This is a genomic window from Aquamicrobium terrae (assembly GCF_052978165.1).
In genome coordinates this window covers 506,030-732,889 of sequence record NZ_JBRKLZ010000002.1, presented here as the reverse complement: position 1 = coordinate 732,889, position 226,860 = coordinate 506,030, and the positions used below count along the sequence as shown (strand labels likewise).

Genomic DNA, 226,860 nt, shown 5'->3' with positions numbered 1-226,860 from the left:
AATCAAGGTGGCGGAGGCGCTGGTCGGCGCGGGATATGCGACATCCAAGGTAAACACCTACGATTATCCGCGCATCAAGGTTGGTGGCTGCAAGGTCGTCGTATAGTGTTACGCACCGGTGGTGGCTGAGCACGGCATCGGCCATTCAAAAATTCATCGTTGAGCCGTGGGGCTCTCGCCCACTTGCAGCGAAGGAACCTCGCGACCAACATCAACCAGGTCGTGAAGGCGGGGGCCGGCGTTTTCGGAAGAGCTGGTCCCATATGTCGTAGGCGGCCAGCCCGAGCCCGATCAGCAGCACGATCGTCAGGTCGGCGCGCGGCACGAAGCGCACCAATATGCCGCAGAACACGGCCAGCGCGACAAAGGCGCAGATGGCGAAGAGCCTGCTTCTCGACATCGCTATCCTCCGTAAACAGCGTTCGGCAGCCAGAACACGATGCCGGGAAACACATACATGATGACCATGCACAGGATGACGATGGCCATATAGGGCATCATGCCGAGGAAGATATCGGTCAACTTCACATACGGCGGAGAAATTCCCTTCAGATAATAGGCGGACATCGCCATTGGCGGTGACAGGAAGGCCGTCTGCAGATTGACCGCCACCAGGATGCCGAAAAACAGCGGGTCAATGCCGAAATGCGGCAGCAGCGGCATGAAGATCGGAATGAAGATGACGATGATCTCCGTCCATTCCAGCGGCCAGCCGAGGATGAAGATGATGATCTGGGCCATGATCAGGAACATCAGCGGCGACATGTCGAGCCCGGTGACGAAATCGCTGATGAGCTGCTGCCCGCCCAGATAGGCAAAGACGGAGGCGAAGGTCGCCGAGCCGACGAACAGCCAGCACACCATCGCCGATGTCCGTGCCGTGAGATAGACCGATTCCTTCAGGCGTTGCCAGGTCAGCGCACGGTAGGCCAGCGCAAGGAGGAGCCCGCCGAGCGCGCCGATGGCTGCTGCCTCTGATGGCGTGGCGAAGCCGAACAGGATGGCACCCAGCACCGCAAGGATGAGGAAGGCGAGCGGCACGAAGGAGGTGATCATCATCCAGGTGATCTGCAGCGTGGAATAGTCGCCGACATCCTCCTTGGTCGGGCGCGGCGCAAGGCGCGGCTGCAGGACGGCGCGGCTCACCACATAGACGAAGTAGAGGCCGGCCAGCAGCAGCCCGGGCAGGAGGGCGGCCGCATACATGCGCACCACCGATATGCCGGAAGTGGCCGCATAGACGATCAAAAGGATGGAGGGTGGGATCAGGATGCCCAACGTGCCGCCCGCGCAGATCACGCCGGTCGCATAGCGGACATCGTATTTTGCCTTTAGCATGGCCGGCAGGGCCAGAAGGCCCATCAGCGTGACCACCGCGCCGACGATGCCGGTGGCGGTGGCGAACAGCGTACAGGTCACGAGAGCCGCCACTGCCATGGATCCCGGCAGCCTGCGCGTGGCGATGTAGAGGGTCGAGAACAGCCTGTCGACGATGTTGGAGCGCTCCACGATGTAGCCCATGAACAGGAATAGCGGGATAGCGGTGAGCACATCGTTCTGGATGACCGAATAGGTCTGGTTGACGAACAGGTCGAAGATACGGTTGTTGAAGAAACCGCCGATCCAGCTTTCCAGTTGCGTGTAGGTGTCGGCACCGGATTCGACGGCGCGGTTGTAGGCGCGCCACATGCGGCCGATATCGTAATAGGCGTAGTATCCGAAGCCGACGCCCAGCGCCATCAGCGTGAAGGCGACCGGAAAGCCGAGGAAGATGGCGAGTATCAGGATAAGCAGCATCCCGACAGCGATATGTGCGTCCGTCATCGGCTGTCTCCATCCCGTTTTTCATCTGGCCGTCCCTCATGCGGCTGGACCAGGCCCGGCGGCAAATCGATAGCCTCCGAGCCGGATTTCAGCACATCGAGGCTCTTTGTCTCCAGGAGCACCTTGTCCAGTTCCTCGACATCTTCGGCCGCCTTTACCCACTCTCCGGTGCGGATGCAGACGATGCAGCGGAAGACCTGCGCGACGCCCTGCAGGAAAAGCAGGATGCCGGCCGCGACGATGACCGTCTTGAACTGGAAGATCGGCACGCCGGCCGGGCTGTTGGAGCTGACCTCCATGTAGCGCCAGCTCCGTTCGGCATATTTCCAGCCCGAGAAGATGAGCGCCGTCACCCCGGGGAAGAAGAAGATCAGATAGAGCACCAGCTCCAGCCACGCCTGGGTGCGCGGCTTCCACAGCCGGTAGATGAAGTCACCCCGCACATGCCCGTCGCGCGAAAGGGTGTAGGCGCCCGCCATCATGAACAGCGTGCCGTAGAGCATGTAGCTGAGGTCGAAGGCCCAGGAGGTCGGGGCGCGGAAGAAATAGCGCACCACCACCTCATAGCTCACGCCGAGCGTCATGATCATTACGCCCCACGCGAACACCTTGCCGAACCACGCCGACAGATCGTCGGCGAAAGAAATGTAGCGGAGCATCCGGAAATTCCTTGCGGTCGGGAAAGCGTTCCGGCGCCGGGACGCGGCGGCGGAACGCCTGAGCGGTGTCGATACCTGCCCCTAGAGCTTCAGCTTTCCGGGGAAGTAATGCTCATAGGCGAGCGCCAGATCGGCCGAGTTCATCAGCTCGTAGAACACCACGCGCTCCACCCATTCGCGCTGGCTGTCCAGCACGCGCTTCATGAACGGATCGGCCTCGAGCGTGGGGATGATCTTGTCCCATGCCTCGAGCTGAGCCGCCAGAATCTCCTCCGAGGTGCGATGGACCGTGACCCCGTGGTCGTTCTGGAGCTTGGCCAGGTCGCTCGAATAGTGATCCATTGCGAGCGCGGTGTTGGCCGTGCTGGCTGCCTCCACACTGTATTCGAGGATCGCCTGCAGGTCTTCCGGCAGGTCGTCGAACACGTCCTTGTTGAACAGGAACTCGAAGGACTCGCTCGCCTGATGGTAGGAGGACAGGATGTAGTTCTTGGCCACGTCCTGCGAGCCGAAGCGAATGTCCGACGAGGGGTTGTTGAACTCGAAAGCGTCGATGACGCCGCGCTCCATCGCCGGCACGATCTCGCCGCCCGGAAGCTGGGCGACGCTCATGCCCATGTGCTGCATGAGATCGGCCGCGAGGCCGACGGTCCGGTATTTCAGGCCGTTTATATCGCCAACTGTCCCCACCGGGTTCTTGAACCAGCCGAAGGGCTGGGCCGGCATCGGGAAGCCGTAGAAGCCATAGAGGTTGAGCCCCATGATCTCCTGGGTAAGCTCGCGGTAGAGATCCTTGCCGCCGCCCTGGTGGAACCAGGCCAGCATGGTGGTGGCGCTGCCGCCGAAAACCGGTCCCGTGCCGAACAGCGAGGCCGCCTTGTGCTTTCCATACCAGTAGACGGGAACCGTGTGGGCTGCGTCGATCACCCCGTCATTGACGGCATCGAGGACCTGGAATGCGCCGACCACGGCACCGGCGGGGAGCAGCTCGAACTTGATGCGGCCGCCGGACATCTTCTCGACGCGTTCGATATATTGCCGGGCGAAGTCCATCCAGATGTCGGATGCCGGCCACGATGTCTGCATTTTTATGGTCACTGGCGCCTGAGCCAGAACAGCCGGAGCTGCCAAGGCACTGGCGGCTGTGGCGCCCACCAGCGTGGATGCGCCCAGTAGTTCACGACGTGAAATCGCTTTCTTGGCCATAGTATTTCCTCCCAATATTATCGTATAGTTCACCTCTTGCATTTTATTATAAGCTCTGCCGGACACTCAAATAAAACTGTCGTGTCAAACGGCTTGCACAGCCATGCGGATGTGCAGCAAAGCCTTATTTTTAGACATCCTGTTCAAGGATCAACTAGTTCCGCTTGGCTGTCAATAAACAGTGCGGTGGAAAATGCCTGCAACTGAAAGGGCTTGGAACGAGAAGCCTGCTTCCGTGCCGCCGAGAGCCGCTTGCGGGATCGACCTCGGGGCGTGCTGAAAGTGATGCGCATCCGCCCAAACAGATGGTCGAACAATCGGATCGGGCAGGACTATCGGCGCATCAGGCGGCGGTGAAGCCTGACTTGCTCGGCAGAGGCAATCGATATTCAGAGTTTAGCCGTGCTCCCGGCGGTGTAGTGTTCCCGCTTGCGCTCGTACATCAGAATATCCGCCCGCTTGGCGACGGATTCGAGCTTTTCGCCCGGAAGGCTGGTGGCCGAGCCTATGGAAAGCTCCAGCTTCAGTTGCGAATAATACTGGTTGTTGATTTCCACCAGCCGCTGAATTTCCTCGACCATGTTTTCGGCGCCGCGCTCGTCCACATAAGGCAGGACCACCGCGAACTCGTCGCCGCCGATGCGCGCGGCATGGCCTGGTTGCTCCACCGCCTCGTTGAGCACTTCGCCGATGCGTCGCAGCAATCCGTCGCCGGTGGCATGTCCCCACTGATCGTTGGCCGCCTTGAGGCCGTTGAGGTCGATGATGATGATCGATACCGGTGTGTCGCCCTTGCGCTCCAGTCGGTTGAGTTCATCGACATAGTAGGCGCGGTTGTGGAGCTTGGTCAGCACATCGTGCTTGCCGAGATATTCCAGATAGGCCTCGGCCTTCTTGCGCGCGGTGATGTCCGTCAGCGCGACCTGCACCAGCGACCAGTCGTTTTCATGGCCCGGCAGAACCGAGAATTGCAGAAGCACATGGCGTTCGGATCCATCAAGCGCGTAATTCACCACTTCGCGGCGCTGGAAAAGAACACCGTTCCAAAGGTCGACAAGCTGCTCGCGGAAGCTCGCTGCCATCTCTTCCTTGAAGATGTGCGGCAGGTTCTGCAGCAGGGTCTTCTTGTCCGGCGCGAGGAAAAGGGCCAGCGTTTCGTTGTTGATGTCGAGCACACGAATTTCGCTGAGGCACTGTCGGACGAATTCCGGGTGCACATCGGTGAAAACGCGAAAATCGAGGATGCCGCGCTGGCGCACGTCGTCCATCAACTGCTTTATCCGGCTGAAATCCTCCACCCATAGCGAGACGGGCGAATGCTCGAAAAGACCTTCGGCATATTGCTTGTGGCGATCCTGTTCACGTCGCGCGTCCTCACGCGCGGTCACATCTTCGATGGAGAGTAGAACCCGATCCCAGCTATCCTCGTGGCCGGGAAGAATCCGGCCCTTGAGCTGGATATCGATCCGCCTGCCGTTGAGCGAATAGTTTATCGTATCGCTATAGAATGTCAGGGACCCGTTCCAGAGCTGGACCATTTCATCGATATGCGGCTCCTGCATGTCGTCGCGGAAAATGCGTTCCAGATTGGCGACCAGGTGATTGACGTCATCGGCCTCGAACAATGAAAGCGTCCTGTGATTGACCTTCAGAACGCGGATCTGGCTTGTGCAGAGACGAAGACGGCTGGTGTCTTCCATCAGGAAGGCTTTCAGGTCCGAAATCCCCTGCGCGCGCCAGGCATCGAACTGTTCGCGCAAGCCGCTATAGTCCTCGAGCCATAGGGAAATCGGCGCCAGTTCGAATATGTTGGCGCTGTCGCTCAAGGCAGTCTCGATATCCATAGGGTCTCCGCTCTTACTCTGTGCTGCCGACCGCGCCGCGATAGGGAAGGTCGCAGCACCTTATATTGCGAGACATTGAGAGAAGATAGCAGCCTTATACCAAGCTTGTCAGACTTTGATTTTGCTGGGATTTTTGATTTTCTTGGAGCCTGTAAAGACCGCTCGCGGCAGTCTGCCTGCGAGGCAAGCCGCCCGGCCGGCCCGCGAAACCTGGATGCCCAACCATCCTCTTAAAACTTGATTAATATAATCAAGTTATTTATAAGCGACGTCCGAACATCGCCGCTTTGGCTTCAACTTGTCGCAGATCAGCCTGTAAACGGCCAGCCAATGGACAATCTGATACCTGAACAGGGAATGACCCTGAACGATCTTGTCCGGCTCGGAGCGGAGCTTGCGCTGGGTGTGGAGCCGGTCGGCATCCCGCCTCAGGTTCTGGAGACGCCGATCTACAAAGGCAGGCTGCTGGCGTTCGAGGTGCAGCCCGGCCTGATGCTGAGCGCCAGCGACGTCACCTATATCTGCAATCAGAACTTCGCGGTCGAGATGGAGCCGGCTCTCGTCTGCGGCATTATGCTGACGGGTTCTCCGGTGGCTTCCGATGTGGAGGGTTACGGGCGATTCGTCCGCTATCCGCATCAGGTGTCGCTGATGGGTTTTGACTCGCCGGTTCGGTATTCCACACCGCTCCGGCAGGGCGAACGTTTCCGCTCGACGGGGTTCGTGCTGCGGCCGCCGTTCTTCGACCGGTTTGCCGATGACGTTGCCAACGACGGTTTGGCAGCGCTTCGCGAACTGGTGGAAGGTGGCTTCCGCACGGCGATCATCACCCATTCGCCCTGCATCACCGAAATCGCAAGATCGTGCCTCGAGCATCCTTATACGGGACAGTTGGAAAAGCTGTTTCTGGAAAGCAAGGCACTGGCCTTCGTCATCGAGGCGGCGCAGGCGCTGAAGGACGAGCGCCGCCTTGTCGCCCTTCTGGGTCGCCGGGAATATGATCGCGTGATGTATGCACGCGAAATCCTTGACGCGGATCTCGTCGGTACGCCCACCACCATGGAATTGTCCCGCCGCGTGGGCATCAACGTCACGACCCTGCAGGCGAATTTCAAGACTGTATTCGGCAAGACCATCTTTGCCCATGTACGCGAGCAGCGGCTGATGATGGCAAGGGTTCTGCTTCAGGAACACAGGCTGTCCGTCGCCGAGGCTGGACGCCGGGTGGGCTTCTCCCGGGCATCCGCCTTCAGTGCCGCCTACAGGAAGCATTTCGGCCACCCGCCGCGCTTGGAATTTCCGCGAACCCGCCGGACGCATCCGATCTGACGGCCGCGCCATCTATTGGGTCTCGCGAATGTTTGCCTGCGTTTCACGAAAGTTGAGCGCTGGCATCAGGAATAGGCCCGCCGGTATTCATAGCGCCTGTTCGGAAACTCGGGGCATCTGCATGAATACCACCTCGCGCGTGCGTTTGATCTCCACCACGGCGCTAGCCTTGCTGGGAGCCGGTCTGCCTGCCCAGTCGGTGTTCGCGCAATCCGCCGACGAGCCCTTGGTTCTCGCGCCGGTGGTCATCACCGCAACCAAGCGTCCGCAGGACGATGCGAAGCTTCCGGTGGCGACCACAATTCTGGATCAGGGCAATGTGCCCCCTGCGTCGCTCGATCCGATCGCCGACGTCGCGCGGCAGACGCCCGGCACCAATTTCATGGATTTCGGCCGGTTCGGCGAGAGCTACATGACCATGCGCGGTCTCAGCACGCTGGGCACGGCGATGAACTCGCTCGACAGCGTGATCGGCATTTCCGTCGACGGCGTGCCGACCACGCTGTCCGCCATCGGCGCTCCCTTCCTCGATATGGAGCGGGTCGAGGTGCTGAAAGGCCCGCAGGGCACCACTTTCGGCCGCAACGCCTTCGCCGGCGCCATCAATGTGGTGAGCCGGTCGGCCGACGGCACGCGCGAAACCATTCTCAGCAGCGAAGTGGGCTCGGATGGCCACGCCTTCATCGAAGGCACCACCGGCGGCTGGCTGCTGGAGAACGTGCTGGCCGGTCGCGGCACGCTGCGGTTCCAGAATTTTGATGGGGACGTCTCCAATCCCATTTCCGGCAAGGAGGAAGGGGGCGCGAAGCTGGGTGCGGGCAAGGGGTCGCTCCGCTACACGCCGGACGATACGCTCACCATCGACATCACCGGAGGCTTCTCGAAGGAAACGCGGCACAACCCCGCCTTCCTGCTGCTGGAATCGCCCGACTTTCCGCAAAGCGGCGCGGATGTGCAGCCGGAGAACCGTCAGCAGATCGCCAACGGCTCCATCAAGGTCGCCAAGGAGTTCGATCCGTTTATCCTGACGTCGACGACCAGCTATCAGGACGTGAAGCTGCACAATTCGGGCGATTTCACGGACGCCTTCATTTTCAGCCGGGTGACCGGCCTGCCGATCTTCTTCTTCAACGATCCCGACGCCGAGAAGGTGAATTTCGACGACCGTGAGCGCATCTTCAATCAAGAGGTTCGCCTCAACTCGCATGAGGATTCTGCGATCCAGTGGGTGGTCGGCGCAAGCTATTTCAGGTCGGATTACAAGAGCTACCGCATCCAGGATGTCGGCGCCTATGCGCCGACCATGAACGGCACCTTCGACAACCGCATCGACAGCCAGACGGTCGCGGCGTTCGCGGATGCCACCGCCCCGCTGGGGCAGGGCTTCAGCGTGTCCGGCGGGTTGCGCGTGGCCTATGACCGCCAGACGCTTGACGCGCTCTATGTCACTAATGGTTTTCCCGGAACACTGCCGAGGTTCGAGCAGGACAAGAACTTCAGCGACACCTATGTGACGGGACGCCTTGCGCTTTCCTATGAGTGGAACGAGCGTGCGATGAGCTATGTCTCGGTCGCGCGCGGCTACTCTTCCGGCGGCTTTGAAAAGACCACGGCCTATGCCGCCTACGGGGTGCCTTCCGAGCCTTTCTTGCCCGCCACCTCCTGGACCTATGAGATCGGGACCAAGGCCGAGATTGCCGACGGGCTGCATGTCAGCGGCGCTATCTTCTACAACGACGTCAAGGACGGGCAGTTGGTGGGATTCGATCCGATCACCTTCCTGCCGTTCATGACCAACCAGAACTTCGAGAGCTACGGTGTCGAAGCCAATGTCGGTGCCACGCTCGCCGACGGGCTGGACCTGACCGTCGGCGGCGCGTTGATCAAGTCACGTCTCGTCGATGTGACGCTGGCGTCGCAAACGGCGGGCGCGCTCGCAGGCAACGAGGTGCCGCAGGTGCCGGCGTTCTCCGCCAATGTCGGCCTTTCTTATCGCTTTGCGGCGGATGCGGTTGGCCTGCCGGGAGAGTTCACCGTGCGCGGCAGCTACCAGTATGTCGGCACCCGCTATCCCGACATCCAGAACCTCACCAAGATGGACGCCTACCACATCGTTAACGCGGAGATCGGCTGGGAGAAGGACAACTTCCGTATCTATGCGTTCGGCCGCAATCTGCTCGACGAGCGCCCGCTGTCCTACGCCTTCAACTATTCGCCCCTCGGCCCGACTGGAGAGAGCGGAACCGCCGCCTATGTTGGGCGCGGCCGGGTGGTGGGCATCGGAACCTCGGTTCGCTGGTAGAGCCTCGTCACCGGTTTGTATGAACGCATGAAGCCCCTGTTTCGCAGCCGAACCTCAAAGTTGAGGAGCGGGCCATGAACGCGCGTTTCCAGCGAACCATGATGAAGGCCTTCGGGGCCACCGACCACATCATGACGGTGCTGTCGGTGACGGACCTGACGCCCGGCTACCGGCGCATCCGTTTTTCGGCCCCAACCATGATCGACGGTCGCGAGACGCCCACCGCCAGCTATGTGCGGCTGTGGGCGCCGGACCCGAACGATCCGGCCAAAGTGCACCAGCGCGGCTACACGCTGGTGGACCCGGATGCGGCGACCGGCGAGGTGACCTTCGATTTCGTGCTGCACCAGCCCATGGGGCCGGCTTCGGCCTGGGCGATGGCGGCTCGGCCCGGCGACACCATCGCCGCTTCCTACTACATGTTCCACAAGTTCGAGCCGCCGGAAAAGCCGCAGGGCTACCTGCTGATGGGCGACCCGGCCGCCATTCCGGCCATAAACGCCATCATCGAGGTGTTGCCGCCGGAAGCCGACGTCGTGGTGATCCTTCAGACGCATTCGCCGGAGGATCGCGATATTCCCGTCAGCCCGCATCCAGGCGCGGAAGTAATCTGGACCGGCCCCGGCACCGATGCGCTGGCCGAGGCGGTACCCGCGCGCGACTGGTCGAACTGGTATGCGTGGATCGCCGCGGAAAGCGCCGCGATCAAGATGTTGCGCGCGACGCTCAATCAGGCGCATGGCTTCCCGCTTGCCGATATCAAGCATGCCGCCTACTGGATCAAGGGCAAGGCCATGCGGCTGCGCAAGGAGAGCGGTGCGTCGGAGGGGGGAGATGTACCCCGTCGGCCAGCGCCAGCCGTGCCGGTGGACATGGCGGCGCGCGAAGGTGCCGCTCCGAAACCCCGCTGGCGCTCGCAGCGCGGGCAGGAGTTGCTGGAGTCCCTTCGCTGGAAATTGCGCGCCGCCGGCCTGTTGCAGGCCATCATCTCGCTGATGCAGCTTGCGCCCCTGGTGCTGCTGGCCGAACTCGGCCGCCGCCTGCTGGGCGGAGAGGCAAGGTGGGAGGCCCTCTCGCCGCTGATCGTCTGGGCCGTCATCCTCTATGGCGCGGCGGCCATGCTCTCGGCGGTGCTGATGCTGTGGCTCCATGTGGTCGATGCGCGTTTCGGCCATACGCTCAGGCAATCCATCGTCGCCAAGCTGGCGCGGCTGCCGCTCGGCTGGTTCACGGACCGCAACGCCGCAAGCGTCCAGCAGGCGGTGCAGGAGGATGCGGGACGGCTGCATTACATGGTCACCCATGCGGTGCCCGATGTCGTGGCCGGCATGGTCACGCCGGTCGCGGTCATCACCTATCTGTTCACCGTCGATGCCGCGCTTGCCGGCCTGCTGTTCCTGCCGCTCGTCGCCTTTGCCTTCCTGTTTGCGAACATGATGCGCGGCGTGGCCGACAAGCTGGTCGAATATGCGAACTGGACCAAGCGCGCCAATGCGGCGGCGGGCGCCTTCATCGACGCCTTGCCGGTGGTGCGCGTGTTCGGCGGCGATGGGCGCGCCCTGCGCTCCGTGCTGGAAGGGCAGGCCGCGTTCATCAACGGCTGGCAGAGGCCGATGGCGGGGCGCAAGATTGCCGCCCAGCTTGCCATCCAGCCGCCGGCTTTTCTGCTGCTGATCGTTACTGCCGGCTGCTGGCGCATCGTTTCCGGCCGCATGGACGCCGCCGATCTTCTGCCGTTCCTGTTTCTGGGCACGGCTTTCGGTGCGCAGATCACGTCGGTTCTCTACGGTTTCGTGCCGATGCGAGAGGCGAAGCAGGCAGCCCGGCGGATCGGCGACCTGCTGGAGGAAACCGAGCTCGACCGCAGCCGCTCGACAGGCGATGTTCCGCAACAACCGCTCGGCCTTCGCTTCGACGGCGTCAGCTTCGGCTACCGGCCCCGCAAGCCGGTGCTGAAGACCATCGACCTTACGCTGGCGCCCGGTACGCTCACCGCGCTGGTCGGCCCGAGCGGCGCGGGCAAGTCAACGCTGGCCGGTCTACCGGGCCGCTTCCATGACGTGACCGAAGGCGCGATCCGCCTGATCGCCGGCGACAGGGAAATCGATATCCGAGATGTGACGCCGGAGGCGTTGCAGCGCAGCGTCGGCTTCGTCTTTCAGGACGTGCGGCTGGTGAAAGGCTCGCTGAGGGAAAACATTGCGCTCGCCAGACCGGACGCTTCGATGGCCGAGATCGAGGACGCGGCCCGGGCCGCGCAGATCCATGAGCGGATTATGGCGGCGCCGCGCGGCTATGACAGCATGGTCGGTGATGAGATGCGCCTTTCTGGCGGTGAGGCACAGCGTCTGTCCATTGCCCGCGCGCTTCTCGCAGATCCGCCCATCCTCGTGCTCGACGAGGCGACGGCTTTCGCCGATCCCGAGTCCGAGCATCTGGTGCAGAAAGCACTTGGCGCGCTCATCGGCAGGCGCACAGTTCTGGTGGTCGCGCATCGCCTCCACACAATCGTCCATGCCGACTGCATCGCAGTCATGCAGGAAGGACGCATCGTCCAGCGCGGCCGCCATGAGGAACTTCTGGAACAGCCCGGTCTCTATCGCGATCTCTGGCAGGCCGGCGAAAGGAAGGGCTCATGACCGTCGCTTCCCTGTTCCCGCCGCAGGCACGCGCGCGCCTTCCGCTGTTCACGCTCCTTGGCCTGATCGCCGCAACGCTCAGGGCCGCATCCGCCCTGCTTCTGGTGCCTCTGCTCGGGGGATTGTTCTCGGCCGAGCCGCGCACCGCCTTGCCGTGGCTCGCCGCGCTCGCCGCATGCGTGGTGGCCGGCTGGCTGCTGGAACGGCGCATGGTCGTCAGTGCCTTCGATCTCGGCCTTGCCATGATGACGTCGATGAATGCGCGCCTCGTCGACCATCTGCTTTCCGTGCCGCTCGGCTGGTTCGGGTCCGAGGAGCAGACGAAGGCCCGGCGCGCGCTGGCAGGGGCAGTGCCGGAGCTGTTCGCCAGTTCGGTCAATCTGGGCACGCAGACCCTGATCTCGGTCGCGCTGCCGCCGGCCATCGCATTTGGCCTGCTGTTCGTCGCCTGGCCGCTTGGTGTCGCGGCGCTGGTCGCCGTGCCCTTGCTGTTCGGCGCGCTGCTGGCCGGCGGCCGTTTCCTGCGCCGCGCCGAAGCCGATTTCGCCGCCGCTTCGGGCGAGGCCGCCGCGCGCACCGATGAATTCGCGCGCGCCCAGCTCGTGCTGCGCGCCGCCGGCCGCACGGGCACAACCGGCACGCCGCTCGGGGGGGCCATCGAGGCGCAGAAAGCGACGGGCCTGCGCCTGATCTGGTTCACGATTCCCGGCACCCTGCTGTTCTCGCTGGCGATGCAGGCAACGCTGCTTGCCATGATCGCCATCCTCACCTTCATGTATGCGCAGGGCAGCATGGACGCCGCCCGAACCGTGGCGCTGATCGTGGTGGTGCTGCGTTTCCTCGAACCGCTGAACACGCTGTCGGAGCTGTTTCCGGCGCTGGAATCCACCCATGCGGCGGCGCAGCGCACGCTTGCCATTCTTGACGTTCCGGCTCTGGCCAGGCCGCAGCAGGATGCGCAGCCGCAAGCGCCGGCCATCGAATTCCGCAATGTGCATTTCCATGCCAATGGGAACGATATTCTCGACGGCGTGTCCTTCACCGTGCCGGAAGGCCGGATGACGGCTCTGGTCGGCCCGTCCGGCTCGGGCAAAAGCACCATCCTGTCGCTGATCGCGCGCATGCACGACGTCACCACGGGCGAGGTCCGTGTCGGGGGACACGATGTCAGGGCGTATGAGCCATCGACGCTGATGGACCAGCTTTCCATCGTGTTCCAGAACGTCCAGCTGTTCGAGGGCGGCATTGCCGAGAACATCCGCCTTGCCCGCCCCGGCGCAACCGAGGCGGAGTTCGTGGAGGCGGCAAAAGCCGCCTGTGTCGACGAAATCGTCGATCGGCTGGGAAGCTGGGACGCGCCCGTCGGCGAAGGCGGCGGCAACCTTTCCGGCGGCGAGCGCCAGCGCGTCAGCATAGCGCGCGCGCTCCTGAAGAACGCGCCGATCCTGCTTCTGGACGAAGCCACCAGCGGTCTCGACACCATGAACGAGGTGGCGGTGGCGACCGCGCTCAGCCGCTTCGGCCATCACACCGTGCTGGTGGTGGCGCACCGGCTGGAGACGATCGCCCGCGCCGATCGCGTCATCTTCGTCGAAAACGGGCGCATCGTCGAGGCCGGCGAACGCGAAGCGCTGATTGCGGCCGGCGGTCGCTTCGCCGCTTACTGGAACCATCGCCGTGACGCCCGGGACTGGACGTTTAAGCCTTAGGGTTTCCCGAGGCGCTGCCTTCTTCTGTTCAACGAGACGGATGGGGCGCTATTGCACGAAAAAGTCTTCTATCCTTGTCGCAGTCTGTTTCAACAGCGGCAGGAAATCACGCTTCATTTCGGCGACGGAATGACGTGCGGACTGGGTCGAGACGTTGATGGCCGCGACGAGGGCGCCGGAGCGGTCGCGCAGCGGCACCGCAATCGAGCGCAGGCCGATTTCCAGTTCCTCGTCGACAATCGCATAGCCTTCCCGGCGCGCTGCGGCGACCATTTCGGCAACGCGTGTCGAATCCGTTACAGTCTTGTCCGTTCTGGGCGCCAGCACAGCGCGTGCGAGCAATGCTTTCACCTCCGCGGGCTTCTGTCCCGACAGCAGTACGCGTCCCATGGCCGTACAATAGGCCGGCAGATGCGAACCAACCTGCAGTTCCAGATTGATGATGCGCGGGCCGGCAACGCGGGCGACATAGACGACATCATCGCCGGACAGGACGGTGGCGGAGCAGGATTCCTGCAAGGCTGCGGCAGTGTCGCGCATGAAGGGCTCGGCAAAGGCCCATAGCGACTTGCCCTGCAACCAGGTGCGTGCCACCGACAGGAGGCGCGGCGAGAGCGCGAACTGGCGCCCGGTCTGCGTGGCATAGCCGGTCGCGACCAGCGTCAGCAGAAACCGGCGTGCCCCGGCCCGTGTCAGCCCGGCCTTTTCGGCCGTTTCGGTGAGCGTCAGCCCTCCAGAATGTTCAGCGAGGATTTCCATGACGCCGAGCCCGCGTTCCAGCGAGTTCACATGGTCGCGTGCGGTTGCTTCATCAGACATGGGCAATGCTTCCTGAGGCGCGACCGCGGGCCGCGCCGAGGGTTGACTCTCAGGCGATATCTATGCACAAAGTATTACATATAAAACAAATGTTCGCAATACGAACTTTCTAGGTGCGGTGCAGGATTGGCGAATGGGCCAGTCGCAAGTGGTGTCCCGCTGCGGTCGGCAGGGCCACCAGTCAGAAAGGGTGAGGTCGACGATGAACAAAATCAGTCCGAACCTTGAGGATGCGGTTGCCGACATCCGGGACGGTATGGTGGTGATGATTGGCGGCTTCGGCGGTTCGGGCGCACCGATCGAGCTCATCCATGCACTGGTCGAGCGATACAGGAAGACCGGATCGCCGAACGCATTGACCGTCGTGAACAACAATGCTGGAAACGGTGCCATCGGTATCGCGGCAATGATCTATGCCGGCATGGTCGCCAGGATGATCTGCTCGTTTCCGCGCTCGAGCGATCCGAAGGCGTTCACCGACAAGTACCTCGCTGGCGAGATTGGGCTGGAACTGGTGCCGCAGGGCACGCTGGCCGAGCGCATCCGGGCCGGCGGCGCGGGCATTCCCGCCTTCTACACCCCGACAAGCTACGGCACGCAGGTCGCCGAGGGCAAGCCGGTCGCCGAGTTCGACGGGAGGAAATACGTCCAGGAGCGCTGGCTCAAGGCCGATGTCGCCTTAGTCAAGGCTGAGCTGGCCGACCGCAAGGGCAACCTCACCTACCACATGGCTGCGCGGAATTTTTCGCCGCTGATGGCGACCGCGGCCGCAACCACCATCGTGCAAGCGCGGCAGATCGTGGAGCCGGGCGAAATCGATCCCGAGCATGTCATAACGCCGGGCATATTCGTCGACCGGATCGTGGAAGTGCCCGATCCGAAGCAGGAAGAGGCCCTGTTGCGCGAAGGAGCCCAAGGATGAGTGTAAAGCTGACGAATGCGCAGATCGCATGGCGCGCGGCGCAGGACATTCCTGACGGCGCCTATGTGAACCTCGGCATCGGTTTTCCCGAGATGGTCGCCAAGTTCAAGCCGGAAGGCCGCGAGGTGATCTACCACACCGAGAACGGTATCCTTGATTTCGGCGAGGCGCCGCCCGTCGGCGAGGAGGACTGGGACCTCATCAATGCCGGCAAGAAGGCCGTCACGCTCAATCCGGGTGCCTCCTTCTTCCATCACGCCGACAGCTTTGCCATGGTGCGCGGCGGCCATCTGGATGTCGCCATCCTTGGCGCCTACAAGATTGCCGAAAATGGCGACCTGGCCAATTGGAGCACCGGACCGGGTTCGGTGCCGGCTGTCGGCGGAGCCATGGACCTGGTGCACGGCGCCAGGCGGGTCTGCGTCATCACCGATCACACCACCAAGGACGGGAGGCCGAAGCTGCTGAAGCGCTGCCGTCTGCCCCTGACCGGGGTCGGCTGCGTGACGACCGTCTACACCAGCCTTGCCGTCATCGACATCGTTGCGTCGCGCTTTGTTCTGCGCGAAAAGCTTGCCGGCATCAGCTTCGACGAATTGCAGGCGCTGACCGAAGCCGAACTGGTGGTCGAAGGTGCCGTCAAAGATCTGATCGTTCCGGAGGTCTGAAATGCCCGATGCCTTTATCTGCGATTATATCCGCACGCCCATCGGCCGCTTCGGCGGACAGCTCGCGGCCGTCCGCGCCGACGATCTCGGCGCGGTGCCGCTGAAGGCGCTGATGGAGCGCAACGCGAATGTCGACTGGGAAGCGGTCGACGACGTCCTCTATGGCTGCGCCAACCAGGCCGGGGAGGACAACCGCAATGTGGCGCGCATGGCGCTGCTGCTGGCCGGCCTGCCGAATGTGGTGCCCGGTGCCACCATCAACCGGTTGTGCGGATCCGGCATGGATGCGGTGATGAGTGCCGCCCGCGCCATCAAGGCCGGCGAGGCTGAACTGATGATCGCCGGCGGTGTGGAATCGATGAGCCGTGCGCCCTTCGTCATGCCCAAGGCCGAGACGGCCTTCTCGCGCCATGCCGAGATCCACGATACCACCATCGGCTGGCGCTTCGTCAACCCGCTGATGAAGAAGCAGTATGGTATCGATTCCATGCCGGAGACGGCCGAGAACGTGGCCGAGGACTTTGCTGTCAGCCGCGCTGATCAGGACGCCTTCGCCGCCCGCAGCCAGGCGAAGGCCATTGCCGCGCAGGAGAACGGCAGGCTGGCGCAGGAAATCGTGCCGGTGACCATTGCGCAGCGCAAGGGCGATCCTGTCGTCGTGTCGAAGGACGAGCATCCGCGCGCCGGCACTACTGCCGAGACGCTGGCCAGACTGCCGACGCCGTTCAGGAAGGAGGGCGGTACGGTGACGGCCGGTAACGCCTCGGGCGTCAATGACGGCGCTGCCGCATTGATCGTGGCTTCGGAAGCGGCCGCGAAGAAATATGGCCTGACGCCGATTGCCCGCATCCTCGGCGGCGCGACCGCCGGTGTCGCTCCGCGCATCATGGGCATCGGCCCGGCACCGGCAACGCAGAAGCTGTGCGCGCGGCTGGGTATCGCACCGTCCGCCTTCGATATCATCGAACTCAACGAAGCTTTCGCCTCCCAGGGCATCGCCGTGCTCCGCACCCTCGGGATTCCCGAGGGTGCGGAGCATGTGAACCCGAATGGCGGGGCGATTGCGCTCGGCCATCCGCTCGGCATGTCGGGGGCGCGCATCACCGGCACCGCCGCGCTGGAGCTGAAGCTGCAGGGTGGCAAGCTGGCGCTTGCCACCATGTGCATCGGTGTCGGCCAAGGCATCGCCGTTGCGCTGGAGCGCGTCTGAGATAAATCCGGGGGAGGCTGGGCAACGCACGTGCCGCGCACCTTGAAGTGTCGAGGCCGTCACGGGCGATCTTCTCCGGCGGATATTGTCTATCCGCCCAGCGTCATCATCGTTTCTGATTGCCTCCGGACAGCCTCGATCACGGTTTCAACATCCATCGCATCTTCCTTCACGAAGTTCATGAACGACATGTTCATGGTGTTGAACAGGATGCGCCCGGTGACCTCGACATCGATGGCACCGCCGATGGAGCCTTGCCGTTTAAGCTTGGCCAGAAGCCGGCAAACCTGCTGGCAAAGCTTTTCGTCAAGTTGGCCGTAGTGACGACCCAGCCGCGATTCCGGATGCAAGATCGACATCGACATGGCGGCGCGCCACATCTCCTTGCTGAGGTAATGCAGGGAGTGCCGCAGATAGATGTCGAACAGCGCATCGACCGCATCGGCCGCCCGGGCGGGCGGCCTGGTAAGGACGCTCTCGCCCGCGCTGATGACCTCGTTCACCTCCAGGGAGACGACGGCGATCAGCACGTCGCCCTTGCTTTCGTAGTAGTTGTAGATGGTGCCGACCGAGACGCCGGCCTGCTCGGCGATGGTCTCGATCTTCACGCCCTCGAAGCCGAATTCGCGAAACAGCCGCGCTGCCGCCTCGACGATACGGCGGTCCCTGTCGATCTTCTGCCTTTGCCTCAATCCGGTCATCGCCGGGTAAATATGAATTGACTCATTTTTGAAGGCAATTCATATTTTTTCAGGATGCGATTTCGGAAATTGGACAGGGAGGAACCGATGTCTAACGAACGATCTTCATTCGCGGCCGGATGGGGCATGCTTGCCTTTTCGGTTTCCGTCCTGGCGTTTTCGCCGGCCCAGGCGGCGGAGGAGCTCAATGCTCTTGTATGGTGCGACAACACCGATCCGGCCCTCATCGAGCCTTTCGAAAAGGCCAACGACGCCAAGGTCAACCTCAAGGTCTACGAGGGAACCGGTGCCGGGCTTTCAATTCTCGACCAGTCGCAACCGGGCGATTGGGACGTGATGGTCATCGATTCCATCGACGTGCAGCGTATCGCCCAGGAGCGTTTCCTGCCGCTTGCCGACGACAGCCTGCCGCTCGCCGACCAGTTCGCCGAAGTGCGCATGGACGACATTCTGGTGCTCGACGGCAAGCGCTACGCGGTGACGGAGAAATGGGGCTTCAACGCCATCTCCTACAACAGTAAGGCATTCTCGGCCGAAGATGTCTCGACGCTGGAGAAGCTCACCGATCCCAAGTTCAAGGGTCGCATTGCCATCTACGACTATTACCTGCCGGTGCTCGGCATGGCCTCGGTGGCGACCGGCACACCGACCAAAGATCTCAGTGAAGCAACGTTGGCTCCGGTCAAGGACCTGATGCTGAAGCTCAAGGCCAATTCCAAGCTGGTCGGCGAGGTTTCGGCAAGCCAGACCGCGCTTGCCACCGGTGAGGTGGACGTCGTGGTCGGCGCCGGCGAATGGGTGACGGCCGGCCTGCATGCCGAAAACCCGGATCTCGATTTCGTCATCCCCGAGGAAGGCGGCATCCTGTGGACGCAGTCGCTGGCCATCCTCAAGGACAGCAAGAAGGCCGATCTGGCGCTGAAGTTTGTCCAGCATGTGCTGAGCCCCGAAGGGCAGGCGGCGCTTGCCACGTCGTCCTGTTACTGGGGCATGCCGGCACAGAAGAATGCGGCGCTGAACGACGAGCAGAAGGCGACGCTCAAATTCTCGTCGGAGCAGCAGGCGAAGGATCTGGCGGCTTCGAACCGCTATCCCGCCCCTGACGCGGATCTAGACAAGAAGATGCAGGATCTGTGGAACGACGTGCTGCAGGCCAACTGAGGCAGGCACGGTTTCCGGCGCACCTTCGCGGCAGGAGCATCTTCCTGCCGCGGGCATCCTGATACAATCTTTTGTCGAGGTCACGAGACTGCGATGACCGGTTCCAAGATCAACTGGCACATGGTTTTGCTGGTCGGCCCGGCGGTACTGTTCACGGCGCTGTTTTTTCTGGTTCCGCTGATTGCGATGGCCGTCGCCTCCTTTACCGGCGGCGGCGGGCTTTCGCTCGACAACTACCGGCACTTCCTGACCCAGCCGAGCTATATACGGGCGCTGGTCAACTCGCTGGAGGTGACGCTGGTGGTTACGGGCATATCCGTGGTGGTTGCCTATCCGCTGGCCTGGGTGCTGGCCGAGCGCGTGCCGGAGCGCTGGCAGCGGGTGGCACTTATGCTGACCATCCTGCCGTTCTGGACCTCCTATGTGGTGCGCTCCTATAGCTGGCTGCTGCTTCTGGCCGAGCGTGGCGTCGTCAACCGGGCACTGCTGGCGAGCGGCCTGCTCGACCAGCCGCTGCAACTGGCCAATACCCGCACCGCGACGGTGATCGGCTTCGTCCATTTCTTCATCATGCTGTTGACGCTCACCATCTATGCCAATTTCCGGCAATTGAGCCCAAGCTACCGCAAGGCGGCGGCCGATCTCGGCGCCAGCGGTTTGCAGACTTTCCTGCATGTCGTGCTGCCGCTGACGCTGCCCGGCATCATAGTCGGGGCGTTCCTGGCCTTCGTGCTGGCGATAGGCGATTATGTGACGCCGCAACTGTTGGGCGGTTCGAACGAACTGTTGATGCCGCAACTCATCATCCAGCAGATCGGCCGACGTGCCGACCTGCCGCTGGCCGCCGCTTTGTCGCTGATCCTGATGATCGTCATCTCCATCGTCTATCTCGCCTGCGCGCGCTGGCTCAAGCTGGAGCGGACATGACGCCATGAAGCGCTTCCTCGACCTGATCGCCGGCCTCTATGCGCTTGTCGCCTACGGCTTCATCTACCTGCCGATCGTGGTGCTGGTGCTGTTCTCCTTCCAAGCCAGCCGCTTCCCGCTGCCGCCTTTCACCGGGCCGTCGCTGCGTTGGTACGGTGAGGTGCTGGGCGATTCCAAATTCACCGGCGCGATGGTCAACTCGGTTGTCGTCGGCGTGGTCTCCTCGGCGGTCGCTGTGCTGCTCGGCTTCCTTGCCGCCTATGGCTGCGCACGCATGAGAGGCCGCTTCGGCGGGGCGATCCGCGCCCTTTTGATCGCGCCGCTGTCGGTCAGTTATCTCATCATCGGCATGGGATTGGTGGTGCTGTTCAATTGGGCCGGCGTGCCCAAATCGCTGTTAGCGGTCGGTATCGGCCATGTGGTGATCAACCTGCCGCTGTGCTTCGCCATCCTCTACAACCAGATGAGCGATAACATCATCCGGCTGGAGCAGGCTGCCCGCGACCTTGGCGCACGTGAATGGCAGGTGCTGTCGCTGGTTGTCGCGCCGGTTCTGTGGCCGGCGCTGCTGGCGAGCTTCGTCCTGTCGCTCACCCTGTCGTGGGACGAGTTCCTGATCGCCTTCCTGCTCACCCGCTTCGAGACGACGTTGCCGGTCGAGATATGGACGCTGCTGCGCTCCGGCCTCAACCCCAAGGCAAACGCCATCGGAGCGGTGGTGTTCGGCGTCTCGATTCTAATGGTCGTGCTGGCCGAACTGGCGATCTTCGGCAAAGGAAAGAAGAAATCATGAGCGCCCCGGTCGTCTCGATCCGCAATCTGTCCCATGCCTTCGGCGCGCTGACGGTGCTGCATGAGCTATCGCTCGACATCCAGCCCGGCGAATATGTCGTGCTGCTGGGCCCGTCTGGCTCAGGCAAGACCACGCTTTTGTCCATCCTGGGCGGCTTCCTGCAACCGACGAACGGTGCAGTGCTGATCGATGGCCGGGATTGCACCCATATGCCGCCGGCCAAGCGCCCGACCACCACCGTGTTTCAGGACTATGCCTTGTTTCCGCATATGAGCGTCGGTGCCAATGTCGCCTTCGGCCTGCGCATGAACGGCGTGGCGAAAGCCGAGCGCCAGCGATTGGCCCGCGAAACGCTGGCGCTGGTCGGACTGGAGCAAGTGCTGGACAAGAGGCCGCATCAATTGTCCGGAGGCCAGCGTCAGCGCGTCGCGCTGGCCCGCGCGCTGGTGATGAAGCCGAGGCTTCTGCTGCTCGACGAGCCTCTGGGGGCGCTCGACCTCGGGCTGCGCCGGCAGATGCAGGAAGAGCTGAAGGCGATCCAGAAGCGGGTCGGCACCGCCTTCGTCCACGTCACCCACGATCAGGAGGAAGCCATGGCGCTGGCCGACCTGCTACTGGTCATGCAGGATGGCCGTATCGTCGACCAGGGAAACCCTGAACGCGTCTATACACAGCCCTCCACCCGTTTCAGCGCCACATTCATGGGCGAGAACACGCTTATCGACGCCGAGGTGACCGAGATATCGGGCACGACCGCGACCTTGCGCACGGCGCTCGGCACGCTGGCGTTCGACCGGCCGGGCATCCGCAAGGGCAAGGCGACCCTGACCGTGCGACCCGAGAACTTAAGGCTGGGAACCGCGCCATCGGGTCGTGTCTCGCTCGGCTCCGGCGAGGTCGCAGAAAGCGTGTTCCAAGGCAGCTATCGCAAGGCAGTGGTGCGAACAGGAAGCGGCGGGGATATCCTGCTGAAACTTCCTGTCGACATGCCGGTCAGGATCGGCGAGCGTGTCGAAGTGCATGCCGAGCCGCGTCACATCGGCCTGCTGCAGGAATAGGGACATCATGGCCGTGATCGCACAGAAGGACTGGTATGAGGTCGTCCGGTTCGCGGATGGCATAAGCCTGATCCACGAGCCCTGGATCAAGCCCTTCTTCCGCTGCAACATGTGGCACGTCAGCGGCCGCGACTTCGATCTTCTGGTCGATACCGGCCTCGGGCATTTTTCGTTGCGCGCCAATGTGCCGATGCTGCGGGGCGAAAAGCCGCTGGTCTGCGTGGCCAGCCATGCGCATTTCGATCATATCGGCAGCCACCACGAATTCGAGGAGCGCTGGATTCACGCCGCCGAAGCGGAAATCCTTGCCGATCCGAGACCGGAATGGACGCTGGCTGCCGGTTATGCGGACGAGGCCATGTTCATCGCACCGCCTGAAGGATGGGATACGAATGCCTATCGCGTAAAACCGGCACCGGCGACGAAGCTGCTTGTCGACGGCGACACGATCGACCTCGGCGATCGGCGCCTTGTCGTCATCCATACGCCGGGGCATTCACCGGGTGGCATCGCTCTCTATGAAGAGGCGACCGGCACCTTGATCGCCGGCGACATCGTCTATGACGGGGAATTGGTGACGGATACCTTTCATTCCGATCTCAACGACTACCGCCGTTCATTGGAACGGCTTATGCGTCTGCCGGTGACAATCGTGCATGGCGGGCATTTCGCCAGTTTTGGCAGGGCACGCCTCCGGCAGATAGCCGGTGCGTTTCTTTCACTGCACTGAAGATCATCGACAGCGGCTACGCACAGCGTTGAATATGGTGTTCAATCAGGGAAAGCAGCCTCTGATTGTCCACGGTTTGCAGGATGTGAACCGGCGCACCCTGCGGTGCCGACACCCCGACATCGAGCCGCAGGTTATCGCGCCCGTAGCGGCAGGTCATACCACGAGCTACGCCTTCCAACGCGACGTCCACAAAGTCGTCGATTCCGGTGGTCAATGAGGGATCGAGCAGCCAGGCGATGGTCAAGGCATCATGGATCCAGCATCCCGGCAAATTGCGGGTGCGCATGGAGTAATCGATCCATGGCCGCATGGTTTGCTCCAGATAGCTGCCGAGAACGCTCTTATACTGGGTGAGCCGGTCGAGATCGGCGTGCACCATCTGGGTTTGCGTCGTCACGTCCATGGGCACCAGGGTGATGGGCGCGCCGCTGGTCAACACCGCATGCGCCGCCTCGGGATCGATGCCGAAGTTGGTGTCCTTGAGATAACCGGGAACGTGGAACGCGCCGCCCATGATCACGATGCGCTTTACTGCGCCTATCATCTGCGGATAGAGCTGAAGCGCCAGTGCAACGTTGGTCAGCGGCCCGGTTGCCACCAACGTGATTTCGCCGGGGTTGTTGCAGATCAACTCGCCCATGGCGTAGGGGGCCATGGGCGCGGAACCGGGGCATGGCTGCGGCGCTTGAACATCGTCCCACAGCTTGTGCAACCCATGTCGATCGACGCCATGATCGAGCCGTTCACGCCATGGCGCAGGGGGCTCCAGCAGCGCGCGGGATGCGCCGCGCCAGACCGGCAGTGACTTCTCCAACCGCCGCACCAGATCGCAAGCCACCGCATAACCGACTTCGCTCGGCGTGTTGCCGGCCACCGTCGTGATCATCTCCAATGAGATCTGCGGCGCGGCGAAGGCCAATGCCAGCGCCAGGCCGTCATCCACATTGGCACCGGCGATGCCGTTTCCCGGATCGCAGTCGATGATCACACGCATAGGTTCACTTTTGTCAGCTTGATGGTTCATGTCCAGAACAGCCGCACGACTCGCCCACCTGCAAATCGAACTTGAATTCGGTATGACGGATTTCCCCATCCCAGTTCTTCAGCATGTCGATTGCTGCACGGGCCATGTTCTCTATCGGCTGGCGCACGGCAGTCAGCGACGGAACGGTGTAGAGGGATTGCTCGGTGCTGTTAAAGCTGACCAGGGCCAGATCCTGCGGCACCCGTAACCCATGTTCCGCCAGCGCACGCAGGCAGCCTATCGCCTGCTGCTCGTTGGTGGCGAAAAGGGCGCGCGGCATGGGGCCGGCCAACATGCGGCGGGCGGCCTCATAGCCACCCGCGCGGGTGTAGTCCGTGGAAAAGATCCACGCCGGATTCACTTCCTGCCGGTCCTCTTCCAATGCCTGTTGCCAGCCGCGAATACGATCCTGGGTATTGAGCATCTCGCGCGGGCCACAAATGATGCCGATACCCCGGTAGCCGTGCCCGGTAAGATGCCGGGTCACCTGATAGGCGGCTTGCTCTTCATTGACGTGGATCATGCTGACATCCAGCCCGAGGTTGACCTGGTCCAGCATGACGCACGGGGTGCCATTCGCCCGGATCAGGTCGATATAGGGATGACGGTCCACGCTGGTGTAGATCAGCCCGTCGACCTGGCGTTGCAGCAGGTTGTTGATCAGCTCGCGTTCGCGCTCGCGTTCGTCGCCCGAATCGCCCAGAAGCAGCACCTTGCCGTCGGCGAAGGCTTCCCGTTGCAGGGCATGGGCCATCGACGCAATAAACGGGTTGGCGATGTTGGGCACCACGAGGCCATAGGTCTGCGTGCTGCCCGAAGCCAGCGCCCGGGCGATGCCGTTGGGGCGGTAGCCGGTTTTCTTGATCGCCGCCAGCACCCGGTGCCGGGTGGCATCCGCCACCGGGCGTGGGCCGTTGTTGATGACATAGCTGACCACCGCCACCGACGTGCCGGCTTCCTTGGCGACTTCGGCACGTGTTATGCGCCGGGGAGGGGATCGGGTCATGGGCTGCTTGTCACATCAACGACGGAATCAAGGATTGCCGGACAGCATAAGACGTTGCGGCCCGAAAATCCTTGGCGGAAAACGGGCCGCTCCACGTCGAATTCCGATCAAATCGCGTCTTCAGGCAGGTTGAGATCCCTCCCGCGGGTCTCCGGCGCAAAGAAGGTGGTGACAAACCCGATCCCCGCCATCAGTGCGAAATAGGCAGCGATGGGCCACCAGTGGCCGGTGAACGACAAAAGGGCAGACGCCACCAGCGGCGCCGTGCCGCCCGAGAGGATGGAGCCCAATTCCTTGGCAAACGCCATCTTGGTATAGCGGTTGGTCACGCCGAACAGCTCCACGCCCCAGGCGGCCTGCACGCCGAAGATGCCCAGCGAGGCAAGCCCCATGCCGGTGATGATGGTCGGAATGACGATCCATGGCTCACGGCTGTCCAGCAGCATGAATGCCGGGAACGCGTAGATGATCAGCAGCAGGCAGAACCAGCGATAGACGATGCGGCGGCCGAAACGGTCCGAGAGCCAGCCGGCCAGCGGAATAATGGCGAACCCCAGGATCGAGGCGATGAATACCGCAACGGTCGGCACGGACTTGTCGACCATCAGCACCTTGGCCACGTATCCGATGATGAAGCCCTGGGCCAGGTAGGAAGGGCCGTTCTCGCCTATGCGCAGACCGACCATGATCCAGAATGCCCTGGTGCGCTGCCAGAAGCTGCGGGTGTCCTGTTTATGCGTTTCCTGCCCGCGCCTGAGCGCTTCCTCCCGTTCCGCCTGCAACTGGGCCTTCTGGCGTTCGAACACCGGCGTTTCGCGCATGTGACGGCGGATGAACAAGGCGGCCGCAGCAATCAGCATGCTGCCGAGGAACGGAATGCGCCAGCCCCAGCTCATGAGGCTCTCTTTGTCCATTTGCAGCACGATCAGCCACACCAGCGATGCCAACAGCGTTCCGCTGTTGGAGCCGAGGGCGATTATGGAGGAAACCAGTCCCCGGCGCTTTACCGGCGCGTATTCGCCCAACATGACGGTGCCACCGGAAAGCTCCGCGCCGGCACCCAATCCTTGGGCAAAGCGCAGGATAACCAGGCATGTCGGTGCCCAGACGCCGATCTGAGCGTAACTTGGAATCAGGCCGATCAGGGTGGTGGAAAGTCCCATCAGGGCGATGGTAGCGACCATAACCACCTTGCGGCCGTGGCGGTCGCCGATCCAGCCGAACAAAAGGGCACCGATGGGGCGGGCGACAAAGCCGACCGAATAGGCGGCGAAACTGGAAAGCAGCGCCATGACCGGCGTGGCTTCCGGGAAAAAGACGTCGCCGAAAATGATGCCGGCCGCCAGGCCATAAAGGGCAAAATCGGCGTATTCCATGGTGGTGCCCAACCAGCAGGAGAAGGTCGCGCGCCAAAAGTCACGGCGACCTTCCTGTGTGGACAGGCGCTCCTGCGCCGCATGGTGATCGTCTTGCAAGTCCATAGACGGAGAAAAGGTGCTCATCGGGCCTCCCTGGGATTGAGCTGCCGGTATCCGGCCCCTACCACGATTGCCCAGCCCAATATTCTACGCGCGTAGATTATTCAAGTTAAATATTGGCGGGCGGGATAGGCGAGCCCGCGCCTGCCGGAACGTGCGGCGTCGCCGGGTATTTCGTCGGGCCAGTGGCGCTCTGGAGGCAGAGCACCAAGTTGTGCCGATATCCGACCAAGGCATGGCCATTGGGGGCATCATCCAAAAGTCTGACCGCGATTCGTTTTGCGCATGCCCCGCGCCACACCTCCACAATTAGCTTGACTCAAAAGCTGATGGATGAATTAATAACTAACAGGGAGTTATTAATATGCATGCCGTCAGCGCCAACGACCTTCGCCGTTTTAATCGCAGCCGGGTTCTGACCGAGTTGATGCTGGGCGACGCGCGGTCCAGGCCGGAATTGGCCCAGCACCTGGGCCTCTCGCTGATGGCTGTCGTCAGGATCGTCAAGGAATTGCACGAAGTCGGGCTGATTGATGAGGGGGAGGGGCGCATGATCCGTTCCGAGTCGCCGGGCCGACCGGCGGCGGAGCTGCGCGTCAATTCGCGTGGCGGCTACGTGCTGGGATTCGTTATCAATGCTCTTGAGCAATCTGTTACGCTTTCCGACCTTTGCGGACGGCAGGTTGCCTGTGATGCGCTCAAGCACGTTACGGCACTGGACGGTGAAGGCACCGTACTCGAATTTATAGAGTGCGCGCGCCGGCAGATGCGTGCGGCCGGTGTGGATCCGTTACGGGTCCTGGGGGTCGGCATTGCCACAACCGGCCAAGTCGATCGCCAGCGGGGGGTACTCGTGGAGGCCCCTTATCTGGGGTGGGCGCAGATCGAGCTCGCTCGGGCCGTCGAGAGCTCGCTCGGAGTTCCCGCTGTCGTTGACGGTACCGCCAACACGCTGCTCGCTGCAGAATGGCGGGTCGCGGAAAAAAGCATGCAGGATGCTCTGCTCTTCCATATCGGGTTCGGCATCGGTTGCGGCGTTCTGATCGACGGGCGGATCGCAAAAGGAGCGACGTTGAATGTCGGGCAGTTCGGCCACGCTCCCATGGGCGACAAAAATCGTGTGTGCTCCTGCGGGTCGCGGGGCTGCCTCAATACAGTCGCATCCGGGTGGGCGGCGTTGGCCGATTTGGGCGAAATCCGCAGCCAAGTCGCGACCGCCGAGGAATTCCAGCGCTACCGCCCGCTTCTGACGGAGTTGCTCTCGCGTGCTGACGCCGGGGAGGAGACGGCGCATAAGGCACTTCGCGAGGCAGGACGGCGATTTGGTGAGGCGGTGAGGGTTCTCAAGGTTACGCTGGACCCGGCGCGGATCTTGCTGGCGGGCCCGGTCGGGAAGCACCCTGCTTTCCTGGAGGGGGCTCAAGACGGAGCCAGGGAAGATGCCGGTTCGCTTCTCGTCAGTTGCGAGATCGATCTTCGCAGCGCAGCCGCCTCGCTTGCTCTGGATGAATTTGTCCTGTCGTCGCGATTTCCGCTTGAACGTCTGAGGAGCGCTCGCCGCCGGGTGGCGGTACATTCTTCAGTCGCGAAGGCGCGATGAAGGCCCACTGCATAACGATTGGCGCGCCGTTTGATCAGTACGAGGGGTCTATCGACGATTATTGTTAGAATGCCGTCAATACAGCGGGAGAGTAGATGCGGATCACGTTGTCCAAAGTTGAAATAGAGAAATACGCTAACACCTACGACTACACGGAAGACGAGACGCTGTGTTTGCTAATGGGCGAAGCCCAGAAGCGCGGTTTTATGACGCGTAACGACCTTGAGGCGGTCGCGAAGTGGAAATGGCGCGGCGGTCGAACTCGCCAACTGGCAGCTGAGAATTCAGAGGAAGAAGTCCGTGAGATAACTCAGATCGCATTTGCAGCGAAGAGTGAACGATTGAGGATTGGCGCTCTACTGGCTTTGCGCGGTGTGCAGTGGCCCATGGCGAGTGTGATCCTGCATTTCGCTTTCCCCGATAAATACCCCATTCTTGATATACGGGCGATGAAATCGGTCGGCGGTTCCACATTCTATACCTTTGAGAAGTGGATCGCCTATACGGCACTCTGCCGGCAGAAGGCGACGGCTGAAAATGTTACGCTGCGCACTTTGGACTGAGCGCTGTGGAGTGCTGACAAAGCCCAGAATCCGAGAAGGCGGAAAACGCCACTGGCCCGTACATGACTTAGCGGGAGTTTGGGGGCTTTCAGCCGTTTTCGCCAGCTTCTATAGCAGCTTGCACCAGAGCGAAGAGCCGGTGATAAAGATAATCGACCTGGCTGTGACTGGTTATCGCTTCACGATCCGTTTCTGAATGACGAATGCGAAGCTGATTTCCGAGGTCAGTGAGCGCAACCGCATCTTGCTCCAGCGCTGCGCGAAGCCGAGGCGAATTGGGCCCGGATAACGAATCGAGCAGGGACGAAATACCAGCCTTCTTTGCCATTCCGTTTCGGGTCTTCAGGCGCTCCCAGGCATCCCACAAGGCTTCTAGAGATTCGCGCCGTATATCGAGGTCGGCATCGAGAAACTTGCGGCGCGACTTATCGAGCAGCTGATCAAGTTCAGAATCTCCAGTGCGGAAAGCGGCGCGGGAAAGAGTGTCGGCAAGTGCCAATGGCGCAAGACGAATGATCTCACCGCTCTCGCTGAGCTCAAAAACAAGGCCATTGCGGCGGAAGATGCGGTTGATTGCTTCACGAAATTCGGCGCGTCCGCTTTCGACGTCGAAACTGAGGTGATGATGTCCGAAATAGGAGTGGTATGAACCTTCGATGGGCTTACCCATAGCCCGCCAGCAGAATTCGATCATGTCGAGCGCGTCGGGCATAGACGGCATAGCTGCGTTCGGTCGCCACGGCTGCTCGTCAAGATTCGGAATTTCCGAGCGCATCACATCCCAAAATGCGGTCTCGTCAGTGCCGGTCGTACCGCGCCCATCGGGGCACGCGGCAGGAAACAGCGCACCGAAAGAGCCATCCTCGACACGGCTGCGGATTATTGCGCGGATGCCGCCCCAGACGGCTTCGTTGATTGTATCGCGGTCGCGAGGCAGCGCGCCGGTTTCTCGTTCGCTGAAATAACTCATGCGGCAATAGCCTTAAGGAGGCGCGTCACAATATCGGATGCCTCGCGCTGGCGGAGAGCGCGGGCATCTTTGGCGTCGGCGTCGTCGTCTTCTCCCATCTCGAACTTCGCGACAGCCACGGGTCCACTCTTCTTGTAGCCTTCTGTATCGGCATCATCCGTGAAGTGCGTGGCCAAGAGTCCGAGAACTTCCGCAACAACTTCTTTGTGCTTACCTTCAAGAGCAGCCTTGAACTTAGCGGCAGCGGCCTCGATCCCGTCGTCGAAATGCTCAAGGCAGTAGACCAGATCGTGAGCGTCCTTGCGCTCGTCTCGTTGATCCACGGCATATGCCTTTAGGCAGGTAAACGCGACCAGGTCGGCATAGTGAAGATTGACGGTCGCAATGCCGTTCTCGCCCAGCAACTCGGCCTTAATCTCCCTTGTCTCATGGTGGTCGAAAACGATTGATGAGTGTGGGATGTTTAATGCTGAGACGTTGCCATCGGTTGGCAATTCCATCACCTTACCGCCCGATTTATCGGGATCGTCGGCCAGCAGTTCGACGATGACTTTTATCCCGCCCGTGAACACTTCCCAGCGCCAGGAGACGGCTTTTCCTGCGCTGTTTGTTGCGCGGGCAAAGCCCAGCTTTTTGAAGTTATCTTCTAGCGTGTGATACGCGTCCGTATCAGATAACATTTGAAGCTGAATGACGACATCCAGATCACCCGTTCCGGCGTGGGCTGGAATATGTGGTGGCCGTTTCGTGATAAGGTACCGGGGAGTGAGGCCGCCAATCAGATAGATGGAGTCCCGCCACGGCCCAAGGCCCCGGATCAGAGTCACAAGGACTCTCTCGCAGTTTTCCGTGACTTTAGGATCGTACCCTTCGGCTGTTGTGGGTTTCGTCATAATCAGATCCTCAGTAATTCTTTTCGCAAATGTTCGGCCATATCGCGGGCTCGCCCTTCACCGCGCAGAAGGTCCAGATAGACCTGCACAGGACTTGCGAGCCAGACGCCGTCAATCTTTTCTTTGAACAGGAATTCGCCATGCGTCTTTGTTTCGAGAATGTCGACATTTGCGCCTTCGGTGACTAGGCGCGCATCAAAATCGGCTAGCATCTGCTCGACACCGCGCACGGGGGAGACGCGTATCGCAAGACGCGAGTAACTCGATAGGAAAGGGGTGTAGCGCTGTGCAGCCGCCTCCTGGGTCAGAGCGTATTCAACACCCTCACTCTCACAGTGCATCGCAATACGGCCCACCAAGGCTGACAAATCGCCGCCCGGCACGTAGAAGCGGCGGCGAGGCGACTGCCGCCGTGAGGCCTGTATCTGCGTTTTCCACTCATCTAAGAGTCCCCGGGCGTTAGAAAGACGGCGCTCCTTCGAGGGGCCCTGGCCACGGGCCGATACCCATTCCATCTTCTCCAGCCCTGTGAGGGTTTCCGAAGCGGTGGCGGGGGACACTTCCGCTATTTGGGAGAGCTCTGTCACGCCCAGCCAATCTTCTCGCTTCATGAGCAGCGCGTGCAGAACCTGTGAGCGCTTCCCAGTAAAGAAAGAGCGGACGGATTTTTCGAGTGTCTTCGGAACGGGGCGCTCAATGTATAGGTAAACTCTTTTGCCCGGAACAAATAGGCTTCCGCCGGTATCAAAAAATCCCACGCTCTCAGCTTGTAGCAGCTTGCGCGCTCCCTCTGAGATCGACTCAGCTGCAACCAGAGGGATGGCCGGGAATTCTGGCTTGTGAGTATATGCATTACGGACTTCATGCAGTTGCCACAGCAATTGCCGGACATCGCGGGGGTAAACAGACTTCCTGATTTCGACAAGGAGCACGACTTCCTTGCCTGCGATTTCTACATCAATAGCTGCATCGATACGCCGCCCCGAGCTACTTATCGGCGTTTCGGCCCTGGTAGTCGCAGCGTGCACATGGGGCAGCGATACTAGAGCTGCCATCAGCGCTTCCAGCGTTCGACTATCCCCTTCAGCGCCTTCAATCATCCCCGATGTGCCTTTTTCGCTGCGCAGTGAATAAGCGTATTTTGCCGAAAATTCGCTCACGGGTCAATATTCACTGTGCAGCGAATATCGAAGAATGGCCCTAGAGAGCCACTAAACGCAGGCACATCAGAGGCTTAGCAGGGCTCAAGGGACGGTGCGATATCAAGACATCAGCCCGGAGGTCGATAAATTATATCGGAAAAACAATGAGATACGAGTTCCCAGCTTCATCCTGTCCGGCGCGCCAATCCACCTTCATGCAGGCGACCCAGCTCGGCACTCCTTACGCGACATGGAAGATCGGCTTCAACTCACCGCTTGCCGTACCTTGCCATGAACCACCTTACGGCACGATCACTGCAATCGACCTGAAGAGCCGCCAGATCGCCTGGCAAATTCCGGCAGGAACGCTGAAGGATACGGGCCCGCTCGGGATCAAGACCGGTTTGAACATACCGGTTGGCATGCCGACGCTTGGCGGTCCGATCACCACGGCCGGGGGCGTGACATTTTTTGCCGGCACACAGGACTACTATCTGCGTGCCATCGACACGCGCACCGGCCAAGAATTATGGAAAGGCCGCCTGCCGGTAGGTGCTCAGACCACGCCAATGACCTATGTTTCTCCCACTAGCGGCCGCCAGTTCGTGGTGGTTTCGGCTGGCGGCGCCCGCCAATCCCCTGACCGCGGTGACTACGTGATCGCTTATGCGCTTCCAAAGGAATAGGGACCCGGACAGCTTCGGTCCCTGGCCAAAGTCTTTCCCTCTCCGCCAGACAACGCTTGCCTGCTCGATGCCGGCGCCGTTGAAGGTCGTCGGCCGTGCGCATCCGGAGGATCTTTAGTCGCATCTTACGGGGGTCAATCCATTCTGAGCCTGTAGCCGATGCCCGTCTCCGTCAGGATATGGCGCGGCTGCTCGGGGTTGGCCTCGATCTTCTGACGAAGCTGGCGGACATAGATGCGCAGATACTGCACATCCGTTTCGCCGCCCCAGATCTCGTTCATCAGCATGCGATGGGTGAGCACTTTGCCGGCATGGGCGACCAGCATGCGCAGGATATCGTACTCCTTCGGCGTGAGCTTCACCTCGTCGCCGCGCAGGCGCACGATGCGACGCACCAGATCCACCTCGAGATCGCCGCTGCGGAAGACCGGCTGTTCACCTTGCTGTTGCAGCCGGTGCCTCAGCGCTGCCCGGATGCGGGCGAAAAGCTCCGCCGTGCCGAACGGCTTCGTTACATAGTCGTCGGCACCCAGATCGAGGGCCTCGACCTTGCCCTTCTCGTCGGCGCGGCTCGACAGCACCAGGATCGGCACGGCGTTGCCGCCATCCCGCAGGGCGCGGATCACCTCCAGCCCGTCCATATCGGGCAGGCCAAGATCGAGGATGACCAGGTCGGGGCGGGCGTGATCCACTTCGGCGAGCGCGCTGCGTCCATCGCCAGCTTCAATCACCTGAAAGCCTTGCGAACCCACGCTGGTGCGCAACAGCCTGCGGATCGGCGGTTCGTCGTCGACGATCAGGATCGTGGGGGCATTCGCGTTCATGGCGCGGTCTCCGGTTTGACGGCGTCCGGCACCGGCAGGGAAATGGTGAAGACGGCGCCGTGCCCGCCAGCCCTGTTGCCCGCCTCGATCGTCCCGCCCATGGCTTCGACGAAGCCGCGGCAGATGGCAAGGCCAAGCCCGGTGCCGGCGCGCTGGCTGTCCGATTTGCGCACGCGATAGAACTTGTCGAAGACGCGGCCCAGTTCCGGTTGCGGAATGCCTGGCCCTTCGTCCAGCACCTGGAGACGAACCGACATTCCCTCGCGCCGGCCCGCGACGCGGATCGCCGTTCCAGCCGGGGCGTATTTCGAAGCATTGTCGAGAAGGTTGAACAGAACCTGCTCGAACAGGACAGGGTCGAGCCTCACCATGGGCAGGTCTGGCGCCAGTGCAGTCTCGACCCGATGGTCGGCCAGAATTCGTTCCGCCCGCCGCAGCGTGCTGCCGACCACCTCGCTCACGTCCACCAACCCCATGTTGGGCATCAGCGCGCCCGATTCCAGCTTGGTCATGTCGAGCAGGTTCGCGATGAAGCGGTTCAGCCGCTCCGCCTCCTCCTGAATGGTGGAAAGTAGCGCCTTGCGATCATCCAGCGTCAGCTCCGGCAGCGCCGCCAGACCGTCCGCGGCCCCGAGGATGGAGGCGAGCGGCGTCCTCAGATCATGCGAGATGGAGGTGAGCAGCGCCGCCTGCAGGCGGTCGCGTTCGGCGGCCCGCTGCGCCTTGTCGAATTCCTCCGACAGATTGATGCGCTCGATGGCCAGGGCCGCCTGATCCGACAGGGCATCGAGCAGGCGCTGCTCGTCCGGCGTCAGGATCGGGCCCTGCTTGTCGCAGTCGATGCCGACCACCGCGACCGGGCCACGCCCCGTTCGCATCGGTAGGAACAGGCGCCTAGCTCCCGGCAGGGTGTCGGCACCGCGTCCAGCCGGCCGGTTGCTTTCCCACGACCATTTCGCGGCCGCCAGGTCGGCCTCCTCGGCGACGTCCTCGGGTGGCCAGGCGGTCTTGAGTTCGAGAGATCCATTCTCCGGCAGAAAGAGCACGACCCTGACCTTGAGCATGGAGGCCACCTGGGAGGAAATCGCCCACAGCAGGTCATCCATCGAAGCGATGCCCGCCAGTTTGCGGCTGAAGAGATACAGGTCCTCAGTGGTCCGGGCGCGCTGGCGGGCCACCATGGCCTGCGCGCGCACGCTGGCCGTCAGGTTGGAGGCGACCAGGGCCACCACCAGGAAGAAGAACAGCGCCACCACGTTCTCGGGGTCAGCGATGGTGACGCTGTAATAGGGAGGCAGGAAGAACAGGTTGAAGGCAAGCACGCTGAGCAGACTGGCGAACAACGCAGCACCCAGGCCGAAGACGACGGCGCTGATCAGCACGGCGGTGAGGAAGACCAGCGCGACGTTTTGCACGTCGAGGAAACGGTCGAGCACTTCACCGCAGCCGAGCGCGACGGCGACCAGCCCGGCGCTGACCAGATAGGGCCGCACCTCGAACGGTGCCGTGGCCGGGCGCGTATCGACACTCTTGGCCGTCGGCGTATCCCGTTCGTCGCCGGTGACGACATGAACGGCGACGTTGCCCGCCTGCCGCACGATCTCGTAGGTGATCGAGCCGAAAAGCAGTTCGTGCAGGCGCGAGCGTTCGCTGCGGCCGATGACGATGTGGCTGAAATTGTTCTTTGCCGCATAGTCGAGAATTTCTCCGGCGAGTTCGCGGCCGGGTACCGTCACCGCCTCGCCACCCAGCCGCTCGGTCATGCGCAGGGCCGCTGCGATGCGGTCGCGTGCCGCCTCGCCAAGCCGCAGCGCGCGCGGCGTCTCGACATAGAGCGCAGTCCAGGGCGCACGCAGCCGTTCCGCCATCCGCCGCGCATAGCGCACGAGCGCGGCCGCCTTGGGATGCTCGTTGACGACGACCAGAAAGCGGTCGCCGGCCGACCACGGGCCGGAGATCGCGTGCGCCTGCATATGGGTGAGCAACTGCTGGTCGACCCGTTGCGCGGTGCGGCGCAGCGCCAGCTCCCGCAACGCCGTCAGATTGCCGGGCGAGAAATAGTGGGACAGCGCGCGCTCGGCCGTTTTCGGGACGTAAACCTTGCCCTCTCTCAGCCGCTGGATCAGGTCGGTTGGCGTAAGGTCGATGACCTCGATCTCGTCGGCGCGGTCGAGGAAGGCGTCGGGCACGGTCTCGCGCACGCGGATGCGGGTGATCTGCTGGACGACGTCGTTGAGGCTTTCCAGATGCTGGATGTTGACGGCCGTATAGACGTCGATGCCCGCGGCAAGCAGGTCCTCGACGTCCTGATAGCGCTTCGGATGCCGGCTTCCCGGCGCATTCGTATGCGCCAGCTCGTCGACCAGAACCAGCGCCGGCTTGCGCGCCAGTATGGCGTCGAGGTCCATTTCCTCCAGATGCCGGCCGTTATAGTGGACCTGCCTGAGCGGGACGATCTCGAAGCCGTGCACAAGTGCTTCGGTTTCGGCGCGCCCATGCGTTTCAATCAGGCCGATGACGACATCGACACCGGCGCGGCGCTGGGCGGCGGCACTCAGCAGCATCTCATATGTCTTGCCGACGCCGGGCGCGGCGCCAAGGAACACCTTCAGGTGGCCGCGTGTTTCCTTCGCCGCCTCCATGAGCAAGGCCACCGGATCGGGACGCCTGTCCTGGCTGTTCTGGTCTGGCATTTCGGGTCCGTTCACCGTATCATCGTCCGGGCCAAAAGCGGCCATGCCGCGCCAGAATCCTCGCCGCTCCACGATTCGGCAAGATCGAGGGGCACGCTCCCCCCTTACTTAGTGCCTGTCGCGTCCAGTGCCAGATTGAGCTGAAGCACATTCACCACGGGTTCCCCGATCAGCCCGAGCCAGCGTGGCTCCGTGCCGGCCTCCACCACTGCGCGCACGGCGTCTTCGGGAAGCCCACGCGCCCTGGCGATCCGGGGCACCTGGAACAGCGCCGCCTGCGGCGTCAGGTGCGGGTCGAGCCCGCTGCCGGAGTTCGTCACGAGATCGACCGGTACCGGTGCGGCCGGATTTTGCCCCGCCAGTGTCTCGGCATCCGCCTTCACCCGTGCGATCAGCTTTGCGCTCGTCGGGCCGAGATTGGAACCGCCGGAAAGGGCCGCGTCGTAGCCGTCGCCGGCAGCCGAGGGGCGGGGGCGGAAGTAGCCCTCGCCGGAGAAGTTCTGGCCGATCAGCGTCGAGCCGACGATGCGGCCATCGCGCTCGATCAGGCTTCCGTCGGCCCGGGCGGGGAACACCGCCTGCGCCAGGCCGGTGACGGCGAGCGGATAGAGGAGGCCGGTGATCACGGTGAATGCCACGATCATGAACAGGGCGGGGCGGATATGGGCAAGCATGTCGATTGTCCTTCAAACGAGGCCGGCGGCGTTCAGCGAAATGTCGATCGCCTTGATGCCGACGAAGGGAATCAAGACGCCGCCGAGGCCATAGACGAGGAGGTTGCGCCGCAGCAGCGCGCCGGCGCCGATGGCACGGTACTTGACGCCCCTCAGGGCCAACGGGATCAGCGCGACGATGACCAGCGCGTTGAAGATGATGGCCGACAGGATGGCGCTTTCGGGCGAGCCGAGGCGCATGACGTTGAGTGCCTGGAGCTGCGGGTAGAAGGCAACGAACATGGCCGGGATGATGGCGAAGTACTTCGCGACGTCGTTGGCGATGGAGAAAGTGGTCAGCGAGCCACGCGTCATCAGCAATTGCTTGCCGATCTCCACCACCTCGATCAGCTTGGTCGGGTCGGAATCCAGATCCACCATGTTGCCGGCCTCGCGCGCGGCCACGGTTCCCGTGTTCATGGCCACCCCGACATCGGCCTGGGCGAGCGCCGGGGCGTCGTTGGTGCCGTCGCCGCACATCGCCACCAGCTTGCCCTTGGCCTGCTCGGCGCGGATCAGGTCGAGCTTGTTTTCCGGTGTCGCCTGGGCGAGGAAGTCGTCGACGCCGGCTTCGGCGGCGATGGCGGCCGCGGTCATCGGATTGTCGCCGGTGATCATCACCGTGCGGATGCCCATCTGGCGCAAGGCGGCGAAGCGTTCGCGGATGCCGCCCTTGACGATATCCTTCAGGTGAACGATGCCGAGCAGCCGGCCGTCGCGCGCCACCGCCAGCGGAGTGCCGCCGGACTTGGCCACGCCTTCGGCGATCTTTTGGAGCTCGCGTGAGGAATCGCGTGCCTTGCCGGTCCGATCGCTCGCCGTATCGAGATGGGCGAGCATGGCATCGACCGCGCCCTTGCGGATGGAGCTGCCCTCGATGTCGACCCCGCTCATGCGCGTCTGCGCCGTGAACGGCACGAACTGGGCGTGCAACTGGCCCATGTCGCGCCCTCTGATGCCGTATTTCTCCTTGGCGAGCACGACGATCGAGCGGCCTTCCGGCGTCTCGTCGGCCAGCGAGGAGAGCTGCGCGGCGTCGGCAAGCTCCTGCTCGCCAACGCCCGCCAGCGGCAGGAACTCCGTTGCCTGGCGGTTGCCGAGGGTGATGGTGCCGGTCTTGTCGAGCAGCAGCGTGTCGACGTCGCCGGCGGCCTCCACCGCGCGGCCCGACATGGCCAGTACATTGAAGCGCACCAGCCGGTCCATGCCGGCGATGCCGATCGCCGACAGCAGGGCCCCGATGGTGGTCGGGATCAGGGTCACGAACAGCGCCACCAGCGCCACGACCGGGATCGAGCCGCCGGCATAGGTGGCGAAACTCGGAATGGTCGCCACCGCCAGCACGAAGATGATGGTCATGCCGGCAAGCAGGATGTTGAGCGCGATCTCGTTGGGCGTCTTCTGGCGCTGCGCCCCTTCCACCAGCGCAATCATGCGGTCGAGGAAGGTGGAGCCGGCGGCGGCGGTGATGCGCACCTTGATCTGGTCGGACAGCGCCTGGGTGCCGCCGGTGACGGCTGAGCGGTCGCCGCCGGATTCGCGGATGACGGGCGCCGACTCGCCGGTGATCGCCGCCTCGTTGACCGAAGCGACGCCCTCGATCACCTCACCGTCGGAGGGGATGATGTCGCCCGCTTCGACCACGACCACGTCGTCGACCTTGAGGCTGGTGGCCGGCACCAGCTCGTAGGTCGATTCATCGGGGGCGAGGCGCTTGGCGTCGGTCTGGGTGCGAGTTTGGCGCAGGGCGTCGGCCTGGGCCTTGCCACGGCCCTCGGCGACCGCTTCCGCGAAATTGGCGAACAGCAGCGTGAACCAGAGCCAGACGATGATCTGGAAGGAGAAGCCGAGCTGTGCGCCGCCGGTCAGGAAGTCGCGGACGAAGATCAGCGTGGTCAGCGCCGCCACCACCTCCACGACGAACATGACCGGGTTGCGGATCTGCGACCGGGGATGGAGCTTGGCGAAGGCCGAGCGCATGGCCGGCCAGATGATGTCGGGGTCGAAAACGCTGATGTCTGCGGGCTTTGCCATGATGGTCTCCTGTCGCGCCACGCCTAGAAGGACTGCCCGGCGAGCATGGCGAAATGCTCCACCACGGGGCCGACGGCGAGCGCCGGGAAATAGGTCAGGCCGCCGACGATCAGCACGACGCCGACAAGCAGGCCGACGAACAATCCGCCATCGGTGGGGAATGTGCCGATCGAGGCCGGCACAGTCTTCTTCGTCGCCAGCGAGCCGGCGATCGCCATCACCGGCACGATGACCAGGAAGCGGCCCATCAGCATCGCCAGGCCGATGGTCACGTTGTACCAGGGCGTGTTGGCGGACAGGCCGGCGAACGCGCTGCCATTGTTGGCCGCACCGGACGTGTAGGCGTAGAGGACCTCCGAATAGCCATGCGGGCCGGCATTGGCGAGCGAGGCGAGCCCGCTGGGTAGCACGATGGCGAGGGCGGTGAAGCCGAGAATGGCGAGCGGCAGCGACAGCACGGCCAGCATCGTCATCTTGACCTCCTTGGCCTCGATTTTCTTGCCGACATATTCGGGCGTGCGGCCCACCATCAGGCCGGCGATGAAGATGGCCAGGATGACGAACAAAAGCATGCCGTAGAGACCCGCCCCGACGCCGCCGATGATGACCTCGCCAAGCTGCATGTTGACCAGCGGGACGAGGCCGCCGAGGGGCATGAAGCTGTCCAGCATGGCGTTGACCGCGCCGCACGAGGCGGCGGTGGTCACGACCGCGAACAGGGCCGACATGGCGATGCCGAAGCGCACCTCCTTGCCCTCCATGTTGCCGCCTTCGATGCCGAGCGCGGCGAAGGCCGGATTGCCGTTGGCCTCGGCCCAGTAGGCCACTGCGACGCCGGCGAGGAACAGCACGCCCATGGCCGCGAAGATCGCCCAACCCTGCCGCTCGTCGCCGACCATACGGCCGAAGACGTTGGTGAGGGCGGCGCCGATGGCGAAGATCGACACCATCTGGACGAGGTTGGTGAGCGCCGTCGGGTTCTCGAAGGGATGCGCCGAATTGGCGTTGAAGAAGCCGCCGCCATTGGTGCCGAGCATCTTGATCGCCAGTTGCGAGGCGGTGGGGCCGACCGCGATGGTCTGCTTTGCGCCTTCCAGCGTGGTCGCCTGGATATAGGCGCCGAGCGTCTGGGTGACGCCCTGGCTGACGTAGAACAGGGCGCACAGGATGGACAGCGGCAGCAGAATGTAGAGCGTGGCGCGGGTCAGGTCGGCCCAGAAATTGCCGACCGTTTGCGCCGAGGCGCGCGAGAAGCCGCGGATCAGGGCCATGGCGACCGCGATGCCCGTGGCGGCAGAGACGAAGTTCTGCACCGTCAGGCCGGCCATCTGGACGAGGTAGCCCATGGTGCTTTCGCCGCCATAGCCCTGCCAGTTGGTGTTGGTGACGAAGCTGACGGCGGTGTTGAAGGCGGAATCGGGGGCGACGGCCCCCATCTGCATGGGGTTGCCCGGCAGCAGGCCCTGCACCCTTTGCAGCGCGAACAGAAACACGAAGCCAGCCGCATTGAAGGCGAGCATCGCCACCGTATAGGCGAGCCAATGCTGCTCGCGCCGCTGGTTCACGCCGGCACCCGCGTAGAGAAGCCTTTCGACGGGCCCGAGCAGCGGTGCCAGCAAGGTGCGCTCGCCTTCCATCACCCGCGCGATATAGCCGCCGAGCGGCCGTGCCAGCGCCACCACGATGGCGCAGAAGAGTGCAATCTGGATCCAGCCATTGAAGGTCATGATGGCCTCAGAAACGTTCGGGGCGGATAAGGGCATAGACGAGGTAGGCGAGGATGAACGCGGCCACGAGGCCGCCCGTCGCATAGTCGAGGATCATGGTGTTTCCCCTCACAGCGGTTCACTGCCGATGCCGTAGAGGATCGACAGGACAAAGAAGCCGAGGCCGATGGCCAGCATGGTGATATCGAGCATTGAGCCGTTCTCCGGGGCTCATGCGCTGTCCCGGCAGGGCAACGTATGAGCTGTGTTCAGCCCCGGGAAATTGATGGGAACGGCATATATTTTCGAGAGAGGCCGCCGCCGGCCCTCATAGTATTTTCATATATGGACCGGCCGGTTGCGGCTGATTTGGGTCAGAGCCGCCGCGGGAACGGTACGTATCGGAAGCTTCCGGCTTGCCGGCACAGTTCAATTTCTTCTGTCGCTGCGGCTGCCCGGAAAGAGCAACTCGACAAAGCTCTCGGCTGTCGGCTGGGGCTCATGGTTCGCCAAGCCCGGACGCTCGTTGGCCTCGATGAAGACATAGTCCGGCGCGGCCGGATCCCTAACCATGAAGTCTATACCGACAACGGGGATGTCGATCGCGTTCGCGGCGGTGCAGGCGGCTTCCACGAGGGCCGGATGCACGCTGGCCGTGACATCGTGGATCGACCCGCCGGTATGAAGGTTGGCCGCCTTGCGTACGGTGATTTCGCGGCCTTCCTCCAGCACCGTGTCGAGGTCGAGCCCCTGCTCGGCAAGGCAACGGTCCGTTTCCGCATCGAGCGGAATGCGGCTTTCTCCACCGGTCGCCGCCGCACGCCGGCGCGATTGCAGCTTGATGAGGCTGCGAATGTCGGTGGCACCGTCGCCGATCACGCGGGGAGGGCAGCGCACGGCGGCGGCGACAAGCTTGTAGCCGATAATCACCAGCCGCAGATCGGTGCCGGTGAAGCAGGCTTCCAGCAGTACCCGCTCGCAGACCTGGCGAGCCATGGCAATCGCTTCTTCCAGTGCCTCCATCGTCGTGATGCCGACCGAGATGCCGCGACCCTGCTCGCCGCGTGCCGGCTTGACCACGACCTTGCCATGTCTGGCGAGGAAGGTCGCAAGGGCCTTGCGGTCCTCGCCCGCCTCGATCTGGTCGGGAACGCTGAGGCCTGCCGTGGAAACGACCCGGCGGGTGATGGCCTTGTCGTCGCAGATCGACATGGCGACACCCGAGGTCAGTTCCGAAAGACTTTCGCGGCAATGGATCGACCGCCCCCCATAGGACAGGCGAAAGAAGCCGCCCTCGGCATCGGTGATCTCGACATGGATGCCGCGCCGCGTCGCCTCGTCGACGATCAGCCGCGCATAGGGGTTGAGCGCATCATAGGACTGGTGGGGTATGGCGAAGAACTTCTCGTTGATGGCGTTCTTTCGCTTGACCGCAAAAAGCGGCATACGGCGGAATTTGAGCTTTTCGTAGAGTTTGATCGCAAGCGCATTGTCGTGCAGGACCGACAGATCGATGTGCGAAAGGCCGCGCGCCTGGAAATGCTCGGCCAGCTTGCGCACCAGTTTCTCGCCAATACCGGGCTGGCGAGCCTGCGGATGCACGGCAAGGCACCAGAGCGATGCGCCGCACTCCGGATCGCCGAACAGCCGCTGGTGATCGATCCCCGTGACCGTGCCAACGATTTCGCCCGTCGCGTCATCCTGAGCCAGAAAATAGGTGACGGACCGGTTGTCGCGCTCGGAAGAAAGGAAGTCCGACCGGATCTGTACCATGCCGCAGGCGGCATACACATGGTTGATGCCCTCGCCATCGGCCTCGCTGGCGAGCCGGCGAATGGTGATGCCGCGTGTGCGGCGCGTTTGGGGCCGATAGGTCGAAAGGTCGAGCCGATAGGTATGCGAGGGGTCGAGGAAGATTTCCTGGGGTGCGTGGGCGAGCAGCACATGCGGATCGCGTACATAGAAGGCGATGTCGCGACTGGACGGCGCTTCCTTGCTCAATTCCGAAAGCAATGCCTCGTCGCCGGCAAAGGTCTGGGCGAAGAGGAGGCGGCCCCAGCCGCAATCCAGCACCACGTTCTTCCCCGGTTTGGCGGAAGGCTCGGGCCGGCCGGTCTGCCGTCCCGGCTGGGCGCGGGTTCTGAGCCGCGTCAGCCGGTGGGTGACGGCTTTCGTCCCCTTGTTGCGGTGGCTCGCCGCGGTCCTGTCTTTTGTCTTCGTCATCCTACACTCCCTGCTCCTGGAGCCACATTTCCAGAAGCCCGGCCTGCCACAGCTCCGAACCCCGCAAGGGCGTGATGTGGTCGGACGGATTTGCGAACAGGCGCTGGAGGTAGTCCTGCCGGAAGAGGCCACGATCCCGCGCTTTTCCCGAGTTGAGGACATCGCGGATCATATCGAGATAGGGGCCGGCGATGTATTTGAGCTGCGGCACCGGAAAATAGCCCTTCTTGCGGTCGATCACCTCGCTTGGCACGACCTTGCGCGCCACATCCTTGAGGATGCCCTTGCCCCCGTCGCGCAATTTCTCTTCCGGCGGGATGCGCGCGGCAAGCTCCACCAGCTCATGGTCGAGGAAGGGCACCCGTGCCTCCAGTCCCCACGCCATGGTCATGTTGTCGACGCGCTTGACAGGATCGTCCACCAGCATAATCGTGCTGTCGAGGCGCAGCGCCTGGTCCACCGGTGTGTCGGCGCCATCGCGCAGCAGATGCTCGTTCAAAAGGTCCGCGCTGACATCATGCTCGACGATCCACTCGTCCGAGAGCTGCGTCGCCAGCGTCGCGTGCGAACGGTCGCGGAAGGCTTTGCCGTAGTCGGCAACGACATCGTTGGAGTTCATGAGCGGCGGGTACCAGTGGTAACCGCCGAAGACCTCGTCGGCGCCCTGACCCGACTGCACGACCTTGATGTGCTTCGAAACCTCCTTCGACAGCAGGTAGAAGCCGACATTGTCGTAGGAAACCATGGGTTCGGACATGGCGGCGATGGTGCCGGGCAGGGCATCCATCAAGCCGGCGGAGGGCACGAAAATCTTTTGGTGATCGGTGCCGAAATGACTGGCGATAAGATCGGAATAGACGAACTCGTCACCCTTTTCACCGTTCGCCTCCTCGAAGCCGACGGAAAAGGTCATCAGGTCGTGCTGGCCGGCTTCGGCGAGCAGGCCGACGATCAGGCTGGAATCGACTCCGCCGGACAGGAGCACGCCGACGGGTACGTCGGCAATCATGCGGCGCTTGACGGCGATACGCAGCGCGTCCAGCAGATGCTCCTGCCACTCCTCGCGCGTCATGGTGGCATCGCCGGGCCGGCGTGCATAGGGCGGGTCCCAATAGCGGCGATCCACGAAAGCGCCGTCGCGGTCATAGAAGCGGATGGTTGCCGGTGGCAGCTTGCGCACACCGTTGAGGATGGTGCGCGGTGGCGGCACGACCGCGTGAAACGTCATGTAGTTGTGCAGGGCTGCGGGATCGATCGAAGTGTCGATTCCGCCGGTCTTTACGATCGCCGGCAAGGTCGACGCGAAACGCAGGCCGCCCTCGATGCCGGCCAGGTAAAGCGGTTTGATGCCGAAGCGATCGCGTGCCATCACCAGACGACCGGTATCACGCTCGTGGATGACGAAGGCGAACATGCCGTGGAAGCGCGAGACGCAATCCTCGCCCCAAGCATGCCAGGCCTTGAGGATCACCTCGGTATCGCCGTCCGAAAAGAAGCGGTAGCCCTCGCCCTCCAGCTCGGCCCGCAACTCGCGAAAGTTATAGATGCAGCCATTGAAGACGAGCGACAAACCAAGGTCCGGATCGACCATCGGTTGTTGCGATTTGTCGGAGAGGTCGAGGATTTGCAATCGTCGATGGCCCAATCCCACATTCCCGCGCACTACCACTCCCGATGCATCGGGCCCGCGAGGCGCGAGCACGTCCGCCATGATCGAGACTGCCGCCACCGACGGCGAACCGCCGTCGAACCTGACTTCTCCACAAATTCCACACATGAACCGGGTCTAAACCTCCATCGTTGGTACCCTGTATGACATCAGGGCCGTGGAGAGTTCCACGGCCCTGCGCCTATGAAATACAATGTCATACGCGCCGTTATGTTCCCTGGCGCTCATCAATCGGCCGTAGTGGCCCCTGCGATCGCCTCCGCGCGCGCCAGCATGTAGGCCTCGGCAAAGGCCATATGCTCCGCGGCGATGCGGCGGGCATCTTCCGCGCGGCCGTCCTTCAGGGCGGCCATGAGGCGATACTGGAAGGAAAGCCCTTCCTCGCGCGAGACGGCCGATTCATCGGCATAGATCCGCCGCGCGGCGGGAAGTTCGCGCAGAAGATTGTGCATCAGGCCACAGAGGAAACCGAGCAGCGGGTTGGGGCAGAATTGCGCGAGCTGCGAATGGAAATCGAGCTCGGCGACGCGCTGGTGGTACTGCTCTTCCAGATCGCCGGGCGGATGATCGTAGAGCCTAATGGTGCTTTCCAGCAATGCGAGTTGCTCCCCCGTCACCCGGCCCGCCAGCAGGGTGGCGACTTCAGGCTCGAGGATCTTGCGGATGGCATAGATGTCCGAAAGGCTCGGCTGATCGAAGAAGAAGTGCGTCGACAACAGTTCCATCGCGTGCTGTGCGGAAGGCTTCGCCACGAAGGCGCCGCCACCCGGTCCGCTGCGTGTGAAGACGAGGCCCTGTGTCTCAAGCGCCTTCATCGCCTCGCGCACCGTGCCTTTTGCCGCCTTGAAGCGATCGATCAGGACGAGTTCCTGCGGCAGGCGGTCGCCGGGGGCGAGGCCTTCCGAACGGATGTATTCCTTCATCCGGTCGGCGATGGCCTCCGGCCGGCGTTTGGTCTTGCCGGCCGGCGTGAACAGGCGCTTGCTGTCCTCGCCCGCCAACTTCCTGGTTTCCCTTGAACCGGCCATGGGCGTCACTTCCTGCTGATGCGCGGTGCGCTTGCGACAAGCTGCCGGGTATAGGCATGTTCGGGATGGGCAAAAAGCCGGCTTGCCGGAGCCGTCTCCACCACTTCGCCGAGATACATCACGGCGACCCGGTCGGATATCGCCTCGACCACGGCGAGGTCGTGGCTGATGAAGAGATAGGACAGGTCGAAGCGCGCCTTCAGGTCCCGAAGCAGAAGCAGAACCTGCGCCTGGACGGAAACATCGAGCGCGCTGACGGGCTCGTCGAGCACCATGATTTCGGCTTCAGCCGCCAGTGCCCGAGCAATGGCGATGCGTTGCGCCTGGCCGCCGGAAAACTCGTGCGGATAGCGCGACAGCGTGTCTTGGGACAGCTCGACCGCATCGAGCAGTTCCTGCATGCGGGCCCTGCGACGGGGGGGCTCGTAGCCGCACAGCAAGCGCATGGGCGCGTCGAGAATGTCGTGGATTGTCTTTCTCGGGTTGAGCGAGGCCACCGGATCCTGAAAGACATACTGGATCATTTTGCCGAAGGCGCGCGGACCTTCGCGGCGCAATTCCGAGGCATCGCGCCCGCCGATCCGCATGGTGCCGGACGTCGGCGTTTCCAGGCCGACGAGCATGCGCGCGAGCGTGCTCTTGCCCGAACCGCTTTCGCCGACCACGGCAAGCGTTTCGCCGCGCGCGACGGCGAGCGAAACCGAACGGACGGCCTTCACCTCGTGCCGGGCCTGCCCGAACAGGCCTCTTCCACCGCCGAAGGTCTTGGTGAGGCCGAGGATTTCGATCGCAGCGGCGGTCATGGGACCACCTCCCGCCGGCCGGCGAAAATTCCGGCAACCCGGTCCAGAAAGCGTTCGCCTGTGCCGAGTTCAGGCACGCAGGCGATCAGCCGCTTGGTATAGGGATGCTGCGGATCGGTGAGTATCTCACCGGTACTTCCCGTCTCGACGATCTCGCCGTCCTTCATCACTGCGACCCGGTCGCAGATTTCCGAAACCACCCCGAAGTCATGGGTAATGAAGAGCAGAGCCATCCCGCGCTCGCGCTGAAGATTGCGCAGCAGCTCCAGAATGCGCGCCTGGACAGTCACGTCGAGGGCGGTTGTCGGCTCGTCGGCGACGATGACGTCCGGATCGTTGGCGAGTGCCATGGCGATGCCCACGCGCTGGCGCTGGCCACCGGAAAGCTGGTGGGGATAATGAGCCGCGCGCTCGCGCGCGTCGGGGATGCCGACCTTGTCCAGAAGCTCGACCGCCTTCTTGCGGCAGTCTGCGGCTCCAATCCGTTGGTGTGCGGAAATCGCCTCCTCCACCTGCCTGCCGACCGGATACATCGGATGAAGCGTCGTCAGCGGGTCCTGGAAGACGTAGGCGACGCGACGACCGCGGCTGGCGATCAGCTTGGTCTGCGGCAGGGCGAGAACTTCCTCATTGCCGAGATAGATCGCGCCGTTCGTGATCACGCCCGGCGGTGAGGCCACGAGCCCCATGATCGAAAGAGCCGTAACGCTTTTACCCGAGCCGCTCTCGCCAATAAGGCCGAGGCATTCGCCGGGCTCGACATGGAGCGACACGCCCCTGACGGCCAATTCCGTCTTTCGCCCGCGCCGGAAGCCGGTTTCCAGCCCCTCGATCGAAAGCGAGGCTTCCGGTGTGTCGTTCGCCGGCCTTGAGCGGTCGCTTGCGACCTCGGTGACCGGGCCTGGCCGGGCGAGCGCGCCGGAGCGCAGGCGCGGGTCCAGCACGTCGCGGATGCCGTCGCCGAGGACGTTGAGGCTGATGACAATCAGGAAGATCATGACGCCGGGCACGATCGAAACATGCGGTGCGGTGAAGAGTTGCGCCCGTCCTTCGCCGAGCATCGAGCCGAGGTCGGCCTGCGGAGGCTGGGCGCCGAGGCCGAGGAAGCTCAGCCCCGCCGTTTCCAGGATCATCCACCCCGCTGTCGTCGACATGGTGATGATGATCACCGGCAGGACGTTCGGCAGAATCTCGCTCAGGAGGATAGACAGGTGCCCCTTGCCCGAAAGCCGCGCGGCATCGACGAATTCGCGGTGGGCATAACCGAGCGTCACGCCTCGCACATTGCGGGCGAAGAAGGGGATGTTGACGACAGCGATGGCATAGAGCGCATTCATCAGTCCCGGCCCCAGGGCCGCGACGATGGCAAGCGCCAGCAGGATGTAGGGAAAGGCCATCAGCATGTCGATGCCGCGCATCATGACGTTGTCGGTGCGTCCGCCGGCATAACCCGCCACGATGCCGATCACCGAGCCGACGATGGCGGCGATCAGGGTCGCGGCAAATCCGACGGCAATGGAGACGCGGGTGCCCCACAGCAGGCGGCTCAGAATATCGCGGCCGAGTTGATCCGTTCCCAGCAGGTGGCCCGCCTCCAACACCGGCTTCAGGCGCATGGCCGGTGCGGTGGCATCGGGGTCGGGCAGGGAAAGCAAAGGCACAAACACGACGAGCAGGCCGATCAGCGCGAGCAGCACCAGGCCCGCCGTGGCCAGCCGGTTGTTCAGCAGAAGCTGCAATGAGGTGAGCCGAGCGCCTGCCTCGGCGGCCGTCGTTTCGGCAAGCGCGCTCATGTGCGGATCCTTGGATCGAGCAGGGATTGCACGATGTCGGCAAGCAGGTTGAAGAGCACGTAGCTCGCCGCCACGATCAGGACGCCACCCTGCACGAGAAGGATGTCACGCGTTGAAATCGCCTTCACCAGCATTGCGCCGATGCCGGGCCATTGGAATACCGTCTCGATATAGACGGCGCCGCCGAGCACGAAACCGGCCTGGATGCCGATGACGGGAATGACGCTGACCAGTGCGGCCCGGAAGGCGTGGCCGTAGATCACGCGCCGTTCGGGGAGGCCTTTGGCGCGGGCCGTCCTGACATAGTCCTGTCTCAGGACCTCCAGCATGGCCCCACGTGTCAGCCGTGCGATGACGCCGGCGGCGATGACGGCAAGCGTGGCGGCCGGCAGGAGCAGGTGAAGGAGGAGGTCCTTGAAGGTGCCGCCGCCATAGACGGCATACATGCCCGAGGCGGGAAGCAGGCGCCAATGGACGGCGAAGAGATAGATGAGGAGGAGGCCCAGCCAGAAGGAAGGCACCGAGATGCCGGCCAGCACAAGGAAGGTGATGATGCGGTCGGCCCAGCCAAACTGCCGCACCGCCGAGACGATACCCGCCAAAAGGCCGATGACCGAGCACAGCAGCAAGGACACGCCGGCCAGCACCAGCGTTGCCTGGAACCGCTCGAGCACTTCATCCAGCACCGGTCGGTTCAGCGCGAAAGAACGGCCGAAGTCGCCGTGCAGCAGATTGCCGATCCAGATCAGATATTGGTGGACAAGGGGCTTGTCGAGCCCGAGATCGCGATTGATCCGCTCGACGTTTTCCGGCGTGGCATAGGCACCGAGGATGGCTGTCGCCGTGTCTCCGGGGATCAGTGCCATCACCAAAAAGACGATGACGGACAGGCCGAACATGACGGGCACGACAGCGATCAGGCGCTTGAGGATATAGGCCGGCATGGGGAGCCCGGGAGTTTCCTTGGCTGGCGCCGCCGGCAGTCGGGGGCCGGCGGCTGGTTGAGGGGGCGGCTCTACTGCTTGGCCACGGCACGCAAGTCGAGCAGGAACGAGGGTTGCAACTGAAAGTCCTGAACGCCCGCGGTCGTCACGGCGTTCTGCTTCCAGTTGGCGACGAACAGCCAGGGTGCATCCTCGTGCACGATCTGCTGGATCTCTCCGTAGAGCTTGCCCCGTTCGGCCTGGTCCGTCGCTTTACGCGCCTTTTCCAGCAGCTCGTCGACCTTCGGGTTGGAATAGTAGCCCGAGTTGAACCCGCCCTTGTCGGGCATGGCATCCGTGCGCAAGGTGAGATAGGGCACGGTGTCCGGGTCGTTTGTCATCCAGGCCATCTCGGCCATGTCGGCCTTGCCCTCCAACCCCGGATTGACGCGGCCGAGGAAGGTGTTCCACTCGTAGGTCTCGATCTTCACCGCGAAGCCGACGGCCTGCAGGTCCGCCTGGATCGCCGCGCCCATGGTGATCGGATCGAGCATGCCGGAACCGCCCTCGGTGACATAGAAGGTCAACTGCGGCTTCTCGGCGCCCGCTTCGGCCAACAGCGCCTTGGCCTTTTCCGGATCGTAAGGATAGGGTTCAACCGCGCTCTCCACCCAGTTGAAGGCCGGCGGGATAGGCCCCGCCGCAACCGTCGCCGTGCCCTGCAGCACGTCATTGACGAGCGTTTCCTTGTTCACCGCGTAGTTCGCGGCTTGCCGCACCCGCTTGTCGGCGAACGGCCCGCTCTTGGCATTGAGGATGGCGAACCAGACATGCGGGCCGGCCTGTTCGGCCACCGTGAAATTGGCGTCCTGCTTGAAGGTGGCGAGATTGTCCGGCGGAACCTCGACCATGACATCGATGCCGCCGGCCATCATTTCGGCAACGCGCGTATTGGCGTCGGTGATCGGGCGGAAGACGACGGCTTCCAGATTCGCCGTACCGCCCCAGTAGTCAGGGTTGCGGTCGATCACGACACGCTGATTCGACAACCATTCGACGAATTTGAACGGACCGGTGCCGGAGGGGTGGCGGCCATAGTCCTTGCCGTATTGCTCCACGGCGGCCGGCGAGACGATCAGCCCGGTCGGATAGGCAAGGTTGGAGAGGAATGGCGCGAAGGCTTCCTTCAGCTTGAACTCGACCGTGTGCGGATCGACTACGTTTACCGCCTCGATCGACGAAAAGTTGAAGGAGAGGGGAAATGGCCCGGTGTCGTAGAACGGGTGGTCCTCACGAAGCATGCGGTCGAAGTTGAATTTCACCGCGTCGGCATCGAAATCGGAGCCGTCATGGAACTTCACGCCCTGGCGCAGCTTGAACGTGTAGGTTCTGCCATCCTCGGAAATGTCCCAGCTCTCGGCAAGGGCCGGCTCGACTTCGAGCGTACCGTCCTTGAAGCGGACGAGGCCGTCATAGACATTGACGAGGATGCGGAAGTCGTTCGTCGCCGTCACCGTATGGGGATCGAGAGACTGCGGCTCGGCGATCTGCCCGACAACCAGAACGCCCGGGGGAGTCTGCGCGGCGACGGGGGAAATCATGCTGCCTGCAAGGGCGATTGCGACCGCTGCAACAGCGCTCCGAAACAGCCTCTTCATGGGGAAGATCCTTTCGATTTGGCATCTTTCGTATGGAATATTTATTCGTATAAATTATGTTGAGTCAATAATTTATCATTATAAAATTAGATGACAGCGGCTTTCCGCGCCTCTTGCCCCGATGGATGAGCTCGATTGTCCGAGCCTGCGGAGGCATCTCCAGTCAAAGCGCGCGGCCGTGCCGCGTCCGCGATTTCGGCGGACAAGAAGCCGGAGCGTTTTGCCATTCGAGGGAGAAGCGGAACGGCCCTAGGACCGGGCCTGTTCGTCGGCCTTGAGGTCCTGCTTGGCCTCGTGAACCTTCTGGTGCGTGAAGCCACGCAGGCCCGAGACTTCCTCGGCATCGCGCTCGATCTGCACTTCGCTTGCCACATAGTGGATCGTCAGGCGCGCGAGCGAGATCAGCGCCTGAAGGTGGATGCGTTCATAACCGTGCGACCCATCGACACCAAAGGTGAGGAGGGCGGTGCGCACGTCGTGCCCGGCCTCGACGGCGGAAGCGGCGTCGGAGCGATAATGGCGAAAGACATCCTTCTGAACCTGGATGGCGTGCTCGCCACAAAGCTCGTGAAGCTTCTTCGACAGATGATAGTCGAAGGGGCCGGTCTGGTCGGCCATGGCAAGCGTTACGCCAAACTCCTGCGAATTCTGGCCGGTTGCGGTCGTACCGTTATCGATGGCAACGAGCGAGGCGATCTCCGGCACCAGCACCGCCGAAGCCCCGACGCCGACCTCCTCGCCGATGGTGAAGAGCCAGTAGGTGTCGACGGGCGTTTCGATCTTCGCGCGCTGCATCGCTTCGAGTGCCGCCAGCATGACCGCGACGCCCGCCTTGTCGTCCAGGTGGCGGGAGACGATGAAGCCGTTGTCGAGAAATTCCGGCTGTGGATCGATGGCGACGATGTCGCCGACGTCGATGCCGAGCTGGAGGAGATCGTCACGCTGGTGCGTCAAGGCATCTACGCGCAATTCCACATGAGGCCAGCCCACCGGCTGCGTATCGACCTCTTCGTTGAACGTGTGCCCCGATGCCTTCAGCGGGAGGATGGTTCCGCGATAGGTGCCCCTGGAGGAAAAGATCGAGGCGCGGGCCCCCTCGGCAAAGCGCGCCGACCAGTGGCCGATGGAGACCAGCTCCAGCCGGCCGTTCTCCTTCAGTGCCTTGACCTGCGCGCCCAGCGTATCGAGATGGGAGACGATGCCGCGCGCTGGTCGCTGGGCAGCCCCTGGCCTCAATGCGCGGATTGCGCCGCGGCGGGTGAGCTTGACCTCGAGGCCGAGACGTTCGAGTTCGCGCGCCGTATAGCGCACCGCTTCGTCGGTGAAGCCGGTCGGGCTCGGGATGTCGAGCAGGGCTTTCAGGCGGCTGGTCAGATAATCGGGGTCGATCGTCCGCGGATTCTGCATGCGGGTCTTGTCGCAATCAGCGCCCCCGGCGTCAAGCAGCCGGAGGGAAAGGGCGGCATGCCCTGGTGAGCCGGCTTGGGTGACATTGTTTTTGTCACGCATTGCCACCGCAGCGATTCGGGATCGGTGCCACCGCTTTCAGTACGATCACCTGATCCATTCTTCAGCGTTTCCGCCGGTGGGCGATCAAAATCACCGCTGGCCTTTGCAGAGGCTTGCGATGCCACATCGGATGGAGGCCTCGTTCTCCGGATCGTGTTCAGTGGCGCCGGGCCATATGGGCGCTCTGCATATCTCTTGCACGGCGCGAATTTCATCAGAAAACCTGATCAATCTGAAAGATTAACTCGATTTTCTGGCAGCACGATATCGGTATTCTCCTGCGCAGGAGACACATGATGCTGAATGAAACCATGCTTTACAGGACTTCTGTCGCCGCCCCGCGGCAGAAGATTGCGCGAATCTCGATCCATGATCTGAAGGGCATCCCGATCACACCACCGCCCTTTCGCGATCGCCCCAGCACCGAGGGCGCGCTTCTTCTGGAAATGGAGACCAATGATGGCGTCATCGGCTGGTCAACGAGCGGTTACACCCATCCCGTGGCGATCGACCTGATCGAAAAATACCTTGCGCCTCGCATCATCGAGGAAGGCGTTGATCCTTTCCGCACCGATCGGATACCCCAGCTTTTCGACCGCCACACCTGGGAGCGCCCGCTGGGTCGCGTGCTGGTCTCGGCGATGGCGATGATCGATATCGCCTGCTGGGACATCAAGGGGAAGACGACCGGCCGCCCGGTGCATCACCTGATCGGCGGCGCTCGCGATCGCGTGCCGGTCTATATCACCCATGGGGCGGCCTATGACGGCGCGCCGGTCTACAGCCGCGAGGAGTTGGCGGCGGAAGCAGCCCACCTCGTTTCGCTGGGCTACACTCACCTGAAGAACACCGTCGGCAGGCAGGCGATCCCCGATCCCGTCGACGACTATTATCGCATGGCGGCGATGCGCGAGGCGGTCGGTCCCGATGTGAAGCTTTCCATGGATGGAAATCTGCGCATGTCGCTTCCCGATGCCGTACGCCTGTGCAAGCTCTGCGAGGAACTCGACATCACCTTCATCGAGGAGCCCGTGCATTATAACGAGCCGCGCAATCTGGCGCATCTGCGCAGCCAGACCCGCATCCGCGTGGCCGCGGCCGAAAACGAGCACTACAAGGCACGCGATTATCTGGAGGCAGGGGCCGTCGACTATCTGCAGCCCAACATCAACAATGACGGCGGGTTGACTGCAAGCCTCAGGATCGCCGCGCAGGCCCACGCCTACAATGTGCCGCTCAGCCACGGCAACGGCAATGGCCCTCACAACATCGCGCTGCATGCAGGCGTTCTGAACGGCGGCCTTGTGGAATACCACTTCCACAAGTGGATGACCTACAACGCGCTGTTCGAGGATGTTCCGCAGCCCGACAAAGGTTGGTTGAACGTCTCGCAGGAGCCCGGCTTCGGTCTGGAGCCGAAAGCCGGGCTCATCGAGGAGTACAAACGCAACAAGTAGTGTATTGAGCCAGCCGGTGGCGCGCAGGTTCCGCCGGCAGAAGCAATTTTTTGGGAGGTAAAGGATGCTGAAGCGCGTTTCCACATTTGCAGTCGCACTCGCCGCCTGTGGCGTCTTCGCCACGGCCGCTATCGCCGCCGATTATCCGGAGCGGGACGTCACGCTGATCGTGCAATCCTCGCCCGGCGGCGGTTCGGATATCATCGCCCGGACCATCGCGGGCATCGTCAACGACGGGAAGCTGAGCCCCACCCAGATGCTGGTGGAGAACAAGCCCGGGGGCGGCGGCGCCATCGCCTACAATTACGTGGCCCAGCGCAAGGGCGACGCCTACGTCATGGGCACCATCGCCACGAGCTTCTTCGTGGCACCTCTGATGGGTCAGTCACCCGCCAAGGTGGAGGACTTCCAGCCCATCGCCGTCATTGCCGGCGATCCCTTCATTCTCGTCGCGGAAGCCAAGTCGGGCATTGCGACGCTGGACGACGTCAAGGCAAGGAAAACGCTGCGTATCGGCAATACCGGCCCCGTGACCGATCCGGCACTTCTGGCGGTTTCGCTCGGCAACGAACTCGGCGTGGAAGTGCGTCCGGTTCCCTTCAATGGCGATGGCGAAGTGACCACCGCGCTCCTCGGCGGCCATATCGACCTGCAATTCGGCAATGCGTCGGAAGTCATGTCGCAGATCGAGGCCGGCCGTGTGAAACCGATCGCCGTGACCTCTCCGGAAAGGCTCGCATCGCTGCCGGACGTGCCGACCTTCAAGGAGCTTGGTTCGAATATCGAGCTGATGCTCTATCGCGGCGTGGTGATGCCGAAGGACGTGCCGGAAGAGGCGGTCGCGTTCTGGCAGGACGTGATGAAGAAAGTTTCCGAAAGCGATACCTGGAAAACCCAGTATGTGGAGCGGAACAACTCCGTGCCACTTTATTGGGATGCGGAGGAGTTCGCGGCGAAAATCCCCGAGATCAGCAAGCTTTACGCCGATTACCTCAAGACCATCGAAAAATAGCCCGTCCGGGCGTTCCGAAAAACCGACGGCTGGCCCTGCCGGTCGTCGGCTTCCGGAGCACATCGTCGTATCGTGAGAATTGGGAGGATGCGAATGCGGACGCCTACGGCCGAGAAACTGTTCACGTCGCTTTTTGCCGTTTTTGCCGTCTTCGTCGTCTGGCAATCCTGGCGCTACGAGATCTTTTCGAGCACCATTACCGGGCCGGGCTTCTTTCCGGCAATCGCGGGCGCACTCATGCTGGTCAGCACCGGCGCCTCGCTTTTTTCGCAGAAGAAGACCGCCAAAAGCGGGCATGATACGGAAGGAGCGGGGAATGCCACCGAACCCGGAATTCGCGTCGAAATGCTTCGCGTGGTCCTGCTTGTCGGGCTTACCGCGCTGTTCATCGTGGCTGCTCCCATCGTGGGCATGGTCGCGCTCACCCCCTTCTATGTCTTCGCCTGCTTCCTGTCGCTGACGCCCGATTTCAGGCCCGTGCGCCTTGCCATCGGCGTGGCGACGGCAATCACCTTCACGGTGCTGGCATGGGCGATCTTTGACAGAGCCCTCGGCGTTCCGATGCCGCGCGGGCTGTTCTGAGGAAACCGGGATGGAAATCTTCTCCGACCTCTTCCAGGGCCTGTCGGTCGCCCTGAGCGGGCCGATGCTGCTGGCGACCCTGCTGGGTGTTCTGCTCGGCCTTGCCATCGGCGTGTTGCCGGCAATGGGGCCGCCGGCCGCCCTTGCGATCCTGCTTCCCATCGTCGTGTCGTTCCCGCCGGCGGTGGCCGTCGCCGGGCTTGCCGGCGTCTATTACGGCGCGATGTATGGCGGCGCGGTCACCTCGATCCTGCTCGGCATTCCCGGCGAAAGCGCGGCCATGATGACCACGCTGGACGGCTATCCGATGGCGAAGAAGGGCGAGGCGGGGCGGGCGCTGGGCATCGCGACCTTCGCCTCCTTCGTTGGCGGTTTCGTCGCCATCTTCCTGTTCACCGCCATTGCCGCGCCCTTCGCGGAGTTCGCCCTGCGCTTCGGGCCCATCGAGATGACGGCCCTCATGGTCATGACACTGATCTTCTCCACCTCCCTGGGCGGGGAAGACAGGGCGAAGGGCTTTGCGGCCCTCGGCTTCGGCCTGTGGCTGGGCTGCATCGGGCTCGACATCGTCAGCGGATCGCCGCGCTTCAATTTCGGAACCTTCGAATTGCTGGAGGGCATCGAATTCACCGTCATCGCCATCGGCATGTACGGCGTGGGCGAAATCCTCGCGAGCGTCAATGAAACCGCGCCCAAGGTCGCGCGGACGCGCTATTCGCTGAGGGCGCTTCTTCCGCGAGCGAGCGATATGATCACGACATGGAAGGATCTGGGCGTCGGCTCGATCATCGGCTTCGTCGTCGGCGTTCTGCCCGGCGCTGGGGCGACGGCGGCCACCATCTTCTCCTATTCCTTCTCGAAGAAGATTTCGCGCCATCCTGAAAAATTCGGGCAGGGCACGCCGGAAGGCATCGCCTCTCCCGAGGCCGCCAACAATTCGGCTTCCTATGCCGCCATGATCCCTCTCTTCACCCTTGGCATACCGGGTTCGGGAACCACAGCGATCATGCTCGGCGGGCTGCTGATGCTGGGCCTCCAGCCCGGGCCGCTGCTGTTCGAGCAGAACCCCGATTTCGTCTGGCCAGTGATCGGCACCTTCTACACCGGCAATCTGATGCTGGTGGTGCTGACGATCCTGCTGACGCCGCTGCTCGCCTCGCTGGTCTTCATCCCCGCCGCCTATCTCTTTCCCATCGTGATGGGGATCGTCGTCTACGGCGTGTTCAGCGTGAACTATTCCTTCTTCGATCTTGGCATGGCGATGGGCTTCGGCGTGCTCGGGTATCTTTTCCGCAAGTTCGGTTACCCCTCCGTGCCGGTACTTCTCGGATTGGTGCTCGGACCTATTCTGGAACAGAATGTGCGGCGTTCCCTCATCATGTCGGATGGCGATGTCGGCATCTTCGCCAGCAGCGCAATCTCGATCGTCTTCCTGCTGCTTTCCGTCGGGCTTCTGCTCCTTCCGCTGTTCAAATGGGCCAAGGACCGGTTGAGGAAGGCTAGCGCCTGAGTGCGGGCATTTCCGGTGAAAGGCGCGCCCCGCTTGATGGCAGGGCGCGCCATGTCTATGAGGGGGTCGGCCAGGCAGTTCACGTCTGGCGGCGGCCAGACCACTCATCCGGAGCGACTATGATCAGACCCCGGACCGTTCAGGATCTCACCCACGTCAATCTCAAGCTGATCAACACCTTCGTCTGTGTTGCCGAGTTTGGCTCCTTTCACGCGGCCGCCAAGGCGCTCGGCCGCTCCCAGTCCGCAATATCGATGCAGGTTCGGGAACTCGAAACGCAGCTTGGCGTCATGCTTTTCCTGCGCACGACACGCCATCTCGAACTGACAGCAGCCGGCAAGATGCTGCTGGATCAGGCGCGCGTGTCGATCTCGGCTCTTTCAACGACGTTTCGCCATATCCACGAGGACATCGACTTCAGGCGCGGCCATGTTCGCGTCGCCTGCTCACCGACCTATGCGGCGGCGCGCCTTCCCTATGTCATCAAGACTTTCAAGGACGCCTTTCCCGATGTGAAGGTTTCCATCGGGGAATATAAATCAGCGGAAATCCTGAACGCGCTGAAGCAGGACAAGGCGGATTTCGGCGTCGGCCCCGCGCTTTCCGACCCCCAGATGAATTTCGAGCAAGGCCGCGCCGAGCCGCTGCTGGCTGTCGTTCCCGACGATTGGATCGACACCGGTGAGGATACGGAAACGATTGCGCTGGATGTTGTGCTAAGGCACCCCCTGGTGATGTTCTACCCGAATACGGTGGTTCACCAGATCATTTCCAAAGCGGCGGAAGAACGGGGATTGTCCTTTACCGTGGAATATTCCTGCATACAGGGCGAAACGCTGCTTGCCTTTGCAAATGCCGGTCTTGGCATCGCCGTTCTCACTGCCTCGATCGCCGATCTTTCCCGTGTCAGGAATTGCAGGATCCTGCAAATCGTCGAACCCGAATTGCACAGGCGTTTCACCATGATCACCCGCAAGGGGACCCTGTTGCCTCCGGCCGCGAAACATCTTTATGGCCTGATCGCGCAAGACATTACCGACCGGTTGGCGTGAACCGCCATCATACGTTTAACCGGATGTCCGCATCTTCGCGGCGGGCACCTCGAAATGGGTGGCGAACTCAGGGGCGATCCCAGTCCGGCGAAAAGTCATAGTCGCAGATGCGGCGGTTCCGGGCCCGCAAAGCGCCGATCTCGTCCATCTCCGTCTCGGAAAGGGCGAAGTCGAAGATGGCGATGTTCTCGGCCAGCCGCTCCCGTCGCGTGGTGCGCGGTATGGCGCCGATACCCTTTTGCTGGACGTGCCAGCGCAGCACGATTTGCGCCGGCGTGCGCCCATGGCGGGCGGCGGCCTGCAGGACGGCCGGCTCCTCGAACAACGGCCCGCCGCGATAGATCGGGCAGTAGGACACCATGGCCATCCCGGCCGCCCGGCATGCAGCAAGAACCTTCTCCTGGTCGAGATAGGGGTGATATTCCACCTGGTTGCAGATGAGCGGGGCGTCGGACAGGGCCACCGCCTCGGCCATCAGGGCCGTGGTGAAGTTGGCGAGGCCGATGTGGCGTGTGAGGCCTCTGTCGTGCACCCTGTTCAGGGCTTCGACGGTCTCCTTCAGGGCGATCTTTGGATTGGGCCAGTGGATGAGCAGCAGGTCGACATGGTCGAGCCCCAGCCGGCGCAGGCTGGCCTCGGCCGAGCGCTCGAAATCGGCCGCCGCCAGGTCGGTCCACCACACCTTGGTGGCGACGAACATGTCCTCGCGGGCGACCGAGGAGGCACGCAACCCGGCGCCGACGGCTTCCTCATTGTCGTATTTCGCGGCGGTGTCGATATAGCGATAGCCCGCGGCCAAAGCCTGTTCGACCAGTTCGCTGCACTGGTCGCCCTTCAGCGTCCAGGTGCCAAAGCCAAGCGCCGGAATGACGGTGCCGCCGATCATCTGCATGGTGTTCCTCCGCCTATTGGCGCTTCATATCCTGGGCAGCGTCAAGCACTGCATCCTCGCTTCGGGCCTGCTCGCCGGTCTGCTCCCATGCCAGCGCAGCTTCCCGAATGGCGGTAATGCGGGCCGGCGACGGCGGTGTCAATGCGGTCTGCCGCACCTTGAAATCGAGCGGAACCATGACGCGTTCTGCCGGTGCGTTGCGGTCGGCGATCCGGCGCAGCAGGAGCCTTACCGCCTCGCGGCCGATGTCCTCGCAGGAAATCCGTTGCGTGGTGAGCGCAGGGCGCCAGAGCCCGGCTTCGGCAACATCGTCGTAGCCGGTGATGGATACGTCCTGCCCAATCTTCAAACCCAGGTTCTGCACGGCGAGCATGGCGCCGAACGCGGTAACGTCATTGAAGCAGGCCGCCGCAGTCGGCGGGTCGGCCAGTTGCAACAGTCGGATCAGGCTGTTGTGGGCATCCACGCGCGTCGGCGGGCAGGGGATGATCAGTTGCGGATCGGGCGTGATACCGGCCTCGCGCAGCCCTGCCAGATATCCCTCCAGCCGCTCGCGGCCGGTCGAGATCATCTTGTTGGCTCCCACCAGCGCGATGCGGCGATGGCCGAGCGACAGCAGATAGCGGGTGTGATGAAGCATACCGGCGAAATTGTCGCCACCGACGTAGTCGACCTCGATCCCGGCCAGGTTTCTGGAGAACAGCACGCAAGGCAGCCGCCATTGCTGCAGGCGAGCGATCAGCTCGGGGTCGGTTCCTTGCGCCGGTGACATGATGATTCCGTCGACATTGTACTCACGCACCGTGTCGACGAAGTTGCGCTGCAGTTCCGGCGAATCGCGCGTATCGCCGAGGAAGGCGACGAGCCGGTGGTTGATCAGCTCGCGCTGGATCGCCGCGACGATTTCCGCAAAGTAGGGATTGGTAATGTCGTGCACGACCAGCCCCACGATATGGGTGCTGTCGGTGCGCAGGCTGGCAGCCCCGCGATTGTAGACATAGCCCAGAGCCTCGGCGTGCTGGAGCACATGCTGGCGGGTCCGCTCCGGTATTGTGGGGCTGTTGCGCAGCACCAGCGAAACAGTGGCGCGCGATACGCCGGCTGCCTGCGCTATGTCGCTCAGTGTGATGCGGCCCGTCGGGCGTGCGCCTTCCGATATGCTCATGGTATCCTGCGGTTTGCCATGTCGTCTTTCATTGCCCTTGTACGTCCTGTCTTGCAGCAGGCGCATCTGCGCATGATGCCCGGCGCGCGCACAAGAGGAAGGTTTCGCCTTCCTGCACGACGACGTCGTTCTGGTTGCATACCACGAAGCCCAGGGTGAGGATGCCCCGTTCGGGATTCCAGTGCGGCTTCATGGCGTTGACGGTGATGGTGGCCCGGATGCTGTCGCCGATGAGGATCGGCTGGCGAAAGCGCCAGTTCCATCCCAGCGAGGCGATGCCGGCGATGCGCACCGGCGCGCGGTTCTTGAGGCCATCGACCATGGCCAGGCCCAGCAACCCGTGCGCGAGACGGCTTGGGAAACCGTGGGCCTGCGCGAAGGCGTCGTCCATATGGATGTCGAATAGGTCCCCCGACAGGCCGGCGAATCCGACGACGTGGCTTTCCGTGACCGTGATGCGGGAGGTGGCGAAATGGTCGCCGACCTCCAGGTCGTCGAGCCCGTAGAAACCGGGCGCCAATGCGCGGCCCTTCGCGAGCGTATCGGTTGCGGCCGTCATCACAGGCTGCTCACATGAAGGCCGCCGTCGACATGCAGCACCTCGCCAGTGGAGAAGGCCAGTGCGCCATCGGCCAGCATGGCGGCGGCTCGCCCGATATCCTCGGGCTTGCCCCAGCGGTTGATCGGCGTGAAGCCCTGTTCGTAGCGGGCGTCGTAGTTGTCGCGGGCGACGGCGGTCATCGCGCTTTCGATGACGCCGGGACGGATTTCATAGGCGTTGATGCCGAACTCGGCCAGGCGCAGGGCGAACAGCTTCACCATCATCGAAAGCCCGGTCTTGGAAATGCAGTATTCGCCGCGATTGGTGGAGGCCATGACGGCATTGGCGGAGGAAACGGTGATGATCGACCGGAAGCCGTCATTCCCGGCCGCCGTCATGCGCCGGGCCACCGCCTGGGTGAGGAAGAATGGGCCGCGCAGGTTGACCGTGACCAGCCGGTCGAAGCTTTCGGGCGTAGCTTCCAGAAGATCGCCACGCTTGGCCACCGAGATGCCGGCATTGTTGACCAGGCACTCCAGACCGCCGAAGGCCCCCCAGGCCGTGTCCACCAGCTTTTCGTGGGCGGCGACATCGGCGATGTCGCCGGGCAGGGGCATGGCCTTGCCGCCGCGCTCCCGGATCGAGGCGACGGTCCGGGCAAGGTCCTCGTTGTCGTTCAGGTCGTTGACCACGACGGCAAACCCCCTGTCGGCCAGCGCGAGGGCGATGCCTCGCCCGATGCCGCGGCCCGCGCCGGTTATCAGGGCGCGCTTGTCCATATCGCTCATCACCGGCCTCACTGCATGATGTTGCGCGCGATGATCATGCGCTGGATCTGGTTGGTGCCCTCGTAGATCTGCGCGATCTTGGCGTCGCGGTAGAGCCGTTCGACCTCGATGCCGCGGATGAAACCGATACCGCCATGGATCTGCACGGCATTGGCCACATGATCGACGGCGGCGTCGGCGGCGAAGCACTTGGCCATCGAGCAGTGCATGGTGGCGCGCTGCCCGGCATCAAGACGAGCGGCCGCGTCGCGCACCATCAGGCGCCCGGCATGAAGCGCCTTGGCCATATCGGCGATCATCCATTGCACGCCCTGGAACTCGCCGATCGGCTTGCCGAATTGCTGGCGGGTCCTGGCATAGTCCACGGAAGCCTCGAGAGCCGCCTGAAGCAGGCCGACCGCAAGGCCGGCAATGCCGATGCGCCCCTTGTCGAGCACGCTCATCATCATGTGGAAGCCCTTGCCCTCTTCGCCGAGCAGGGCGTCGGCCGGCAGTTCTATGCCGTCGAAGGTCAGCGCGCCAACCTGCGAGGCGCGCTGGCCCATCTTATGTTCCTTGGGGCCGATGATGTAGCCGGGCCGGTCGGCATCGACGATGAAGATGCTCATGCCGCGCTTGCCGGCGGCCGGGTCAGTGCGGGCGAGCACCATGGCGAAATCGGCGACCGGGGCATTGTGGATCCAGATCTTGCCGCCGTCGAGGCGCCATCCGTTGGCGGTGCGCACGGCGCGGGTCTGGATGCCGCCAACGTCGGAGCCGGCCTCGGGCTCGGTGATGGCATAGGCGCATTTGCGCTCGAAACGGACCAGCGGTTCGAGATAGCGCTTGCGCTGCTCGGGCGTGCCATGGGCGGCCAGCAGCGAGGAAACCAGCTCGACCAGGCCGCACTGGTCGGCAACCGAGGCATAGCCGCGCGACAGTTCCTCCATGACGATGGCGTAGGAAACGGTGTCCGCGCCGACGCCGCCCATCTCGGCCGGCACCGTTATGCCAAACAGCCCGAGCTGAGCCATGGTCCGGTAAAGGTCCTCCGGATAGGTTTCGCTCTCATCGAGCGACTGGGCGCGGTCGCGCACCTCCGCCTCGACGAACTCACGCACCGTTGCGGCAAACATGCGATGCCGTTCGAGGGCTTCCTCGTCGTGGCAGGCTGCAAACTGATCCATTCCGGTTTTTCCTTCCCTTGACCGATGTCGCCGGGAAAGGCGGCATCGGGCTCCAAAAAAGCGATAGACAATCGATAAATTCTTTACTACATCGATCTAGTAGATCGTTCTAGTGGCAATTTTGCGATATTCGCAATTTGCAGGGTTCAGGGAGGACCACATGAAATTCCGTAACTTGGCCGGGGTGCTTTCGGCCGCCATCCTGCTTGCCGGCACTTCCATCGCGCCGGCGCTCGAACTGACAGCGGCGCACGTCAATCCGCAAGGCGAGCCCTCCAATACCGCCTTTGCCGAACTGGCGGAGAGGCTCAAATCCTCGAAGACCGGCCTGTCGATGACGGTCTTCCCGCAAGGGCAGGTGGGCGACGAGAAGGATGCCATCGAGCAGGTGCGGCTAGGCGCCGTCACCATGACCACGGTGGCGACGTCCAACCTGTCGGCCTTTGCGCCGAGCGCTGGCGTTTTCGATCTGCCGTTCCTGTTCGAGAACGGCGACGTACAGCCCTGGGTCGTTTCCGATGGCCCCATCGGCGAGGAGATCGCCGCCAAGATCGAGCAGGAATCGGGACTGAAGGTGCTGGGCTGGTGGTCGGGCGGCGAGCGTCATGCCTTTACCCGGACGGTGGACGTCAAGACACCTGCCGACCTCGACGGCACCAAGATCCGGGTGATCGGCAGCCCCGTCTATCTCGACACCTTCAATGCCCTTGGCGCCAAGGCCACGCCGATGCCTTATGGCGAGGTGTATACTGCCCTTGCCACCGGCACGATCGATGCTGCCGAAAACGACAGCTCCGGCTATCGCAACATGCGCTTCTACGAGCAGGCGCCCCATCTTTCGCTGACCGGGCATTTCTTCCTCTACAAGGTCGTGGTCGCCAACGTCGATGCACTGGCACAGCTCACCCCCGATCAGCGGGCGGAATTCGATGAGATCTTTGCCGAGGTGACCAAGCACCAGCGCGAACTGTTTGCAACCAACATGACCGATGACCTCCAGTACCTGAAAGCGCAGGGCGTCACAGTTACCCAACCGGACAAGGCGCCGTTCATCGAGGCCACCAAACCGGTCATCGACAAATACGCGAAGATTTACGGCGAGGATCTCATCAAGCGCATCCAGGCCTCGCGCTAAACTTCGATCGCTCTCTCAACGACCAGCGAGATACTGTCATGCGGAAATATCTGTTGAGCGCCGAGCAATGGCTCGTGCGGGTGGAGGGGCTGTGCATCCTCCTGGCCTTCTCGGGCCTGATCGGGATCATGTTCCTGCAGGTCCTCTACCGGTTCGTGCTGTCCGACCCCTTGGCCTTCACCGAGGAAATCTCACGCATCTGCATGATCTGGCTGGTCTTCATCGGCGGGGCGCGGGCCCTCTACGAGGCTGAGCATTTCATCGTCGACTTTGTCGTCAACGCCATGCCGCCCGCCCTTTCCAATTCCGTCGGCTACCTGATCGATGCCGTGACTCTCATCTTCATGTCGGTCATGGCGTGGGTCGGGTTCCGCACCAGCTTCTTCGGCGCCAGCCAGATCATGCCGGCGCTCGGCATTTCGGTGATCGTGCAGACGATCGCCATGCCCCTCGGCTTCGCGATGATGCTGGTTCACGCCCTCGTATTCCTCGTCAAGCGTCGCCACATCGGCGTGCCCGATGCAGCCACCATCGCCCAGCGCGATGGCGTGGTCCATGAGCCTGTGGGGGTCTGAACATGCTCGCGATCGTTCTTCTCGGCATCTTCGTCCTGATTGCGCTGCGCGCGCCGATCTTCGTCGCGCTCGGTGCTCCGGCACTGGCCTACCTCTATGCCAAGGGCATTCCTTTCGGTCTTGCGCCGCAGCGCATCACCGGAACCGTCAACGACAGTATCCTGGCGGCGGTGCCGATGTTCCTGCTGGCCGGCCGGCTGATGAATTTCTGCGGCGCGACCGAGCGCATCTTCAACCTGGCCCAGGCGCTGGTTGGCCATATCCGCGGCGGCCTCGGCTATGTTGCGGTGCTGGCCAGCATGATCTTCTCGGCCATGTCGGGTTCGGCCGCAGCAGATGCCGTCGGCGTCGGGACGGTCACCGTCAAGGCCATGCGTGAACGCGGCTACGATCCTGCTTTCGCTGCCGGCGTGACGCTGTCGGCCTCGACGCTGGCACCGATCATTCCGCCCTCCATCATCATGATCATCTACGGCGCCACCGCCAACGTGTCGATCGGCAAGCTGTTCGTCGGCGGCCTTCTGCCCGGCCTGATGATCGTGTGCTTCCTGATGGCCACGGTCGGCTTCCTCAGCCACAAGCGCGGCTATCCCAAGGGTGAAAGCTTCTCCTTCGCGCGGCTATGGCGCGCGCTGTGGGACGCGTCGCTGGTGATCCTCACGCCGCTCTTCATCATCGGCAGCATATTCTCCGGCATCTGCACGCCGACCGAGGCGGGTGTGATCGCGGTCATCTACGTCATGCTGCTCGGCTTCTTCTACGGCACGCTGACCGTGCGCGACCTGTCGCGCGAGATCATCGGAGCCGGAACGGCGGTCGGCGCGCTGCTGCTGATCGTCAGCGTCTCAGGCCTGGACGGCTGGATGTTCTCGCGCGAGCAGCTTCCGGTTCTCCTGTCGGGACAGGTCACATCCCTGACCACGGACCCGACGCTCATCGTGATCCTGATCCTGCTGGTCGTGCTGGTGCTCGGCATGTTCATGGATGCCACGCCCATCATCCTCATGGTTGTTCCGGCTATCACCCCGTTGCTCAACGCCACCGGCATCGATCCCATCCATGTCGGCGTGCTGTTCTGCATCATGTGCGTGATCGGCCTGATCACGCCCCCGGTCGGTGTCGCCCTCTACGGGGTATCGATGGTGTCGCGCCTGCCGATCGAGCGCGTGTTCTGGGCAAGCCTGCCGTTCTTCCTCGCCCTGATGGTGTCGATCGGGGTGCTGGTGGCGTTTCCCCAGATCATCACCTTCCTGCCGTCCCTCATGTTCGGAAACTGACCCGTGCATAGCAAAGTACAGAGCCCCGAGGCGGTCGCTGCCGCCATCAAGGACGGTGCCGTCATCGCCGTCGCCTCTTCCGGCGGCGGCCTGCTGGAGCCGGACGATATCTTCGCCGCCATCGAGGCCCGTTTCCTCACCACCGGCCATCCGCGCGACCTCATGCTGGTCCATGCGCTCGGCTTCGGCGATCGCGGCCGGCGCGGGGCCAACCGGTTCGCCCATGAAGGCATGGTCAGGCGGGTCATCGGCGGGCACTGGACGTGGTCCAAGCCGATGCAGGACCTGGCCCGTGCCAACAAGATCGAGGCCTATTCGCTGCCGGGCGGCGTCATTTCCCTGCTGCTGCGTGAAAGCGGCGCCGGGCGCCCCGGCCTCATTACAAGGACGGGCCTCGACACCTTCGTCGATCCGCGCCGGCAGGGCGGGAAGGTGAACGCGGCCGCCAGCGAGGATATCGTCGAACTGATCGAGATCGGCGGCGAAACCTTTCTGCGCTACCTGCCGCTGAAGATCGACGTGGCGCTGCTCAAGGGCACCTATGCCGATACGCTCGGCAACCTCTCGCTGCGTGAGGAGCCGGCTGACCTCGACACCTATGCGGCCGCGCTGGCCGCGCACAACAATGGCGGACTGGTCGCGGTGCAGGTGCGGGCCTGTGTGCAGTCCGGCAGCCTCACCTCGCGCGAGGTCGCAGTGCCCGGCATCTTCGTCGACCATATCGTGGTCAGCCCGCAGCAGGAGCAGACCTACAGGGGTGGCTACGACCCGGCCTTGGCGGGCCTCCTGCGCACCACCGCACTGCCGGCCTCGGACGAGGCGTCTGAAGGGGTCAAGCGGGTGCTGGCCCTGCGGGCGGCAGAGGAATTGCGCGAGGGCGCAACCGTCAATTTCGGATTCGGCGCCTCCGCCGGCGTGGCGGCCATCATTTCCGAACGCGGGACGCAATCCAGCTACTGGACGACGATCGAGCAGGGCATCCATGGCGGGGCCATGCTGATCGGCAATCTGTTCGGCATGGCGGTCAACCCGCTCGCCATCATGGCCGCCACCCAGCAGTTCGACTTCTACCATGGCGGCGGCCTCGACATCGCTTTCCTCGGCATGGCCGAATGCGACCGTCACGGCAATGTCAATGTCAGCCATCTGGGCGGCGATTTCATCGGCCCCGGTGGCTTCATCGACATCACCCAGAACGCACGCAAGGTCGTGTTCTGCGGCACCTTCGACACCAAGGGGTCCCGGCTGGCGATCCGCGGCGGCGGCATCCGGGTCGAGGCGCCCGGACAGGTGCGCAAGTTCGTCCACGATGTCGGCGCCGTCACCTTCAGCGGCCAACAGGCGCTGGAGCGGGGCCAGGAGGTCGTCTACGTCACCGAGCGGGCGGTTTTCCAACTTGGGGCCAACGGCGTGGAACTGATCGAGGTCGCCGACGGGATCGACATTCGCAGCGACATCCTCGAACGAATGGATTTCGCGCCCGTCGTCCGCAACCCGGCTCGCATGAACGCGGAGTATTTCGGCACATGAGCGAACATCTCGAAATCAAGGATGAGGGGCCTGTCCGGCTGCTGACGATGACCGGCCAGCCGAAGCGCGGCAATCCGCTGTCGCAGCAGCTGGCGCGCGATCTGGTCGGCGCTCTGGTCGAGGCCGAACGCATGCCGGACATCCACGTCATCGTGCTGGCGGGAACGGCAACCCATTTCTCGGTCGGCGCGGACCTGACCGAAGTGCACGGCATGACGGCGGCGCAAGCCGTTCTCGACGACTGGCTGGAGGAGTTCGACCGTTTCGCCCATGCCCGCAAGCCGACCATCGCCGCCGTACGCGGCTATGCGGTGGGCGGCGGCTTCGAACTGGCGCTGTCCTGCGACATGATCGTATGCGCGGAAGATGCCCATCTGGCGCTGCCGGAAACCGGCATCGGCGTCATCGCCGGGCAGGGGGGCACCCAAAGACTGCTCCAGCTCGCGGGCCGGTCGATTGCCGCCGATCTCATCCTGACCGGCCGTTCGCTTACCGGCGTCGAGGCCGGCGCCTTCGGCATCGCCGCGCGCATATGCCCTGCCGACAATGTCGTCAACGAGGCAATGGCGGTGGCGCGCGGCATGGCCGAGCGCAGCCCTGCCGCGATCCGTTTCGCCCGCGAGGTGCTGCGCGAAGCCGCCGATCACCCTATCCGCCAGTCGCTGCGGCTGGAGCGGCTGCTTGCCTCGCTCGTTCTCGACACTGATGAATGCCGCGCCCGCGTGGGTGCGTTCCTCGACCGGAAGGCGGCTTCCCGATGAGCGATATGACGCAAGCAATTCCCGATATTCCCGGCCTGCCGCTGCCGCTTTCGGGAGAAACGCGGCTCCACGTCATCATCGGCGATCCGATCGCGCAGGCCGGCTCGCCGCGCCTGTTCAATCAGGCTTTCCGACGGCGCGGCGCCGGGGCCGTGCTGGTACCGTTGCATGTCAGGTCCGAACATCTGTCGCAGGCGCTGGCGGCATTGCGCCATTTCGGCAATGTCGACGGCATCGTCGTCACCGTACCGCACAAGATCGCCGTCATGGAGCTGATCGACGAGGTGCGCGACAGCGGTCGCCGCATCGGCGCGGTCAATGCCATCCGCAGGCTGCCGGACGGGCGCCTCGTCGGCGATAATTTCGACGGCAAGGGCTGTATCCGGGGTCTGTCGGCGGCCGGGCACGGCATACAAGGCAAGAGCGTGCTGATCGTGGGTGGCGGCGGTGCCGGCCGGGCGGTTGCCCATGCCATGGCCGACGAAGGCCCGTCACGCCTTCGCCTGTTCGACATCGATTCCACTCGGCAGGCGGAGCTGGTCGCCAGCCTTGCCCAGGCTCATCCCGGCCTTGTCGTCGAGGTCGGTGCCGCTGACCCGCAAGGCTTCGACGTGGTGGTCAACTGCACACCACTGGGCATGCAGGCGTCCGACCCGTACCCAGTCGATCCGGAGCGCATTTCGCCTTCCGCGCTCGTTGTCGACGTCATCCTGAAGCCGGCGATCTCGCCTCTGCTGGAGGCCGCCGCCAAGCGCGGCTGTGCGACCCAGCCGGGCATCCGCATGCTGGAAGGGCAGGTGGAGGCCATCTGCGATTTCTTCGGCGTCGGAATGCCGGCATGAGGCGGAAGGGAATTGCCCTCGTCGGCCTCGGGCTCGCGGTGCGCCCGCATGCGCTGAGTCTCATGGACCTGTCCGCCGAAGCCGAGGTGCTTTACGCCGTCAGCCAGTCGCAGGCGCGTTGCGCGGCGTTCGCCGCCGACTATCCGTTCCCGACCGCCACGGATCTCGAGAAGGCGCTGACCGACGAACGGGTCGAGGCGGTCATCCTGCTGACGCCGCCGTCCACACATCGCGATCTCGGCTCCCGCATTCTGGAGAGCGGCCGGCACCTCCTGATCGAGAAGCCGGTCGGCCTCGTCACCGCCGATGCCGAGGCGCTGCAAGCTCTTGCAGAGGCCAGAGGACTCAAGCTGGGCGTCGTTTTCCAGCATCGCTTCCGCCCGGCGTTCCTGCGGCTTGCCGAACTGGTCGCGGAAGGGAGCCTGGGCCCGCTTGCGGCCGGTCATTGCCGCGTACCCTGGTGGCGGCCGCAAAGCTATTATGATGAACCGGGCCGGGGCATGTTCGCGCGCGACGGCGGCGGGGTCCTGCTGACGCAGGCGATCCACACGCTCGATCTCCTGCGCGCGCTGGTCGGCAGGATCGATATCCATTCTTCCCTCGTCTCGACCACGGCGCTGCACGAGATGGAAGCCGAGGATCATGTGGCCGCGCTCGCCACTTTCGGCGGCCGGGCGCCGGGCACGATCATGGCCACCACGGCCTGCTATCCGGGTTTTCCGGAGACCATCGATCTCGTCTTCGCCACGGCCACCGCGCATCTGGAAGGCGGCGTCCTCAACCTGTTCCGGCATGATGGCTCCAGCGAAACCGTTGGCCGCTCGCAGGCCTTCGGCAGCGGTGCCGACCCGATGGCCTTCGCGCATGATGCCCACCGCGCCCTGATCACCGACTTCCTGCGGGCGATCGACGAGGATCGTGCGCCCGCGGTGAGCGGCGCGGACATCGTCGCGACGCGACGCCTGATCGACGCCATGTTTGCCCGCAGCATTTCAAAGGGGATTGCACCATGACCGCCCAAGTCATCCTGCCGCAAGCCGACGGCTCCCTGGAAACCTGGCGCCTGTCGGCGCCCCGCTCCTTTGCAAGGCCGGCCTCCATGCAGCGCACCCGCATCGCCTATTCGGCCGCGCATGTGGTGGCCGACCCGCTGGCCGACATCGATCCGTGGCTGGCATCGGCACCCGACTGGGAAGCGACCATGGCCTACCGTCGCTACCTGTGGAACCTCGGGCTCGGCGTCGCCGAGGCGATGGACACCGCGCAACGAGGGATGGGGCTGGACTGGCCCACGTCGCTGGAACTGATCCGCCGTTCTGTCGCCGAAGCGAGGTCGTTCGGACCCGGCTCGCTGATCGCATCCGGCGTCGGTACCGACCAGCTCGAGCCGCGCCCCGGCCTCACGCTCGATGAGGTGATCGCGGCCTATGAGCAGCAATGCGCCGCCGTCGAGGCCGCCGGCAGCCGCATCATCCTTATGGCCAGTCGGGCGCTGGCTGCCAGTGCCCGCGGACCGGAAGACTATGCGCATGTCTATGGCCGCATCCTGTCGGGCGTGCGCGAGCCCATCATCCTGCATTGGCTCGGCGAGATGTTCGATCCGGCGCTGGCCGGCTATTGGGGCCATGACGACCACTGGCAGGCCATGGATGTCTGCCTGGAAATCATCGCCGCCCATGCCGGGAAGGTGGACGGCATCAAGGTGTCGCTGCTCAGCGAGGACAAGGAAATCGCAATGCGCGCCCGCCTTCCCGAAGGCGTGCGCATGTATACGGGCGACGATTTCAACTATCCCGACCTGATCGCCGGCGCCGATGGCCGGTTCTCGCATGCCCTGCTTGGCATCTTCGATGCCATTGCCCCGGCCGCTGCCGCGGCGCTGGATGCGCTGGCTGCCGACGACATGGAAACCTATCGTGACCTCATGGTGCCAACCGTGCCGCTGTCGCGCCATATCTTCCGGGCGCCCACCCGTTTTTACAAGACCGGCATAGTGTTCCTGGCCTGGTTGAACGGCCATCAGACGCATTTCACCATGGTCGGCGGCCAGGAAAGCACGCGCTCCACATTGCATCTGGCCGAACTGTTCCGCCTTGCCGACAAGGCCGGCCTGCTGTCCGATCCCGAACAGGCGGCGGAACGCATGACGCTGGTAATGCGCCAGCGTGGCGTGGGGATCTGAGGCGATGGTTGAGCCGACTCGCCTGTCGCTCAACACTGCGACGGTCAGGGAGCGCTGGACGCTGCGGCAGTGCATCGAGGGCTGCGTCCGTCACGGTATCGGCGGCATCGCGCCGTGGCGCGATATGCTGGCGGCCTGCGGCGTGGATGAGGCCACACGTCTGATCGCCGGCCATGGCCTGACCGTGACCGGCCTTTGCCGGGGCGGGATGTTCCCGGCTGAGACGGCCGAAGGCCGCCGGCAGGCGATCGACGACAATTTGCGCGCCATCGACGAGGCCGCCGCCATCGGGGCGAAATGCCTGGTGCTCGTGGTGGGCAGCTTGCCGCAAGGATCGAGGGATATCGCTGGCGCCCGGGCCCAGGTGCGTGACGGCATCGCCGCCGTGCTCGACCATGCGCGGGCGGCCAGGGTGCCGCTGGCTATCGAGCCTTTGCATCCCATGTATGCGGGCGACCGCTCCTGCGTGAACACGATGGCCGAGGCGAATGCGCTCTGCGAGGAACTGGGGGAGGGCGTGGGCATCGCGCTCGACGTCTACCATGTGTGGTGGGACTCGGACTTGTCGGCGCAGATCACGCGTGCTGGCCGCAACCGGCTTCTGGCCTTCCATGTCTGCGACTGGCTGGTGCCGACACGCGACCTGCTCCTCGACCGAGGCATGATGGGCGACGGGGTAATTGATATCCCGGCCATCCGCGCGCAGGTCGAGGCGATCGGCTATGACGGGTTTGTGGAAGTAGAGATCTTCTCGCGCGACCGCTGGTGGCGGGAAGACCCCGATCTCGTGCTGGGGACGATGGTCGAGAGGGCCCGCACCTGCGTTTGAGCCCTCGGTTCAGGCGGATTTTTCTTGACCATTATTCCTCTTCGCAGCCTGTCAGCTTGATCGGTGCGCCGGCTGTGTTGCCGAGGTCGATACATTGACCGGAAGCGCAGAGCCGCCAGCCGCCGCCGGTCAGGCCAGATGATGCCAGCATCACGGCCTCCTGCGCCGGCAATTTCGGCGTGTAGACCCACCAGCCGTCGATCAGCCTCGACCCTTCGGGCGGTTCCATGCCCGCGCCTGAGCCCTTCACCCGCGCTTGCGTCAGCACGAGACCGGCCGGTGTGACCTGCCATTCCTCGTGCCATTCCGATTTCTGCACCGAATGCGTCCAGGAGAGCGAGAAGACGGACGCCGCGATGACGGTCGTCTTGCCCGCGACAAGGACGCAGAGGGCGCTCATGGATCCGGAATCAGGTTGCCGGTGCGGCCACGCGGTGGCTGCGCCACCAGTGGGCCGCGACCACCGCGATGCCGAGCACCCAGCCGGCCTCGTCGGTCAGGGGCAGGGCCAGAACCAGAAGGGTCCCGGCGAGGAGACAGCCCAGACGCTCCCACCACAGCGCCCGCGCAAACAGGAAGCCGACGACCGCCGCACCCCAGAGTGCGATGCCGAAGCAGGCCTTCAGGAAGATGTAGGCCACTTCGCCCCAATAGCCGATATAGGCCGATAGGGGCCCAGGGTCCTGCAGCATCAGCGCCGGCGTATAGACCGCCATGAAGGGCACGACGAAGCCGGCCGTGGCGAGCTTGGTCGCCTGGACCGAAATCTTCAAGCCGGAGGTCTTGGCCATGGGCGCGGCTGCGAAGCAGGCGAGCGCGACCGGCGGCGTGAGATCCGCCATGATGCCGAAATAGAAGACGAACATGTGGCTGACCAGCAGCGGCACGCCGAGTTCCAGCAGGGCAGGTCCGGCCAGCGACGATGTGATGATGTAGTTCGGGATGGTGGGAATGCCCATGCCCAGCACCAGGCAGGTGATCATCGTGAGGATCAGCGACAGGAACAGATTGTTCTCGCCGATGGCAATGACCCAGCCGATGAAGGTGGAGGCGATGCCGGTCAGTGTCAGCGTGCCGATGACGATGCCGACAATGGCGCAGGCGATGCCGACAGGCAGCGCGTTCTTCGCGCCCTCGGCCATGGAATCGCGGCAGATGGCCAATGTCTCGCGGCCGCCCTTGAAGACCGCGCAGGCAGCGATCAGCAGGCCGATCACGAGGGCGAGGACGTTGATGCCGTATTTCATGAATGCCGCTGCCGCGAGCCCGAGCGCAACCCAGAACACCATGCGGAAGGCGAAGGGGCCGATCAGCGCGGCGAGCGGCGTGCCGAGGATCAGCACGACGATCAGCGCTAGGCCCATGGTTCCGGCGAAGATCGGGGTATAACCGGCGAACAGCAGGTAGACCAGCATGCCGAGCGGCAGCACCAGCGGCCAGTGCTGCCGCAGCGCTGCCCAGGGATCGGGCAGGGTCTTCTTGTCCATGCCGCCGAGGCCCGCCTTGCCGGCTTCCAGATGCACCATCCAGAAGCAGACGCCGAAATAGAGGACGGCGGGAATGAGCGCTGCCTTGACCACCTCGACGTAAGGAACGTTCAGTGTCTCGGCCATGATGAAGGCGACCGCGCCCATGACCGGGGGCATGATCTGGCCGCCCATGGACGAGGTGGCTTCGACGCCGCCGGCAAAGGCCGACCGGAAGCCGAAGCGTTTCATCAGCGGAATGGTGAACTGGCCGGAAGCCACGACGTTGGCGACGCCCGAGCCCGAGATGGTGCCCATCAGCGCCGAGGACATGACGCAGACCTGTGCCGGGCCGCCGCGCCAGCTGCCTACGAGGCCGAGGGCAAAGTCGTTGAACAGGGCCAGCATCCCGGCGCGTTCGAGGAAGGCGGCGAACACGACGAAGATGAAAATATAGGCCGCCGAGACATAGATCGGCGTACCGTAGATGCCTTCGGTGCCGAAGCCGAAATGCTCGATGATCTGGGCAAAGTCGTAGCCGCGATGGATGAAGGGTGGCGGCAGGTAATTGCCGAAGAAGCAATAGGCCAGGAACAGGCCGGCGATGATGGTGAGCGGCCAGCCCATCAGGCGGCGCGCGCCTTCGAAGACCAGGACGATGACCAGCGCGCCCACGACCAGATCCGGAACCGTGTGAAAACCGGAGCGCATGATCAGGTCCTTGTAGAAGACCCAGTTGTAGATGCCGGTCAGGAAGCCAAGGATGCCCAGCAGCCAGAACCATGCCCTGGTGACAGGCTTCTTCGCGACAAGATTGCCGATGAGGGCGAAGCCGAGCAGCAGCAGGAAGCCGACATGCATGGCCCGGACGATCTGGCTGGCCAGCGTTCCGTATGCGGCGGTCCATAGCTGGAACAACGAGAACGCAAAGGCGATCCAGAAGGCCGCCCGGCCGAGGATGCCGTCTCCGAAACCGGGCGGCAGGCCCTCAATGATCTCTTCCGCGCTATCTTGCGGAATGATCGGTCCTTCAACCTTGGCGGCTGTGCTCACGGTCGCCCTCCATGCAATGGGAAGCACAAGCCATTCTTGGCTGCGCCTGACCAATCTGTTTTTTCTCATGCATTTCCTGGCGCAAAGCCGGTTCACACTTTTGCTGGAGATGCTTCGGAATTGTCGATGGGCCATGGGGCGCCCGGTGCGGGCGCCCCGTCAGGCTTCAGGCGATTATTTCAGGATGCCGGCTTCGCGATAATAGCGTTCGGCGCCCGGATGCAGCGGAACGGGCATGCCGTCCAGCGCCTTGGCCGGGTCGATGGCCTTTGCCGCGGCGTGGGAGGCGACGAGCTGCGGCAGGTTGTCGAAGAGCAGCTTGGTCATCTGATAGGCGGTTTCGTCGGAAACGCCGTCATGCGTGATCAGGAAATTGCCGACGGCGGCCGTTTCGACATCCTCGCTCTGGCCGTCATAGGTGCCCGCCGGAATGACGACCGAGATGTAGGGCGCGCCGATCTTCTCGACATCCGCCTTGGGCACCGCCACGACGTTGATCGGCAGCGAGGTCGCGAGGTCGCGGATCGAGGCGACGCCAAGCCCGGCCGACTGCAAGGTCGCGTCGAGCTGGCGGTTCTTGATCAGCTCGACCGATTCCGCGAAGGGCAGGTACTCGACCTTGCCGAGGTCCTCATACTTCATGCCGGCCGCGGCGAAGATGGCGCGGGCATTGAGTTCGGTGCCCGAAGCGGGCGCACCGACGGAAAGGCTCTTGCCCTTCAGGTCGGCCAGCGACTTGATGCCGGACTCCTGGCTGGCGACGATCTGGATGTAGTTCGGATAGATGGCGGCGATACCGCGCAGCTTGTCGAGGGGCTGCGGGAAGCCGGCTTCAGTGTTGCCCTTGACGGCTTCCTGCACCGAATCGCCCAGCGAGAAGCCGATCTCGCCCTTGCCCTGCTGCAACAGGTTCAGGTTCTCGACCGAAGCCTTGGTCGCCTGCACCTGCGTGCGCGAGCCTTCGATGCCCTTGGCGTAGATTTCCGACAGGGCGACGCCGAGCGGATAGTAGACGCCCGATGTGCCGCCGGTGAGCACGTTGATGAATTCCTGGGCCTGCGCGCTCGCGGCTGACAGGCCAAGTGACAAGGCTGCCGCCCCGCTGATCAAGGCGCGTCGTGTCAATGCGATCATACTCTTCCTCCCTGTATGTTCGGGCGAAGTTTAGACGCGTGAAACGAAATCTGAAAGACCGGAGCTCGGCTTACGGCCAATCGGTCAAGATGCGTTGCTGTCCGACCGCCCGTGACGCTTTATCGCCTTGCGGACAAAACGCCTGGGAGTTAACAGGGTACGCTGCTCGCCAGGGAAGAAGTCGGGTTCTTGCTGAGGCTGTCGATCGAGCAATACAAATATCTCCGGCCACCACGGCCCCTCATGCAGGCCTTGCCAAAATGCAGGCCGAGGTGCTGTCTGGAAACCATCGCGCTTTTGGCGCGTTGAGGTTATTCGACCCATTTTCCGACAAACGCGCAAACGAAGGAATGACTGATCCTTGAACACCAAGCTTATTCTGGAAAGCCCCGGCATTTTTCCTCTGTTCCTGCTTCTGACACTGACGGTGGCCATTATGCCCGACAGCCGGCTGACGGCGCAGGGGTTAGATGCGGAAGGCGCGCTCGATACGATCATAGGCTCCGACGTGAACACCAAGGAAGAGCCTGTCGCCGCCGAAGAGGGTCGTATCGTCGCCGCCATCGAGCAGACCCCGAAAAACATCTCCGAGGTGCGCCGCCGCTTCACCATCGATCGTGTCGATATCGTCTTCCTGCCGGATTTCGGCGACGGGGATAGCACTGTCCAGGCCAAGCTGGCCGAGTTCGACGGCCAGATCGTCGAAATGCGCAAGGAAATCGAGGGCAGCGCGATCTTCTTCCACGCCCTGAACTCGCGCTCGGTGTTGCTGAGGGATGTTGTCGCCCTTGAATTCGACGACGCCAACGGCGTCACGATATTCGTTGCCGGGGGCAAGCAGGGAACCAATGTCGACTGACTGTGACGAGCATCCATGAAGGCGCGGGCAGGGCGCGCTGACCGGCTCCGGCAAGCGCATCAATCGTTGTTGTCCGCCGGCCTGCCATACAGACGACGAAGCTCGTCCTTGGCCTTTTCCAGCACCTCCTTGCGCTCGGCCGGCAGGTTCTTGCCGGCTCGATTGATGTAGAAGGTCAGCATGGACATCGCAGAGCGAAATGGCTCGGCCTTGCGCTTTTTGCTCTCGTCGGCAGACCGTTTCAGGGAGGCTGCAATCGCCTTCGGGTCGGCCTTCTCGAAGGCATGCGGTTCGAGTGCGAGCGCGTCGCTGTGTTCCGTAACTTCTGCCGACCATTTCTTCGTTTTGTGGGACATGCGTGATCTCCATTAACCGGGAGGCTGTCCGGGCACGGCTTCCGGCGGGATCACAGGGGTGGTTCCGGTGTCGGGCGGCTGTTCCTCCATTTCCCCGTCGCCGGTCTTCGGTGGCGTGAGAACGCCGTTGCAGTCTTCCAGTTCGGGGCGCGGAGCGTTGTTGGCGTGCTGGTCGTCACGTTCGGCGTCCGCTTGTTTTTCACCGTCAGGCTGCGCCTGACACCGGTCCATCGGCTCCGTTACCTCTGGTTCCTTGTCCGATGCCTCTGGTTCGTTGTCCGATATCTGTGCGGCCGTGGGACTGATCGCCGCGACGCAACCCAGCAACACCACGACAAGGCCCCAGGCACGCATAGCGGTCGGCCCCGGAAATTCCGGCTGCGGCGGCACTTCGCTCGGCGTGTCGGGCGGAATCTGGACCGGCTCGTCGTTCGGCGAGGGAATGGGGTCTGGCGATGGTGGGAGAACGCTCGGCGGCTGGTCGGGTTGCGGAGTTTCAGGAGGTGTTGGGGGCCGTGCCGGCGCCGGATTCGGGTTGTCCGGCGTCGGTTGCGGGTCGTTCGGGTCTGGCATGAGCTTGGTCATCCTTGGCCTCTTCAATACCAATCCCTGCGAACCGGATGTGTTCCCGAGAAGATGGCCGGCGTTCGGATGTCGAGATTGGCGGGCACGTCGAAAGGGGAGGTGCGGGCCTGCCAGCCGCAATTTCTGCGGGCGCGAACCTTATGCCCCTTTGCAGGAAGGAACACTGACTGCGTCCAAGCGGCCACCCCTTAATGCATCACGCTACTCATGCCGGTAAACAACCTATCGACCGTCCGGCTCATGGCGCATGACCTCGGCATGCGAGGCGACCCGGAACTCGCGCGCGTCGGTGACCCAGCCCCGGAACATGCCGTCGGTGTTGTAAGGGGCGGCGATCGCGCCGTCGGCGCCGACGGCGACCAGGCCGGCACCGATATTGTGCGGCTTCAGGTCTTCCATGATGACCTTGGTCGCGGCTGCGTCCACGTCCTCGCCGAGATAGGCCATGCGCGCGGCGACCTCGTGGCCGACGACATGGCGGATGAAGAATTCGCCCTTGCCGGTGCCGGAGACGGCACAGACCCCGTCACGGGCATAGGTGCCGGCGCCGATGACGGGGCTGTCGCCCACCCGCCCGTCAGGCTTGTTATTGTAACCCCCGGTCGATGTCGCGGCGGCCAGATGGCCATGTCGGTCGAGCGCCACCGCGCCCACCGTGCCGTGCTTTTCCGACTCGCTGGCGGCGGCCTGCGTGCCGGCGGCGGCATGCGCCTTCATCGCGGCCAGCGCCTGCCGGCGCCGCTCGGTGGTAAAATAGGCCTGTTCCTCGACCGCCAGCCCTTGCGCCTCGGCGAAGCGGTCGGCGGCGGGGCCGGCCAGCAGCACGGCATCGCCATGCTCCAGGACGGCACGGGCGGCCAGCACCGGATTGCGGATGTGCCGCGAGGCACAGACCGCGCCGGCCGCCAGCGTGGTTCCATCCATGATCGAGGCATCGAGTTCATGAATGCCGTTTTCGTTCAGCGCCGCGCCATGGCCGGCGTTGAAATGAGGGCTGTCCTCCATGACGACGACAGCGGCCTGCACCGCGTCGAGCGCCCGCCCGCCGCGTTCGAGAACGGCGTAGCCGGCTTCCAGCGCGCGCCCCAGATCGCGCCGCGCCGCGATCCATTCGGCCTCGCTGAGGTCCAGCTTGGCCATCACGCCGCAGCCGCCATGAATGGCAAGGGCGAATTTCGTCATGGGAGGTCTCCGTTGTTCATGGGAAAAGGGCACCGGCTTATGCCGGTGCCCTTCCGGTAGCTTGCCGGTCCTACTGCTTGGGGTGGACGTCCATCGCCAGGGTGTCCTCGTCCGACCGCGGATCGTAGGTCACCTTGTCGGCCTTGGCGCCCCAGGCTGACAGGTTGGTCGCCAGCGGCAGGTCGGGCCGGTCGGTCGCCACCAGCATGTTCGCCTCCTCCAGCAGGGCGCGGCGCTTGGCCTCGTCCATCTCGACGGCCGCGTCCTCGATCAGCTTGTCCATCTTCGGATCGGAATAGCCGCGCACGTTGAAGGCGCCGAGCGACTTCTCGGCATCGTTGGTGTGCATCAGCGACGACAGCATATAGTTGGCCTCGCCCGTCAGCGTGCCCCAGGAGGCCATGTAGAGCGAATATTCGCCGCGCGTCTTGGCCGGGTTGAACACCGCCGCCGGGACGCCCTGCACCTCGACCGTGACGTTGATCGCGGCCAGAAGCTGGGCGACGGTCGGCCCCAGTTCGGTCGGCATGCGGTCGTTGGCGTAGCTCAACGCCACCTTGAAGCCGTCCGGATAGCCGGCGTCGGCCATCAGCTTGAGCGCCTTCTCGACATCGAAGGCCGGCGCGGCGATGTCCTTGTTGTAGCCGAAGATGTTGGGGCTGACGAGCTGGGTGGAGACGACGCCCATGCCTTCAAGCGCATATTCCACGATGGTTTCGCGGTCGAGCGCCAGATCGAAAGCCTCACGCACCTTCGGATCGAGGAAGGGGTTCTTGTCGAGCTTGTTGCCGGCGTTGTCCCAGACCTGCGGCGAGTTCTCGCGGAAGTCGAATTCCAGATAAGGAATGTAGATCGATTCCGTCTTGATCACCTGCAAGGCAAAGTCGGATTCGATGCTGGCGAGGTCGGTCGCCGGCACCTTGGAGATCAGGTCGACCTGACCGGCCTTCAACTGCGCGACGCGGGCGGCATCGTTGGGGATTTCCTTGCGCACCACCTTGTTCCAGGGCTGTGCGCCAGCCCAGTAGCCGTCGAACTTCTCCAGAACCAGGTCCTGCGTCGGCGCCCAGCTTACGAATTTGTAGGGGCCGGTGCCGATGGTCGCCTTGCCCATGTTGAAGCCCTCGGCCGAGCTGTCCTTGGTCGAATAGTCGGCGGCGGCCGTGTGGGAAACGATGAACAGGCGCACGAAATCGTTGGGCAGGGTAGGCGCCGGGCCGTTGGTCTTCACGCGCACCGTGTAGTCGTCGACGATCTCGACGCTGGCGACGCGACGCACATAGATGGTCGAGGGGTTCGGGCCGGTGACGTTCGGGATGCGTTCGATGGAGAACTTGACGTCCTCGGCGGTGAAGTCGGAGCCGTCATGGAATTTCACGCCCTCGCGCAGCTTGAACTCCCAGGTGGTGTCGTCCAGCGCCTGCCAGCTCGTCGCCAGCGACGGCAGGATCTCCAGGTCGTTTCCCGAGCGCAGCAACGTGTCGAAGATGTGCTTGGTGGCCTCGGCATTGGCCGAGGTGGCGGTGAAATGCGGGTCCATCGAGGCCGGACCGGTCTTGGTGGCGATCACCAGATCGGCGGCCAGCGCGGCGACGGGCGAGGCCAGCAGAGTTGCCACGAGGGCGGCGCGAAGCATGGATTTCAGGTACATGGGTTTCCTCTCATTTTAACAGGCATGGTCGCAGGCTTGCCGCCGTCCGGTCGTGACCGGAAAAGCTGCGGCGGCGGATCACAGGGCTTCGTCCGGCTGCTCGCCATCGATCATCTGCGGCCATTGGCCCGATGCCGTGACGAGCTTGGTCATGATCTCGGAAAGGCTCAGCCGCTCGGCGGGGCTCAGGCATTCCAGCATCCGGCGTTCGTGCTCGATCATCATGCCCTTGGCGAACTCGACCGCCTGCCTGCCCTTGTCGAGCAGGCCGAGCGTGATGCGGCGCTGGTCGTCCTGGTTGGTCTGGCGGTCGATCATGCCCAGCCGGAACAGCTTGTTGGCGGCGCGGCTGAGCGTGTTCTTCGGGAAGCCCGACGAGCGCACCACATCGGTCAGCGTCGAGCTGCCGCCGAGATAGAGCGACCACAGCACCACAAATTCAGGGCGCAGCAGGCCAAGGTGCTGCTGGATGTAGCCGTAGACCGGATTGTTGAAATGAAGGGCCAGATAGTTCAGCCGGAACGAGAACCAGCAGGGATTGTCCCACAGCTTCACATGCATGAGGGGGTCGATTTCCGTGCCGGGCGAAACCACGGGCTCTGCCCGGCCGGCTCGCCCCTCAAACAGTGCCTGGCACACCGCCTCGTCCATTCCCGCCATCTCGCTTAAAATGGATATTAATCCCAAATGGAACTTTATTGGGCGGAAGTATCTTGCGTCAACCGTAATTTCTGATCCATAAAGAACTAATTTTCAGGAGGCCGCCACCCGCGACAGGGCGAGGCGGCAAGGGGCGGACGATGCACGCAGGGCGCGTCCGTACAAGAGTAAGGACAGCAGATGCGCATTCAGGACATGCATTGGAGCCAGGTCGAGGAACGGGTGAGGGAGGACGATCGCTGCGTCCTGCCGGTCGGCTCCGTCGAGCAGCATGCCTATCTCAGCCTTGCCACCGACATGATCCTGGCCGAGCGCGTGTCCGTCGAGGCGGCCGAGCCGCTCGGGGTGCCGGTGTTTCCGTGCATGCCCTACGGCATGGCCTCCAGCTTCGCCGATTTCCCCGGCACGGTGAGCCTGTCGCTGCGCACCTATATCGGCGTGTTCGAGGATATCCTCGACAGCCTCCACCGCGCCGGGTTCCGGCGCATCCTGGTCGTCAACGGCCATGGCGGCAACACGCCGGTCAATCCGGTGATCAGCGAGTGGATGAACCGCAACCGCGACGCCTCGGTCAAGCTGCATGACTGGTGGCGCGCGCCGAAGACCATGGCCAAGGTGCTGGAGATCGACCCCGCCGCCTCGCATGCGAGCTGGATGGAGAACTTTCCCTGGACCCGCCTCGAAGGCGCGCCGATCCCCAACTTTCAGAAGGAGCGGATCGATTTTGCCGCCGCCGCGCGCGTCGATGCCGGGCGCAAGCGCGAGCGCATCGGCGAAGGCAATTACCACGGCGTCTTCCAGCGGCCCGACGCGGACATGCTGGCGATCTGGCAGGTGGGGGTCGAGGAAACCCGCCACGAGATCGAGCACGGCTGGCACTGAACCCGGGGGCGCTGCGGCGCCCCTGTCCTTCATCCACCCAAGGGGCAGACATGGCATCCTTCATTCTTCGCAGATTGGGACAGGCGCTCTTCGTGCTTCTAGTCATGTCCATGCTCGTCTTCATGGGCGTCTACGTCATCGGCAACCCCGTCGACGTGCTCATCTCGCCCGACGTGACCCAGGAGATGCGCCAGCAGGTCATCCAGCAATACGGGCTCGACCTGCCGCTCTGGGAGCAATATCTCCAGTTCCTGCAACGGCTGCTGACCGGCGATCTGGGGCGTTCCTTCGTCTTCAACATGCCGGTCGTCACGCTGATCGCCCAGCGCCTGCCGGCGACCCTGGAGCTGACGCTGACGGCCGTGCTGTTCGCTTCGCTGGTCGGCATCCCGCTTGGCGTCTATGCCGGCTACAAGCCCGACAGCCTCGCTGCCAAGGCGATCATGGCGGTGTCGATCCTCGGCTTCTCGGTGCCCACCTTCTGGATCGGCCTGATGCTGATCATGGTCTTCGCCGTCCAGCTCGGCGTCCTGCCCGCCGGCGGGCGCGGGCAGACGGCGGACCTGTTCGGCGTGCCGTTTTCCTTCCTCACCGCCGACGGCTGGTCGCATCTCCTCTTGCCGGCGCTCAACCTGTCGCTGTTCAAGCTGTCGATGATGTGCCGGCTGGCCGCCTCGGGCACGCGCGAAATCATGCTGACCGACACCATCAAGTTCGCGCGTGCGGCCGGCATTTCCGAAAGCACCATCCTGCGTCGCCATGTGCTCAAGCTGATCTCGATCCCACTGGTAACGGTGTTCGGGCTGGAGCTGGGCTCGACGCTGGCTTTCGCGCTGGTCACCGAGACGATCTTCAGCTGGCCGGGGCTCGGCAAGCTGATCGTCGATTCCATCACCTCGCTCGACCGTCCCGTCATGGTCGCCTATCTGATGCTGGTTTCGGCGCTGTTCGTGGTCATCAATCTGTGCGTGGATCTCGCCTATGCAGCGCTCGATCCGCGCCTGCGGCAGGGGAGGCGCTGAAATGTCGATGGAAGCCCGTGCGGTGAAATCCGTCTCGCCGCTGGCCGAGTTCTGGCACACCTTCCGCCGCAACAAGGTCGCGGTCGCCGCCCTCGCCGTGGTGATCGCCATCATCCTGATGGCGGTGTTTGCACCGTTCCTGGTGCCGCAGGACCCCTATGACCTGAAGTCGCTGGTGCTGCGCGATGCGCGCCGCCCGCCGGGTTATGTCGGCTCGACCGGCATCGTCCATCTTCTGGGTACCGACAGCCAGGGCCGCGACCTGCTTTCGGCCATCGTCTACGGCCTGCGCATCTCGCTGCAAATGGGCCTTGTGGCGGGCGCCATCGCCTTTTCCATCGGCGCCGTGGTGGGCTGTTTCGCAGCTTATGTCGGCGGGCGCACCGAATCCGTTATCATGCGCATCGTCGACATCCAGCTGTCCTTTCCGGCGATCCTGCTGGCCTTCGTCGTGGCGGCGATCCTGGGGCAGGGCAAGTCGCAGCTCATCCTCGCGCTGGTCTTCGCTCAATATGCCTATTTCGTGCGCACCGCCCATGGCGCGGCCGCTGCCGAACGGCAGAAGGACTATGTACAGGCGGCCCTTTCGGTGCCGATGAACGGCTGGTTCGTCATCACCCGTCACATATTGCCCAACTCGCTGCCGCCGCTGATCGTCGTCGCCACGGTGCAGATCGCCTCCGCCATCTCGCTCGAAGCGACCCTTTCCTTCCTTGGCGTCGGCCTGCCGCCGACCGAGCCGTCGCTCGGCATGCTGATCGCCAACGGCTTCCAGTATCTGATGTCGGGCCGCTACTGGATCGCCATCTATCCGGGCGTGGCGCTGATCATCCTCATCATGGCGATCAACCTGGTCGGCGACCAGATCCGGGACCAGCTCAATCCGAGGCTGCGCAAATGAGCCATCTTCTGGATGTCCGCAACCTGCGGACATATTTCGAGACCGACAAGGGCACCGTCAAATCGGTGGATGACATCTCGTTCACGCTGGAACGCGGCGAGGTCATGGGGCTGGTCGGCGAATCCGGTTCGGGCAAGTCGATTACCGGCTTCTCGCTGATCGGCCTGCTGGACGAGAACGGTCACATCCAGCCGGGCAGCTCCATACGCTTCAACGGGCGCGAACTGGTCGGGCTCGGTGAAAAGGAACTGCGCAAGATCCGGGGCAGGGACATCTCCATGGTGTTCCAGGACCCGATGATGACGCTGAACCCGGTAGTCAGGATCATCGACCAGATCGGCATGGCGATCAGGGCACATGAGCAGGTCTCCGACGCCGAGATCAGGTGCCGCGCCGTCGAGGCCCTGGCACAGGTCAGGATCGTCGACCCCGCGAACAAGGTCGACCAGTATCCGCACGAGTTTTCCGGCGGCATGCGCCAGCGCGTGGCCATCGCCATCGCGCTGCTGCACCGCCCCCAGCTCGTCATCGCCGACGAGCCCACCACCGCGCTCGACGTTTCGGTGCAGGCCGAGATACTGGACATGGTCAAGGCGCTGGTCGCCGAGATGGGCACCTCGCTCATCTGGGTGAGCCACGACCTCGCCACCGTCTCCTCCATCGCCGACACCATCGCGGTGATGCGGCGCGGCAAGATCGTCGAGGCAGGCCCCGCAAGGCAGGTGCTGCAGAGCCCGCAGCATCCCTACACGCAGGGGCTTCTGGATGCCCTGCCGTCACGGTCGAAGCCCGGCGAGCCACTGGCCTCCGCCGCCACAGAGGCCGCAGGCCCGATGGATCTGAGCGGGCTCGGCGGTGCCGCCATTGGCGCCGCACCCGATGCCGCCTTCGTCAAGGCGGAAGCGATCGACAAGGTCTTCGCCCCGCGCATCGGCTTCCTGCGCGCCCTCGCCATCCGCTGGGGCCTGATGCGCGAGCCCGGTCCCGTGCACGCGGTGAAATCCGCCAGCGTCACCATCGCCCGCGGCGAAATTCTCGGCCTCGTCGGCGAATCCGGTTCCGGCAAATCGACGCTCGGGCGCATCCTGTGCGGCATCTACCCGCCCACCTCCGGCACCGTCAGCGTCGGCGGCAAGCCGGTGCGCTCGGCGACGGGCAAGCTCGGCACCCATGTGCAGATGATCTTCCAGGATCCCTTCGCCTCGCTCGATCCGCGCCGCACCATCTTCCAGTCGGTGGCCGAGGGACCCATCGCCCACGGCTTCTGCACCCGCGCCGATGCGCGCGACTATGTCAACAGATGGCTGCGTGCCGTGGCCTTCGATCCGGCGCTGGCGGATCGCTACCCCCACCAGTTCTCGGGCGGACAGCGCCAGCGCATCGCCATTGCGCGGGCGCTCGCCATGCAGCCCGAGGTCATCATCTGCGACGAGCCGGTCGCTTCGCTCGATGTGTCGATCCAGGCGCAGGTCATCAACCTGCTGATGGAACTGCGCCGCAACCTCAACATCACCCTGCTGTTCATCAGCCACGACCTCTCGGTCGTCCACCACCTGTGCGACCGCGTCGTGGTCATGCGCCATGGCGAGATCGTCGAGCAAGGCGCGGCGACACAGGTCTTCAGCGCACCTCGGCATGCCTACACGCAGATGCTGCTCGACGCCGTGCCGAAGCTGGAAGCCTGAGCCTGGAGCAATTCCAGCAAAAGTGCGAAGCGGTTTTGCGTTCGGAATTACGTCAAAACAAAGGGTTAGAGCGCTTTTTTGCGATTCGGAGAAAAGCGGAAATACTCTAACGGTTCTCCAGCCGACCATCATTCATGTATCTGCGAACCGCGGCCAAGAACGCGCGGCCTGAGATGGCAAGATCGCCGCTGTTATCGATCTCGACCACGTCCGCACCTGTTTCGACGGCGGCCACCGTCCGCGCCAGCCGGGCCTGCTGGGTTTGCGGGTCCTCGCGGCTGCGGGCCGCAAGGCGGGCGGCGAGAATCTCGGGACGGCAGGTCACCTGGATCACCATGACCCGGCCGAAGGCCGTGCGGATCGCCGGTAGGGCCGCGCGTGAGCCGTTGACGACGGCGACGCCGCCCGCCGCCAAATGACGATGAACGCTGGCGGGTATCGCATAGTGCAGCCCATGGGCCTGCCACGTCACCGCGAAGCTGCCGGCGGCTTGCCAAGCGAGGAAACTGTCGATCGGCAGCGTGTCGTGATCCTCGGCGGCCACTGTGGCTGGGCGGGTGATCACCCGCCGCACGAACAGCACCGCCGGGTCCCCGCCAAGCCTTTCGCGGGCGTAGGCCATCAGGCTGTCCTTGCCCGCGCCGCTCGGGCCGACGACGGCGATCAGCATGCCGCGCTGGCCGGCCCCGTCGACCGGGCGTGCTGCGGCAGCTTCAGGCGACACGCCGGCCCTCGCGCCAGACGGAGCGGACGACGGGAATGCCGGCTGGCCGCCGGACGCGCACCAGATCGGCCCTGAGCCCGACGGCGATGCGGCCCCGGTCGCTCAGGCCCACCGCCTTGGCGGGATTGGCGGTGACCAGCCTGATGCTTTGGGGCAGGGACATGCCGCCCTTCTCATCAGCCAGCACGAAAGGCGCATGGATCAGGCTGAACGGCACATAGTCGGACGACAGCACATCGAGCACGCCGGCATCGGCCAGCGTCCTGGCCGAGATATTGCCGGAATGGGATTTGCCGCGCACGATGTTGGGGGCGCCCATCAGCACCGCCATGTCGGCTTGGTGCGAGGCTGTGGCCGCTTCCATGCTGGTCGGGAACTCCGCCAGACGCACGCCGAAGGCTTTCGATTCCTCGACATGCTCGACGGTGGCGTCGTCGTGGCTTGCCACCGCGATGCCGCGTGCGGCGCAGGCATCGGCAATGGCGCGGCGGTGGGGAGCGGCGTAGCGCCCCGATTCCTCGATGCGGCGGGCGATGAAGCGCTCGAATTCGGTATCCGACAGGCCGCGCTTCTTCTTGTAGTAGACTATGTAGGCGTCGAGGCTCTGGAACTGGCGCTGGCCGGGCGCATGGTCCATCAGCGACGCCAGCCGGACCTGCGGATCGGCGGTGAAGTCCTCGAAATGATCGAGCACATCGGCGGAGGAGACCTCGCAGCGCAGGTGGATCAGGTGGTCGACCCTCAGCCGGTCCTCGCTTTGGGCCGTCTCGATGGCGTCGGCAATGGCGCGCATCTCGCCGCGCTTGAAGCCGGCATTCTCGTCCGAGCCGAGCCGCAGGCAGTCGAACACCGTGGTGATGCCGGATGCGGCGACCTGCGCATCATGCGCCTGCAAGGCGGCTATGCTGTCCCACACCACGCCGGGACGGGGGCTGTAATGCTGCTCCAGATGGTCGGTGTGGAGTTCGACCAGCCCGGGGATCAGGTAGTCGCCGTCCATGTCCTCGCCGCTGCCGGCCCTGCCGGTGTCGATGGCCGAGACAAGCCCGTCGCGGATGACGACGGAACCGGCGACGATCTCATCTTCGAGAACGATATGCGCGTTGGTGAGGACGGTTTCCTGCGGCATGTCAGGCATACTTTCTCGTTTCGGCCGCGCCGAAGCGGTGGGTTGAACGGACGATGAAATCGGCACCGGGCTCGGGCTCGGCGAAGAGGGTGACGGCCGAGACGTCGACCGGGCGCGGAAGCAGCGGGTCGAAACGGTCGCGCAGCGCCGTTGCGACGCGCGCGGCGGCTTGGCACCCGACCGGACCGGTGAGGGTCATGTGGAAGCGGAACTCTTCCTTCACATGAGGATAGCCGTGGCGGTGGAGATAGAGGCGCTGGCGTTCCGACAGGCCCTCGGGCCTGCGGCGCGCGATTTCCGCATCGGTGAGCGGCGCGCGCAATCCGTCGAAATGGTCGACGGCCGCGGATGCCAGTGCCGAAACGCCGGCCGCATCGGCGGGGGTCAGCGCAAAGAAATCGCCGATCCTGGTGATGGCGAGGCCGGGGATCGCGAGCGGGGCGGCCTGCCGGGCGAAGGCGTCGGCGGCAACCGACAGATCCGCTTCGGTTCGCCCCGCGCGCAGGCGGAACGGCGCCACCAGCGTGGCGTGGAAGCCGTAGCGGCGCGGCGCGCGGGTCAGGTCGTCGAATTCTCCGGCCGTGAAACCGGCCGGCAGGGTCGTTGCGGCCGCTTCGCCGGTGAAGGCGTTGCGGCCCAGCCACAACTGGGCCGCCCGCGTCAGCGGATCGTCCGGCGCGGGGGTGAAGTAGAGGGCGTAGCGCATCACAGGAACAGCTTGCGCAGGCGCTGCGACAGGAGGTCGATCAGCGATACGGTGACCAGCATGATGATCAGCATGGCCGATGCCTGCGGGTAGTAGAACCCGCGGATTGCCTCGAACAGCACCTGGCCGATGCCGCCGGCGCCGATGACGCCGAGCACGGTGGCGGCGCGGACGTTCGATTCGAAACGGTAGAGCGCATAGGACATCCACAGCGGCATGACCTGGGGCACGACGCCGAAGATGATCTCCTGCAGCCGCGAGGCGCCAGTGGCGCGGATCGCTTCCACGGGGCGCGCGTCGATGGCTTCCACGGCTTCCGAAAAGAGCTTGGCAAGGATGCCGGTGGTGTGGACGAACAGCGCCATCACGCCGGCGAACGGGCCAAGGCCCACGGCGACGACGAAAAGCACGGCAAAGACCAGCTCATGGATCGAACGGCAGGCATCCATGACGCGGCGCACCGGCTGCACGATGTACCAGGGGGCGATGTTGCGGGCCGAGAGGATGCCGAAGGGCACGGCGAAGACCGTGGCGAGGAAGGTGCCCCACAACGCGATCTGGATGGTGACGAGCATTTCCGAGAAATAATAGCGCCACTGCGAGAAATCGGGCCGCAGGAAGCCGCCGGCATATTCCGCCATGTTGCCGGCATCGCTGAACAGGTAGGTCCAGCGGGACATTTCGGCCGGCGCCCAGCTCCAGACAAGCAGGAGAAGCAATGAAATCCACGAGGCCCAGGTCCACAGGCTGCGCGACCATTCGCGCTCCACTTCGGGGCGGGCGGGTGCGCGCGCGGGATCGGCGGACGCGATCTTGACGGTCTGGTCCATTGCGGTGTCCTGAAATTTGCGCCGGCCGCCACCTCATCGGGCAGCCGGCTGTTTTTCATGCTGGATCAGATCCGGGGCAATCAGCCCTGGACTTCCTTCAGCCTGGCTTCGAACTCGGCCTTCTGCGTCTCGAGCGGCTCGATCTTCGCCTTCTTGTCGGCGTCGGAGAGCGAGGCGTCGGCCTCGACCTGCGCGATCGTCTTGGTCAGTTCCATCACGCGGATCGGCAGAAGCTGGTCGTCGGAGGAGGCGCGGAACGGCGCCCATTCGAGACCGGCCAGCACCTCTTTCTCATGGGCGATGTCGCCCTTCGACTGATCGGTGCCGTAGGTCAGGAAGAAGTCCCTGATCTTGGCCTTGGCGTCGTCCGACAGGTCCTTGCGCCAGACCAGCGGGTCCGACGGGATCAGCGGCGACTTCCAGATCACCTTGATCTTCTCGAACGCGGCGGGCTGGTTCTTTTCGATCAGCTCCATGTTCTCGGTGTTGTTGGCCGCCGCGTCGATCTGGCCGTTGGCGACGGCCATGGCGTTGGTCTCGTGGTTGGCGTTGGTGACGTTCTTGAAGCATGTCTTCGGGTCGACCTTGTTGGCCGAGAAGACGAAGGTCATCGGCACCAGATAGCCCGAGGTGGAGTTGGGATCGCCGAGGCCGAAATTGAGCGTCTGGTCGCAGGTGAGCAGGTCTTCGACCGAATTCAGCTTGCTGTCCTTGGGCACGACGATCAGCGAGTAGTAGCCCGGCTCGCCGCTGGCGGGAACGGTCTGCGCGAACACCGCGCCCTCGGCACGGTCGACGGCCTCCATGGCCGACTTGTTGCCGTACCAGGCCAGTTGCACCTTGCCGAAGCGCATGCCCTCGATCACGCCGGCATAGTCGGAGGCGAAGAACGGCTTCACGTCCAGGCCGGTGGCCTTGGCGAAATCGGCCAGCAGCGGATCCCATTTCGGCTTCAGGTTCTGCTGCGATTCGGTGGAGATGATGCCGAAGTTGATCTCTTCGGCCATGGCGACGCCGGCAGACAGCGTGAACGCCAGGGCGGCGGCGACGGTGCCCTTGAGGACTAGGTTCATATCAAGCTTCCCTGCTTGGTGGTTGGATTTATGCGAAGGCCGGAACGCGATCCGGTTCTGGCGCGCGCCTCGGTTTCGCCGGCTGCATGGGCGCGTCCGGCAAAATCAGTTCCTCGGAATTGTCTCCGTAAAGCTCGACGAGCATCTGGTTGGTCAGCGCCGAGGAAGGGCCGTCGAACACGATGCGGCCGTCGCGGAGGGCGATCGTGCGCGGGCAGTAACGGCGCGCATATTCGACCTGATGCAGCGAGACGACGCAGGTGATCTTTTCGTCGCGGTTCACCGCGGCGAGGATTTCCATGACGCGGCGCGCCGACGACGGATCGAGCGATGCGATTGGCTCGTCGGCGAGCAGGATATTGGAGCGCTGCACCAGCGTGCGGGCTATGGCCGCGCGCTGCTGCTGGCCGCCCGACAGGGTGGAGGCACGCTGCCACGCGACTTCCGGTATGCCGACGCGGGCCAGCGCCTCGCGCGCCTTTTGCTTCTCGCCGGCGGTGAACAGGCCGAGTGTCCCCCGCCAGCCGGGAATGTGGCCGAGATTGCCGAGCAGGACATTGGACAACACCGACATGCGGCCGACCAGATTGAACTGCTGGAAGACGACGCCGATGTTGCGGCGCATGTTCCTGGCCTTTGCCGCAAGGCGGCCGCCGTCCTGCATCGCACCGCCCAGGATCTCGATCCGGCTCTGCCCCGCCCTGTCTTGCCCCGCCTGGCCGATTTCCAGTCCGCAGATGTGGCGGATCAGCGTGCTCTTGCCGGAACCGGACGCTCCGATCAGGGCAACCATTTCGCCCCGTTGAATTTCAAGGCTCACATTGTCCAATGCGCGTTTCTTGCCGAAGTGCTTGGACAGATTTCGGACGGAGATGGCCGTCATAGCATTGCTCCTTCCAGTGTTCTGAAAGTTCGAGGAAGCGGATTTTCGTTCACCCACGCCACATCGACCCGCAGGCGGGCGACGGCACTCATGGCTCTAGCGCCGGGACATGACGGCCGGTTGTCGCGGACATGTCAGTTCGATGACGGTTCACCGTTTCCACAGGCCATGCGGCGTGTTCGTGGCGCTCGAGGAATTCCTCGATGCCGAGATTACGGAAATCGTCGAGCGCGGCGCGCAGCCGTTGGTGCGGCCAGTCCCACCAGGCAAGCGCCTGGAGACGTTGCCCGACCGCCGCCGGAAACCGTTCGCGGACGAGGCGGGCCGGCACGCCGGCGACGATCGTGTAGGGCGCGACATCCTTGGTGACCACTGCGCCGGCACCGACGACCGCGCCGTCCCCGATGGTCACGCCGGGCAGGATGGTGACCCCGTGGCCGATCCAGGTGTCGTGGCCGATATGGACCCGCCTGGCGCGGCGGGCGGCGAAGAACTCGGCCTCGTGGCCGGCATCGTCGAAATAGTCGGAGGCGCGGTAGGTGAAATGGTGCAGCGTCGCCCGTGCCATCGGATGATGGGTGGCGTTGATGCGCACCGCAGCCGCGATGTTCGAGAACTTGCCGATGGTGACGCACCACGCCTGGCAGTTCTCCATCACGTAGGAATAGTCGCCGAGTTCCGTCTCGACGAGACGGCCGCCCTCCGCCACTTCGGTGTAGCGGCCGAGACGGCAGTTCTCGAGCCTGGCCGTCGGATGGACGACCGGCGTTTCGGACAGGCGCGTCATGGTCACGCCGCCTTCTTCGCCGGCGCGAAGCCGGTCACGTCGATGATGACATCGGCGACCGCGTTGCGGACCTCGGTGTCGTGGAAGATGCCGAGCAGGGCGACGCCAGCCCGCTTCTTCCCGGCGATCATCTCCACCACCACGTTGCGGTTGGCAGCGTCCAGCGAGGCGGTGGGCTCGTCGAGCAGGAGGATTGGATGATCGGTGATGAAGCCGCGCGCGATGTTGACGCGCTGCTGCTCGCCGCCCGAAAAGGTGGCCGGCGGCAGGACCCACAGGCGCTCCGGCAGGTTGAGGCGGCTCAGCAACTCCCCGGCGCGCCGCTTCGCTTCCACATGGTCCGTGCCGCGCTCGACCAGAGGTTCGGCGACGATGTCCAGGGCACCGATGCGCGGCACCACGCGCAGGAATTGGCTGACATAGCCCATCGTCTCGCGGCGCAGTTCCAGTACGGTGCGCGGGTCGGCGGAGGCCAGGTCGACCTCGCGGCCACGGTGGTGGACGACGATCTTGCCGGCGCTCGCCCCGTAGTTTCCGTAGAGCATCTTGAGGATCGAGCTCTTGCCGGCGCCCGAGGGGCCGCCCAGCACCGCGCAGGTGCCCGAATGCAGGGAGAAGCGGGCATTGGCGACCACCGGCAGCTCGATGCCGCCGCGCAGATGCATGGTGAACGTCTTGCCAAGGCCGGTTGCGATGAGGGCGGGGGATTGCACGGCGTGGACCTCAGACCTGGAGGATGGAGGAGACGAGGAGTTGCGTGTAAGGCGCCTGCGGGTCGTCCAGCAGGCGATCCGTGAGGCCGTGCTCGATGACGCGGCCGTCCTTCATCACGATCATGCGATGCGACAAAAGACGCGCCACGGCGAGATCGTGGGTGACGATGATGACCGCCAGGCCAAGGTCGTTGACGAGGCCGCGCAGCAGGTCGAGCAGGCGCGCCTGCACCGAGACGTCGAGACCGCCGGTGGGTTCGTCCATGAAGATCAGGCGCGGCCCGGTCACCAGGTTGCGTGCGATCTGCAGGCGCTGGCGCATGCCGCCGGAGAAGGCGCGTGGCTGGTCGTCGATGCGGTCGGCGCTGATTTCGACGCGGCCCAGCCAGTCCGTGGCCGTGCCCCTGATCCTGCGATAGTGGCGCTCGCCGATCGCCATGAGACGTTCGCCGACATTGGCGCCGGCAGACACCGTCATGCGCAGCCCGTCGGCGGGGTTCTGGTGGACGAAGCCCCAGTCAGTGCGCAGCAGCAGACGGCGCTCCGCCTCCTGCAGACGGTAGAGATCGCGCATCTCGCCGTCGCGCATCCGGTAGGAGACCGTGCCCGACGTCGGCTCCAGCCGGGCCGAGATGCAGTTGAGCAGCGTCGACTTGCCGGACCCGGATTCGCCGACGATGGCCAGCACCTCGCCCGGCCACACGTCGAGGTCGACCCCGGCGCAGCCGATCCGTGTCCCGTAGGCTTTGGTGAGGGAGCGGACGGAGAGAAGAGGGAGATCCTCGGCGGCGTGGTCGAATACGTCGTCATTTCGAAGTGCGACCGTCATTTTGCATCTCCGCCCAACTCGCCACGATGGCCTTCGGCGCGGCGCGTCTCGCAATGATCGGTGTCGGAGCAGACGAACATCCGTCCGCCCCGGTCATCGAGCACGATCTCGTCCAGATAGACCTGCTCGGCCCCGCACAGCGCGCATGGCCGGTCGAAGCGCTGCACCTCGAACGGGTGATCCTCGAAATCGAGGCTCACCACCTCGGTATGCGGGGGCAGCGCATAGATGCGTTTCTCCCGGCCGGCACCGAACAGTTGCAGCGCCGCCGACATGTGCATTTTCGGATTGTCGAATTTCGGCGTCGGGGAGGGGTCCATCACGTAGCGTCCCTCGACCTTCACCGGATAGGCGTAGGTGGTGGCGATGTGGCCATTCTTCGCGATATCCTCATAGAGCTTCACATGCATCAGCCCGTATTCCTCGAGCGCGTGCATCTTGCGCGTCTCGGTCTCACGCGGTTCGAGGAAGCGCAGTGGCTCCGGGATCGGCACCTGGTAGACGAGCACCTGCCCTTCGGTGAGCGGGGCTTCCGGGATGCGGTGGCGCGTCTGGACGATGGTCGCCTCGGCCGTGTGGGTGGTCGTTTCGATGCCCGCCACGCGCTCGAAGAACTTGCGGATCGACACCGCGTTGGTGGTGTCGTCGGCGCCCTGATCGATCACCTTGAGCACGTCATCCGGTCCGAGGATGGCGGCCGTCACCTGCACGCCGCCGGTGCCCCAGCCATAGGGCATCGGCATCTCGCGGCTGGCGAAGGGAACCTGATAGCCGGGAATGGCGATCGCCTTGAGGATGGCGCGCCGGATCATGCGCTTCGTCTGCTCGTCCAGATAGGCGAAGTTGTAGGTGGCGTTGCGGCTCTGCACGTTCATTCAGCTGCCTCCTGCAGGTCGGTCTGAAATGCGCTTTCGCGCTGCGCATATTCCGCGCGCATGGTGCGCACGAGGCGGAGTTCCGCTTGGAAGTCGACATAGTGCGGCAGCTTCAGATGTTCGACGAAGCCCGTCGCCTGCACGTTGTCGCAATGGGAGATGACGAACTCCTGGTCCTGCGGCGGCCCGACGATATCCTCGCCCAGTTCCTCGGCGCGCAGTGCCCGGTCGCACAGCGACATCGCCATCGCCTTGCGCTCCGACTGGCCGAAGACCAATCCGTAGCCGCGCCTGAACTGCGGCGGCGCCTTGGCCGATCCCTTGAACTGGTTGACCATCTGGCATTCGGTCACCTGGATGCGGCCCAGCGGCACGGCGAAGCCGAGCTCGGGAACGAGGAATTCCACCTCGACCTCGCCGATGCGGATTTCACCGGCAAAGGGATGCGAGCGCGCATAGCCGCGCTGGGTGGAATAGCCGAGGGCGAGCAGGAAACCTTCGTCGCCACGCGATAGGCTTTGCAGGCGCATCGCCCGCGACATCGGGAATTCGACCGGCGTGTGGTTGATGTCGCCGGGCGCTGCTTGCCCGGCCAGCTCGACATCCTCTTCCACCAGGCCTTCCGAGCCGAGAATGTCGGCCACCCGCGTCGCCGCCTCTTTGGGAGCTTCGCGCCGGTCGCCGGCCGCCACCTGCGGATCGCCGTCGAGTTCCGCATCCAGCAGGCGATGCGTATAGTCGAAAGTGGGTCCGAGAAGCTGGCCGCCCGGCAGGTCCTTGAAGCAGGCGGAGATGCGCCGCTCGATCACCATCGCGTCGGTGTCGACGGGTTCGCTGTAGCCGAAGCGCGGCAATGTGGCGCGGTAGGCGCGCACGAGGAAGATCGCCTCGATCAGGTCGCCCCGCGCCTGCTTGATCGCCAGCGCCGCCAGCCGCCGGTCGTAGAGCGAACCTTCGCTCATCACCCGGTCGACGCCGAGCGCGAGCTGCCCGGCGATCTGGTCGAGCGTGAGGGCCGGCACCGAGCGGTCGCCGCGGCGGCGATCGGCCAGCAGGCGGTGCGCATTGTCGATCGCGGCTTCGCCGCCCTTGACTGCGACATACATGGCTAGACCTCCATTTCGCGTGCAATAAGGCGCGCCGTGCGCGGCAGACAGGCGAGGGCGTCGCCGGCGGCCAGCACAAGGTCGACCCCGCGCGGAAAGGCCCGGGTGTTTTCTTCCCATCGTGCGGCAAAGTCCTCGGGCAGGCCACGAGGCGCGATCGTTGCCGTGCCGGGGATGCCCGGCCCACGGAAGGCAAGCAGTGCGCCGCCGTCGAACGCCTCGATCGCGATGACCAAAGTTGCCGAGCGGTCGGGATATTCCTGCGTGCCCTGCGCAAAGCCGCCCAGATCGGGCAAGGCCGCGCCGTCGCCGATCAGGGCGAAGGCCGCTTCGGCGGGCTGGTCCGCAAACGCTGCGCCGGTGTGGAACACCAGCCATTCGCGCACCTGTGCGTTCTCGCCGAGCACAGGGTCCAGCCAGACCGGCGTGTCGGCGTCCAGCAACATGGAGGCGACCGCGCCGATGACCGGCGGCAGCGGCGCCGGCGGTGCCGCGCACGGCCTGACGCCGACAATGGTCGCCGGCCGCGCCATTGCGTCCATCAGCGCCCGGAAGACGGCCTGCGCATCCTGCACGGGATCGGAAAACCCGCCGTCCAGTGCCATTGCCTCGCTTCGCATCAGTCTTCTCCCCGCACCATGGTGAAAAAGTCGACGCGGGTGGCTGCCGTCTCCTGGCGCCGCGTCTCGTCTGCCGCGTCGAGTTCGCGTTGCAGCGGCGCGATCATTTGCGCGTCGACAAGCGTTGCCATATCCGGCCGGCGGCAGACCGCGTCGATCAGCGCGGCGATGCGGGCCTTGTCCATGTCCCGGCCGAGCGCAACGGCATGGCCAACGGAGCCATCGTCCAGACGGACGCTGGCCCGCGTCACCGTCGCCTCGCCGAAATTGAAGGGTTCTCCGCTGCCGCCGATGCGACCCCGCAAGGTGATCAGGCCGCATTCGGGGCCGCGCAGGACCCGGTAGGCGGGCGCAAGGTCGAGGGTCGCCCACAATTCCCGCAGCCGGCTGCTCCCGGCTCGCGCCAGAACCGACATCCGGTTCCTGCGCAGGGCGATCTCTTCGTGGCTATGCATGTTTGCTCCAGCTTGTCTATTAGTCTAGACAAATCGATGAATTGGAGCCACCATAGCCATGCTAGGTGACGGGTGCATGACAGGATTGGGAACGGCGGATGAAACGATGACGGCGCAATTGCAGCGAGGCCTTGGCGTCGCCCTTTGGCGGCAGATCGCGGACGGCATACGGGCCGGGATCGCCAATGGGCTGGCGGACGAGACGGGCCGGCTGCCACCGGAAGCCGGGCTGGCGGAACGCTTCGGCGTCAACCGCCATACGGTGCGGGCGGCCATCGCCGCGCTCGCACATGAAGGCGTGCTGGAATCGCAGCAGGGGCGTGGAACCTATGTGCGGCGCCGGCAGCGTCTCATCTATCCGATCGGCGAGCGGACCCGCTTCTCCGCCGGGCTCGGCGATCAGGCGCGCGATACGCGCAGCGAAATGATCGGCACGGCAAAAGAGCCGGCCACCGCCTGGGTGGCGAGGGCGCTCGGCCTGGAGACGGGGAAGGGGGTGATCCGCATCGAAAGCCTCGGTCGGGCCGATGGCATTCCGGTGTCCCGCTCGACCTCCTGGTTCGCGGCGGATCGCTTCGAGGGCATCGCCGAATTGTTCGCCCGCACCGGCTCCGTGACGGCCGCGCTCGCCGGTTTCGGTATTTCCGACTACCGCCGCACCTCGACCTCGATCGAGGCGCGCCATGCCGAGGAAGCCGATACGCGCGAGCTGCAACTGGCGCCGGGGGCCATCGTGATCGTCACGCGCGCCGTGAACGGCGATTTGTCCGGCGCGCCCGTCCAGTGCTCGGTGACGCGCTTCGCCGCCGACCGGGTGGAACTGCGGGTCGAGGCCGCAACCCCGGGGCCGGATGGCAGTTCCGCCGGTTAACAGGCCCTCATGGCCCCGATTCCAGATCCGGCGCATGGGTCCATGCGCCGGTCTTTGTGGGGGCCGCTCTTGCCCGCGTTGCCGTTAGGGCATGGGGTGGTGGATGGCGATGTTCTTGACCTGCTGGTAGGCCGCCAGCGCTTCCAGCCCCTTTTCGCGCCCGTAGCCTGAAAGCTTGTAGCCGCCGAACGGGAACTCCACGTCGAGCCCGACGCCGAAGGAATTAATCCACACCTGGCCGACGCGCAGCTTCTCGCCGACGCCGAGCGCCTTATCGATATTGGTGGTGTGGATGCCGGCCACCAGCCCGAAGGGCGAGTCGTTGGCGCCAGCCACGGCCTCGGCCGCGGTGTCGAAGGGAATGACGGTCAGGATCGGCCCGAAAATCTCCTCGCGGGCGATACGGGTGGCGTTGTCGGCGCCGACGACCAGGCCCGGACGCACGAAGGCGCCATCGGCAAGAGCCGGTGCGGAAGGCAGTTCGGCGCCCAGCAGCAGCTCGCCTTCCTTGCGCGCCACGTCATAATAGGCCTCGACGTCCTGGCGGTGGCCCTTGTTGATCAGCGGGCCCATGTCGGGATCGTCGATGCCGGCGCCCAGCGTCATGGCGCTGATGCGCGCATGCAGCCTCTCCACCACCTTGTCATGGACCGAGCGCTCGACGAACAGGCGCGTGCCGGCGTTGCAGACCTGGCCGCAATGGGTGAGGAAGCCGCCGGCGACGAGCGGCAGCGCCCGGTCGAGATCGGCGTCGGCGAACAGGATTTGCGGCGACTTGCCGCCCAGCTCCATGTTGCAGGGCACGGCGTGCGAGGCGGCGGCGACCAGCACGCGCTCGCCGGTCGGCACCGAGCCGGTGAAGGTGATCTGGTCGACGCCCCTGTGGCGGGCGAGCAGGTCGCCGGCCAGTGAACCGCGGCCGTTGACGAGGTTGACCAGCCCTTCCGGCAGGCCTGCTTCCTGGCAGATCTTGACGAATTCATAGGCGGTGACAGGCGTGTCGGCCGACGGCTTGATGATGACGGCGCAGCCGGCGGCAAGCGCGGGGGCGACGCCGCGGGCGATGAGCTGGAAAGGGTAGTTCCACGGAATGATGTGGAGGCTGACGCCGACGGGCTCCTTCACCGTCCAGTCGGACCAGTCCGGCCCGAGCGGAATGGAGTTGCCATGCAGCTTGTCGGCCGCGCCGCCGTAGAATTCGAAGAAGCGGGCCGAGCAATCCACCTCCCAATAGGAATCGCGCAGCGGCTTGCCGCTGTCGGTGCTCTCCTTGCGCGCGATCTCGTCGCGGCGGGCCAGCATCAGCTCGCCGATGCGATGCAGGACGCGGCCACGCTCGAACGGACGCATACGCCGCCACGGGCCGTTGTCGAAGGCCTCGCGGGCGGCGGCGACCGCCATCTCCACCTCGGCCTCGCCGGCCCGCACATACTCGGCCACGACGGCGCCGGTGGCGGGGTCGAAGGACCGGCCGACCCCGTCGGAGGCTTCGTTCAGGATCCTGTTTCCGATGACGAGGGGGATCAGCGGCGTGTCGGTCATGCGATGTCTCCTGGGCTTGGGCGCAATGCCCATTTCATTGCTTCTGCTCCAATTCATTTTGTATGCAAATAGAAAAAGATTGTCTACATGAATTGACATCGTGTTTACACGCTGGTAGCCAGAATCCAGGTGAGGATGCCGGAGAGAGGGCCAGATGGAGCTTGGGTTGAAGGGTAAGCGGGCGCTGGTCACGGCGGCATCCCGCGGCTTGGGACGAGCTTCGGCGCTCGCCCTCGCGGCCGAAGGTGCTTGCGTCGCGGTGGCCGGCCGCAACCCGGAGGCGATGGCCTCGCTGGTGGAGGAATTGCGCGCGGCCGGCGCAAGCGACGTCTGCCCCGTGCGCATGGACCTGACGGACAGGAGCTCCCTGAAACCGGGCGTCGATCAGGCAGTGGAGCGCTTCGGCGGCCTCGATATCTTCGTCGGCAACACCGGCGGGCCGGTCTCGGCGCCGTTCCTGGACGTGCCGCGCGAGGGCTGGGAGGCGGCGCTGAACGAGAGCCTGCTGCCGATGGTCGATCTGTGCCACGCGGTGCTGCCGCATATGCAGGCCAATCGCTGGGGCCGCATCATTTTCATCACCACTGTCGGCGTGAAGATCGTCCAGCCCAACATGGTGCTGTCGGACTCCGTGCGTCTGGCCGTGGTCGGGCTCGCCAAGTCGCTGTCGATCGAGTTCGCCCATGAGGGCATCATGGTCAACTGCCTGTGCCCGGGCCCATTCGCCACCGACCGCATGGAATATCTGGTCCGCTCGAGCATGGAGCGCGACGGGCTGGACCGGAAGGCGGCCGAGGCACTGTGGCTGGAGGAGGTGCCGGTCGGCAAGTTCGGCAACCCGGAGGATTTCGGTGCAATCGTCGCCACACTGGCTTCGGAGCGTGCAGGCTTCATCACCGGCACGGCCATAGCCCTCGATGGAGGAAAATCCCGTGCTTACTAAGAACAACGCATCCGACACGGCCGTCACCGACGGCGGCGCGGCCATCGTCGCCTGGTTCAAGGCGGCGGGCGTGCGCAACGTCTTTTCGGTTTCAGGGGGGCCGATCAACGCGGTCTACCGGGCCTGTGCGAAACAGGGCCTGCCCCTCATCCACACCCGTCACGAGGCGGCGGCCTGCTTCATGGCCGAGGCGCAGGCGCGCGTCACCGGCGAGGCCGGGGCGGCGGTCGTCACCCTCGGTCCGGGCGTGACCAATGCAGTGACGCCGGGCATGGTCGCCATGCTCGCCGGTACGCCGGTGATCATCGTCGGGGCGCAGGCCGCGACCCGGTCGGCGGAGCGTGGTGCCGGCATGGCCTATGACGTGCTGCCGCTGATGAAGGGCGTGACCAAATGGGCCGCGCGCTGCACCGATGCGGACCGGCTGCAGGAATATCTCGACATTGCCTGGCGCAAAATGTGGGCGGGTCGCCCCGGCCCGGTGTTCATCGAAGTGCCAACCGACATTCTTTCGGCCCCGCTCACGGCGGCACCGCAGACCAGCCGCCCGCCCATGCCGGGCCGTCCAGGCCTTTGCGGCAAGGACACGGAGGCGGCCCGGGGCGTGCTTGCGGCCAGCCGCCGGCCTCTGCTCATCCTTGGCGACGAGCTGTTCTTCGACCGTTCGGACCGGCTTGCCGAGGCGGTGGAACGGCACGGCCTGCCCTTCGCCACCATGCGCCTGGCCCGCGGCATCGTCGACGAGCGCCACGACAACTGGATGGGTCCGGCCTACGCGCCGTGCAACCAGACGCTGCGCGCGGCCATGAAGAAGGCCGACTGCATCGTCCTGCTCGGCCATCATTTCGAGTTCGACCTCGAATTCGGCGACACGGTCGGCGCCGATACCCGCATCGTCCAGGTCTGCTCGGACCAGGAACTGCTGCACCGCAACCGCCGCGCCGACGTGGCGCTGGCCGCTTCCCCGGCGGCTTTCGTCGAGCTGCTGGCCGGGCTTCCGGCGCTTGAGTTGGAAAGCGGCTGGACGAACGGGCTGGTCGGCGAATGGCGCAAGGAACGCGACGCCCAGCTCGGCGAGGGCGACAACAAGGGCATTCATCCGATCGCCGCGGTCGATGCGGTGACCGGGGCGGCACCGGAAAACACCATCTATGTCACCTCGCACGGCAATGTGGACTTCTGGGCAGATGCCCGGCTGCGCATGCCGGCGCCCGGCCGCTACCTGCGCGCAGGCCAGTCCGGCGCGCTGGGGGCGGAGGTGCCCTACGGCGCCGGCGCCAGCTTCGCAGACCCCGATGCCCCGGTGGTCGTCTTCGTCGGCGACGGCGGTGTCGGCTTCCATGTTGCCGAACTGGACACGGCCGAACGCTACGGGCGGGCCTTCATCATCGTCGTCCTCGACGACGAGCTGTGGGGCGCCATCGCCCTGCCGCAGGAGATGAGCTTCGGCGAGACCTATGAGATGGGCCTGCCGCGCCGCGACTGGGCCAAGGTTGCCGAAGGGCTGGGCGGCCGCGGCTATCTGGCCCGCGATGCCGAAGCCATCCAGGCTGCGGTCAGGGATGCCATCGCCAGCGGCAAGCCGGCCATCATCCAGGTTCCGGTGCGCAGCGTCATCAGCCCCTACATGGCCTACATCTCGTAGGCTTCGCATAGATCGGAGAAGCAGACATGAACATCTGGAAAAACGGCGCGGCCGCCGGCATCACCCCGCCCGCCCATTTCGGCGGCCTCACCGTGCTCGACGTAGTGCCGTTCAAGGACAGCAACTTCTCGGTCCAGGTCTCGCGGGCGCCGAAGGGCGGCGGCGGCGAGATGCACCATCACGACGACTGGTCGCAGGTCTTCTACATGGTCAAGGGCCGCATGACCTTCGACAGCGGCAAGGAACGGTTCACGCTCGGCGCCGGCGAGGCCGTCCTGTTCGAGCCGGGCGACCCCCATTACACCCTCAACGAGGGCGACGAGGAGGCCGAATATCTGGTCATCACCGTCCAGCAATAATGATAACGTCGACAATATCGACGCTTGCAACGGGCTGGATGAACATGCATCTAGCAGATTGTATGCAAGATTGGAGATTTGCCGGTGAGCGAAGTCGTGCAGGATGAGCGGGAGACCAGATTGTCGGCCGACAATCTGGTGCGCCTGCTCGAGGATGACATTCTCAACAGTGTGCTGAAGCCCGGCGACAGGCTGGACGAGCAGTCGCTGGCGCGCCGCTTCGAGGTCTCGCGTACGCCCGTGCGCGAGGCCTTGCGCCATCTGGCATCGAGCGGCCTGGTCGACATCAGGAAGAACCAGGGCGCCACCGTGCGACGGCTGACGACCGCCGAGCTTATCGAGATGTTCCAGGTCATGGCCGAGTATGAGGGCCTGTCGGCGCGTCTTTCGGCCCGCCGCATGAGCCGCGACGAGATCGCCGAGATGCGCCAGTGGAACGAGGAATGCCAGGCGCATGCCGGGAAGGAAGATCTCGACAGGTTCTACGAGGCCAACAACCTCTTCCACGACACCATCTTCCGGGGCGCACGCAACGTTTTCCTGCAGGAGGAAAGCCGCAAGCTGCGCAACCGCCTGCACGTCTACCGCCGCCACATCACCAGCCCGCGCAAGATGGCCAAGTCGATCGCCGAGCACAGCCGCATCGCCGATGCGATCGTGGCCGGCGACGAGGACCTCGCCCACGCGTTGATGCGCCAGCACGTGGACCTGCTGGCCGGCACCGCCGCCGACGTGCTGCTGGCGCTGGAAAGCGACAGCATCGGCTGAAGCCGGGCCCCGATCTATCCCCCAAACGCGAGGCGGTCTCGCGGCCGTTCTGACGAACGCCGCTCCGCTGCTCCAGCCCGGTTTTCCCTCTTCTGAACAGGAATGGCGGGACCTTGTTGTCCCGCCGGAAGCCGTCAGGCCTGCTCGCGGATATGCCGCGCGAGTTTCCACACCGCATCGGTGTTGAGTGGCGTGTTGGTCACGCCGACTTCCAGCGCGTTGGCAACGGCATTGGCGATGGCCGCCGCCGGCCCGATGGCACCGCCTTCGCCCAGCCCCTTGGCGCCGAGCGGCGTCAGCGGCGTCGGCGTCTCGATATGGTGGACCTCGATGTCGGGGATTTCGGGCGCCAGCGGCATCAGATAGTCGGCGAAGCTGGTGGTCAGCGGCTGACATTCGGAATCGTAGACGAAATGCTCGAACATGGCCGAGCCGATGCCCTGTACGACGCCGCCGCGCACCTGTCCGTCGACCACCAGCGGGTTGAGGATGGTGCCGCAATCCTCGACGACGACGAAGCGGCGCAGCTTCGTCTTGCCGGTCTCGACGTCGATCTCGACCACCGCCGCATGCACGGCATTGGCATAGGAGCCGTCGGCCGGCCCGTCGACGCTGGCATGGGCCTCCAGCCCCGGCGTCATGCCTTCGGGCAGTTGGTCGACATTGCGCTGGGCGATGCGGGCGAGCCGGCGGATCTCGATGAAGCTGCCGGGATTGTCCCGCACCGAGGCCTTGCCCTCGGCCAGCACGATCTGGTCGGGCTTGGCCTGCAAGAGGTGTCCGGCGATGGCGCGCAGCTTGTCGGCGATTTTGGTCGCGGCGACGTGGACGGCGCCGCCGCCCAGCGGCCCGCCGCGGCTGCCCCAAGTGCCGACCGAATAGGGGGTGGTCATGGTGTCGCCATGGCGCACGAAGACGTCCTTCGGCTCGATGCCGAGCGCGTCGGCGGCCACCTGCGCCATGGTCGTCTCCAGCCCCTGGCCGTGGTTCTGCAGGCCGAGGTCGATGGTCACCCCGGCATCGGGCGACATGTCGACGCGGGCGGCGATGTAGCCCGTCTCGATGGGAACGCGGCGCCGGGTGAAGTCCGGCGTGCCATGCGCCGTCTGCTCGATGAAGCAGGCAATGCCGACGCCGATGCGCCGGGTCTTCGAATTGCGGGAGGCGGCTGCCTCGGCGATGTCGTCGGCCAGCAGCTCGCGGATCTTCTCCAGCGCCTCGGCATAGGAGCCGGGGTCGTAAGTGAAGCCCAGCACGTTGCGGTAGGGGAACTGGCGCACGACGTTCTTGAGGCGGAACTCGATCGGATCGAGACCGAGTTCGGCGGCGATGTCGTCCATCAGCCGCTCCTGCGAGAAGACGGCCGAGGGGCGGGCGACGCCGCGATAGGTGCCGATGGCGCATTTGTTGGTCGCCACGGCGCGGAAGGTCGCCTCATAGGCCTGGAAATCATAGGGGCCCGGCAGCACCTTGCCGACCATGCCCGGCTCGCCGGCCGAGGTGAAGGGGAAGGTGGAATAGGCACCGTTGTCGACGGTGATGTCGGCCTTGAGGCCGAGCAAGCGTCCATCCGCCGAGACATAGGCCTCCAGCGTATGCTCGTGGTCGCGGGCGTGAATGGAGGCAATCAGGTGCTCGCGGCGGTCCTCGATCCATTTCACCGGGCGCCCGGTCTGCATGGCCAGCCACGCGACCAGCACCTCGTCGGCGAAGACCTGGCCCTTGACGCCGAAGCCGCCGCCGACATCCGGCGCGACGACACGGATGCGGGATTCGGGCAGGCCGAGTTCCTCGGAGATGTAGGTGCGCACCAGATGCGGCATCTGGGTGGAGGACCACACCGTCAGCACCCGGCTGGCGGTGTCGAAGCTCGCTACCACGCCGCGGCATTCCATCGGCACGCCGGCCTGGCGCTGGGTGCGGTAGGTGCGGCGGATGACGTGCGCCGCCTGCGCCTTCGCCGCCTCGAGGTCGCCGCCCTTCATCTGGCGCTGGACGATGACATTGCCGTTCCAGCCCTCGAACAGCGGGGTGCTCTCGGGATCGCGCGCCTGCGCCATCGTGCCCACCACGGGCAGGGGGTCGTAGTCGACGAAGACCAGCTCGGCCGCATCCTCGGCCTTGTAGGCGTCCTCGGCCAGAACCACGGCGACCGGCTCGCCGACGAAGCGCACCTTGCCCTCGGCCAGCAGCGGCTGCTCCGAATATTGCATCTCGGGATAGTCCTGATGCGCCTTCATCGACAGGCCCGCCGTGTCCTTGCCGGTGAACACCCAGGTTGGATAATCGAGGTCGGCGAGCCCGGAGGTGTCGACCTCCACAATATTGGCATGCGCCGTCTCGGCCCGCACGAAGTTCAGGTGCAGCATGTCCGGCAGGCGGATGTCGTCAATGTAGCGGGCGGAACCCGAAAGCAGACGGATATCCTCGAAGCGCTGGATACGTGCGCCGATGTGCCGTGGCTGTTCCGCTTTCATGTCAGGCTCCCGCTTCCAGGCCGGTGCTGACGGCCTTGCGCACCGCCGCGACGATGCCGTTGTAGCCCGTGCAACGGCAGATGTTGCCGCTCATCGCCTCGCGGATTTCGGCGTCGTCGGGCATGCGCTTCTGCACGACCATCTCTTCCACGAAAGGCAGCAGCGTCATGATGAAACCCGGCGTGCAGTAGCCGCATTGCAGGCCGTGCTCGCTCTTGAAGGCCTGCTGCAGGGTATTTTCGGCATTGGGACCCCCGACGCTCTCGACAGTGCGGATGGAAGCGCCGTCGCACTGGGCGGCGAAGGTGAGGCAGGACAGGCGCGGCGTTCCGTCCAGATGCACCGTGCAGCAGCCGCAGGCGCCGTGCGCGCAGCCGATATGGACGCCGGAAAGGCGGAACTCCTCGCGCAGCACATCGGCCAGCAGCCGGCGCGGCTCAACCTGCAACGTCTTGCTGACGCCGTTCACTTCGAGCGTGATTTCGATCATCGTCCTTCCACAGCCTTGTTGCAGGCAGCCTCGATGGCGCGCCGGGTGAGTTCCTCGATCAGACCGCGCCGGTAGCCGGCGGAGGCGACATGGTCGTCGACCGGGTCGGTCGAGGCCGCGAACATGCGCGCCGCCTCGGCCGCGCGGGGAGCATCGAGCGGCTTGCCGCGCAGGAAGTCCTCGATCGCCGGCGCGCGGATGGGAACCAGGTCCGCCCCGCAGCAGACCAGGGCAGCCCGGGCGATGCTGCCCGCATCGAATTCGAGGGTGACGCCGATCGAGGCGGTGGCGAAGTCGCCGCTGCGTTCGGCCTGTTCGATGAAGCTGCCTGTGGAGTTGGTCGGCGGCACGGGGAATTCCACCGCCACCACCATTTCGCCCGGCTCCAATGCCGTCACATAGGCGCTCAGGAAGAAGTCGGCGGCCTTGATGCGCCGCTCGCCGGCAGTGGAGCGCACCACGATCTCGGCATCGTGGAGCACGCAGACCGCCGGAAGCTCGGCGGTTGGGTCGGCATGCGAGATGCTGCCTCCGATGGAGCCGTTCCGGCGGATCGTGGGATGTCCGATATAGTGGACGGCCTCGAGAAAGGCCGGAAAGTGCCGGGCGATGAGCGGGTGGTCGAAATAGGCGATATGGCGGGTCAGGGCGCCGATTCGCAACACCTGTCCGTCACTCTCCATGGTGTCGAGCGGCAGCCGGTTGATGTCCACCAGATGGCCCGGCCGGGCGAGGCGGAAATTCATCATCGGCACCAGGCTCTGGCCACCGGCGATCGGCCGCCCGTCCTCGCCGAATTCGCCGAGCAGCTCCAGGGCATGCTCGAGCGATGTGGCGCGATGATATTCGAATGCTGCCGGTCTCATCACTTTCCTCTCGAAGTGCTGGTCACCGCGTTTCTTCCGCGAGCCTTCCTTATGGCCTTGATGTGGTGAAGGCAAACTAGGCGACGCACAGTTTGTATGCAATAGCAAAAAAATTGTAGACAAGCTGTAAAGCAGCGCATTATGGTGCAAGCGCGATCGGGAGGAAGCCGATGGCTGAAGTCGACAAGGCCGGCGCGGTCGGGCTGCGCGGCGATCCCATGGGGAGGAACAATGTCTATCAATTTTAGCTTTACGCGAGGCTGGAGTGCCGTGGCATTCGGCGTCGCCTTGCTCGGCAACACGGTCGCCCACGCCCAGGACACCGTCACGCTGAAGATGGTCGGCGCCTGGGCGCCGGGGTTCTCGCCGACGGCCGAAGTGGGCAAGAACTTCATGGAGAACGTGAACAAGCTGGGAGAAGGCAAGGTCAAAGTGCAATATATCGGCGCCGACGACGTGCTGCCGCCCTTCGACCAGCCCGAAGCGCTGGTCAACGGCGTCTTCGATGTCTGGTACGGCGCGCCCAACTACTGGGCGGGCGTTGTGCCGGGCGGCGACATCACCGAGCTATCGCCCATGACCGTTCCCGACGGCGGCCCGGGTTCGCCGCTTTATGACTATATGGTCGAACTCTACGCGGCCAAGGGCGTACGTCATCTCGGCCATGCCGCCGGCGATCCCGGCGAGGGCGCCCACTACATATCCTCCAACTTCCCGGTCAAGTCGGTGGACGACCTGAAGGGCAAGAAGCTGCGCGTGGCGCCGCTCACCCGTCATTTCGTCCAGGCCGTGGGTGCCGAATCCATCACCTTGCCGCCTTCGGAAATCTTCCTTGCCATGGATCGCGGCACGGTTGAGGGGTTCTCCTGGCCGGTGGCGGATGCCTTTACCCGCTATGGTTGGCAGACGGTGACCAAATACATGATCAACCAGCCAATGTACCGCAGCGGCGGCAGCGTGGCGATGAACCTCGACAAGTGGGACAGCCTGTCGCCCGAGGTGCAGGAAATCCTGCTGAAGGCCATCGCCGAAACGCAGAATTTTGCCCTGGAATGGTTCGACAAGAACCAGAAGGAGCAGGAGGCGATCATGAAGAAGGACGGTATGGAGATTGTCGAGATTTCCGACGAGGAAGCCAAGCGCTGGACCCAAGCCGCCAATGACTCCTTGTGGGCCTACTACGAAACGACGCTCGGCAAGGAACGTGTCGACGAGGTCAAGGCCCTGTTCGCGGGCCAGTGACCCTTTGCCGGCGGAGTTGATCCGCCGGCTCCTTTCCCCTCGCTCCCTGCAGTGACCAATATGAAATCAATAGAACGGCTCTTCGACCGCCTCCTCGATGTGACGGCGGTGCTGGCAAGCGTCATCCTCATGGTGATGATGCTGGCCACGGTTGCCAAGATCGCCATCCGCGCGACCTTCAACATCGGCATCCTGGGCATCGACCAGATCTCGGGCATCATGATGGTCTACATGACCTTCCTGGGAGCGGCCTGGGTCCTGCGCTCCGAAGGCCATGTCATGGTCGATCTGCTCACCGCTTCGGTCGGCCCCCGCACCCAGCGCGCGCTGAACATTCTCTCCTCCCTGATCGGAGCGGCCGTGTGCTTCGCCATGACCTACTACGCTTCCAAGGCGATCGGCCTGTCGCTTCGCCGCGGCGTCGTGGTTGCAGCGGAGCTGGAGATTCCGCGCGCCGTAAGTCTTTTCGCCATACCGGTCGGCTGCGTCCTGCTTGGGATCGAATTCCTGCGCCGGGCCCGACGTTTTCAGACCGGGACCGCCGTTGTCGCGGCCTCAGAGGAGCATTGACAATGGAGTGGTGGGTTTTCCTTTCGCTGTTCTTTGCCGGCCTTGTCGGCCTCATGCTTATCGGTGTTCCGGTGGCCATTGCCTTCATGCTGGCCAATATGGTCGGCGCCTTCTTCATGTGGGGCGGCGTGGCCGGGCTCAACCAGCTCGTCCTGAGCATCGAGAGCTCGATCTCCACCTTCATGCTGGTTCCGATCCCGATGTTCATTCTGATGGGCACGATCATGTTCCATGCCGGCATCGCCCCGCGCATGATCAACACGCTGGACAGCTGGATCGGGTTTATCGCCGGGCGCCTGGCGGTGGTGACGGTGGGCGCCGGCGCGGTGCTGGCGACCCTGACCGGCGTTGCCATGGGCAGCGTCGCCATGCTCGGCTCCACCCTGACGCCGGAAATGGAAAAGCGTGGCTACTCCAAGTCGATGGCGATGGGCCCGGTGCTCGGCAGTGGCGCGCTCGCCATTCTCATTCCGCCCTCCACTTTGGCCATAGTGCTGGCCAGCGTGGGCGGGTTTTCCATCGCCAAGACGCTGATCGCCATCATCGTGCCCGGCGTCATGTTGGCCATCATGTATGTGCTTTACATCGTAATACGGGCCACGCTGCAGCCGGAGGTCGCCCCGCCCTATGAGGTTCCCGTAGTGCCGATGCGGGAGAAGCTCGTCAACACGATGAAATATCTGGTGCCGCCGGTCCTTATCGTGGTGACCACGATCGGGCTGATTTTCGAAGGCGTCGCCACGCCCACGGAATCGGCGGCGATCGGCACCTTCCTCACCCTGATCCTCACCCTCTGCTACGGTCGGCTCAACCTCGATACGCTCAAGAAGGGCGTGGGTTCCGCGACCAAGCTTTCGGTGATGATCCTCATCATCCTGACGGGGTCGGCGGGTTTCGGACAATTGCTGAGCTTCTCCGGCGCAACCACCGCCATCACCGAGTGGGCGACCAGCCTGCCGGTTCATCCCCTTGTGCTTCTGGCCATGATGATGCTGATGGTCATGGTCGTGGGCGTGTTTCTCGAACAGACCTCCATGGTGCTGGTCACCATGCCGATCTTCCTGCCGGTGGTGCACCAGATGGGATGGGACCCGATCTGGTTCGCGGTCATTATGATGGTCAATCTAGAGATGGACACCATCATGCCACCGGCCGGTCTTTCCCTGTTCGTCATGAAGGGGGTGGCTTCGCCGGACACGACCATGGGCGACATCTACAAGGCGGTCATTCCCTTCGTGCTGATCAACATCACCCTTATGGGATTGATGATCGCCTTCCCCGACATCGTCCTGTGGTTGCCGAGCATGATGGACTGACAGCGTGCACCTTCCGCGCGCAGCCATGCGCGCGGGTTGCCGAACATTGACCCTACCGGAGTATCCTGATGACCGACGCGACACGCCAGCGCATCCTCGACAAGATCGACGCCTCGAGGGAAAGCGCCGTCCAGTTCCTGCAGAAGATGGTCTCCATCCCCAGCGTCACCGGGGACGAGGCGGCGATCCAGGCCTTCCTCGGCGACTATCTGAACGGTATCGGCCTGGACGTCGACATGTGGGAGACGGACTGGGAAGAGCTGAAGAAGCACCCCGGCTATCGCCCGGTCGCCCGCGGCTATGAGGGCCGTCCCAACATCGTGGCCACCGCCAAGGGCACGGGCGGCGGCCGCTCGCTGCTGCTCAACGGCCACACCGACGTGATTCCCGTCGGCAATGGCGAGGGCTGGAGCGACAACCCCTGGTCGGCGGCGATCAGGGACGGGCGCATATACGGGCGCGGCTCGTGCGACATGAAAAGCGGCGTGGCCAGCCACATCCTCGCCGTGCAGTATCTGAAGGAACTGGGCATCGAACTGAAGGGCGACGTGCTCATCAATATCGTCATCGACGAGGAGGTGAGCGGCCACGGCACGCTGGACACGGTGATCCGTGGCTACACGGCCGATGCCGGCATCTCGGGCGAGACCAGCGACCTGCACGTGCAGCCGGCCTGCATCGGGCGCATCTGGTTCGAGATCGAGATCCAGGGCAAGCCGGCCGGCATCCAGCAGCGTTATCTGGGCGTGAGCGGCATCGCGCTCGGCCAGAAGATCGTCGAGGCCGTGCAGGAGCTGGAGGACGAGCGAGTGGCCACGGTGACGCATCCGCTCTATCCGAGCGCCATCGATTCGCTGCCCTGCATCATCGGCTCGTTCCAGGCCGGCAACTATCCGAGCGCGTTCCCGGCAACGGCGCTGCTGAAGGGCTCGATCGGCACGGTGCCGGGCGAGGACCACGAAGGCGTCAAGCAGAGCCTGGTGAAGAAGATCGCCGAGGCGGCGGCGAAGGACCCTTGGATGAAGGACCATCCGCCGGTGGTGCGCTTCGTCGGCTACGATGCCGAGGCCTCCGAGATTCCGCGCGACCACGCCATCGTGCAGACGGTGGCGCGCAACTACACGGAGATCACCGGCAAGGAGCCCATCATCAGCGGCCGCCAGGGCGCCGCCGACACGCGCTTCCTCAACAGCTATGGCAAGACGCCGACGGTCATCTTCGGGCCCGGCTCCACCGCCGTCATGCACGCCAACGACGAATATGTGTCGATCGACGATTACCTCGCGGCCATCAAGGTCATGGCCCTGTCGATCTACGACTGGTGCAACGCCGAACCCCTCGCCAAAGGCTGAGCGCACCGGCACGCAGAAGGAGCAGTTGAAATGCCTGAGTTGAAGCAGAACTTCACCGTCAACCATCCGCGCGCCATGGTCTGGGCGCGCTTCCAGGATTTGCCGAACGTCGTGCAGTGCATACCCGGCGCGGCCCTGACCGAACAGTCTTCGCCGACCAAGGCGAAAGGACGCATGACGGTGAAGCTCGGCCCGGTGAAGGCCGATTTCGGCGGCGAGGTCGATATCGAGGCGGACGAGGCCTCCTATACCGGCAAGATCATCGGTGCCGGCATCGACAAGAGCCATGCCTCCCGCGCCAAGGGCAACGTGGTCTATACGCTGACCGAAGCCAATGGCGGGGCCGCCACCAACGTGGATGTGGCAGTGGACTACACGCTGTCGGGCTCGCTGGCGCAGTTCGCGCGCGGCGGCATCGTCGAGGCGGTGGCCGAGCAGATCTGCCGCGAGTTCGCCCGCAATCTCGAAGGCCAGCTCAATGCCGCCAGCCCCGTGGCGGATGCACAGGAGGCCGTCGTTGCCGTGGATGGCACGGACGGTCCCGCTGCCGTTCCGCCGCCGGTGCGGCAGCCCGCGCCGCCCAACGAGCTCAACATGGTCAAGATCATGATGGCGGTGATCCGCTCCAAGTTCCGCAAGCTGGCGGCCGCCGTCACGGGACGGTGATCCGATGACGGTCCCGGCGCAGCGCTTTCGGCAACGTGCCGGAGACTGCGCCGGCCGGCTGTCGTCACGGGCGCGCCGGCGGCGTGCCGAACAGCCCTCCCGGGGCGAACGCTTCCTTCAGATAATCGGCAAACATCCGGGCCGCCGGGCGCATGGTCTGGCGGCGCAGGCTCAGGCTCATCACGTGGACGGGCGCCAGCCGGTCCTCGATCGGCAGCACCGCGATGCGCGAGCCGTCATAGCCGAAGGTGGTGCCCGGCACGGCGTTGTGGATGGTGTAGCCATGACCGTGGCCGACGAGCCCGCGGATCAGCTCGTAGGAGCGGGTGCGGTAGACGATGCGAGGCTCGATCTTGCAGGCCAGGAACAGGCTGAAGAAATATTCGCGCGAATGCGGCAGGTCGAGCAGGATGAAGGGCTCGTCGGCCAGCTCCCGCAGCCTCACCGAGCTGCGCCCGGCCAGCGGATGATCGGCCGCCACCAGCACATAGGGCGGCAGTTCGGCCAGCACCTCGCCGACCACCTCGTCGGTCAGGGCGTAGGAATAGGCCAGCGCCGTCTCCATGCGCCCCGAAACCAGCCCGTCGAGAATTTCCTGCTGGTTGCCTTCCTCCAGATTGACAGAGATGCCGGGAACGCGCTGGGCGAACTCGGCAAGCAGACCGGGCATGAAGCGTGTGGCCAGCGTGACGAAGCTGCCGACCGTGATCTCGCCGGACAAGCCGTCGCCCAGCGACATGATGCTCTGTCCGAAATCACGTGCATGGTTGAGCAGAAGTCTGGCATCCTTGACGACGCGCCGGCCGGCCACGGTCAGGGTCACGCCGCGGGCATGATGGCGCACGAAGATCTGGGCCCCGAGCTGCTCCTCCATATGGCCGATCGCCGCCGAGATGGAGGGCTGGGAGACGTTGAGCCGACGCGCAGCCTCGGTCACGGAGCCGGTGTCGGCGGTGGTGACGATGTAGTTCAGCGTGCGCAGGGAGAGATGCATAGGCAATACCTATCTTGATCATGGGGTAAAAGTATTTTTATTGATGCCGATCCTGTGATCAAGTCAATACAAGAAATCAATGAGGTGAATCGTCCAAAGATGATGATCTCCTCGAGGGTGAACGATGGCATGTCGCCGGCTACCAAAGGGGAAATGGCTGCGATATGGGCATTTCAGAAAGATTTAGGGCAACATCACTGCCGTAATTTCGGGCATCCGGCCTGATGATTAGGCAAAATCCGGGCGCTGCCTCTGGGGCGGCGTCGCGAATGACTGAATTTCATATCTGGAGAAACGGGAGGAAAGACATGCTCGGAAAATACAAGCTTGCGGCGCTGGCCGCCATCGGCCTCGTCATCGGGTTCACCGCCGGCGCCGACGCCCAGACCCGGTTGCGCCTCGCGGTCGAGACAACGGGCCGCGACCCGACCAATGTCATGCTGGGCGCGTTCCGCGACGAACTTCAGGCCGCGGCGGGCGACGAGGTGGCGATCGAATATTTCGAGGGCGGCGCGCTCGGTGACGAGAACGCCCTGGCCGAGCTGATCCGCGCCGGCCAGGTCGAGGTCGTCTCCATGGGGTCCGACATCGTGGCGCTGGACAGCAAGTTCGCGGTCTTCGACATGCCGTTCCTGCTCAAGGACAAGGCTACTGCCCGCGCCGCCATGGATGGCGAACTGGGGACGTTGCTGGCCGAGTCGCTGCGCGAGACGGTCAACCTGGAAGTGCTCGGCTATGGTGAGCTGGGCTTTCGGGTGATCAGCAACAATGTCAAGCCGATCGCCAAACCGGAGGACCTGAAGGGCCTGAAGCTGCGCACGCCCAGCAACGAGGGACGCATCGTCGCCTTCAGTGCGCTTGGCGCGGCGCCGACGCCCATGCCGCTCGGCGAAGCCTATGTGGCGCTCCGGCAGGGCGCGCTGGACGGGCAGGAAAACCCGCTGTCGGTGATCAAGGAATTTTCGCTGTTCGAAGTGCAGAAGTACATTTCCATCACCAATCACGTCTACACGCCGATCATCCTGACCATGAACGGCAGCGCCTGGGACGCACTCAGCCCCGAATTGCAGGCCAAGCTGAAGGATGCCGCGCGCAAGGCAGGCGAGAAAACCCGCCAGCTTTCCGACGAGAGCGACACCAAGCTGATCGACGAGTTCAAGGCCGCCGGCGTTGAGATCAACACCATCGATCCCGCCGCGTTCCAGGCGGCGGCCGAGCCGGTTGCGGAAAAGCTCGCCAACATCGTCACGCCCGAATTCATGAACAAGGCGCTGGAGATCGTGAAGTGAACACCCAGTTGTTACAAAGGACCGCAAGCGGGCATCATCCCCGCTTCCGCTACGACGGCGATGGCTCGCTGGCCCGGATCGGACTGATCTTCATGGCCTCCAGCGTGGTCATGGAGGCCGAGATGTGGGCGATGGCGGCCGAGGGCGTCTCGGTCCACACCACGCGCATCAGGCTGCCCAAGGTGACCGTCGAGGGCATCGAGGAGATGATGAACGCGCCGGAACTGGAGCAGGCCGCGCGCCTACTCGGCTCGGCCCCCATCGACGTGCTGTGCTTCGGCGGAACCAGCGCCTCCTTCCTGCATGGAACGGCCTATGACGTGGCGTTGACCCGGAAGCTGCAAACCTGGGCACCGGGGCCGCACATCACCACAGCCTCCACCGCGAGCCTTGCGGCGTTGGCGCAGGTGAAGGCCGGCCCGGTGGTGCTGGCCACGCCCTATGTGGACGGCGTGCATGCGCGCGCCATCCGCTTCCTGGAGGAAAACGGGCACAAGGTGCTGCGTCACCGCAACCTCGGCATCGACAAGGATCAGGCGCTGGCCGAGGTGCCGCTGGAGCAGGTCTACGACATGGTCATGGACATCGATCATCCCGACGCCACAGCCGTGTTCATAAGCTGCACCAATTTCAGGTCGGTCGGCGCCATCGAGGCGCTGGAGACGGCACTCGGCAAGCCGGTGATCTCCGCCGTCCAAGCCTCGTTCTGGCACAGCCTGAAAGTGGCGGGCGTAAAGGGAGCGAAACCGGGCTACGGGCGGCTGTTCGCAGGGCTAGAAGCCGATGAGCCGGGAGGTGCCGGATGAGCGACATACAGGGAATTGGAATCGATATTCCAGGCGAGGCCGAAAAGGTGAAGCCGCGAGGGTTCGTCAATGCCTGCATGGAATGGCTGGCCGTCCTGCTTCTGGGCGTGACGACGCTGCTGGTCCTCGGCAACGCGCTCAGCCGCTATGTTCTCAACATGCCGCTGCCCTGGACGGAGGAACTGGTCATCAACATGCTGGTATGGCTCGGCGCCGCAGGCATGGTGATCGCCACCATGCGCGGGGCCCTGATCTCGTGCGACATCCTCACGGGTCCGCTTCCGCCGCGGGCGGCGCGCATGCTGATGATTGGCTGCACGCTGTTCTCGATCGGGGTCATGGCCATTTTCAGCTGGCTGACCTGGCAATATCTCATGGTGTTCGGCAAGGACCTGACGCCCGTGCTGCGCATCCCCAAGGGGTGGGTGATCGGCGGCCTGTTGTTCACCACCGTGGGCGTGACCATCGCGCTTGCCGCAAACCTGCGCCGGCGCTGAGGAGAAACGGACATGTTATGGCTTGCAGTTGCAACGATCCTGACCCTGTGCGTGCTGGCGCTGGCCGGCGTGCCGGTGGTCATCGCGCTCGCCGCCTCTGTGCTGGTGTTTCTCGGCATCAGCGGCGGCTGGGCGCTGTCCTTCCCGCAGCAGACGATCTCCGGCATCAGTGACTATATCCTGATCACCCTGCCGCTGTTCATCCTTGCCGGCGGGCTGATGAACGCCGGCGGCATCGCCGACCGGCTGTTCGCCTTCGCCAGCGCCATGTTCGGCTGGCTGCGCGGCGGCCTTGCCCATGTCAACGTCGCCGTCAGCCTGATGTTCGGCGGCATGATCGGAACCTCGGTGGCCGACCTGGCCGGCGTCGGCTCCGTCGTCATTCCCAAGATGAAGGAGGAGGGCTATCCGGGACCGTTCTCGGCGGCGCTGACCGCGACCGCGTCCGGCATCGGCATCCTCGTGCCTCCAAGCTCGCCGATGATCCTCTATTCGGCGGTCACCGGCACCTCGCTCGGAGCGCTGTTCCTGGCCGGGGTGGTGCCCGGTCTGGTAATGACGCTGGTGCTGATGCTGACGGTCGGTATTCTGGCGCGCCGCCACGGCTGGAAGCCGATGCAGGGCTTCGCCTGGCAGGAACTGGTGCGCACCTTCCGCCGCGCCGTGCTGCCGCTCGGCATGCCAACCCTGATCTTCGGCGGGCTGGTGCTGGGCATCTGCACCCCGTCCGAGGCGGGCGCGTTCGCCGTCGCCTATGCGCTGGTCCTGTCGATGCTCGTCTACAGGACGCTGAACCTGCGCCAGCTCAAGGAGGTCATGGTCGACGCGGCCATCCTCACCGGCGAGGTGCTGATCGTCGTCGGTTTCTCGACAGCACTCGGCTGGGCCCTGTCGCAGGCAAGGGTGCCGATCGCCCTGGCGGAAGGGTTGCAGTACCTGTTCCCCTTCGAGTCCACCATTCCGCAGATCCTCGTGCTGCTCGGATTGGCAATCGTCGCCGGCATGGTGCTTGATCCGCTGATCCCGATGATCATGCCGATCCTTCTGCCGACGCTGCTGGCACTGGATGTGGACCTCGTTCACTTCGGCATATTGATGGTCGTCACCGTCATCATCGGGCAGATCACGCCGCCGGTGGCCCTTGCCCTGCTTGTGGCGGCCCGAATAGGGCAGGAGGACGTGCTGAAGGTGGTGCGGGCCAACACGCCCTTCTTGCTGGCGCTGTTCGGCTTCCTGCTGCTGCTGGTGTGTTTCCCGGCAATCTCCACGACGCTTCCCAACCTGCTGATGAAGTAACCCGGCCGCCCTTGCTAGCAAACCCTGCCGTCACGATGCCCGTGACGGCAGGGCAGGGGCCGCTCGCGCTTTTTTCGCGGCCTTGCCACGAAACACCGGCCTTTCGACAGGATGCATGACATGAACCAGACCAATGTTCTTTCCGGCGCCAAGCCGGCCCTCGATGCCCGCTCCGGCGCCCTGCTGTTCTACAGCGAATTCGACGATCCGCAGGAGTGGGAGGAGGCGCTGAAGGCGGAACTGCCGGACCTCGATTTCCGCGTCTATCCCGAGGTCGGCGACCCCGCGGACATCCGCTACGTGCTGGCCTGGAAGCCGTTTCCCGGCTTCTTCGCGCCGTTCGCCAACCTCGAGCTCGTCGTCAATCTGGGCGCCGGCATCGATTCCCTTGCCGGCCGGGCCGACCTGCCCGACGTGCCGATCGCGCGCCTGTCCGATCCCGGCATGGTAACGCTGATGCGCAGCTATGTGCTGTTTTCGGTCATCCGCTATGCGCGCGACATCCCAGCCTTCGAGGAGGCCAAGCGCCTGCGCCAATGGCGCTATATTCATCCGCGCCCGCTCCACCGCATCAAGGTGGGCGTCATGGGGCTCGGCCATCTCGGCGCGGCCGCTGCGGCGGCGCTGGCCGAAGCCGGCTTCGACGTGTCCGGCTGGGACCATGCGCCAAAGGAGATCGCCGGCGTGCGCTGCTATTCCAACTCGGAACGCGATAGTTTCCTTTCCGAGGTCGAGGTTCTGGTCAACATGCTGCCTTTGACGGCGGAGACGCGTGGCCTGATCGACGAATCCGTGTTTGCCGCCCTGCAGCAGGACGCCAAGTTCGTCAACGCCTCGCGCGGCCCCGTGGTGGACGAGCCGGCGCTGATCGAGGCCCTGCAGAGCGGTCACCTCGGCGGGGCGACGCTCGACGTGTTCTGGACCGAGCCGCTGCCGGCGGATCACCCATTCTGGGAGATGGACAATGTGCTGATCACGCCGCATCTGGCGAGCATCACCGTGCCGGAAACCGCCGCCCGCGACGTGGCCGAGAGCATCCGCCGGGTTGGGGCGGGCAGGGAACCGTTGCATCTGGTCAACCCTCGGCGCGGCTACTAGGGCGCGGGGGCGGAGTCCTTCCGGATGCAGGCGATCCGCGCGGAGAGTTCGCGAACCATTTGGCCATTGATGCGTTTCCTTCCTGTGACTGAAATCAAGGAGGCCAGACATGGATTGGAACCGCGTCGAAGGAAACTGGAAGCAGATCAAGGGCAAGGTCAAGGAACAGTGGGGCAAGCTCACAGACGACGATCTGGATGTCATTGCCGGCAAGCGCGACCAGCTCGAAGGCAAGATCCAGGAGCGCTACGGGCTGGAAAAGGATCGCGTGCGGCGCGATGTCGATGACTGGTACGGTCGTCAGACTTGGCTCGACTGATCCTGGAGCATGATCCCGAAAGTGCAGGCTTTTCGGGATCAGGCGTCAAAACAAAACCCGGAGGGGGAGGGCGATACGAGGAAAAAGCAGAAACGCTTTAGGAAGCGGCACCCCTATCGGACCCGTCCGGCTTTGCCGGGCGGGTTTCTTTTTCATCCGGCTGCTTGTGCCGCTGGGCGATGTGCAGGAGGCCGAGCACGATCACCGCGAGCAGGGTGGCGAAGCTGGCGATCTGCCAAAACCCCAACCCGACGGCGAGGCCGATCGCACCGGCCAGCCACATGCCCGCGCCTGTTGTAAGGCCGTGAACCTCGCCTCTGGCGAAGAAGATCAGGCCGGCGGCGAGGAACGCCACCCCGGCGGTCGTCGCCTCGATCAGCCGGATCGGATCGATCCGGATTTCCTGTCCGTCGAAGTCCTCCACATGGGTGATCTCGATGGTGAGGATGGCGATGGCCGCCGTCGCGAGGCAGATCAGGATGTGGGTGCGCAGGCCGGCGGGCTGGTTCCGCCACTCCCGTTCCATGCCCACGACCGCACCGAGAACAGCCGCCAGAAGCAGCCGCGCCGCGATGACCGGAAAGGGAAGCCATGTGTCATGGCCGAACTCTTGCGCCAGCGTTTCCATCGAGGCCATGAACGGCCGAAGGCGAAAGCGGTTCCTTAGCTGGGCAACAAAACTGCGGGCCGGGCGGGACAGGCGCTCGTCTGCCGCTTCGTTGGCCAGCAGGGGAAATCGGGAAAACCATGCCATTCACCTTACCGCCATGCCCGATTGACGCAGCCCGCAGTCGTCTTCCCAACGTACGGGTTGCCTGATGGTTGCCTGGGCGACCATCCTCACGCGAGGGTGCGCTTAACGTTTCCGCATCGTGTTCAGCGGTTCTTAAATTCCATCACCCGCCACGCGGTAGAAATTTCATCGGTCTGCCCAGGGCGCCTTGCGCCGGCGGGGGCCCTGCATGATAGCTGCGGATTTCCCCTTTTCCGAGGTTTTCCGGGAGCCTATTTGCATATGCAAACAGCCGGTGTCTCGTCGCGCGTCGCGTTGGACATGCGGCCTTCACGGTGTTTTACTTCGCGGCGAGGGGAGAGTGACGGGAGGAAAAGCTTATGCGCGTCGGGTGCCCCAAAGAGATCAAGAACCACGAATATCGCGTCGGGCTGACGCCGGCTTCGGCGCGCGAATATGTGGCGCACGGCCACGAGGTGCTGGTGGAAACCGGCGCCGGTATCGGCATCGGCGCAGACGACAATGCCTATCGCGCCGCCGGCGCCCATATCGCCGCGACCGCCGAGGAGGTCTATGCCCGCTCGGACATGATCGTGAAGGTCAAGGAGCCGCAGCCGGGCGAATGGGCGCAGTTGCACGAAGGCCAGATCCTCTACACCTATCTCCACCTCGCTCCCGATCCGGCGCAGGCCAAGGGCCTGCTGGCCTCCGGCGTCACCGCAGTGGCCTACGAGACGGTAACCGACGAGCGCGGCGGCCTGCCCTTGCTCGCGCCGATGTCGGAAGTGGCCGGCCGCCTCGCCATCCAGGCCGGCGCGACGGCCTTGCAGAAGCCCAATGGCGGCCGCGGCGTGCTGCTGGGCGGGGTGCCGGGCGTGGCACCCGGCAAGGTGACGGTCCTCGGCGGCGGCGTGGTCGGGCTCCAGGCCGCCCGAATGGCAGCCGGGCTCGGAGCGGACGTCACCATCATCGACCGCTCGATCCCGCGTCTGCGCCAGCTGGACGACCTCTTCAACGGCCGCGTGCACACCCGCTTCTCGACCGTCGAGGCTTTGGAGGAGGAGTGCTTCTCGGCCGACATGGTGGTCGGCGCGGTGCTGATCCCAGGCGCCGCGGCACCCAAGCTGGTCAGCCGCGAGATGCTGTCCGGCATGAAGAATGGCGCGGTGCTGGTCGATGTGGCGATCGACCAGGGCGGCTGCTTCGAGACCTCGCATCCCACGACCCATGCCGAGCCGACCTACGAGGTCGACGGCGTGATCCATTATTGTGTCGCCAACATGCCGGGGGCGGTGCCCGTCACCTCGACCCATGCGCTGAACAACGCCACGCTGCACCACGGGCTGCAACTGGCCGACAAGGGCCTGAAGGCGATTCTCGATGATCCGCATCTGCGCAACGGGCTCAACCTGCACAAGGGCCGCATCACAAATGCCGCCGTGGCGGAGGCGCTGGGCTACGAGATGGCCGAGCCGCAATCGGTGCTGCGGGTCGCCTGACAGCTATCTGGCGGTTAGAGCGTTCGACGCGCATCGGTCAGTCGTGCCGCCAGGTGCCGATCAGCATTTGCAGGAAGCGTTCGGCTGCCGGCGAAAGGATGGCGCCACGGCGGCGCACGATCCCGATCGTGCGTGAGACCTCGGGATTGCGGATCGGGCGGGTGACAAGGAAGGGGTGGTCCCCGAGCGGCGTGGCCGTCTTGGGCAGCACCGAGATCCCCAGTCCCGCCTCGACCAGCCCCAGCGACGTCGACAGGTGCGTCACCTCGTAGAACCAGCGCAGTTTGATGTTGGAGCGGGCAAGGGCGGCGTCGAGCAGGGTCCGGTTGCCGCTGGAGCGGTGCACGGTAATCAGCCGGTGCGGCTCCAGTTCCGACCAGTCGACTTCCGCGCGCGCGGCCAGCGGATGGTCATTGCGCGCGGCCAGCACGAAGGGGTCCTCGACAAGCTTGTCGAAGATCAGGTCGGGGTCGGCCGTGCCCATGATGTTGATGCCGAACTCGACCTCCCCGCGCGCCACCGCCTGCAGGCCGTCGGTGGCCGGCAGGTCGAGGATGCGGAAGCGGATGTTGGGATGCTCGTTGTTGAACTGGCGAATGACGGTGGGCAGGAAATAGAAGGCCGCCGTCGGCAGGCAGGCGATGGTGACGAGCCCACCGCGATTGACACCCGGATCACGAACCGCGAACAGCGAGCCGTCGAACTCCTCCAGCATGCGCCGCACCAGCGGCACCAGTTCAGCGCCGAGCGCCGTGGCCGCGACATGGCGGGTGGTGCGCTCCAGAAGCGGCGCCCCGATCGCCGCTTCCAGCTTCTGGATGCGGCGGCTCAGCGCCGGCTGGGAGATGTGCAGCGCCTCGGCGGCACGGTGGAAGCTCTCCAGCTCCAGGACGGCCAGAAAGGCACGCAGATCCAGTATCTCACAATTGATGCTCATTGCGCATTAACTCCGCAAATCTCGGCATTTCTCATATCAATTTTTATCCGATAAATGGAATAAAAATCGTAACTGATAATAATATCACATAAATACTGCGGAACCTACGCATGAATGACCTGTTCTCCATTCCTTGTGTCATGATGAGGGGCGGCACCTCGAAAGGGGCATTCTTCCTGGCGTCCGACCTTCCAGAAGATCCGCAGGAACGCGATCAGATTCTGCTGTCGGTGATGGGCAGCGGGCATCCCTTGCAGATTGACGGCATCGGCGGCGGTAATCCGGTGACCAGCAAGGTGGCCATCGTCCGTCCGTCGAGCGTGCCGGGTGCGGATGTCGACTATCTGTTCGCCCAGGTGCGCCCGGACCGGGGCGTCGTCGACACCTCGCCGAACTGCGGCAACATGCTGGCCGCCGTCGGGCCGTTTGCGGCCGAGGCCGGTCTTGTCCGCGTGCGGCAGGGCACGACCGTGATCCGCATTCACAATGTGAACACGCGCAAGATCATCGAGGCCGAAATCCCGACGCCCAACGGCCAGGTATCCTATCTCGGCGAGGCGGCGATCGACGGCGTGCCGGGCAGGGCGGCGCCCATCGCCCTGACCTTCATGGATGCGGCCGGCGCACGCACCGGCAAGCTTTTGCCCACCGGCCACCCCAGCGAGGTCATCGACGGCATCGAGGTCACCTGCATCGATTGCGCCATGCCGATGATGCTCCTGGAAGCGCAGGCGCTGGGCCTCACAGGTCACGAGACCCCCGCCGAACTCAACGCCGACGCGGCGCTGATTGCCCGGCTGGACGCATTGCGGGTAGAGGCCGGCCGACGCATGGGGCTGGGCGACGTGGGCGGCCAGGTCATCCCCAAGCCGGTGCTTATCGCCCGCCCGGCCAAGGGTGGAGATCTGGCCGTGCGCTATTTCATGCCGCAGGATTGCCACCCTGCGCTCGCCACCACCGGCGCCGTCGGCATCGCCACCGCCTGCGTGACGGAAGGAACCGTGGCGTCGCGCCTCATCGGCATGCGCGACCTGCCGGCGGTTTTGGCCCTCGAGCATCCGAGCGGCCAGATCGATGTGAGGCTACGGCTGCGGGACGGCAAGCTTCTGGCCGGTATCCTGCGCACCGCGCGCCGCCTGTTCGAGGGCAGGGTTCTCGCCCGCCCGCTCAACGAGGTCGGCCGGGCAGCGTGACATGTCCCTTTCAGATCGGATCGACTTTCGCTAAATCCGGGCGGCGGGCAGCAGCCGCATCAGCGGTGGGCGTAGGCTCCTCCAGGCCGGGAGGACCGGCACGGTGCGCGCCTGATGCCGGCATTATGAACAGGGAACACTCCCGATGCAGATTCTCCTGACGCTGGCCGTCGCCTCGCTCGGCGGCTACGTTTTTTCCCTGTTGCATGTGCCGCTGGCCTGGACCATCGGGGCCATGGTGGCCGCTGCCGTGCTGGTGTGGTCTAAGCCGGTGTCGCTGCCGGCGCATACAAGGCCGATGGCCATGGTGGTGCTGGGTGCCAGCTTCGGCGTCGGCTTCACGCCGCCGGTACTCGCCGCGGTGCTGTCTTCGCTGCCGACCATCGCCGGCGCCGGCGTCATCACCGTGATGTGCGGGCTGGCGCTGACCCCGCTGTTTGCCAGGATGGCCGGCCTCAGCCTGAACACCAGCTATTTCTGTGCCGTCCCGGGTGGCATCGCCGTCATGCCGGTGCTGGCCGAGCGGGCCGGTGCGGAAGTGCCGCCTGTCGCCTTCGCCCAGACCGTCCGCATGGTCGTCGTGGTACTGACCATCCCTCCGGCAGTGGCGCTGCTCGGCAATCCGCAGGGCGCCAGCGCCTTTCATCCCGAGCCGCTGGCCGTCTACTGGCCGGGCATCGCCCTGTTGCTGGTGCTCGGCGTTGGCGTGGCGCTGGCCCTCGGCAGGCTCAAGGCCGCCAATCCATGGCTGATCGGCCCGTTGCTGTGCTCCATGGCGATCACCGTGCTATGGCATGCGCCGTCCGGCTTTCCGCAATGGATGACCAATGCCGCTCAGGTCGGCATGGGTGCCGGGCTCGGCGTCAAGCTGACACGGCAGTTCCTGCTCGGCAGCCGCCGACTGGCGCTGGCCTCGCTCGCCTCATCCCTGCTGATGGTGGTGCTTCTGTCCGCCGTCGCGATGGGGCTCGCCGCCTTGTCGGGCCTGCCGGCGGAGGCCGTGGTCCTCGGGCTTGCGCCGGGCGGCACGCCGGAAATGGTGATCACCGCAGCGACGCTGGAGGTCGCGGTGCCGCTGGTGCTGGGCTTTCACCTCGTGCGCATGCTGATCAACAATCTGGTGGTCGGGCCGTTCTGGGATCTGGCCACCCATGTCGCGGCCGCGATCCGCTCCTGAAAAAGTCAGGCATCCTTGATGTTGAGCAGCATGCGGTGCTGGAGGGAGGAGCGCACATGCTGGCGCGCGGCGGCCTCGGCGGCGTCGCTATCGCGGGCGAGCAGGGCCGTCACGATGGCCCGGTGCTCGGCGCTTGCCATCGCCGCGCGGTTGCCGCGCGACAGCAGGCTGGGCAGCAGCGACATCGTCACCGAAAGCTGGCCCAGGCTGCGCAGGAGATAGCGGTTGTGGGCGGCAAGCACGATCATCTGGTGGAATTTCAGGTTGATCTCGCCAAGCTCGGCGAAATCGTTCTCGTGCGCGGCTTCGGATTCGGCGATTTCGGCGATGGTGCGCAGTTCGATGTCGCTGGCGCTCTGCGCCGCCAGTCGTGCCGCGGCCCCTTCCAGAACTTCGCGCATGAAATAGAGCTCGACCGTCTGCTGATGGCTGAGATCGGTGATGATGAGCCCGCGCCGCGGCTCGTTGGTGAGCAGCCCGTCCGCCTCGAGGCGTATGATGGCGTCACGCACCGGTGTGCGCGAGACACCGAAACGCGCCGCAAGCTCGGCCTCGGTGACGCGCTCGCCGATTGACAGAACACCCCTGCGGATGGCGTCGCGGACCTTGTGGTAGACTTCAGTGGTGAGATCGCCGGAGCTCATGGCATGGGGCTCGGACCTCGCCTCCGAAGCCTGGTCCTTCGGACGGTTACCTGTCCTGGTGCGCGGTGCCATCTTCCACAACCCTCCTCCAGCATTTTCATCCCCGCGGCGGCCGCCTTGGCGGATTGCCATGCCGGTCTTCTTGTCGGGTGCGAAAAATCCTGCCCCTTCAACCCTGATACAGAGATCGGAACCGACGGCCAAGTGCCGTTGCCGACATTTGCACAATGCGGCAGTGGCAATGCGGGAGAAGCGGGAAGCTAGGCAGCCACCCGCTCGCGTTCGGCCAGAAGCGCCGATATGGCGGCGATGGAGCCGTCTGCGGCGCCGAAGTTTCGGGCCAGCTCGAACAGTTGCGCGGCCGCGCTTTCGCCCAGCACGGGTTCGGTCAGGCCCTTGAACTTGTCATGGATGTCGTCCCAGCTCATCGGCTTATCGGGATGGCCGAGCACGATGTCGACATTGCCCTCCACCTGCTGGCCGTCGGACAGCTCGATCACCAGCCGGGCGGCGACTTCCGACTGACCCTTGACCGGGATGCACTCGATCTTCGGCAGCAGGTCGGCGACGACCGGGTTCGCCAGCATGTCGTCGGTGAAGTCGAAGGCGCTCAGCCGGTAGCCGGCCAGACCCATGGCGATGCAGCAATAGGTGCTGAAACGCGCCTCCAGGCCTGTCCTGGGCGCCGGGTTGCCGGCAGCGATCAGGGCGATCGGGTTCACATAGGCGGTGATTTTGGTGACTGTGCGGTTGCCGATCCTGTCCTTCACGCCCTGCGCGGCTTCAGCCGCCGCATGGGTGGCGCGACAACTTGCGAAGCGCTTGTAGCCGTTGCCCAGAACGTACCATTGACGGTCGAAATCCAACTCCGGAAGTTCATAGCTGGCGTCACGCAAATACGAAGGCAGCAGGCCCTTGTCGACCTCGTAGAGGTCGGTGGCGGCGACGAAGCCGGCCTTCGCCATCTCCGCGGCCATGATGCCGTCCATTGCGGCCTTGCCGGCATGGAAGGGCTTGGAATGGGTGCCGAAGGAGCCCACCAGGCCGCCTGCGGTGGTGGCTGCCACGCCCAGCGCATAGGCGGCCTCCTGCCGGTTGAGGCCTAGAACCACGCCGGCGCTCGCCGCCGCGCCGGCCCGGCCGAACATGGAAGTGGGATGGAAGCCGAGATGCTGGAGCGTGCGGCCGACGCCGTTCTGTCCGCCGCCACCCAGCCGGGCCATGACCTCGTATCCGGTGACGAAGGCGGCAAGAGCGGTTTCCTCGGACGCGCCGTGATGTTCCGAAAGGCAAAGCGCCGCCGACCAGCAGGGGCCGCTCGGATGCCCGCCGCCGGCATAGTGTACGTCGTCGAGGTCCATGGCGTGCGTCATGGTGCCATTGATGAGCGCTGCCACCGCCGGCTGGCTGCGCGGCCCGAGGAAGACCCGGGCGCCGCCGTTCATGCCCCACCCCGCCGCCAGCTTGCGCAGCGCCTTGACGGCGCCGTCCTCATGGCCGGCCACCGAGACGGCAAGGTAATCCGCCAGCGCCTGGCGGGCGACCTCCTTCACGTCCGCAGGCAATGCCCGACGGCCGGCGGTGGAAATGAAATCTGCGAGCTTGTCGGAGCGGTGCTGCTCCCGGGCCTGTTCGGTCATGCGGGTGGACTCCAGAGTGATCGACCATCCCGGGCCGGCACTGCCAACGGCATGCCCGGCGCAGGAACGTGAAAAGCAGCTTTACCGCCTGCATTCGCCAATTCAAGAACTTTTGTACACAAATGTATATTTATGCTTGTAACGATTGGTGCCGCCCTTATCCCCGCCGCCCCAATGGCTTGAAAATGGGAATGGCGTGCATGGAAAGGCGCAGTGGGCGAGGCGTGAAAGCCCCGGGGCAGGGAGAGGCGGCGGAGCCCCGTCGGCCCTTCAACCGTTTGCGCGACCGTCGGACAGATGCGCAATGCGAACGCGATAGCCGTTCGCGATGTGGTTGCGCGCGGCCTTCTCGGCACCATCGGCGTCTCGACGGGCAATGGCGGCGACGATCTCGGCATGCTCGGCCTGCGCCGTGCCGATGCGGTCGCCGGTGCGGTAGGTGGTGCCGCGCAAAAGGCTCTGGTGGATGCGCAGGTTCTCCAGCATCTCGACCAGATAGGCATTGTGCGAGGCACGGCAGATCTGGCGGTGGAAGACCTTGTTGCGGTCGCGCAGCACATCGCCCTCGGTGATTCCGGCATCATGCGCGACCATGCTCTGGAGCAGTTCGATCTCCGGCGGCAAGGCATTCAGCGCGGCGAAATAGGCTGCCATGCCTTCCAGCCGCTCGCGTACCGAAAAGAGCTGGCGCAACTGCTCGTAGTCGAGTTCGGCAATGATGAGGCCACGCCGCGCGCCCGGCACGGCCAGGCCCATGGCCTGCAAGCGGTGCAGCGCCTCGCGCACCGGCGTGCGGCTCATGCCGAACATCTCGGCCAGCTCCGTTTCGCGCAGACGCGAGCCCGGCGGCAGTTCGCCGCGCTCGATCGCGGACAGCAGCGTATCGAAGGGCGAATTGCCGGCCTCGAATGTGTCGAGCGTCAGCTTCATGGGCGGCCACCGATGCGTGGGCAAAGGACCATGGTTTCAACCCAGCCTGTCGAAGCCGGCCCTTATCTCGGCGATCAGATTCCTGGGGTCCTCCAGTCCGACATGGATGCGCACAGTCTGCCCGTTCGGTGCCCAGCTAGTGACAGTGCGGTAGACTGAGGGGTTGGACGGCGTCATCAGGCTTTCGAAGCCGCCCCAGCTCGAGCCCATGCCGAACAGGCTGAAGCCGTCGAACATGCGGGCCAGCCGCTTGCGGTCGGTTTCGCGGATGATGAAGCCGAACAGGCCCGAGGCGCCGCCGAAATAGTTCTTCCACAGATTGTGGTATGGATTGTCGGGCAGGCCGGGATGCAGCACCTGCACGACCTCGTCCTGTTGCTGAAGCCACTGCGCTACCTCCAGGCCGGCCACATGATGCTGGCGCATGCGCACGGCAAGGGTGCGCAGGCCACGCAGGGCCAGATAAGCGTCGTCGGAGCCGATGCAGACGCCGAAGCGCAGATAGGTTTCGCGCAGCCGCTCATATTCGCTCGCCCGGCAGGCGATGGTGCCCAGCATCAGGTCGGAATGGCCGGAGATATATTTGGTGCCGGCCTGTATGGAAATGTCGACGCCATGGTCGAGGGGCTTAAAGAAATAGCCGCCGCTCCAGGTGTTGTCGATCACGGTCACAATGCCGCGGCTGCGGGCGACGCGAGCGATGGTCGCCACATCCTGGATTTCGAAGGTCTGGGAACCGGGGGATTCCATCCAGATCAGCCGCGTCTCGGGCCGGATAAGGGCCTCGATATCCTCACCGGCGGCAGGGTCGTAATAGGTGGTGGTGACGCCCATCTTCCTGAGCACCGATTCGCAGAACTTGCGGGTAGGCCCATAGGCGCTGTCGGTGACCAGAACATGCGCGCCGGGCTCGGCATAGCTCATCAGGACGACACTGATGGCCATGACGCCGGACGGCGCCAGAAGCGCACGGTCGCTGTTTTCCAATGCGCAGATGGCGTCTTCGAGCGCATGCGTGGTCGGGGTTCCGCGCCGTCCGTAGCGCAGGCGCAGGCTCTCCTTGTTGTCGAGCATTTCCAGCGTGGGCAACAGGATGGTGGAGGCCCTGTAGACGGGAACGCTGACCGCGCCGTGATGGGCGGCAGGATCGCGCCCGGCATGGGTGACGATGGTGTCGGGCCGATATTCGCTCTTCATTCTTTGCCTTTCCGCTCCTGCTGCCGGGCGCGGCGGCTCCGGGCGTTTCGCCCGCCTGCCGCACTTTCCGCTACCGGTGCAATTTGATCCGTTGCATGCAAGTGAAAACATTGGTATACAAAAGCATTGCTATATGTCAATCTACATGTTTCCAATAGCTTGCGGGGAACCCGCTTCATCCAGCGGCAAAAAGAGCCAGAGGTAGGGAAGGAACGACGGAATGTTGAAGAAGCTGATTTTCTCGGGGAGCCTGCTGCTTGCGGGCCTACTGCCCACAGTCGAGGCGACCCATGCCGCGAACGGCGATACGCTCAAGCAGATCCGTGAGCGCGGGGAGATCCTGTGTGGCGTGCATCCTGCCCGCCACGGCTTCGCCGCGCCGGACAGCAAGGGCACCTGGGCCGGCTTTGAGGTCGACTATTGCCACGCGCTGGCCTCCGCCGTGTTCGGCGATGCCGCCAAGGTGCGTTTCGTGGCCCTGTCGTCCCAGCAGCGTTTCCCCGCCATCCAGTCGGGCGAGGTCGATGTGCTGGCTCGCAACGTCACCGCGACGCTGACCCGCGACACCGCACTCGGCCTGAACTTCGCTCCGCCGATCTTCTACACCGGCACCGGTTTCATGGTGCGCAAGGATGCGGGCGTCGAGAAGATCGAGGACCTCGACGGCGCCACCATCTGCATGGCCCCCGGCAGCACTACCGAGCGCAACGTGGCGCAGATCTTCGCCGCCCGTAACCTCAGCTATACGCCGGTGGTCATCGAGAACAACAAGCAGCTCGTCGATGCCTATGTGACCGGCCGATGCGACGTGCTGACCAAGGACAAGGCCGCGCTGCCGGGCGTGCGCGCCTATGACACCCAGGATCCCGAGGCGCATATGCTGCTGCCGGGCATCTATTCCAAGGAGCCGCTGGCCATGGCCGTGCGCCAGGGCGATGACGAGTGGTACGACATCGTCAAGTGGGTGATCTACGCCACCTTCAACGCCGAGGAACTGGGCGTCGGCCAGGCCAATGTCGAGGAGCAGATGAAGTCGCAGGACCCGGACATCCAGTCGCTGCTCGGCGTCATCGGCGACTATGGCCAGAAGCTGGGTCTCGACGACAAGTGGGGCTACAACGTCATCAGCCAGGTCGGCAATTATGCGGACATCTATGAACGCCACTTCGGACCCAAGTCGCCGATCGCGCTTGACCGCGACCTGAACCGCCTGTGGAGCGACGGCGGCATCCTCTACGGTTTCCCGATCCAATAACCGTTCGACGGCGCGGCAAGGTCGCGCCAAGGGGTGGGTCTTGCCCATCGGACCCGCCCTCATTTTGCCTATGAACGTCCGTTCACTGGAGTGGCTGCATCGGCGGCCATCCGCCGGCGGCCGCGGGGAGCGGTGCCGCAGGAACGCACCGAGGGAGAGACAGTGACCAGCGTACCAACCACTACCGGCTCGCAGCAGCGGCCCGGCCGGTCCATGGCCGACCTGCTGAACAGCCAGGGCTTCAGGTCCCTGGCCTATCAGGTCCTGCTTGCGGGCTTCATCGGCCTGCTTGGCTACTATCTCTATTCCAACGTGGTCGCGAACCTGGCGGCGCAGAACATCGCCACCGGCTTCCGCTTCCTGGACCAGGTTTCCCAGTTCGAGATCGGCGAGCGGCTGATCGCCTATTCGGCGCGCGACACCTATGGCAGGGCGATTCTCGTCGGCCTGCTCAACACCCTCGTGGTCACGGCGGCCGGCATCGTGCTGGCAACCGTGCTGGGCTTCGCAATCGGCATTGCGCGCACCTCGCGCAACTGGCCCCTGGCCAAGCTCGCCACCGGCTATATCGAGGTGGTGCGCAATATTCCCGTCATCCTGCAGGTCATCTTCTGGTCGGTGGTCATCCGCAACCTGCCGAGCCCGCGCGGCGCCATCGAGATGGGTGGCGTGGCATTCCTTTCCAACCGCGGCCTCACCGTGCCGGTGCCGGTCGGCAATCCGGCCTATACGTGGATGTTTGCCGCCTTCGTCGTGGCGATCGTCTTCTCCATCGTCTTCTCCCGCTGGGCCCGCCGGCACCGTGAACGGACCGGCAAATATGTCGAGACGCTGTGGATCGGCCTCGCCGCGATGATCGGCCTTCCCCTGCTGGTCTGGCTCTTCGCCGGCATGCCGAGCGAGATGAACATCCCCCTGCGCAAGGGCTTCAATTTCGCCGGCGGCATGAATGTCAGCCCCGAGTTCACGGCCCTGCTGCTCGGCATCTCCATGTATTCGTCGGGCTTCATCGCCGAGATCGTGCGGGCCGGCATCAAGTCGGTGCCGAGGGGGCAGACCGAGGCGGCGCGCTCGATCTCGCTCAGGCCGCGCTTCATCATGCGCTACATCGTCATGCCGCAGGCGCTGCGGGTGATCGTACCGCCGCTCACCAGCCAGTATGTCAGCCTGTCCAAGAACAGCTCGATCGCCGTGGTCGTCGGCTATCCCGACCTCGTCAATGTCGGCAACACGGTCATGAACCAGACCGGCCAGGCCGTCGAGGCCATCGCCATCATGATGGTCGTCTACCTGATCATCTCGGTGGTCACCTCGAGCCTGATGAATTTCTACAACCGCGCCGTCGCGATCAAGGAGCGCTAGATGTCGGCAATCCAGCAGATTTCGCCCCCCGTTTCACAACTGCCGTTCGACGGACGCCAGAGCTGGGCAAACTGGGCTCGCATCAACCTGTTCGGTGGCGTGGCGCAGACCCTGTGCACCCTCGTCATCGCGGTGCTCGTGCTCAAGGTCGGCAGCTTCCTGTTGCGTTGGGGCGTGCTCGACGCGGTCTGGTACACGACCGATCCGGAAGTGTGCAAGCAGGCGGCCGGCGCCTGCTGGGCCGTGATCGCGGAGAAACACCGCCCGATCCTGTTCGGCCTCTACCCCTATGACGAACATTGGCGGCTGGTGCTGTTCATCGCCATCTATCTGGTGACGGTGGTCGTCTCGCTGACGCCGGCCTTATGGAACCGCCGCTTGCTGATCCCCCTGTGGATCGTATCGTTCGCCGCGATGACGGTGCTGATCTTCGGTGGTGTCTTCGGCCTGCGCTACGTGCCGACCTCGGAGTGGGGCGGCCTGCCGCTCACCATCATCCTGTTTTCCGGCACTGTGCTGTTCGGCATGCCGGTGGCCGTCATCCTCGCGCTCGGCCGCCGCTCGCATCTGCCGGTCGCCCGTGGCGCGTCGGTGATCTTCATCGAAACACTGCGCGGCGTGCCGCTCATCACCATCCTGTTCGTGGCGGTCAACATCTTCCCGCTGTTCCTGCCCGCCGGCATGGAGATCAACAAGCTGCTGCGCATCGTGGTCGGCATCGCCGTCTTCTTCGCCTGCTATCAGGCGGAGGTGATCCGCGGCGGCCTGCAGGCGATCCCGCGCGGCCAGTACGAGGCGGCCGCCTCGCTCAACCTCACCTATTGGCAGACGACACGCCGCATCATCCTGCCGCAGGCGATCCGCATCAGCCTGCCGGCCATCACCAACCATATCATCGCGGCGATGAAGAACACCTCCTTCGTCATCATCATCGGCCTGTTCGACATCCTCACCGCCACCACGGCCGTGATGCAGGACCCGTTGTGGCGCTCCTTCTACATCGAGGCCTATCTGTTCGTGGCCTTCATCTACTTCGCCTTCGGATATTCGCTCTCCCTTTATGCGCGTCGGGTCGAGAAATGGACCGATGCGGGGCGCGTCTGAGACCAGAAAAGGATCTTTCCCATGCATATCGACAGCCAGAGCGATCCGATCATCCAGATGCAGCAGGTCAGCAAGTGGTACGGCCAGTTCCATGTGCTGAAAGAAGTCGACCTCAATGTCGCCAAGGGTGAGCGGGTGGTCGTCTGTGGTCCATCGGGGTCGGGAAAATCGACCTTGATCCGCTGCATCAACCGGCTCGAGGAACATCAGCGCGGCCACATCTTCGTCAAGGGTGTGGAGATGAACAGCAATGTGAAGAACATCGACACCATCCGCCGCAATATCGGCATGGTGTTCCAGTCCTTCAACCTATTCCCGCACCTGACGGTGATGGAGAATCTTACCATCGGCCCGACGCTGGTGCGTCAGATGAAGAAGGCCGAAGCCGAGAAACTGGCCATGCACTTCCTGGAGAAGGTGCGCATTCCCGAGCAAGCCCACAAATATCCGCTCCAGCTCTCCGGCGGCCAGCAGCAGCGCGTCGCCATCGCCCGCTCGCTGTGCATGCAGCCCGAGATCATGCTGTTCGACGAGCCGACCTCGGCGCTGGACCCGGAGATGATCAAGGAAGTACTCGACGTCATGATCACGCTGGCCGAAAGCGGCATGACCATGATCGTGGTCACCCACGAAATGGGCTTCGCCCGCACCGTGGCCGACAATGTGGTGCTGATGGCGGACGGCTGCATCGTGGAGTCGGGCCCGCCCGGCGAGTTCTTCGGCAATCCGAGGCACGAGCGTACCAGGACCTTCCTCGACCAGATCCTGAAGCACTAGCAGTTCCGGCGGAAGCGGGAACCGCGTTCCCGCACCGATCTGCCCACACACGAACAGACCCTCCTTATCCGCAGCGGAGCGCATGGCGGAGCCTTGCCGCCGTCCGCTACCGGGCTGGGGACCATTGCCGGAGTATGACCGACATGCCACTTGCGCTGGACATTGCCAAACGCGCTGTAGCGCTCGATTGCGCAGCCTTTGACCCGCAGGCCCTGAAATGGGCCAAGAATGCCATTGCCGACATGATTGGCTGTGCGTTGCTCGGTGCCGAAACCGAAACCACCGAGGCCGTGCTGTCGGCCGATGCCTTCGTTTCCGGTCCTTGCCTGGTGCTGGGCCGGCGTCGACGGCTGGGCCGCCTCGACGCGGCCTTCGTCAACGGCACCTCCGGCCATGCGCTGGATTATGACGACACCAGCAAATCGCTGTCGGGTCACCCCACCGTCATCATCGTGCCGGGGCTTCTGGCGCTGGCGGAAACCCTCGACGCCAGCGGGCGCGAATTCGTCGACGCCTATATCGTCGGCGTGGAGACGGCGACGCGCATCGCGCGTGGCGTCAACTTCCATCATTACGAGAAGGGCTGGCACCCGACCGCGACGCTCGGCATCTTCGGCGCGGCGGCCGCCGCCGGCCACATGCTGCGCCTCGATGAGGAGAAACTGGCACATGCGCTGGCCATGTGCACGTCGCTCGCTTCAGGTACCAAGACGAATTTCGGCACCTCGACCAAGCCGATGCATGCCGGTCTCGCCGCCCGCAACGGCCTGTTCGCGGCGCTGATGGCAGGCGAGGGCGTGGAAGCCTCGCCCGTGGCCTTTGAACATGCGCAGGGCTTCCTCGACGTTTTCAACGGACCGGGCAACCACGATGCCGCCCGCATGCTGTCCGGCTGGGCCGAGCCGCTCGACCTGTTGCAGCCCGGCATCTCGATCAAGAAGTATCCGTGCGTCTACAGCGTGCACGGCGCCATTGACGCCGCCATCGCCCTCCACCGCGCGGGGGGCTTTGCCGCGGGTGATGTCAGCGCCGTGCTGGTGCGCATGCATCCGCGCCGGCTGCTGCCGCATGTGCGCAACCCGGCCACCAGCGCCCTCAACGCCAAGTTCTCGCTGCCCTATGCGGTCTCGCGCGGCCTGCTCGGCGGGGCCGTCACGCTCGACCATTTCGAAGAGGGGGCTCTGCACGATCCGAACGTCACCCGCGTGATGGGGCTGGTCGAGATGCAGCCGCATGACGACGACGCCAATGACTACGGTGCGGAAGTGCGCGTGACTCTGCGCGACGGCCGCATATTGGCCGAGACGGTGGCCGCGCCGCTGGGGCGAGGGCCGGAAGTGCCGCTGCCGGCCGAGATGCTGGAGCAGAAATTTGCCGATTGCGCACGCCGCGCCCTGACGGAAGCCGGTACGCGCTCCGTGTTCCACATGCTCATGAACCTCGACGGTCTCGCCTCCATGCGTCGGCTGACCGCCGAGATCGAAGCGACCACCGCCGCCTGACACTGCCTGACCGGGGAGATTGAAGCATGAGTTTCGCAATGGATCTGGCGCGGCGCGCCAACGCAATCCGACTGGACGCTGTTCCCGGCGAGGCCGCCTATGTAGCCCGGCGCGCCATCGCCGATACGATCGGCGTGGCCATTGCCGGCAGCCGGACCGGTTTCATCGCCAGCCTGGCAAATGTGATCGGCGCCGATGGAGCGCAGGGCACGGCCAGTTGCATCGGTCGCAAGGGCGCCTTTTCGGTCCTGCATGCAGCGCTCATCAACGGCACCGCCGCCCATGCACTCGACTTCGACGATTGCAGCACGGCCATGGCCGGCCATCCGTCCGCCCCAGTGGTGCCGGCGGTGCTGGCGCTGGCCCAGGAGCGCAAGGCGACGGGCAGGGCGGTGATCGAGGCCTATCTGGCCGGTGTGGAAGTGGAGGTGCGACTGGCGCGCGCCATCATGCCCCACCACTACGACAAGGGTTGGCACCCGACCGCCACGCTCGGCGTGTTCGGCGCCGCCGCCGCCTCGGCCCGCCTGCTGGGCTTTGACGACGAACGCATGGCCACCACGCTGGCAGTCGCCGTTTCCATGGCCGGCGGCCTGAAAGCGAATTTCGGCACGCCGGTGAAACCGCTGCATGTCGGCCAGGCCGCCCATAATGGCATGCTGGCGGCCCTCACCGTCGCCAGGGGCATGAGCGCCAACCACGATGCCTTCGACCATAATTACGGTTTCTTCAACGTCTTCAACGGTGCCGGCACCTTCTCCCCTGAAAAGGCGCTGGAAGACGCTCCGCTCGCCGTGCTGGAACCGGGTCTTTCAGTCAAGCAGCACCCGTGCTGCGGCAGCGCCCATTCGGCCATCGATGCCGCGATCGCCCTCTTCAGGCGTCACGGTCCGCTGGACCCGCGCAGCATTGCCAGGATCGAGACCTGGACGCATGAGCGGCGGCTTGTCCATACGAACCGGCCGCAGCCATGCACCGGGCTCGACGCCAAGTTCAGCGTCCAGTATCTCACCGTCAAGGCATTGCTCGGCGGCCGCATCAGTCTTTCCGATTTCACCAAGGACCGGCTGAAGGACGGCGAAACCGCGGAAATGCTCGGGTTGGTAACCTCCGCCGCGCATCGGGAGCCAGATGAATATCTGGGCCGGGTGCGCGTGACCCTCAAGGACGGTACGGTTCTGGAGGAAGCCGCCTCCACCCGCTTTGGGCGCGGACCGGAAAACCCGATGTCGGACGCGGAGCTTGAAACCAAGTTCGTCGACTGCGCGCGGAACCTGCACGGCGAGGTGGCCGCACACAGCCTGTTCGCCGGCCTGATGGGGATCGACCATGCCGAAGACATTTGCGGCCTCATGACGGCAACGGCGGGACAACCATGAACGAAAGGGCACTGCAATGATGAAGGTCTATGGGCGTTCCGATTCCTCGAACTCGGCCAAGGTCTACTGGCTGCTCGATGAAATCGGCATGGAATATGAGCGCATCGACTGCGGCGGCAGGTTCGGCGGCAACGATGAACCCGCCTATTTGGCCATGAACCCGCACGGCAAGGTGCCGACCGTCGTGGACGGCGATCTGGTAGTGTGGGAATCCAATGCCGTGCTGCGCTACATCGCCAGCCAGTACCGCGCCGTCGAATTGTGGCCGGATACGCCGTCCGGACGCGCCACTGTCGACAAGTGGATGGATTGGAGCGCGACCGCGCTGACCCCGCCACTCACCCGCCTGCGCAAGACGATGAAGGCCGGCGGCGACGGCATCGATGCCATGACCGCGACGGTCATCGGCGCCTTCACCCAGCTTGACGCGAAACTCGGGCTTACGCAGCATATGGCCGGAAATGCATTCACCATTGCCGACATTGCCGCAGGCCCGGCCGTCCATCGCTGGTTCCTGCTGCCCGTCGACAAGCCGGACCTTACCAATCTGAACGCCTATTACGAACGGCTGCGCGCCCGCCCGGCATTCGCGAGCCGGATCGTTGGAGCCGTGAGCTAACGCATAGTCGTGAAATCACGAATCCATTTTAATATAATGACATACGTGAAAATTATAAACTGAAACGCAAAGATTAGGAAAAATCTCCATGCAGGACGGGCGGTGCCGAAAGGAGGGCCGTGCACCGCTGCTGTGCCGGACAAGCGTGGGATTCACCCAGTGGCGAGGATCATGTCGGACGCTTTTTCGGCGATCATGACGGTCGGCGCATGGGTGTTGCCCGAAACGATGGTCGGCATGATCGAAGCATCCACCACGCGCAGCCTCTCCAGCCCGCGCACCCTAAGCTGAGGATCCACCACGGCAGCATCATCGCTGCCCATGCGGGCGGTGCCGACCGGATGGAAGATGGTGGTGGCGATGTCGCCGGCGGCGCGCCACAACTCCTCCGGGGTGGAGATGTGCGCGCCGGGCTTGAACTCCTGCGGCCGGAATTCGCTCATCCGTTTCGTCGCCATCAGCCGGCGGGCCTGCTGCACGCATTGCACCGCCACCTCGCGGTCGCCGTCTGTGGACAGGTAGTTCGGTGCGATCAGCGGCGCCTGGCGCGGGTCGGCCGATTGGATGCGTACATGGCCGCGCGATTCGGGGCGCAGATTGCACACCGATACGGTGATCGCCGGAAAGGCATGCAGCGCCTCCCCGAATGCTTCCAGCGACAGCGGCTGGATGTGGAACTCGATATTGGGCGTGTCGAAGCGCGGATCGGAGCGCATGAAAATGCCGTACTGGCTTGGCGCCATGGCCATCGGCCCGGAGCGCTTCAGTGCATATTCCAGCGCGATGCCCGCCTTGCCCCACAGGCTCGCCTGCCGCTCGTTGAGCGTGCGCGCGCCTTCGATGCGGAAGGCGGTGCGGATCTGGAGATGGTCCTGCAAATTCTCGCCGATGCCGGCCAGTTCATGCGCCACCTCAATGCCATTGTCCCTGAGCAGCGTCGCCGGGCCGACGCCGGAAAGCTGCAAAAGCTGTGGCGAGTTGATCGCCCCGGCCGACAAAAGCAGCTCACGCCCGATATGGACGCTGGAAAGCCGTCCGTCCGCGCCGCGATAAAGCAGCGCCTGCGCCCGCTTGCCGTCGAAGACGATGCGCTCGGCCGTCGCCTGGGTGACGATGCGCAGATTGGGCCGCGCGCGCACCGGCTTAAGGAAGGCGCGGGCAGCGCTGAAGCGCACGCCGTTTTTCTGGTTCACCTCGAAATAGCCGGCGCCTTCGTTGTTGCCGCCGTTGAAATCATCGGTGGCCGGAACACCCAGCTCGGCCGCCGCCTCGGTGACGGCGTCAAGGATCGGCCAGTTCAGGCGCTGGCGCTCGACGCGCAGCGGCCCGCCCTGTCCATGGTTCTCGTTGTCGTGGAGGTAATGGTCCTCCGAGCGGCGAAACAGCGGCAGCACATCGTCCCAGCCCCAGCCGGGATTGCCCATCTGGCGCCAGCGATCGTAGTCGCGCGCCTGGCCGCGCATGTAGATCATGCCGTTGATGGAGGAGCAGCCGCCCAGCACCTTGCCGCGCGGGTAGAGCAGGGAGCGGCCGTTGAGGCCCTTTTCCTCCACCGTGCGATAACACCAGTCCGTGCGCGGATTGCCGATGCAGTAGAGATAGCCGACCGGGATGTGCACCCAATGGTAGTTGTCGGTGCCGCCGGCCTCCAGCAAGAGCACGCGGTTTTTCGGATCGGCGCTCAGCCGGTTGGCGAGCACGCAGCCGGCCGAGCCGGCACCGACGATGATGTAATGCCATTCGCCCTGGTCGAGAGCCTTTTCGCCGCCGGTGCCGTGATCTTCCCGCATGACCGGGATTGTTGGGCAAGAAGCGGGCCGTGCGCAAGCTGGATGTGTAGAAAAAAGCGGGCAGATGGCGCGCCGCCAGCGGGGAAGGGCGGGCGGCATGGAGGATCTTTACGTGGGCGGCCGAACCACGCCTGCATTGTGCAGGCGTGCCTGGCGTATGGTCTCGGCGATTTCGCTTTTTGTCCGTGCGGCGTCCCAGCCGAGCACTTCTGCGGCGATCTGGGCCGTCGTCTCGATAACGCGGGTGGACAGTTTTCCACCAAGAGCGATGTCGGTGCGGCGAAAGAGCAGATCGCACAGCGTCACCACGGATTCGCTGTGGCACAGGAAAGCAAGCTCCGGACGGGAGTAGTCGGGCAAGCCCTCCAGCACCTCGCCATTTCCGGTTTCGCCGGCGATCGCGTGGGCATAGGTGCCGTAGCGTTCGAACAGGATCGTGGCGCGGCGCAAGTCCGTTCCGCCGCTCTTCGCGAGATCGGCCAGGAACTCGTGGCGCAGGCGGCCATCGGCGGGATAATTCCTGCCGCCGCCGATGCGCATGTTGCGGGTGTCCTGCCTGCGTTTCCTGCCCAACTGCTCAAGAACGCGATCGGCCGCCTGCTCGGAAAAGCCCCGGAACGTGGTCCACTTGCCGCCGATCAGCGCCAGCACGGGTATGGAGGTTCCCGGCAGGCGATCCTCGGCGATGTGATGATCGCGGCTTACCGCGCCGGGATCGAGGCCATCGGCGCGCGGCAGGGGGCGCACACCCCAGTAGGTGAAGACGATATCGTCTTTCGTCAGCCGGATACCCGGGAGAATCTCCGAAACAACGTCCAGCAGGTACTGCGTTTCGGTCTCATCGCAGGCCGCTTCGTCAGGGTCGTCGACCGGGATATCGGTCGATCCGATAAGCACGTTGCCCATCAGCGGATAGAGCAGGTTGACGCGCCCGTCGCTTGTGCCGAAGTAAATCATCCGGCCTTGCAGGGCCTCAAGCAGGCGAGGGTGCCGCACCACCAGATGGGCGCCCTTGTTGCCGCCCATGTGCCGGCTGTCGATGCCAAGCGTGGCGTTCACCTTGTCGATCCAGGCGCCGCTGGCGTTGACGATGATGTCGGCGCCAACGGAATGTGTCTTGCCGGTCGTCTCCTCCCGCAGCAGGAGGGTGCCGCCTTCGCCGGTCCCGACGACCGGGGCGTAGTTGCGGGCGGTGCTGGCGGGGTTGAGTTCCAGGCCGTCACGGACGAGCTCGAGGGCCAGCCGCTCGGCATGCGTGACGCGGCCTTCGTGATAGATGCCGGCGAAAGTGACCTGCGGGTCGAGATCCGGCATTTCGCGGCGCAGCGTGTGGCCGCGCAGAAAGCGATGCGACGGCATGGTCTGGCGATGACGGCCATAAAGGTCGTAAAGGGTCAGCCCGATCTTGGTTATGATCGCGCCACGGTCGTTCAGCCTGGATTTCAGGCGCAGGAAGCGCAACGTCGAGGCCCACAGGCCACCCCATGTCGAACGGATGGGCAGCACGGTTTCCAGCGGCTTCACGTAATGCGGCGCGTTGCACAGCAGCAGATTGCGCTCCAGCGCCGATTCCTTGACCAGACGGAATTCTCCAGTCTCGAGATATTTGATGCCGCCGTGGATGAGGCGAGACGGAGCGGCGCTGGCGCCCGAGCAAAAATCGCCCTTGTCTATCAGCAGGCAGTCCACGCCCTGGGCGCAAAGGTCGCGGAACAGGCCGGAGCCATTGATGCCGGCGCCCAGTATGACGACCGGATAGTGCTGGCGGATCGGACGCGCGAAGGGGCGCGTCCCGTCAGTGATGCCGGCGGTTTCGGCCATGGTGCCTGCTTCATGCATCGATGACCGCCACCTTGATCGCCGTTCCCTGTTCCGCCGTCGTCAGCGCCGCCGATATTTCCGCGAGGCCGAAGCGGTGCGTCAACATGGAATCCACCTCGAAGCGGCCGCCTGCGATGAGCTTGAGCGCATTTTCATATTGCAGGCGACTGAGGCCGAACGCGCCCGTAAGACGGATTTCGTTGTAGTGAATGGCGTTGACGTCCAGTTCTGCCCTGTCTCCGGCCGAGAAGCCGGCGAACAGGCTGACCCGGCCGCGATGGCGCACAAGCCCCAGCGCATCATTGGCAAGCGCCGGCACGCCGATGGCGACGATGACCACGTCGGCACCCAGCCCGCCGGTGTGTGCCCGGACGAACTCCCCGAGGTTCTCGGCGGTGGGGTCGACGGTGAAATCCGCGCCCGCTGCCTGGGCCGCGGCGCGGCGCAACGGATTCGGTTCGCTGACGATGATCCGATGCGCCCCGGCATGGCGGGCAAGCTTGATGTGCAGGATACCGATCGGCCCCGACCCAAGGATGACCACGGTGTCGCCACGGTCGACGCCCACCTGCTCCTGGCCGTTCATGACACAGGCGAGCGGTTCGGCCAGGGAAGCCTTGTCGAAGGAAAGGCCTTCGGGCAGGGCGAACACATTGCCGCGCTCCACGCCGGCGGCGGGGATACGGATATATTCGGCGAAGGCGCCATCGATCTCGTAACCCACGGCCTGCAGGTTCTGGCACAGGTTCTCATAGCCGCGAATACAGTGCTGGCAGTGGCCGCAAGAAATGGCCGGGCAGACGCACACGGCCTGGCCGGATTTCCATCTGCCGTTGCCGCCCTCAACCACCTCGCCGGCGAACTCGTGCCCAAGTATCGACGGATACCTGATGCCCATCGTCTTGCGACCTCGGAATATGCGGATGTCGGTTCCGCAGACCGTAGCGGCCTTGACCCTTATGAGGAGGTCTCCGGCTTCCAGTTGCGGATCGGGCACCTCGTCCAGCACCAGTTCGTTCGGGCCCGTGAGCACGCCGGCCTTCATTTCATTCACTCCCGTTGGTCATCCTCAGGATGCACATTTGTCATTTTGAATGTCAAGATATTCATATTCAGGCAGGAAAAACCGATGTTACTCGGCCGGAATCGGGAAATTGCAGGCCTTATCGACGAAACGGGGCATGCATTTATGTGATTCAGATGAGATATATATGCACAAATCGCTTGACGGGTCGCCTCAGGCAATGCACAGTTAGGATGTGAGCCGTACAAAAGTTCACCTGTTTGGGAGGCGAGGCTGTGGCTGACTGGCGTTACGACTATGCGTCGATGGGCTTCTATACGTTCGACTGTCTGGGGTGGCCCTTTTCGACGGTGCCGGAAGGCGGCGGCACGGTGCTGCTGGATGAGATCGCCATGGCGGTCTCCGGCGCTGCCGGCGTGGCCGCCATCGCCGCCGCCAAGATGGGCCTGAACACGCTTGCCGTCGGCGGTGTCGGCTATGATCTGATGGGCGACTGGGTGCTGGACCGGATCGCCGGGTTCGGCGTCGACATCAGCACGCTCCAGCGCATCGAAGGCTCACGCACCTCCTCTTCCATAGTGCTCACGCGACAGGATGGATCACGGCCGGCTCTGCACATGAAGGGCGCAACGGGTGACTTTCTCGTCGAGCCCTCCGACTTCGACAAGGTGACGGACGCGCGCGTGTTCCACCTCGGCGGCGTCGGCCTGATGGACCGCATGGACGGCGCGCCCAACGCGGCGCTGATGAAGCATGCGAAGGCGCGCGGCTGCGTGACGACGGTGGATGTGTTCGCCGGCTCGCCCGCGGACCTGCCGGATATCGATGCGGTTCTGCCCTATACCGACTACTTCATGCCCTCCATCGAGGAGGCGCAGGCGCTGAGCGGTCTGGAAGCAATCGAGGATTGCGTGAAGTTCTTCCTGGATCGTGGTGCAAATGCATGCGTATTCACGCTGGGCGAGGGCGGCGCACATTACGGCGACGCGCAAGGAACCTCGTTCAGCATTCCTGCCTTTGACATCGATGTGAAATGCACCTGCGGCTGCGGCGATGCGTTCGATGCCGGCTATGCGGTCGCCCTCTGCCGCGATTTCGATCCCGAAACGGCGGTCAGGTTTGCGCAGGCGACGTCGGCCCTCAACGCCACGGGGCTGGGATCGCAGGCAGGTGTGCGCTCGTTCGAGCACACCTGGGAATTCATGCAGAAGACACCGACGAAGCGCCGTCTGGCGGCCGCGGAGTAGGCATCCACGCATATGGCAGACGGGTAGCCCGGGCGCACTGTTCCGGGCCGGGAGAGCACGCCCTCATGCAGGCGACACCGGATTTTTATGGAGTGAGGAGAAAACCATGAAACTGAAGACCTTGGCCGCCATGTGCGGTGTCGCGACAGCATGTCTTGCCGGCAGTGCGCTGGCCCAGAGCCAGGCCGATCTGATCAAGCCGATCGACAAGGAACTCACCTTCGTCTTCATCCCGAAGGTGATCCATCCCTGGTACGACGTGGTTGCCGAAGGCAGCAAGTTCGCAGCGGAAGAGATCGCCAAGGAAGGCATCAAGATCAACGTCATCTGGGACCAGCCTCCGCAGGCCGACGTCACTGACCAGAACCAGCGCATCGAGGCCAATATCGGCAAGAAGCCGGATGGTCTTGCCGTCGCCTGTCTCGATCAGGCCACCAATGTGCAGATGCTGACCGAGGCGAAGGATGCCGGCCTCAACGTCTACACCTTCAATTCTTTCTGCGACGAGAAGTTTCCCTTCGTCGGCCAGAAGAACAGCTATCAGGACGGCTATGACCTCGGCGAATACCTGGCCAAGCATCTCGACGGCAAGGGCAAGGTCGGCATCCTCTCCGGCAGCCTGACGGCGACGGATCATGTCGAGCGCATCCAGGGCTTCAAGAAGGCGCTGGAAAGCCACCCGGACATGCAGATCGTGTTCGAGCAGCCCGACAACGACGTTCTGGAGGAAGCCGTGACGCTGACCGAGAACGCGCTCCAGGCGCATCCCGACATCGCCGGCTTCTTCGGCTCCAATGCGTCGAACCCCATCGGCGCGGCGCGTGCCATCAAGAATGCGGGCCTGAGCGGCAAGGTCGCGGTGGTCGGCATGGACGACCTGCCCGAGGCGGTCGATTTCGTCTGCGAAGGCACGATCACCGCGCTCAAGGCACAGCGACAGTGGGACATCGGCTACTGGGCCGTGCGCTACATGCTGGCGATGAACCAGAACCACACCTATCCGTGGGACCACAACACCGGGTCGCGCTTCATCACCAAGGAAGAATGCAAATAGCCTCTGGTCGGCGGAGCGCCCGTGAATGCGCTCCGCCCCTTCGTGAGCGAGCCCATGTATCCGTTTGCCTTCGAAGCCCGTAACATCTCGCGCTCCTTCGGCGTCGTGCAGGCGCTGAAGGACGTCTCGGTCGGCATCCGGCCGGGCGAGATCCACGCCATCATCGGCGAGAACGGCGCCGGCAAGTCAACGCTGATGAACATCTTCTGCGGCAAGCTGCCTGCCTCAGAAGGGGAGCTTCTGCGAAACGGCGAGCATGTCGTCTTCCATTCGCCGATAGACGCCCAGCGGGCCGGCGTCGCCATCGCGCCCCAGGAGGTCAACCTCGTTCCAAACCTGTCGGTCTCGGAAAACATCATGCTCGGCGCGCACATCACGCGCGGCCTGACCATCGACTGGCGCGCAACCCGCAAGGCGGCCATCGAGCATCTGCACACGGTGGACGACACGATCGACCCGCGCATGCCGGTTTCCGCGCTGTCGAAGGCGCATCAGCAACTGGTGCAGATCGCCCGGGCGGCGGCGACCGATGCGAAGATCCTCATCTTCGACGAGCCCACGGCCGCGCTGACATACCGCGAGACGGAAAAGCTCTACGCCTATCTCAACGCCTTCCGCGCCGCCGGCGGCTCCGCCTTCTACATCTCGCACCGGCTGGACGAGATCATCGACCTGTCCGACCGCATAACCGTGCTGCGTGATGGCCGCTATGTCGGGGAACTCGAGCCGAAAGCCACGTCCAAGGACGAGATGGTGCGCATGATGGCCGGCCGCATCGTCGGCAAGGGCAATGCCGGCTCGCGTATCGTGCCCGAGGAGGCCGGAACCGCGCTGAAGGTTTCGGGGCTGACCCGACAGGGCGAATTCGAAGACATCAGCTTCACGCTCAGGCGAGGAGAAATCCTCGGCGTCTCCGGGCTGGTGGGCTCGGGCCGCACCGAGGTGGCCAAGTGCATATTCGGCCTGACGCGCCGCGATGCCGGAAACATCGAGATCGCCGGCCAGCCGACGGAAATAAATTCGCCCGCCGACGCCATCAGGCAAGGCCTGGTCTACCTGCCCGAGGAGCGCAAGCAGGAAGGCATATTTCCGCTTCTCAGCATCGCCGAGAACATGGCGCTGCCCAATCTCGACAGGTTCCGGGGTCTGGCGTATATGCGCAGCGCCGACATGTTCGACGAGGTGCAGCGCTTCGTCACCGACCTGAAGATCAAGATCGGCCACCCGAAGGACCCGATCACATCGCTGTCGGGCGGCAACCAGCAGAAGGTCATCATCGGCCGGTGGCTGATGAAGAACTCCCGCATCCTCATCATGGACGAGCCGACGCGGGGCATCGACGTGGCCGCGAAGTTCGAGATCCAGCGCCAGTTGCGCATGTTCACCGAGAAGGCCGGTCTCTCGGTCATCTTCATCTCCTCCGAGATGGAGGAGGTGCTCGACGTGTCGGATCGCATCCTGGTGATGCACGAGGGGCGGCTGAAGGGGATCTTCCCCGCACGCGATGCCACGCCGGAAACGCTGCTTCAGGCGGCCATGAGTTGAACGAGGAAATTGCAATGACTGCTGACAGCCACAGCGCAGCATCGGCGCCCCAGCTTCGCAAAAGTGCCGGGCTGCTTGCACGGTTCTGGCGATGGGAAGCGAGCGGCATTCTGGTCGCGCTGATCGTCCTGATCGCCGTCCTGTCGCTCGCCACCGACAATTTCCTGTCGACCTACAATATGTCGGTCGTCGCCCGCCAGGCCGCCTTCGTGGGGCTGGTCGCGCTCGGCCAGACGCTGGTGCTGCTGGTCGGCGGCATAGATCTCTCGGTGGGCGCGGCGGCGGGGCTTTCGGCCATCGTCGGCTCGCTGCTTCTGACGATGTTCGGCGTGCATCCTTACCTCGTCATCCCGCTCACCATGGTCTTCGGCCTCATGCTCGGCCTGATCAACGGGGCGTTCGTCGCCGGACTGCGGCTCAACCCCTTCATCGTGACGCTGGCGACATGGGAAATCTTTGCCGGCATGACGCTGGTCATCACCAAGGGCTACCCGATCCGCCCGCTCGGCGAGACATTCGCAGTGTTCGGCAGGGGCGATATATTCGGCGTGCCGGTGCCGGTCCTCATCTTTATTGCCGCCGGCATCATCCTCATCTGGATGCTCACGCAAACGCGTTTCGGCCGCAACATCTTCGCCGTGGGCGGCAATCGCGATGCCGCGGTGCTCGCCGGCATCCGCGTCAAATATGTCGAACTGGTCGCCTTCGGCCTTGCCGGCATGTTCGCCGCGCTGGCCGGCATCCTGTTCGCCAGCCGCATGGACGCCGGCCAGCCTTCGGTGGGCGAGGGCTGGCTGATGGGCGCCATCACCGCCGCCATCCTCGGCGGCACGAGCCTGCGGGGCGGGCAGGGGTCCATCATCGGCACGATGCTGGGCGCACTCTTGCTGGCGGTTCTGGCAAATGGCACGGTGCTGCTCAACGTTTCGGGTTTCTGGCAGCGCGTGATCGTCGGCGGTGTCGTGCTGATTGCGGTCCTTGTCGACCTCTTCCGTCGGCGCGGTTGAACCGCGCCTGTGCGAAACTGGAGCGGCGTGGCTTTATCACCGTCGCCAAACGGGTAAGAAGGTGATGAGGCCGTGGCAGCACGGCGCTGGAGCGTTTCACTTTTCCCGGAATCGTGAAACGGTCCGGCTCTATATTTCTATGCAATTCCGGGCGCAAACACCGCGTCGCACTTTTTGCTGGAATTGCTCTGGTGCGGAAGGTCGATGAAACAGGGCGAGGCGGAACTGACGGAAGACCTCAAGGCGCGCGTGGCCTGGCTCTACTACATGGAGGGCATGACACAGGACCAGATCGCGCAGGAGGTCGGCATCCACCGCACGCGGGTTCTGCGCATGCTGTCCGCCTCGCGTCAGGACGGCACCGTCCAGATCAGGGTGACGGCGAGGCTCAGCCGCTGCGTGGAACTGGAGCGCCGGATCGAGACCACGCACGGCATCGAGCGCGCCATCGTCATCCCGGACCCCCGCGAGGCGCAGCAGGTCTCACAGATCATCGGCTCGGTGCTCGGCGCCTACATTGCCGACAATCTGGCGGACCGCATGACCATTGGCCTCGGCTGGGGGCGGACGCTGAGTTCCAGCCTGCCGGCCATCGCCGGCAACGGCCATTCCGAGATGACCGTCGTTTCCCTGCTCGGCGGCCTGACCAAGGTCAGTTCGGTGAACCCCAGCGAATTCGCATGGCGTTTCGCCGATCGGCTCGCGGCAAGCTGCTACATGCTGGCCGCGCCGGTCTTCGCGCCCGATGTGCGCACCCGCGAGGCGCTGATGACGCATCCGGGCATACGCGAGATATTCCACCGCGCCACACAGCTCGACATGGCGATATTGAGTGTCGGCGATCTGTCGCCGCAATCGACCTTCGCCGAATACGGCCTGCTGGAGCGGGACGAACTGGCCTCGCTGCACCGTGCCGGAGCGGTCGGTGATATCCTGTGCCGCTTCATCAATGCCGAGGGCGAGGTGATCGACCACCCTGTCAACGACCGGGTGGTGGCGGTCGATCCCCGCGATCTGGTCAATGCCCGCAAGATCGTGCTGGCGTCAGGCGGATGGCATAAATACCAGGTGATCCAGGCATCGATCCGGCTGTTGCGCCCACATGTGCTGATTACCGACGAGGTCGTCGCCGAACGCCTCGTCGAAACACCGCCTTGACGTTTCCTCTACCCGGTCAATACCCCGCCTTCAGCCCGACGAAGAAACCGCGCCCATCGCCCGGCAGGAAGGCGGCCTGGTCGGGGCGGGCCTGATCGACGATCAGGGTGGAACCGGCATATTTCTCGTCGAACACATTGGTGATCTCGCCGAACAGGGAGAGATTGTCGCCGATCTTCACCTGGGTGCGCAGGTCCACCACCACATAGGGGTCGGCATAGAGCGTGTTCATGTTGTCGACGGGGGTCTTTTCGGGATTCCACCGCACCGCACCCTCGACAGACCAGTTCTCGTTGACATCGTAGCGGAGCATGGCGTTGATGACATGCCGCGGCGCGCCGGCAAGGCGGTTGTCGCCGCGCAGCAGATCGCCATGGAACCGGAAGTCCTGATAGGTGTAGGCCACACGGGCGTGCCAGTCGGCAGCGATCTGTGCCGACACACCCAGTTCGAGGCCGAGATGCCGGGTTTCATCGGCATTGACCGCGCCGAGCGGAGCTCCGGTGGCATCTCGCAGGCTGAGCAGTTCGTTGTCGATCCAGGAATAGTAGGCAACGCCATCCCAGGTGAATTGCCCGGCATCGCCGCGCCAGCCGCCCTCGATGGTCGTCGCAGTCTGGGCCTTCAGGTCCGGCGTGCGGAACACATCCGCCGGCGCGTTCGGAGCGCCCGGATTGGGGCGCCCGGCGCTGCTGTTGGGCGTGCCGTTGATGGTGGCCAGCAGATCGTCATGGGTCGGCGGCTCGAAGCTGCGGCTGACGGCGGCGAAGAAGGTGTTGGACTCGTTCGGCCGGTAGGTCAGGCCGAGGCTGGGGCTCCAGCCATTGTAGCTGCGGTCGTAGCTCGTGTCCTGCGACGGGACGGCCCCGTCCGGCACGCGCTGGGTAGGGTTGGCCGGATTGAAGGCAAGCGTCGGCCGCGTCGGCAGACCGTAACGGTCGCGGCTGTCGCGCGTGGCGTGGGCGTAGGCGATCGCCGGCGAAAGTGTAAAGGACTGACCCAGGGGGATGTTGAAGCCGGCATGCGCCGACAGGGTCGAGGCGTCGAGATCGTTCGAGCCGAACAGGGCGCCCTTTTCACCGGCGGCGTTCAGATAGTGGTCGCGCGTCGCCGATCCGAGCGAATACTGCGCTGTGGTCTCGAACAGCGGCAGCGGCGCACCCTCATCGGCACCATAGGCATAGCGCACCACGCCGGTGAAGTCGCCGCCGCTGGTCTCGCGGATGCCCGACGAGACGGGGAAGCGGAACATGTCGTCGGTGAAGGTGTAGCCGAGCGCCACGTCGATCAGGTGCCGGTCAAACTCCGCCGTGGTGCGCGAACCGATGAGGAACTGGCTGGCTTCGCGGCGTGGCTTGTCGCGCCACACGTTCGGGCCGGGATTGATCGCTCCGTTGGGCGTCAGTGTCGGCCCGGTGTGGACCTGGCGCGGGTCGGTCTCCAACTGGCTCCTGGTCAGCGGGCCGGCCACGTCGAAGCCGAGATCGGTATAGCCGGCGAAGATGCGCGTCCTGACCGCGTCGGAGAGCTCAAAGCCGATATTGCCACCGAGGCTGGCGCGCTCGGAGGTGTTGTAGTCGCGGAAACCATCACGACGGGTGACGTCGACCTGGAACAGGCCGTCGAGCGTGCCAGTCTGGAAGCCGGCCTGCCCGGCAATGCCGGCCTGCCCGAACGAGCCGCCGCTGACCCCAAGGCGCAGGCCCGGGTGCTGCGAGCCGGTGGGCGAGACGAAGTTGAGCGCACCGCCGAGTACCGTGGCCCCAAGCCGGTTTGCCATGTAGCCGCGATAGACCTCGACCGAGTCGGCCTTGCCCGGATTAGCGAAACCGACCGCGTAGGAGCCATCCGCCCGGTTGAGCGGCAGGCCGTCCTGAAGCACCAGCACACCGCGCTCCACCGGGTTCTGCTGGAGGCCGGAGCCGCGGATCTGTACGCGCGGCTGGTCGTTGCCGCCGAAGAAATCCTGCACGACCACGCCAGGAACCCAGCGCAATGTGCTGGAAACGGTCTGGTTGGCGGTGGCCGGCCTGTCGCTTTCGTTCACCAGCGCGACGCCACCGGGCAGGGCCCCGAAACGTTCCGCAACCGGCTCTGCCGCCGGGCCATCGACGACGATGGGTTCGAGCAGGATGGACGAACCCGGCGTTGCCGACTGGGCCAGCGCGCATGTGCCGGTGGCGGCCAGTGCAAGGCCGGTCGCGGCTGAGAGCCGCAGCGCAAACCCGCCAACAGCACGACGTGGCCTTGCGTGCGCGTAGCCTGAGTTCGCTTCGATCCGCCAATCGCGCATACATGCCCCCTCGCACGCCGGAACAGCGGCGTGACATCCTGAAACCAACCATTCATGGGTACGTCCCGCCGGTCAGCCCAAGCGGCGGGCAGGCCCCTCGACCCAACCCCATCCGGGCGCAGATAATGCCGATCGACAAGCGCTTCTTTGCGCTGGAACAAACTGGAGAAAGATTCTCCAGTTTAATCTGCAGCACCCAGCCTGCGCTTCAGCCTTCCGCTTTCATGGTACGGGCAATTTCCAGGAGCTTTTTCCGGTCGCGGCCATGCTTTTCGATCAGCTCGCGGGCTTGCAACGGGGAAAGGTCGGTGTGTTCGGCGAGATAGCGCACATCCGGGTCGTCGTCATAGGGCAGGTTCTTTCGGGGATCGATCATGAGGCAAACTCCTTCATGTGCGAACGGCGCATGGCCTGGCCGGCGGCCCGCACCGCCGGCCAGCCAGAACGGTCTATTCCGCGGCCTGCAGGTTGATCCGCGACTCGGCCATCTCGGTCAGTTTCTTGTCCGTGGCCTTCTCTTCCTGGAGGTTCTGCTCCAGAACCGCGGCGCAGTCGGAGCGGCCCAGTTCCTTGGCCCAGGCGATCAGGGTGCCATACCGGGTGATCTCATAATGCTCGACGGCCTGCGCCGAAGCGATGAGCGCGGCATCCAGCACCTGCTTGTCATCCACGTCCCCGGTAACTTCGTCGGCCTCCTCGAGGATGCCGTCGATGGCGGGGCAATTCACGGCCTTGGCCTTGACGTCGTGCATCTCAAAAACCTGCTCGACCCGCTCGATGTGCCCCTTCGTCTCCTGCAAATGCTTCTCGAATCCGGCTTTGAGGGCTGGATTGGTGGCCTTGTCGATCATCTTCGGAAGCGCTTTCTCGATCTGCTTTTCCGCATAGTAGATGTCGCGCAAGGTGTGGACGAAGAGATCGTCGAGCGACTTGATGTCTTTCGAAAAGAAACCCATTGCGTTGGTCCTCCGCTTTCTCGGGTTCAAGGGGATTTGTCGCCTTCGACACGGGCCTAACGCGGCCTTGGGAGGATTGTTCCGCAAGCTTTCAGGGCAGGGCGAATTGTGAACAGGGCGCCCGAATATGAACTCTCGCCGGTTTCGGGCGTTGACCCTTCATTCTCGACACGTGGAGGTTAAAATGGCCAGCACCGGTTCGAATGACACGCGCACGGCGGCCGCCAGGCAAAGGCGTATCCAGAAGAAAATCGACCGCAAGCCCGCCCGAAAGCCGGCCGCCAGACCCATGCAGGCCGGCGCCCGCAAATATCCCGTGCCGCCGTTCCCCCGGCAGCATTACCCCAAACCAGGCCTGGAGCGGGTGCTCGAGCCCGCGCCTCTCTATGACGCCCCCTTCTACAAGGGTTCGCAAAAGCTGGAGGGCAAGGTCGCTCTCATAACAGGCGGGGATTCGGGCATCGGGCGGGCGGTGGCGGTGCTGTTCGCCCGTGAGGGGGCGGATGTCGCCATCCACCATCTTGCTGAAAAAGGCGACGCGGAAGTCACCCGCAAGGCGGTCGAGAAGGAAGGCAGGCGTTGTCTGGTGCTGAGTGGTGATGTGTCCAAGCGCAGCGTCTGCGAAAAAGCGGTGGCGCGGGTCGTCGATGCGTTCGGCCGGCTCGACATACTGGTCAACAATGCCGCCTTCCAGATTCATGCCGACAGGTTCGAGGACCTGACGGAAGAGCATTTCGACACCACGGTGAAGACCAATCTCTATGGCTACTTCCACATGGCCAAGGCGGCCGTTCCGCATATGAAGAGCGGTTCGGCGATCATCAATACCGGTTCCGTCACCGGCATCGACGGTTCGAAGGCGCTGGTCGACTACTCCATGACCAAGGGCGGCATCCACGCCTTCACCCGCGCGCTGGCAGGCAATCTGATCGGCAAGGGGATCAGGGTCAATGCGGTGGCGCCGGGCCCGGTCTGGACACCGCTGAACCCCTCGGACAAGGACGCAGCCGATGTGTCGCAGTTCGGCGCAAAGACGCCGATGAAACGCCCGGCCCAACCGGAGGAGATCGCCCCGGCCTATGTGTTCCTCGCCTCACCCCAGTGCTCCAGCTACATCACCGGCGAGATACTGCCGATCATCGGCGGCTACTAACCGGTTGTGTCGAGCATCGGATCGGGATGATGCCTTCTGTCGACACCCACGATGCAGAAACGCGGATCGGCACGCTTGCACAGCTTGAGCAGGCCGAAGCCGGTTGCACGCGCTGCCCTCTTTATAAGCACGCCACCCAGGTCGTCCCGGGCGAAGGGAGGCGGCGGGCACGGCTGATGCTTGTCGGTGAACAGCCGGGAGACAAGGAGGACATTGCGGGACGCCCCTTCGTCGGGCCGGCCGGCCGGCTTCTCGATGCGGCTTTGGCCGAGGCCGGGATTCCGCGCGCTTCGGTGTTCCTCACCAATGCGGTCAAGCACTTCAAGTTCGAGCCGCGCGGCAAGCGGCGCCTCCACAAGCGCCCCAATGCGGGCGAGATCGAGCAATGCCGGTGGTGGCTGGAACAGGAACGCAGGCTGGTGGCGCCGGCAGTGCTGGTGGCGCTGGGTGCGACGGCAGTGCGCGCGCTTCTGGGGCGCCCGCTGACGATTTCCGCGCTGAGGGGCCGCGCCCGCGAAACGGAAGACGGCACCACGCTGATCGTGACGGTCCATCCGTCCTATCTGTTACGCATCCGCGATGCCGACAGCCGGGCGCGGGAACACGAGGGCTTCATCGCCGACCTTCGACGTGCCTGGCAGCTTGCCGGCGAATGACAGCGGCGGTTGCGTGATTTGTCAGAACCCGACCTTCAGCTTTGCCCCCGGCACGTGACTGCTCTCCGAACGTCGTCGCTTCCTTGGGCTCGGCTCCATGAAGGTTCTTGCCGCCCGATCAGACCCTCTCCCAATGCTGCGCCAGCGTTCGCGGCGTGTGCATGTGGCCGTAGAGAAACGCCCAGAAATCCCGGCGGCGTTCCGTCTCGACGCTGGTCCAGATTTCATTCACCGCGGTGTAGCCGCACCAATAGGCATGGACGAAGGGAGCGCGCAGGTCGTGCGCGAGGAAAGCGAGGCGCGAACGCGTCGTGGTAAGGTCCTGCAAGGACGCCGCGGCGATCTCGGGCACGATCTCGTCGAGCGGTCGGCCCTCGCCATGGTGCATCCATGCCGCCGTGCAGCGCAGCGCGCTGCGCAGCTTCTGCAATGCCAATCCCAGCCGGTCCTCCGGTCCCTCGATCCAGTCGAGGAAGTGCAGGCCGTTGTCGGCTATGCCTTCGTACAGGGCGGAACTGGCGGAACTGGTAACAACCTGCGCAGCTTCGAGCGGCATGCGTTCCTCGGCAACCGCGATCTCGCGCAGCTTCATGTGCACCAGATGGCCGGGGAAGGCTTCGTGCGTGGCCAGATGCTTCAGGCTGAAGGCCGTGTAGGGGAAATCGAGATTCAGCAGCATCTGCCGGCTGGGATAGTCGCAATAGGCGGAGAAGGGGGCTGCATTGCAACCCACCGGCGTCATCCATTCGTCGTCGAAAGCGAACATGCGCGCCGCACAGCGGGCACGGGCCTCGGCCTGATAATCGGCGATGACCGCCAGCACCGTGTCGGTGGGAATGACGGCGCCTTCGGCCCAGCGTGCATGATCCTCGGCCAGGATCCGCCCCGGAAACCGAGTTCGTCCAGTGCCGAACGGATTTCCGAATGCAGGCCGTCGATGATCGGCTGCGGCACGGCCTTGAGCGGAACCCTGATCTGGCGCTCCAGCCGCTCGCCGAAGCTGATCGGGTCGCCGCGAAAGGTTGCGACCAGCGCCAGAAGGGAATCCGACATCTCGTCGAGCCAGTCACGGCGCAGCGCCGTCTCGGCATCGCCAAGCCGTGAGCGGAAGTCGATGAGTGCCTCCTCCGCTTCGTCATAGTCACGAAGCGCCTGCGGTGCGATCCCTGCGGCCATGGCCACCGGGATCAATCCTTCCGCATTGAGGAACCCCGCGCCACGGTTGGCGGCGCGATAGAGGCTGTCGATACCTGCCGTCAACCGGGCAAGCTGGCGTCCCAGTTCCATCACACATGCCCCGCGACGGGTTTCGGCTGGTAGGGAGCTTCCATGAGAGCGACATCCTCATCGGAGAGCTTCACCTCGAGCGCGGCAATGGCATCGTCGAACTGGTGAAGCTTGGAGATGCCGACGATGGGCGCGGTGATGCCGGGGCGGCTTGCCACCCAGGCATAGGCGATCTGCGCCATCGGGCGGCCATGGCGTTCCGCCACCTGGCGCACCGCGGCGGCCACGGCCTCGTCCTGCTCCTGGCTGCGGTCATAGAGGGCGCTGGCGGTACGGTCCGTATCGGTCCGCGTGGTCCCGCTGCGCCCGGCCAGCCGGCCGCGCGCCAGCGGGCTCCACGGGATGACGCCGATGCCCTCGCTGCGGCACATGGGCAGCATCTCGCGCTCTTCCTCGCGGTAGATCAGGTTGTAGTGGGGTTGCATGGAGACGAACGGCGCCCAGCCGTTGGCGCGTTGCAGACCGAGCGCCTTCATGAACTGCCAGGCAAACATGGACGAGGCGCCGAGATAGCGCACCTTGCCGGCGCGCACCACGTCGTTGAGCGCATCCAGCGTTTCCTCCAGCGGGGTCCCGTAGTCGAAGCGATGCAACTGGTATAGGTCGATATAGTCGGTGCCGAGCCGCTTGAGGCTGGCATCGACCGCTTCGAACACATGCTTGCGCGACAGGCCGCGGTCGTTGGGGTCGTCGCTCATGGCATTGTAAAGCTTGGAAGCGATCACAAGCCGATGGCGCGGCACGTCGGCCAGCGCCTCGCGCAGCACCTCCTCGCTGGCACCCAGCGAGTACATGTCGGCCGTGTCGAAGAAATTGATGCCAAGCTCCAGCGCCTTGAAGATGATCGGCCGCGCATCGTGCGGGCCCAGAACCCAGGGAGCCCAGGAAGGGGAACCGAATGTCATGCAGCCCAATGCCAGGCGTGACACTTTCAGGCCAGTTAGACCAAGATTGATATATTCCATTAGTACACACCTCCTCCTGAGGATTGGGATTCTGCCCGAGATTCGGGCCGAGTTTATGCCTGCGTCATAGGGGATTACGACAGGTTTTGCGAAAAATCCTTAATTCCGGATCGATTTCCGGCGTTTTTGGTGCGGTTTTCCCGCTGCTCATGTGCATTCAAGAAAATCGCTTGCCAAAGGTCAACTGTTCTATTTAACTATCACACATGTTCACTCTCGACGCCAACTGCATCGACAAGAGCCTGCCGGTTCCCGTGGGCACCCAGCTCCACGGGCTGCTCAGCTACATGCTGGCGTTCGGCGGCTACAGCTATGGCGACCGGCTGCCGTCCATCCGACAGCTCGCGGCTGATATCGGCGTCGCGCCGATGACGGTGGCGCAGGTCTACAGGCAGCTGCGCAACGACGGGCTGATCGAGACGCATCAGGGGCAGGGCGCCTTCGTGATCGTGCCGGCCGCGTCTGCCGATGTGGCGCCTTCCAATGTCTCTTTGCTGCGCGACGATATCGACAGGCTGCTGGGACGGGCCTCGGAACTCGGCGTCTCGACCATGTCGCTGATATCGATGCTGAACGCGCAATCCATGATGCGCGATGCGCGGCGGCGGCTGAACGTGGTGTTCGTGTGCATCTTCGAGGAGGCCGGGCGCGACTACGTGCGCCAGATTCAACCCTGCATGGAGGCGGGGGAGGAGATCACGCTGGTTACCTTCGACCAGATATCGCAGCCGGGGCCGGAGCTGGATGCCTGTCGCGCCGCCCATCTGGTGCTGACCTTCGTCCATCGCGAGGCGGATGCCCGCCGCCTCATCGGCTCCGACAAGGTGCTGGGGCTGCGCTTCATTCCCTCGCAGCAGACCCGGCAGAACCTGGCTTCGCTGGAGCCGCAGACGCCGGTTCTGGGGGTCACCCATCTCAAGGACTACATCGCCATAATGCGGCCGACCATCCGGGAGTTCGCGCCGCATCTGGCGGAGATCAACGTCACCTGGTCCTCGGCGGAAAACCTGGCCGAGGAAATCGACCGCTCCGGCGCGGTGATCTTCGCCACCGGCGCGGATCGCATCGCCGCCCTGGTGGCGCCGGGCGTGGCCTGCTTCGAGTTCCGCCACGCGCCGGACCCGAGCTTTCTGCGCTCGGTGCTGGTCCCCCGCCTCGCGCAGTTGCGGCAGGGAGACATTCGCGTCGCATAGGTTTTGCGTTCGTGCCGGGAGGTTCGCGCGCGAGCAGAAGACAAAAGGGAAGAGAATGAAAAAGCTGCTTCTTTCGGCCGGCCTGGCCGTGTTCCTGGCCATGTCGCACAATTCGGCCGCCGTGGCCGACACGAAGATCACCATCGGCGTCGATGTCGATGCCGGCACGCTCGATCCGCGGCTGGCGCGTGACTCGACCGCAATGCGCATCGGCGACCTACTGTTTTCCGGTCTCGTCCATCTCACCCCCTCGCTGGAGGCGGTGCCGGACCTGGCCGAAAGCTGGGAAACGCCCGATCCCACCACCTTCATCTTTCATCTGCGCGAGGGGTTGACCTTCTCGGACGGCTCGCCGCTCACGGCCGACGATGTGGTCTACACCTATCAGGCGTTGACCGATCCACAATTCGGCGCGCCCCAGCAGGCGCTCTACACGCCGATCAAGGCGGTCGAGGCGGTCGATCCGCGCACCGTCAAGTTCACCCTGAGCGCACCCTATGCGCCGCTGCTGAGCTATCTCGACATGGGCATTGTGCCGAAGGCGCTGGCCGGGAACGGGGCGGACTTCGCGCTAAAGCCGGTCGGAGCAGGGCCTATGAAGCTGGTGCGCTGGACCCGCGGCAGCGAAATGGTGCTGGCCGCCAACGAACACTACTGGGGCAAGGCGCCGACCGTCACCGAAATGACGGTGAAGATCATCGGTGACAACTCGGCCCGCGCGCAGGCCTTCGAGGCCGGCAACCTGGACGTCATCCAGTCGCCGCTTTCCCCCCAGGACGTCAAGCGCCTGAGCGCCGACGACCGCTTCGGCCATGCGATCATGGCAGGCCTCGGCATCACCTACCTGAATTTCGGCGTCAAGGATCCGCTGCTCTCCGACCCGGCGATGCGACGCGCCTTCGCCATGCTGGTCGATCAGGAAACGCTGGTGCGCGACATCTATCAGGGCGTGGACGAGGTGACGCATTCCGTGCTCCTGCCTTCGTCCTGGGCCTATGACGCGTCGATCTCGCAGCCGAAGTTCGATCCGGCTGCCGCAGTCGCCGCCTTCAACCAGCTCAGCTGGACCGACAGCAATGGCGACGGCATCCTCGACAAGGGCGGCAAGCCGCTGACGGTCACCATCGCCACCCATACCGAGGATCCGAACCGTGTCCAGGCGGTGGAATATCTACAGGCCATCTTCGAGATGGCGGGGATCAAGGCCGAGACCCGCATCAGCGACTGGGCGTCCTTCTCGACCAACTATGTCCAGAAAGGCGAGCACCAGATCGCGTTGCTCGGCTGGCTGGGGATCGTCGATCCCGACCGGCTGCTCTACTCGCAGCTCACCACTGGCGGCGGCAACAACTGGGCCGGCTACTCGAACCCCAAGGTCGACGAGCAGCTGAACCGCGGCCGCACCGAGACGGACCGTGCCGAGCGCGCCAAGGCCTATCAGGAAGCCGCCCGCATCATTGCCGAGGACGTGCCCTACTACATCATCTCGGCGCAGGGCTACCAGATGTTCTACGCCAAGGACCTGCCGGTGGAAAAGGTCCAGGCGAACCCGCGCGGCAACCTGCGCGGCGTCATAGGCCTGAACGACTAGGGGCCTGAACGACGAGGATCCTGAAGGGCTGAAGCCAGAAAGTCGTCCGTCGCGGTGCGGTATCCTGTTCCATACAGGAGCCGCATGACCGGAGCCGGCTGCCGCAACAGTCCTTCTTGCCCTGCTGTCCCATGGATCATCGGAACGAAATCCCATGTTGAGCTATATCCTGCGGCGACTGCTGCTGCTGATACCGATGGCGATCGGTATGGTGGTGGTGACATTCTGCCTGCTGCTGATCATTCCGGGAGACCCGGCGGCCATCCTGCTCGGCCAGGATGCCACCCCGGAGGCCATCGCCACCATGCGCCAGCAGCTTGGACTGGAAAACCCGTGGTATCTGCGGCTATGGGATTATTCCATCGCCCTCCTGCAGGGCGACATGGGCCGCTCCTGGTTCCAGAACCAGTCGGTCGCCTCGATCATCTACGAGCGGCTCGGCGCCACGATCGAGCTGGCCGTCGTGGCCCTGATCATCGCTACCATGGTGGGCATGTTCCTGGGCGTCGTCGCCGCCGTGCGGCAGGGTGGGCTTGTCGACACGCTGGCCATGCTGGTGGCGCAGCTTGGCGTGTCGATGCCGGTATATTGGCTCGGCCTGCTGCTCATGCTGGCCTTTGCCGTCAATCTCGGCTGGCTGCCGGCCATCGGCCGCGGAGCGCCGCTCAGTCAGGGCCTGCTCGACCTCATGTCGGGGCGACCGCAGACCTTGTGGGATTCGCTGTCCCACATGGCGTTGCCGGCGCTGGCGCTGGCGGCCAATTCGGCGGCGATCATATCGCGGCTGGTGCGCAGCTCGATGCTGGAAGTGCTGCGCGAGGATTTCGTGCGCACCGCCCTGGCCAAGGGCGTCGCGCCGCGGCGGGTGGTCTATCGTCATGCCTTGCGCAACGCGCTGCTGCCGGTCCTGTCGGTGATCGGCCTGCGCTTCGGCGCGCTGCTCGGCGGCGCGGTGCTGACCGAAAGCATCTTCGCCTGGCCGGGCCTCGGCCAGTTGACCGTCGCCGCCATCTCGCAGCGCGACTTCCCGCTGATACAGGGCATCGTGCTGACCTTCGCGATCATCTTCGCGCTGGTGAACCTCGTCGTCGACCTGCTCTACGCCGTCGTCGATCCGCGCGTGAGGCTGAGCTGAACCATGGCCATTTCCCTGCGTGTTCCCAAGAAACTGCGTAACGTCTCGCTGATCCTCGGCGCCGTGATCACGCTGACGATTTTCCTTCTGGCCGTCTTCGCGCCGCAGGTGGCGACCCATGCGGTCGAGCAGATCGACATGGCCAACCGCTTCTCCGGTCCCACCTGGGAGCATTGGCTGGGCACCGACAATTTCGGACGGGATCTGTGGTCGCGCATGGTCTACGGCGCCCGCATCTCGCTGAGCATCGCGCTGACCGCAGTCGCCGTTTCTGCCCTCGTCGGCACCGTGGTCGGGCTGGTCTCCGGCTATTTCGGCGGCTGGGTCGACATGCTGCTGATGCGCATCGCCGACATCTTCCTCGGCTTTCCGGCCATCGTCCTGGCGCTGGCCATCGTGGCGGCGTTGGGGCCGGGCGTGATCAACGTCGCCGTCGCCATTGCCGTGGTCGCATGGGCCGAATATGCGCGCGTGGTGCGCGCCGCGACGCTGGTGCTGCGCGAGCAGGTCTATGTGCAGGCGGCACGGTCGCTCGGCGCCAGCCACACGCGCGTCATCTTCCGCGAGATCCTGCCCAATGCGCTCGGCCCCATCATCGTGCTGTCGTCGCTGGGCCTGGGCACCGCCATCCTCGCGGAATCCGCGCTCAGTTTCCTCGGATTCGGACTGCCCCCACCGCAGCCGACCTGGGGCTGGACGCTTTCCTACGGCACCCGCTTCCTGCGGGATGAACCGTGGCTTTCCATCGTCTCGGGCGCCGCGATCATGATCACGGTGCTGGGCTTCAACCTGCTTGGCGATGGGCTGCGCGACGTGCTCGATCCGCGCCAGCTTTCGCGTGGCGGCGCAAAATCAAAGTAAGGAACTGGTAAATGGTAAAATCGATTAACGTGCTGCGGCCGAAATTCACCACCATGGCCGATGGCAACGACGCCGTGCTCGTCATGCATGAGCTGGTGGGCGAACAGGATGGCCCGACCATCGGTATCTCCGCCTCCATTCACGGCAACGAGAACACTGGCAGCCAGGTAATCCTCGACCTTTACCGCGTGCTCAAGGACATGCCGCTCAAGGGCCGTGTCCTGCTCCTGCCGGTGGTCAATCCCTATGCGTTCGCGGTCAACCACCGCTTCTCGACGATTGACGAACTCGACCTCAACCGACAGTTCCCCGGCAATCCCAACGGCACCTACAGCCAGCAGCTCGCCCATGCGCTGGTGCGCGAGTTCTTCCAGAAGATCGACGTGCATATCGACCTGCATTCGGGCACCGACCGGCCGACCGTCGATTATGTCTATATCGAGAACGACGAAGAGCTGTCGCGTGCCTTCGGTTCCAGGGTTCTGTACCGCCCGGTGCAGGGCAAGCAGGGCACGACCTTTGCCGGCACCACCAAGGCCGTCACCATCGAGACGCTCGGCATCTCCTCGGTGGTGATCGAGCTTGGCGGCGGCATTGTCGATCAGGGCCCCTATTGCAAGCGCACTCTGGACGGCATTCTCAACATGCTGCGCGTGCGTGGCACCATCTCCGGCGAGGCAGCACCCAATCCCAAGCAGATCGTGGTCACCGAGCTGGCCGGCATTCGACCTGTCCATGGCGGCTGGCTGGAGCCGCTGTGCCCGGCAAATGGCGAGTTCATCTCCGGCGACCAGCTTCTGGGCCGGGTTGTCTCGCCCTACACCTTCGAGACGCTGGAGGAGATCCGGACGCCTTTCAGGAACGGCGTGATGATCATGCAGCACCTGACCCGCAATCTGGTCAATGCCGGCGACTACGGCTTCATGGTGGGCAACATGGAAGGCGCGAGCGACTGATGCCGGACACACTCTTCACCAACGGCCGCGTGCTGGACGCGGAAGCGGGACGGCTGATCGAGGCCGAGGTCCTGGTCAGCGGCACCCGCATCGTCGCTGTGGGTGCCGGCCTCGAGCGTCCACGGGATGTGGTGGAGCTGGACCTTCGCGGCCACACGCTGATGCCGGGACTGATAGACTGCCATGTCCATGTCACGGCCGAAAGCCTCGACCTGTGGAGCAACGTCACGGCGCCATCCTCGCTCGCCGCGCTGCGCTCGGCAAGGGTGATGGAAGAGGCGCTGTCGCGCGGCTTCACCACGCTGCGCGATCTCGGCGGGGCCGATCTCGGCCTCGTGCTGGCATTGGAGGAGGGGCTGATCAAGGGCCCCCGCCTCATCATCTGCGGCAAGGCGCTGACCACCACCGGCGGCCATTCCGACCTGCGCGGGCGTACCGACGGGCGCCCCGACATGATGTCCGACCGGCTGGGTTCGATGGGCGTCGTCACCGACGGCGTCGACAATGTGCGCGCCGAATGCCGCAAGCAGATCAAGGAAGGCGCCAAGTTCATCAAGGTCATGGCCAATGGCGGTGTCTCTTCGCCCAATGACCCGATCCACTCGATCCAGTATTCGCGCGACGAGATCGCGGCCATGGTGGAGGAAGCGGAGAACGCCGGCCTCTATGTCTCGGCCCATGTCTATACCGACCGGGCGATCCGGCGTTGCGTCGAGCTGGGCGTGCACTCGCTCGAACACTGCAACCTGATCGAGCCCGAGACAGCGGCGCTTGCCGCAGAGCGCGGCTGCATCGCCGTGCCAACACTCGTCGCCTATGACGCGCTTGCCATCGAGGGCAAGGCGCTGGGGCTGGGGGCGGCCGAATTCGCCAAGATCAAGGTGGTGCAGAAGGGCGGCCTGCGCTCGCTCGAGATCATGCGCGAGGCCGGCCTGCCAATGGCTTTCGGCTCCGACCTTCTCGGCGCTCTGCGTCGCTATCGCTGCATGGAGTTCGAGATATTGGCGCGCGTGCTGACGCCGGCCGAGATCGTCCGTTCTGCCACCGTCATCGGCGCGAAGCTGTGCCGGCTCGAAGGTGAGATCGGCATTATCGCGCCGGGCGCCTGCGCCGACCTTCTGGTCGTTGCCGGCAATCCCCTGGAGGATATCTCGCTGCTTGCCGGAGACGGCGCCCGCATGCCCGCGATCATGGCGCGCGGGAAGTTCGTCAAGTCCGAGTTGCATCAGGCGTAAAACGCCCAGCCCGTGCCGGAGATCACGATGCCGATACTCAGCGTGGAGAACCTGACCACCTCCTTCCGCACCGAAGACGGATGGAAGACCGTCGTGCGTGACGTGAGCTTCACCATCGATTCCGGGGAAACCCTGGCTGTGGTGGGGGAATCGGGCTCGGGCAAGAGCGTGACCGCACTGTCAATCATGCGCCTTCTCCAGCCGGGTCTCGCCCGGCACGAGGGCCGCATCCTGTTTGAGGGGCAGGATCTCCTGACCCTTTCGGCCACCCGGATGCAGGCGATACGCGGCAACCGCATTGCCATGATCTTCCAGGAGCCGATGACCTCGCTCAATCCCGTAATGACGGTGGGCGACCAGATCGCCGAAGCGCTGTCCATCCATCGCGGCCTCAAGGGGCGCGAGGCGCTGAAGGAGGCGGTGCGTCTGCTGGAGCGGGTGCGCATTCCCGCGGCCGCGCAGCGCGCATCGGAATATCCGCATCTCCTGTCCGGCGGCATGCGCCAGCGGGTGATGATCGCCATGGCGCTGGCCTGCCGGCCGCGCCTGCTGATCGCCGACGAGCCGACCACCGCGCTCGATGTGACCATCCAGGCCCAGATCCTCGAACTGATCCGCGAGTTGCAGCGCGAGGAAGAGATGGGCGTTCTGTTCATCACCCACGACATGGGCGTGGTCGCGGAGATCGCCAACCGGGTCACGGTCATGTATCGCGGCGACGTGGTGGAGACGGAAGAGACAGCCTCCCTGTTCGCCGCACCCCGCCACCCTTATACGCGCGCGCTGCTTTCGGCCGTGCCGGCGCTGGGGCAGATGCAAGCAAGCACCCGCCCGAAGCGCTTTGATCTGGTCGATCCGGTGACCGGCGTCGCCAAGCCGGCGCCGGAAACCCTCGACACGGTTCGCGATGAGCCGCTTCTGGAGGTGAAGAACCTCGTTGTGCGCTATCCGCTGCATTCGGGCGTGTTCCGCCGCCTTTCGGCTCGGGTCCACGCCATCGAGAATGTCAGCTTCGACCTGAAGCAGGGCGAGACGCTGGCGCTGGTCGGGGAATCGGGTTGCGGCAAATCCACCATGGGGCGCGCGCTGATGCGCATGACGCATGCCGAATCCGGCTCGGTCAAACTGCTCGGCAAGGACATATTGGGCGCCGATGCCGATATCGACGAACTGCGACGCTCCGTCCAGATGGTGTTCCAGGACCCCTTCGCTAGCCTCAACCCGCGCCGTCGGATCGGCCGGGCAATCGCCGAGCCGCTCTTCATCCACAAGGTCTGCGGCGAGGCCGAGGCAAAGGAGAGGGTCGGTCGCCTGCTGGAGCAGGTCGGCCTTTCCCGCGACATGGCCGGCCGCTATCCGCACGAGTTCTCAGGCGGCCAGCGTCAGCGCATCTGCATCGCGCGGGCTCTGGCGCTGGAGCCGAAGCTGATCATCGCCGACGAATCCGTCTCGGCGCTGGATGTGTCGATCAAGGCACAGACCATCAACCTGATGCTCGACCTGCAGGAGCGGCTGGGCCTTTCCTATCTGTTCATCAGCCATGACATGGCGGTGGTGGAACGTGTGAGTCATCGCATCGCAGTGATGTATCTGGGCGAGATCGTCGAGATCGGACCCCGCGCCGAGGTGCTGGGCAATCCCCGCCATCCCTATACCAGGCGCCTGATCGAGGCGGTTCCGGTGCCCGATCCCACCCGCTGCCATGGCGAGCGCAGGCTCGACGTCACCGAGATTGCCAGCCCCGTACGCGGCCTCGATTATCGCCCGCCCGCCCGTCTCTATGACCAGGTTTCGCCCGGCCATCTGGTCATGCAGGAGGTGGGCGCGTGAGCCTGCCCTACGATCCGCAAGAAATTTCACGTCTCGTTGCCGGGCCGAAGCCGGCCGTCATGGTGTTCGACTATCTGCGCGCAGGGCTGAAGCGGGACGCGGCCTGCGGCCTGCTGACGGCACTGGTCTACGATATGCCGTCGATGCGCTCCTGCCGGGTGTTTTCCGACGATCTCGACGCCTATCCGGTGGGCAATTACAAGCGGCTGATGGCAGGCCCCTATTTCGAGAAGGTGGTAATGGGCAAGGCGCCTTTTGCAACGACCGGCATCGAGGGCGTGGCGGAGCTGTTCTTCGACTGGCGCAAAATCCAGGAGCTCGGCTTCGAATCGAGCCTGAACATCCCCGCTGTGGTCGATGGGGAACTGATCGGCACCGCCAATCTCCTGGCGTCCAAGGGCACCTACACGCCAATGACGGTGGCCCGGGCCCTGCTCTGGCAACCGGTGATCACGCTGGCCTTCCTGCTTCTCACCCGGCCCGGCGCTGAAGGCGAAACCTTCCATGACGGTTTGCGGATTGCAGGCGAGGGGAAGGTGGAAGGCTGACCGGCAGGCCGCCTTCCGGACAAATCGCTGCGCTTGAACCGGGTTCAGCCCAGCGGCGGCAGTTCCAGCAGGGCGTGAGCGGCCGCCTCGTCGGTGATCAGGACCTTGGCGTTGGTGGCGGCTATGCCGGCGCGGATGGCGTGGATCTTGCGTACGCCGCCGGAAGAAATGATGACCTTCGGCACCTTGCGGATGTCCGCCGGGTTGATCGACATCGCTCGCCGGTTGACCTGATGGTCAATGACCGTCCCTTCCGTGTTGACGAAGCGGCCGAGCACGTCGCCGACACCGCCGGCGTCCTTCAGGCTCTGGCCATCTTCCCATGACAGGATGCCGCGCCGGAAGATCGATGCCTGCTTGCTGATGTCGCTGACGCTGAGCAGGGCCATGTCGACCTGGCGCGCGCGTTCCTGAAGCTGCTTGAGGTCTTCGAGCTGCCACAGCGCCGTGGCCAGTTCCTCATGCGGTACGAAGATCGGCGCGGTGATCTGGAACAGCTCTGTCTTGTAGAACTCCGCCAGCCGCCAGGCGACGGCCGAGGGGTTGTGGGCCGCGGCATGGGTGAGCCCGCCCAGCAGCGACACCACCGTCATGTTCTCGACCTCGCGCCAACTCAGCGAATTCATGCAGGCCTGGAGGGTCGCGCCCCAGCCGACGCCGATCGTCAGCCCGTCGCTGACGCGCTCGGAAATGTAGCGGCCGGTGGCATGGCCGACCACGGCGGCGATGCTCGCCTCCGTCTGGTCCTGCGCCGGCGCGACGATCGCTTCGAACAGGCCGAAATGCCGCTCCAGCGCCCGCTGCAGCTTGAGCAAGGGCTCTGCCTGCGCATTGATCGAAATCTGCACCGTGCCGTCCTCGCGCGTGGCGGCCAGCAGACGCAATGCCTTGATACGGCTGATGCCCAGATGCTGGGCGACCTGCTCCTGCGTCAGGCCCTCGATGAAATAGAGCCATGCCGCGCGCAGCTTCAGTTCGTCCTGGTCGGATTGGAACTTGGTCTTTTTCTGGCGGGTGGCGGTGCGGGCCATGGTCGTCTCCTCCTCGGAGGGCAGATAGCCGAATTCAACGCAAAGTGGAATCGGGTGTGGCACATCGGTGCACGATTTATGTGGTCTTGTAAGTTCTAATATTGAACAATTATTCCTATTTTGCAATAAATGTTCTATTGCGGTGCGAAAGGCCCTGCGCAATGCGGTGTGCAATGCGGCCAGGCAGGGCAGGGCCGCGGCTGAAACAGGGACAGGATTTCATGCGCATTTTGATTTCGAACGACGACGGGATCGAGGCTCCCGGCATCAAGGTTCTTGAGGAGGCCGCGCTGCGCCTGAGCGATGACGTCTGGGTCATTGCGCCGGACGGCAATCGCAGCGGCTTCGGTCATTGCATCAGCCTGCGCAAGGGATTTTCCGTCAGCCGTGTCGCTGAGCAGCGTTATGCCTGCACCGGCACCCCGGCCGATTGCGTCATCGCCGGCCTGAACTGGGTGTTCCGCGACGGCAGACGTCCGGACATGGTGCTGTCGGGTATCAATGAGGGGCGCAACGTGGCCGAGGACGTGTCTTACTCCGGCACCATGGCGGTGGCGCGCGAGGCGGCGCTGAACGGCATTCCGGGCATCGCCTTCTCGGCTCCGCGCGACAGTGAAACTTTTTCCAATGCCAGCTTCGACTGGCTGTCGGCACGCATCCGATCCTTCTGGGAAACACGCGGCGAATGGGCCACCGAAGGTCACTGGCTGAACGTCAACCTGCCGCGCCGCGTGCCCGCACCCATGCGGGCTGCCCGTATCGGCCGCGACAAGGTGGCGACCCGCGTCCTCATCCATGAGGAGGACGCGGTTTCGGCCCGCATCGAGCCGCTGGCCGACCGCAACTATTTCACCACGGGGGAAGACGAGAACGGTCTGATCGACAGCGGTTTTGCCGCCGTCACCTGCCTGAACTGGTTCGGCAATGCGCAGGTGCCGGCCGGCGCCCTGCACGATCTGGAGACCGCTTAAACATCATCGGGATTGGTCTCCGCCCCCTGTTTCGAAAAGGGGCGGAGACCTTTTCATCTCAATATTTTGGGTAGACCGTCTCAAGTACGTCATCAAGATAGTTGTTGGTGAAGCTGTCCAGCGTGCGCACCGCCGTCTCGATGCGGCCGTCGGGGTGGAAGCTGTGCTCCAGATAGCCGACGAGGCGCGTGCCGCCCATCTCCGGCACCAGCTCCTCGCGGGTAGTGAAGGCGATCGAGGAGCACCATTCCAGCCGGATCTGGCCATAGGCGCGCGAGCGCTGCTGATGCAGGTGGCCGCTGCCGATGAACTTGAGAGACGGGTGGTCGATGAGCCTGCGCAGCCGTTCGGTGCCACTGGGGTCCACGGTCCAGTAGGTGAGCTCGGTCACTTCCGGCACGTCGATGAACAGCGGCTGATGGGTGAACACCGCAAGATGCAGGTCGCCAAGGGTGTCGAGTTGCTCGTCCAGCCAGGCGAACTGTTCCTGCTCTTCCGGAAGGCCGGAGCCGATCAGCATGGAGTTGACGCCGACGATGCGCCAGCCGTCACGGTCGAAGGACCAGCGGTCCTTGTCGTAATAGCGCTTGTAGCGGGCAAGGCGGCCGGCATTGATTCGGCTGCCCTTCTCCTCTTCCGTCTTCGACAGGTTCGGATTGTCGCCGATGTCGTGATTACCGGGAATATAGAGGATCTCCTTGCCGGCCCGGGCGAGAAAATCGCGGCAAAAGGCGTAGTCTTCCTCGAAACGGATGCCGTCCAGCGTGATGTCGCCGGTGTGCACGATGTAATCGTGATCGGAAGCCTTGAGCGGAGCGATCATCTCCTCGTTGTTCTGGCGGAAATGCTCGGTGCGCGGCGAAAGGTGGGTATCGGATATGTGCAGGATGCGGAACGGACTCATCGGGTTCTCCATGGAAGGCATTGCGCCGCCGCGCTTTTCGCATATTTTACAGATTTGTACAAATGTATTGACCTTGATAGAATAGTTCAATATTTTCGATTTCAGAGATCGCGATGCGGCACTTCTTGTGTGCCGGGCCATCAGCATCTGTAGCCGCATCCCATGGAGGAAAACCGGAATGTCGGGGATCGAGATTGCCAGCCTGAACAAGAGCTGGGCCACCTTCAATGCGGTGCAGGACGTTTCCTTCACGGTCGAGGCAGGTACGCTGACCGTGCTTCTGGGCCCCTCCGGTTGCGGCAAGTCGACGACGCTGCGGCTCATCGCCGGCCTTGAAAGCGCCACTTCCGGCGCGATCCGCATCGGCGGCCGCGACGTCACCAACGAGCCGCCGGCAAAACGCGACCTTGCCATGGTGTTCCAGTCCTATGCGCTGTTCCCGCATCTGAGCGTGGCGGAAAACATCGTTTTCGGTCTCAAGGTGCGCAAGGTGCCCGCGGCCGAGAGGGCCCGCCGCTTGCAGCGCGCTGTGGATATTCTCGGCCTTTCCCATCTTCTCGATCGCAAGCCTTCGCAATTGTCGGGTGGTCAGCAGCAGCGTGTCGCGCTCGGCCGGGCCATCGTGGCCGAGGCTCCCGTCTGCCTGATGGATGAGCCGCTTTCCAATCTCGATGCCCAGCTTCGTCACGAGATGCGCAAGGAGATCCGCTCCATCCAGAAGTCGCTCGGCATGACCATGGTCTATGTCACCCATGACCAGATCGAGGCGATGAGCCTGGCCGACCAGGTCATTCTCATGCGCAACGGCAGGATCGAGCAGAAGGCGACGCCTTCCGAGCTCTATCTGCGCCCCGCCACATCGTTCGCCGCACGCTTCATCGGCACGCCGCCGATGAATCTGGTCGAACTGGTGGACAGCGCCGGAGGTGCCGTCGTCAAGGGCACCAATGGCCCTGCTCTGGTTGAGGGCGAGGGCGCCGGCCTGCTGCTTGGCGTGCGCCCGGAGGAGATCCGGATCGCTTCCACCGGCATCGTACCCGCCATCGTGCAGTCGATCGACTATCACGGCGCCGACAGCATTCTGGAGTGTCTGGTGGGCGACCAGCTTCTTCAGGTGCGGGTGGAAGGCGTGCGCCGCCACGCAGTGGGCGACTCGATCGGCCTCAACTGGAAGCCCGAGGCCATGCATGTCTTCGACAAGGAAACGACCCGGCGCGTCGAGCGCAAGGTGCTGGTGACTGCCGATGGTGCCGGCGAGGTGCCGGCTCTGCGGGCAGTCAAGTAGTTGGGCAAAGCCGCCTTCTGTCGGCGGTCAGCCACATCGAAATCTGGATTTTTTACGGGAGGAAAGACAATGAATTCCTGGACTGGATGGATAAAGGGCGCGCTGGCAGGCGTTGCCATGCTGGGTGCAGGCGCCGCACAGGCGGCGCCCGTCGAGATCAATTTCTACTACCCCGTCGCCATAGGCGGGCCGGTGGCCAAGATCGTGGAGGACCTGATCACCCGTTTCGAGGCTGATCATCCCGACATCAAGGTGAAGCCGGTCTATTCGGGCACCTATCCCGAGACGATCAGCAAGGCGCTCACCGCCTACCGCGCCGGCCAGCCGCCGGAAGTCGCGGTCATGCTGTCGACCGACATGTACACTCTGATCGACGAGGACGCGATCGTCCCCTTCGACGACTTCGTCAAGACCGACGAGGACAAGGCGTGGCTGGAAGGGTTTTTCCCGGTGTTCATGGTCAACAGCGAGCATGACGGCAAGACCTGGGGCGTTCCGTTCCAGCGCGGCACAACGTTGTTCTTCTGGAACAAGGATGCGTTCAAGGAAGTCGGCCTCGACCCGGAAAAGGGTCCGCAGAACTGGGACGAGGTGGTCGAGTTCGCCACGAAGCTGACCAAACGCGAAGCCGACGGCAATGTCAGCCGCTGGGGCATGCAGGTTCCGTCCTCGCTGACCTCCTACTGGCTGCTGCAAGGCTATGTCGCCCAGAATGACGGCAAGATCGCCGATGAGACCGGCACGCAGACCCACTTCGATTCCCCAGAAGTGGTCGAGGCGCTGCAGTACTGGGTCGATCTCGCCCACAAGCACAAGGTCATGAAGCCGGGCGTCATCGAATGGGCGACCAACCCGAAGGACTTCTTCGAGGGCCGTGCCGCGATGATCACCACCACCAGCGGCAACCTCACCAACATCAAGACCAACGCGCCGTTCCCCTTCGGCGTGCAGATCCTGCCCGAGCACAAGAAGCGCGGCGCGCCGACCAGCGGCGGCAACGCCTATATCTTCAACGGCGTGGCGCCGGAGAAGCAGGAGGCCGCCTTCCAGTTCGTGAAGTGGCTGTCCTCGCCCGAGCAGGCGGCCGAATGGAGCATCAAGACCGGCTACATCGCCGCACGCGAGGATGCCTGGGCGACCGAGGCCATGAAGGCCTATGTCGCCGAGTTCCCCGGCGCGCTCGTGCCGCATGAGCAGATTCCCTACATGGTGCCGGAGCTGTCCACGCATGAGAACCAGCGCATCTCGCGTGTCATCGACGACGCCATAGAGGCGTCCCTGACGGCCAAGAAGCAGCCGGCGCAGGCGCTTTCCGATGCCCAGAAGGAAGCGGACCGCATCCTCGAGGACTACCGCGACTGATCGTATCTGCGGCCATGGGGCGTCAATTGCGCTCCGTGGCGCACGCATTGGATTGCAGGGTCGAAAATCACAGCCGGGAAAGGTTGGCAGGTGAAGAAGACGAACAACATGGTGGTGCCCTGGCTGCTGCTTTTGCCGGCCACGGTCCTGCTTGCCGCCTTTACCCACATTCCGGCGGTGATGACCTTCATCAACAGCTTCTACCGCACGCCGCGCGGCAACCGGCCTGCGAGGTTCGTCGGCATGGATCACTACAGCAGCATGCTGAGCGATCCGGTGTTCATGGCCGCGCTGAAGAACAATGCCATCTATGCGCTGGGCACGGTGCCGGCGGCCATCGCGCTGTCCATGCTGATGGCCATCATCGTCAACTCCGCCATTCGCGGGCGGGCGCTGATGCGCATGTCGTTCTTCCTGCCGACCGTGCTGCCGATGATCGCGGTCGCCAACATCTGGCTGTTCTTCTACACGCCGGGCTACGGCCTCATCGACCAGTTCCTCGGCCTGTTCGGCTTTCATGAGCGCAACTGGCTGGGCGATCCCGACACGGTGCTCGGCAGCCTGATGGTGCTGGCGATCTGGAAGGAAGCCGGCTTCTTCATGATCTTCTATCTGGCCGCCTTGCAGCAGATCAGCCCCACGCTTTCCGAGGCTGCCGCGCTGGAAGGCACCAGCCGCTGGTATTTCTTCCGCCGCGTGACCTTCCCGCTTCTGATGCCTACCACGCTGTTCGTGATGATCAACGCCATCATCAACTCGTTCCGGCTGATCGACCATGTCATCGTCATGACCCGCGGTGGGCCGGACAATGCGAGCACCTTGCTGCTCTACTACGTCTACAACGTCGCATTCCGTTTCTGGGACACGGCCTATGCCTCGGCGCTGACCGTCGTCCTGCTCGCTGTACTTGCCCTGCTGGCCTTCGTCCAGTTCGGCGTTCTCGATCGCAAGGTGCACTACAAATGAGCGCCATGACTCTTTCCCACCATGCCCGTGAAGCCTCCTTCTGGCGGGTTCTGGAAACCGGGGCCTGCTATCTGCTGGGGTTTCTGTGGATCCTGCCGCTGTTCTACGCGGTGTGGATGGCGGTGCATCCGCCGGCCTACGAGGTGCGCTTCGAATTGCTGGCGCCGCTGACGCTGCAGAACTTCGTCGACGCCTGGAACGCCGCGCCCTTCGCGCGCTACTTCCTCAACACCTTCGCGCTGATCACCACCATTCTGGTGTGCCAGTTCGTGGTCTGCACGCTGGCCGCCTATGCCTTCGCCCGCTATGAGTTTCCCGGCAAGACGGTGGTGTTCATGCTGGTGCTGATCCAGCTCATGATCATGCCGGAAGTGCTGATGGTGGAGAACTATCGCACCATCTCCAAGCTCGGGCTGGTGGATACGGTGCTGGCCATGGGGCTGCCCTATATGGCGTCGGCTTTCGGCATCTTCCTGCTGCGCCAGACCTTTCTCACCGTGCCGAAGGAACTGGATGACGCCGCGCGCGTCGAGGGCGCGGGGCCGCTCGCCGTGCTGCTCAAGGTCTATGTGCCGCTCGCGCGCCCCGTCTATGTCGCCTACGGGCTGGTTTCGGTCAGCTATCACTGGAACAACCTGTTGTGGCCGCTGGTCATCACCAATTCGGTGACCACGCGCCCGCTCACCGTCGGCCTTCAGGTGTTCGCCTCGCCGGACCAGGGCGTGCAGTGGAGCGTGATCTCGGCCGCGACGCTGATGACCTCGGCGCCGCTGCTGGTCGGTTTCCTGCTCTTCCAGCGCCAGTTCGTGCAGAGCTTCATGCGCGCCGGCATCAAGTAGCTCGCCCGGTTCGCGATTTCGCAGCGGCGGACGGCTCAGGCTTTCCGCCCGGTCAGGTTGCGGGCCAGGGCGTGCAGCATGCCGAGGAAGGTGATGCTCCAGGCCGCCAATGCGATGTAGAAGAAGGTGCGCGGCAAGGGGGTGAGGAAGCCGAACTCCATGGCGTGGTCCAACTGCCATGTGCAGGCGGCGTACATGCCGAGCGGGAACACCGCGCCCCAGTAGAGCGGATCGTAGCGGAACGGAAAGCGCTGGTAGCCGTAGCGCCATACCCCGAGTACCAGCAGCATGGGGATCCACCATGTGCCGGTCGCCCAGTAGAAGACCGTGAACCCCTTCAGGAAAGGCAACAGCGAGGTCAGATAAGGCGCGTGCGGGGCGTTGAGGATTAGCAGGGAACCGGCGAGGGTGGAGATGGCCATGGCGCCCATATTGATCCAATAGGGTGGCGCCAGGTCGCCAGGCGAAAAGCGGAAGAAGGCATAGCGATAAAAGATCAGCGACATCATCCAGATGTAGAGCATGCCGCCCCACAGCCACATCGACAGGGCCACCAGGTTGAGTTCCAGCCGATAGGGCTGGCCGATGCGCGCCGCCAGAAGCGCGCTGGACACCGACAGGGCCTGCGTGGCCACAACCGCCAGCAGCCAACCGCCATTGATGCCCTTGTCGAGGGTCGGCTTGTCGCGCCGGACCGTCAGGGCGGTGAAGATCGTATAGGTGAGGCACACCCACAAGACGACGGCCGCCAGCCACAGAATCTTGCCGGCGGCGAGATTCTCGCGCAGCACCATGAACTGGCTGGCGAGGATGCCGGTGCCGGCCACAGTGGTGAAGTAGCCCGGCCCGGCCAGGTGGGTGACCATGTCGCCGAAGAAGCGCCGCGGATGGAACCAGGCCCGCAAGGCGTAGAGAACAGTGAGGACGGCATATTGTCCCACATTGAGGTAGAACAGGGCCTGCGCGAGCGTGCGAAACTCCATCATGAAGGCCGCCAGCGAGACGATGCCGGTGGCCATCACCAGCCCGAAATAGGCAGGCGACATATCGGCAAGGCCCGAGAATTTCCCCTGTCGCGGCTCGTCGTCGCTGTGGATCGGCATCGCTTCTTCGTTCGCCCCCGGGACGCCATGCGCAGATGCAGCCAGGGGCGGGCCGGCGCCTGCCCGTGTCCCGACAGCGGATCGTCTATAGCGGAGAAGGAATGCCCGGCGCAAATGCGCCGTGGGAGTCGTGCGCAAATGCGCCGTGGGCGCCCTGCGCTTTATGCGATGCGCAGAGGCAGCGCCGAAAATCCGCTGGCCGGATAGATGGCAAGCACCGGTTGCCGCCCGGAAGCCGGGACGATCTCGCTTGTGCCTTTCAGCAGTTCCTCCATGACGACACGCAATTCCAGCCTGGCCAGTTGCGCGCCGGGGCAGACATGGATGCCGCGGCCATAGAGCAGGTTCTCGTCCGGATCCCGGTCGAGCCGGAATTCGTCGGGGTCGCCGAAGACCGCCTCGTCGCGGTTGGCGGAGGCCCATATCAGCGTGACGCGTTCGCCGGCGGCGATCCTGCGTCCGCCAATCTCGACAGGTCCGGTCGTCACCCGCCGGTTGGCGATGAGCGGGGCGTGCAGCCGCAATATCTCGTCGATGGCAGCCGGCAGCATGCCGGGATCTTCGCGAAGCCGGCGTTGCAGTTGCGCGTTCTGTGCCAGATAGTGGACGAGGATGCCGACGCAGGCCGTGATGGTGCCCAGCTCGCCGACGGTCCAGTTGCGCAGGATGCTGACGATCTCCTCATGGTTCAGCGGCCGCTCGCCGATCCGTTCGTGCAACAGATCGGTGGTGATGTCGTCCGGCGCGGCCGCGCCAGCCTTGCGCCGCGCTTCCAACAGATCGCGGATATAGCCGTCGAATTCGAGTGCGATCGCCGCCATGGCGGCGGTGTCGCGCGCCAGCGTGGCTTCGTGGTTCTTGCCGACCCAGGCAAGCAGCGGCGCATGCAAGGCGTCGGGCCAGCCGAGAAAGGCGCACTGGATGCGCACGGCGAAGCGTTGGGCAAGCTGCGTCACCAGATCGATCTCCACGTTCCGTTGAAGGGTGGACACCAGCTCCGCCGAGATCGTGCGACAAAGCGGCTCGAAGGCCCCGACCCTCCCGGGCTCGAAATGGCGCTCGACCAGCCGCCGGTAGGCCGTGTGCCGGGGCGGGTCCATACCACTCGGCACCGACAGATGGCTTGATACCACGCTGCTGAATGTGTTGTGGTCGTCCAACGCGCGCACCACATCCTCATGCCTGAACAGCGACCAGCCCAGATAGCCGCTATAAGCCACCGGGCAGCGCTGGCGCATCTCATCATAAGCCTTGATCTGGTCGGAAAGCACCGCTTCGGACCGGGGGTCCCAGTCCGGTTGCGGCTTGTCTGGCGTCGGGTGCATCGAAATCCTCTGGCAACAGTTCCGATGCCCGGCAAGGGCAACGGCATTGCAGCATCCCTAGTGCAGCGTGCACGCACCCGTCTTTGTGCAAGCGCAAACGGCGACCGCGCGATTGAGGACTATCGGGATCGGCCGCGGATAGTCCGGCAGCTGCCAGTATATGGCTTACGCCACCGCAGGAGCGCCGTTTAGGCTTGCAGGATCTGAAGATTCTGCAAGAAGTCTTGCAAAAAGCGCTTGACATCAAGATGACTTGCAATAACTGTTACTCATGCAAGATAATTTGCAGGACGCACATGACCATTCTGGAACGGATTAAATCGAACTCGGCCAAGCTGACGGATTCCGACCAGAAGCTGCTGACCGCTTTGCTCGAGAACCGCGCGGAGGCGGCCTATCTTTCGGGCTCGCAGCTTGCCGAACGCGCGCAGGTCCATGAGGCGTCGGCGACACGGCTGGCGCAGAAGCTCGGCTACAAAGGCTACCCTGACTTGCGCGCCCAGCTCCAGCGTGAGGTCATCGAAGGGCAAGACGCGGCAAATCGCATGCGCCGCTCCGTCGCCAAGGTAGAGCATGGCGACTTCCTGGCCGACCTGGTGGCCGCGGAAATCACGGCACTGGAAAGTCTGGCGCGCTGCATTTCCCAGGGCGAGATCGACGATGCTGCCGACCGCATTTTCCAGGCAAGGCGGGTTTTCATATTCGGCCAGGGCCATGCCCAGTCGGTGGCGGCATTTCTGCAACGCCGGCTCGACCGCTTCGGCATGACCACCATCGCCCTGACCGGGCGTGGCCGCGACATAGCCGAGCGCGTGGTGGGCATGGCCAGGGGCGACCTCGTGCTGGCGCTTGCCTTTCGCAAGCAGCCGAAAAGCTATGCCCCGCTCTTGCGCCACGCGGCCGATGTTGGGGCTGGCAGCATCCTGATCTCCGATCTTGCCGGGCCCATGATGGAGCCGAAGGCCGATCTTCTCCTGGCCGCGCCGCGGGGGCGGTCAGGCAGCGAATTCCAGACCCCGACGATCCCCCTGGCCATCGTCAACGCGATCCTGATGACGATAGCCGGACGGCATGAGGAGCCGATCATCGGAAAGCTGGAAAAACTGTCGGGGCTGTTCTCCGACTTTGATTGAATCGGGAGGAAAGACTGTGGTGGACATATCCAGGATATTTCGCGCCGCCTTGCTGGCGTGCACGATCGCAATGCCCGGTGCTGCGCTCGGGCAGGACCTCGACAAGCTCACGGCGGAGGAACTGGTTCCGCTCGCCGTCAAGGAAGGCAGCGTGACCGTCTTTTCCCTGTCGAGCCGCATCGCGCGCGTCGAGGCTGCTTTCGAGGCCGCCTATCCCGGCATCGACCTGATCGGCGTCGACATGAGCTCGGTCAAGCAGATCGCCCGCGTCGAGGCGGAGCAGCAGGCCGGCGTCCATGCCGTCGACGTGCTCTATCTGGCCGATACGCCGGTCGTCTATGACAAGCTCCTGGCTGCCGGGCGCATCTCCAACTACGTGCCGCCGCGCATGGCCGGCGAGCTGGAAGATCGCTTCAAGGAGCCGCTGCTTATCCACCGTCTCTCGACCAAGGTTCTCATGTACAACGAGGCCGCCTACCCGGACGGGGCGCCCGTCTCCAATCTGTGGCAACTGACGAAACCGGAATGGAAGGGTAAGGTGCTGATGGTCGACCCCAGCCAGCGCGGGGAGCTGCTCGATCTGCTGACCGAGATAGCGCTCCATCCCGATGAGATGGCCGAGGCCTACAAAGCTGAGTTCGGCAAGGATATCGAGGTCGATTCCGATCTGCAGGGCGCGGGCGAGCAGTATGTACGCGATCTGTTCGAGAACGATCTGATCCTCGTTGCCAACAGCGATGTGGTCAACAAGGCGGTCGGCGACAAGACCGCGAAAAACCCGCCCGTCGGTTTCACCACCTATTCGGACCGTCGCGACAACGAAAAGGAGGGCTGGGCGCTCCAGGTGGCCAACGACGTCGTGCCCGCCAACGGCATTCTGTTCCCGGCGGTGCTGGCGATTGCCGACAACGCCCCGCATCCCGCGGCCGCGCGGCTGCTCATCGACTTCATGTTCGGCGACGACTCGCCCAGCGGCGGCCCCGCCTTCGAACCGTTCAACGTCCCGGGCGACTACGCAACCCGCAAGACAATCACCGACGATCCCGATTCGGTGCCGCTGGAAAAGCTCAATGCCTGGACCATCGACGCGGCCAGGACAGCCGCCGCCCGCAGCCGCATCAGCGACCTGATCATTGCCCTTCAGTAGGTGGCATGACGCCGGCGCGTCGCGGACGCGCCGGCCGCCACCCGAGGTTCCGGACCCATGACATCGTTGTCTCCTTCGCTTCTGTCGGGCGGCAGGTTTGCCCGATCGAGATACCTCATGCCTGCAATTCTCATTGCCATCGTGGCGATCCTGGTCGTCGCGCCGCTGGTGCGAATCTTCGTCTCGACCCTTACGCCCGACGGCCTGGATGCCTGGCGCACGGTGCTGGCGAGCCCGCTTTCCAACAATCTGTGGTGGCGCCCGCTGCTCAACACCTTGCTGCTCGGTTTCGGGGTGGCCACGGGGTGCCTGCTGCTCGGTGGCTTCCTCGCCTGGCTGGTGGTGCTGACCGACGTGCCGGCACGCAATTTCATCGGCACCCTGTCCACCCTGCCGTTCATGATCCCGAGCTTTGCCGGAGCGCTGGCCTGGGGCACGCTGTTCCGCAACGACAGGCTGGGTGGGTCGCCCGGCTTTTTCCAGGCCAATGGATTCGCCATTCCCGACTGGCTTGCCTGGGGCCTTGCTCCGACGCTGATCGTGCTCGTCGCCCACTATTTCTCGCTCGCCTACACCATCATCGCCGCCGCCCTGAGTTCCGTTGGCGCGGACATGATCGAGGCGGGCCAGATGGCGGGCGCGCGCCGTTCGCGCATCTTTTTCGGCATCATCCTGCCCGTCGTCACGCCGGCATTGATCGCGGCCTCCTCTCTGACCTTTGCCGGTGCCGTCTCCAACTTTGCCGCACCCGCCCTGCTTGGCCTGCCGGTGCGCATGCAGACGCTGTCGACGCGCCTCTTCGGCATGATCGAGACCGGACAGAACGAGCGCGGCTTCGTGCTAGCCCTGCTGCTGATCGCGGTATCGGCGACACTGCTGTTTTTCAGCGACCGGCTGGTGTCGGGCCGCAAGGCTTTCACAACCGTCACCGGCAAGGGCGGCCGCACCAAGCGCTTTGCGCTCGGTGTCTGGCGCTGGCCGCTCTTTGCGCTGGCGGCGGCGATCGGGATGATGACCTCGGTGGTGCCGGTCCTCGTCCTGGCCGCGTCGAGCTTCGCCCCACAAAGCGGCGCGCTGTTCTCCAACTGGACCCTGCATTTCTGGGTCGGTGAAGGGGGTGGCGAGATCGCCCAGGGGCAGGCCGGCCTGTTCCGCAACCCGGTGCTGATCGATGCCCTGTTCGCCACGCTGAAACTCGGCATCGTGGTGGCCATGACCACCATGGTGCTCGGCCTGTGCCTTGCCTACACCATCGTGCGCCACAAGGGCAGTTTGCTGGCCAATGCCCTCAGCCAGCTCGCCTTCCTGCCGTTGCTGGTTCCCAGCATCGCTTTCGCGGCAGCCTATATCGCGCTGTTCGGCGCGCCGATCGGGCCGTTTCCCTCGCTCTATGGCACATTTGCGCTGCTGGTCCTTGCCGCTACCGCCCACAACCTGCCATATGCGGTGCAGGCGGGGCGATCGGTGCTGGGCCAGATCTCGGCCGACATCGAGGAAAGCGCGCGGCTGACGGGCGCGAGTTTCCTGACGCGCATGATCTTCATCATCTGCCCGCTCGCCATCCGCGGCCTGCTGGCCGGCGCCATCCTGGTCTTCGTCAAGATGGTGCGCGATCTGTCGCTGGTGGTGCTCCTGTTCACCGCGACGTCGCCGGTGCTCAGCATGGTCGCCTATCGCTATGCATCCGAAGGCTTCATGCAGTTCGCCAACGCGATCACCCTCGTCATCCTCGTAATCTGTCTGGCGGCATCGCTCCTTGCCCATGTCCTCCAGAACCGCGTGCAGAAGTGGAAGCAATGATGAACGCCCCGCATGTCCAGGCGCAGGACGCCATCCGCATCAGCAATCTCGTCAAGCGTTTCGGCGAATTCACCGCCGTCAGGGACGTCAACATCTCGGTGCCCAGGGGAGCCTTCCTTGTGCTAGTGGGTCCGTCGGGCTGCGGGAAATCCACGCTGCTGCGCATGCTGGCCGGACTGGAGGCGCCGAGTTCGGGCTCCATCTCCTTTGAAGGGCGCGTCGTCTCCAGCGGCGAGGCCGGGGTGGTCGCCGATGCCGGGGCCCGGGACGCCGGGCTGGTCTTCCAAAGCTATGCGCTGTGGCCGCACATGACCGTCTCTGGCAACATCGCATGGCCGCTGAAGGTTGCCGGATGGTCGAAGGCGAAGCGTGAGGATCGCATCGAGGAGGTGCTGAACTTCCTCGGCATCTTTGCCTTGCGCGATCGCTATCCGGCCGAGATTTCAGGCGGCCAGCAGCAGCGCGTGGCGATTGCCCGGACCATCGCGCCGCGGCCCCGCATTCTTCTCTTCGACGAGCCCTTGTCCAATCTCGACGCAAAGCTGCGCATCGAAATGCGCAGCGAGCTGATGCGCATCCACCGCGCCACCGGCGCGACCTCGGTCTACGTCACCCATGACCAGGTGGAAGCCATGACGATGGCATCGCATGTGGCGGTGCTCAACAACGGGGCCGTCGAACAGTTCGGCAGCCCGATCGACCTTTTGCGCTATCCGTACACCACCTTCGTCGCTTCCTTTCTTGGCACGCCGCCGGCCAACCTTTTGCCGGTGTCGCGCAAGGGCGACATGCTCGCCTTCGGCGACCTGCCCCTGGCGCCCGCCGCACTGGCCGGCGCTCATGGTGAAGCCCAGTTGCTCTACCGCGCGCAGGACATCGCCGTCGGCGCGGTCGAAGGCAAGCCGAAGCTGGTGGCCAGCTTCGCGGAAGCAGCCCCCATCGCGGGGCAGACGATGGTCACCGCCACGGTGGGAGATCTGCGGATCACCGCCATGGCCCAAGGTTATTTCACCGCCGCGCCGGGCGACAGGATCGAACTCGCCTTCGTACGGGAGCCGGATGCTGTCTTCACCGCCGAGGGCCAAAGGATCGATTGATGAGACTGATAATGTTGCGGCACGGCGAAACCGTGTGGAATGTCGAACAGCGTCTGCAGGGACAGGACAATTCCGACCTTTCCGAGCGAGGCATATGGCAGGCGCGCAAGTTCCTGCCCTATGCCCGGGCGCTGGTGCCTGCGCAGGTCATATCCTCCGATCTCGGCCGCACGCGGCAGACGGCACGGCTCATCGGCTATCCGGACGCCCCTTCGGATGCCCGCCTGCGGGAACTGGACATGGGCGAATGGACGGGACGCACCAAGCTGGATCTCATCCGTGACCATCCCGAGGACTATTCGGCCTGGCGGGCGGGATCGTTCACGCCGCCGCGCGGCGAGACATGGCAGATGTTCCGGGCCAGGGTGGCGGAGAGCATCCGCGACTGGCTGCGCAGGACCGAAGGGGACCTGCTGGCCATCGTGCATGGCGGTGTCATCCGGGCGGCCTGTCACGAATTCCTCGGGCTACCGCCCTCCCGCGTCGTTCCGGTGACGCCGGGCACGGCGACAATCCTCAATTTCGCCTCTGCCGACGAAGGCGTCGCCTTGCTGGAAGGTTACAACATCGGCTCGGTCGTGCCCGACCTGTCGGTTGCCGATTGAGGCCGGCCGTCCTTCGCGGCGACGGGTTCGCTAGACACGCACCCGCTTCGGCGTGACGCCATAGGCCTTGCGGAAAGCGGTGGTGAAGCTCGACACGTTGTTGTAGCCGGCGAGATGGGCGGCGTGGGATACGGGCACGCCGTCATTGGCCAGGGCGGTGCGGGCGGCCTCCAGCCGCTTTTGCCTGATGAAGTCGAAGATGGTGATCCCGAAATGCTCCTTGAACCGTCGCTGGACGGTCGACGTGCTCGATCCTGCTTCCTTCGCGATCAGGTCGATGGTCAGCTCGCTGGTGAGGTTGGCCATGATGAAATCCCTGACGCGCTCGCAACAGCGCAGGTTCATCAGCGACGGTGAGTGCTGGTGCTCCTCCTGCTCGGCCACCATCGTCAGGCACGATTGCCACATGATGTCGAGCCCCTGCGCTTTCAGGTAGAGGGAGCTCAACTCGCCCTCGAGGATAGAGGGCGGGTTCATGATCTTGTGCGCAAGCTGGATAATGTTCTGGCCCGGCTCGAACGAAAAATGGGCGAGGTGCTCGCCGAAAAAACGCCGCAGGGCCGACGCGCTGATGCCGTCCTGCGTCTCGAACAGGCGGGTCAGCCAGGGCAGGGGGGCCGAAATCATCACCTTGCGAAGCGGAACGTCGCTTTCGTCGAAGAAGCGCAGCTTGCTGTGGCGGGCGACATTCAGCATGAACACGACCGGCGAACAGGCGTCCTCGCGGCCCGCATCCAGCCGGAACGGCCGGCCGTCGATGACGAAACCCTGCGCGCCCTGCAGGAACACCATCAGCATGAATTTCGGCCAGATTTCCTGCTCGCCGATGTCGTCGGTACAGTTCGTGACGTTTTCGAGAGCGCCCACGAACAGCTCATGTGGCGTGTATTGCATGAGACGATCCTAGCGCCGGCCGCGGCGCGATGCCGTCCGCGCGTAAAACTTTGCCATTCCTGCCAAACTCTTTCGCCTCGACAGACCTATCGAGCCAAGCCTATATCTGACTGACTTTATCAAGTTTAAGCTCTGCCTGGGCGGGTGGCAAGTCTTGTCACTGCCGGCCGTCAGTCGTGGCCGCGCGCCGGGGCAGGGCGCCTAGTAGGGGCCAAATACATGAACTCCAGGCTGCTGGCAGCAAGAAGGCGCTCATGCCGCCTGCCCCATGTCCGGTGTGACGCCATGACCTACCGCCACCTCTGAACGCCTTCCTCCCCGACCCGATCCCGTAGCCAAATGCGAAGCCGGCGGCCTCGCAACTCAGAACCTTCTGGAACAGTCTCATGAAATTCAATCGGATATTGTCGCTTGCCGGTGTCTCCCTGCTGGCCACGGCCGTCGCGTTGCAGGCGCAGGAGGCGGACACGGCGAATGAGACGGTTCTCGACCTCATCACGGTCGTCAGCAAGGGCAAGGACAATGTCGAGGCCACCGGCGGCACCGTCGTCACGCACGAAGACCTGGAGAAGCTGCAGCCGGCCGACGTGTCGGGTCTGTTCTCGCGCGAATCCTCGATTTCCGTTTCGGGCGGTGGCGGGCCTTCGAAACGCATCCATGTTCTGGGCATGGAACAGTCGAACCTGGCCGTCACCGTGGATGGCGTGCCGCAGACCGCGACGAGCTGGCATCACACCGGCTCGAACGTCATCGATCCGGCCTTCCTGAAGCGCGTCGAGGTGGAAGCGGGCGCGGCCGCCGCCGATTCGGGCTTCGCCGCCGCGGCCGGCGCGATACGCTACGAAACGGTGGGCGCGCTCGACCTGCTGGAGGACGGCAAGAACCTCGGCGCCCGCATCGGCCTGTCCTACGGCACCAACGGGCGTGGCTTCTCGGGCAGCGCCGCCGGCTATGGCCGCCACGAAGGGTTCGACTGGTTCCTGATGACCCACGGTGCGACCGGCGACAACTACAAGAACGGTAATGGCGTCGAGATCCTCGGCACCGAGCCTGCCGCCCGCAACATTCTCGGCAAGCTAGGCTATGAATTCGACGGCCACCGTGTCGAACTCGGCTATGAGCGCAGTCGCGACAAGGCTGACCGCCTGATCAAGATGAACATGGGACTGGCGGGCGACGAACTGCATCCCCTCGAGGTCGCTCGCGACGCCGTCAACATCAAATACACCTCGACGGCAGCGACGGACATGTGGGACCCCGAGGTGCACGTCTACTACAGCCAGAACGACTACTGGCGGACCGACTATCAGAACGGGACGAACGGCAACATGATCCTCAACGAGGATCTCTATGGCGGCAAGGTGCAGAACACCTTCACCGTCGACTACGGCAAGATCACCGCCGGTGTCGACTTCGGCCGGCACGACTACCACACCGACAATTACCGCGACGGGCCCAATGTTCGCCGCTATCGTGATTTCCACACCACGCAGGTGGGCGTCTTCACGCAGGGGCGGTTCGAGTTCGACAACGGCTTCGGCATTTCGACCGGCGCACGCTATGACGGGCACCGCTTCTCGGACTGGGACGACAGCACCTTCTCGGATAGCGGCGCGAGCGTGAACGGCACGGTGTCCTACCGATTCAACGATCATGTCGAAGTGTTCGCCGGCGCCTCGCGCACCTGGCTGGGCTATCAGTTGCGCGACTACGCCTATCTCCATGCCCGCAACGATGCCTTTTTCACGGATACGGACTTCGAGGCCGCGAGAGCACAGAACTACAAGGTCGGCGCCAATTTCGGCGGGGAGAACTGGAATGCCGGCGTCACCCTGTTCGATACGCGTATCCGGGGGTTGCCGCTCTACGGGACAGGCGCGAACAACAAATTGTACAACGACCCGAATGAGTATCGTTCTCGTGGCGTCACGCTCAACGCCGGTTACCGCTGGAACGAGACCACCATCGGTGCCACCTTCACCAAGGCCAAGGTGACGGGCGGAGGCCAGACGCTGCTCCCCAACAGCGGAACCTTCATGCCGATCGGCGACATGGCCACGCTCTACGTTGATCACGAGATTCCGGATTACAATCTGAAGCTGGGCGCCAGCCTGGCTTGGGCAGGCAAGGTCGCGGCCATCGACGATTTCTACGAACAGCCGGCCTACACGGTGGTCAACGCCTATGCCGAATGGTCTCCGGCTTCCTACGAGAACGTGTCGCTACGCATCGGCGTCGAGAACCTGTTCAACGAAACCTATTTCGAACGCACGAGCTATGCCACGCGCGACGCTCGCGGCGGCATCGAGCCGGTCTATGCGCCGGGGCGCACCTTCACGTTCCAGTCGTCGATCAAGTTCTGAACCTTGCCGGGAAGGCCCGGGCTTGCCTTGAAGAAGAACATGAGTAAGTAGGTCATGATTTTTACCGAAGGCAGGACAATCATGCGAAATGCCCTTTTGACGTTCGCCATGGGATTGGCGCTGGGCTGTACCGCGGCGCTGGCGGATCCCATGGTCATCAAGCATGCGCAGGGCGAGACGGCCCTCGACGCGCCGCCGCGGAAGGTTTTGGTCCTCGACGTCAACGCCCTGGATATCATGGATGCGCTGGGGGCCGAGCCGGCCGGCGTTCCCGGCTCCCACCTGCCGGGATATCTGTCGAAATACAACTCCGATTCCTACCTGAAGGCCGGCACCCTGTTCGAGCCGGACTACGAGGCCATCAATGCGGCCGAACCCGATCTGGTGGTGGTCGGCGGGCGCTCGCGCGCGAAGTTCGGGGAACTGTCGGAAATCGCGCCAACGGTAGATCTTACAGCCAATACAGAGCCCTACACCGACGGCATCAAGCAGAACATCACCCTGTTGGGTGAGATTTTCGGCAAGAAGGACAGGGCCGCCGAGATGATCGCCACCCTCGATGCGAAGCTCGATGCCCTGAAGTCGTCCGCCCGGAAGGCGGGCACCGCACTGATCCTCGTCACCAATGCAGGCAAGGTCGGCGCCTATGGGCCGGGCAGCCGTGTCGGCTGGCTGCACAAGGAAGTCGGCTTCGCGACCGTCGAGGAGGGCATCGACGACCGCTTCGACGGCGGCGATGTCGTGTCTTTCGAATACATCCTCGAAAAGGACCCCGACTGGCTGTTCGTGATCGACCGCGATGCGGGTGTCGGCAATGCCGGGCACAATGCAAGGGCGACCCTGGACAACGATCTCATCGCGCGCACCAGGGCGGCGAAGAACGGCCATATCGTCTATCTCGATCCACAGGCGGCCTACATCGCTTCGGCCGGCTACACGTCGGTCAGCAAGCTGATCGATGAAGTGCAGGATGCCGTCTCGAAGCAGTGACGGTGTGTCGTGGCCAGACGGGATCGGGCACCGGCGAGGTTCGGCCGGCGGCCCATGAAAGCGCGGCAGATGGAATGAAGATCCTGGCCCTCGCCATCCTGGCCGTCGCCCTGCTCGCCCTGGCAAGCCTCTTCATCGGCGTCAGCGACGTGTCGTGGAGCACCCTGCGCTCCGGCGGCGATGACGGGCACGCCTTGCAGGTCCTGCTCGTCAGCCGCGTTCCACGCACGGCAGCGCTGATCCTTTCCGGTTCGGCAATGGCCGTTGCCGGCCTGATCATGCAGATGATGCTGCGCAACCGTTTCGTCGAGCCGACGACGGCGGGAACCGTGGAATCGGCCAGTCTGGGGCTGCTGCTCGTCACGCTTCTGGCCCCCTCCATGCCGGTGTTCGGCAAGATGCTGGTCGGTGCCGCCTTCGCTGCCATTGGCACCATGCTGTTCCTGCGGCTGCTACGTTTCGTGCCGCTGCGTGACGTGCTGATGGTTCCGTTGATCGGTATCATGCTGAGCGGCGTGATCGCCGCCCTGACGACGTTCCTCGCCTACCGGTTCGACCTGCTCCAGACCTTGCTGTCCTGGACGACCGGCGATTTCTCGGGCGTGCTGCGCGGGCGATATGAATTGCTGTGGGTCGCCTTCCTGCTCGCGATCGCCGCTTATGTCACCGCCGACCGCTTCACCGTCGCCGGCATGGGGCGGGACTTCGCAACCAATCTCGGGCTGAACTACCGCGCCATCCTGGCGCTGGGCCTGACCATTGTGTCGCTGGTTACATCCGTCGTTGTCGTGACGGTGGGAATGATCCCCTTCCTGGGGCTGGTGGTGCCGAATATCGTCAGCCTCACCGTCGGCGACAACATGCGGCGTTCCGTTCCCTGGGTCGCCGTGCTCGGCGCCTTGAGCGTGCTGACCTGCGACATCGTCGGACGAACCATCCGTGCGCCCTACGAAATCCCGATCGGAACGGTGGTCGGTGTGGTCGGCAGCGCTGTTTTCCTCCACCTGATCCTGCGCCGGGGCCGCCATGTCGCGTGAAGGCATGACCGCCGGGGCGGCCGAAGCACGGGGAGGCTTGCACATGGCGGCCATCCTCCACCCGCAGGTGCGGCCGCGCGTGGTGCTGATCGCGCTTGGCGTGCTGGCGCTTGTCGCGGTCGGTTGCTTCATGGTGGTGGGGGCGAAAGGAAGCTGGGCCTTCGTGCTGAAATTCCGCGGCCTGAAGCTCGCCGGCCTGATCCTCGTGGCCTACGCCATCGCCACTTCCACGGTGCTGTTCCAGACCGTGACCGGGAACCGCATCCTGACGCCGTCGATCATGGGCTTCGACGCGTTGTATGTGCTCATCCAGACGGGGCTGGTCTTCTTCATCGGCGCGGCAGCCGCCACGACGCTCGATGCGAACCTGCTGTTCATGGGCCAGATCGCCGCCATGGTGGTGTTTTCCGGCCTGCTGTTCCGCTGGCTGTTCGCCGGCGAGGAACGCAGCCTGCATCTGCTGGCCCTTGCGGGTATCATCTTCGGCGTGTTCTTCCGCAGCCTGGCAGGTTTCATGCAGCGGGTTCTGGACCCCAATGAGTTCCAGGCGCTGCAAGATGCGCTGTTTGCCAGCTTCAACACCGTCGACAGGACGCTGCTGTCGGTGTCCGCCCTCATCATGGTGGCCAGCCTGGTCGTGCTCACCCGCATGACCAACCGCCTCGACGTGCTTGCGCTGGGACGGCCGATGGCGGTGAATCTCGGACTGGACTACAGGCGTACCGTCTCGGCAGTGCTGGCCATGGTGGCGGTTCTGGTGTCGGTGTCGACGGCGCTCGTCGGCCCGGTGACGTTCTTCGGCCTCCTGGTGGCCAACCTCGCGCATGTGCTGGTGGGCTCTTCAAGGCATCGCCACCTGCTGCCAGCCGCCGTGCTTCTGGCTGTCATTTGCCTCGTCGGCGGCCAGGCAATCCTGGAGCGGGTCTTCGCGTTCGACACGGCACTCAGCGTCATCATCGAATTCGTCGGCGGCATCGCCTTCATCCTGTTCGTCATCCGCCGAGGTGCCCGGTGATCGTCGCGTCGAATGTCAGCAAGTCCTATGGCGAAACGTTTGTCGTCAACGATGTATCGGTGACCATTCCGGCCCGCGGCATCACCTCGATCATCGGCCCCAACGGCGCCGGAAAATCCACCTTCCTGTCGCTGGTCAGCCGGCTTCTGGCCATGGACAAGGGCACGGTCACCGTCGACGGGCTCGATGTGACGACGACGCCGTCGGAGCAACTGGCCCGGCGGCTGTCGATCCTGCGCCAGGACAACCATTTGACCTCGCGGCTGACCGTCCGGGACCTGGTGACCTTCGGTCGCTACCCTTATTCGAAGGGCCGTCCCACGCTCGAGGACAAGGCGCATATCGACCGCGCCATCGACTATCTCGACCTCGCGACCCTGGCGGATCGCTATCTGGACGAGCTTTCCGGCGGCCAGCGCCAGCGCGCCTTCGTGGCGACGGTGCTGTGCCAGGACACGGACTATGTGCTTCTCGACGAGCCCCTGAACAACCTCGACATGAAAAACGCCCGGGCGATGATGAAGATATTACGCTCGGCCGCTGCCGATCTCGGCAAGACGGTCGTGCTTGTCCTGCACGACATCAACTTCGCCGCCTGCTACTCGGATGCGCTGGTGGCGCTGCGGGCCGGCAAGCTGCTCGTCGCCGGCACCGTGGACCATGTGCTGCGCCCGCAGGTGCTGCGCGACATCTACGACACCGACATCGAGGTGCACGAAATCAACGGCCGCCGCATCTGCCTGTTCTATGAATGACGGGGCCGCCGCGGAGTGTCATTCCGCTGTCATCGCATCGTGTTGAAAGCGGGCATGACAAAGCAGCATCAGGGCGATTCTTCAGCCATGCAGCAGCCACGACGCTTCCGCACCCTGTTCATCTCGGACCTGCACCTCGGCACCAAGGGCGCGCAGGCCGAAGCGCTTCTGGAATTCCTGAAGCAGCATGAAGCCGACACCATTTATCTGGTCGGCGATATCGTCGACGGCTGGCGGTTGCGGTCTTCATGGTATTGGCCCCAGACCCACAACGACGTTGTGCAGAAGCTGCTGCGCCAGGGGCGCAAGGGCGCGCGCATCGTCTATGTGCCGGGCAACCATGACGAGTTCCTGCGCGAGTTCTGCGGCATCCATTTCGGCGGTATCGAGGTACGCGACAGCATCGTCCACGACGCTGCCGACGGCCGGCGCTATCTGGTCATCCATGGCGACGCCTTCGACATGGTGGTGCGTCATGCCAGATGGCTCGCCTTCCTCGGCGACTGGGCCTATGTGATCGCGCTGGCGCTTTCCACCCGCATCAACATTATCCGCCGCAAGCTCGGCTTCACCTACTGGTCGCTGTCGGCATGGGCCAAGGCCAAGGTCAAGAACGCCGTCAACTATATCGGCAATTTCGAGGAGACGCTGGCCACAGAGGCCGAGCGCCACAATGTCGATGGCGTGATCTGCGGCCATATCCACAGCGCCGCGATCCGCGACTTCGACGGCTTCACCTACATCAACACCGGCGACTGGGTGGAAAGCTGCACGGCCGTCGTCGAGCACGAGGACGGCCGCATGGAGCTGATCCACTGGGCGCATTTCAGTGCCGTGCTCAATGCCGGCCGGGTGCCGGCGGTGCGCCTGCCCTCGCGCCACGCCGCCTGATCAGAGACCCGTGTGAGCACCGACATGCGCATCCTCATCGTCACCGATGCCTGGCGGCCACAGGTCAACGGCGTGGTGATGACGCTGGAGCGGCTGGCGCAGTCGCTCGACGGCATGGGGGTGGAGACCGTGTTCCTCACACCCGAGGGCTTCCGCACGGTGCCGATGCCCGGCTACGCCGAGATCCGCATGGCGCTGGCCACGCCCGCGAAGGTCGCGCAGCGCATCGAGGCGGCACGGGCCGACCGCATCCACATCGCCACCGAAGGTCCGCTCGGCATTCTGGCCCGGCGGGTGTGCCTCGCCCGGGGGCTGCCCTTCACCACCAGCTATCACACGCGCTTCCCCGAGTTCCTGAGCGCCCGCCTGCCGGTGCCGGAAGAGTGGACCTATCGCTGGCTGCGCCGTTTCCACAATGCCGGCAACGCCATGATGGTGGCAACACCGTCGCTGGGCGCGGAACTGGCGCAGCGCGGCTTTGCCAATATCCGGCTGTGGTCGCGCGGAGTGGATCTCGACCGCTTCCACCCGGATCGCCGGATCGACCTCGGCCTGAACGGCCCGGTCTTCCTGTGCGTCGGTCGGGTGGCGGTGGAGAAGAACCTGCCGGCCTTCCTCGACCTCGACCTGCCCGGCACCAAGCTCGTGGTGGGCGACGGGCCGGCCCTGCCGGAACTCAAGGCGCGCTATCCTGATGCCGTGTTCATGGGCGTGAAGCGCGGCGAGGAGCTTGCCGCCATCTACGCCTCGGCCAATGTCTTCGTCTTCCCCAGCCGCACCGACACCTTCGGCAACGTCATCGTCGAGGCGCTGGCTTCCGGCACGCCGGTCGCGGCCTATCCGGTCACCGGTCCGCTCGACATCTTGGCCGGGGGCGGCGGCGTGCTGGATGAGGACCTGCGCCAGGCAGCGCTTGCCGCGCTCGCCGTTCCGCGCCAGGCGGCGCGGGCGCGGGCCGGCGCCTATGACTGGGATGAATGCGCCGGCCAGTTCCTCACCCATATCACCACGGCGATCCCCGACCATGGCCCCAGATGGAGCGCGGCATGAGCACCGTACTGGCACGCAACGAAAACCCGGCCCCAAAAAATCCGAGAAGACGGTTGCGCGAGGCGGTGCGCCGCAACGCGCCGCTGACCCGCGAAGGGCTTGCCGAATATATCTTTGCCGGGCTGTTCCAGAAGCTGGTCTATGCCCAGATCTGGGAAGACCCGGAGATCGACATGGAAGCGCTGGCGATCGGGCCGGGGCACACCGTCGTCACCATCGCCTCGGGCGGCTGCAACGCGCTGTCCTATCTGCTGGCCGATCCCGGCCGCGTCGAGGCCGTGGACCTCAACCCGGCCCATGTCGCCTTCAACCGGCTGAAGCTGGCCGCGTTGCAGACGCTGCCTTCCTACGAGAGCTTTCACCGCTTCTATGCGATGGCCGACGATCCGCAGAACGTCGCGGACTACCGGCGTTTCATCCGCCCGGCGCTGGACGAGGCCAGCCGCGCCTATTGGGAGGGCCGCACGCTCACCGGGCGCCGGCGCATCTCCATGTTTCGTCGCCATCTCTACCGCCACGGGTTGCTCGGTCACTTCATCGGCTGGGGGCATCGCGTGGCGCGGCTCTACGGCGTCGATCCGCGCATCCTGCTCGAGGCGCGCAGCCGTGACGAGCAGCGCCTTGTCTTCGACACCAGGATCGCGCCGCTGTTCGACAAGCGCCTCGTGCGCTGGATGACCAGCCGAAAGTCGTCGCTGTTCGGACTTGGCATTCCCCCGCAGCAATATGAGGTGCTTGCCGGTGGCGCCGGCATGGCCGGGGTGCTGCGCCAGCGGCTGGAACGGCTGGCCTGCGACTTCCCGCTGTCGGAGAACTATTTCGCCTGGCAGGCCTTCGGGCGTGGCTATGGCAGGGGCGAGCAGGCGCCGCTGCCGCCCTATTTGCGGCGCGATAACTTCGAGGCCCTGCGCGTCCGCGCCGCCCGCTTCAGCGTCGAGAACGTCTCGATCACCGAATTGCTGGCGGCGAAACCTTCTGCATCGGTCGACCGCGTCGTACTGCTCGACGCGCAGGACTGGATGAGCGATGCACAGCTCGACGCCCTGTGGCGCGAGATCACCCGCACCGCAGCACCCGGCGCGCGCGTCATCTTTCGCACCGCCGCCGAAGCCAACCTTCTGGAAGGCCGGCTCGCACCGTCGCTGCTGGCGCGCTGGCACTACCGGCGCGAGCAGTCGCTGGCGCTGCATGCGCGCGACCGCTCCTCCATCTATGGCGGCTTCCATCTGCTGGTTCTGAAGGATTGAGCGATGACGGCAAGCCTCGACCACGGCGCGTTGATGGACCGCGTCTACCGCCTGCAACGGCGGTTCGGCTTCTATGACGCGACCCGCAAATATTATCTGCTGGGGCGCGATCCCATGCTGGCCGGGCTTGCCCCGCCGCCCGGCGGCACGGTTCTGGAGATCGGCTGCGGCACCGGCCGCAATCTGGTGAAGGCCGCGCGGGCCTGGCCGCAGGTACGGTTCCACGGCATCGACATTTCCGGCGAGATGCTGGCCGCGGCCGGCGGCGCCGTGGCGCGCGCCGGCTTGCAGGACAAAGTCCGTCTCGCCCTTGCCGACGCTATCGCCTTCGATCCGCACCGCAGCTTCGGCGGCTGGAACGGCCATGGCTACGACCGCATCTTCATTTCCTACGCGGTGTCGATGATCCCGCAATGGCGGCGGGCGATGGAAGGGGCCGCGCAGCTTCTGTCGCCCGGCGGCGAGCTTCACATCGCCGATTTCGGCAACATGGCCGCCCTGCCGGCATGGACGAGAAAGGCCATGCAGGGCTGGCTGCGCTGGTATCATGTCACGCCGCGCCCCGACCTGTTCGAAGCCGCCGCCGGCATCGCCGCCACCCTTGGCGGATCGAGCGAGGCGCTAAGCCTGCATCGCGGCTTTTCCTGGCTCGCGATCATCCGCAAGCCGCTGGCGAAAGGTGCCGGTCCCCACCCATGAACTCAGCTTATAGCGCTGCACTTATTCTCATTTTTCAACGATGAGCGCGGCCGCTAGTTTCCTCGGACAGCAATGAATTCCGAGGTTGGCGCATGTTTGAGGTGGTCGATTGGGGTCTGCCCAGGAACAAGGGACCGGTTTCCAACGCGGTCAGGGCGGGCGGCAAAGTCTACACCGTCCAGATCCCGCGCGATCCCGGATCGGGAGAGGTTCTCGCGCAGGGCGATATCCGCGAGCAGACGCGCCAGTGCCTGTCCAACCTCGTCAAGGTGATGAAGGCCGCCGGCGGCTCGCTGGCCGACGTGGTCCAGGTGCTCGTCTATCTGGTCGAGGGCACCGATGCCGAGGGCATGAACGAGGTCTACAAGGAGTTCTTCAAGGACCCTTATCCGAACCGCGCCACCGTGGTGGTGAAGGAGCTTCTGGTGTCGGGCATGCGCGTCGAGATGGTCGTGCATGGGCATGTCGGTCCGGCGGCCTGAGGCCATGGCGCGCTCCCTGGTCCCCGACGCGGAAGGAGCCGGCGTAGCGGTTATCGGCGCCGGCATCATCGGCCTGTGCAGCGCGCTTCATCTTCGGCGCGCGGGGCTCGATGTCACCGTCTACGACGCGGGCGGGGCCGCCGCCGGCGCGTCCTTCGGCAATGCGGGCCTCATCAGCATCGACAGCTGCGTGCCGGGGCCGATGCCCGGCATGGTCGTCAACGTGCCGCGCTGGCTCGCCGATCCGCTCGGCCCGCTGACAATCGATCCGTCCTATCTGCCGCGCATGTTCCCATGGCTGTATCGCTTCCTGCGGGCCGGCACACCCGGCCGGGCGCTGCTGGCCGCACAGGCGCTCAACGCCATGCATCGCGATTCCTTCGACCATTATCTCGATCTGCTTGGCAGCGAACGCTTCAACGATCTTTTCCGCCTGTCCGGCCAGGTGCAGCTCTGGAACGGCGGCCCCGACACCGAGGCCGGCCGCACCGTCCGCAAGATCTGGGAACAGAACAAGGTGAAGGTGGAGGAGCTGCAGCAGCATGAGCTGCGCCAGCTCGTTCCCGACATCTCGCCCGAGGCCAAGGGCGGGCTGTTCTTCCCGCGCAACGGCTATACGGTGAGCCCGCGCCGGCTGGTGGATACGCTGCTGCAATGCTTTCTGGAGGAGGGCGGCCGCTTCCGCCAGGAGCGGGTGATGCGGATCGCGCCAGAGGGCGGCGGCCGCGTCAGGCTGGTCACCAACCTGGACGACGATGTCTTCGGCAAGGTGGTGGTCTCGGCCGGCGCATGGTCGCGCGCGCTGCTGGCGCCGCTTGGCGTGAAGCTGGCGCTCGACACCGAACGCGGCTACCACGTGATGGTGCACGGCCCGTCCGTCGACCTGCGCGTGCCGGTGCTCGACAAGAGCCGCGGCTTCGGCGCGACGCCGCTGGAAAACGGCATAAGGATCGCCGGCACCGTCGAGCTTGCCGGTCTGGACAAGCCGCCGAACCTGAAGCGCGCCGATATTCTTCTGGAACATGCCAGGCGGCTGTTTCCGTCGCTGAAGGGCGAACGCTATACGATGTGGATGGGGTTCCGTCCCTCGACGCCCGACAGCCTGCCGATCATCGACACGGTGCCCGGCCAGCCCGGCATCTGCATTGCCTGCGGGCACGGCCATTTCGGCATGACGGCGGCCTCGACGACCGGCCTCGTCGTCGCCCAGAAGGTGCTCGGCAACAAGACGGCGATCGACGCCGACCCCTACCGGCTTGGGAGATTCTAGCTCTCAGGTCCGCAAATCAGACGACAGTCATCAATGGGAGGAACATCGATGTCTTCGAAACGCAGAACCACAGGCCTGGACCGCAGGCATTTCCTGACCGCCGCCGGCGCGACGCTGGCCGCGCCCTATCTGTTCATACCGCGCGCCCTTGCCGCCCAGCAGGTCATCGTGCGCACACCGGGCGGCGCCTATGACGACATCCGCCGTGAGGTGATCTACGGTCCCTTCGAGAAGATGACCGGCATCAAGGTGGTGCCCGTGGCGGCGACCACCGCGAAGCTGCTGGCCATGTTCCGGTCGGGCAATGTCGAACTCGACGTCATCGACACCGGCGACGACCCGCTGGTTCAGTTGCACAAGCTGGGCGCGCTGCTGGACATTCCCTATGGCGATTTCCAGTTCACGAACCCCGACGACCTGAAGCCGGAATTCAAGCGCGACTATCTCGTCGGCAACTTCATCTATGCATCCGTGCTCGGCTACAGCACCAAGGCGTTTCCGACCGGCAAGGAGCCCCAGTCGTGGAACGACTTCTGGGACATCGAGAAGTTCCCCGGCGACAGGATGCTGGCCGACATCGCCAGCGGAACGGCGAACCTCGAATTCGCACTGATCGCGGATGGCGTGCCGATGGACAAGCTCTATCCGCTCGACATCGACCGGGCCTTCGCCTCCCTCTCGCGCGTGCGCCCGGCAATCAGGAAGTTCTGGGATACGGGCGCCCTGTCCAGCCAGATGTTGGCCGACGGCGAGGTCGATCTCGGCTCGGTCTGGCACACGCGCATCGCCAATATTATTCAGGACGGCGCGCCGCTGGCCATCCAGTGGAACCAGCATATGATGATGGTGCAGGCCTATTCGATCTTCAAGGATGCCCGCAATCGCGAAGCAGCCGTCAAGTTCGTGGACTTCTGCGTCAGTCCCGAGGTGCAGGCGGAGTTCTGCAAGCGCTGGAATGCGGGTCCTGTCCATCAAAAGGCCTACGACCAGTTGCCGAAGGAGATGCTGTCGCGCACGCCGGGCTCGCCCGAGCTTGCCGACAAGGGCTTCGTCCTCGATGCCGAATGGTGGGCGGACAACCGCCAGGCCGTCAGCCAGAAGTGGTCCACCTGGGTCCTGGGAGGTTGAGCATGCAGGGAGGATCGATCCGGCTGGAAGGGCTGCGCAAGGACTATGGCCGGCAGACCGTCGTCTCGGACGTGTCGCTGAACATCGGTTCGGGCGAGTTCGTATCCCTGCTCGGGCCCAGCGGCTCGGGCAAGACGACGACGCTGATGATGATCGCCGGTTTCGTCGAGGCGACCGCCGGGTCGATCCTGATCAATGGGCAGGATGTCGTCGGCCTGCCGGCGCAGCATCGCAACCTTGGCGTGGTGTTCCAGAACTACGCGCTGTTCCCGCATCTTTCCGTTGCCGAGAACATCGCATTTCCGCTCAGGGTCAGGAAACTGCCTGCGGCGGAGATCGCCGAACGCGTCGCCTGGGCGCTCGATGTCGTACGCCTGTCCGGTTTCGAGAAACGCCTGCCGGGGGCGCTGTCCGGCGGCCAGCAGCAGCGCGTGGCGCTGGCCCGCGCCGTCGTTTTCCACCCGCCCGTGGTGCTGATGGACGAGCCGCTGGGCGCGCTCGACAAGAACCTGCGCTACCAGATGCAGGTCGAGATCAAGGAGATCCAGCAGCGGCTCGGCATGACGGTGGTCTACGTCACCCACGACCAGGAGGAGGCGATGAACATGTCGGATGTCATCGTCATCATGAACGGCGGCAGGATCGAACAGCTCGGCGAACCGAAGCGGGTCTACGAGGAGCCGGGCTCGATCTTCGCCGGCAATTTCCTCGGCGAGGCGAACCTCATCGGCGGCCGCCTACATGACGGCGCGGAAGGTATGCTGGAGACCTCGACGGGCCGGCGCCTGCGCGCCTCCAGAACGTTCAGCGACAGCTCCATCCGCGAGCCGGCCGGCCATTTCGTGCGGCCCGAGAAGATATCCCTGCTGCGCGAACGGAACGATCCCGCCGAGGTGGAGAACGTCCTTCCCGGAACCGTCTCGCGCATCTCGTTCCTCGGCAATGTCGTGCGCTACAATGTCGATATCGGCGACGGCGCTTCGCTGACCGTGGACCTTCAGAACAGCGCCGGGCAGGAGCTTTTCCGCCGGGGCGAGGCGGTGGTCGCGGCCTGGAACGCCGCCGACAGCCTGATGTTCCGCCATGGTTGACGCTGCCGTGATGTCCCGGGGCCGGAAAGTCGGAGCAAAACGGCGAAAGGCCGTCGATCCCGGCTTCCTGCTGCTGCCTTTGCTGGTGCTGCTGCTCCTCGTCTTCGTGGCGCCGACGCTCTGGTTCTTCTTCAATTCGCTGCGCGAGACGGGACAGAGCCTGCCGGAGGTGATGCGGGCCATCCAGTCGGTGCTGTTTTCCTCCACCATCCGCGACGCCATCATCAAGACCAACTGGATCTCGCTGGTCGTGACCCTGGTTGCGCTGGTGATCGCCTATCCGATCGCCTACGCCATGTCGCGCTCGCGCGGCCTTGCCTTGACCTTGATGGTCATCTGCATCGTGCTGCCCTATTTCACCTCCATCATCGTGCGGACCTATTCGTGGATGGTGATCCTCGGCCGCAACGGCCTCGTCAACGAGGTGCTGCTGCAACTGGGCCTGATCTCGTCCCCGCTGCAATTGATGTACAACACCAGCGGCGTCGTCATCGGCATGACCTATGTGCTGCTGCCCTATCTGGTGCTGACCCTCTACGCCTCGATGAAGAGCATCGACGACCGGCTGCTGCACGCGGCCCGCAGCCTCGGCGCCAGCGGCTTCTATACGTTCCGGCGCATCTACCTGCCGCTGACCCTGCACGGCGTGTTCTCGGGCTGCCTGATCGTCTTCATCCTGTCCATCGGCTTCTTCATCACCCCGGCCCTGATGGGCGGACCGCAGGACATGATGATCGCCATGCTGATCGAGCGCGAGGTGGAGCTGACGCTGAACTGGCCGCTGGCCTCGATCATGTCGCTGTTCCTGCTGGCGATCACGCTGGTGCTCTATGCGGTCTATTACCGGTTTTCCAACCTGCAGAAGATGATGGGGTAGGCCGCCATGCGCGCAGACACAATCGTCAAGGGCATCGCCGGCGTGCTGTGCGCCGCTTTGGTGGCGCCCATCGTCATCGTGGTGATCCTGTCCTTCTCGGGGGACCGCTTCCTGTCCTTCCCGCCTTCGTCGGTGTCGCTGCAATGGTACGCCAAGTTCTTCGGCGATGACGGCTGGCGCTCCGCCCTGTTCGCCAGCCTCACCATCGCGGGTGCGACCTGCGCCATCTCCACGGTGCTCGGCTTCCTCGGCGCCTACGCCTTCGTGCGCGGCCGCATCCCGGCCAAGCAGCTCATGCTGTCCTTCGTGCTGCTGCCGCTGATCGTGCCGCACATCATCACGGCGATCGCGCTCTACTTCGCCTCGGTGCCGCTCGGGCTGGTGGGCGTGCGGCTGTGGATCGCCGTCGGCCATTCCGTGGTGGCGGTTCCCATCGTGGTGCTGATCCTGATGTCCGCCCTGCAGGGCGTCGACATCAATCTGGAAAGGGCCGCGCTCAGCCTCGGCGCCGACCGGCTCACCGTCTTCCGCAGGATCGTGCTGCCGCTGGTCCTGCCGGCCCTGATGTCGTCGGCGCTGTTCAGCTTCCTCGCCTCCTTCGACGAGCTGGTCATCGCGCTGTTCCTGTCAGGCGTCGCTTCCGAGACCCTGCCGGTGCGCATCTGGAACAGCCTACGCATGGAGGTGGAGCCGACCATCGCCGCCGTCAGCGCCTTCCTGATCGGCATCACCGTTCTGGTGCTGCTGGCGGATGCAGCGGTGAAGAGGCTGGTCGCGCGCCGCTCGGCCGGCTGACGGCGTCCGCCGTTCAGCCGGCAGCCGGAACCCTTGCCAGGGTCCGGCCGACCGCATCGGCGGTAAAGTCCCGCGCCAGGGCGATTACCTTGTCCAGATCGAAGCTCATGGGCTTCGAGGTCGACCAGTAGATCCTGTGGTCGAATGGGATGTTCTCGGAGAACTGGCGCAGCACCACACGGTCGGAACGGAATACGGAGGCCGTCATCGGATCGAGCAGCGTGTAGCCGATCCCGGCCTCGACCAGCGCCAGGACGGTGATCGCCGCCGGGCATTCCACCACCGCCTCGCCATGATCGGGTATCCGCGACGCGATCGACTGCGCGATGCCTTCCATGCGTGACAGGGTGATCATCGGCAGCCCTGCCAGATCCTGCGGCGTGATCACCGTCTTTTCGCCGAGCGGGTGGCCCGGCGGCAGGTAACAGAGCGCCCGCGAGTTGTGGACGGTGGCGCATTCCACGCCCGGCACGGGGTCGAGGTTCACCCCGAACGCCAGGTCGGACGAATTGTAGCGCACCGACGCAATACCCATCTCGGTGTTGGCCGACTTGATGAGGAAGAAGTCGGGGCCGATCTCGTCCCGATAGGTCCTGATGATCTGCGGCAGCACCGCGGCGGCAAAGCTCGGGATCGTTGAGATCACCACCTGCCGATGCTCCGACTGCTTGAGCTGAGCGCAATAGTCGTTGAGTGCCTCCAGCCCCGACAGGGAGCGCTCGAACATTTCCAGGATCAGTTCGGCCTTCCGGGTGGGCGAGAGGCGCCCCAGCTCCCGGTTGAACAGCGCGAAGCCCAGCCGTTCCTCCGCGTCGCGGATCAGGTGGCTCACGGCCGGTTGCGTGACGTTCAGCCGGGTGGCCGCGCCGGTGACCGACCCGGACAGGATGAGGGCACGTATCGCCTCCAGATGTCGAAAATTGATGGCCGCCAATGATGTCCTCGCCTCTGCCGGGTCCCCTGCCATCGGTATAGAGGCTTCGGCGGGGAAAGGAAAACAGGGTTGCCTTGCGGACTGTCCCGCAGCGGCTACGGTCCGCCGGCCGGTCTCCCGCCCGCCATCTCCACCATGATCCCGCAGAGCTGATCGACCATGATCCGCGCGGCAGGCGACAGCGTCCGGCCCGCCAGCTTGACGATGCCCCAGTTGCCGTAGGCCGGCGCGAGATTGGGGATCGGCAGCCGCACCATGTCACCGGCCGCGATCTCGCGCGCGACAAGCATGTTGGCGCAGATCAGCACGATGTCGGCGCCGGGCACCAGTTGCTTGAGCAACGTGATGTCGTCGCATTCGATCTGCAGCGGGAGGGGCGTGGCCGGAGGCAGGCCGAGCGAGGCGGCGAGTTCGCGCCGGCCGATATCGGGCATCCTGACCGAGGCCAGCGGATAGGCGAGCAGGTCTTGCGTCGCCACCTCGCGGGGACCGGACGAGAGAGGTTGCAGCGGATGATCCGGGCGGCAGAAGAAGCCGATCGGCAAGCCTCCCAGTGGGGTCACGTCGATATGCTCGTCAGCGGGCAGGGCCCGGCTGTCGGCGATGAAGAAGTCGATCTGTCCTTCATGAAGCATTTCAAGCAATTGCATCCAGTTCTTGACCTCCACCCGGATCGATATTCTCGGATGGCGCGCGTGGAAGGCGCGCAGGGCCGGCGCCACGATAGAGGCGGCGGGGTAGGGACCGGCGCCGAAGATCACTTCGCCGAGTTCCGCGGTGCGGATCAGCTTCAGCTCGCTGGACAGGCTGCCGGCGTCCAGCAGCAGCCGTCTGGCGCGCAGCACCAGCAACTGGCCGACGGAGGTCGGCGCGACGGTGCTGCCGTCGCGATCGAAAATGCGCAGGCCGATCTCCTGCTCGAAGGCGGCGATGCTGCGGCTGAAGGCAGGCTGGCTCAGATGAACCTGTTCCGCCGCCTTGCGGAAGTTCAGTGTGTCGGCCAGGGCCACGACGTGGTGAAGATGCCTCAAGTTCATGATGCATTCTCTGCATTGAAATTCATATAACAATGCATTGGACAACAAGGGCCTGCAATATGACAATCGCTGCCGAGGCCCAACCTTGTTGGAAACCTCGCCGGAGGAGCATGAGCGCCACGGTCGGACCAGTTCCGCCGCGAGCGACCCAGGAGGAAAATCGTGGAAAGCACCATCAGTGCGGGCAGCATCGCCCGCGCGCCAGGCAACGTCATGTCGAAGCGGCGTGTCGTGGCGGCCGTCACCCTGGGCAACGCGCTCGAGTTCTACGATTTCCTGATCTACAGCTTCTTTGCCGCGGCCATCGGCAAGGCCTTCTTCCCGATCGGCAGCGAAATCGGCTCCATGCTGGCTTCGCTCGCCACATTCGGCGTCGGCTTCTTCTTCCGCCCGCTGGGCAGCATCGTGCTGGGCGCCTATGCGGACCGCCGCGGCCGCAAGGCGGCGATGTCGCTGACGCTGGGGCTGATGGCGCTTGGCACCGGCATCATCGCTTTCGCGCCCACCTATGCACAGATCGGCGTGCTGGCGCCGGCGCTGATCGTGGCCGGACGTATCCTCCAGGGCTTCTCGGCCGGCGGCGAGGTCGGTGCCTCGACCTCGATGCTGGCCGAGGCCGCTCCGGTCCATCAGCGCGGTTTCTTCATAAGCTGGCAGATGGCCAGCCAGGGCCTGGCCATCCTCGTGGCCGCGCTGATCTCCTTCAGCCTGACGGAGCTTCTCGACACGGTGTCGCTGGAGTCCTGGGGGTGGCGGGTGCCCTTCGTGATCGGCATGCTGATCGCGCCGGTCGGCATGTATATCCGGCGCAATCTCAAGGAAACCTTCGCCCGCGAACTCGATCCCCATGCAAAGGAAGGCGGCGAAAGCGCGATCGCGGATCTGGCCAGCGGCCATCTCAAGCTGTCGCTGATGTCGACGCTGATCCAGGCCGGCTCGCAGATCACGTCCTATATTTTCATCATCTACCTGCCGACCTATGCCGTGGTGCAGTTGAAGATGCCGGCCTCTCTCGCGCTCTCGGCCGTGGTGGTCAGCGGCATCGTGGCCTTCCTGGCAAGCCCGCTGCTCGGCTCGCTCAGCGATCGCATCGGCCGCAAGCCGCTGGCATGGGCCTCGCGCATCCTGTCGATCGCCGTGGCCATTCCCAGCTTCCACCTCATGAACATGCAGGCCCCCACCTGGGCGCTGATGCTGATGCTGGCGGGCCTGGCCGTGCTCGCCGCCATGTGCGCGGTGGGCAATCTCACCCTCGTCACCGAGAACTTCCCGGCCCGGGTGCGCGCGAGCGGCATGGGCATCGCCCAGGCCATCGGCGCCGCCATCTTCGGCGGGTTCGCGCAGTTCACCGCCACCTGGCTGATCGGCGTGACCGGGGATTCGCTGGCGCCGGCCTATCTGGTCATCTTCTGCTGCCTGATCTCGATGGTCCCATTGTTCTACCTGCGGGAAACCCGCGGCGTTGTGCTGGGATGACCTGAAAGATCGATGGAAACCCCGATGCGTGAAGTCTCCCCCCTCTATGCCCGCCCGAGCGGCTGGAACCGGCTGCTGCCGCCACGGCCAGCGGCGTCCGGCAGGCTCTCGGACATCCGCAAGGCGCGCTTCGTGGTGATCGGCGCGGGCTATGCCGGCATCGCCGCGTCGCGGCGGCTGGCGGAACTGTTTCCCGACGAGCAGGTCGTCCTGCTGGAAAGCTCGACGGTGGGCGAAGGGGCGGCCGGGCGGAATTCCGGTTTTCTCATCGATTTGCCCTACGCCAAGATCCAGGCCAGCAAGGATGCGCGCGAGGCCGAGTGGCAGAAGCTGTTCCTGCAAACCGGCCGCAAATGGCTGGAGGAACTGGTTCTGCGCCACGGCATCGACTGCGGCTGGAACCCGTGCGGCAACTACAAGAGCGCCATGACGGAGCAGGGCGAGGCCGAACTGAAGGAGCTTGCCGCGCAACTGACGGCGGTGGGCGCCTCGTTCCAGACGCTGTCACGGACCGATCTGGAAAGCCAGCTCGGCACCGCCTTCTATCGCAGCGCGGTGTGGATGCCGAACTGCATTCTGGTGCAGCCGGCCGCCCTGGTGCGCGGCCTGGCCGACAGCCTGCCGCGCAATATCGTGCTAGCGGAGGAAACCGTGGTGGCCGAGGTGCGGCGCGGCAGGCCGCACACCGTCATCACCGGGCAAGGCGAGATCAAGGCCGACACGGTGATATTCGCCAACAACAGTTTCCTCAGCCGCTTCGGCATCGCCCGCAGCCGCCAGATCACCATGTACACCTATGCCGGCCTGACGCCCGCTCTCCCCGCCGACGAAGCGGCCGGGCTGGGCAGGATGTCGGACTGGGGCATGGTGCCGGCCGAGCGCATGGGCGCGACCACGCGCAAAGTCGGCGGCAACCGCTACATGATCCGCACCGGCTTCTCCTACGAGCGCGAACTCGACAATGCCGGGGTCGAGACCATGCTCACGGACGCCTACCGCGCCCGCTACCCGGACATGCGCTCGCATGAACTCGAATATGTCTGGGCCGGGGCAGTCAGCATCACCCGCAACGGCGCGCCGTTCTTCGGCGCCGTCGGCACGGACCTCTACGGGGTTTCCGGCTGCAACGGTTCCGGCATCATCAAGATGTCGCTGCTCGGCAAGCTGCTGGCCGAACACATCGCGGGCCAGGACAGCGCGCTGCTGCGCGGCTGCCTGGAATGGGCAAGGCCGTCCTGGATTCCTCCCGAGCCGCTGCGGCGCATCGGCGTCGCCTTGGCGACGCGCAAGCATGTTCGCGAGGTCGCCAAACCCCGCCCGCACGGGTGAACGGATCGGGCGACGCCGGTTTCAGCCAGCGATTGCCGCAAGCGGCCGGGAGGCGGCCTGCGGCGGCACGCCAGTTTCACTGACCAGATGGCAGGCGACCAGCCTGCCCTGCGGCCCGATGCTGCGCAGGGGTGGTTCCTCCTGCCGGCATCGAGCCTCGGCAAACGGGCACCGCACGGAAAAGCGGCAGCCCGCCGGCGGATTGGCGGGATCGGGCGGATCGCCCTGCAACACCACTGTGCGCTTTTCCGGCGCCGGCTCGTGGGAAACGCGCGGCACCGCAGACATCAGCGCCCAGCTATAAGGGTGAAGAGGCTGCGCGAAGAAGGCCTCGGCCGGGGCCTGTTCGACGATCTTGCCCATATACATGACGGCAATGTCGTCGCACATATATTCGACGACGGCCATGTCGTGCGAGATGAACAGGTATGTCAGCTCCATCTGGTCCTGCAGGCGCCGCAGGAGATTGAGCGTCTGCGCGCGCACGGCAACGTCGAGGGCCGAGACCGGCTCGTCGCATACGACCAGCTTGGGCCCGCTGGCAAGCGCTCTGGCGATGTTGATGCGCTGGCGCTGTCCACCCGAAAACTGATGGGGAAACAATTGCCTCTGGTCGGTCCTTAAGCCAACGCCTTTGAGGAGTTCGGACACTTTTTCCTCACGCTCGGTGGCCGTGCCGCGTCCGATCCGGTCGAGCGGCGCGCGCACGATGTCGCCCATGCGCATACGCGGGTTGAGCGAGGAATAGGGGTCCTGGAAGATGATCTGATAGTCTGCCCGGCTCCTGCGCAGTGCGGCGCCGCCGAGCGAGGTGAGGTCACGCCCGTCGAGCCGGATCGAGCCGGAGGTGGCTTGCACCAGCCGCATCACCGCGAGCGCGGTGGTCGACTTGCCCGATCCGCTTTCGCCGACGAGGCCCAGCGTGCGTCCGCGCCTTATGTCGAAGGAAACCCCATCCACGGCATGCACCTTCGAGGGCGGGGCGAAGGGATTGAGCCGCCTGCGCGTGAAATGGACATTGAGGTCCCGGACCTGCAGCAACGTGCTCATGCGGCCGCCTCCTCCGTCGAATAGAGCCAGCAGGCGACTTCGTGGACCTCGCCGAGGCTGACCGTCGGCGGTGTGCGGGTAAAGCAATGCGGCATGGCGGCAGCACAACGCGCGGCGAACGGGCAGCCTGCGCCCAGCTCGTGCAGCGGCGGCACCACGCCGGCGATTTCCGGCAAGGTCACCCCCGACTGCCGGGAGGTGCGGCCCAGCTCCGGAAGGCAGGCGATGAGGCCCTGCGTGTAGGGGTGGGCAGGCCGGCGCATGATCTCGGCCGTATCGCCCGCTTCGATCGACATCCCGCCATACATGACCACCACGCGCTGGGTCATCTCGCTGATGACGCCCATGTCGTGGGTGACCAGCACCATCGAGGCTTCCAGCCGCTGCTGCAACTCCCGGAGTTGGTCAAATATCTGGGCCTGCACGGTGACGTCCAGCGCCGTGGTCGGCTCGTCGGCGAGGATGAGGTCCGGCTCGCAGGCGACGGCCATGGCGATGACGACGCGCTGGCGCATGCCGCCCGAGAACTGGTGCGGATATTCGCCGACACGGCGCTCGGGCGCGGGAATGCGGACGGCCTGCAGCAGTTCCACGGCACGATCCCACGCGGCCTTGCGGGAAATGTCGAGATGCAGGCGCAACGCCTCGCTGATTTGCTCGCCCACCGTAAGGACGGGATTGAGCGCTGTCATGGGCTCCTGGAAGATCATGGAGATGCGGTCGCCGCGAAGCTGCCGCATGCGTCGCTCGGAAACCTCGGCCAGGTTGTCGCCGCCGAACCGGATCGCGCCTGACGAGATCGAGGCCTGCCCCGGCAAGAGGCGCATGACGGCCAGCAGGGTCATGCTCTTGCCGCATCCGGATTCGCCAACCACGCCCAGCGTCTGGCCCTTGCCGACCGAGAAACTGACGTCGTTGAGCACTCTTATGGTGCCGTAGCGTCCCTTCAGCGCGACATTCAGGTTGCGCACGTCGAGTGTCGGATCGGCTTGCTGGCCGGCGGGCATCCGCTTCGAAAGGGTCTCCATGGCGCTTCACCTTTCCCTGAGTTTTGGGTTGAGCGCATCGTTGAGGCCGTCGCCGATCAGGCTGATGGCCAGTACGGTCAGGAAGATTGCCGCGCCGGGAATGGTCACCGCCCACCAGGCGTCGAGGATGTAGTCGCGGCTGGTGCCGATCATCAGGCCCCAGGTCATGGTGTTGGCATCGCCGAGACCGAGGAAGTTGAGGCCCGCCGAGAGCAGGATGGCAATGCCGATGCTCAACGCCGCCGAGACGATCAGCGGCGGCATGGCGTTGGGCAGCACCACCAGCCAGATCAGCCGGCTGTCGGTGGCGCCGATGGCCCGGTCGGCGGTTACGTAGTCCAGCTTCCTGATGCGCTTGAATTCGGCGCGGGTGAGGCGCGCGACCGAGGGCCAGCTTGCCAGGCCGATGGCGAAGGCGACGGTCCACAGCGACGAGGAGAACAGCGTGACCAGCACCATGGCGAAGAGCAGCGCCGGCAGTACCTGGAAGAACTCGGTAAGCTTCATGAGCATCTGGTCGACGAGACCGCCGAAATAGCCGGCGAGCGCCCCGATGCCGATGCCGATGACGAGGCTGAGACCGGCGGCGATGGCGCCCACGGCCAAGGTAGGGCGCCCGCCATAGACGATGCCGGTCAGCACGTCGCGGCCCAGATAATCGGTGCCCAGCGGGTAGTCGCCGAACAGTTCGGGCGGCGTCATCGGCGCCCCTGCCATGGCGAAGGGATCAGCATCCATCACCGCCGGGCCGATCAGCGAAACGGCGAGGATGAACGCCAGGATCACCGTCCCGGCCAGTGCGGCGGGGTTCGAGGCGAAAAGGATCAGCGTCTCGCGCGCCGGGTGCACGGCCTTGGCCGGTCGCGGCCGGGTCGTGTCCACGGGATCGGTGGTTGTGGCTGGCTGTCGGAGCGCATCGGTCATTGGGAATCCTTCATGCGTGGGTCGACGCGCTGGTAGACGAGGTCGGTGAGGGTATTGGCGACGATCGTCATGGCGGCCGAGCAGGCGAGGATCGCCAGGATGGTCGGGTAGTCGCGGCGCAGGATGGAATCGAAGGCGAGCCGACCGAGGCCGGGCCAGTTGAACACCGTCTCCACCAGCACGGCGCCGGCGATCATGTTGCCGAACTGCATGCCGATCATGGTGATGACCGGCAGCATGGCATTGCGCAGGCCGTGCTTGACCAGCAGCGTGATCTCGCCGACGCCCTTGGCCCGGGCGGTGCGGATATAGTCGGCGCCCAGCACCTCCAGCATGCTGGCACGTGTCAGGCGGCTGTACTGGGCCAGATAGACGATGCCGAGCGTGGAGGCCGGCAACACCAGATGCCACAGCACGTCGAGCGTCGAGGCCACCAGCCCGCCGCCCGCGCTGGCATTGCGCATGCCCGAGATCGGGAAGATCGGAAAGGTGGACGCAAACAGGATGGTCAGCACGATGCCGGTCCAGAACACCGGGGCGGCATAGCCCACCAGGGACAGGAACGTGACCGACTGGCTGAGCAACCCGTTCGGCTTGCGCGCCGCCAGCACGCCGAACAGCACGCCGAGACCGACCGAGATGACCAGCGCGCTCAGCACCAGCAGCATGGTCGCCGGCAGGCGTTGCAGGATCAGCTCCGACACCGGCTGGTTGAAGTAGTAGGAATAGCCAAGATTGCCGGAGAATATCTGCTTCAGATAGGCCAGCAATTGCTCGAGGAAGCTCCGATCGAGCCCGTAGGTGGCGCGGATCTGGGCCCGCAACTCCTCGCTCATGCCGCCGGCCGCGCCGGCGATGGCTTCCACCGGGTCGCCCGGCGCAAGCTGGATGAGGGCGAAATTGAGCGTCACCACGGCCAGGATCAGCAAGCCGGCGCCTGCGATCCTGCCGCCTGCCGCGATCAACGTTCTCGACATAAGCAGTTCCTCCCTGCCGCCGCGTCTCCGTCCCGGAAGCTCAGCCTCCCAGGCCGGCGAGGCAGATATATTTGACCTCCAGATAGTCCTCGACGCCGTATTTCGAGCCTTCGCGGCCAAGGCCGGATTGCTTGATGCCGCCGAACGGCGCGACGTCGGTCGATATGATGCCGGTGTTGACACCGACAATCCCGGATTCCAGCGCTTCGGCGACCCGCCAGACGCGGCCGATGTCGCGCCCGTAGAAATAGGAGCACAGGCCGAAGGGGGTGGCGTTCGCCCGCTCGATCACCTCGGCCTCCTCCTCGAACGAGAACAGCGGCGCCACCGGGCCGAACGTCTCCTCCGAAGCGATCAGCATGTCGTCGGCCACGCCGGTCAGCACCGTCGGCTCGAAGAAGGTGCCGCCCAGCGCATGGCGGTTGCCGCCGACCGCCACCGCGGCGCCCCTGGCGCGGGCGTCGCCGAGATGGGCTTCCACCTTGCGCACCGCCCCCTCGTCGATCAACGGGCCCTGCTCGACCTCGGGATCGATGCCCGCGCCGACGCGCAGCGCCTTGACCCGGGCGGCCAGCCGCGCGGCGAAATCGGCATAGATGCCGCTTTGCACATAGATGCGGTTGGCGCACACGCAGGTCTGGCCGGCATTGCGGAATTTCGAGGCGATCAGCCCCTCGACGGCGGCATCGAGATCGGCGTCGTCGAAGACGATGAAGGGGGCGTTGCCGCCCAGCTCCAGCGAGACGCGCTTCACCGTGTCGGCGCATTGCCGCATCAGGATCTTGCCGACCGCGGTGGAGCCGGTGAACGAGACCTTGCGCACGATCGGATTGCCGGTGAGTTCGCCGCCCACCTCCTGCGGGCTGGACGAGGTGACGACGCTGAACAGGCCGGCAGGCAGGCCCGCGCGCTCGGCCAGCACGGCCAGCGCCAGCGCCGAAAGCGGTGTCTGCTCGGCCGGCTTGACCACCATGGGGCTGCCGGCGGCCAGCGCCGCGCCGGCCTTGCGGGTGATCATGGCCGAGGGGAAGTTCCACGGCGTGATGGCGGCGCTGACGCCGATCGGCTGCTTGATGACGACGATGCGCTGGTCGCCATGCGGGGCGGGAATGGTGTCGCCGTAGATGCGCTTGGCTTCCTCGGAAAACCATTCAAGAAATGACATCGCATAGTCGATCTCGCCGCGTGCCTCCTTCAGCGGCTTGCCCTGCTCGGCGGTGAGCAGGCGCGCGAGATCCTCGCGATGCGCCGCCATCAGATCGGCCCATTTCCTCAGGATCGCGGCACGCTGCTTGCCGGTGCTGGCCCGCCATTGCGGCCAGGCCGCGTTGGCCGCCTCGATCGCCCGGCGAACCTCGGCGCGACCGAGATCCGGCACCGTGGCGACGAGCGATCCGTCGGCCGGGTTGCGGATCTCGAAGCGGCGGCCGTCGTCGGCCTCCATCCAGTGACCGCCGACGAAGCAGCGGTCGCGCAGCAGCGCGGCATCCTCGAGGCCGAGTCCGGCGGCGGTCAGGTCGGAGGCGTTTGTTTCGGCGATGGCGCTTTTCATGGCTTCCTCGAATGCGCTGGCGGTGCCGTTCAGGAGAACTGGTCCAGCATGCGATAACAGGTGATCATGGCGTGCACGCCAACCCGGTGGAAGGCGTGGAAGGGGATGGGGTGAAGCTCCGAAACCGGATAGGGCAGCACTTGCCGTTCCGCGCCCATGGAGGCGGCGGCGAGGATCTTGCCCATCATCGTTCCCATGCCGACGCCACGGCCGTTGCAGCCAAGCGCGGCGAACACGCCGGGGGCGAGCTGGTGCAGATGCGGGATCTGGTCCGTCGTCATGGCCACGCGTCCGGCCCAGCGATAGGGGAAAGCAGTGCCGCGCAGCGCCGGGAACAGCTTGCACGCCGCCTCGACCAGGGTGCGGGCATCGCTTTCGCTGGGCCGCGCCTTGAACGGCCCGCGCGAGCCGATGACGAAGCGGTGGTCGCGGTCCTTGCGGAAATACCACACCAGGCGGCGGGTATCGGCCATCGCCTCGACGACGGGCAGCACCTGCCGGCTCAGCTCCGGCGGCAGCGGCGGGGATGCGATCTGCATGGAATAGAGCGGCACCACGGATTCGCGCAGCCCCGGCCAGATGGGCGTGTTGTAGCCATTGGTGGCGATGATGACCCGCGCGGCGGTGACCGAGCCGTCGGCGGTGCTCACCCGCCAGCCCGATGCATCCGGCTCGATGGCCCGAACCAACGAATCCGCAAGAATCCGGGCACCGATCGACGCGGCGGCGATCGCCATGCCGCGCGCATAGCTGAGCGGCTGCACGGTACCGCCGTTGCGGAACAGGACGCCCAGCGGGTAGAGGCCGGTGCCAGTCTCGCGCGCGAGTTCATCCCGCTCCAGAAGCTCGACCGGCGCGCCGCGTTGCTGCCACTGCCGGTGGCGCGACTTTACCTTGTCGATGCCGCTCGAACCATAGGCGGCCTGTATCCAGCCCGTCTGCCGCGGATCGCAGGCAATGTCGAAGCGGCGCACCAGATCGAAGACCACGTCGGCCGTCTTCGAAACCATGTCCAGGACGGCCTCGCCCAGCTCCTCGCCATAGACCTTGGCGATGCCGTCGGGATCGTATTTGAAGGCGGGAATGACCTGCCCGCCATTGCGACCGGAGGCGCCGAAGCCCGGCTCGCGCGCGTCGAGCACGACCACGTCCTTGCCCTGCGCGGCAAGGTCGATGGCGGCGGAAAGACCCGTATAGCCGCTGCCGATGACGACGACTTCGGCTTTCTGCCGACCCGACAGCTTCGGATAGCGGGGCATGGCGATGGCGGTTTCGTGCCAGAGGGAGGTTTCGAAACTGTCCCTGGCGGGGTCCTCGAAGACCGGCGGGTTGAAGCTCAACGTCGTATCCTCGCTAGGCGTAACGTTCGGCCGCGTCGAGCGCGGCCAGCCCCGCGTCACGGTTGGCTGCGATGCCCCAGCCTCCGCCGCCCGCGCTTTCGAGACGCACCACGTCTCCCGCGCTCAGCGGCAGGCCGATCTCCTTGGACGACAGTTTGCGGCCGCCGTCCTTGTCGGGGTTGAGGATGGCGCCGGCGGGACGGCCATGCTCGCCGCCTTCCGAGCCCCAGGGCGCCGTCCTGCCGTCGCCCTGCTGGAAGAACACGCTGACCATAAGATTGTCGGCAAGCAGTTCGTAGTCGCGGCGCATGGCGAGGCCGCCGCGATGGGTGCCGGCGCCGCCCGATCCCTCGATCAGCTCCGAGCGCCGGATGCGCACCGGGCTGGTGGTCTCGAAAACCTCGGCCGACAACACACCGCAATTGCCGCCATGGGTGTCGACGGCTTGCAAGCCGTCGCCCCGGGCGTGGCCGCCCATGCCGCCGCCGATGATGTCATGGACGATGAAGTAGCGGGCTTCCCCGTAGCGCTCGGCGGTCTGCGGACGGGTGTCGAACCCCCCGGCTCGGAAGGAGGGGAAGGAGATGTGGCAGCCTGCCGACGAGCGTTCGGGCACCAGATCGGCCAGCGCCTTGAGCACGACGTCGGCAACCGCCTGCTGGGCGTAGTGCCGGTTTCCGACCGCCGCCGGCCGGTGCGGGTTGAGGAAGCTGCCTGCCGGCACCTTGATCGAGATCGGCCGGTTGCAGCCGCCATTGCTCAACGTTTCCATGCCGATGACACAACGAATGGCGTAGAGGGTCATCGAGTAGGTCGAGGCGACCGGGCAATTCAAGGCGTTGCGGCGCTGGATGTCGGTGCCGGAGAAATCGACCTCGATCCCGTCACCACGGATGGAGACGGTGACCGCCAGCCGGATCGGCTCCTTGCTGGACACATCGTCCTCGATCCAGATTTCGGCGGACCGGGTGACGTCGGGTATCGCGGCGATCGCGTTGCGCATGAAGCGTTCGCCATAGTTGAGGCACTCGCCCACCAGGGCCTTGAAGCGCTCGACGCCGTAGCGCTCCAGCAGCTTGGCGACGCGGCGCTCGCCGGTGCGGCAGCCGGCGATCTGGGCGCGGATGTCGCCGGTGCAGGCGCGCGGATTGCGCACGTTGGCGGCGATGAACCTGAAGGCCGTCTCGTTCTGGACACCCTCGCGCACCAGATGCATGGGCGGGAAGATCAGCCCCTCGGCGAAGACCTCGAGATTGTCGGGCGCGGTGGTGCTGGGCAGCTTGCCGCCGATATCGACATGGTGGGCCACCGTCGCGGCGATGGCGATGATCTCGTCGCCATGGAACACCGGGCTCAGCAGCACGATGTCGGGCGTGTGGGTGCAGCCCTTATAGGGGTCGTTGCAGACCAGCACGTCGCCGGGCCGCCAGGTCTCCAGCGGAATTTCCTTGACGATGCCCTGCAGCGCATAGGTCAGGATGCCGAGTTGGGCCGGGATGGTGTCGGCTTGCGCCAGCATTTCGCCATGCGGCGCGATCAGCGCACAGGAATAGTCCAGCATGTCCCAGATGATCGGGGAGAAGGCCGAGCGCCGCAGCGCTGCCGACATTTCCTCGGCGATGGCCGCCAACTGATACCGGAAGACGTCGCGGTCGATGATATCGGCAATTGCGGACATCTCAATTCTCCCCACTGACCGCTTTGATCCGCAGCACGCCGTTCAGGCCCACTTCGGCTTCCTGTCCGAGCAACACGAAAATTGTGGTGTCGGGCTGGTTGATGATGGCCGGGCCGGGCAGCCGGGTGCCCTCGCGCAGGCTGTCACGGCGGTGCACCGTGGCTTCGCGATAGCCGAGCTTGGGACCCAGATAGACGCTGCGCTTGCCGTTTTGCGCCGGGGCGGCGCTTGCCTCGGCCAGCGCGTTCTCGGTCTTCGGTTTCTGCACCTTGCCGATGCCTTCCAGCCTGAGGTTCACGACCTCGCATGGAATGGAGACGTCGGCGAAACCATAGGCCCTCTCATGTGCCTGGCTGAATTGCGCCGCCAGTTGCTCGACGTTCCAGCGGATGGTCCCGTCATCGTCCTCGAGCGGCAGGGTCAACTCATGCACCTGGCCGACATAGCGCATGTCGGCATAGTACCGGACCCGCCGGTCCTTCAGGGCAACGCCGTCACGGTCGAAAGCCTGCCGGGCCAGTTCGCGCATGCCGTTGGCGGCGTCGTTCAGGCCGCGCTCCTCGACGGTGTCGATTTGCGCCAGGAACGGAATCTGGAACGTGTAGCGGATGTCGCTCAAGAGAAGGCCGGAGGCCGAGAACACGCCGGGCCGGGCGGGGATGACGATGTCGCGCATCTCAAGGTCGGCCGCCAGGAAGGGTGCGAAGACCGATCCGGCGCCGCCAAAAGCAAGCAGCGAGAACTCGCGCAGGTCGTGGCCGCGTTCGACCGAGAGACTGCGGATGGCCTGCGCCATCTGCGCATTGGCGATGGTGACCATCGCATAGGCGGCATCCTCCACCGTGATCGACAGCCGGTCGGCGATCGCCGATCTGATGGCCTCCCGTGCCTTGTCGGGATCCAGCCGCATCTCGCCGCCGAGATATTCGTCGGCATCGAGCAGGCCGAGCACCAGCGCCGCGTCGGTCAGGGTCGGCAAGGTGCCGCCGCGCCCGTAGCAGGCGGGACCCGGCACCGACCCCGCCGAAGCCGGGCCGACACGGATGGCGCCGCCCAGGTCCACCGAGCCTATGGAGCCGCCGCCGGCCGAGATGGTGGGAATGTCGAGCGTCGTCAGCCGCAGCACCTCGCCGTTGATCAGGCGTTCATTGGCGGTCACGGCCGCACCGTGGGCAATCAGCGAGAAATCGGCCGAGGTGCCGCCCATGTCGAAGGTGATGATGTTGGGGATACCGTGCTCGCGGCTGATGGCGCAGCCGGCCACGACGCCACCCGCCGGCCCCGACAGCAGCATGGTGGCCGGGTTGTCGCGCGCCGCCTTGATGGTCGAGACGCCCCCGTCGCTGCGCATCAGCAGGACCGGCGCGTCCATGCCGATGGCGGGCAGGGCGGTCTCCAGCTTGCGGATGTACTCGTCCACGGCCGGGCCGACATAGGCCGCGGTGACCGTGGTGTTGGTGCGCGGATACTCCTCGATCTGCGGGTTGATGACCGAGCTGCGGTAGACCGGCAGGTCGGGTGCGCGCTTGTGCAGGGCCTCTGCCAGCATGTCCTCATGGGCGGGGTCGAGATAGCTGAACAGGAGGCTAATCGCCACCGCTTCCGGCTTCAGCGCCAGTATCGCATCGGCGGCGCGGGCGGCCTCTTGTTCGCACAAAGGCACCACCGCCGCGCCGAAAGCATCCATGCGCTCGTCCACCTCGACCACGCGCGAGCGTGGCGCCAGCGGCGTGGTTCGCGTCTGCGTCAGCGAATAGGGCAGGCTGCGGCGCTGGGTGGCAATCTCCAGCACGTCGCGAAAGCCGCGGGTAACGGCCAGCACCACACGCGCGCCGCTGCGCGTCAGCCAGGCATTGGTGGCGATGGTAAAACCGTGCACGAAGATGTCGATGTCAGAAGGCTTCACGCCGGCGCGCGCGCTGAGCCGCAATATGCCGCTGACGATGGCGTCGCTGGTGCCCGGCGTGGTGAGGACCTTGTCGGCATAGGTCCTGCCGCTGGCGCTGTCGGCAAGCACGACGTCCGTGAATGTGCCGCCGACATCTGCGGAAAGAGAAATCATTGTCAGCTCGCTCCGGGTCTTGGGATCGATGGTTCATAGGCCCCGCCGCCCATCGGGCGAGGCGGCAGGATCGTGCTGCGTCGTGGCGGCCCCTCAGGCGAGACGGATCTCGTCGAAGGGAGCGAGGGCGCCGAACACGCTCGCCGGCACGTTGGCGAGCTTCTTGTTGTACACGGTGGTGTAGATGCCCTCGTTCGTCCAGATGAAGGACAGGTCCTCGCTGACGATCTTCTGGAACTGCGCATACATTTCCTTGCGCCGGGCCGGATCGTTTTCGATGGCCGCCTCGGCCAGCAGCTCGTCCACCTTCGGGTTGGCATAGCCTTCGGTGTTGGTCCAGATCTGCTTCTTGATGTTGGACGACAGGAAGGAGCGGTTGACCCCGACCACCGGGTCCGACCAGTTCCAGGTGGAGTTCATGGTCATCTGGTAGTCCCACTGGCTGACCTTGCTCGACCAGTCGGCAAGGTCGGTGCTCTTGCGGATCTGCACGTCGATGCCGACCCGCCGAAGCTGCGACTTCAGGTAGTCGGCCACCAGTTGCATGCTGTCGGGCTCGAAGGTGGGCACGTCGAGGGTGAGCTGGATGCGGATGTCGCCGCTTGTACGGGCGAGCCCGGCCTCGTCCAGAAGCTGGTTGGCCTTGTCGAGATCGAAGGGATAGCGGGCGAGCGCATCGCCGGCGAAGTAGGCATTGCCGCTGTGGAGCGGGCCGTCGAGCGGCCGCGACAGGCCATTGTGCAGCGTGTTGGAGATGAATTCCTTGTCGATGGCGTGGGCGATTGCCTGGCGCACGCGGATGTCGTTGAAGGGAGCCTCGCGCAGGTTCAGTTCGAGATAGTTGACCGGCCCCAGCGCCTCGTAGCCCTTGTTGGTCACGACCAGGGATTCGTTCTCCGACAGCCGCTTCAGGTCGTTCACGCGCAGGAACGAGAAGGGCAGATAGTCGATGTCGCCCTTCTCCATGGACAGTGCCTTGGTCAGGGAATCCTCGATCAGCTTGAAGACCAGCCGGTCGAAATAGGGCGCCTCGGGACGGAAATAATCGGCATGGCGGTCGAGGATCACATGCTCGCCCTGGCGCCATTCCACAAATTTGTAGGGTCCCGACCCTACCGGCGCATTGTTGGCCGGGTTGGTCTGGATCGGCCCGCCGGCGCCGCCATAGACATGTTCGGGAAGGATGGGGGTGAGCGCCGGCGTCAACAGGCCGAACAGGCCGACGAACGGCTTCTTGACGCGGATCGAGACGATGCGGTCGTCCAGCGCCTTTGCGCCTTCCAGGATCGCGCCGTAGGTGACCGACATCAGCGGATGCGAAGCCTTCACCGTCTCGATCGAGAACACCACGTCGCTGGCCTTGATCGGCCGCCCGTCATGGAAGACGGCGTTGTCGACCAGTTCGAACCGGTATTCCATGCCGTCCGTCGACACTTCCCAGCTCTTCGCCAGATAGGGCACCGGAGCGAAGGCGCCGTCGAGCTGCACCAGCCCGGCGAATATCTGCGTTCCGGGCACGCCGGTGGCGTTGCCGGGCTGGATCGCCGGGTTCAGCGTGCGCATGCTTTGGCTGCCGATGGTCAGCACCTTGCTAGCGGTCTGGGCGCCGGCCGCTTTGGGCAGGGCAAGAATGGCGGCGAGGCCGGCGGCCTGCCCCAGAAAACTTCTACGCGAACAGTGCATTGTATCCTCCCTTATACTGTGCTTTTTCAGCTTATCTGTATCGCATAGCGATTTATGTAAATCGCATAATACAATGGGTAGATCGTTGACAGCGCGATGTCAAGCTCGTTAGATGAATCGAGAGGGGCCGGGGAAGCGGGTGCTTCGGATAGAATTGTCCTGTCCGTCCATGACGACAGGACCGATGTTCCGGCCCGGTTTGCGGCATTTTCGAGGATGACATGGATAGCAAGGTGATGTTGCAAGATGAGGAGCCGGCGAACCGGCTCTATATCCAGTCGTTTGCCAGGGGGCTGGCGGTCATCCTTGCCTTCGGACCCGGCCGGAGGGAAATGAACCTTCCGGAACTGGCGGCGGAGACCGGCATGAGCAAGAGCGCCGTGCAACGGTTCGCCTTTACCCTGGAAACGCTGGGTTATCTTCGCAAGAACCCCGAGACGAAGCGTTACGCGCTGACGCCCAAGGTCATCGAGCTCGGCTACCGCTATCTTCTGATCGATCCGGTTCTCGAACGCGCCAGCCCCTATCTGCTGGAACTCAACCGCAAATGCGGCGAGAACATCAATATTTCCGAGCCGGACGGCACGGACATGGTCTATGTCGGCCGCTTCCCCGGCTTCCATTACATGCCGGTCTACATGCCCATCGGCCGCCGCCTGCCGATGTTCTGCACATCCGCCGGCCGCGCCTATCTGGCGGCGCTGTCGCAGGACGAGGCCGCCGACATCATCGACCGCTCGTCGCTGGAGAAATTCACCCCGACCACGGTCACCGACCGGCAGGAACTGCTTGATCTGGTGGAGAAGGCCCGCCAGCAGGGATATGCCACCGCCAATGGCGAATACTACCAGGGCGATCTGGGCATAGGCATCGTCATCCGCGGCCACAATAGCGAACCGGTCGCCGTCATCAACATCTCAGCGCCGAGCAGCCGCTGGAGCCTCCAGCGGATGGAGGAGGAACTGGCGCCGCAGCTCCTTGAGGTTTCGCGCCTGATCTCCTCGGCTGCGCCGGAACCGCGCAAGGCCGCTCCGTTCAAGCGCGGCATCGAGGAAATGCGGGCCCAGCGCTGACCGGGCTGCTGATCGTGGCCGTCTATCCCATTCCGGCTGCGCATAGGCCGCCAAAGCCGCTATATGCATGGCCATGGACGCCATTGCCCGTGACATTGCCTTCGACACCCTCCTCGACGACATCCAGTTCCGGTCGTTCGCCTATTTCCTGGGCGCGACCAATGTAGGGAACGGCCTTGTCGCCGACAGTTCGCGGCCCGGTTCACCGGCCAGCATCGCAGCCGTGGGGCTGGCGCTGAGCATCTGGCCGGTGGGCGTTGAGCGCAACTGGATGGGCCGTGCGGCGGCTGCCGCGCGAACGCTGACGGCCCTGCGCTTCCTGTGGCGGGCGCCGCAGGGGCCGGAACCGGACGCGAGCGGCTACAAGGGGTTCTTCTACCATTTCCTCGACATGGAAACCGGCCGGCGCGCCTGGAAGAGCGAGCTATCGACCATCGACACCGCCCTTTTGATGGCCGGCGTGCTGGCGGCCGCGCGCTATTTCGACCGCGACGACGAGGCCGAAGCCGAAATCCGCAACCTTGCCGATGCGCTCTACCGCCGCGTCGACTGGCGCTGGGCGCTGGATGGCGGCGCCACCGTCAGCCATGGCTGGCGGCCGGAACGCGGCTTCCTGCGCTATCGCTGGGAGGGCTATAATGAGGCGCTGATCCTCTACATTCTTGGCCTCGGCTCGCCCAGCTTTCCGCTGCCGCCGGAAAGCTATCGCGCATGGCTGTCAACACTGCGCTGGCGACGCGTCTACGGGCAGGAGCTTCTCTATGCCGGGCCGCTTTTCGTGCACCAGCTTTCGCATCTGTGGATCGATTTTCGCGGCATAGCCGACGAATTCATGCGCGCGCGCCGCTTCGACTATTTCGAGAACAGCCGCGCCGCCGTCTACCTCCAGCGTGACTATGCGATCCGCAACCCGAAAGGTTTTAGGGGCTATCATGCAGAGGGCTGGGGCTTTTCCGCCGGCGACGGGCCGGGACCGTCGCGCCGGACCGTCGCCGGCGTCAGGCAGCGCTTCTACGGCTATGCCGCGCGCGGCGTGCCCTATGGGCCGGACGACGGCACGCTGTCGCCCTGGGCGGCCGTCGCCTCGCTGCCCTTCGCGCCGCAGATCGTGGAGCCGCTGGTACGCCACTACCATCGTTCCGGGACCGGCGAGGGTGAGCGCTGCCGTTTCACCGCCAGCTTCAACCCGACATGGGCCGGCATGGACGATGCCGACCCCGGTTGGGTTTCGCCCGCCCTTGTCGGCGTGAACCAGGGGCCGGTGGTGCTGATGATCGAGAACCACCGCAGCGGTTTCCCGTGGCGGCTGATGCGCGAGGCGCCGGCCATCGTCGCCGGCCTGCGCCGCGCCGGCTTCACCGGCGGCTGGCTCTAGAATCCTTCATACCCCGCTCCTGCCACCCCCAGTAAGGCCCCCTGTTGCCACGGCGGCTGCGGCTCATGGCATGGAGAAACCGGCAATTGATGAGTCGATCAAAACTATAGTGTCAATTTTTTGGATTGTTTTATCAGTCGATTGGTTTTGTGATGCAGCCAACAAAGGGGTTCGGGCACGACTTGCAAAATCGGTGTCCACGATAATGAAAGCAGCGTAGCAGAAGATGCAATCGCCGTGGCCAGCCTTCCGGGTGGGCCTCGACGCGGTTCGTCGCCGGCGATGGTGCACCAGCCTGGAGGGTTCAGTTGAAGACGCCGCAAATCTCCATGCGTTTCGATGGCTTTCAGCTATTCAGCGACATAGGCATCTTCGTCCTGTCGCTGCTGGCGGCCATGCTGCTCGTGGCCGGCCTTGTCGAACTGATCGGCGGCGACGCGCTGGCGGCGCTTTCCGCCATGGTGGAGGGTGTGGTCGGCAGCCGGCAGGCGATCGTCGAGACGGTAATCGAGGCGACGCCGACGGCGCTGTGCGGGCTGGCCTTCCTCATTCCCTTCAAGGCCGGCTTCTTCAACATCGGCGCGCAGGGCCACCTGCAACTGGGCGCGCTCGCCGCGGTCTTCGTCACCACCACCTTCACCTTGCCGGCACCCCTGATGATCCCGCTGGCGCTGGTTGTGTCGGCGCTGGCCGGCATGCTGCTGATCGCACCGTCGCTGGTGCTCAAGGTCAAGCGCGGGGCCAATGAGGTGACGACGACGGTGATGCTGAATTTCGTCGCGATCGAGTTCGTGCTTGCCATGGTCACCGGCCCGATGCAGCAGCCGGACTCCTTCTTCGCCGAATCCAACCTGATCCCGGCCGACTATCGCCTGCCCGTCATGGTCGTGCATGTCGGCGTGTTCCTTGCCGTGGCGATCATCGTCGCGGCCGGCTGGATCCTGAAGCACACCGTTTTCGGCTTCCGCCTCGACGCGCTGGGCGGCAATCCGAGCGCGGCCGGGGCGCTCGGCATGCGCACCGGCGCCACGCTGGCCAAGGCGGTGCTGGTGGCCGGCGCCATCGGCGGCATTGCCGGGGGCATCCAGGCGCTCGGCGTGGTCTTCCAGGTAGCCGAGCACTGGGCCAAGCCGTGGGGCTTCCTCGGCATATTGGCGGCGCTCATGGGCCGCAACCCGGTTGGCGTGATCTTCGCGGCGCTGCTGCTGGCCGGCCTCGAGATCGGCGGCCGCAACATGCAGGCCATGACCGGCGTGCCGGCCGCGCTCGTCTTCCTGCTGCAATCGGTTCCGGTGCTGCTGCTGCTGGCCGTGCGCTCGACCCACTTCTTCAAGATGATGTCCTTGCCGGGAGCAAGCCGTTGATATTCGATCCCGAATTCCTTCTGTCCGCCCTGCGCATCGCCACCCCGCTTATGATCGTCGCCCTCGGCGTGCTGATCGCGGAACGCGCCGGCGTGCTGTTCCTGGGGGTCGAGGGCGTGATGCTGTGCGGTGCGCTGTTCGGCATACTGGGCGCGGTCTACACCGGCGACCCATGGATGGGCATGATGTGCGGGCTTGCCGCCGGCGTGGTCGCGGGTCTCGTCTCGGCCGCCCTCATCGTCTGGATACCCACCGATCAGGTGGTCATGGGGCTGGCGATGAACATCGCCGCGATCGGCGTCACCAGCTTCATCTTCCGCGTCACCGCCGACGATCTCCAGCAGATGAGCCCGACCATCGACTGGACCGTGCCCGCCTGGGCGACGGACAATGCAGTGGCCACCTTCCTGTTCTCCGTCCCGCCGCTGGCCTGGCTTGCGATCATCCTCTACGCGGTCGTCTGGTATGTGCTGTTCCACAGCGCGCCGGGCCTCTTGCTGCGCTCGGTGGGGCAGAGCGTCAAGGCTGCCAATTCGGCGGGTCTCAACGTGCCGTGGGTCCGCACCGTGGCGCTGGCGATCGCCGGCGGCCTGTCGGGGCTGGGGGGTGCCGCGCTGACGGTGGGCTGGGTGCGCTCCTTCTCCGACGACATCACCGCAGGCCGCGGCTTCATCGCGCTGGCGGCGGTGTATTTCGGGCGCTGGTATCCTCGCTGGACGCTGTTCGGCTGCCTGCTGTTCGGCATCGGCGAGGCGCTGGCCCTGCGCACCCAGGTGCTCGGCGGCAACCCGCATCTTTATCTGATGATCCCCTATGTGCTGACCGTCTGCGTGCTTGCATTCGCGGAAAGCGGCCGGGCGCCGCGCGAGGTCGGCAAACCCTATGAAGGGCGCTGAACGAAACGGCCCAATATCCATACAAAAAGGGAGAGAGAAGATGGGTATATTCCTGAAAAACATGGGCAAACGCCTCTGGCGCATAGCTGCCGGACTGGTGCTTGCCGGCGCGCTGGCCGCTACGCCGGCGGCAGCGCAGGACAAGATCAAGGCAGCAGTCATCTTCGGCGTCAGCAACCCGGCTTCCGTCAACGGCTGGGACCGCGGCCACTACCAGGGCGTGCGTAAGCTGATCGACGGCTATGGCTGGGACGTGACCATCGCCGAGAACGTGCCGTTCCCGCTGATCGCCGGCACCGCCGAGAACTACGCCAAGGCCGGCTACCAGGTCGTGGTCTTCACCTCCAGCGGCCAGTACAAGGCCTGGGACCAGGTGGCGCCGAACTATCCCGACACCATCTTCGCGATGCTGTCCACGACCAGCACGCTGCCCGAGTCCAAGAACGTCGTCGCCTATGAGCCGGACTTCTTCGCCTATGGCGTCATCAACGGCCTGATCGCGGCGCAGTCGACCCAAAGCAACAAGATCGCCGGTGTCGCCGGCCTGCCGGTCAAGGCGGTCGAGGACATGTTCAGCGGCATCATCGAGGGGGCAAAGGCTGCCAACCCGGACGTCGAATTCCTGCATGCCATTTCCGGTGACTGGACCAACATTCCCCGCGCCCGCGAGGTGACCGCATTGCAGATCCAGCGCGGCGCCGATGTCGTGCTCGGCAATGCCGGCGTGGGCACCCGCGGCATCCTCGACGCCTCGCAGAGCCGCAAGGCCAGGTTCATCGGCTATGCCACCGACTGGGCTGAGGATGCGCCCGACATCGTGCTGACCAGCGTCATCCTCGGCATAGACGGCTGGTACGACGCCCTGGCCAAGGATGTGGTGGCCGGCAAGGTCGAGCCGAAGATCCACACCTTCGGCGCGGAGACCTTCAAGGTCATGCCGCTGAACGACAAGCTGCTGAGCGCGGAACAGATCGCCAAGATCGAGGACAGCGTGCGCCGCTATCAGGCGGGCGAGACCACCGTGCCGGTCGTCCCGCACAAGTTCAAGTAGCAGGGGGCGCAACGATGAATGCAGCGATCGCCGGAAGCGAAGCGGTACGGCTGGAAGGCATCACCAAGGAGTTCGGCCCGCTCAAGGCACTGGACGACGTCAGCCTGACCCTCAGGTTCGGCGAGATCCATGCGCTGGTGGGAGAAAACGGCGCCGGCAAGTCCACGCTGATGAACGTGCTCTACGGCATTCTCCAGCCCACCTTCGGACGGATCCTGTTCGGGGGGGCGGATGTCACGCCCCACTGGACGACGCGGAAGGCGATCGCGCATCAGGTCGGAATGGTCCATCAGCACTTTTCGCTGGTGATGGAGCATTCGGTCCTCGACAACGTCATCATGCCCACCTTCCGGTGGACCGACCTGGCGCCCAAATGGAACGACTGCCGCAAGGCGCTGGGCGAACTGACGGAAAGGTTCGGATTCGACCTGTCTCCCGACAAGCTGGTCGAGAAGCTCTCCGTCGGCCAGCGCCAGCAGGTCGAGATCCTCAAGATGCTCTATCAGGGCGCCAAGATCCTGATCCTCGACGAGCCGACGGCGGTGCTGACCCCGCAGCAGAGCGAGCGCCTACTCGCCATGCTGGTGCAATTGCGCGACCAGGGCTATGCGGTGGTCATCATCACCCACAAGCTCGAACATGCGCTCGAGCTTGCCGACCACATCACCGTGCTGCGCGGCGGCCGCCATATCGCCACCGTCGCCAAGGGCGAATCCAGCGTTGCCGAAATCGCGCGCATGATGGTGTCGCAAGAGGTCAAGGCCGCGCACCGGCCCAGCGCCGCCGCGCTCGGCAAGGTCGTGCTCGGCATGCGGGACGTCTCGCTCAACCCCGCCGGAGTGCCGCTGCTCGACGGCATCGACCTCGAAGTGCGCGAAGGCGAGATCCTCGGCGTCGCCGGTGTCGCCGGCAATGGCCAGTCGGAACTGGCCGACGTCATCATCGGCCTCAGGCAGGTGACCTCCGGCACCATCGGCATCTATGGCAAGGAACTGGGCAGCAGCTCGGTTGAACAGCGCCGCAGGAGCGGCATCGCCATCATCCCCGAGGATCGCCACACCCATGCGGTGGTCGGCGAGATGGACATCGCCTCCAACTTCATCCTCGGCCGCGAGGGTGCGCCGCAATTCTCGCGGCGCGGCGTGCTGAACCGCAAGGCCATCGCCGAATTCGCCCAGCGCTGCCTTGGAGAGTTCGACGTGCGGGCGCGCTCCGTGACCACGAAGATCGAATATCTTTCCGGCGGCAACCAGCAGAAGGTGGTCATCGGCCGCGAACTGTCGGCCGCGCCCAGGCTGATCATTGCCCATGAGCCGTCGCGCGGGCTGGATTTCGCCGCCACCGCCTATATCCGTCGCCGCCTCGTCGAGGCGGCCGAGGCCGGGGCGGGCGTCCTGCTCATCTCCAGCGATCTGGACGAGTTGATGGAACTATCGACCAGCGTGGTGGTGCTTTACAGCGGCCGGATCGTTGGCAAGGTGAACGCCGGTGCCTATGATCCCGAGCATTTCGGGCTGCTCATGGCCGGTGCCCATGTGGGGGCCAGTACTGCGGCCGACGTCGATATCGGGGGTGCCGCGGCATGATGGACCCATGCATAAGGAACCGGAAGGGGCGGGGGCTGTGAGCGGTTCGCCTGCGCTGCTGCTGCGCAACGCCCGCATACCGGCCGGCGTGCGCGGCACCGACCCGGCCGAGATCCTGATCTCCGACGAAGGGCGCATCCTTGAGATCGATGTGAGCATCGGCGCTGCCGAAATCCCGTCCGCCGATCTCGACGGACGGCTGGTCACGCCCGGCTTCATCGACATGCACCAGCATCTCGACAAAAGCTTCACGCTTGCCGAGGCGCCCAATCCCGACGGCACGCTGATCGGCGCCATCGAGGCGTTCAGAGGCTATTCCAAGGGCCTGACCCGGCAGAATTTGCTGGCGCGCGCCCAGGCGACGCTGGACCGGTGCGTGGCCATGGGCACCACGGCCATCCGTACCCATGCCAATCTCGACTACGAGATGGAACTGCGCAGCGTGGAGGCGATGTGCGAGCTGCGCGCCGCCAGCAGCGACCGCATCCGCCTGCAGGTCGTGGCCTTCGCCACGTCGAGCGCCGCGCGCGGCGATCCCGAGACGGCGCGGGCCCTGCTCGAACGGGCCATCGCTGCGGGCGCCGACTGCATCGGCGGCACACCCAATCTGGCGCCCGACCCGAAGCGCTACATCGACATGCTGCTCGACGTGGCCGAAAAGCACGATCTTCCCGTCGATCTCCACATCGATGAGACGCTGGACCCGCAGGCGCGTTGGTTCGACTATCTGGTCGACTGCACGGCAAGGCGCGGCATGTGCGGCCGGGTCGTCGGCAGCCATGTCTCGTCGCTGTCGGCCTTTCCCGACGACGAGGCCCGGCGTTCGATCGAGGCGGCCGCCGCCGCCGGGGTCGCGGTGTGCACGCTACCGGCCGCCAACCTGTTCCTGCAGGGCAGGGACCGGAACGGGCTGGTGCCGCGCGGGCTCACCCGCGTCAACGAATTGCTGGCCGCAGGCGTGCCGGTCGCCACGGCCTCGGACAACATTCAGGATACGTTCGTGCCGGTCGGTTCCGGCGATCTTCTGGAGATGGCGCGCTGGACGATCCTGTCCGCGCATCTGCTCGAGGACGCCGCCGGCCGCGCTTTCCGCATGATCACCGACACGCCCGCCGCCATCATGGGGCTGGAGCATGGCCTGCGCGTCGGCACTCATGCCGATCTGGTCGCCAGCCGCTGCGAGAGCATCGAGCATCTGGTGGCCGGCGGCGCGAGCGAACGCGCGGTCCTGCACCGGGGGCGGCCGGTCGCCGGCACGCTGGCCAAGTCCTGATCTTCATGGCGATCCCCGGGGGCTACCGCACGCGGGGCGATCGTCGTAGATGTCAGCTACCCAGCGCTTCGAGCCAGCCAGGCCATGCACAACATCCCGGACCGTTTCCGGGACGGAAATGAAGGACGTTCAAACCATGCTCATCATGCGCGCTTCGAAGGTGGCTGCGGTCGCCGCCATCGCCTTCTTTGCAAGTCTGGTCGCTTTCGGCAACATCACCGACTACCAGACCAATTTCAATTTCGTCTTCCACGTGTTCGAGATGGACACGATCTTCCCCGACGCCACGATCAAGTACCGCGCCATCACCAACCCGGCGCTGCAGCATGCGGCCTATATGCTGATCATCGCCGCCGAGACCGCCACCGCCATCTTGTGCTGGATCGGCGCCGTCAGGCTGGCCCGGCGGCTGCGGGCCGACGCCGCGACCTTCAACCGCTCCAAGGGCGTTGCGGTGGCGGGCCTCACGCTCGGCTTCCTCGTCTGGCAGGTCGGCTTCATGTCGGTCGGCGGCGAATGGTTCGGCATGTGGATGTCGCAGCAATGGAACGGCGTGCCCGATGCCTTCCGCTTCTTCGTCACTATCCTTGCCGTTCTGATCTACCTGTCCCTGAAGGACGACGAACTCGCCTGACCGACAGGGCCGGCCCGCTGTGCTCAGGCGCGCGGGTCCGCCGTCAGGTGCTGGAAGAAGCTGCGCGCGGCCGGGCTCAGCGTGCGTTCGCGCAGCGTCAGCGCCACCACGGCGCGTGGCACCATCTGATCGGTGATCGGGCGCATGACGATGTTGGCCATCGGCGACAGGCCCTTCGATCCCGCCGGCAGGATGCCGATGCCGAGCCCCTCGTTGACCAGTGCCAGAAGCGTGGTCGAGAAGCGCACCGCGAACTGGCGCTTGGTGGTGACGCCGTTCACCTCCAGAAGCTCGTCGATGCGCCGCTGCAACGGGTTCTCCGGCGTCAGCGCGATGAACGGCCGGTTGTTGAAGTCCGTCCATGAGATGAACTTCTTGTGCGCCAGCTTGTCGTCCGCGGGGCAGAACAGGGCGAGGTGGTCGACGAACAGCTCCTTCTCGTTGATCTCCTGCTCCAGGAAGCGGCTGGTGCCGACGCCGATGTCGGCTTCGCCGTTGATCAACAATTCGCGGATCTCGTCCTCCGACACGTCCCTGAGATCGATGCGGATGTCTGGGTGCTTGCGCATGAAGGAGGCGATGCGGCTGGGCAGATAGGTGGCGGCCAGCACGGTCGCCGATGCGACGGTGACGCGGCCGGATTTAAGCGTCGAGATGTCGACCATGGAATCGACCGCACCGTCGACGCGCTCCAGAATGTCCATGGCCAGCGGCAACAGCCGCTTGCCTGCCTCGGTGAGGCCGACGAAGCGCGTGTGGCGGTCGAACAGGATGACGCCGAGCTGGCCCTCCAGTTCCTTGATGAGGATGCTGACCGCTGACTGGGTGAGGTTGACCGTTTCCGCCGCCAGCCGGAAGCGCCCCGATTCCGCCACGGCGACGAAGGTGCGAAGCTGTTTCAGGGTGATGTTGACCATGGTCTCCTCCCTCCGCGAAGCGGCTTAGCGTGTTTCGAGATTTTTATCAATCGATGGGATTTTTGAATTTGCATCATCGGTGGCCAATTCGGATAGTGCCACCATCCCCTTCCGGTTTCGGCGGGCGTCCAGACATTCAAGGACAGGATAATGGAAGCGTATATTGCCGAATGGTTGCATCTCGGTCTGCGGTGGCTGCATGTCATCACCGCCATTACCTGGGTTGGTTCATCCTTTTATTTCAATCGCATAGACCGCTCCTTCCGACCGCCGGTGCCGCCCGTAGACCGTGTCAGCGGCCAGCTCTGGTCGATCCATGGCGGCGCCATCTACAACTACAGCCGCTATCCCGTCGGACCGGGCTACGTGCCCGAAAAGCTGAAATGGTCGAAGTGGGAATCCCTGAGCACTTGGGTCTCGGGCGCATGCCTGCTGGCCGTCGTCTACTGGTGGGGCGCCAGCATCAATCTGGTGTCGGGCCGCCCCGGCGGGCTCGATCCGGTTTCGGCCGTGTTCGCCTCGATCACCACGATCATCGCCGGCTGGGTGATCTATGACGTGCTGTGCCGCTCCATCCCCAGCGACAAGGTGCTGTCGGCGGTGATCGCGCTGTTCATCTCCGTCTCCATCTGGGCCTTCACCCACATCTTCAGCGGCAAGGCAGCCTACCTGCATGCCGGCATCGTCATGGCGACGATCATGGCCGGTAATGTCTGGTTCGTCATCCTGCCCGGCCAGAAGAAGATGCTGAAGGCCATGCAGGACGGCAGCATCGACAAGTTCGACGTCGGGGCCGATGCCAAGCGGCGCAATTACCACAACAACTATCTCACGCTGCCGGTGGTGTTCGCCATGATCGCCGCCCACTTCCCGATTACCTACGGCAACGCCTATGGCTGGCTCGGCTTCATCCTCATCAGCGGGGCGGGGGTCGCGATCCGCCACTTCTTCAACACCATGCATGCCGGCAATGCCCAGCCGCGCTGGATCGGCGCCGGCGCTGTGCTGGCGCTCGCCGCGATGGTGCTTTTGGCACCGCGCGATCTGCTCAGCGCAAACGGCGGCGCCCAGGCCGCTGCGGTGGATGTCGGCCGCGTGACCTCGATCATCGACATGCGCTGCGCCGCCTGCCATGCCGCCAAGCCAACCATGGAGGGGTTCGAGGAACCGCCGAAGGGCGTGGTGATCGATACCATCGAGAGAGCCGCGACCCACGCCCAGCAGATCAGGCAGGTGGCGATTTCCACCGACGTGATGCCGCCGGCCAACATGACCGAGATGACCGACGAGGAGCGTAAGCTGCTCGCCGACTGGATCGCCGCCGGCGCTCCCACCCATTGATGCAAGAGGCAGGAGACGCACCATGATAGATCATCCGTCGAATGCCGGTCCGCAACGGGATTTCGTCGGCTATGGCGAGAGCCCGCCGCACCCCCGCTGGCCGGGCGAGGCGCGCATCGCCGTCAATTTCGCGCTGAACATCGAGGAAGGCTCCGAATACTCGCCGCTCGACGGGGATCCCAAGACCGACACCGCGCTGACCGAAGGCGAGGGCATGGACACCGGCATTGGCGGGCGCGACCTTGCCGCCGAATCCATGTACGAATATGGCAGCCGCGTCGGTGTGTGGCGCGTCATGCGCCTGTTCGAGGAGCGCAAGCTCCCCTTCACCGCCTTCGCCTGCGCGGTGGCGCTGGAGCGCCATGAAGGACTGGCCGCTCGGCTGCGCGAGAACGGTGCCGACATCTGCTGCCACGGCCACCGCTGGGAAAAGCACTGGCTGCTGAGCCGCGAGGAAGAGCGCAACCATATCCGCCTCGCCGTCGAAAGCCTGAAGCGCACGGTCGGCCGCGCGCCCGAGGGCTGGTGCTGCCGCTATGGGCCGAGCGTCAACACCCGCGAATTGCTGGTGGAGGAAGGAATCTCCTACGATTCAGATGCTTATAACGATGAGCTCCCCTATTGGGCGAAAGTCGGCGAACGCCTCCAACTAATCGTGCCCTATTCGCTGGTCACCAACGATTGCAAGCTGGTTCCGCGCGGCATCCAGACCGCCAACGAGTTCTTCGCCCTGCTGGCGGATGCCTTCGACCAGCTCTACGAGGAAGGCGAGACCGCACCGAAGCTGCTCAATATCGGCCTGCATCCGCGCATGGTGGGGCATCCGGGCCGCGCCCGGGGGCTGGCCCGCTTCCTCGACCATATCGGCAAGCATGAGCGCGTCTGGGTGGCGCGGCGCGCCGACATCGCCGCGCATTGGCGCAGACATTTTCCGCCGGAATTCAACGGTTAGAACCATGAACCTGCCCGGTCTTCCTTCTGTCCGGCCGCTGTCCGGACTGCCTTCCGCGCGCCCGGTCCTCGCCTTTGCGAGCGTCGGACAGGACGCGGCCTTCGGACTTGCCTGGCTGGACGAGGCGGTGCGGCGGCTGCGCGCCGCCGGCCTTGCGAGCGCCGGGGCGGGGCCGGGGCCGGCGACCGTCGCCGGCGATGACGGGGAGTATCCGCTTGTGGTCGTCGGACTGGGAGATGCCGATGTGCAGATTTTGCGTCAGCGCGCGGCGGAAGCCGTCGCCCTGATGCGGGCGCATGGCCATGCGGCCTGCACCATCGTCCTGCCCGCCCTCGATGGATCCGCTGCACAGGCGATCGCGGAAGGGGTGTTCTCGGCCAACCACCGATTCCGCTCGGCAGGCCCGGCCCGTGACGTGCGCCCGCACATCGAGGACATCGACTTCGCCGCAACAGATCCCGATGGTCCGGTTGCGGACGGGCTGCGCGCCGGCTGGCTGACCAGCCTGGCAGCACTTTCGGCGCGTGACCTCGCCACCGAACCGGCCAACATCCTGACCCCGCCCGTTTTCGTCGAACTCTGCCGGGTGCTCGCGGAAAAAGCCGGCTTCGGCCTCACGGTCATGGGACGCAAGGAACTGGAAGCCGCCGGCATGGCCGGCCTCATGACGGTCGCCGCCGGCAGCCGCCACGAACCGTTCCTGATCCGCATGGACTGGCAGCCGGCCGGCATAGTCGGTGCGGCGAAGCCGCTGGTGCTGGTCGGCAAGACGGTGACCTTCGACAGCGGCGGCATTTCGCTGAAGAAGGCAGAGGACATGGACCACATGAAGGCCGACATGGGCGGCGGGGCGGCGGTGTTCGGCGCCATGGCCATGATCGCCGAATTGCAGCCGCGCTTTCCCGTCACGGCCGTCTTCGCCGTGGTCGAGAACATGCCCGGTCCCGACGCCATGCGCCCCAGCGACGTGATCCGCATGGCCAGCGGGGCCACGGTCGAGATCATCAACACCGACGCCGAGGGACGGCTGATCCTGGCCGATGCGCTGCACTATGCCGCCGGGTTGCAGCCGGCTGCCGTCATCGACCTTGCCACGCTCACCGGAGCCTCGCTCGGCATCTTCGGGCCGCTCGGCATTGGCACCTTCGCCAATGATGACCGCTGGTTCGGCCGGCTGGAACAGGCCGACCGACAGGCGGGCGAAAAGGTTTGGCGGCTGCCGCTATGGCCTGAGTACCGAGCCTTCCTGAAAAGCCCGGTCGCCGACCTGCGCAACTTCTCCACCACCGGGCAGAACGGCAGCACGCCGGTGGCGGCCGCCTTCCTCTCCCATTTCGTGGGCGAGCATCCCTGGCTGCATCTCGACCTCTACAACACCTGCTGGAACCGGCAGGACGGCGCGCTGATGCCGCAAGGACCGACAGGCAGCGGTTCGCGGGTTCTCGCCCAGCTCATCCTCGACCTCGAAGCCGAGGCGGTCTCCCAACAACCAAATCCGGAATCGTAACCACGAAAGGAATTCGATATGGGCAAGCAAATCGTCTATTCGCCCAAGGTACTCACCTCGCCGAACCCGCATTCGCAGGCCACCCTTGCCGGCAATCATTTCTACACCGCCACCGTCGCGCTCGACGTGGAAGGCAAGGTGGTGGGCGTGGGCGACATCGAGGCCCAGACGGTGCAGGCGCTGACCAACCTCACCCACCTTCTGGAAGCCGCCGGCGGCACCATCGACGATGTCGCGCGCGTCATGATCTACCTGTCCGACATGCGCTACTTCCAGGGCATGAACAACGCCTACAAGAAGTTCTTCTTCGGCGATTGCCTGCCTTCGCGCGCCACCGTCACCGGCACCTTCGGCATTCCCGAACTGCTCGTCGAGTTCGACGTCATCGCCTATATCGACAATCCGAAAGTGAGCTGAGATGCATCTGTGGCGCCTGGGCATCGCGGAAACGGTCGCGGGATACCGCAAGGGGTTGTTCACGCCCGAAGACGTTCTCGACAGCACCCTGGTGCGGATCGCGGCGATCAATCCGGTCCTTAACGCGATCGTCACCGAAAACGAGGAGGAAGCGCGCCAGGTTGCCCGCCAGAGCACGCAAAGGTGGAAGGACCGGACCCCGCGCAGCGCCCTCGACGGCGTGTTCATCACCGTCAAGGACAACATCCCCGTCCGCGGCCTGCGCTGCACCTGGGGCAGCCGCACCCATGCCGATTACGTGCCCGAGCGTGACGAGTCGCCGATCGCCCATCTGCGCGGCGCAGGCATCGGCATCCTGGGCAAGACCAACGTGCCGGAATTCACCTTGCAGGGCTTCACCGACAATCTCGTCTTCGGCGCCACCGGCAATCCGTGGGCTCCGCGCCTGACGCCCGGCGGTTCGAGCGGCGGCGCGGTGGCGGCGGTCGCCAGCGGCATGGGCGTGGCCGCCATGGCCACCGACGGCGGCGGCTCCATCCGCCGTCCCTGCGCCCATACCGGCCTTTACGGGCTGAAGCCCAGCCCCGGCTTCGTCGGCCGCGCCGACGGTCTGCCGCCCCTGCTGGGCGATTTCGAGACGATGGGTGTCATCGCCCGTTCGGCCGGCGACCTGCGCGCCGTGCTGTCGCTGGCGGCGCACCGCCACCCGGCCGACCGTGCCTCCTTCGCCTTCTCCGACGAGGAGCGCAGCGCCGCCCCGAAGAACGGACATCGGTGCCGCATCCTCTACGTGCCGGCCTTCGGCGATTTCCCCGTCGATCCCGACATCCGGGAAAGCGTCGCCGGCGCGGCAAAGCTGCTCGAAGGCATGGGGCACAACATCGAGATGGGCGAGGTGCCCTTCGACGTCGACCGGCTGAACGCGATCTGGAACCTGATCGGCCCGGCCGGCCTAGCCTGGCTGGTGGACAGCCGCTCGCTCGACACCGGCCTCCTGACCCCCTCGCTGCTGCCGATGGTGGAGGCCGGGCGCAAGGCGGGGGCGGGCGCCTATCTCCAGCTTCTGGCCGACGTGCAGGAGTTCCGCAACGACCTCAGACTCCTTTTCGAGCGCTACGATTTCATCCTCACGCCCTCGGTCGCCGCGCTGCCCTGGCCGAAGGCCGAAAGCCATCCGCAAACCATCGACGGCGTCGCCGCCGGGCCGCGCGGCCATGCCGTGTTCACGCCCTTCGTCAATGCCGGCGGCCTGCCGGCGATCAACCTGCCCACGGCGCCGTCCGCCTCCGGCCTGCCCATCGGCTGCCAACTCGTCGGTCCCTTCCGGTCCGACCTTTTGCTGGTCTCCATGGCCGAGGCCTATGAGAAGGCGTTCGAACCCTATGCATGGCCGGAGTTGTGACATGAATGCATTTTCCGCCGATGCCGCCGCCGACCTTCTGGTCGCACAGTTCCGGCAAGGAACGAAAACGCAGCCGGCCATGTCCGGTCCCGGCACGCGTGGCGAAGCCTATCAGGTGCAGGACCGGATGATTGTGGCGCTGGGCGGCGCCTGCGGCTGGAAGGTGGGGCGGGCGAAGACCGACCCCGAGCCCTATTGCGCGCCGGTCCCGGCCAGCCGGTTTCTGAACAGCGGCGGCGACTATGCCCGCTTCCACGGCGTGGCGCAGGTGGAGGCCGAGCTGGGCT

The 226,860-nt window shown here is 64.5% G+C and carries 206 protein-coding genes and 1 pseudogene (2 of these 207 only partly in view); 117 read left to right on the top strand and 90 right to left on the bottom strand.

Going from position 1 to position 226,860, the window contains the following annotated elements:
- Nucleotides 1-106, top strand: the end of a protein-coding gene (locus tag ACVCNR_RS20675; protein WP_354199451.1) for an aspartate/glutamate racemase family protein. 617 nt of this gene lie to the left of the window's left edge; 106 of the gene's 723 nt are visible here — the last part of the coding sequence; the start codon falls outside the window, past its left edge; its stop codon occupies nt 104-106.
- Nucleotides 107-211: 105 nt separating this feature from the next.
- On the opposite strand, the gene ACVCNR_RS20670 is transcribed toward ACVCNR_RS20675, so the two are convergent.
- The 5 genes from ACVCNR_RS20670 to ACVCNR_RS20650 form a co-directional block, all read right to left on the bottom strand.
- Nucleotides 212-400, bottom strand: a complete 189-nt coding sequence (locus tag ACVCNR_RS20670) for a hypothetical protein (RefSeq protein ID WP_447076291.1) — start codon at nt 398-400, stop codon at nt 212-214.
- A gap of 2 nt (nt 401-402) precedes the next feature.
- Entirely contained in the window at nt 403-1,824 is a 1,422-nt protein-coding gene (locus tag ACVCNR_RS20665) for a TRAP transporter large permease (RefSeq protein ID WP_354199454.1), read from the bottom strand.
- On the bottom strand, nt 1,821-2,483 hold the full coding sequence (locus ACVCNR_RS20660; protein ID WP_354199456.1) for a TRAP transporter small permease subunit: 663 nt from the start codon (nt 2,481-2,483) through the stop codon (nt 1,821-1,823). The genes ACVCNR_RS20665 and ACVCNR_RS20660 overlap by 4 nt, the downstream gene beginning before the upstream one ends.
- Nucleotides 2,484-2,564: 81 nt before the next feature.
- A complete protein-coding gene (locus ACVCNR_RS20655; RefSeq protein ID WP_354199458.1) occupies nt 2,565-3,689 on the bottom strand; it encodes a TRAP transporter substrate-binding protein in 1,125 nt (374 codons plus the stop codon).
- Between the two features lie 389 nt (nt 3,690-4,078).
- The gene (locus ACVCNR_RS20650) at nt 4,079-5,533 is read right to left on the bottom strand and encodes a sensor domain-containing diguanylate cyclase (protein ID WP_447076290.1); all 1,455 of its coding nucleotides are present in this window, start codon (nt 5,531-5,533) and stop codon (nt 4,079-4,081) included.
- Between the two features lie 357 nt (nt 5,534-5,890).
- On the opposite strand from ACVCNR_RS20650, the gene ACVCNR_RS20645 reads away from it, so the two are divergent.
- From ACVCNR_RS20645 to ACVCNR_RS20630, 4 genes are all read left to right on the top strand, one after another.
- A complete protein-coding gene (locus ACVCNR_RS20645) occupies nt 5,891-6,862 on the top strand; it encodes a helix-turn-helix domain-containing protein (RefSeq protein ID WP_447076289.1) in 972 nt (323 codons plus the stop codon).
- A 121-nt stretch (nt 6,863-6,983) separates the two neighbouring features.
- Complete coding sequence (locus ACVCNR_RS20640; protein ID WP_447076288.1) at nt 6,984-9,164, top strand: TonB-dependent receptor; 2,181 nt, start codon at nt 6,984-6,986, stop codon at nt 9,162-9,164.
- Nucleotides 9,165-9,238: 74 nt separating this feature from the next.
- Nucleotides 9,239-11,803 carry an ABC transporter ATP-binding protein/permease gene (locus ACVCNR_RS20635; protein WP_447076287.1) on the top strand — a complete coding sequence of 855 codons (2,565 nt, stop codon included), beginning with the start codon at nt 9,239-9,241 and terminating at the stop codon, nt 11,801-11,803.
- A complete protein-coding gene (locus tag ACVCNR_RS20630; protein WP_447076286.1) occupies nt 11,800-13,512 on the top strand; it encodes an ABC transporter ATP-binding protein in 1,713 nt (570 codons plus the stop codon). The genes ACVCNR_RS20635 and ACVCNR_RS20630 overlap by 4 nt, the downstream gene beginning before the upstream one ends.
- Before the next feature lie 48 nt (nt 13,513-13,560).
- Here the strand turns inward: ACVCNR_RS20630 and ACVCNR_RS20625 are convergent, their stop codons facing one another.
- Nucleotides 13,561-14,331, bottom strand: a complete 771-nt coding sequence (locus ACVCNR_RS20625; RefSeq protein ID WP_447076285.1) for an IclR family transcriptional regulator domain-containing protein — start codon at nt 14,329-14,331, stop codon at nt 13,561-13,563.
- Nucleotides 14,332-14,533: 202 nt separating this feature from the next.
- On the opposite strand from ACVCNR_RS20625, the gene ACVCNR_RS20620 reads away from it, so the two are divergent.
- From ACVCNR_RS20620 to pcaF, 3 genes are read left to right on the top strand one after another with little or no spacing between them, the layout of a single operon-like run.
- Nucleotides 14,534-15,253 (top strand): 3-oxoacid CoA-transferase subunit A, encoded by a 720-nt coding sequence (locus tag ACVCNR_RS20620; RefSeq protein WP_447076284.1) that lies wholly within the window; start codon nt 14,534-14,536, stop codon nt 15,251-15,253.
- Nucleotides 15,250-15,921 carry a 3-oxoacid CoA-transferase subunit B gene (locus ACVCNR_RS20615; protein ID WP_447076283.1) on the top strand — a complete coding sequence of 224 codons (672 nt, stop codon included), beginning with the start codon at nt 15,250-15,252 and terminating at the stop codon, nt 15,919-15,921. The genes ACVCNR_RS20620 and ACVCNR_RS20615 overlap by 4 nt, the downstream gene beginning before the upstream one ends.
- A gap of 1 nt (nt 15,922) precedes the next feature.
- Complete coding sequence (gene pcaF / locus ACVCNR_RS20610) at nt 15,923-17,131, top strand: 3-oxoadipyl-CoA thiolase (RefSeq protein ID WP_447076282.1); 1,209 nt, start codon at nt 15,923-15,925, stop codon at nt 17,129-17,131.
- Between the two features lie 89 nt (nt 17,132-17,220).
- On the opposite strand, the gene ACVCNR_RS20605 is transcribed toward pcaF, so the two are convergent.
- Entirely contained in the window at nt 17,221-17,832 is a 612-nt protein-coding gene (locus ACVCNR_RS20605) for a TetR/AcrR family transcriptional regulator (RefSeq protein WP_354199492.1), read from the bottom strand.
- Nucleotides 17,833-17,958: 126 nt separating this feature from the next.
- Here ACVCNR_RS20605 and ACVCNR_RS20600 point away from each other — a divergent pair, with 126 nt between their 5' ends.
- The 5 genes from ACVCNR_RS20600 to ACVCNR_RS20580 all read left to right on the top strand — a co-directional run bounded on the left by ACVCNR_RS20600 (nt 17,959) and on the right by ACVCNR_RS20580 (nt 22,501).
- The gene (locus ACVCNR_RS20600; protein ID WP_447076281.1) at nt 17,959-18,993 is read left to right on the top strand and encodes a polyamine ABC transporter substrate-binding protein; all 1,035 of its coding nucleotides are present in this window, start codon (nt 17,959-17,961) and stop codon (nt 18,991-18,993) included.
- A 93-nt stretch (nt 18,994-19,086) separates the two neighbouring features.
- Nucleotides 19,087-19,920 carry an ABC transporter permease gene (locus ACVCNR_RS20595; RefSeq protein WP_447076280.1) on the top strand — a complete coding sequence of 278 codons (834 nt, stop codon included), beginning with the start codon at nt 19,087-19,089 and terminating at the stop codon, nt 19,918-19,920.
- 4 nt (nt 19,921-19,924) lie between these two features.
- Nucleotides 19,925-20,713: an ABC transporter permease gene (locus ACVCNR_RS20590; protein ID WP_447076279.1), complete on the top strand. Its 789-nt coding sequence runs from the start codon at nt 19,925-19,927 to the stop codon at nt 20,711-20,713.
- A complete protein-coding gene (locus ACVCNR_RS20585) occupies nt 20,710-21,771 on the top strand; it encodes an ABC transporter ATP-binding protein (protein WP_447076278.1) in 1,062 nt (353 codons plus the stop codon). Before ACVCNR_RS20590 ends, ACVCNR_RS20585 begins: the two co-directional genes overlap by 4 nt.
- Nucleotides 21,772-21,778: 7 nt before the next feature.
- Nucleotides 21,779-22,501 carry an MBL fold metallo-hydrolase gene (locus tag ACVCNR_RS20580; RefSeq protein WP_354199501.1) on the top strand — a complete coding sequence of 241 codons (723 nt, stop codon included), beginning with the start codon at nt 21,779-21,781 and terminating at the stop codon, nt 22,499-22,501.
- A gap of 16 nt (nt 22,502-22,517) precedes the next feature.
- On the opposite strand, the gene ACVCNR_RS20575 is transcribed toward ACVCNR_RS20580, so the two are convergent.
- From ACVCNR_RS20575 to ACVCNR_RS20565, 3 genes are all read right to left on the bottom strand, one after another.
- Nucleotides 22,518-23,498, bottom strand: a complete 981-nt coding sequence (locus ACVCNR_RS20575; protein ID WP_354199503.1) for a nucleoside hydrolase — start codon at nt 23,496-23,498, stop codon at nt 22,518-22,520.
- Between the two features lie 13 nt (nt 23,499-23,511).
- Nucleotides 23,512-24,534, bottom strand: a complete 1,023-nt coding sequence (locus ACVCNR_RS20570; protein WP_354199505.1) for a LacI family DNA-binding transcriptional regulator — start codon at nt 24,532-24,534, stop codon at nt 23,512-23,514.
- Between the two features lie 107 nt (nt 24,535-24,641).
- Nucleotides 24,642-26,036 (bottom strand): MFS transporter, encoded by a 1,395-nt coding sequence (locus ACVCNR_RS20565; RefSeq protein ID WP_354199507.1) that lies wholly within the window; start codon nt 26,034-26,036, stop codon nt 24,642-24,644.
- Nucleotides 26,037-26,376: 340 nt separating this feature from the next.
- On the opposite strand from ACVCNR_RS20565, the gene ACVCNR_RS20560 reads away from it, so the two are divergent.
- Together ACVCNR_RS20560 and ACVCNR_RS20555 are read left to right on the top strand one after the other, a co-directional pair.
- Nucleotides 26,377-27,612, top strand: coding sequence for an ROK family protein (locus ACVCNR_RS20560; protein ID WP_447076277.1), 1,236 nt, complete (start codon nt 26,377-26,379; stop codon nt 27,610-27,612).
- A gap of 95 nt (nt 27,613-27,707) precedes the next feature.
- Nucleotides 27,708-28,175, top strand: a complete 468-nt coding sequence (locus tag ACVCNR_RS20555) for a hypothetical protein (RefSeq protein ID WP_447076276.1) — start codon at nt 27,708-27,710, stop codon at nt 28,173-28,175.
- Between the two features lie 88 nt (nt 28,176-28,263).
- Here ACVCNR_RS20555 and ACVCNR_RS20550 read toward each other — a convergent pair whose 3' ends face one another.
- The 3 genes from ACVCNR_RS20550 to ACVCNR_RS20540 are packed head-to-tail and all read right to left on the bottom strand — an operon-like array spanning nt 28,264 to nt 31,198.
- A complete protein-coding gene (locus ACVCNR_RS20550) occupies nt 28,264-29,145 on the bottom strand; it encodes an AbiJ-NTD4 domain-containing protein (protein ID WP_447076275.1) in 882 nt (293 codons plus the stop codon).
- Nucleotides 29,142-30,038 carry an antitoxin gene (locus ACVCNR_RS20545; RefSeq protein ID WP_447076274.1) on the bottom strand — a complete coding sequence of 299 codons (897 nt, stop codon included), beginning with the start codon at nt 30,036-30,038 and terminating at the stop codon, nt 29,142-29,144. The genes ACVCNR_RS20550 and ACVCNR_RS20545 overlap by 4 nt, the downstream gene beginning before the upstream one ends.
- A gap of 2 nt (nt 30,039-30,040) precedes the next feature.
- Nucleotides 30,041-31,198: a type IV toxin-antitoxin system AbiEi family antitoxin gene (locus ACVCNR_RS20540; RefSeq protein ID WP_447076273.1), complete on the bottom strand. Its 1,158-nt coding sequence runs from the start codon at nt 31,196-31,198 to the stop codon at nt 30,041-30,043.
- A 209-nt stretch (nt 31,199-31,407) separates the two neighbouring features.
- On the opposite strand from ACVCNR_RS20540, the pseudogene ACVCNR_RS20535 reads away from it, so the two are divergent.
- A pseudogene (locus ACVCNR_RS20535) lies at nt 31,408-31,866 on the top strand (membrane-bound PQQ-dependent dehydrogenase, glucose/quinate/shikimate family); the annotation flags it as partial.
- A 134-nt stretch (nt 31,867-32,000) separates the two neighbouring features.
- Here the strand turns inward: ACVCNR_RS20535 and ACVCNR_RS20530 are convergent.
- The 14 genes from ACVCNR_RS20530 to ACVCNR_RS20465 form a co-directional block, all read right to left on the bottom strand.
- Nucleotides 32,001-32,690, bottom strand: coding sequence for a response regulator (locus tag ACVCNR_RS20530; protein WP_447076272.1), 690 nt, complete (start codon nt 32,688-32,690; stop codon nt 32,001-32,003).
- Nucleotides 32,687-35,383, bottom strand: coding sequence for a DUF4118 domain-containing protein (locus tag ACVCNR_RS20525; protein ID WP_447076675.1), 2,697 nt, complete (start codon nt 35,381-35,383; stop codon nt 32,687-32,689). The genes ACVCNR_RS20530 and ACVCNR_RS20525 overlap by 4 nt, the downstream gene beginning before the upstream one ends.
- Before the next feature lie 104 nt (nt 35,384-35,487).
- The gene (kdpC, locus tag ACVCNR_RS20520; RefSeq protein ID WP_354193569.1) at nt 35,488-36,057 is read right to left on the bottom strand and encodes a potassium-transporting ATPase subunit KdpC; all 570 of its coding nucleotides are present in this window, start codon (nt 36,055-36,057) and stop codon (nt 35,488-35,490) included.
- 12 nt (nt 36,058-36,069) lie between these two features.
- On the bottom strand, nt 36,070-38,130 hold the full coding sequence (kdpB, locus tag ACVCNR_RS20515) for a potassium-transporting ATPase subunit KdpB (RefSeq protein ID WP_447076271.1): 2,061 nt from the start codon (nt 38,128-38,130) through the stop codon (nt 36,070-36,072).
- Between the two features lie 23 nt (nt 38,131-38,153).
- Nucleotides 38,154-39,857: a potassium-transporting ATPase subunit KdpA gene (gene kdpA / locus ACVCNR_RS20510; protein ID WP_447076270.1), complete on the bottom strand. Its 1,704-nt coding sequence runs from the start codon at nt 39,855-39,857 to the stop codon at nt 38,154-38,156.
- Nucleotides 39,858-39,864: 7 nt separating this feature from the next.
- Complete coding sequence (gene kdpF / locus ACVCNR_RS20505; RefSeq protein ID WP_354193572.1) at nt 39,865-39,954, bottom strand: K(+)-transporting ATPase subunit F; 90 nt, start codon at nt 39,952-39,954, stop codon at nt 39,865-39,867.
- 311 nt (nt 39,955-40,265) lie between these two features.
- The gene (gene ngg / locus ACVCNR_RS20500) at nt 40,266-42,059 is read right to left on the bottom strand and encodes an N-acetylglutaminylglutamine synthetase (protein ID WP_447076269.1); all 1,794 of its coding nucleotides are present in this window, start codon (nt 42,057-42,059) and stop codon (nt 40,266-40,268) included.
- Nucleotide 42,060: 1 nt separating this feature from the next.
- Nucleotides 42,061-43,836 carry an N-acetylglutaminylglutamine amidotransferase gene (locus ACVCNR_RS20495; protein WP_447076268.1) on the bottom strand — a complete coding sequence of 592 codons (1,776 nt, stop codon included), beginning with the start codon at nt 43,834-43,836 and terminating at the stop codon, nt 42,061-42,063.
- Nucleotides 43,837-43,955: 119 nt separating this feature from the next.
- The gene (locus ACVCNR_RS20490; RefSeq protein ID WP_447076267.1) at nt 43,956-44,756 is read right to left on the bottom strand and encodes a FadR/GntR family transcriptional regulator; all 801 of its coding nucleotides are present in this window, start codon (nt 44,754-44,756) and stop codon (nt 43,956-43,958) included.
- Nucleotides 44,757-44,761: 5 nt separating this feature from the next.
- Nucleotides 44,762-45,559, bottom strand: coding sequence for an ATP-binding cassette domain-containing protein (locus tag ACVCNR_RS20485; RefSeq protein WP_447076266.1), 798 nt, complete (start codon nt 45,557-45,559; stop codon nt 44,762-44,764).
- Nucleotides 45,556-47,352 (bottom strand): dipeptide/oligopeptide/nickel ABC transporter permease/ATP-binding protein, encoded by a 1,797-nt coding sequence (locus ACVCNR_RS20480; protein WP_447076265.1) that lies wholly within the window; start codon nt 47,350-47,352, stop codon nt 45,556-45,558. Before ACVCNR_RS20480 ends, ACVCNR_RS20485 begins: the two co-directional genes overlap by 4 nt.
- Nucleotides 47,349-48,296, bottom strand: a complete 948-nt coding sequence (locus ACVCNR_RS20475; RefSeq protein ID WP_447076264.1) for an ABC transporter permease — start codon at nt 48,294-48,296, stop codon at nt 47,349-47,351. Before ACVCNR_RS20475 ends, ACVCNR_RS20480 begins: the two co-directional genes overlap by 4 nt.
- Before the next feature lie 71 nt (nt 48,297-48,367).
- The gene (locus ACVCNR_RS20470) at nt 48,368-49,933 is read right to left on the bottom strand and encodes an ABC transporter substrate-binding protein (protein WP_447076263.1); all 1,566 of its coding nucleotides are present in this window, start codon (nt 49,931-49,933) and stop codon (nt 48,368-48,370) included.
- A 249-nt stretch (nt 49,934-50,182) separates the two neighbouring features.
- Nucleotides 50,183-51,340, bottom strand: coding sequence for an osmoprotectant NAGGN system M42 family peptidase (locus ACVCNR_RS20465; protein WP_354193580.1), 1,158 nt, complete (start codon nt 51,338-51,340; stop codon nt 50,183-50,185).
- A 395-nt stretch (nt 51,341-51,735) separates the two neighbouring features.
- On the opposite strand from ACVCNR_RS20465, the gene ACVCNR_RS20460 reads away from it, so the two are divergent.
- The 5 genes from ACVCNR_RS20460 (at nt 51,736) to ACVCNR_RS20440 (ending at nt 57,055) form a co-directional block, all read left to right on the top strand.
- Nucleotides 51,736-52,899: a mandelate racemase/muconate lactonizing enzyme family protein gene (locus ACVCNR_RS20460; RefSeq protein WP_354193581.1), complete on the top strand. Its 1,164-nt coding sequence runs from the start codon at nt 51,736-51,738 to the stop codon at nt 52,897-52,899.
- Between the two features lie 64 nt (nt 52,900-52,963).
- Complete coding sequence (locus tag ACVCNR_RS20455) at nt 52,964-53,911, top strand: Bug family tripartite tricarboxylate transporter substrate binding protein (RefSeq protein ID WP_354193582.1); 948 nt, start codon at nt 52,964-52,966, stop codon at nt 53,909-53,911.
- A gap of 93 nt (nt 53,912-54,004) precedes the next feature.
- The gene (locus ACVCNR_RS20450; protein WP_447076262.1) at nt 54,005-54,493 is read left to right on the top strand and encodes a tripartite tricarboxylate transporter TctB family protein; all 489 of its coding nucleotides are present in this window, start codon (nt 54,005-54,007) and stop codon (nt 54,491-54,493) included.
- Nucleotides 54,494-54,503: 10 nt separating this feature from the next.
- Nucleotides 54,504-56,003, top strand: coding sequence for a tripartite tricarboxylate transporter permease (locus ACVCNR_RS20445; protein WP_354193584.1), 1,500 nt, complete (start codon nt 54,504-54,506; stop codon nt 56,001-56,003).
- A 119-nt stretch (nt 56,004-56,122) separates the two neighbouring features.
- Nucleotides 56,123-57,055 (top strand): LysR family transcriptional regulator, encoded by a 933-nt coding sequence (locus ACVCNR_RS20440; RefSeq protein WP_447076261.1) that lies wholly within the window; start codon nt 56,123-56,125, stop codon nt 57,053-57,055.
- A 67-nt stretch (nt 57,056-57,122) separates the two neighbouring features.
- Here ACVCNR_RS20440 and ACVCNR_RS20435 read toward each other — a convergent pair whose 3' ends face one another.
- The 5 genes from ACVCNR_RS20435 to ACVCNR_RS20415 are packed head-to-tail and all read right to left on the bottom strand — an operon-like array spanning nt 57,123 to nt 61,556.
- Nucleotides 57,123-57,947, bottom strand: a complete 825-nt coding sequence (locus tag ACVCNR_RS20435) for an aldo/keto reductase (RefSeq protein WP_447076260.1) — start codon at nt 57,945-57,947, stop codon at nt 57,123-57,125.
- Between the two features lie 13 nt (nt 57,948-57,960).
- Entirely contained in the window at nt 57,961-59,112 is a 1,152-nt protein-coding gene (locus tag ACVCNR_RS20430) for a LacI family DNA-binding transcriptional regulator (protein WP_447076259.1), read from the bottom strand.
- Between the two features lie 28 nt (nt 59,113-59,140).
- Entirely contained in the window at nt 59,141-59,671 is a 531-nt protein-coding gene (locus tag ACVCNR_RS20425) for a MaoC family dehydratase (protein WP_447076258.1), read from the bottom strand.
- Nucleotides 59,671-60,441 (bottom strand): 3-ketoacyl-ACP reductase, encoded by a 771-nt coding sequence (locus tag ACVCNR_RS20420; protein WP_447076257.1) that lies wholly within the window; start codon nt 60,439-60,441, stop codon nt 59,671-59,673. Before ACVCNR_RS20420 ends, ACVCNR_RS20425 begins: the two co-directional genes overlap by 1 nt.
- A gap of 8 nt (nt 60,442-60,449) precedes the next feature.
- Nucleotides 60,450-61,556: an acyl-CoA dehydrogenase family protein gene (locus ACVCNR_RS20415; protein ID WP_354193867.1), complete on the bottom strand. Its 1,107-nt coding sequence runs from the start codon at nt 61,554-61,556 to the stop codon at nt 60,450-60,452.
- 211 nt (nt 61,557-61,767) lie between these two features.
- Between ACVCNR_RS20415 and ACVCNR_RS20410 the strand changes: the two genes are divergently transcribed.
- The 9 genes from ACVCNR_RS20410 to ACVCNR_RS20370 are packed head-to-tail and all read left to right on the top strand — an operon-like array spanning nt 61,768 to nt 70,738.
- Nucleotides 61,768-62,742, top strand: coding sequence for a TRAP transporter substrate-binding protein (locus ACVCNR_RS20410; RefSeq protein WP_354193590.1), 975 nt, complete (start codon nt 61,768-61,770; stop codon nt 62,740-62,742).
- A 38-nt stretch (nt 62,743-62,780) separates the two neighbouring features.
- The gene (locus ACVCNR_RS20405) at nt 62,781-63,317 is read left to right on the top strand and encodes a TRAP transporter small permease (protein WP_354193591.1); all 537 of its coding nucleotides are present in this window, start codon (nt 62,781-62,783) and stop codon (nt 63,315-63,317) included.
- Nucleotides 63,318-63,319: 2 nt separating this feature from the next.
- A complete protein-coding gene (locus ACVCNR_RS20400; protein WP_354193592.1) occupies nt 63,320-64,594 on the top strand; it encodes a TRAP transporter large permease in 1,275 nt (424 codons plus the stop codon).
- A gap of 3 nt (nt 64,595-64,597) precedes the next feature.
- A complete protein-coding gene (locus ACVCNR_RS20395; protein ID WP_447076256.1) occupies nt 64,598-66,124 on the top strand; it encodes an acyl CoA:acetate/3-ketoacid CoA transferase in 1,527 nt (508 codons plus the stop codon).
- Nucleotides 66,121-66,885: an enoyl-CoA hydratase/isomerase family protein gene (locus tag ACVCNR_RS20390; protein WP_447076255.1), complete on the top strand. Its 765-nt coding sequence runs from the start codon at nt 66,121-66,123 to the stop codon at nt 66,883-66,885. The genes ACVCNR_RS20395 and ACVCNR_RS20390 overlap by 4 nt, the downstream gene beginning before the upstream one ends.
- Nucleotides 66,882-67,727, top strand: coding sequence for a shikimate dehydrogenase family protein (locus ACVCNR_RS20385; RefSeq protein WP_354193595.1), 846 nt, complete (start codon nt 66,882-66,884; stop codon nt 67,725-67,727). The genes ACVCNR_RS20390 and ACVCNR_RS20385 overlap by 4 nt, the downstream gene beginning before the upstream one ends.
- Entirely contained in the window at nt 67,724-68,740 is a 1,017-nt protein-coding gene (locus ACVCNR_RS20380) for a Gfo/Idh/MocA family protein (RefSeq protein ID WP_354193596.1), read from the top strand. Before ACVCNR_RS20385 ends, ACVCNR_RS20380 begins: the two co-directional genes overlap by 4 nt.
- The gene (locus ACVCNR_RS20375; protein WP_354193597.1) at nt 68,737-69,909 is read left to right on the top strand and encodes a dihydrodipicolinate synthase family protein; all 1,173 of its coding nucleotides are present in this window, start codon (nt 68,737-68,739) and stop codon (nt 69,907-69,909) included. Before ACVCNR_RS20380 ends, ACVCNR_RS20375 begins: the two co-directional genes overlap by 4 nt.
- A gap of 4 nt (nt 69,910-69,913) precedes the next feature.
- Nucleotides 69,914-70,738, top strand: a complete 825-nt coding sequence (locus ACVCNR_RS20370; RefSeq protein WP_447076254.1) for a sugar phosphate isomerase/epimerase family protein — start codon at nt 69,914-69,916, stop codon at nt 70,736-70,738.
- Nucleotides 70,739-70,769: 31 nt separating this feature from the next.
- Here the strand turns inward: ACVCNR_RS20370 and ACVCNR_RS20365 are convergent, their stop codons facing one another.
- From ACVCNR_RS20365 to ACVCNR_RS20355, 3 genes are all read right to left on the bottom strand, one after another.
- Complete coding sequence (locus ACVCNR_RS20365; RefSeq protein ID WP_354193599.1) at nt 70,770-71,138, bottom strand: DUF1850 domain-containing protein; 369 nt, start codon at nt 71,136-71,138, stop codon at nt 70,770-70,772.
- Between the two features lie 10 nt (nt 71,139-71,148).
- Nucleotides 71,149-73,257 carry a TRAP transporter permease gene (locus tag ACVCNR_RS20360; RefSeq protein ID WP_354193600.1) on the bottom strand — a complete coding sequence of 703 codons (2,109 nt, stop codon included), beginning with the start codon at nt 73,255-73,257 and terminating at the stop codon, nt 71,149-71,151.
- 174 nt (nt 73,258-73,431) lie between these two features.
- A complete protein-coding gene (locus tag ACVCNR_RS20355; protein ID WP_447076253.1) occupies nt 73,432-74,391 on the bottom strand; it encodes a TAXI family TRAP transporter solute-binding subunit in 960 nt (319 codons plus the stop codon).
- A 361-nt stretch (nt 74,392-74,752) separates the two neighbouring features.
- Between ACVCNR_RS20355 and ACVCNR_RS20350 the strand changes: the two genes are divergently transcribed.
- Entirely contained in the window at nt 74,753-75,250 is a 498-nt protein-coding gene (locus ACVCNR_RS20350; protein WP_447076252.1) for a hypothetical protein, read from the top strand.
- Nucleotides 75,251-75,309: 59 nt separating this feature from the next.
- Here ACVCNR_RS20350 and ACVCNR_RS20345 read toward each other — a convergent pair whose 3' ends face one another.
- The 5 genes from ACVCNR_RS20345 to ACVCNR_RS20325 all read right to left on the bottom strand — a co-directional run bounded on the left by ACVCNR_RS20345 (nt 75,310) and on the right by ACVCNR_RS20325 (nt 79,675).
- The gene (locus tag ACVCNR_RS20345; RefSeq protein ID WP_447076251.1) at nt 75,310-75,606 is read right to left on the bottom strand and encodes a DUF3175 domain-containing protein; all 297 of its coding nucleotides are present in this window, start codon (nt 75,604-75,606) and stop codon (nt 75,310-75,312) included.
- Between the two features lie 12 nt (nt 75,607-75,618).
- Nucleotides 75,619-76,191: a hypothetical protein gene (locus ACVCNR_RS20340; protein ID WP_447076250.1), complete on the bottom strand. Its 573-nt coding sequence runs from the start codon at nt 76,189-76,191 to the stop codon at nt 75,619-75,621.
- 222 nt (nt 76,192-76,413) lie between these two features.
- Nucleotides 76,414-77,373, bottom strand: coding sequence for an isoaspartyl peptidase/L-asparaginase family protein (locus ACVCNR_RS20335; RefSeq protein WP_447076249.1), 960 nt, complete (start codon nt 77,371-77,373; stop codon nt 76,414-76,416).
- 70 nt (nt 77,374-77,443) lie between these two features.
- Nucleotides 77,444-79,024: an ABC transporter substrate-binding protein gene (locus ACVCNR_RS20330; RefSeq protein ID WP_447076248.1), complete on the bottom strand. Its 1,581-nt coding sequence runs from the start codon at nt 79,022-79,024 to the stop codon at nt 77,444-77,446.
- A gap of 78 nt (nt 79,025-79,102) precedes the next feature.
- Nucleotides 79,103-79,675, bottom strand: a complete 573-nt coding sequence (locus tag ACVCNR_RS20325; RefSeq protein ID WP_447076247.1) for a MarR family winged helix-turn-helix transcriptional regulator — start codon at nt 79,673-79,675, stop codon at nt 79,103-79,105.
- Nucleotides 79,676-79,864: 189 nt separating this feature from the next.
- On the opposite strand from ACVCNR_RS20325, the gene ACVCNR_RS20320 reads away from it, so the two are divergent.
- Genes ACVCNR_RS20320 through ACVCNR_RS20305 form a run of 4 tightly spaced genes read left to right on the top strand, consistent with a single transcriptional unit; the run spans nt 79,865 to nt 84,174 of the window.
- Nucleotides 79,865-80,566, top strand: coding sequence for a creatininase family protein (locus tag ACVCNR_RS20320; protein ID WP_354193608.1), 702 nt, complete (start codon nt 79,865-79,867; stop codon nt 80,564-80,566).
- Nucleotides 80,567-80,616: 50 nt separating this feature from the next.
- Entirely contained in the window at nt 80,617-81,588 is a 972-nt protein-coding gene (locus ACVCNR_RS20315) for an ABC transporter permease (RefSeq protein WP_447076246.1), read from the top strand.
- A 1-nt stretch (nt 81,589) separates the two neighbouring features.
- Complete coding sequence (locus tag ACVCNR_RS20310; RefSeq protein ID WP_354193610.1) at nt 81,590-82,489, top strand: ABC transporter permease; 900 nt, start codon at nt 81,590-81,592, stop codon at nt 82,487-82,489.
- A complete protein-coding gene (locus ACVCNR_RS20305) occupies nt 82,486-84,174 on the top strand; it encodes a dipeptide ABC transporter ATP-binding protein (protein WP_447076245.1) in 1,689 nt (562 codons plus the stop codon). The genes ACVCNR_RS20310 and ACVCNR_RS20305 overlap by 4 nt, the downstream gene beginning before the upstream one ends.
- A 106-nt stretch (nt 84,175-84,280) precedes the next feature.
- Here ACVCNR_RS20305 and phnN read toward each other — a convergent pair whose 3' ends face one another.
- The 13 genes from phnN to phnG form a co-directional block, all read right to left on the bottom strand.
- On the bottom strand, nt 84,281-84,898 hold the full coding sequence (gene phnN / locus ACVCNR_RS20300) for a phosphonate metabolism protein/1,5-bisphosphokinase (PRPP-forming) PhnN (RefSeq protein WP_447076244.1): 618 nt from the start codon (nt 84,896-84,898) through the stop codon (nt 84,281-84,283).
- Nucleotides 84,888-86,027 carry an alpha-D-ribose 1-methylphosphonate 5-triphosphate diphosphatase gene (locus ACVCNR_RS20295; protein ID WP_447076674.1) on the bottom strand — a complete coding sequence of 380 codons (1,140 nt, stop codon included), beginning with the start codon at nt 86,025-86,027 and terminating at the stop codon, nt 84,888-84,890. Before ACVCNR_RS20295 ends, phnN begins: the two co-directional genes overlap by 11 nt.
- 1 nt (nt 86,028) lies before the next feature.
- On the bottom strand, nt 86,029-86,733 hold the full coding sequence (locus ACVCNR_RS20290) for a DUF1045 domain-containing protein (RefSeq protein ID WP_447076673.1): 705 nt from the start codon (nt 86,731-86,733) through the stop codon (nt 86,029-86,031).
- Nucleotides 86,733-87,563: a phosphonate ABC transporter, permease protein PhnE gene (phnE, locus tag ACVCNR_RS20285; RefSeq protein WP_354193613.1), complete on the bottom strand. Its 831-nt coding sequence runs from the start codon at nt 87,561-87,563 to the stop codon at nt 86,733-86,735. The genes ACVCNR_RS20290 and phnE overlap by 1 nt, the downstream gene beginning before the upstream one ends.
- A gap of 80 nt (nt 87,564-87,643) precedes the next feature.
- Nucleotides 87,644-88,636: a phosphonate ABC transporter substrate-binding protein gene (gene phnD / locus ACVCNR_RS20280; RefSeq protein WP_447076243.1), complete on the bottom strand. Its 993-nt coding sequence runs from the start codon at nt 88,634-88,636 to the stop codon at nt 87,644-87,646.
- Between the two features lie 28 nt (nt 88,637-88,664).
- Nucleotides 88,665-89,519 (bottom strand): phosphonate ABC transporter ATP-binding protein, encoded by an 855-nt coding sequence (gene phnC, locus ACVCNR_RS20275; protein WP_447076242.1) that lies wholly within the window; start codon nt 89,517-89,519, stop codon nt 88,665-88,667.
- Between the two features lie 88 nt (nt 89,520-89,607).
- Entirely contained in the window at nt 89,608-90,306 is a 699-nt protein-coding gene (locus ACVCNR_RS20270) for a DapH/DapD/GlmU-related protein (RefSeq protein ID WP_354193870.1), read from the bottom strand.
- A gap of 2 nt (nt 90,307-90,308) precedes the next feature.
- On the bottom strand, nt 90,309-91,019 hold the full coding sequence (phnL, locus tag ACVCNR_RS20265; RefSeq protein ID WP_447076241.1) for a phosphonate C-P lyase system protein PhnL: 711 nt from the start codon (nt 91,017-91,019) through the stop codon (nt 90,309-90,311).
- A 10-nt stretch (nt 91,020-91,029) separates the two neighbouring features.
- Nucleotides 91,030-91,848, bottom strand: a complete 819-nt coding sequence (gene phnK, locus ACVCNR_RS20260) for a phosphonate C-P lyase system protein PhnK (protein WP_354193617.1) — start codon at nt 91,846-91,848, stop codon at nt 91,030-91,032.
- Nucleotides 91,845-92,723, bottom strand: coding sequence for an alpha-D-ribose 1-methylphosphonate 5-phosphate C-P-lyase PhnJ (locus ACVCNR_RS20255; protein ID WP_447076240.1), 879 nt, complete (start codon nt 92,721-92,723; stop codon nt 91,845-91,847). Before ACVCNR_RS20255 ends, phnK begins: the two co-directional genes overlap by 4 nt.
- Nucleotides 92,720-93,829 carry a carbon-phosphorus lyase complex subunit gene (locus ACVCNR_RS20250; RefSeq protein ID WP_447076239.1) on the bottom strand — a complete coding sequence of 370 codons (1,110 nt, stop codon included), beginning with the start codon at nt 93,827-93,829 and terminating at the stop codon, nt 92,720-92,722. The genes ACVCNR_RS20255 and ACVCNR_RS20250 overlap by 4 nt, the downstream gene beginning before the upstream one ends.
- Before the next feature lie 2 nt (nt 93,830-93,831).
- Complete coding sequence (phnH, locus tag ACVCNR_RS20245; RefSeq protein ID WP_447076238.1) at nt 93,832-94,449, bottom strand: phosphonate C-P lyase system protein PhnH; 618 nt, start codon at nt 94,447-94,449, stop codon at nt 93,832-93,834.
- Complete coding sequence (gene phnG / locus ACVCNR_RS20240) at nt 94,449-94,904, bottom strand: phosphonate C-P lyase system protein PhnG (RefSeq protein ID WP_447076237.1); 456 nt, start codon at nt 94,902-94,904, stop codon at nt 94,449-94,451. The genes phnH and phnG overlap by 1 nt, the downstream gene beginning before the upstream one ends.
- A gap of 76 nt (nt 94,905-94,980) precedes the next feature.
- Between phnG and phnF the strand changes: the two genes are divergently transcribed.
- Nucleotides 94,981-95,775, top strand: a complete 795-nt coding sequence (phnF, locus tag ACVCNR_RS20235; RefSeq protein ID WP_447076236.1) for a phosphonate metabolism transcriptional regulator PhnF — start codon at nt 94,981-94,983, stop codon at nt 95,773-95,775.
- Nucleotides 95,776-95,859: 84 nt separating this feature from the next.
- Here phnF and ACVCNR_RS20230 read toward each other — a convergent pair whose 3' ends face one another.
- The gene (locus tag ACVCNR_RS20230; protein ID WP_447076235.1) at nt 95,860-97,317 is read right to left on the bottom strand and encodes an aldehyde dehydrogenase family protein; all 1,458 of its coding nucleotides are present in this window, start codon (nt 97,315-97,317) and stop codon (nt 95,860-95,862) included.
- 154 nt (nt 97,318-97,471) lie between these two features.
- On the opposite strand from ACVCNR_RS20230, the gene ACVCNR_RS20225 reads away from it, so the two are divergent.
- From ACVCNR_RS20225 to ACVCNR_RS20210, 4 genes are all read left to right on the top strand, one after another.
- Entirely contained in the window at nt 97,472-98,260 is a 789-nt protein-coding gene (locus ACVCNR_RS20225) for an SDR family oxidoreductase (RefSeq protein WP_354193624.1), read from the top strand.
- The gene (locus ACVCNR_RS20220; RefSeq protein WP_447076234.1) at nt 98,250-99,905 is read left to right on the top strand and encodes a thiamine pyrophosphate-binding protein; all 1,656 of its coding nucleotides are present in this window, start codon (nt 98,250-98,252) and stop codon (nt 99,903-99,905) included. The genes ACVCNR_RS20225 and ACVCNR_RS20220 overlap by 11 nt, the downstream gene beginning before the upstream one ends.
- Before the next feature lie 26 nt (nt 99,906-99,931).
- Complete coding sequence (locus ACVCNR_RS20215; protein ID WP_447076233.1) at nt 99,932-100,264, top strand: cupin domain-containing protein; 333 nt, start codon at nt 99,932-99,934, stop codon at nt 100,262-100,264.
- A gap of 84 nt (nt 100,265-100,348) precedes the next feature.
- Nucleotides 100,349-101,032: a GntR family transcriptional regulator gene (locus ACVCNR_RS20210; protein WP_354193627.1), complete on the top strand. Its 684-nt coding sequence runs from the start codon at nt 100,349-100,351 to the stop codon at nt 101,030-101,032.
- Between the two features lie 134 nt (nt 101,033-101,166).
- Here ACVCNR_RS20210 and ACVCNR_RS20205 read toward each other — a convergent pair whose 3' ends face one another.
- Genes ACVCNR_RS20205 through ACVCNR_RS20195 form a run of 3 tightly spaced genes read right to left on the bottom strand, consistent with a single transcriptional unit; the run spans nt 101,167 to nt 104,865 of the window.
- On the bottom strand, nt 101,167-103,509 hold the full coding sequence (locus ACVCNR_RS20205; RefSeq protein ID WP_447076232.1) for a xanthine dehydrogenase family protein molybdopterin-binding subunit: 2,343 nt from the start codon (nt 103,507-103,509) through the stop codon (nt 101,167-101,169).
- Nucleotide 103,510: 1 nt separating this feature from the next.
- Nucleotides 103,511-103,999, bottom strand: a complete 489-nt coding sequence (locus ACVCNR_RS20200) for a (2Fe-2S)-binding protein (protein ID WP_447076231.1) — start codon at nt 103,997-103,999, stop codon at nt 103,511-103,513.
- On the bottom strand, nt 103,996-104,865 hold the full coding sequence (locus tag ACVCNR_RS20195; protein ID WP_447076230.1) for an FAD binding domain-containing protein: 870 nt from the start codon (nt 104,863-104,865) through the stop codon (nt 103,996-103,998). The genes ACVCNR_RS20200 and ACVCNR_RS20195 overlap by 4 nt, the downstream gene beginning before the upstream one ends.
- Before the next feature lie 231 nt (nt 104,866-105,096).
- Here ACVCNR_RS20195 and ACVCNR_RS20190 point away from each other — a divergent pair, with 231 nt between their 5' ends.
- The 5 genes from ACVCNR_RS20190 to ACVCNR_RS20170 all read left to right on the top strand — a co-directional run bounded on the left by ACVCNR_RS20190 (nt 105,097) and on the right by ACVCNR_RS20170 (nt 110,011).
- Nucleotides 105,097-106,107, top strand: coding sequence for a TRAP transporter substrate-binding protein (locus tag ACVCNR_RS20190; RefSeq protein ID WP_447076229.1), 1,011 nt, complete (start codon nt 105,097-105,099; stop codon nt 106,105-106,107).
- Nucleotides 106,108-106,167: 60 nt separating this feature from the next.
- Nucleotides 106,168-106,677, top strand: a complete 510-nt coding sequence (locus ACVCNR_RS20185) for a TRAP transporter small permease (RefSeq protein ID WP_447076228.1) — start codon at nt 106,168-106,170, stop codon at nt 106,675-106,677.
- Nucleotides 106,678-106,679: 2 nt separating this feature from the next.
- Complete coding sequence (locus ACVCNR_RS20180; protein WP_447076227.1) at nt 106,680-107,993, top strand: TRAP transporter large permease; 1,314 nt, start codon at nt 106,680-106,682, stop codon at nt 107,991-107,993.
- A gap of 68 nt (nt 107,994-108,061) precedes the next feature.
- On the top strand, nt 108,062-109,345 hold the full coding sequence (locus ACVCNR_RS20175) for an ArgE/DapE family deacylase (protein ID WP_447076226.1): 1,284 nt from the start codon (nt 108,062-108,064) through the stop codon (nt 109,343-109,345).
- A gap of 30 nt (nt 109,346-109,375) precedes the next feature.
- Nucleotides 109,376-110,011 (top strand): SRPBCC family protein, encoded by a 636-nt coding sequence (locus ACVCNR_RS20170; protein ID WP_354193635.1) that lies wholly within the window; start codon nt 109,376-109,378, stop codon nt 110,009-110,011.
- Nucleotides 110,012-110,075: 64 nt separating this feature from the next.
- Here ACVCNR_RS20170 and ACVCNR_RS20165 read toward each other — a convergent pair whose 3' ends face one another.
- Nucleotides 110,076-111,005, bottom strand: coding sequence for a LysR family transcriptional regulator (locus ACVCNR_RS20165; protein ID WP_354193636.1), 930 nt, complete (start codon nt 111,003-111,005; stop codon nt 110,076-110,078).
- Nucleotides 111,006-111,313: 308 nt separating this feature from the next.
- On the opposite strand from ACVCNR_RS20165, the gene ACVCNR_RS20160 reads away from it, so the two are divergent.
- The 6 genes from ACVCNR_RS20160 (at nt 111,314) to ACVCNR_RS20135 (ending at nt 116,310) form a co-directional block, all read left to right on the top strand.
- Nucleotides 111,314-112,294 (top strand): TRAP transporter substrate-binding protein, encoded by a 981-nt coding sequence (locus ACVCNR_RS20160; RefSeq protein ID WP_354193637.1) that lies wholly within the window; start codon nt 111,314-111,316, stop codon nt 112,292-112,294.
- Nucleotides 112,291-113,100, top strand: coding sequence for a maleate cis-trans isomerase family protein (locus ACVCNR_RS20155; RefSeq protein WP_447076225.1), 810 nt, complete (start codon nt 112,291-112,293; stop codon nt 113,098-113,100). The genes ACVCNR_RS20160 and ACVCNR_RS20155 overlap by 4 nt, the downstream gene beginning before the upstream one ends.
- Entirely contained in the window at nt 113,097-113,597 is a 501-nt protein-coding gene (locus ACVCNR_RS20150) for a TRAP transporter small permease (protein ID WP_354193639.1), read from the top strand. Before ACVCNR_RS20155 ends, ACVCNR_RS20150 begins: the two co-directional genes overlap by 4 nt.
- A 12-nt stretch (nt 113,598-113,609) precedes the next feature.
- A complete protein-coding gene (locus tag ACVCNR_RS20145; RefSeq protein WP_447076224.1) occupies nt 113,610-114,893 on the top strand; it encodes a TRAP transporter large permease in 1,284 nt (427 codons plus the stop codon).
- A 120-nt stretch (nt 114,894-115,013) separates the two neighbouring features.
- Nucleotides 115,014-115,991, top strand: coding sequence for a 2-hydroxyacid dehydrogenase (locus ACVCNR_RS20140; protein WP_447076223.1), 978 nt, complete (start codon nt 115,014-115,016; stop codon nt 115,989-115,991).
- Nucleotides 115,992-116,100: 109 nt separating this feature from the next.
- The gene (locus tag ACVCNR_RS20135) at nt 116,101-116,310 is read left to right on the top strand and encodes a CsbD family protein (RefSeq protein ID WP_354193642.1); all 210 of its coding nucleotides are present in this window, start codon (nt 116,101-116,103) and stop codon (nt 116,308-116,310) included.
- 97 nt (nt 116,311-116,407) lie between these two features.
- Here ACVCNR_RS20135 and ACVCNR_RS20130 read toward each other — a convergent pair whose 3' ends face one another.
- Nucleotides 116,408-116,938: an MgtC/SapB family protein gene (locus tag ACVCNR_RS20130; protein WP_447076672.1), complete on the bottom strand. Its 531-nt coding sequence runs from the start codon at nt 116,936-116,938 to the stop codon at nt 116,408-116,410.
- Between the two features lie 485 nt (nt 116,939-117,423).
- Between ACVCNR_RS20130 and ald the strand changes: the two genes are divergently transcribed.
- Entirely contained in the window at nt 117,424-118,542 is a 1,119-nt protein-coding gene (gene ald / locus ACVCNR_RS20125) for an alanine dehydrogenase (RefSeq protein ID WP_447076222.1), read from the top strand.
- Nucleotides 118,543-118,579: 37 nt separating this feature from the next.
- On the opposite strand, the gene ACVCNR_RS20120 is transcribed toward ald, so the two are convergent.
- Entirely contained in the window at nt 118,580-119,479 is a 900-nt protein-coding gene (locus ACVCNR_RS20120) for a LysR family transcriptional regulator (RefSeq protein WP_447076221.1), read from the bottom strand.
- 110 nt (nt 119,480-119,589) lie between these two features.
- On the opposite strand from ACVCNR_RS20120, the gene ACVCNR_RS20115 reads away from it, so the two are divergent.
- On the top strand, nt 119,590-120,672 hold the full coding sequence (locus ACVCNR_RS20115; RefSeq protein WP_447076220.1) for a 4-oxalomesaconate tautomerase: 1,083 nt from the start codon (nt 119,590-119,592) through the stop codon (nt 120,670-120,672).
- A 145-nt stretch (nt 120,673-120,817) separates the two neighbouring features.
- Complete coding sequence (locus ACVCNR_RS20110; protein WP_447076219.1) at nt 120,818-121,849, top strand: AbrB family protein; 1,032 nt, start codon at nt 120,818-120,820, stop codon at nt 121,847-121,849.
- A gap of 5 nt (nt 121,850-121,854) precedes the next feature.
- On the opposite strand, the gene ACVCNR_RS20105 is transcribed toward ACVCNR_RS20110, so the two are convergent.
- The 4 genes from ACVCNR_RS20105 to metC all read right to left on the bottom strand — a co-directional run bounded on the left by ACVCNR_RS20105 (nt 121,855) and on the right by metC (nt 126,260).
- Nucleotides 121,855-122,565, bottom strand: a complete 711-nt coding sequence (locus ACVCNR_RS20105) for a GntR family transcriptional regulator (protein ID WP_354193647.1) — start codon at nt 122,563-122,565, stop codon at nt 121,855-121,857.
- A gap of 188 nt (nt 122,566-122,753) precedes the next feature.
- Nucleotides 122,754-124,133: an MmgE/PrpD family protein gene (locus tag ACVCNR_RS20100; RefSeq protein WP_447076218.1), complete on the bottom strand. Its 1,380-nt coding sequence runs from the start codon at nt 124,131-124,133 to the stop codon at nt 122,754-122,756.
- Nucleotides 124,134-124,403: 270 nt separating this feature from the next.
- Nucleotides 124,404-125,063, bottom strand: a complete 660-nt coding sequence (locus ACVCNR_RS20095) for a GntR family transcriptional regulator (protein ID WP_354193649.1) — start codon at nt 125,061-125,063, stop codon at nt 124,404-124,406.
- Between the two features lie 36 nt (nt 125,064-125,099).
- On the bottom strand, nt 125,100-126,260 hold the full coding sequence (gene metC / locus ACVCNR_RS20090; protein WP_447076217.1) for a cystathionine beta-lyase: 1,161 nt from the start codon (nt 126,258-126,260) through the stop codon (nt 125,100-125,102).
- Between the two features lie 220 nt (nt 126,261-126,480).
- Here metC and ACVCNR_RS20085 point away from each other — a divergent pair, with 220 nt between their 5' ends.
- From ACVCNR_RS20085 to ACVCNR_RS20055, 7 genes are all read left to right on the top strand, one after another.
- A complete protein-coding gene (locus tag ACVCNR_RS20085; protein WP_447076216.1) occupies nt 126,481-127,515 on the top strand; it encodes an amino acid ABC transporter substrate-binding protein in 1,035 nt (344 codons plus the stop codon).
- A gap of 213 nt (nt 127,516-127,728) precedes the next feature.
- The gene (locus tag ACVCNR_RS20080; RefSeq protein WP_447076671.1) at nt 127,729-128,877 is read left to right on the top strand and encodes an amino acid ABC transporter permease; all 1,149 of its coding nucleotides are present in this window, start codon (nt 127,729-127,731) and stop codon (nt 128,875-128,877) included.
- On the top strand, nt 128,878-129,981 hold the full coding sequence (locus ACVCNR_RS20075) for an amino acid ABC transporter permease (protein WP_447076215.1): 1,104 nt from the start codon (nt 128,878-128,880) through the stop codon (nt 129,979-129,981).
- A gap of 21 nt (nt 129,982-130,002) precedes the next feature.
- Nucleotides 130,003-130,758: an amino acid ABC transporter ATP-binding protein gene (locus tag ACVCNR_RS20070; protein WP_354193654.1), complete on the top strand. Its 756-nt coding sequence runs from the start codon at nt 130,003-130,005 to the stop codon at nt 130,756-130,758.
- A gap of 143 nt (nt 130,759-130,901) precedes the next feature.
- A complete protein-coding gene (locus ACVCNR_RS20065) occupies nt 130,902-132,260 on the top strand; it encodes an MmgE/PrpD family protein (protein ID WP_447076214.1) in 1,359 nt (452 codons plus the stop codon).
- Nucleotides 132,261-132,286: 26 nt separating this feature from the next.
- Complete coding sequence (locus ACVCNR_RS20060) at nt 132,287-133,639, top strand: MmgE/PrpD family protein (protein WP_447076213.1); 1,353 nt, start codon at nt 132,287-132,289, stop codon at nt 133,637-133,639.
- A gap of 16 nt (nt 133,640-133,655) precedes the next feature.
- The gene (locus ACVCNR_RS20055) at nt 133,656-134,258 is read left to right on the top strand and encodes a glutathione S-transferase family protein (protein ID WP_447076212.1); all 603 of its coding nucleotides are present in this window, start codon (nt 133,656-133,658) and stop codon (nt 134,256-134,258) included.
- Between the two features lie 152 nt (nt 134,259-134,410).
- Here the strand turns inward: ACVCNR_RS20055 and ACVCNR_RS20050 are convergent, their stop codons facing one another.
- The 3 genes from ACVCNR_RS20050 to ACVCNR_RS20040 form a co-directional block, all read right to left on the bottom strand.
- The gene (locus ACVCNR_RS20050) at nt 134,411-136,048 is read right to left on the bottom strand and encodes a GMC family oxidoreductase (RefSeq protein ID WP_447076211.1); all 1,638 of its coding nucleotides are present in this window, start codon (nt 136,046-136,048) and stop codon (nt 134,411-134,413) included.
- Nucleotides 136,049-136,156: 108 nt separating this feature from the next.
- Entirely contained in the window at nt 136,157-137,887 is a 1,731-nt protein-coding gene (locus ACVCNR_RS20045) for a glycerol-3-phosphate dehydrogenase/oxidase (RefSeq protein ID WP_447076210.1), read from the bottom strand.
- A complete protein-coding gene (locus tag ACVCNR_RS20040; protein WP_354193872.1) occupies nt 137,880-138,914 on the bottom strand; it encodes a zinc-dependent dehydrogenase in 1,035 nt (344 codons plus the stop codon). Before ACVCNR_RS20040 ends, ACVCNR_RS20045 begins: the two co-directional genes overlap by 8 nt.
- Nucleotides 138,915-139,168: 254 nt before the next feature.
- On the opposite strand from ACVCNR_RS20040, the gene ACVCNR_RS20035 reads away from it, so the two are divergent.
- The 5 genes from ACVCNR_RS20035 (at nt 139,169) to ACVCNR_RS20015 (ending at nt 144,904) form a co-directional block, all read left to right on the top strand.
- Nucleotides 139,169-140,140, top strand: a complete 972-nt coding sequence (locus tag ACVCNR_RS20035) for a carbohydrate kinase family protein (RefSeq protein ID WP_447076209.1) — start codon at nt 139,169-139,171, stop codon at nt 140,138-140,140.
- 106 nt (nt 140,141-140,246) lie between these two features.
- Entirely contained in the window at nt 140,247-141,194 is a 948-nt protein-coding gene (locus ACVCNR_RS20030; protein ID WP_354193661.1) for a substrate-binding domain-containing protein, read from the top strand.
- Nucleotides 141,195-141,215: 21 nt separating this feature from the next.
- Nucleotides 141,216-142,739 (top strand): sugar ABC transporter ATP-binding protein, encoded by a 1,524-nt coding sequence (locus tag ACVCNR_RS20025; protein ID WP_447076208.1) that lies wholly within the window; start codon nt 141,216-141,218, stop codon nt 142,737-142,739.
- Between the two features lie 14 nt (nt 142,740-142,753).
- Nucleotides 142,754-143,746: an ABC transporter permease gene (locus tag ACVCNR_RS20020; RefSeq protein WP_447076207.1), complete on the top strand. Its 993-nt coding sequence runs from the start codon at nt 142,754-142,756 to the stop codon at nt 143,744-143,746.
- A gap of 204 nt (nt 143,747-143,950) precedes the next feature.
- A complete protein-coding gene (locus ACVCNR_RS20015; protein WP_354193664.1) occupies nt 143,951-144,904 on the top strand; it encodes a sugar-binding transcriptional regulator in 954 nt (317 codons plus the stop codon).
- A 16-nt stretch (nt 144,905-144,920) separates the two neighbouring features.
- Here the strand turns inward: ACVCNR_RS20015 and ACVCNR_RS20010 are convergent, their stop codons facing one another.
- The 3 genes from ACVCNR_RS20010 to ACVCNR_RS20000 all read right to left on the bottom strand — a co-directional run bounded on the left by ACVCNR_RS20010 (nt 144,921) and on the right by ACVCNR_RS20000 (nt 148,153).
- Nucleotides 144,921-147,197, bottom strand: coding sequence for a TonB-dependent receptor family protein (locus tag ACVCNR_RS20010; RefSeq protein ID WP_447076206.1), 2,277 nt, complete (start codon nt 147,195-147,197; stop codon nt 144,921-144,923).
- A 208-nt stretch (nt 147,198-147,405) separates the two neighbouring features.
- Nucleotides 147,406-147,573 (bottom strand): hypothetical protein, encoded by a 168-nt coding sequence (locus tag ACVCNR_RS20005; protein ID WP_447076205.1) that lies wholly within the window; start codon nt 147,571-147,573, stop codon nt 147,406-147,408.
- A gap of 73 nt (nt 147,574-147,646) precedes the next feature.
- Nucleotides 147,647-148,153 (bottom strand): YciE/YciF ferroxidase family protein, encoded by a 507-nt coding sequence (locus ACVCNR_RS20000; protein WP_354193667.1) that lies wholly within the window; start codon nt 148,151-148,153, stop codon nt 147,647-147,649.
- 184 nt (nt 148,154-148,337) lie between these two features.
- On the opposite strand from ACVCNR_RS20000, the gene ACVCNR_RS19995 reads away from it, so the two are divergent.
- Together ACVCNR_RS19995 and ACVCNR_RS19990 are read left to right on the top strand one after the other, a co-directional pair.
- Nucleotides 148,338-149,306 carry an SDR family oxidoreductase gene (locus ACVCNR_RS19995; RefSeq protein ID WP_354193668.1) on the top strand — a complete coding sequence of 323 codons (969 nt, stop codon included), beginning with the start codon at nt 148,338-148,340 and terminating at the stop codon, nt 149,304-149,306.
- Nucleotides 149,307-149,332: 26 nt separating this feature from the next.
- Nucleotides 149,333-149,962: a UdgX family uracil-DNA binding protein gene (locus ACVCNR_RS19990; protein ID WP_447076204.1), complete on the top strand. Its 630-nt coding sequence runs from the start codon at nt 149,333-149,335 to the stop codon at nt 149,960-149,962.
- Between the two features lie 118 nt (nt 149,963-150,080).
- On the opposite strand, the gene ACVCNR_RS19985 is transcribed toward ACVCNR_RS19990, so the two are convergent.
- From ACVCNR_RS19985 to ACVCNR_RS19975, 3 genes are read right to left on the bottom strand one after another with little or no spacing between them, the layout of a single operon-like run.
- Nucleotides 150,081-150,728, bottom strand: coding sequence for a hypothetical protein (locus tag ACVCNR_RS19985; RefSeq protein WP_447076203.1), 648 nt, complete (start codon nt 150,726-150,728; stop codon nt 150,081-150,083).
- Complete coding sequence (locus ACVCNR_RS19980; protein ID WP_447076202.1) at nt 150,701-151,249, bottom strand: hypothetical protein; 549 nt, start codon at nt 151,247-151,249, stop codon at nt 150,701-150,703. The genes ACVCNR_RS19985 and ACVCNR_RS19980 overlap by 28 nt, the downstream gene beginning before the upstream one ends.
- A complete protein-coding gene (locus ACVCNR_RS19975) occupies nt 151,249-152,214 on the bottom strand; it encodes an aldo/keto reductase (RefSeq protein WP_354193671.1) in 966 nt (321 codons plus the stop codon). Before ACVCNR_RS19975 ends, ACVCNR_RS19980 begins: the two co-directional genes overlap by 1 nt.
- A 206-nt stretch (nt 152,215-152,420) precedes the next feature.
- Between ACVCNR_RS19975 and ACVCNR_RS19970 the strand changes: the two genes are divergently transcribed.
- From ACVCNR_RS19970 to ACVCNR_RS19935, 8 genes are all read left to right on the top strand, one after another.
- The gene (locus ACVCNR_RS19970; RefSeq protein WP_447076201.1) at nt 152,421-153,407 is read left to right on the top strand and encodes a GntR family transcriptional regulator; all 987 of its coding nucleotides are present in this window, start codon (nt 152,421-152,423) and stop codon (nt 153,405-153,407) included.
- Between the two features lie 55 nt (nt 153,408-153,462).
- Entirely contained in the window at nt 153,463-154,998 is a 1,536-nt protein-coding gene (locus ACVCNR_RS19965; RefSeq protein WP_447076200.1) for an ABC transporter substrate-binding protein, read from the top strand.
- 154 nt (nt 154,999-155,152) lie between these two features.
- The gene (locus ACVCNR_RS19960) at nt 155,153-156,133 is read left to right on the top strand and encodes an ABC transporter permease (RefSeq protein ID WP_354193674.1); all 981 of its coding nucleotides are present in this window, start codon (nt 155,153-155,155) and stop codon (nt 156,131-156,133) included.
- Between the two features lie 3 nt (nt 156,134-156,136).
- On the top strand, nt 156,137-156,994 hold the full coding sequence (locus ACVCNR_RS19955) for an ABC transporter permease (RefSeq protein ID WP_354193675.1): 858 nt from the start codon (nt 156,137-156,139) through the stop codon (nt 156,992-156,994).
- 11 nt (nt 156,995-157,005) lie between these two features.
- Nucleotides 157,006-157,950: a succinylglutamate desuccinylase/aspartoacylase family protein gene (locus ACVCNR_RS19950; protein WP_354193676.1), complete on the top strand. Its 945-nt coding sequence runs from the start codon at nt 157,006-157,008 to the stop codon at nt 157,948-157,950.
- Nucleotides 157,950-159,185, top strand: a complete 1,236-nt coding sequence (locus ACVCNR_RS19945; RefSeq protein WP_447076199.1) for a metal-dependent hydrolase family protein — start codon at nt 157,950-157,952, stop codon at nt 159,183-159,185. Before ACVCNR_RS19950 ends, ACVCNR_RS19945 begins: the two co-directional genes overlap by 1 nt.
- A 27-nt stretch (nt 159,186-159,212) precedes the next feature.
- Nucleotides 159,213-161,015 carry an ABC transporter ATP-binding protein gene (locus ACVCNR_RS19940; RefSeq protein ID WP_447076198.1) on the top strand — a complete coding sequence of 601 codons (1,803 nt, stop codon included), beginning with the start codon at nt 159,213-159,215 and terminating at the stop codon, nt 161,013-161,015.
- The gene (locus tag ACVCNR_RS19935) at nt 161,012-161,563 is read left to right on the top strand and encodes a hypothetical protein (RefSeq protein ID WP_447076197.1); all 552 of its coding nucleotides are present in this window, start codon (nt 161,012-161,014) and stop codon (nt 161,561-161,563) included. Before ACVCNR_RS19940 ends, ACVCNR_RS19935 begins: the two co-directional genes overlap by 4 nt.
- A gap of 44 nt (nt 161,564-161,607) precedes the next feature.
- Here the strand turns inward: ACVCNR_RS19935 and ACVCNR_RS19930 are convergent, their stop codons facing one another.
- A complete protein-coding gene (locus ACVCNR_RS19930; protein ID WP_447076196.1) occupies nt 161,608-162,594 on the bottom strand; it encodes a sugar-binding transcriptional regulator in 987 nt (328 codons plus the stop codon).
- Nucleotides 162,595-162,815: 221 nt separating this feature from the next.
- On the opposite strand from ACVCNR_RS19930, the gene surE reads away from it, so the two are divergent.
- Nucleotides 162,816-163,565: a 5'/3'-nucleotidase SurE gene (gene surE / locus ACVCNR_RS19925; protein WP_354193681.1), complete on the top strand. Its 750-nt coding sequence runs from the start codon at nt 162,816-162,818 to the stop codon at nt 163,563-163,565.
- 58 nt (nt 163,566-163,623) lie between these two features.
- Here the strand turns inward: surE and ACVCNR_RS19920 are convergent, their stop codons facing one another.
- Nucleotides 163,624-164,469 carry a metallophosphoesterase family protein gene (locus ACVCNR_RS19920; RefSeq protein ID WP_447076195.1) on the bottom strand — a complete coding sequence of 282 codons (846 nt, stop codon included), beginning with the start codon at nt 164,467-164,469 and terminating at the stop codon, nt 163,624-163,626.
- A gap of 178 nt (nt 164,470-164,647) precedes the next feature.
- On the opposite strand from ACVCNR_RS19920, the gene ACVCNR_RS19915 reads away from it, so the two are divergent.
- The 4 genes from ACVCNR_RS19915 (at nt 164,648) to ACVCNR_RS19900 (ending at nt 168,921) form a co-directional block, all read left to right on the top strand.
- Entirely contained in the window at nt 164,648-165,754 is a 1,107-nt protein-coding gene (locus ACVCNR_RS19915) for an ABC transporter ATP-binding protein (RefSeq protein ID WP_447076194.1), read from the top strand.
- A gap of 69 nt (nt 165,755-165,823) precedes the next feature.
- Nucleotides 165,824-167,116 carry an ABC transporter substrate-binding protein gene (locus ACVCNR_RS19910; RefSeq protein ID WP_447076193.1) on the top strand — a complete coding sequence of 431 codons (1,293 nt, stop codon included), beginning with the start codon at nt 165,824-165,826 and terminating at the stop codon, nt 167,114-167,116.
- A gap of 90 nt (nt 167,117-167,206) precedes the next feature.
- Entirely contained in the window at nt 167,207-168,082 is an 876-nt protein-coding gene (locus tag ACVCNR_RS19905; protein ID WP_447076192.1) for a carbohydrate ABC transporter permease, read from the top strand.
- A 5-nt stretch (nt 168,083-168,087) separates the two neighbouring features.
- The gene (locus ACVCNR_RS19900) at nt 168,088-168,921 is read left to right on the top strand and encodes a carbohydrate ABC transporter permease (protein ID WP_447076670.1); all 834 of its coding nucleotides are present in this window, start codon (nt 168,088-168,090) and stop codon (nt 168,919-168,921) included.
- Nucleotides 168,922-168,956: 35 nt separating this feature from the next.
- On the opposite strand, the gene ACVCNR_RS19895 is transcribed toward ACVCNR_RS19900, so the two are convergent.
- A complete protein-coding gene (locus tag ACVCNR_RS19895; protein ID WP_354193686.1) occupies nt 168,957-170,024 on the bottom strand; it encodes a tellurite resistance/C4-dicarboxylate transporter family protein in 1,068 nt (355 codons plus the stop codon).
- 161 nt (nt 170,025-170,185) lie between these two features.
- On the bottom strand, nt 170,186-171,349 hold the full coding sequence (locus tag ACVCNR_RS19890) for a cytochrome P450 (RefSeq protein ID WP_447076191.1): 1,164 nt from the start codon (nt 171,347-171,349) through the stop codon (nt 170,186-170,188).
- Nucleotides 171,350-171,645: 296 nt separating this feature from the next.
- Here ACVCNR_RS19890 and ACVCNR_RS19885 point away from each other — a divergent pair, with 296 nt between their 5' ends.
- The 5 genes from ACVCNR_RS19885 (at nt 171,646) to ACVCNR_RS19865 (ending at nt 177,131) form a co-directional block, all read left to right on the top strand.
- Nucleotides 171,646-172,482, top strand: a complete 837-nt coding sequence (locus tag ACVCNR_RS19885; RefSeq protein ID WP_354193688.1) for a MurR/RpiR family transcriptional regulator — start codon at nt 171,646-171,648, stop codon at nt 172,480-172,482.
- A 70-nt stretch (nt 172,483-172,552) separates the two neighbouring features.
- Nucleotides 172,553-173,629, top strand: coding sequence for an ABC transporter substrate-binding protein (locus ACVCNR_RS19880; protein ID WP_447076669.1), 1,077 nt, complete (start codon nt 172,553-172,555; stop codon nt 173,627-173,629).
- Nucleotides 173,630-173,746: 117 nt separating this feature from the next.
- A complete protein-coding gene (locus tag ACVCNR_RS19875) occupies nt 173,747-175,429 on the top strand; it encodes an ABC transporter permease (RefSeq protein WP_447076190.1) in 1,683 nt (560 codons plus the stop codon).
- The gene (locus ACVCNR_RS19870; protein WP_447076189.1) at nt 175,426-176,526 is read left to right on the top strand and encodes an ABC transporter ATP-binding protein; all 1,101 of its coding nucleotides are present in this window, start codon (nt 175,426-175,428) and stop codon (nt 176,524-176,526) included. The genes ACVCNR_RS19875 and ACVCNR_RS19870 overlap by 4 nt, the downstream gene beginning before the upstream one ends.
- Entirely contained in the window at nt 176,526-177,131 is a 606-nt protein-coding gene (locus ACVCNR_RS19865) for a histidine phosphatase family protein (RefSeq protein WP_354193692.1), read from the top strand. The genes ACVCNR_RS19870 and ACVCNR_RS19865 overlap by 1 nt, the downstream gene beginning before the upstream one ends.
- A gap of 30 nt (nt 177,132-177,161) precedes the next feature.
- Here ACVCNR_RS19865 and ACVCNR_RS19860 read toward each other — a convergent pair whose 3' ends face one another.
- A complete protein-coding gene (locus ACVCNR_RS19860) occupies nt 177,162-177,929 on the bottom strand; it encodes an AraC family transcriptional regulator (protein ID WP_447076668.1) in 768 nt (255 codons plus the stop codon).
- Nucleotides 177,930-178,411: 482 nt separating this feature from the next.
- Between ACVCNR_RS19860 and ACVCNR_RS19855 the strand changes: the two genes are divergently transcribed.
- The 15 genes from ACVCNR_RS19855 to ACVCNR_RS19785 all read left to right on the top strand — a co-directional run bounded on the left by ACVCNR_RS19855 (nt 178,412) and on the right by ACVCNR_RS19785 (nt 193,715).
- On the top strand, nt 178,412-180,388 hold the full coding sequence (locus ACVCNR_RS19855; RefSeq protein ID WP_447076188.1) for a TonB-dependent receptor domain-containing protein: 1,977 nt from the start codon (nt 178,412-178,414) through the stop codon (nt 180,386-180,388).
- A gap of 81 nt (nt 180,389-180,469) precedes the next feature.
- Complete coding sequence (locus tag ACVCNR_RS19850; protein ID WP_447076187.1) at nt 180,470-181,378, top strand: siderophore ABC transporter substrate-binding protein; 909 nt, start codon at nt 180,470-180,472, stop codon at nt 181,376-181,378.
- A 74-nt stretch (nt 181,379-181,452) separates the two neighbouring features.
- Nucleotides 181,453-182,415 (top strand): ABC transporter permease, encoded by a 963-nt coding sequence (locus ACVCNR_RS19845; RefSeq protein WP_447076186.1) that lies wholly within the window; start codon nt 181,453-181,455, stop codon nt 182,413-182,415.
- Nucleotides 182,416-182,458: 43 nt separating this feature from the next.
- Complete coding sequence (locus ACVCNR_RS19840; protein ID WP_354193696.1) at nt 182,459-183,430, top strand: iron chelate uptake ABC transporter family permease subunit; 972 nt, start codon at nt 182,459-182,461, stop codon at nt 183,428-183,430.
- Nucleotides 183,427-184,185 carry an iron ABC transporter ATP-binding protein gene (locus ACVCNR_RS19835; RefSeq protein WP_354193697.1) on the top strand — a complete coding sequence of 253 codons (759 nt, stop codon included), beginning with the start codon at nt 183,427-183,429 and terminating at the stop codon, nt 184,183-184,185. The genes ACVCNR_RS19840 and ACVCNR_RS19835 overlap by 4 nt, the downstream gene beginning before the upstream one ends.
- Nucleotides 184,186-184,239: 54 nt before the next feature.
- Nucleotides 184,240-185,076, top strand: a complete 837-nt coding sequence (locus ACVCNR_RS19830; protein WP_354193698.1) for a UDP-2,3-diacylglucosamine diphosphatase — start codon at nt 184,240-184,242, stop codon at nt 185,074-185,076.
- Between the two features lie 24 nt (nt 185,077-185,100).
- Entirely contained in the window at nt 185,101-186,126 is a 1,026-nt protein-coding gene (locus tag ACVCNR_RS19825; protein ID WP_354193875.1) for a glycosyltransferase family 4 protein, read from the top strand.
- Nucleotides 186,123-187,373, top strand: a complete 1,251-nt coding sequence (locus ACVCNR_RS19820; protein ID WP_447076184.1) for a BtaA family protein — start codon at nt 186,123-186,125, stop codon at nt 187,371-187,373. Before ACVCNR_RS19825 ends, ACVCNR_RS19820 begins: the two co-directional genes overlap by 4 nt.
- A gap of 3 nt (nt 187,374-187,376) precedes the next feature.
- Entirely contained in the window at nt 187,377-188,072 is a 696-nt protein-coding gene (locus ACVCNR_RS19815; RefSeq protein WP_354193700.1) for a class I SAM-dependent methyltransferase, read from the top strand.
- A gap of 92 nt (nt 188,073-188,164) precedes the next feature.
- On the top strand, nt 188,165-188,554 hold the full coding sequence (locus ACVCNR_RS19810) for a RidA family protein (protein WP_447076183.1): 390 nt from the start codon (nt 188,165-188,167) through the stop codon (nt 188,552-188,554).
- A 4-nt stretch (nt 188,555-188,558) separates the two neighbouring features.
- Nucleotides 188,559-189,824, top strand: a complete 1,266-nt coding sequence (locus ACVCNR_RS19805) for an NAD(P)/FAD-dependent oxidoreductase (RefSeq protein ID WP_447076182.1) — start codon at nt 188,559-188,561, stop codon at nt 189,822-189,824.
- Nucleotides 189,825-189,872: 48 nt separating this feature from the next.
- On the top strand, nt 189,873-190,952 hold the full coding sequence (locus ACVCNR_RS19800; RefSeq protein ID WP_354193703.1) for an extracellular solute-binding protein: 1,080 nt from the start codon (nt 189,873-189,875) through the stop codon (nt 190,950-190,952).
- 2 nt (nt 190,953-190,954) lie between these two features.
- The gene (locus tag ACVCNR_RS19795) at nt 190,955-192,043 is read left to right on the top strand and encodes an ABC transporter ATP-binding protein (protein ID WP_354193704.1); all 1,089 of its coding nucleotides are present in this window, start codon (nt 190,955-190,957) and stop codon (nt 192,041-192,043) included.
- Nucleotides 192,036-192,920 carry an ABC transporter permease gene (locus ACVCNR_RS19790; protein ID WP_354193705.1) on the top strand — a complete coding sequence of 295 codons (885 nt, stop codon included), beginning with the start codon at nt 192,036-192,038 and terminating at the stop codon, nt 192,918-192,920. The genes ACVCNR_RS19795 and ACVCNR_RS19790 overlap by 8 nt, the downstream gene beginning before the upstream one ends.
- A 6-nt stretch (nt 192,921-192,926) precedes the next feature.
- Nucleotides 192,927-193,715: an ABC transporter permease gene (locus ACVCNR_RS19785; RefSeq protein WP_354193706.1), complete on the top strand. Its 789-nt coding sequence runs from the start codon at nt 192,927-192,929 to the stop codon at nt 193,713-193,715.
- A 13-nt stretch (nt 193,716-193,728) separates the two neighbouring features.
- On the opposite strand, the gene ACVCNR_RS19780 is transcribed toward ACVCNR_RS19785, so the two are convergent.
- Entirely contained in the window at nt 193,729-194,649 is a 921-nt protein-coding gene (locus ACVCNR_RS19780; RefSeq protein ID WP_354193707.1) for a LysR substrate-binding domain-containing protein, read from the bottom strand.
- Between the two features lie 95 nt (nt 194,650-194,744).
- Nucleotides 194,745-195,686, bottom strand: coding sequence for a LysR family transcriptional regulator (locus tag ACVCNR_RS19775; RefSeq protein WP_447076180.1), 942 nt, complete (start codon nt 195,684-195,686; stop codon nt 194,745-194,747).
- 162 nt (nt 195,687-195,848) lie between these two features.
- Here ACVCNR_RS19775 and ACVCNR_RS19770 point away from each other — a divergent pair, with 162 nt between their 5' ends.
- Both ACVCNR_RS19770 and ACVCNR_RS19765 read left to right on the top strand, forming a co-directional pair.
- Nucleotides 195,849-197,162, top strand: a complete 1,314-nt coding sequence (locus ACVCNR_RS19770; protein ID WP_447076179.1) for an MFS transporter — start codon at nt 195,849-195,851, stop codon at nt 197,160-197,162.
- A 24-nt stretch (nt 197,163-197,186) separates the two neighbouring features.
- The gene (locus ACVCNR_RS19765; RefSeq protein ID WP_447076178.1) at nt 197,187-198,491 is read left to right on the top strand and encodes an NAD(P)/FAD-dependent oxidoreductase; all 1,305 of its coding nucleotides are present in this window, start codon (nt 197,187-197,189) and stop codon (nt 198,489-198,491) included.
- A gap of 21 nt (nt 198,492-198,512) precedes the next feature.
- On the opposite strand, the gene ACVCNR_RS19760 is transcribed toward ACVCNR_RS19765, so the two are convergent.
- The 9 genes from ACVCNR_RS19760 to ACVCNR_RS19720 all read right to left on the bottom strand — a co-directional run bounded on the left by ACVCNR_RS19760 (nt 198,513) and on the right by ACVCNR_RS19720 (nt 210,785).
- Nucleotides 198,513-199,541, bottom strand: a complete 1,029-nt coding sequence (locus ACVCNR_RS19760; RefSeq protein ID WP_447076177.1) for an ABC transporter ATP-binding protein — start codon at nt 199,539-199,541, stop codon at nt 198,513-198,515.
- Nucleotides 199,538-200,569, bottom strand: coding sequence for an ABC transporter ATP-binding protein (locus tag ACVCNR_RS19755; RefSeq protein ID WP_447076176.1), 1,032 nt, complete (start codon nt 200,567-200,569; stop codon nt 199,538-199,540). The genes ACVCNR_RS19760 and ACVCNR_RS19755 overlap by 4 nt, the downstream gene beginning before the upstream one ends.
- A gap of 6 nt (nt 200,570-200,575) precedes the next feature.
- Nucleotides 200,576-201,493, bottom strand: coding sequence for an ABC transporter permease (locus tag ACVCNR_RS19750; protein WP_354193711.1), 918 nt, complete (start codon nt 201,491-201,493; stop codon nt 200,576-200,578).
- Nucleotides 201,490-202,470, bottom strand: coding sequence for an ABC transporter permease (locus tag ACVCNR_RS19745; protein WP_447076175.1), 981 nt, complete (start codon nt 202,468-202,470; stop codon nt 201,490-201,492). The genes ACVCNR_RS19750 and ACVCNR_RS19745 overlap by 4 nt, the downstream gene beginning before the upstream one ends.
- A 40-nt stretch (nt 202,471-202,510) precedes the next feature.
- Nucleotides 202,511-204,022 (bottom strand): NAD-dependent succinate-semialdehyde dehydrogenase, encoded by a 1,512-nt coding sequence (locus ACVCNR_RS19740; protein WP_447076174.1) that lies wholly within the window; start codon nt 204,020-204,022, stop codon nt 202,511-202,513.
- A 29-nt stretch (nt 204,023-204,051) separates the two neighbouring features.
- Nucleotides 204,052-205,362 (bottom strand): NAD(P)/FAD-dependent oxidoreductase, encoded by a 1,311-nt coding sequence (locus ACVCNR_RS19735; RefSeq protein WP_447076173.1) that lies wholly within the window; start codon nt 205,360-205,362, stop codon nt 204,052-204,054.
- 13 nt (nt 205,363-205,375) lie between these two features.
- Entirely contained in the window at nt 205,376-207,040 is a 1,665-nt protein-coding gene (locus ACVCNR_RS19730; protein WP_447076172.1) for a hydantoinase B/oxoprolinase family protein, read from the bottom strand.
- A 1-nt stretch (nt 207,041) separates the two neighbouring features.
- Nucleotides 207,042-209,102, bottom strand: coding sequence for a hydantoinase/oxoprolinase family protein (locus ACVCNR_RS19725; RefSeq protein ID WP_447076171.1), 2,061 nt, complete (start codon nt 209,100-209,102; stop codon nt 207,042-207,044).
- Nucleotides 209,103-209,195: 93 nt separating this feature from the next.
- Complete coding sequence (locus tag ACVCNR_RS19720) at nt 209,196-210,785, bottom strand: ABC transporter substrate-binding protein (RefSeq protein WP_447076170.1); 1,590 nt, start codon at nt 210,783-210,785, stop codon at nt 209,196-209,198.
- A gap of 221 nt (nt 210,786-211,006) precedes the next feature.
- On the opposite strand from ACVCNR_RS19720, the gene ACVCNR_RS19715 reads away from it, so the two are divergent.
- The 8 genes from ACVCNR_RS19715 to ACVCNR_RS19680 all read left to right on the top strand — a co-directional run bounded on the left by ACVCNR_RS19715 (nt 211,007) and on the right by ACVCNR_RS19680 (nt 220,037).
- Complete coding sequence (locus tag ACVCNR_RS19715; RefSeq protein WP_447076169.1) at nt 211,007-211,858, top strand: IclR family transcriptional regulator; 852 nt, start codon at nt 211,007-211,009, stop codon at nt 211,856-211,858.
- A gap of 73 nt (nt 211,859-211,931) precedes the next feature.
- Entirely contained in the window at nt 211,932-213,233 is a 1,302-nt protein-coding gene (locus ACVCNR_RS19710; RefSeq protein WP_447076667.1) for a glucoamylase family protein, read from the top strand.
- 308 nt (nt 213,234-213,541) lie between these two features.
- Entirely contained in the window at nt 213,542-214,597 is a 1,056-nt protein-coding gene (locus ACVCNR_RS19705) for an ABC transporter permease (protein WP_354193719.1), read from the top strand.
- Nucleotides 214,594-215,493, top strand: coding sequence for an ABC transporter permease (locus ACVCNR_RS19700; RefSeq protein WP_354193720.1), 900 nt, complete (start codon nt 214,594-214,596; stop codon nt 215,491-215,493). Before ACVCNR_RS19705 ends, ACVCNR_RS19700 begins: the two co-directional genes overlap by 4 nt.
- Nucleotides 215,494-215,533: 40 nt before the next feature.
- Nucleotides 215,534-216,544, top strand: coding sequence for a BMP family protein (locus ACVCNR_RS19695; protein ID WP_447076168.1), 1,011 nt, complete (start codon nt 215,534-215,536; stop codon nt 216,542-216,544).
- A gap of 14 nt (nt 216,545-216,558) precedes the next feature.
- Entirely contained in the window at nt 216,559-218,130 is a 1,572-nt protein-coding gene (locus ACVCNR_RS19690) for an ABC transporter ATP-binding protein (protein WP_447076167.1), read from the top strand.
- A gap of 37 nt (nt 218,131-218,167) precedes the next feature.
- A complete protein-coding gene (locus ACVCNR_RS19685) occupies nt 218,168-219,403 on the top strand; it encodes an amidohydrolase family protein (RefSeq protein WP_447076166.1) in 1,236 nt (411 codons plus the stop codon).
- 136 nt (nt 219,404-219,539) lie between these two features.
- Nucleotides 219,540-220,037 (top strand): DUF2165 family protein, encoded by a 498-nt coding sequence (locus ACVCNR_RS19680; RefSeq protein WP_354193877.1) that lies wholly within the window; start codon nt 219,540-219,542, stop codon nt 220,035-220,037.
- 23 nt (nt 220,038-220,060) lie between these two features.
- On the opposite strand, the gene ACVCNR_RS19675 is transcribed toward ACVCNR_RS19680, so the two are convergent.
- A complete protein-coding gene (locus tag ACVCNR_RS19675) occupies nt 220,061-220,954 on the bottom strand; it encodes a LysR family transcriptional regulator (protein ID WP_354193724.1) in 894 nt (297 codons plus the stop codon).
- A gap of 150 nt (nt 220,955-221,104) precedes the next feature.
- On the opposite strand from ACVCNR_RS19675, the gene ACVCNR_RS19670 reads away from it, so the two are divergent.
- The 6 genes in view from ACVCNR_RS19670 to ACVCNR_RS19645 are tightly spaced (at most 22 nt apart) and all read left to right on the top strand, a layout consistent with a single transcriptional unit that may run on beyond the window.
- A complete protein-coding gene (locus ACVCNR_RS19670) occupies nt 221,105-222,295 on the top strand; it encodes a urate hydroxylase PuuD (RefSeq protein ID WP_447076165.1) in 1,191 nt (396 codons plus the stop codon).
- Between the two features lie 22 nt (nt 222,296-222,317).
- Nucleotides 222,318-223,247 (top strand): polysaccharide deacetylase family protein, encoded by a 930-nt coding sequence (locus tag ACVCNR_RS19665; RefSeq protein WP_447076164.1) that lies wholly within the window; start codon nt 222,318-222,320, stop codon nt 223,245-223,247.
- 4 nt (nt 223,248-223,251) lie between these two features.
- Nucleotides 223,252-224,754, top strand: a complete 1,503-nt coding sequence (locus tag ACVCNR_RS19660; protein WP_447076163.1) for a leucyl aminopeptidase family protein — start codon at nt 223,252-223,254, stop codon at nt 224,752-224,754.
- Nucleotides 224,755-224,772: 18 nt separating this feature from the next.
- Complete coding sequence (locus ACVCNR_RS19655) at nt 224,773-225,171, top strand: RidA family protein (RefSeq protein WP_354193728.1); 399 nt, start codon at nt 224,773-224,775, stop codon at nt 225,169-225,171.
- A gap of 1 nt (nt 225,172) precedes the next feature.
- Nucleotides 225,173-226,573: an amidase gene (locus ACVCNR_RS19650; protein ID WP_447076162.1), complete on the top strand. Its 1,401-nt coding sequence runs from the start codon at nt 225,173-225,175 to the stop codon at nt 226,571-226,573.
- Nucleotide 226,574: 1 nt separating this feature from the next.
- On the top strand, nt 226,575-226,860 hold the 5' portion of the coding sequence (locus ACVCNR_RS19645; RefSeq protein WP_447076161.1) for a hypothetical protein. Its footprint extends 458 nt past the window's final position; 286 of the gene's 744 nt are visible here — the first part of the coding sequence; it begins with the start codon at nt 226,575-226,577; its stop codon lies off the right edge, out of view.

Coding starts and splice junctions, on each gene's coding strand:
- ACVCNR_RS19760 (WP_447076177.1), bottom strand. CDS start 199,541: ATGAGCACGTTGCTGCAGGTCCGGGACCTCAATGTCCATTTCACGCGC.
- ACVCNR_RS19790 (WP_354193705.1), top strand. CDS start 192,036: ATGGTTGACGCTGCCGTGATGTCCCGGGGCCGGAAAGTCGGAGCAAAA.
- ACVCNR_RS20550 (WP_447076275.1), bottom strand. CDS start 29,145: ATGAGTTATTTCAGCGAACGAGAAACCGGCGCGCTGCCTCGCGACCGC.
- ACVCNR_RS20005 (WP_447076205.1), bottom strand. CDS start 147,573: ATGATCGATCCCCGAAAGAACCTGCCCTATGACGACGACCCGGATGTG.
- ACVCNR_RS19690 (WP_447076167.1), top strand. CDS start 216,559: ATGAATGCAGCGATCGCCGGAAGCGAAGCGGTACGGCTGGAAGGCATC.
- ACVCNR_RS20650 (WP_447076290.1), bottom strand. CDS start 5,533: ATGGATATCGAGACTGCCTTGAGCGACAGCGCCAACATATTCGAACTG.
- ACVCNR_RS20640 (WP_447076288.1), top strand. CDS start 6,984: ATGAATACCACCTCGCGCGTGCGTTTGATCTCCACCACGGCGCTAGCC.
- phnE (WP_354193613.1), bottom strand. CDS start 87,563: ATGGACCAGACCGTCAAGATCGCGTCCGCCGATCCCGCGCGCGCACCC.
- ACVCNR_RS20620 (WP_447076284.1), top strand. CDS start 14,534: ATGAACAAAATCAGTCCGAACCTTGAGGATGCGGTTGCCGACATCCGG.
- ACVCNR_RS20495 (WP_447076268.1), bottom strand. CDS start 43,836: ATGTGTGGAATTTGTGGAGAAGTCAGGTTCGACGGCGGTTCGCCGTCG.
- ACVCNR_RS20575 (WP_354199503.1), bottom strand. CDS start 23,498: ATGCGTGTGATCATCGACTGCGATCCGGGAAACGGCATCGCCGGTGCC.
- ACVCNR_RS19995 (WP_354193668.1), top strand. CDS start 148,338: ATGGCCAGCACCGGTTCGAATGACACGCGCACGGCGGCCGCCAGGCAA.
- ACVCNR_RS19970 (WP_447076201.1), top strand. CDS start 152,421: ATGTTCACTCTCGACGCCAACTGCATCGACAAGAGCCTGCCGGTTCCC.
- ACVCNR_RS19855 (WP_447076188.1), top strand. CDS start 178,412: ATGAAATTCAATCGGATATTGTCGCTTGCCGGTGTCTCCCTGCTGGCC.
- ACVCNR_RS19885 (WP_354193688.1), top strand. CDS start 171,646: ATGACCATTCTGGAACGGATTAAATCGAACTCGGCCAAGCTGACGGAT.
- ACVCNR_RS20015 (WP_354193664.1), top strand. CDS start 143,951: ATGAAACAGGGCGAGGCGGAACTGACGGAAGACCTCAAGGCGCGCGTG.
- ACVCNR_RS19785 (WP_354193706.1), top strand. CDS start 192,927: ATGCGCGCAGACACAATCGTCAAGGGCATCGCCGGCGTGCTGTGCGCC.
- kdpC (WP_354193569.1), bottom strand. CDS start 36,057: ATGCTTGCCCATATCCGCCCCGCCCTGTTCATGATCGTGGCATTCACC.
- ACVCNR_RS20330 (WP_447076248.1), bottom strand. CDS start 79,024: ATGTACCTGAAATCCATGCTTCGCGCCGCCCTCGTGGCAACTCTGCTG.
- ACVCNR_RS20435 (WP_447076260.1), bottom strand. CDS start 57,947: ATGCAGATGATCGGCGGCACCGTCATTCCGGCGCTTGGCTTTGGCACC.
- ACVCNR_RS19715 (WP_447076169.1), top strand. CDS start 211,007: ATGGATAGCAAGGTGATGTTGCAAGATGAGGAGCCGGCGAACCGGCTC.
- ACVCNR_RS19675 (WP_354193724.1), bottom strand. CDS start 220,954: ATGGTCAACATCACCCTGAAACAGCTTCGCACCTTCGTCGCCGTGGCG.
- ACVCNR_RS20135 (WP_354193642.1), top strand. CDS start 116,101: ATGGATTGGAACCGCGTCGAAGGAAACTGGAAGCAGATCAAGGGCAAG.
- ACVCNR_RS20070 (WP_354193654.1), top strand. CDS start 130,003: ATGCATATCGACAGCCAGAGCGATCCGATCATCCAGATGCAGCAGGTC.
- ACVCNR_RS20430 (WP_447076259.1), bottom strand. CDS start 59,112: ATGAGCATATCGGAAGGCGCACGCCCGACGGGCCGCATCACACTGAGC.
- ACVCNR_RS20370 (WP_447076254.1), top strand. CDS start 69,914: ATGGTTGAGCCGACTCGCCTGTCGCTCAACACTGCGACGGTCAGGGAG.
- ACVCNR_RS20250 (WP_447076239.1), bottom strand. CDS start 93,829: ATGTATGTCGCAGTCAAGGGCGGCGAAGCCGCGATCGACAATGCGCAC.
- ACVCNR_RS20255 (WP_447076240.1), bottom strand. CDS start 92,723: ATGAACGTGCAGAGCCGCAACGCCACCTACAACTTCGCCTATCTGGAC.
- ACVCNR_RS19765 (WP_447076178.1), top strand. CDS start 197,187: ATGCGTGAAGTCTCCCCCCTCTATGCCCGCCCGAGCGGCTGGAACCGG.
- ACVCNR_RS20585 (WP_447076278.1), top strand. CDS start 20,710: ATGAGCGCCCCGGTCGTCTCGATCCGCAATCTGTCCCATGCCTTCGGC.
- ACVCNR_RS20095 (WP_354193649.1), bottom strand. CDS start 125,063: ATGAAGCTGACGCTCGACACATTCGAGGCCGGCAATTCGCCCTTCGAT.
- ACVCNR_RS19940 (WP_447076198.1), top strand. CDS start 159,213: ATGCCGATACTCAGCGTGGAGAACCTGACCACCTCCTTCCGCACCGAA.
- ACVCNR_RS20660 (WP_354199456.1), bottom strand. CDS start 2,483: ATGCTCCGCTACATTTCTTTCGCCGACGATCTGTCGGCGTGGTTCGGC.
- ACVCNR_RS19710 (WP_447076667.1), top strand. CDS start 211,932: ATGGACGCCATTGCCCGTGACATTGCCTTCGACACCCTCCTCGACGAC.
- ACVCNR_RS20525 (WP_447076675.1), bottom strand. CDS start 35,383: ATGCCAGACCAGAACAGCCAGGACAGGCGTCCCGATCCGGTGGCCTTG.
- ACVCNR_RS19740 (WP_447076174.1), bottom strand. CDS start 204,022: ATGAAAAGCGCCATCGCCGAAACAAACGCCTCCGACCTGACCGCCGCC.
- ACVCNR_RS20615 (WP_447076283.1), top strand. CDS start 15,250: ATGAGTGTAAAGCTGACGAATGCGCAGATCGCATGGCGCGCGGCGCAG.
- ACVCNR_RS20290 (WP_447076673.1), bottom strand. CDS start 86,733: ATGCGCTACGCCCTCTACTTCACCCCCGCGCCGGACGATCCGCTGACG.
- ACVCNR_RS20440 (WP_447076261.1), top strand. CDS start 56,123: ATGATCAGACCCCGGACCGTTCAGGATCTCACCCACGTCAATCTCAAG.
- ACVCNR_RS20635 (WP_447076287.1), top strand. CDS start 9,239: ATGAACGCGCGTTTCCAGCGAACCATGATGAAGGCCTTCGGGGCCACC.
- ACVCNR_RS19825 (WP_354193875.1), top strand. CDS start 185,101: ATGCGCATCCTCATCGTCACCGATGCCTGGCGGCCACAGGTCAACGGC.
- ACVCNR_RS19955 (WP_354193675.1), top strand. CDS start 156,137: ATGGCCATTTCCCTGCGTGTTCCCAAGAAACTGCGTAACGTCTCGCTG.
- ACVCNR_RS20375 (WP_354193597.1), top strand. CDS start 68,737: ATGACCGCCCAAGTCATCCTGCCGCAAGCCGACGGCTCCCTGGAAACC.
- ACVCNR_RS20665 (WP_354199454.1), bottom strand. CDS start 1,824: ATGACGGACGCACATATCGCTGTCGGGATGCTGCTTATCCTGATACTC.
- ACVCNR_RS19805 (WP_447076182.1), top strand. CDS start 188,559: ATGGCGCGCTCCCTGGTCCCCGACGCGGAAGGAGCCGGCGTAGCGGTT.
- ACVCNR_RS20065 (WP_447076214.1), top strand. CDS start 130,902: ATGCCACTTGCGCTGGACATTGCCAAACGCGCTGTAGCGCTCGATTGC.
- ACVCNR_RS20455 (WP_354193582.1), top strand. CDS start 52,964: ATGCTGAAGCGCGTTTCCACATTTGCAGTCGCACTCGCCGCCTGTGGC.
- ACVCNR_RS20490 (WP_447076267.1), bottom strand. CDS start 44,756: ATGGCCGGTTCAAGGGAAACCAGGAAGTTGGCGGGCGAGGACAGCAAG.
- ngg (WP_447076269.1), bottom strand. CDS start 42,059: ATGACGAAGACAAAAGACAGGACCGCGGCGAGCCACCGCAACAAGGGG.
- ACVCNR_RS19975 (WP_354193671.1), bottom strand. CDS start 152,214: ATGGAATATATCAATCTTGGTCTAACTGGCCTGAAAGTGTCACGCCTG.
- phnC (WP_447076242.1), bottom strand. CDS start 89,519: ATGACGGCCATCTCCGTCCGAAATCTGTCCAAGCACTTCGGCAAGAAA.
- ACVCNR_RS20170 (WP_354193635.1), top strand. CDS start 109,376: ATGCCTGAGTTGAAGCAGAACTTCACCGTCAACCATCCGCGCGCCATG.
- ACVCNR_RS19980 (WP_447076202.1), bottom strand. CDS start 151,249: ATGGAACTGGGACGCCAGCTTGCCCGGTTGACGGCAGGTATCGACAGC.
- metC (WP_447076217.1), bottom strand. CDS start 126,260: ATGAAGAGCGAATATCGGCCCGACACCATCGTCACCCATGCCGGGCGC.
- ACVCNR_RS20310 (WP_354193610.1), top strand. CDS start 81,590: ATGTCGATGGAAGCCCGTGCGGTGAAATCCGTCTCGCCGCTGGCCGAG.
- ACVCNR_RS19985 (WP_447076203.1), bottom strand. CDS start 150,728: ATGTTCGCTTTCGACGACGAATGGATGACGCCGGTGGGTTGCAATGCA.
- ACVCNR_RS20315 (WP_447076246.1), top strand. CDS start 80,617: ATGGCATCCTTCATTCTTCGCAGATTGGGACAGGCGCTCTTCGTGCTT.
- kdpA (WP_447076270.1), bottom strand. CDS start 39,857: ATGACCTTCAATGGCTGGATCCAGATTGCACTCTTCTGCGCCATCGTG.
- ACVCNR_RS20600 (WP_447076281.1), top strand. CDS start 17,959: ATGCTTGCCTTTTCGGTTTCCGTCCTGGCGTTTTCGCCGGCCCAGGCG.
- ACVCNR_RS20480 (WP_447076265.1), bottom strand. CDS start 47,352: ATGAGCGCGCTTGCCGAAACGACGGCCGCCGAGGCAGGCGCTCGGCTC.
- ACVCNR_RS20100 (WP_447076218.1), bottom strand. CDS start 124,133: ATGACCGAACAGGCCCGGGAGCAGCACCGCTCCGACAAGCTCGCAGAT.
- ACVCNR_RS19810 (WP_447076183.1), top strand. CDS start 188,165: ATGTTTGAGGTGGTCGATTGGGGTCTGCCCAGGAACAAGGGACCGGTT.
- ACVCNR_RS20050 (WP_447076211.1), bottom strand. CDS start 136,048: ATGCGGGAAGATCACGGCACCGGCGGCGAAAAGGCTCTCGACCAGGGC.
- ACVCNR_RS20060 (WP_447076213.1), top strand. CDS start 132,287: ATGAGTTTCGCAATGGATCTGGCGCGGCGCGCCAACGCAATCCGACTG.
- ACVCNR_RS19890 (WP_447076191.1), bottom strand. CDS start 171,349: ATGCACCCGACGCCAGACAAGCCGCAACCGGACTGGGACCCCCGGTCC.
- ACVCNR_RS19910 (WP_447076193.1), top strand. CDS start 165,824: ATGAATTCCTGGACTGGATGGATAAAGGGCGCGCTGGCAGGCGTTGCC.
- ACVCNR_RS20590 (WP_447076279.1), top strand. CDS start 19,925: ATGAAGCGCTTCCTCGACCTGATCGCCGGCCTCTATGCGCTTGTCGCC.
- ACVCNR_RS20075 (WP_447076215.1), top strand. CDS start 128,878: ATGTCGGCAATCCAGCAGATTTCGCCCCCCGTTTCACAACTGCCGTTC.
- ACVCNR_RS19850 (WP_447076187.1), top strand. CDS start 180,470: ATGCGAAATGCCCTTTTGACGTTCGCCATGGGATTGGCGCTGGGCTGT.
- ACVCNR_RS20450 (WP_447076262.1), top strand. CDS start 54,005: ATGCGGACGCCTACGGCCGAGAAACTGTTCACGTCGCTTTTTGCCGTT.
- ACVCNR_RS20010 (WP_447076206.1), bottom strand. CDS start 147,197: ATGCGCGATTGGCGGATCGAAGCGAACTCAGGCTACGCGCACGCAAGG.
- ACVCNR_RS19695 (WP_447076168.1), top strand. CDS start 215,534: ATGGGTATATTCCTGAAAAACATGGGCAAACGCCTCTGGCGCATAGCT.
- ACVCNR_RS19800 (WP_354193703.1), top strand. CDS start 189,873: ATGTCTTCGAAACGCAGAACCACAGGCCTGGACCGCAGGCATTTCCTG.
- ACVCNR_RS20085 (WP_447076216.1), top strand. CDS start 126,481: ATGTTGAAGAAGCTGATTTTCTCGGGGAGCCTGCTGCTTGCGGGCCTA.
- ACVCNR_RS20655 (WP_354199458.1), bottom strand. CDS start 3,689: ATGGCCAAGAAAGCGATTTCACGTCGTGAACTACTGGGCGCATCCACG.
- ACVCNR_RS20560 (WP_447076277.1), top strand. CDS start 26,377: ATGCATGCCGTCAGCGCCAACGACCTTCGCCGTTTTAATCGCAGCCGG.
- ACVCNR_RS20475 (WP_447076264.1), bottom strand. CDS start 48,296: ATGCCGGCCTATATCCTCAAGCGCCTGATCGCTGTCGTGCCCGTCATG.
- ACVCNR_RS20325 (WP_447076247.1), bottom strand. CDS start 79,675: ATGGACGAGGCGGTGTGCCAGGCACTGTTTGAGGGGCGAGCCGGCCGG.
- ACVCNR_RS20295 (WP_447076674.1), bottom strand. CDS start 86,027: ATGCCGCAGGAAACCGTCCTCACCAACGCGCATATCGTTCTCGAAGAT.
- ACVCNR_RS19875 (WP_447076190.1), top strand. CDS start 173,747: ATGCCTGCAATTCTCATTGCCATCGTGGCGATCCTGGTCGTCGCGCCG.
- ACVCNR_RS19795 (WP_354193704.1), top strand. CDS start 190,955: ATGCAGGGAGGATCGATCCGGCTGGAAGGGCTGCGCAAGGACTATGGC.
- ACVCNR_RS19750 (WP_354193711.1), bottom strand. CDS start 201,493: ATGACCGATGCGCTCCGACAGCCAGCCACAACCACCGATCCCGTGGAC.
- ACVCNR_RS20365 (WP_354193599.1), bottom strand. CDS start 71,138: ATGAGCGCCCTCTGCGTCCTTGTCGCGGGCAAGACGACCGTCATCGCG.
- ACVCNR_RS19960 (WP_354193674.1), top strand. CDS start 155,153: ATGTTGAGCTATATCCTGCGGCGACTGCTGCTGCTGATACCGATGGCG.
- ACVCNR_RS20465 (WP_354193580.1), bottom strand. CDS start 51,340: ATGCAGAATCCGCGGACGATCGACCCCGATTATCTGACCAGCCGCCTG.
- ACVCNR_RS20555 (WP_447076276.1), top strand. CDS start 27,708: ATGCGGATCACGTTGTCCAAAGTTGAAATAGAGAAATACGCTAACACC.
- ACVCNR_RS19745 (WP_447076175.1), bottom strand. CDS start 202,470: ATGTCGAGAACGTTGATCGCGGCAGGCGGCAGGATCGCAGGCGCCGGC.
- ACVCNR_RS20200 (WP_447076231.1), bottom strand. CDS start 103,999: ATGATCGAAATCACGCTCGAAGTGAACGGCGTCAGCAAGACGTTGCAG.
- ACVCNR_RS20530 (WP_447076272.1), bottom strand. CDS start 32,690: ATGAACGCGAATGCCCCCACGATCCTGATCGTCGACGACGAACCGCCG.
- ACVCNR_RS20345 (WP_447076251.1), bottom strand. CDS start 75,606: ATGTCCCACAAAACGAAGAAATGGTCGGCAGAAGTTACGGAACACAGC.
- ACVCNR_RS20420 (WP_447076257.1), bottom strand. CDS start 60,441: ATGAGCGATATGGACAAGCGCGCCCTGATAACCGGCGCGGGCCGCGGC.
- ACVCNR_RS20355 (WP_447076253.1), bottom strand. CDS start 74,391: ATGATCGCATTGACACGACGCGCCTTGATCAGCGGGGCGGCAGCCTTG.
- ACVCNR_RS19865 (WP_354193692.1), top strand. CDS start 176,526: ATGAGACTGATAATGTTGCGGCACGGCGAAACCGTGTGGAATGTCGAA.
- ACVCNR_RS20565 (WP_354199507.1), bottom strand. CDS start 26,036: ATGAGCACCTTTTCTCCGTCTATGGACTTGCAAGACGATCACCATGCG.
- ACVCNR_RS20380 (WP_354193596.1), top strand. CDS start 67,724: ATGAGGCGGAAGGGAATTGCCCTCGTCGGCCTCGGGCTCGCGGTGCGC.
- phnF (WP_447076236.1), top strand. CDS start 94,981: ATGACAGGATTGGGAACGGCGGATGAAACGATGACGGCGCAATTGCAG.
- ACVCNR_RS20445 (WP_354193584.1), top strand. CDS start 54,504: ATGGAAATCTTCTCCGACCTCTTCCAGGGCCTGTCGGTCGCCCTGAGC.
- ACVCNR_RS19915 (WP_447076194.1), top strand. CDS start 164,648: ATGTCGGGGATCGAGATTGCCAGCCTGAACAAGAGCTGGGCCACCTTC.
- ACVCNR_RS19965 (WP_447076200.1), top strand. CDS start 153,463: ATGAAAAAGCTGCTTCTTTCGGCCGGCCTGGCCGTGTTCCTGGCCATG.
- ACVCNR_RS19895 (WP_354193686.1), bottom strand. CDS start 170,024: ATGCCGATCCACAGCGACGACGAGCCGCGACAGGGGAAATTCTCGGGC.
- ACVCNR_RS20625 (WP_447076285.1), bottom strand. CDS start 14,331: ATGTCTGATGAAGCAACCGCACGCGACCATGTGAACTCGCTGGAACGC.
- kdpB (WP_447076271.1), bottom strand. CDS start 38,130: ATGGCAAAGCCCGCAGACATCAGCGTTTTCGACCCCGACATCATCTGG.
- ACVCNR_RS20140 (WP_447076223.1), top strand. CDS start 115,014: ATGAACCAGACCAATGTTCTTTCCGGCGCCAAGCCGGCCCTCGATGCC.
- ACVCNR_RS20405 (WP_354193591.1), top strand. CDS start 62,781: ATGCGGAAATATCTGTTGAGCGCCGAGCAATGGCTCGTGCGGGTGGAG.
- kdpF (WP_354193572.1), bottom strand. CDS start 39,954: ATGATCCTCGACTATGCGACGGGCGGCCTCGTGGCCGCGTTCATCCTC.
- ACVCNR_RS19820 (WP_447076184.1), top strand. CDS start 186,123: ATGAGCACCGTACTGGCACGCAACGAAAACCCGGCCCCAAAAAATCCG.
- ACVCNR_RS19815 (WP_354193700.1), top strand. CDS start 187,377: ATGACGGCAAGCCTCGACCACGGCGCGTTGATGGACCGCGTCTACCGC.
- ACVCNR_RS19930 (WP_447076196.1), bottom strand. CDS start 162,594: ATGGCCCGCACCGCCACCCGCCAGAAAAAGACCAAGTTCCAATCCGAC.
- ACVCNR_RS20545 (WP_447076274.1), bottom strand. CDS start 30,038: ATGACGAAACCCACAACAGCCGAAGGGTACGATCCTAAAGTCACGGAA.
- ACVCNR_RS20055 (WP_447076212.1), top strand. CDS start 133,656: ATGATGAAGGTCTATGGGCGTTCCGATTCCTCGAACTCGGCCAAGGTC.
- ACVCNR_RS20195 (WP_447076230.1), bottom strand. CDS start 104,865: ATGAGACCGGCAGCATTCGAATATCATCGCGCCACATCGCTCGAGCAT.
- ACVCNR_RS20225 (WP_354193624.1), top strand. CDS start 97,472: ATGGAGCTTGGGTTGAAGGGTAAGCGGGCGCTGGTCACGGCGGCATCC.
- ACVCNR_RS20020 (WP_447076207.1), top strand. CDS start 142,754: ATGACTGCTGACAGCCACAGCGCAGCATCGGCGCCCCAGCTTCGCAAA.
- phnD (WP_447076243.1), bottom strand. CDS start 88,636: ATGAACCTAGTCCTCAAGGGCACCGTCGCCGCCGCCCTGGCGTTCACG.
- ACVCNR_RS20580 (WP_354199501.1), top strand. CDS start 21,779: ATGGCCGTGATCGCACAGAAGGACTGGTATGAGGTCGTCCGGTTCGCG.
- ACVCNR_RS20185 (WP_447076228.1), top strand. CDS start 106,168: ATGAAATCAATAGAACGGCTCTTCGACCGCCTCCTCGATGTGACGGCG.
- ACVCNR_RS19990 (WP_447076204.1), top strand. CDS start 149,333: ATGATGCCTTCTGTCGACACCCACGATGCAGAAACGCGGATCGGCACG.
- ACVCNR_RS20415 (WP_354193867.1), bottom strand. CDS start 61,556: ATGTTTGCCGCAACGGTGCGTGAGTTCGTCGAGGCGGAGGTGCGCGAC.
- ACVCNR_RS20230 (WP_447076235.1), bottom strand. CDS start 97,317: ATGACCGACACGCCGCTGATCCCCCTCGTCATCGGAAACAGGATCCTG.
- ald (WP_447076222.1), top strand. CDS start 117,424: ATGCGCGTCGGGTGCCCCAAAGAGATCAAGAACCACGAATATCGCGTC.
- ACVCNR_RS19870 (WP_447076189.1), top strand. CDS start 175,426: ATGATGAACGCCCCGCATGTCCAGGCGCAGGACGCCATCCGCATCAGC.
- ACVCNR_RS20460 (WP_354193581.1), top strand. CDS start 51,736: ATGATGCTGAATGAAACCATGCTTTACAGGACTTCTGTCGCCGCCCCG.
- ACVCNR_RS20205 (WP_447076232.1), bottom strand. CDS start 103,509: ATGAAAGCGGAACAGCCACGGCACATCGGCGCACGTATCCAGCGCTTC.
- ACVCNR_RS20180 (WP_447076227.1), top strand. CDS start 106,680: ATGGAGTGGTGGGTTTTCCTTTCGCTGTTCTTTGCCGGCCTTGTCGGC.
- surE (WP_354193681.1), top strand. CDS start 162,816: ATGCGCATTTTGATTTCGAACGACGACGGGATCGAGGCTCCCGGCATC.
- ACVCNR_RS20160 (WP_354193637.1), top strand. CDS start 111,314: ATGCTCGGAAAATACAAGCTTGCGGCGCTGGCCGCCATCGGCCTCGTC.
- ACVCNR_RS20165 (WP_354193636.1), bottom strand. CDS start 111,005: ATGCATCTCTCCCTGCGCACGCTGAACTACATCGTCACCACCGCCGAC.
- ACVCNR_RS19650 (WP_447076162.1), top strand. CDS start 225,173: ATGCATCTGTGGCGCCTGGGCATCGCGGAAACGGTCGCGGGATACCGC.
- ACVCNR_RS20040 (WP_354193872.1), bottom strand. CDS start 138,914: ATGAAGGCCGGCGTGCTCACGGGCCCGAACGAACTGGTGCTGGACGAG.
- ACVCNR_RS20115 (WP_447076220.1), top strand. CDS start 119,590: ATGAATGACCTGTTCTCCATTCCTTGTGTCATGATGAGGGGCGGCACC.
- ACVCNR_RS19775 (WP_447076180.1), bottom strand. CDS start 195,686: ATGAACTTGAGGCATCTTCACCACGTCGTGGCCCTGGCCGACACACTG.
- ACVCNR_RS19945 (WP_447076199.1), top strand. CDS start 157,950: ATGCCGGACACACTCTTCACCAACGGCCGCGTGCTGGACGCGGAAGCG.
- ACVCNR_RS20670 (WP_447076291.1), bottom strand. CDS start 400: ATGTCGAGAAGCAGGCTCTTCGCCATCTGCGCCTTTGTCGCGCTGGCC.
- ACVCNR_RS20385 (WP_354193595.1), top strand. CDS start 66,882: ATGAGCGATATGACGCAAGCAATTCCCGATATTCCCGGCCTGCCGCTG.
- ACVCNR_RS19830 (WP_354193698.1), top strand. CDS start 184,240: ATGACAAAGCAGCATCAGGGCGATTCTTCAGCCATGCAGCAGCCACGA.
- ACVCNR_RS20630 (WP_447076286.1), top strand. CDS start 11,800: ATGACCGTCGCTTCCCTGTTCCCGCCGCAGGCACGCGCGCGCCTTCCG.
- phnG (WP_447076237.1), bottom strand. CDS start 94,904: ATGCATAGCCACGAAGAGATCGCCCTGCGCAGGAACCGGATGTCGGTT.
- ACVCNR_RS20030 (WP_354193661.1), top strand. CDS start 140,247: ATGAAACTGAAGACCTTGGCCGCCATGTGCGGTGTCGCGACAGCATGT.
- ACVCNR_RS20305 (WP_447076245.1), top strand. CDS start 82,486: ATGAGCCATCTTCTGGATGTCCGCAACCTGCGGACATATTTCGAGACC.
- ACVCNR_RS20605 (WP_354199492.1), bottom strand. CDS start 17,832: ATGACCGGATTGAGGCAAAGGCAGAAGATCGACAGGGACCGCCGTATC.
- ACVCNR_RS20335 (WP_447076249.1), bottom strand. CDS start 77,373: ATGACGAAATTCGCCCTTGCCATTCATGGCGGCTGCGGCGTGATGGCC.
- ACVCNR_RS20390 (WP_447076255.1), top strand. CDS start 66,121: ATGAGCGAACATCTCGAAATCAAGGATGAGGGGCCTGTCCGGCTGCTG.
- ACVCNR_RS20410 (WP_354193590.1), top strand. CDS start 61,768: ATGAAATTCCGTAACTTGGCCGGGGTGCTTTCGGCCGCCATCCTGCTT.
- ACVCNR_RS20110 (WP_447076219.1), top strand. CDS start 120,818: ATGCAGATTCTCCTGACGCTGGCCGTCGCCTCGCTCGGCGGCTACGTT.
- ACVCNR_RS20270 (WP_354193870.1), bottom strand. CDS start 90,306: ATGACGCGCCTGTCCGAAACGCCGGTCGTCCATCCGACGGCCAGGCTC.
- ACVCNR_RS20000 (WP_354193667.1), bottom strand. CDS start 148,153: ATGGGTTTCTTTTCGAAAGACATCAAGTCGCTCGACGATCTCTTCGTC.
- ACVCNR_RS20150 (WP_354193639.1), top strand. CDS start 113,097: ATGAGCGACATACAGGGAATTGGAATCGATATTCCAGGCGAGGCCGAA.
- ACVCNR_RS19680 (WP_354193877.1), top strand. CDS start 219,540: ATGCTCATCATGCGCGCTTCGAAGGTGGCTGCGGTCGCCGCCATCGCC.
- ACVCNR_RS19730 (WP_447076172.1), bottom strand. CDS start 207,040: ATGTCCGCAATTGCCGATATCATCGACCGCGACGTCTTCCGGTATCAG.
- phnK (WP_354193617.1), bottom strand. CDS start 91,848: ATGACGGTCGCACTTCGAAATGACGACGTATTCGACCACGCCGCCGAG.
- ACVCNR_RS20080 (WP_447076671.1), top strand. CDS start 127,729: ATGGCCGACCTGCTGAACAGCCAGGGCTTCAGGTCCCTGGCCTATCAG.
- ACVCNR_RS20130 (WP_447076672.1), bottom strand. CDS start 116,938: ATGGAAACGCTGGCGCAAGAGTTCGGCCATGACACATGGCTTCCCTTT.
- ACVCNR_RS20570 (WP_354199505.1), bottom strand. CDS start 24,534: ATGACCCGATCCCCTCCCCGGCGCATAACACGTGCCGAAGTCGCCAAG.
- ACVCNR_RS19880 (WP_447076669.1), top strand. CDS start 172,553: ATGCCCGGTGCTGCGCTCGGGCAGGACCTCGACAAGCTCACGGCGGAG.
- ACVCNR_RS20485 (WP_447076266.1), bottom strand. CDS start 45,559: ATGACCGCCGCTGCGATCGAAATCCTCGGCCTCACCAAGACCTTCGGC.
- ACVCNR_RS19720 (WP_447076170.1), bottom strand. CDS start 210,785: ATGCACTGTTCGCGTAGAAGTTTTCTGGGGCAGGCCGCCGGCCTCGCC.
- ACVCNR_RS19920 (WP_447076195.1), bottom strand. CDS start 164,469: ATGAGTCCGTTCCGCATCCTGCACATATCCGATACCCACCTTTCGCCG.
- ACVCNR_RS19725 (WP_447076171.1), bottom strand. CDS start 209,102: ATGATTTCTCTTTCCGCAGATGTCGGCGGCACATTCACGGACGTCGTG.
- ACVCNR_RS20215 (WP_447076233.1), top strand. CDS start 99,932: ATGAACATCTGGAAAAACGGCGCGGCCGCCGGCATCACCCCGCCCGCC.
- ACVCNR_RS19755 (WP_447076176.1), bottom strand. CDS start 200,569: ATGGAGACCCTTTCGAAGCGGATGCCCGCCGGCCAGCAAGCCGATCCG.
- ACVCNR_RS20145 (WP_447076224.1), top strand. CDS start 113,610: ATGTTATGGCTTGCAGTTGCAACGATCCTGACCCTGTGCGTGCTGGCG.
- ACVCNR_RS20105 (WP_354193647.1), bottom strand. CDS start 122,565: ATGGCACCGCGCACCAGGACAGGTAACCGTCCGAAGGACCAGGCTTCG.
- ACVCNR_RS20190 (WP_447076229.1), top strand. CDS start 105,097: ATGTCTATCAATTTTAGCTTTACGCGAGGCTGGAGTGCCGTGGCATTC.
- ACVCNR_RS20120 (WP_447076221.1), bottom strand. CDS start 119,479: ATGAGCATCAATTGTGAGATACTGGATCTGCGTGCCTTTCTGGCCGTC.
- ACVCNR_RS19900 (WP_447076670.1), top strand. CDS start 168,088: ATGACTCTTTCCCACCATGCCCGTGAAGCCTCCTTCTGGCGGGTTCTG.
- phnH (WP_447076238.1), bottom strand. CDS start 94,449: ATGCGAAGCGAGGCAATGGCACTGGACGGCGGGTTTTCCGATCCCGTG.
- ACVCNR_RS20045 (WP_447076210.1), bottom strand. CDS start 137,887: ATGCATGAAGCAGGCACCATGGCCGAAACCGCCGGCATCACTGACGGG.
- ACVCNR_RS20595 (WP_447076280.1), top strand. CDS start 19,087: ATGACCGGTTCCAAGATCAACTGGCACATGGTTTTGCTGGTCGGCCCG.
- ACVCNR_RS20645 (WP_447076289.1), top strand. CDS start 5,891: ATGACCCTGAACGATCTTGTCCGGCTCGGAGCGGAGCTTGCGCTGGGT.
- ACVCNR_RS20175 (WP_447076226.1), top strand. CDS start 108,062: ATGACCGACGCGACACGCCAGCGCATCCTCGACAAGATCGACGCCTCG.
- ACVCNR_RS20340 (WP_447076250.1), bottom strand. CDS start 76,191: ATGACCAAGCTCATGCCAGACCCGAACGACCCGCAACCGACGCCGGAC.
- ACVCNR_RS19670 (WP_447076165.1), top strand. CDS start 221,105: ATGGAAGCGTATATTGCCGAATGGTTGCATCTCGGTCTGCGGTGGCTG.
- ACVCNR_RS19860 (WP_447076668.1), bottom strand. CDS start 177,929: ATGCTGATGGTGTTCCTGCAGGGCGCGCAGGGTTTCGTCATCGACGGC.
- ACVCNR_RS20400 (WP_354193592.1), top strand. CDS start 63,320: ATGCTCGCGATCGTTCTTCTCGGCATCTTCGTCCTGATTGCGCTGCGC.
- ACVCNR_RS20470 (WP_447076263.1), bottom strand. CDS start 49,933: ATGAAGAGGCTGTTTCGGAGCGCTGTTGCAGCGGTCGCAATCGCCCTT.
- ACVCNR_RS19845 (WP_447076186.1), top strand. CDS start 181,453: ATGAAGATCCTGGCCCTCGCCATCCTGGCCGTCGCCCTGCTCGCCCTG.
- ACVCNR_RS19840 (WP_354193696.1), top strand. CDS start 182,459: ATGGCGGCCATCCTCCACCCGCAGGTGCGGCCGCGCGTGGTGCTGATC.
- ACVCNR_RS19950 (WP_354193676.1), top strand. CDS start 157,006: ATGGTAAAATCGATTAACGTGCTGCGGCCGAAATTCACCACCATGGCC.
- ACVCNR_RS20320 (WP_354193608.1), top strand. CDS start 79,865: ATGCGCATTCAGGACATGCATTGGAGCCAGGTCGAGGAACGGGTGAGG.
- ACVCNR_RS19665 (WP_447076164.1), top strand. CDS start 222,318: ATGATAGATCATCCGTCGAATGCCGGTCCGCAACGGGATTTCGTCGGC.
- ACVCNR_RS19655 (WP_354193728.1), top strand. CDS start 224,773: ATGGGCAAGCAAATCGTCTATTCGCCCAAGGTACTCACCTCGCCGAAC.
- ACVCNR_RS19660 (WP_447076163.1), top strand. CDS start 223,252: ATGAACCTGCCCGGTCTTCCTTCTGTCCGGCCGCTGTCCGGACTGCCT.
- pcaF (WP_447076282.1), top strand. CDS start 15,923: ATGCCCGATGCCTTTATCTGCGATTATATCCGCACGCCCATCGGCCGC.
- ACVCNR_RS20425 (WP_447076258.1), bottom strand. CDS start 59,671: ATGACGGCCGCAACCGATACGCTCGCGAAGGGCCGCGCATTGGCGCCC.